Raw genomic sequence first — 230,686 nt, 5'->3', positions numbered from 1 at the left:
GCGCGGTCACGCGGGTGGAGTTGTACTGCTGGTTCTGCCGGTAGTCGAGGAAGATGTAGCCGCGTCCGTGCCCGTCCGTGCTCGCGTACGAGCCGCGTGAGTCGTTGCCCTCGCGGTACGAGAAGTTCCCGCCGGAGGACACCTCCTGCAGTCTGACGTTGCTCACCGAGCTGTTCCAGATCTGCGTGGAGCGGGCTATCTGGCTGCGGAAGCTGGGCGCACTGCGGGTGTTGTACGTGACGGTCACGGCGAGGACGCCGGGGTTCGCGGCGCGCTGCTCGGCGACCGAACGCTGCACGGCCTCGAAGAAGGCGCGGTTGGCGGCCTCGTTCTCCTGCGAGCCCGCGTACGCGGCGTAACTGGCGGCATTGCCGACGGGGGCGGGAGCGGCGCTGGCGGTGGGGGTGACGCCGAGGGCGGCGGCGAGGCCGAGGCCGACGGTCGTGGCCAGAACTGCCTTACGGGAGTGGCGCATGTGGGGGAGCTCCTACTCGTCCGGTGCGGTGGGGGGTGGGTCGTTCGGTACCGGAGTCTGCGGGAGTTCACTGGCCCGGCGGATGATGTCACTCCCCGATAGCGCCGGCCTATCGGGAAGATTTCGACAGCCCAACTAGCGTGAGAATGGCGGGATTCGGGGGGCTATCAGCGGCTGGTGCGGTCCACCGGGACCGGCCTACTCTCGGCTCATGGAGCTTGAGGTCAGGCACCTGCGCGCGCTGTGCGCCATCGCCGACGCCGGGAGCCTGCACAAGGCGGCCCGGCAACTCGGCGTGAGCCAGCCCTCCTTGACGACCCAGCTGCGCCGCATCGAACGGGCCCTGGACGGCGAGCTGTTCCTGCGCGAGCGGACCGGCTGCCGGCCCACCCCCTTCGGCCGGACCGTACTGGGCCGGGCCCGGCCGCTGCTCGCCGAGATGGCCGCGCTGGTGGCCGAGGCCCGCGCGCTGGCCCGCGGACCGCGGCTGCGCATCGGCTCCACGGCCAGCCGGGCGCTGCCGGGATGGCTGAGGCGGCTGCACCGGCGCCTGCCGGACACCGAGACCTCGCTGGTGGTGGACGTGTCCGCCAACGCGCTCCTGCGGATGGTGGCCTCGGGGCAGCTGGACGTGGCGTTCGTGCACGAGGTGGAGGGCAGCCCGCTGCGGGTGCCGGCCGGCCTGCAGATGCACGTGCTGATGGAGCGGGAGCCGCAGTTCGTGTCGATGTCCCGGGACCATCCGGCCGCCGGGCAGTCGGTGGTCTCCTTACGGGACCTGGCCGCCGACCGGTGGATGGTGGACCCCTCGGTCGACGGCGAGTGGGACGGGCTGCGGCGGGTCTTCGCCGGAGCCGGGCTCGACCCGCCCGTCCTCCACGCCGACTACCACACGGCGACCTCGCTGATCATCTCCGGCGAGGCGGTCGCGCCCTGCCAGCCGACGTCCGGGCCGCGCGAGGACATGGCGATCCGGCCGCTGTCGGGGGACCCCCTAGCCGTCCGCCTGCTGCTGGCGACCCGGCCCGGCGCCCACGCGGAGGTCTACGAGGACCTGCGCGCCGCCTATCGCGAGGCGGCCCTGCGCACGCCCCCGTACCGCGCCTGGCTGCACCACCACGCGAGCCCCCTGCTGGCGGCCTGACGGGCCCCGGGGCCCGCGCCCCTGATCCACACCGCACGCCGGTGGCGCCGGATTACCCGGCCCCACCGGCGTTTTCGGCATGCCCGCACACGGGCTTGACTTCCCTCGGCCGCGATATATCGTGTTGTTCAGAAGACGCGATATGTTGCGTGCGTCGAGCCCGGTCCGTGAACGCACGAGGAGGATCAGCACCATGGCAGAGCAGTCGTCCCGGCCGTCGCCTTCGCAGTCGACCTGGCACATCGCCGAACCGCGGAAAGTCGCCTTCGAGGCGCCGGTGACCGAGCTGCGCGTACGCGTCGTGAGCGGCACGGTGAACGTGGTCGCCGCCGAGGAGGGCCCGGCCCGCCTGGAGGTGACCGAGGTCGACGGACCGCCGCTGTACGTGGTGCAGGACGGCGACACCCTCACCGTCTCCTACGAGGACGTGCCCTGGAACGGCTCCCAGGGCCTCAAGCAGTGGTTCGAGTCGAAGCCCTGGAAGGCCTGGTCCTCCGGTTCCGCCGCCGGCCGCAAGGCCTGGGAGCGCAGCGCCGCGATCACCCTCACCGTCCCCGCCGCCACCCGGGTGCAGGTGGCCGCGGTCGATGCGACCGCCTTCGTCTCCGGCATCTCCGGCGGCACCGAAGTCACGGGGGTCTCCGGTGACGCCACGCTGGTCGGGCTCTCCGGCCGGGTCAAGGCGCACACCGTCTCCGGCGGCGTCGAGGCCCAGTCCGTCACCGGCGACCTCCGCTTCCACTCGGTGTCCGGCGGCCTGACGGTCGTCGACGGCGCGGGCGTGAGCGTACGGGCCGACTCGGTCAGCGGCGACATGCTCATCGACCTGGACCTCGGCCCGGCGGCCGCGCGCCCCGTGGACATCGCGCTGAATTCCGTGTCCGGCCAGGTCGCGATCCGCCTCCCGCACCCCGCCGACGCCCGCGTGGAGGCCAATACCGCCACCGGCGGCGTCTCCAATGCCTTCGAGGACCTGCGGGTCTCCGGCCAGCTGGGCGCCAAGCGGATCACCGGCACCCTCGGATCCGGCTCCGGCACCCTGCGGGCCACCACCGTCTCCGGCGGCATCGCGCTGCTGCGCCGCCCGCAGGACGACGCCGACGCCCCCGCGTCCGCCGCCGCTCCCCTCCCGCTCGACAAGAAGGTGCTCTGACATGCCGCCCGTCTTCGCCCACGGCCGCCTCCGCCTCTACCTCCTCAAGCTGCTGGACGAAGCCCCGCGCCACGGGTACGAGGTGATCCGGCTGCTGGAGGAGCGCTTCCAGGGCCTGTACGCCCCCTCCGCGGGCACCGTGTACCCGCGGCTGGCCAAGCTGGAGGCCGAGGGCCTCGTCACGTACGCCACCGAGGGCGGGCGCAAGGTGTACTCCATCACCGAGGCGGGCCGCGCCGAGCTGGCCGACCGCAGCGGCGAACTCGCCGACCTGGAGCTGGAGATCCGCGACTCGGTCACCGAACTGGCCGCTGAGATCCGCAACGACGTCCGGGGCGCGGCGGGTGACCTGCGGCGCGAGATGCGGGCGGCGGCCTCGGCGTCCGCGACCCAGGTCGAGGACGAGTCCTGGAAGGCGGCCAAGGAGGAGCTGCGCAGGGCGAGGCAGGAATGGAAGGAACAGGCGCGCCGGGCGAAGGACGAGAGCCGCCGGGCCCGCGAGGAGGCGCAGCAGGCCCGCCGCCAGGCCAAGGAGGCCCAGGAGCGGGCCCGCGAGGAGGTCCAGCGCATCGCGGTCCAGCTGCAGGAGCAGTTCGCCAAGTCCGGTGGCGTGCTGGGCAGTCTGGCGGGTGCGTGGCTCGGGGGCGGTGGGACGCAGGCCGGGCCCGAGGCCCAGCCTGCCGCCGGGCCGTCGGCCCCGGCGGCGGACGCCGGGGCCGATGCCGCCGTCGATGCGGACTGGGCCGAGGACCTGGCGCCCAGCGGTGATCCGGCGCGTGACCTGGACCGGCTGCTGGACCGCTTCCGCGACGAGGTGCGGGATGCTGCGCGGGACCATGGGGTGAGCTCGGCGCAGGTGGCCGAGGTTCGTGCGGGGCTGGCGGCTGCGGCTGCTCGGCTGAGGGCGACGCTGCGGGCCGGGTAGGGGGCTCCGCCCCCGAGCCACCGCGCCTCAAACGCCGGCGGGGCTGGGTTGTGCGGCAGGGCTGGATCTGTCAGGCGGCCAGGCCTGTTTCGGCTGTTCCGTAGGTGATGCCGTGGTCCGTCAGGACCTCGGAGACCGTGCCGGGGCGGGAGAGGAGGGCCAGCAGGAGGTGCAGGGTGCCGATGTGGTTGTCCTTGCGGCCCAGGGCGATGCGGAGGGACTGTTCCAGGACCTTCTTCGAGCCCTCCGTGAAGGGGACCCGGTAGCTGCCGGCGCGGTCGTCCGGCTCGGCGCGGCCGAGGGCCGAGCGGAGCGAGGCGCGCAGGGTCCGCCTGCGCGGCGCGGGCGCCGCGAGCGCGCCCTGGCCGTGGGTCTCCTCGATGCGGGAGACGATCTCGGTGAGGTCGATGCCGAGTCCGGCCAGCGCCTCCTCGTCCGCCCGGGACATGCCGCCCCGGCGGCGGGCCGCCGCCAGGTCGGCGGCCACGGCCGCGCGGTCGACCCCCAGCCGGTCCAAGGCCCCCCGGTCCATCAGGGAGAGCAGCAGGTGCTCCTCGGTGACGGTGGCGGCCCCGGCCCGCCGGGCCTCGGTCACCGCCCCCGTCACGGTGTTCCGGGCGTCGGTCGTGAAGCGTTCGAACATCAAAGCCTCCCGTACTTCTTGTGCACGGCCTGCCGGCTGACGCCCAGCTCGGCCGCGATCTCCTGCCAGGACCACCCCTGCGCGCGGGCACTGCGTACCTGTACCGCCTCCAGCTGCTCCAGCAGCCTGCGGAGGGCGGCCACGGCACGCAGACCCACGCGCGGGTCGCGGTCACCGGCCCGCTCGGCGAGATCGGTTGCTTCCGTCATGTCTGTCAATTTAGGTTGACGCGGGAGGGGTTGTCAACCTTCATTGACGCACGCGGGCCTACGGGTTGAGGACGATCTTCCCGAAGAGGTCACCCGCCGCGAGCTTCTCGAAGCCCTCGCGCGCCCGGTCCAGCGGCAGCACCTCGTCGATGACCGGCCGGAGCCCGGTCGTGGCGCAGAACGACAGCAGGTCCTCCAGCTCGTCCTTCGAGCCCATGGTCGAGCCGACCACCTTCAGCTCCAGGAAGAAGATCCGGGTCAGCTCGGCGTGCGCCGGGCGGTCGCCGCTCGTGGCGCCGGAGATCACCAGGGTGCCGCCGGGGCGCAGGGACTTCACCGAGTGGGACCAGGTGGCCGCGCCCACCGTCTCGATCACCGCGTCCACCCGCTGCGGCAGCCGCGCGCCCGGCTCGTACACCTCCACCGCGCCCAGCTCCACGGCCCGCTTGCGCTTGGCCTCGTCCCGGCTGGTGGCGAAGACCCGTAGGCCCGCCGCCTTGCCGAGGGCGATCGCGGCGGTCGCCACCCCGCCGCCGGCGCCCTGGACGAGCACGGAGTCCCCGGGGCGGACCCCGGCGTTGGTGAACAGCATCCGGTACGCCGTCAGCCAGGCCGTCGGCAGGCAGGCGGCCTCCTCGAAGGTCAGCTCGGCGGGCTTGCGCAGGACGTTCCACGCGGGGACGGTCACCTGCTCGGCGAAGGTCCCCTGGTAGCGCTCGGTCAGGATCGAACGGGGCTCGTCGGGGCCGACCCCGTGGCCGCTCTGGCCGATCACGGAGTGCAGGACGACCTCGTTGCCGTCCTGGTCGATCCCGGCGGCGTCGCAGCCGAGGATCATCGGGAGTCTTTCCTCGCCGAGGCCCACCCCGCGCAGCGACCACAGGTCGTGGTGGTTGAGGGAGGCGGCCTTGACGTTCACGGTCACCCAGCCGGGACGGGCCTCCGGTGCCGGGCGGTCGCCCAGTACAAGGCCGTTCAGCGGCTGGTCACGGTCGATTCGGGCGGCGTAGGCAGCGAACATGCCGCGACGCTACCGCTCGGTAGCCTCCCGGATCCACCCCCCGCCCCGGCGGGGGAGCGCGCCTGCCCACCCTGGCGCCTGGGTGCGCCGTGCACCCAAGGGCAGGTCCTCATGGGGCACTTGGACGAGAACGACCCGCGAGGGGCTGCCTCTTCGGGTGGCGAGGGTCACTGGGAGAAGCCGGAGTGGGGCGCCGCAGACGGTCCCGTGGCGGCGGTGCTGCTCGCCGGGACGGCGCCGCGGAGCCGCCTGATCATGGAGTACCCGGCGCGCCGCCCGGCCCTGGAGGTGCACTGCACGGAGCTGGTCGACGCCGTGATGGGCGGCACGGGTGCCACCTACGGGGTGAAGCCTCCGTGGCCGCCCTGTTCCTGGCCGCGCTCCCGGCCCGGGCGGGGCCCGCCCAGACCTGGCGACCCGCGGCCCGGCAAAAGGATGGGCCCGGCCGGATCGCTCCGGCCGGGCCCCTGCCCGTACAGCTCGCGCGGCGGTCAGGCCAGGCGGGCCACGCCGTCGGCCTTCGCGGCGGCGGCGACGGCCGTGGCGACGGCCTCCGCGACGCGCTCGTCGAACGGCGACGGGATCACGTAGTCGGCGGCGAGCTCGTCACCCACGACACCGGCGATGGCGTCGGCGGCGGCGATCTTCATGCCCTCGGTGATCCGGGTGGCGCGCACCTTGAGGGCACCCGCGAAGATGCCCGGGAACGCCAGCACGTTGTTGATCTGGTTCGGGAAGTCCGAGCGGCCCGTGGCCACGACCGCCGCGTACTTGTGCGCGACGTCCGGGTGGACCTCCGGGTTCGGGTTGGCCATGGCGAAGACGAAGGCGTCCTTCGCCATCGAGGCCACCGCCTCCTCAGGGACGGTACCGCCGGAGACGCCGATGAAGACGTCCGCGCCGGCGAGGGCCCGCTCCAGCGAACCGGTCTGGCCGGTCTTGTTGGTCAGGCCCGCGATCTCCGCCTTGACGTCCGTCAGGTCGGAACGGTCCGCCGACACGACGCCCTTGCGGTCGGTGACGCAGACGTCGCCGATGCCCGCGTCCACCAGGATCTTGGCGATGGCGATGCCCGCCGCGCCCGCGCCCGAGATCACCGCGCGCAGGTCGCCGAGGGTGCGACCCGTGAGCTTCGCGGCGTTGCGCAGCGCGGCCAGCGTCACGATGGCCGTGCCGTGCTGGTCGTCGTGGAAGATCGGGATGTCCAGCGCCTCCTGGAGGCGCCGCTCGATCTCGAAGCAGCGGGGGGCCGAGATGTCCTCCAGGTTGACCCCGCCGAAGGACGGAGCGAGCCGGATGACCGTCTCGATGATCTCGTCCGTGTCCTTGGTGGCGAGCGCGATCGGAACCGCGTCCACCCCACCGAACTGCTTGAAGAGAATGGCCTTGCCCTCCATGACGGGGAGGGAGGCCTCGGGGCCGATGTCACCGAGTCCGAGCACGGCCGTGCCGTCGGTGACGACGGCGACCACGTTGGACTTCCAGGTGTACTCGTTCACCAGCTCCGGCTGCTCGGCGATGGCGCTGCACACCTTCGCCACGCCGGGCGTGTACGCAAGGGACAGGTCGTCCTTGTCGTTGACGGGAACCGTGGCCTGGATGGCCATCTTGCCGCCCCGGTGCAGCGCGAACACCGCGTCCGGGTTGTTGTCCGTGACGCTGTCACTGCGAGGGTTGATGATCTCCGCTGCCACTGTGTGTGACCCCTTAAGTCCTTTGAATCGTTGAGGGTGGCCACTCCTGGTTAAGGGGTGGGCGGGCACCGCGTCCGTACTCCGCATCGACGGTTGGCCCGTCTCCACGGAGGGGAGGTTCGTACGCGCGGGCGCGCCGCACGCGCGCCCTGAGCCCCGGATGAGGGGTGTAAGGATCTGTTCTACCCGAAGAACGCTCGCCCAGACGAGTCGATTCCCGCTCAATCGTAGGTCGCTTGCCCCGCTTTTGGCGAAAAGTCCAAACCTTGATGTCCGATGGGCGAGACGCTCCGTAGAAACTGCGGTGAAAAGGCCAGGTCACGGCAGGTTCTGCGGTCTCGAACCCCGTTGTCCGCAGTCCTGTTGGGTCACCCCCACCGCCCGTTATGCGATTTTGACCTGACGGGCACCCTGAATGTCTCGGTCCGAATGGCAAGATGCCGTAATCACACGAGGTCGCGACACTCGATGGTGCGTGCCCGACCGTTTTTCGATGCTTTTCCACCACTGCCGGAGGAACCAAGCCATGACCGCTAGCACCACCCGTCGTACGACCGCCGCACGGTCCCGGATCGCCGCGGTCGGCGCGATCGCGGTCGCGGGCGCCCTGATCCTCACCGGTTGTGGTGACCAGACCGACAAGGCCTCCACCAGCCCGTCGGGTGCGGCGAACAACAGCAGCGCTCCGCTCTTCTCGAAGCTCCCGAAGAAGATCCAGGACGCCGGTGTCATCAAGGTCGGCACCGACGCGACCTACGCGCCGATGGAGTTCACCGAGGGTGGCAAGATCGTCGGCGTCGACCCCGACATCGCGGCGGCCCTGAGCAAGCAGCTCGGCGTGCAGTTCAAGTTCGAGTCCGGCACCTTCGACACCCTGATCGGCAGCATGCAGACGGGTCGCAGCGACCTGGTCATGTCCTCGCTCACCGACACCAAGGCCCGTCAGGAGGGCCTGGACGACAAGGGCGCCAAGACCGGTGCCGGTGTCGACTTCGTCGACTACTTCTCCGCCTCGACCGGCATCCTGGTCAAGAAGGGCAACCCCCAGGGCATCAAGACCCTCGACGACCTGTGCGGCAAGACGGTCGCCGTGCAGCGCGGCACCACGTACGAGGAGTCGGCCAAGACCCTGGCCGAGAAGTGCAAGACGGACGGCAAGGGCGAGCTCAAGATCGAGTCCTTCCCGACCGACGCCGAGGCCCAGACCCGCGTGAAGGCCGGCGGCGCCGCCGCGGACCTGAACGACTCCCCGGTCGCCGCGTACATCGCGCAGACCGCCGGCGGCGGCAACGACTTCGAGGCCATCGCCAACCCGACCGACGCCGGCCTCTTCGGCATCGCGGTGGACAAGAAGAACACCGAGCTGCGCGACGCGCTCAAGGAAGCCCTCGACGCGGTCATCAAGGACGGCACCTACAAGGCCGCCCTCGACAAGTGGAACGCGGGCTCCGGCGCCGTGACCGAGGCCAAGATCAACGCCGGTTCCTGACCTCCGCGTACCACCGCAGCACACTGAAGGGCAGTCACTGTGACTGACAAGCTCGACAAGGTCCCGGGCCCGGCGGACACCCCGCCGGCCGGGGCCGTACCCCCCGAGGCGATCCGCGCCATTCCGGTCCGCCACTACGGCCGCTGGATCAGCGCCGTGGTCGTCATCGGCCTGGTCGTGGCGCTCGCGATGGCCTTCTCGCAGGGCAACGTGCGCTGGGCGACCGTCCCGGAGAAGCTGTTCGACCCCACCATCCTCCGTGGTGTCGGCAACACGATCTGGATCAGCGTCGCCTCGATGGCCCTGGGCCTGGTGCTCGGTGTCCTCTTCGCCGTCATGCGCCTCTCGAAGAACCCGGTGACCAGCACCATCGCCTGGTTCTACATCTGGCTGTTCCGCGGCACCCCGGTGTACGTGCAGCTCCTCATCTGGTTCAACCTCGCCCTGATCTTCCCGATCCTGAACCTCGGGTTCTACAAGGACGAGATGACCCAGGTCATGACCCCCTTCCTGGCCGCCCTGCTGGGCCTCGGCCTCAACGAGGGCGCGTACATGGCGGAGATCGTCCGGGCCGGCATCCAGTCGGTCGACGAGGGCCAGACCGAGGCCTCGCACGCGCTCGGCATGACCCGGCTGCAGACCATGCGCCGTGTCGTTCTGCCGCAGGCCATGCGGGTGATCGTGCCGCCGTCGGGCAACGAGTTCATCAACATGCTCAAGACCTCGTCGCTCGTCGTGGCCGTGCAGTACTTCGACCTGCTGCGCGCGGCCCAGGACATCGCGTCCACGTCGTTCGCGGTGATGGAGATGTTCTTCGTCGCCTCGATCTGGTACCTCGCCCTGACCAGCGTGTTCAGCGTCGGCCAGTACTACCTGGAGCGCCGCTACGCCCGTGGCGCGCTCCGCTCGCTGCCGCCCACGCCGCTGCAGAAGATCAAGGCGAAACTGTCCACCTTCTCGAACCGCAAGGCGGTGGCCTGATGACGACTGCCATGGTGAAGGCCGAGGGCGTCCACAAGTCCTACGGTGCGGCGCACATCCTCAAGGGCATCGACCTGGAGGTCGCCCCGCGTGAGGTCTTCTGCCTCGTCGGCCCGTCCGGCTCCGGCAAGTCGACCTTCCTGCGGTGCATCAACCACCTGGAGCAGGTCAACGCCGGACGGCTGTACGTCGACGGGGACCTCGTCGGCTACCGCCAGAAGGGCGACAAGCTCTACGAGCTGAAGGACAGCGAGGTCGCGGCCCAGCGCCGGGACATCGGCATGGTCTTCCAGCGCTTCAACCTCTTCCCGCACATGACGGCCATCGAGAACGTCATGGAAGCCCCGGTCATGGTCAAGGGCGAGTCCAAGGCGGTGGCGCGCGAGCGCGCCATCAAGCTGCTGGACCGCGTGGGCCTCGGCGACAAGGGCGGGAACTACCCCAGCCAGCTCTCCGGCGGCCAGCAGCAGCGCGTGGCGATCGCCCGTGCGCTCGCCATGGAGCCGAAGCTGATGCTCTTCGACGAGCCCACCTCGGCGCTCGACCCGGAGCTGGTGGGCGACGTCCTCGACGTCATGCGGGACCTGGCCGAATCGGGCATGACCATGATCGTGGTCACGCACGAGATGGGCTTCGCCCGCGAGGTCGGCGACAACCTCGTCTTCATGGACGGCGGTGTGGTCGTCGAGTCGGGCAACCCGCGCGACGTGCTGGGCAACCCGCAGCACGACCGTACGAAGGCGTTCCTGTCCAAGGTGCTCTAGCGCTCCGGCGCTCCGGCGCTCGGGTGCCCCGGTCGCACCGGCGGACAGGTGAGGGGCGGTACGGGATTCCCGTACCGCCCCTCACACGTGCTCACGTCCCTACTTCAGACCTAGGACCAGCGCGTCCGAGGGGGAGCGCCAGACGGTACGGGCCTCCGCGAAGCCCGCTCCGAGCAGGGTGGCGGTGTGCCGGGCCTCGGGCGGGGTCGTACTGAACACTGCCTACACGGTCCACGAGTCCGGCCGTCTGCTGATCACGTACGGTCACGAGGGTCCGTGGAACCTGGACGACCCCAACGACGAGATGCGCCTGTCCATGGAGTCCTTCGGGGCCCAGATGGAACTGCGCGCCATCCAGAAGCGCAACCGGGACGAGACCAAGCGTGCCCGTGCGGCCGGACAGCCCAAGCAGAAGAACCGGTACGGGTATCAGTTCGTCCGCCTGCACCCCATGAGCAAGGTCGATCACGTGGAGCTGGACCCGGTGGCCGCGCTGATCATCCGGGACGTGGCGCAACGCATCCTCGCCGACGAGACGGGCATGGTGACCGTCCACACGGAAGCCGTCCGGCTCAATCGTGCGGGGGTGCTGTCTCCTGCGGATCACCGATCGGTCATGTACGGGCGGCAGCCCAAGGGGACGCTGTGGAACCCGAAGGCGATCAAGCGGATGCTGATCAGCGAGGCGTCAGTGGGGTGCCTGATGTACGACGAGCGTCCGGTGATCGGCCCGGACGGTCACGCCGTGCGCATCGCTCCGGCGCTGTGGGACCACGCGACCCGAGACGCCTTGATCGCGAAGGCGGCTGCGAAGCGGACGGGTGCACGTGCCCCGAAGGGCGAACACCTGCTGTCCGGTCTGGCGTTTTGCGGCACCTGCGGTCATCGACTGTGGGTGGCGTCCCGCCACAAGCAGAACAACGCGTACGGCTGCACGGCGCGTGTCCGGGGCATCCCGGCGTCGGCCCACTGCAAGCCCGCCCCCACGATGTCCATTCCGATGCTGGATGAACTGGTCACCGAGTGGTTCCTGGTCAAGTACGGATCTCACGACGTCCGGCGCAAGGAGTTCGACCCCGGTACCGGGTACGCGGCACGCGGAGATCGAGGCCGACCGTACGCGGCTCCGTGGAGACCGTCAGGCGGGCCTGTACGAGTCGGAAGAGGACACGGAGTGGTTCCGGACCGAGTACGCCCGGATGACGCGGGAGATCGCCGAACTGGAGGGTGCCGAAAGGGGTTGTAAGCGCGTGTGGTCCCCACCCTGTCCGGACCGGCCGAGCCGGCGAGGACATCGAGCACCAGGACTAGGACGAGCACCTGGCGGTGACGCATGACGAGCTGTATCGACTGCACCGAGCCCGCTACACACCGCGGACGCTGCCACACGCACCACCAGGACTACGAGCGTCGTCCCGTTGTCCGCACCCGGCGGTCACGGAGCCGGCGACGAGCGGCCCGGTACGACGTTGCTGCACGGCTCCGCAGACGGGTGCATGCACGGAGCTCGGCCTGGTGCGACTGGTGCCTGGAAACGTACGGCTCCGATGACGTGGACGTGGATCATGTGCGCCCGCTGTCCCTTGGTGGCGAGGACACAGACGGCAACGTGCAGGTGCTGTGCCGTGACTGCCATCACTCAAGCCCGCGACGGAGTTCGGACCAACACGCAGGGACAGGGACTAATGCAGCCCCCGCCCCGGCGTCTCATGCCTACGGCTTGTCGACTTCCCTTCGCTGGCGGATCCGTTCCCGTTCCACCTCGCGCTGCCGCTGCCACTCCTGCAAGAGCTCTTTGCGGTGAGTGGAGGTCTGCGGCCAAACGGCGCGGACGAAGCTACGGACTCCGAACACGACGATTCCGAGCGTTACAACAGTCAAAACAGCCCACCAAGGGGCAGTATCCGGCAGGGAAAACATGATTCTTAAACCTTCCGACCATGCATGGTCAGCGGGTCACTCAGGCAGCTAGTACGACGCTCCCCAGCGTGCTGCGGCGATGCCCGCCCCGGTTGGTGTTCACGGGGAAGGCAGGGTTCGGCCCTCGGGGCGCAATCTGCGGTGTGGCATCGATCGGGATGGGCTTCCACATCGGCACGTCATCGGGCGCAGTACGGCTCAAGAGACGCGAGAGAAGCACGAGCAGGACTCGCGCGAGCATCTGGAGGAGTTCATCCCTCAACTCGGCGAGGGCGGCAAGGAACTCCCGTGCTGCTTCCCGCCGTTCATTGTTGCTCTTGGCGAAGCGCAGGCCCCAGGCGGCACGCCATAGACGCTTACAGGCTCGGCTCTGAGTGCTCTTGCACTCAACGATGATCACTTGTTCGCCATCGGCCCACACGAAGTCCGGCTCATCTTTGGCAAGAGCAGGGAGACTCGCCCACTTCGCTACCGCCGTGAAGAGTTGCTCGAACTTTGCACGGGTCGCGGGATCAGACAACACCTCACTCAGCCGCTCTGCCTGACCGAGTTCCGCATCGGTCAGTGGGCCGGCTACTCCGGGGCGGTAGCTCTGCTGATCGGCCTCTTCCATCACACCCCCCTCCATCGTTCCCCTGACTGTACCGGGCTCGGCTGACACGCCGTGGAGCTGAGCGAAGTTTGCCTATTGAACTCTCAAGGCGGCGATCCCCATGCCTAGACGACCCCGCCCCCCGTGCTCGGTACCCGGGTGCCCCGAGCTGACCGCCCGTGGTGGCCGCTGGGGACGTGGACCATGTGCGCCCGCTGTCCCTCGGTGGCGAGGACTTAGACGGCAACATGCACGTGCTGTGCCACGACTGCCACCAGCTCAAGACGAGCACCGAGTTCGGACCAGAACGCCGCGACATGAGACCGGCTAGCGGCTCGTCCACCAGGTGATTCCGGCTCCTGCGGCCGTTGATATGGCAGTGACCAGCCAACCCGGAATGCGCTGGATCGTGATGTGCACGGGGCCACAGCGGATATCGATCTGTGGAACCGGGCGCGGCTCTTGGGCACGCGGACTTGGCACTGTCTCTCCTGCCATTGGGTGTGTCTCTATCGCTCCCATGTGTAGGGGGTGGCGTTCGTGGCTCACCACATAGCGCGGGGTGGCGGAGGTAGAGCGAATAGACAGAAATTTCATTGATGGATGCACTTAAAAGGCCCTGTACTCGCGAGGATCCGCCATGCCCAGACGGCCCCGCCCCCCGTGCTCGGTACCCGGGTGCCCCGAGCTGACCGCCCGTGGTGGCCGCTGTGCCGCTCATGAGCGTGAGGCGACTGCACAGCGGGTCACGCCAGGGACGAGCGCGTACGGCCCTCGATGGCCTTACATCCGGTGCGCGTATCTGTACCGGAACCCGTGGTGCGTGCTGTGCGGGAAGCCCGCGACGGTTGCCGACCACTTCCCCGAGTCGCGCCGTTCGCTGCTGGCTCGGGGTGTTGCCGATCCGGACGTTGCCTCTTGTCTGCGTCCGCTGTGCACGTCGTGCCACAGCAGGGAGACCGCGAGGCATCAGCCGGGTGGATTCGCTGCGGAAGCGCGGTCACGGCGTGAATCGCTGGAGCGTCCGCCGTTCTGACCCAGGGGGGTGCCCCCTGCCCCTCCCGAGGCCGCACGGCAGGGAGGCAAAAAACTCGCATGGCTCATTAGAGCTTTCTTGTGGAGCGACACCGAGTTCACGGTTTCGCTCCTTTTCTGTATTCGTGTCATTGTTGGAGAATGCAATGACGCTCACTCTGTCCGAATCCGCCAAGCTCTCGCAGGATCAGTTGCGGCGAGGTGTCATCGAGGCGTTCGTTCAGGAATCGCCGATCCTGGATCGTCTTCCGCTATTGAAGATCGGTTCTTCGATGCGCTGGACACGCTGGCCGCACGTGTCCGCGGCATCAACGGTGCCCACGGCGCGCTCTACATGAACGCCGATATCCGAGCCAAGATCGCGTCAGGGTTCCGCCGGCTCGGTGGTTCCGAACTACTGACGTCCGAGATCGCCGGTAAGCGTGCCGTGATGTGGAACGGGATCCCGATGCTCGCGAGTACGGATCGTGGACAACCCGCCGACCACCGGTCAGAAATATCTGTTGGCTTGTGCCCGCACCAACGTCGCAGCCGGCGAGGACATCCGGCATCTGTGGCGGGACGACGCCGAGCGATACGGGGTCAACCTGTCGGACTTCTGGCTCTTCGACTCGCGCACCGTGGCGCGTTTCCACTTCGACGGTGAGCGCACCATCGGAATGGAGCTGATCACTGACCCGGCGGAGGTGCTGCGCGCCTGCCAGGTGCGGGATGCTGCTTGGCATCATGCAGTCCCGTACCGGGACTTCACGACTCAGGTACCGTCCGCTGAGTGAGTACGGACTTTCAGCAAGGCCGGGTGTCCCTCGGCGCGCGCCTGCGGGAGCTGCGCGCCGAGGGTGGGCTCACGGGCCGAGAACTGGCCGACCGGCTCGCCTGGGCGCAGTCCAAGGTCAGCAAGCTGGAGAACGGAAAACAGACACCGACCGTCGCCGATCTCAAGGCGTGGGCCGAGGGCACCGGAAACCCGGAAGCGACCGGTGAACTGGTCGGACGGCTGCGCGGGCTGGAGACGCAGTACCGATCCTGGCGCAGGCAATTGGCGGGAGGCTATCGGGCCGTGCAGGAGGCGCACTGGGCTCAAGCCCGAAGGACGCACTCCCGGCGTAGCTTCGACCCTTCACTGATACCCGGCCTGTTGCAGACGGCGGACTATGCGCGTGCTGTCCTGACGCGGTACTCCGCCATCCATAGCGCCCCCCGGGACATCGAAGCCGCTGTGCAGGCACGCATGGGCAGACAAGACATCCTCACGGACCAGCACCGATCGTTCCACTTCCTTGTCTGGGAGGGGGCTCTCCGCGCCCGTCCTTGTTCGCCGGTCGTGCTCGCGGCACAGCTCGAACGGATCGTAGGAAAGCTCGGAGCAGGAAATGTAAGGGTCGGGATCGTGCCGTTCGAGGCGGAGATGAACGTGCCCGCGGGTGTCGGATTCTCCGTCCATGACGACTCCCTCGTGATCACGGAAACGTGGCACGCCGAGATGTGGCTGGACGACCCGGAAGACGTTGCCCTGCACGTCCGCGCGTGGGAAGCGTTGGAGAGGAACGCGCTCTACGGCGCCGAGGCACATCGTGCCCTGATGCGGGCCATGCAGTCGGTCAGCTCACGAGAATAACCGCGAATACACCCCTACCTGCATCGCTTGCCTTCCCTAGCGTTCTGACACACGGAATCAGAGGCGAGGGGTGGGACGGTGAGCCGAGACAGTACGGATACCACCGGGCGCAGTGCCATGACGCTGCGTGTATCTCGGGACGGCGGACGGACATACGGTCCGAAGATCATCGTGGCGCGCGATCCGGAGGAGCCGCCGCCCGCGAGCACCACCGAACCCCGCTGCGTCTGTCGGCGATGCGAGGGCCCGTGATGGCCGCGCGTTCGGTACTCCGGTTCGCCCGCTTCCGCATGCGCCGCCACCCTTCCGCCGAGACCACGGCGACCGCGCGGTGTCTCCACCACGAGTGCAACTGGACCGCCGCACCGGCCGGAGACGCGGACGCGTGCAGTGACATGTGCATCGCGCACACAGGCCGCACGGGGCACGTGACATTCGTACGGGAGTTCTCGGAAGTTGCCTTGGTGGAGCGCGTCCAGTGACTGACGACAAGGAAAGAGGGTGTCCATGGAAACCGCTGATCGCGCGCGGCTCGACACGTACTTCGGCAAGGTCGCCAAGGCGTTCACGCCGCACGAACGTCCGTCCGCGCTGCTGGTGACTCATCTGCTCCCCGAGCGGCCGGCATTCGTCGGAGCCGTGGGCAAGGTGTCGCACCTGCGGGCGGTGCTGCCCAAGCCCAAGTCCATTCACGCGTGCGCCCGCCGGGAGATCGAACGGGCTGGGACGGCGTGCGATGAGCTGTCGCGCGAGCTGTGCAACGACCCCGACACCGCCGTGGCCTATCTGGAGACCCGGGCAGCCGGCGAACCGGTCGTTCTGCTGGACGTGGGCGGATACTTCGCACCCTCCCTCGACGCGATGTGCGAGCGATTTCCGGGAACGATCCTCGGAGTGGTCGAGGACACGGAGAACGGCCACAAGCGCTACGCCGAACGGGACAAGCTGCCCTGCCCGGTCGTCTCGGTGGCCCGAAGCCGCTCAAGGACCCGGAAGACTTCCTGGTGGGGCAGTCGGTCGTCTTCTCCGCGGAAGCGCTGCTGCGCCAGCGCGGGGACATCCTCCACGGGAGGCCCGCCCTCGTCCTCGGGTTCGGCAAGCTCGGCACCAGCATCGCCCGCCTGCTGCATGCCAAGGGCGTCCGGGTGATCGTCTACGACATCGACCCCGTGCGGCGTGCGCATGCCATGTCCCAGGGGTTCGAGGTAGCCCGCGACCGTGACCGAGCCGTAGCCACGGCCGGGCTCGTCCTGTGTGCCACTGGCGCGCTCTCGCTGCGCGGCGAGGACTTCCCGCAGCTCAAGCACGGGGCCTATGTGGCGACCGTGACCAGCTCTGAAGACGAGTTGGAGTTGAGCGGACTGCCCTCGGGCTACACCCGTGGCAGTGCTGGTGAGCACGTGAGCCGCTACAGCACGACGGGGCATTACTTCTATCTGCTGAACGGGGGCGAGGCGGTCAACTTTCTCCACGGTGCATCGGTTGGACCTTTCATCTTCCTCGTTCAGGCCGAGATCCTCGCGGGCGCGGCCATGCTGGCTCGCGGCGGACTGGACCCCGCTATGTATGAGGTGCCCACCGCCGATCGGGAAGCCATCGCGGCTACCTGGCTCCACTACTACAACAGGTGATCGAATGCCCATCACGGCAGACCACATCCGTACGACCCTCGCCGAGTACACCGACGCGCACCCCGAGGAGAAGTCCGCCCCGGCCATCGTTCATGAGCTGATCGACCAGGGGGCCGACGTGACCAGCCGGAAGGAATTCCGGGGCCACGCCACGGCGGGGGCCGTGGTGGTCAACGTAGATGCGCAGGCACTGTTCATCCGACACGTGGCGCTTGGTAAGCGGCTGACTCCGGGTGGCCACCTTGAGCCCGAGGACGCCAGCGCGCTGGGTGCTGCGCTCCGAGAGCTGATCGAGGAAACGGGCCTCGCCCTCAGCGTCTCACCCGTCCGCGCGGTGCCGATCCACATCGACGTACACCCGATTCCGGCGAACGAGGGCAAGGGGGAGCCCGCGCATCAGCACTTCGACTTCCGGTACCTGTTCCGGCTGGAAGGTGACCATGCCGTCACGCTTCAGGTGGAAGAGGTGAGCGGGTACGCGTGGCGCGGCGTGGACACGATCACGGACGAGACGCTGCGGGAACGGGTACTCGCCGCGCTTCGCTAGACGCGCGCGGACCTGTAAGCAGCCCCAGCCCGCACGGTCGGGCATGTACCACTCCTGCTGCCGGTCCCAGCTGTCCTGCCAGACCTGCCAGTACCCCGTGCCGGTGGCCGTATCCGCCGTATTCGCCCTCACGAACCCCGCCATACGTAATACCCTCGAATACGTCTCAGCCGTTACCGGCGACACTAATCCGCAGCCGTAAGGACTACAAGTGGAACTGGCCCATTACTCGGACTTCGCCGTGCGCCTGGTCAACACCGAGGAGCCGGCCCGCAACAAGGACGAGCTCACCTCCGTGGACGCCGTCCGTGCCCTGTTCGGCGCAAGCGTGCAGATGGCCCGCCGCGTCACCGACACCGACGTCACCCGCTTCCGCAACGTACGGGCCCGGCTGCGCGCCGTCTTCGAGGCCGCCGACGGCGGTGACCACGTCCTCGCGGTCGACCTGCTGAACTCGCTGCTCATGGAGTTCCCGGTCAGCCCCCAGGTCTCCGGGCACAAGACCATCGGCGAGGACGGCCGCCCCGACTGGCACATCCACCTCGCCGAGCACCCCTCGAACGCGTCGGCGGGCTACGCCGCCATGGCGGCCATGGGCCTGGCCTTCGCCCTCACCGAGCACGGACCCGACCGCCTCGGCCTGTGCCGGGCCGCGCCCTGCCGCAACGCCTACCTCGACACCTCCACCAACCGCTCCCGGCGCTACTGCTCCGACCGCTGCGCCACCCGGGCGAACGTGGCCGCCTACCGCGCCCGCAAGCGGCTGGAGGCCGAGGAATCCGCCCGCAGCGGGCGCAGCGCCGAGGCCGCCCAGGACAGCCGGGCCCTCAGCGAGCGCTGATCCTCCTCGCGCGGCCGGAAGCGCAGCACCGCCGTCGCCAGCACCAGCTCGCCGGGCACCGGCCCGTAGACGGTGCTGTCGCCGGTCTCGTTGTACGGGTTGTCGCCCAGCACCCACCAGCAGCCGCCCGGCCGCCGCTCCACCGCCCGCTTGATCACCAGCAGGTCCTGCTGGAAGGGATGGCGCAGCACCACCACGTCACCCGGGCGGACGGCGGCGCCGTAGCGGACCACCACCTGGTCCCCGTGGGTCAACGTGGGCACCATCGACGCCCCCGTCACCTCCACCACCCCGAACCGCCTCCGCGGGCGCCCGCTCTCCACCATGCGTGTCCTCCTCGTCACCCCCGCATGCTGCCGCACCGGTCCGTACATTCGCTCACCGGTCCGGCCGCGCCCCTGGACTTTTGTCCTAAGCCCATGGGGGCGCCCGCGAAATCCGGTTGTTCAGCGAGTAATCTCCCCCTTGAGAAGACGATCACGAGGAGGACAAACTCCATGCTTTCCCGCCTCTTCGCCCCCAAGGCGAAGGTCTCCGCCCACTGCGATCTTCCGTGCGGCGTGTACGACCCTGCCCAGGCCCGCATCGAGGCCGAGTCCGTCAAGGCCGTGCAGGAGAAGTACCAGGCCAACGACGACGCCGACTTCCGCGCGCGCGCCATCACCATCAAGGAGCAGCGCGCCGAGCTCGCCAAGCACCACGTCTCGGTGCTGTGGAGCGACTACTTCAAGCCGCCGCACTTCGAGAAGTACCCCCAGCTGCACACCCTGGTCAACGACACCCTGAAGGCCCTCTCGGCCGCCAAGGCGTCCAACGACCCGGCGACCGGCGCGAAGGCCCTCGAGCTCATCGCCGAGATCGACCGCATCTTCTGGGAGACCAAGGCCGCCTGATCCGGCACCCGCCCCACTCCGACGAGAACGGCCCGACTGCCTGTGGCAGCCGGGCCGTTCTCGTTGCCGTCGCGGCCGCCCGAGGCAGCCTGTGCGGCTCAGGAGGACGGAACGGGGATCACCCGAGGGGAGTCGCGTCGGAGCGGCGGCGCACGGGTTCGAGGGCGCGCGTGAGGCCGCGTTTCAGGAGGGCGGAGAGGGGGCGTTCGACGAAACGGTGGATCAGCCACGCCGCGGCGAGCATCCCGAGCGTCATCACGGCCACCAGCGCCCACGGCGAAAGGTGGAAGCGCAGCAGCCGGATGCCCGTCCAGCCGATGTGCTCGTGGAGCAGGTACAGCGGGTACGTGGTTGCGCCGGCCACGGTGAGCCACTTGCCCCGGACCCAGGAGAGCCCTCCGAGCGCGAGGACGATCATCACCAGATAGCCGAGGGTCATCAGCGCGATCGCCGGCTTCGCGTCCAGGGGCCGGCCGAGGCTCACCGCCAGCCCGTCGCTGTAGAGGGAGACCTGGCGGACCGAGAAGACCCACGAGATCAGGACGATGCCCCACAGCAGGACGGTCGGCCGGAACCGGTGCATCAAGTACATCGCCACACCGGCGATGAAGTACGGCGAGTACTCCGGCATGACGATGTAGTTGAGGAAGGGCGCCCGCCCGGCGGTCACCAGAACCGAGGCGACGGTCCACAGCGAACAGAAGAGGACCACGCGGCGGTAGGTGACGCCCTTCCACACCACCAGGGCGAACAGCAGGTAGAAGCGCAGCTCGACCCAGAGCGTCCAGTAGACGGCGTCGACCGACGCGACCCGGAACGGTTCCTGCAACATGGTGAGGTTGAGAACCACGTCCTTCAGGCCAAGCGGCTGCACGACCAGCGGCCAGAGCGTGACCACGGCGGTGGTGAGCAGAACCGCGAGCCAGTAGGCCGGATAGAGCCGGACCACCCGGGACGTGAAGAAGTCGCCCAGGCTGCGGCCCCAGCTGCTCATGCAGATGACGAACCCGCTGATGATGAAGAAGAGCTCGACGCCGGTCCAGGTGTAGGAGGCCAGCCAGGAGGCCGTGGGGAAGACCACGTCGACCGGCTTGGTCCAGGCGTTCTTCGACCCGTCCGCGTTGCCGCCGTAGCCGACGTAGTGGTGGAAGACCACCATGAGCGCGGCGACGAGGCGCAGCCCGTCGAGAGCCGCCAGCCTGGGGCGTGGCCGGGCGGCCCGAGCGGGAGCCGGGGCGGCCTCCGTGCTCGGGCTCGGCGCGAGGTCGTTCAGCATTCGGCGGATGCTACTAGGACCGTGCCCCATGCAGTTAATGGGATGAGCGGCAGGTCTGGGGATCGGCCGTCGAGGGGCTGCGCCCGTCGCTCACTCGTCGGCGTCGGCGTCGGCGTCGTCGTCCTCGTCGTCCAGGCGGGCCAGCCAGGTGGCCAGGCGTTCCACCGGGACCTCGAAGTCCGGGTTGAGGTCGACGAAGGTGCGCAGCTGCTCGGCGAGCCACTCGAAGGTGACCTCCTCCTCGCCGCGCCGCTTCTCCAGCTCCTCGATGCCGCGATCGGTGAAGTACAAGTCGGGCTCCGTGCCGTGATGTGGGTGTGCAGGGGGTGTTTCCCGCCAGGATAATCCGCGGGGGTGAAGAGGCCTCCCGCCCGTGGTGTCCCCGGGGCTAGCCTGGATGCCCAACGAGCGGGGGGCGCGGATGAGGGACGGGCGCACGACCGGCTCGGCGCGCGCCTTCGAGCTCCTCGAGCCCCTCGTCCAGGCCGCGACCGTACGCGTTCACGCCCCGCCGGGCGGGTATGACAACCCCGGCAGCCATCGGACCGGTCCCACGTGGGGGAGCGGTTTCTTCATCGCCCCCGGCTGGGTCCTGACGTGCGCGCACGTGGTCGGCGAAGGGGGTGCTGCGGTGCGTCTGACGGGACGCGAGGTCGGCATCACCTTCTCCTCCGGGGCCCACGGGGCGACCGGGATGGTCACCGGGCGCGTGGAGTGCGTGCTGCCCGAGCGGCTGGAGGAGCGGCGCCCCCGCCGGGGCGCCCTGTGGGACCTGCCCGACCTGGCGCTGCTCAGGGTCCTGGCCCCGGTCTCGCACGCCTGCGTCTGGCTGACCGACCGGTCCAGACCCCGCTTCGACGAGGTCGCCTACTTCGGCTGCACCGAGGACCTCGGCACCCCCGAGATCACCGGCCGCACCACCCGGCTGCGCGGCAGCGCCGGGAACGGCGCGGCCATCCGGCTCGGCGACGACGACGAGATCGACCCCGGCATGTCCGGCGGCCCCGTGGTGGACCTGGCCCGCGGGGAGGTCGTCGGGGTGCTCAAGGCCCGGCGGCACGGGGCGGGCGGCGGGCTCGCCGTCTCCGTCGTGCAGCTGCGCACGCTGCCGATGCCCGCGCGCGGCCAGGTCGGGCTCTACCGCCGCGTCATGCAGGCCCACGACCTGCACCACTACGACCAGCACCTCAGCGACCTCGACAACCGCCGGACCTGGACGGACGCGCACGGTGAGCTCCCGCCGGAGGAGGGCGCCGCGTACGGCGGCCGCGGCCGGCTCACCCCCGGCGAGCGCACCACCCTGTGCGGGCTGCTGGCCGAACTGCCCCCGCCGGGTTCCTCCGAGGTCGTACGGGCCCTGGTCGAGGCGGCCCGCGGGGAGGAGCCGGACCCGCAGCCGCCCGCCCCGCTGAGCTGGCGCGACGGGCTGGGGCTGCTCCACGACCCGCCCGGCGGGGTGGCGGAGGCGGCGGCCATGCTCCGGTACGCGACGGACGTGAGCGTGGCCGACTACCGGGAGCCGCCGGCCCCGGGCGCGGACGAGGAGCTGTGGGACTGGATCCGGGCCACGGCCGAGCGGCTGTGGCGCCCGCTGCGGCGGGAACTCGGCGAACGCCACGAGCGGGGCCTCGCGGAGCGGGATCGGCGCCGGCGGGCCTCGGCCGGCCGGGCGGTGGGCGGCCCCGCCCGGCGGGCGGGCGGGCTGCCGCCCGGGTCCTCGGTGCTGCTGGAGGTGTGGGCGCACAGCTGGGAGGACGTCTACGACTGGCGCGTCTCCGTCCTGGCCGGCCCGGCGCACCCCGGGCGGGTGACCCCCGTGGACTCGGGCGTACGCGCCACCCTGGCGGGCCTGCCGGAGGCGTTACGGGTCCCGCTCGCCGAGGCCTTCCGGCGCTGCGACACCCACGAGGCGGCGGCCCTGCTCGAAGTGGCCGTGGCCCCGGAGCTGTTCGGGCTGGCCGTGGACGAGTGGGTGGTGGCGGGCGGCGTACCGCTGGGCGTGCAGCGGCCGGTGGTGCTGCGTCACCCCGGGGGGCGGACCGGGGCCGTGCACCCGGCGGATCCCGGGCAGGCGGCGGACCCCGGGCCGTCGGCGGACCCCGGGGCCGGGGATCCGGCGGGCCGCGCGCACCCCGCGGATCCCGAGGGACCCGAGGGCCGCGGGCACCCCGGGGCGGCCGCCAGGTGGGCGCGGGTGCAGGCGGGACCCCTGCTGGACGAACGGGCCGACTGCGTACGGGGGCGCCCCCGCAGCCCCGCCGCCGAATGGCTGACCGGACTGCCCGACAACACCGTGCCGGTGCACTGCCGGGCGGCGGACCAGGAGCCCACGCTCGGCTCGCTGCACGCGGTGCGGGAGGCCGGGTACGGGGTGGTGGTGACCCGGCGGCCCCCGCCGGATCCGGGGGCCTCGTGCGCGCCGTTCCACCGCGGGCTGCGGGAGGAACTGGCCGACGCCGGGCGGGCGGAGGTGCTGCCGCTGCGGCTGCAGGCGCTGCGGGGGCGGGCGCACGGGGCGGACCCCGACGCGTACTGGGCGGCCGGGACCGGGCTGGTGTGGGAGGACCCGGCGCGGCCGCTGCCGGACGACGAACCGCTGCAGGGCGACCTGTGACGGCACCGGGCCCGGCCGATTCGAGTGAGGGAGGGGCAATGAACGACGAGTGGCTCATATACCGGGGGGTCGGTGAGCCCCATGACGGGATCGACGCCCTGCCCGACCCGCCGCCCTGGCGGGACTTCGACGGCGGGCCGGTGGCGGAGCCGGGCGGGCCGGCCGCGGCCGCCGACGGCAACGTGGCCCGGCGGCTCGGGGCGCACCGGCAGGCCGCCGAGCTGCACCGGCCGGAGCCCGAGGAGCTGGAGGCCGTCAACGCGGCGCTGTACCTGCGGCGGCCGCTGCTCGTGACGGGCTTCCCCGGAACGGGGAAGTCCACCCTCGCGCACGCCGTCGCCCACGAGTTGAAGCTGGGACGGGTGCTGCGCTGGCCGGTGGTCTCGCGGACCGTGCTGCAGGACGGGCTGTACCGGTACGACGCCCTCGCGCGGCTGCAGGACGTACAGCTCGCGGCGGGCGGGGGCGCCGGCGCGGGTGGGGCCGCCGGGGACCCGGGCGGGGCTCCGGCCGCGGCTCCCGGCATCGGCAAGTACATCCGGCTCGGACCGCTGGGCACGGCCCTGCTGCCCACCGGGCGGCCCCGGGTGCTCCTCATCGACGAGCTCGACAAGAGCGACATCGACCTGCCCAACGACCTGCTGAACGTACTGGAGGAAGGGGAGTTCGCGCTCCCCGAGCTGGAGCGGGTCGCCGACACCGAGCCCGAGGTGCAGGTGCTCACCGACGACGGGACCAAGGCGACCGTCCGCGGCGGCCGGGTCCGCTGCCGGGAGTTCCCCTTCATCGTCCTCACCAGCAACGGGGAGCGGGACTTCCCGGCCGCCCTGCTGCGGCGCTGCATCCAGCTCAAGCTCGGGCAGCCCGGCGAGAAGCGGCTCGCCACCATGGTCCGCGCCCACCTCGGGGAGGAGGCCGCCCGGCTCGGGGCGGACCTGATCCGGGAGTTCCTCAGCCGCTCCCAGACCGAACTGGTCGCCGCCGACCAGCTGCTCAACGCCGTGTACCTGACCCACCACGCCTCCCCGCCCAGCCGGGAGGACCTCGCGGACCTGCTCATCCAGCGCCTCGACCGCCCGAGGTGACGGGACGTGCCGCCTGCCGCACCCGAATCCCCTCAGACCGTCCCGGCCGCCCCAGCCGCTCCGGGCGCCTCAGCCGTCCCGGGCATCCCGGGCGTCCGCGAACTGGCCGCGCTGCTGCGCGCCGCCGGGCTCGACCCGAGCGCCGAGGAACTCGCCGACGCGCTGTGGCTGGCCGGGCACATCCGCGGGCAGGGTACGGCCGCGCCGGGCGGGCGGGGGCCGGACCCGGACCCGGACGAGGACGCCGGGGATCCGGCCGGCAAGCCCGTGGAGCCCGAACGGGAAGAGGCGGACGCCGATGATCCGGTCCGGCTCTACGCATCCGGGGCGCGCCGCGCCGGAGGCGCCGAGGGGGACCGGCCGGAGGAGTCGCCCGAGGAGCACGGAGTGCCCGTACGGGTGCCCCGGGCCGCCGCGCTGCCGCGCATCCTGGACATCCAGCGGGCCCTGCGCGCCCTCCAGCGGCACCGCCCGCCCGCCCCGCCCGCCCGGCTGGTGATCGACGAACCGGCCACCGCCGAGGCCAGCGCCCGGGCCCTCGGGCTGGTCATCCCGGTGCTGCGGCCGGAGAGCCGGCGCGAGGCGACCGTACGGCTGGTGATGGACGCGTCCCCGTCGATGGCCGTGTGGCAGGACATGTTCGACGAACTGCGCTCGGTGTGCGAGCGGTTGGGGGCCTTCCGGGACGTCCAGGTGCACTACCTGCACCGCCTCGCGGACGGTACGGCGGTCCTCGGGCGCAGCCCCGTGCCCGCCTCCGGGCTGCGCTCCGGCGACCAGTTGCGGGATCCGACCGGCCGGGCCCTGACCATGGTGGTCTCCGACTGCGCCGGGCCGCTGTGGCGCGAGGGCGCCGCGCAGCGGCTGCTGTACCGGTGGGCGGAGTGCACCCCGTGCATGGTCGTCCAGCCGCTGCCGCAGCGGCTGTGGGGCCGCAGCTGGCTGCCGACCGAACGGGGCACGCTCACCCGGCTGGAGGGCGGCGGGCAGAAGCTGAGGTTCCGGCCGGACCGGCCGCTGCCGCCCGGGAGGCTCACGGGCGGGCTGGCCGTGCCCGTGCTGCCGCCGAGCCCGACCGCCCTCGGGGCCTGGGCCCGGCTCGTCGCCGGACTCGGCACCGGGCCGGTACCGGCCGAGGTCGGCCGGGTGCTGGCCTGCCATCCGGCCGCGCCCGTGCCGCCGCCGCGCGCGGTACGGCCGCCGCGCGAGCTGGTGGCACGGTTCCGGTCCTCGGCCGCGCCCCGGGCCGTACAGCTGGCGGTGTACCTGTCGGCGGCGCCGCTGACGCTGCCCGTGATGCGGCTGGTGCAGCGCACGATGCTGCCGGACTCGGAGCCCTCCGACCTGGCGGAGGTCCTGCTGAGCGGGCTGCTGCGGCGCAGCGGGCCGGGGCCGGGGCCGGGGCCGGGGCCGGGGCACTGGTACGAATTCGTCCCCGGGGTGCAGGACGTGCTGCTGGGGCCACTGGGACGGGACGAGGCCGCCCTGGTGCTCAAGCACTGCTCGGAGTACGTGCTGGCGCACTTCGGGCGGGGCGTACGGAACTTCCCCGCGCTCGCGGTCTCGCAGCTCACCGGGGTGCCGCCGGCGGCGGTCGACCCCGGGCCGCAGGAGGCCGAGCGCGTGCCCGAGGGGCGGCTCCCGCAGGCCTTCGCGCAGGTTTCGGCCAAGGTCGTACGGCGCTACCTGCCCGGCATGCCGGAGCAGGGCCCCGCCCGGCGCGAGCCTCCTGGCGCCCCCGTACTCGGGCGGGCCGGGGCGGTGCGCGCCGCGCGGGACCGGCTCGCGGACGCGGCAGCGGACGGGGGTGCGCGGGCCCTGCACGAGGCCGTCGCGGTGCTGCGGCGGGCGGTGACGGCCCCCGTGGCGCCCGGCGACCCGCCGGAGGAGGCGGAGACCGAGCTGGCGGGCGCGCTGCTGCGGCTGTGGGCGGCCCAGCGGGACCCGGAACTCCTCGCCGAGGCGGAACGGGCCGTCACCGGGCTGCGGACTCCGGCGGCGCGGGCGGTCCTCGGCCGGGTGCTGTACGAGCGGGCGCTGGCCCACGGCCCCGACGCGGAGCTGCTGGCCGAGGCGGACCGGGAGTTCGCGGCGGCGGGCGCCACGGCCGACCCGGAGCTGCGGCGGGACTGCGCGGTGCGGCGGGCCGAGACCCTGATCCGGCTGAGCGGGCTGCGCGCGGACGCGGGCGCCCTCCGGGAGGCCCGCGCGGCCCTGGAACCCCTGGCAGGACCCCCGGCCACCCCCGGCGGGGCCCTCGACGGGGACCCGGACGCGCACCCCGATCCCCCGGAGCCCCGGCCGGACCCCGAGCTGCAACGGGCCCTGGGCCGGGTCCTCCTGGCCCTCCTGCCCCGCACCGAGGACCCGGCCGAGCGCACGGCCCTGGCCGAACAGGCCGCGGCCCGGCTGGCCGTGCCGGGCGCGGGTACGGGTACGGGTACGGGCGAGGGCGCCGGTCCGGCCGCGGGCACGGTCGCCGAGGCCCGCGTGCGGGTGGACCTGGCCGGAGCGCTGCGGTACCTGCCGGCGCGGCTGGAGGAGGCGGCCGGCCAGCTGACCACGGCCCTGGAGCGGGCCGGCGGGGACCCGGAGCTGCGGGTGGCCGCCCTGGTGTGCCTGGCCCGGGTGCACCGGGAGCGGTACGCGCGGGACGCCGACCCGGCGGCGCTGGAGGAAGCGGCCGAGGCGTACGGCCGGGCCCGGCGGCTGATCCCCCGCGACGGGGAGGCCTTCGGGGAGCTGCTGCCCGAGTGGGGCGAGGTGCTCCTGGAGCGGGCCCGGGCCGCCGACGGGCGGCGGTTCACCGGGGCCGCCGTACGCGTCCTGCGCGACAGCCGGGCCGCGGTCCCGCAGTCGGACCCGGGAGCCGCGCACCGGCTGGTGCGGCTGGCCACCGGGCTGCGGCTGCGGCACGCGTACGAGGGCGACCCGGTGGACCTGCGGGAGGCGGAGTACCTGCTGGAACTGGCCGTCCGGCACAGCCGCAGCCCGCTGGAGCGGGCCCGGGCCTGGCGGGACCACGGCGACGTGCAGCAGGAGATCCACGGTCACACCCGGGCGGTGGAGCGGCTCGACCGGGCGGCGGACTCCTACCGGCGGGCCTGGCGGGCGGCCCTGGAGGCCGACCGCGAAAGCCGCGCGGGCCGCGACGACCGCGACGGATCCCAAGGCCACGAGGCCCCTGCGGCCCTTCCGGCCAGCGAGGGCACCGCCGCCGGCTCCGCCGCCGGCTCCGGCGCGGCCGTCCGACTGGCGGCCCGCGTGCAGGAGTCGCGGGGAGAGGTGCTGGAGCGCCTCGCCCGCCCCCGGGCGGCCCTGGACGCCTACCGCTCCGCGCTGGAGCTGTGGACGCGGCCCGGCGCGAGTGCCGAGGGCGAGACCGGCGCCGAAGGGCGGACGGAGGCGCTCCGCGCCCGGGTGCGAGCCCTGGAAGCCGGGCTCTGATGGCGGCGCGGCGCGCGGAGCACGCTGTTTCCGCGGACCGGCCGGAGGGAAAGGGCAGTGGACCGTCCGGTCCGCGACGCGACAGGGGGAGCAGCGGCACATGGTGACGAAGCGGCAGGAAGCGGAGGCGGTGACCCCGGCATGCCCCGGGCGCCTGCCCGACCTCTCCGGGCTGGACCTGGCCGCGCTGCGCGGGATCGACCATCCCGTGCTGGCCCAGGTGATCGAGGGCATGGTGGAGCGGGTGACGCATCCGGCCGAGATCCTCAACGCCTTCGACTCCGGGGTGACCTGACCGGCGCGCGCCTGATCCGCCCCACCTTGAAAGCGAGTTGACCACTTTCCGCCGTTAGCGGGGACCGTCCTCAGGGCAGGGATGGACCGTCCGCCGGGGGGTGCCTCCCGGAGGCACGGGGGAGGGAGGCGGGGCGATGAGGCGAGCGGTCACGAGCGATTCCGTGCTGCCCGCGCCGCCCGCGCGCGGCGGCTCCGGCTCCGCCCCGCATCAGGACCCCGCCCAGCCGAAGCAGGACCCCGCCGCGGCGCAGCGGCTGCGCCACGCCCGGTACGCGCCCTGGCCCTATGCCCGGCTCGACGTGGCCGCGGCGCGTGCCGCGGGCCACCGGCCGCATCCGATCCGGCAGTTCGTGCTCAAGACGCGCAGCCGCTGCAACCTCGCCTGCACCTACTGCTACGTCTACGAGATGGCCGACCAGGGCTGGCGCGGCCAGCCGCCCGCCATGACCGCCGCCACCGCCGCCCGCGCCGCCGAGCGGATCGCCGAGCACGCCGCAGCCCACGCCCTGCCCCGCGTCGACCTGGTGCTGCACGGCGGCGAACCGCTCCTCACCGCCCCCGCCGCGCTGGCCGGGCCCGTCGACGCCGTACGGGCCGCCGTGGCCCGGGCGGCCCCGCGCACCCGCGTCACCGCCACCGTCCAGACCAACGGCACCCTGCTCACCCGCGGCCGCCTCGCCGCGCTCGCCGCCGCCGGGATCCGCGTCGGCGTCAGCCTCGACGGCGGACTGCCCGCGCACAACGCCCGGCGCGTGGACCACGCCGGGCGGCCCGGCTTCGGCGCGGCAGCCCGGGGCTTACGGCTGCTGGCACGACATCCGGACAGCTACGCCGGGGTGCTGTGCGTCGTCGACCTCGGCCAGGACCCGGTGGAGACGTACGAGTCCCTGCTCGCCTTCGCCCCGCCCAGCGTCGGGCTGCTGCTGCCGCTGGCCAACTGGAGCGCCCCGCCCCCCGGCCACCACCCGGGCCTCGCCCCGTACGCCGACTGGCTGCTCGCCGTCTTCGAGCGCTGGTGGCACGACGGGGTGCGGCGCACCCGGATCCCGCTCTTCGAGGAGATCATCGCCCTGCTGCTCGGCCTGCCCGCCGCCACCGAGACCCTCGGGCTCGCGCCCGCCGCCACCGCCGTGATCGAGACCGACGGCTCCATCGAACAGGCCGATTCACTGAAATCCGCGTACGAGGGGGCCGCCGCGACCGGCATGAGCCTCGACACCCACACCTTCGACGAGCTCCTCGACCACCCCGGCCTCGCCGCCCGCCAGCTCGGACGGGACGCGCTCGCCGCCGGATGCCGCGCCTGCGAGCTGGTCGAGGTGTGCGGCGGCGGGCACTACCCGCACCGCTACCGCGCCGGCGAGGGCTTCCGCCAGCCGTCCGTGTACTGCGCCGACCTCCAGGTCCTGATCCGGCACGTCGCCACCGCCGTCCACCGCGCGGCCCAGGGCCCCGCGACCACCGCGCGGCGCACCGCGCAGACCGTCACCCGGCGAGCCGCCGCGGCCCACCCGCCGGCGGTCGCCTCATGACCACCGCCCTCACCGCGTTCACCGTCTCCTCCCGCACCCTGCGCGCCCTCGCCTCCACCGAGCCCTCCACGGAAGGCACCCGCCTGGTCCGCGACGTGCGCCGCTCCAAACGCCTGGTCCTGCTGCGCGCGGTCCTCGACGCCGCCCCCGGCGGCCCCTCCGGGGAGGCCGCCGGCCACTGGGCCCTGCTGGAGGAGGCCGAGCGCCGTGACGCGGGCGCGGTGCGCGACGTACTGCACTACCCGGCCACCGGGGTCTGGGCCGAGGAGACCCTGCGCCGGCTGCACGACTCGTACGGACCCCCGCCCGACCTCGGCCACCTCGGGGCGCTCGCCGTCGCCGCCGCCCTGCGCGCCGGCATCGCCTTCACGCACACCCTGCGGCCCCAGCAGGGCCGGCTCGTCCTGCCCACGCTCGGACTGCTGCGCCCGGACCGCCCCGGCCCGATCACACTCACCGAACGCTCCTGGGACCCCGACGACCCCGCCACCGTTCCCCTGCACGCCCTGCCCGGCGGCCGCACCGCCCTCGACGACCTCGACCCCTACCGGGCGCCCGGCCCCGCGCAGCCCGCGCCCGTCCGCCCCGCCCGCAGGCTCACGCCGAAGGGGCACAAGCGCTGGGACACCCAGTGGTCCGGCGCGCTCACCCTGCTCCTGCGGTACGACACCGTCCGCGCGGAGGAGACGGGACAACTGCTGCGCTCCGTCGTACCGCTGTCCGGCGGCTCCCGCTCCAACGGCGCCACCCTGCCCGCGGCCGCAGGCTCCGTCCTGGCCCGCGCGCAGGCCCCGCCCGCCCTGGCCGCCACCCTCGTCCACGAGGTCCAGCACGGCAAACTCGCCGCCCTCGCCGACGTCCTGACCCTGCACACCGCCGACCGCACGCCCCGCCACTGGGCCCCCTGGCGCAGCGACCCCCGCCCGCTGGAGGGACTCCTGCACGGCGCCTACGCCCATCTGGCCCTGGCCGGGTACTGGCAGCGCGCCGCCCTCTACGGGGCCCGCGGCGCCTGGGCCCAGCACGCCCGGATCCGCGCCCAGGTGGCCGCGGTCCTGCCCGCCCTGCGGGCGCACGACCGGCTGACCGCCGCGGGGCGGGAGTTCACCGAGGCGATGGCCGCCGCCGAGCGGGCGATGGACGAGCTGCCGCCGCCCGGTGACCAGCACACCGCGGCCCGCCGCGCCGTCGACCGGGAGCGCCGTGCCTGGTGCGAGGCGCACCCCGAACTCGCCCCGTTCGCCCGCGGTTGAGGGGCCCCGCCCACCGGCACCGCTGCGGTACCTTTTCAGTCCCGTCCACTGCCCGGAGCCCAGGGAGACGGCGCATGACCACCGGTAGTCGGCAGGACCAGGGCAACACCGCGCACCCGTACCCGCACGCCCAGCCGCAGCGCTTCGTCATCAGCTTCGCCGGGTTCAACCGCCCCTGGGCCGTGTGGATCGGCCACCGCCTGGAGGAACACGGCCACCGCGTCGCCCTCCAGCGCTGGGACCCGCAGAACAGCCCCGGCATCGCCCAGGCCCTCGACGACCTCGCCCGCTCCGGCAGCCGGGTCCTCCTCGTCCTCAGCGAGCGCTACTTCTCCGCCGGCACCCACGCCGACGAGGAGTGGAACACCGCCCTGCGCGCCGTCACCGACCGCCACCCCGAGCGGTTCGCGGCCGTCTGCCTCACCGACGCCCCGCTGCCCAGCGCCGTCGCCGTACTGGAGAAGACCGACCTGTGGGGCCTGGACGCGTACGAGGCCGAGTACCGCGTGCTGCGCCGGCTGGAGCTGCCCACCGACCGGATCGGCACCGAGACCGGCCGCCGCGGACCCCGCTTCCCCAACGACCCGCCCGAGATCTGGGGCCGGGTCCCGCGCCGCAACCCGCGCTTCACGGGCCGCAACGACGTCATCGGCACCCTGCGCGAAGCCCTGGCCGAGGCACCGGCCGGCGCGTCCACCGTCACCCTGCTCGGCCTGTCCGGCGTCGGCAAGACCCAGGTGGCCACCGAATACGCGTACCGCTTCGCCTCCGAATACGACGTGGTGTGGTGGGTCCCCGCCGAGGACCGGCCCACCCTGCGCGAACGCCTCGCCGACCTGGCCCCCGCCCTCGGGCTGCCCCGGGGCGCGGGCAGTTACGGCGAGCAGATCCGGGCCGTCCTCGAAGCGCTGCGGCGCGGATCCCCGTACGGCCGCTGGCTGATGGTCTTCGACGGCTGCGACAACCCCGACGACCTCATCGACCTGCTCCCCTCCGGCGCGGGCGACGTGATCATCACCTCCCGCAACCGCGAATGGGCCACCCGGCACACCAGCCTCGTCGAGGTCCCGCTCTACGCCCGCCCCGAGTCGATCACCTTCATCCGCCGCCGGGCCCTGCGCCTCACCGCCGACGAGGCCGACCAGCTCGCCGAGGCCCTGGAGGACTACCCGCTCGCCCTCGACCAGACGGCCGGCTGGCTCGCCGACTCCCCGCTCCCGGTGGGCGACTACCTCGCCCTGCTGCAGCGCCGGATGGACTCCCACGAGGCCGTCACCGTCTCCGAGGACTACCCGCTGCCCTTCCCCACCGCCCTCGCCATACTCCTCAACAACGTCCGGGAGAACTTCCCCGACGCCCTCTCCCTGCTCCGGCTGTTCGTCTTCTTCGCCCCCGGGCCGGTGCCCCTGCGGCTGCTGCGCGAGTTCCCCGCCGACGACGTGCCCGAAGAGCTCGCCGGGCTGATCAACGACCAGATCCGGTGGAACGCCGCCCTCAACAAGCTCGTCCAGTTCTCCGTCGTACGGCTGGAGTACTCCGACCTGCCCCTGGAGGAGGGCGGAGGCGGGCTGGAGACCGTACAACTGCACCGCATGGTCCACGGCATCGTCCGCGAGGACCTCTCCGAGGAGGAGGCCGAACCGCTGGCCCGGGCCGTCCGGCAGGTCCTCGCCGCCGCCGACCCCGGCGGGCCCTCCGACTCCCGGCTGTGGCCCCGCTACGCCGAACTCGTCCCGCACCTGGCCACCTCCGGGGTGCTCACCAGCGGCAACCCGCGCATCCAGAACTTCCTGCTGCGCTGCCTGCGCTACCTGATCCTCGCCGGGGAGTACCGCACCTGCCTGCGGCTCTCCGAGGAGACCGACCTGATCTGGCGGGCCGTGCTCGGCGAGGACCACCCCAAGGTGCGCGAGCTCAGCTACCAGTACGGCAACGCCCTGCGCAACCTCGGCCTGTTCCGGCGCGCCGAGACCCTCACCAAGACCGTGTCCGGCCGGCTCACCGCGGAGCGCGGCGACCGGGACCTGGAGAGCCTGCGCGCCACCAGCGCGTACGGCGGCGTCCTGCTGTGCATCGCGAAGTTCGAGCCGGCCCGGGAGATCTTCGAGCACTGCCTGAGCACCTACCGGGAGCTGCTCGGCGAGGACGACTCCGTCACCCTGGACGCCCAGAACAACCTCGCCGCCACCTACCGGCTGCTCGGCCGCTACCAGGACGCCTACGACCTCGACCTGGACACCCTGCGCCGCCGCGAGCGGGTCCTGAAGCCCCTGCACATCTCCACCCTCGCCTCCGGCATCGCCTGCGCCATGGGCCTGCGGCTGATGGGCCGCTACCGGGAGGCGCAGACCCGGCAGGAACAGGGGGTCAAGCTGAACACGCAGGTGCTGGGGCTGGGCCACCCGCAGACCCTGCGCGCCGAGCACAACCTCGGGATGTGCCTGCGCCGCTCCGGGGACATCCCCGGCGCGGGCCTGCGGCTGCGGACCGTGTGGGAGCGGGCGACGCGGGTCTTCGGGGTCGACTACCCGTGGACCCTGATGGTCGCCTCCGACTACGCCACCTACCTCAGGGAGTACGGGGACATCGGCGAGGCCCGCCGGATCTCCGAGGACGTGGTCCGCGGCTACCAGTCGCAGCTCGGCCTCGCCCACCCGTACAGCATCGGCACGGTCGGCAACCTCGGACTGGTGCTCCGCGCCCAGGGCGAGCGCGCGGAGGCCCTCTCCCTGGCGGAGCAGGCGCTGGTGGGCATGCGGGGCGCGCTCGGCGACCGGCACCCCTGGACGCTCGGCTGCGCCCTGAACGCCACCGGGCACCGGAACATCACCGGGCGGCTGGAGGACGCGCTGGACCTGAGCCGGGAGACGCTGCGCACCGCTGAACGGGTGCTGGGCCCGGACCACCCGATGTCCCTGAGCGCCCAGATCGCACTGGCGGCGGACCTCCGGTCGGTACGGGAGCACGAGGAGGCGGCGAAACACGAGGACGCGGGCATCAAGGGCCTCACCCGCACCCTGGGCGCGCAGCACGTCCACACCGTATCGGCGAAGCAACAGACCAGGCCGTACTGGGATTTCGAGCCGCAGCCGTAGCGGGTCCGGTAACGCCTCCGGGGCCCACTAGTCCGGCACCGGGATGAGGTTGGGGCCGTTGTCGAACACCTGGTCCTTGAATCTGGCGCGTTCCTCCGGCGTGACGCACTTGACGTCGCCGTCCCACATCTCCCGCCATACGTAGCCGGGCATGCAGGTGGACGGCCCGTAGGCGCCGCCGCCGGGCTGGCGGTGGGGGTTCTGCGCGTGGGCCCGGTCGCGGATCTGCGGCGTGACGCAGAGGGAGTCCCCGTCGAAGCTGTCACGCCAGACGTAGCCGGGCAGACAGGTGTACGGCCCGTAGGCGCCGCCGTCGGGCTCCTGGTGGGGGTTCGGGTAGACGTCGGAGCGGACGCCGGCCGCCGACTGCGACGGCTGGGCGACCGCCGCCGACGCCGGCAGCGCGACGGCTCCGCAGATGACGGCGGCCGAGGCGACGGGCATCACGAAGCGGGCGATCCGCCGCTGGGGCCGGACAGCGGCCGGGGTGGGGACGACGTGGGACATGGCGGGCTCCTCGAAGACGTGGGCCGGCGGCGGGGCCGCCGCCGGATCTGCCTCCAGTACGCGCGACGGCGCCGGTCCCGGTCATGTCCCGGAAGGACGTGACTTGACGGGACGGCCGGAATCCGGTCCCGGCATGCCGGAAGGCCCGGCCCCCGTGAGGGGAGCCGGGCCTTCCACTGCTGAGCCGCGCGGCGACTACGCCTCGAAGACCTCGTTCAGCAGGAGCTGCTGCTCCGCCTGGTGGCGCTTCGCGGAGCCGACCGCCGGCGACGAGCCGTGCGGGCGCGAGATGCGCCGCAGGCGCTCGCCCGCCGGGACGTCCGCGCCGACCGCCAGGTCGAGGTGGTCGATCAGGTTCAGCGCGATGAACGGCCACGCACCCTGGTTCGCCGGCTCCTCCTGGGCCCAGATGTACTTCGCCGCGTTCGGGAACTTGGCGATCTCCGCCTGGAGCTCCGCACCCGCGAGGGGGTACAGGCGCTCGATGCGGATGATGGCGGTGTCGGTGATGCCGCGCTTCTCGCGCTCGGCCTCCAGGTCGTAGTAGACCTTGCCGGCGCAGAAGACGACCTTGCGGACCGCGTTCGCGTCCACCGTGCTGTCACCGATGACCGGACGGAACGAGCCGGTCGTGAACTCCTCCGCCTTCGACGCCGCCGCCTTCAGACGCAGCATCGACTTCGGGGTGAAGACGATGAGCGGCTTGTGGTGCGGGTTGTGGACCTGCCAGCGCAGCAGGTGGAAGTAGTTCGACGGCAGGGTCGGCATCGCGACCGTCATGTTGTCCTGCGCGCACATCTGGAGGAAGCGCTCGGGACGCGCGGACGAGTGGTCCGGGCCCTGGCCCTCGTAGCCGTGCGGGAGGAGCAGGGTGACGCCGGAGGTCTGGCCCCACTTCTGCTCGGCCGAGGAGATGAACTCGTCGACGACGGTCTGCGCGCCGTTGACGAAGTCACCGAACTGGGCCTCCCAGAGGACCAGCGCGTCCGGGCGGGCCAGCGAGTAGCCGTACTCGAAGCCCATGGCCGCGTACTCGGAGAGCAGCGAGTCGTAGACGTTGTAGCGGGCCTGGTCGTCCGACAGGTAGAGCAGCGGCGTGTAGTCCTCGCCCGTCTCCCGGTCGATGAGGACCGCGTGGCGCTGGCCGAAGGTGCCGCGGCGGGAGTCCTGGCCGGACAGCCGGACCGGGGTGCCCTCCATCAGCAGCGAACCGAAGGCCAGGGTCTCGCCCATGCCCCAGTCGATGGTGCCCTCGTCGATCATCGCCGCGCGGCGCTGCAGCTGCGGCAGCAGACGCGGGTGGACGGTGACGCCCTCGGGGATGGTGACCTGGGACTCGGCGATCCGCTTGACGACGTCCTGCGAGATCGCGGTGTTCACGGCGACCGGGAACTCCTGCGCGGTCTGCGCGGGCGTCACCGGGGCGCCGGCGGCCGGAGCCGTGGCGGCCTCGCGGACCTCCGCGAAGACCTTCTCCAGCTGGCCCTGGAAGTCCTGCAGCGCCTGCTCGGCCTCTTCCAGGGTGATGTCGCCGCGACCGATGAGGGACTCGGTGTAGAGCTTGCGCACCGAGCGCTTCTTGTCGATCAGGTCGTACATCAGCGGCTGGGTGAAGGCCGGGTTGTCGGACTCGTTGTGCCCGCGGCGGCGGTAGCAGATGAGGTCGATGACCACGTCCTTGTTGAACGCCTGGCGGAACTCGAACGCCAGACGGGCAACGCGGACGACCGCCTCCGGGTCGTCGCCGTTCACGTGGAAGATCGGCGCCTCGATCATGCGGGCCACGTCGGTCGCGTACATGGACGAACGCGAGGACTCCGGGGCGGCGGTGAAGCCGACCTGGTTGTTGATGACCACGTGCACGGTGCCGCCGGTGCGGTAGCCGCGCAGCTGCGACATGTTCAGGGTCTCGGCGACGACGCCCTGGCCGGCGAAGGCCGCGTCGCCGTGGAGCGCGAGCGGGAGGACCGTGAAGTCCGTGCCGCCCTTGTTGATGACGTCCTGCTTGGCGCGGGCGACACCCTCCAGGACCGGGTCGACCGCCTCCAGGTGCGAGGGGTTCGCGACGAGCGAGACCTTGATCTGCTCGCCGTCCAGGCCGGTGAAGGTGCCCTCGGCGCCCAGGTGGTACTTGACGTCGCCGGAGCCGTGCATGGACTTCGGGTCGAGGTTGCCCTCGAACTCGCGGAAGATCTGCGCGTACGACTTGCCGACGATGTTCGCCAGGACGTTCAGGCGGCCGCGGTGGGCCATGCCGATGACGACCTCTTCGAGACGGGCCTCGGCGGCCGAGTCGATGACGGCGTCGAGCAGCGGGATGACGGACTCGCCGCCCTCCAGGGAGAAGCGCTTCTGGCCGACGTACTTCGTCTGCAGGAAGGTCTCGAAGGCCTCCGCCGCGTTCAGCCGGCGCAGGATGCGCAGCTGCTCCTCGCGCTCCGGCTTGGAGTGCGGGCGCTCGATCCGGTCCTGGATCCAGCGGCGCTGCTTCGGGTCCTGGATGTGCATGAACTCGACGCCGGTGGTGCGGCAGTACGAGTCGCGCAGGACGCCGAGGATGTCGCGGAGCTTCATCATCGACTTGCCGGAGAAGCCGCCGACGGCGAACTCGCGCTCCAGGTCCCACAGGGTGAGGCCGTGCTCGGTGATGTCGAGGTCGGGGTGCTTGCGCTGCTTGTACTCCAGCGGGTCGGTGTCGGCCATGACGTGGCCGCGGACCCGGTAGGAGTGGATCAGCTCGAAGACGCGGGCGGCCTTCGTGACGTCGTCGTCGTGGCTCGCGTCGATGTCACGGTTCCAGCGGACCGGCTCGTACGGGATGCGCAGCGACTCGAAGACGGCGTCGTAGAAGCCGTCCTCGCCGAGCAGCAGGTTCGCGACGATGCGCAGGAACTCGCCGGAGGCCGCGCCCTGGATGACCCGGTGGTCGTAGGTCGAGGTCAGGGTCATGACCTTGGAGATGCCCAGCTTGTTCAGGGTGTCCTGCGAGGTGCCCTGGAACTCGGCGGGGTAGTCCATGGAGCCGACGCCCATGATGACCGACTGTCCGGGCATCAGGCGGGGCACGGAGTGCACGGTGCCCAGGCCGCCGGGGTTGGTCAGGGAGACCGTCACACCGGTGAAGTCGTCCATCGTCAGCTTGCCGACGCGGGCGCGGCGGACGATGTCCTCGTAGGCCTGCCAGAACTCGAAGAAGTTGAGGGTCTCGGCCTTCTTGATGCCGGCGACGACGAGCTGGCGGTCGCCGTTGGGCTTCACCAGGTCGATCGCGAGACCGAAGTTGATGTGCTCCGGCTTGACCAGGGTCGGCTTGCCGTCCTTCTCCGCGAAGGAGTAGTTCATGCCCGGCATGGCCTTGATCGCCTGCACCATCGCGTAGCCGATCAGGTGCGTGAAGGAGATCTTCCCGCCCCGGGCGCGCTTGAGGTGGTTGTTGATGACGATGCGGTTGTCGAACAGCAGCTTCACCGGGACGGCGCGGACGGACGTGGCCGTCGGCACTTCCAGGGAGGCGTTCATGTTCTTGGCTACGGCAGCCGACGGGCCGCGGAGCGTCACCAGCTCGGGGCCCGCGGGGGCCTCGGTGGCGGGCGCGGCCTTCTGGGCGGCTACGGCGGGGGCGGGCGCGGCCGGTGCGGCGGCCGGGGCCTGGGAGGTGACAGTCACAGCAGGGGCACCAGAGGGGGTGGCAGGAGCAGGGGCAGGAGCTGACACAGGCGTGGGCGCGGGAACCGGGGCGGCGGTCGCGGGCGCGGCGCTCGCCGCCCCCGTGGCGGCGTCGGCGACCTGCGGGGCCTGGGCGACGGTGGTGGCGGCCTGTGCGGAGGCGCCGTCCGTCGTCGTCGTGGGCTTCTCCGCACCGTCGGACTTCACCGGAGCGGCGACGCCCCCCGGCTTGTAGTCGGCGAAGAAGTCCCACCAGGCCCGGTCGACCGAGTTCGGGTCCTGGAGGTACTGCTGATAGATCTCGTCGACGAGCCACTCATTGGCACCGAAGCCTGAGGCAGGGTTCTTCCCGCCCTCTGCTGCTTCGGTCGTGGTGCTCGAGTTACTGGGGGACTGTGGCGACACGGCGGCAACCGCCCTCTTCCGCTTCACAAGGTATGGACAGCGGGAATAAAGGCTACGCCTCCTGGACCGTGAGATGCAGACCGGGCGGGACATCCGTCGCGCAGGTCACATCGAACGGCGGGTTTCACCGCTTGGAATGGCGGGAAACAAGTGTGGTTCGGGTAGGGGGCACCGAGGTTGCGGCCCCCTTGGCTTCGCACCCCTGACGGACCCCGGGTACGTGTGGCCGAGATCATGTCCTTCCCACTCGAACCCTACGTCAACACGGAGCCTGCGAGCTGCCCGGAAGCGTGACAAGGATGCGGCAGCCGCGTGACGATTCGGCCACTCCGATCCGCCCGCCGTGCAGCTCCACGGCCCAGCGGGCGATCGCCAGCCCCAGTCCGGTGCCGCCGTCTCCTCCGCGGGCGCTGCCCCGGTTGAACCGCTCGAAGACCCGGTGGCGCTCCGCCTCCGGGATGCCGGGGCCTTCGTCGCGCACTTCCAGGACCAGGCCACCGGGCGCCTCACCGGCCCGCGCGCGGACCGTGACCCGGCCGTGCGGGGGACTGTGCTTGACCGCGTTGTCGATCAGGTTCGCCACGACCTGGTGCAGGCGCTCGTTGTCCGCGTACGCCCACAGCTCGGGCGGGAAGACGTCCAGGTGCAGGTGCACGTCGTTGCGGGTGTGCCCGCCGGAGCCGGAGAGCAGCCCGGGCCGGCCGGCGGCCGCCAGCTGCGACTCCTTCAGCACCCCCGACAGGTACGGCCACACCTCGAAGCGGCGGGCGCGCAGCGGGACCACGCCGTTGTCCACCCGGGACAGGTCCAGCAGGGTCTCCACGAGCCCGCCGAGGCGCTCGGTCTGCTTCAGCATCGTGCGCATGGTCTCGGGATCGGCGGCCGAGACCCCGTCCACCACGTTCTCCAGCACGGCCCGCAGCGCGGCGATCGGCGTGCGCAGCTCGTGCGAGACGTTGGCGACCAGCTCCTTGCGGTGCCGGTCCACGGCCTCCAGGTCGTCCGCCATCAGGTTGATGGTGGAAGCCAGGTCGCCCAGCTCGTCGCGGCGCCCCGCCCCGCGCACCCGCCGGGTGTAGTCGCCGTGGGATATCGCCCGGGCCACCGTCGTCATGTCGTCCAGCGGGGCCGTCAGGCTGTGCGCCACGAACTGCGTGATCAGCATCGAGGCGATCACCGAGAAGACCGTGATGAAGCGCAGCTCGGTGTCGGTGCGCAGGGCCACCAGCAGCAGGCCGGTCGTGATGAAGACCGAGACCACCACGAGCGTGCCCAGCTTGGTCTTGATCGAGAACGGCGAGAAGGGCCGCAGGCCCCCGGCGGGCCGCTGCCTCGGTCCGGTCCGCGGGCCGCTCACGGCTGGGCCGGGGTCTCCAGGGCGTACCCGACGCCGTGGACCGTACGGATCCGCTCCGCGCCGATCTTGCGCCGCAGGGCCTTGATGTGGCTGTCGACCGTACGGGTCCCGGACGCGTCGGCCCAGTCCCACACCTCGGCCAGCAGCTGCTCCCGGGAGAGCACCGCCCGCGGGGTCCCGGCCAGGCACACCAGCAGGTCGAACTCGGTCGGCGTCAGGTGCACGTCCTCGGACTGCACCCGGACCCGGCGCTGCGCGTGGTCGATCTCCAGATCGCCCAGGCGCAGGGTGGCCCCGCGCGGGGTGTGCGCGGCGATCGTGGCCCGCTCCACCCGGCGCAGCAGCACGTGGACCCGTGCGGCCAGCTCGCGCATCGAGAACGGCTTCGTCATGTAGTCGTCCGCGCCGACCCCGAGCCCCACCAGCAGGTCGGTCTCGTCGTCCCGCGCGGTGAGCATCAGCACCGGGACCGGCCGCTGCGCCTGGACCCGGCGGCAGACCTCCAGCCCGTCGAAGCCGGGCAGCATGACGTCCAGGACCAGCAGCTCCGGCAGCCAGCTCTCGGCCGCGGCGACGGCGGCAGGGCCGTCCGCAGCCGTCTGCACCTGGAAGCCCTCGGCGCGCAGGCGGGCCGCGATGGCCTCGGCGATGGTGTGGTCGTCCTCGACGACGAGCACACGCCGCTGGGCGCCGGGTGTCGCCGCGGCGCCGTTGTGTGTGGTGTGTGTCTGTTCCATGTCCGCCCCTGAAGATCCCGCGTGAATGGGGTGCAGCGTAGAGGAGGCACCGGCCTGCGGCTACGTGGGGTTCGGACATGGCATATGTGCTGGAGCAGCGTAAGCGGAATGATATGTACCGGGTGCCGGACCCCCCACGGGACCGGCACCCGGCGGGCGGGACCGGTCAGGTGCCCCGCCGTCTGCGGCCCTCTACAGGGTCAGTCCGTGCCCGTGCGGGAAGACCGGGTCGTGGGTGTCGTTCGGCACATCGGGACGGGAGGCCGCGACCGCTTCCATCGAGCGCGGGAGCTCGAAGGGGAGGCGCCCCTCGGGAACGGCGCGGCCGAAGGCCACGTCCAGCAGGGCGGCGTCCGAGGCGCCGTAGTCGGCGATCAGGGCGGCCGCGCGTTCGGCGATCTCCGGGATGACGGCGGCCCGCTCCAGGTTGATGCAGACCAGGGTCGGGACCCGGTCCAGGAGGGCCAGGATCTCGGCCAGCTCCGGTTCGGGGAAGGCCAGCGAGCCCGAGTGGAAGAAGGACTCGAAGAGGTTCTCCCGGGGCTCGTACGGGGTCCGCAGGCGCAGGACGGCCAGGTCCGCGTCGGCCGGTCCGTCGACCACCTCGCCGTACCCGGCGGCCACCGCCTCGTCCACGCCCCGCACGTACAGCCTCGGCCGCCCGCGCAGCGGCAGCCGGCCGCCCGGATTGGTGAGGACCGTCAGGGAGCGGCGCTGGGCCGCGTCGCCCAGGGCCGCGAAGTCGGCCCGGCCCACGGTCCCGGCCGCCGCGTCCGGATCCACGTACGGGTCCTCGAACAGGCCGAGCGTGAACTTCTCGCGCAGCAGCCGGCGTACGGACTCGTCGATCCGGGACTCGGCGACGCGGCCCGAGCGGACCAGCTCCACGACGACCTCCGGACACTGCTCGCCGCCGAACTGGTCGCAGCCGGCCTCCAGGGCGCGGGCCGCCCGCTCGGCCACGCTCAGGTGCTCCACGCCCCAGGCGCGCGCCGGATGCACCTGCCCGAAGATCGTCGCGTCGTTGAGGAGCCCCCAGTCGGTGCAGACGATGCCGTCGAAGCCGAGCTCCTCCCGGAGCAGGCCGGTGACCACGCCCTTGCTGAAGCCGAAGCCGACCTCCTCCCAGTCCGTGCCCATCGGCTGGCCGTAGTACGGCATCATCTGCGCGCACCCGGCGGCTATCGCGGCCTTGAACGGCTCCAGGTGGTGCTCGCGCATGCCGCCCGGGTAGACCTGCTCCTTGCCGTGCGCGAAGTGCGGGTCCTCGCCGTCCTTCTGGGGGCCGCCGCCGGGGAAGTGCTTGACCATGGCGGACACCGATCCGGGGCCGAGGGCCGGGCCCTGGAGGCCGCGTACGTACGCCTGGACGAGCCGGCCGGTCAGGTCGGCGTCGGAGCCGAAGGTTCCGGTCTGGCGGGCCCAGCGGGGCTCGGTGGCCAGGTCGATCTGCGGGTGCAGGGCGACGCGGAAGCCGACGGCGAGGTACTCGCGGCGGACGGTGTCGGCGAACCGGTGGACGAGCTCGGGATCACCGATCGCGGCCAGGCCCAGGGCCTCCGGCCAGGCGGAGAAGGCGCCGGCGTTGAAGGAGGCGCCGATGTTGTCGGTGAAGGCGTGGCGCGGGTCTGTCGAGAGGGTGACCGGGATGCCGAGGCGGGTGCCCGCGGCCATCTCCTGGACGGCGTTCTGCCACCGGGCCATCTCGAAGGCCCCGTAGGTGCCCAGCAGGTTGAAGTGCGACAGGAAGCGGTCCTCGACCAGCTCGGGCGTGGTGAAGGGGAGCATCGAGCCGTCGGTCTCGGTGACCGGGCTGCCGTCCGCGTTCATCATCAGCATCGAGTGGAAGAGCTGGCCGGCCTTCTCCTCCAGCGTCATCCGGGAAAGCAGATCGGCCACGCGCCGGTCGACGGGGAGGGAGGCGTCCTGGTACTCGGGGATTGCGTTCACGGCGGGGCTCCTGGACTGCGTGACCGGGCGGATCGGCGGCGTGGCGTCACGGTAGAGGCGAAAACCTTGTACCCGCTAGGTTTTTGAAAAGTGACCTGGGTCACCCTCGGAGGCGGCCGGACGGGGGCGGCGTCTAGGGTGGTGCGCATGGCAGGGGACACGGGGCGAGCGGCTCCGAAGGGCGCCGGGCGCGGGACCTACGCGGTGGGCGACGCCCGCCGGCAGAAGATCCTCGACACCGCGGTCGAGCACTTCGCGCAGTGGGGCTTCCACGCCTCCTCGCTGGCCCGGATCTCGGCCGGCTGCGGGATCACCCAGGGCGGACTGCTGCACCACTTCCACGGCAAGGAGGACCTGCTGCTGTCGGTGCTCGCGCAGAGCGAGCGCCACGACGTGGAGCGACGCTTCGGCGAACCCGCCGCATCGGTCGCCGCGTACTTCACCACCCTCGTGGACCTCGCCGCGGACAACGAACGCCGGCCGGGCATCGTCCGGATGTTCAACACCCTGGTCGGCGAGGCCGCCGACCCCGGGCACCCCGCCCACGCGTACTTCGAGCAGCGCTACGCCCGGGTGCTCGGCCACACCGTCGACGTGCTGCAGGCGGGCGTCGCGCGCGGCGAACTGCGCCCGGACGCCGACTGCGAGGCCGCCGGGCGGGAGATCATCGCCGTCATGGACGGCCTGCAGATCCAGTGGGTGCTGACGCCCGGGAACGTGGACATGCCGGCCCGGCTGCGCGGCTTCCTGGACCGGCTGCTGCGGGAGCTCTCGGCCGCGGGGACGGGCCTGCCGGCCCAGGCCACGGCCGTGTCCCAGGCCCCGGCCGTGTCCTAGGCCCGGATGTCCTGGGCCCGGTTTCCTAGCCCGCCGTGAAGGAGGGCAGGGCGTCCACCACCTTCGTCAGGGCGGGCGGCAGGGAGCCCTGGTCGCCCGCCACCTCGAAGCCGCCGTGCACGAAGGCGTAGAAGTAGCCGTCGTAGATCGTGGGGCCGCCCGTGGCGATCCTGGGCAGGTGGGCGAAGTCCGCCTCCTGGAGGGCGGTGCGCAGGGTGGCGAGGTCGGCCTCGGCCATCGTGCCGGTGCGCTCCTGCTTCGCCTCGGCGTCCAGCAGGGTCCAGGAGCCGTCGCCCTTGACGATGAGGGTGTGGGTCTGGCCGGCGAAGCCTCCGCTGCGGGTGACGCGGACCAGGGTCTCGCCGGGGGCGGGGACCCGGCCGGCCGTGGGGCTCGCCGTGGGGCCCGGGCCCGTTCCGGAGCCGGGGGCACTTCCGGCCGGGCCCGGACCCGACTCCGTGGAGGCCTTCGGTGGCGTGTCGTCGCCGGCCCCGGAGGCGGACGGTCCGCATCCCGCCAGCAACGCCGCACCCAGCATCAGGCCCGCCACCGCTCGTAAGGCGCGCACACCCACCTCCGCAATCACTCGGGTCCAACCCCGAGTATGGAGTCCGCACACCCGTTCCGACAGCTCACGGAGGCCGACATCAGCCGGATCGCCCCCTGGCGACTGCTGCCGCCGCTGCTCGCCGTGGTCCTCGGCCTCTGGGGCCTGGAGCGGAACGGCAGCATGTGGCGCGACGAGTCCGTCACCTGGCAGGTGGCCCACCGGCCGCTCGGCGGGATCTGGGAGCTGCTGGGCGGCGTCGACGCCGTCCACGGCCTGTACTACCTGCTCATGCACGGGGTCTTCCAGCTGTGGGACGGCGGCCTGTGGGCGCTGCGCCTGCCCTCCGTCGCCGCCACCGCGCTCGCGGCCGCCGGGGTGGCCGCCGTCGCCCACCGGCTGGCGGGGGAGCGGGCCGCGCTGATCGCCGGCTGCGTGTACGCCGTCCTCCCGCCCGTGCAGATGTACGCCCAGGAGGGGCGCTCGTACGCCCTGGTCGCGGCCGCCGTGGTGTGGGCGACGTACCTGATGCTGCGCGAGCGGTGGGCGGCGTACACCGTGGTGCTGCTGCTCGGCTGCTGGCTGCACGAGTTCGCCGTACTGGCCCTGCTCGCCCACGCCTTCACCGCGTGGCGCTCGCGCGGCTGGCGGTGGAGCGCCGCGGCCGTGGCCGTCCTCCTGCTGCCGCTGGCCGTGGTGAGCGCCCGGCAGGCCGAGCAGCAGCTCGGCTGGCTCGGCCGACCGGGCTGGCAGGACTGGGCGGCGTACGGGGTGGTGGGCGGCGCGGCCCTGCTGCTCGCGCGGGGGGCACCGAAGGACCTCGTACGGGTGGCGCTTCCCCTCACCCTGCTGCCGCCCGGACTGCTGATGGTGATCTCCCTGCTGCACCCCTGGTACGTCGACCGGTACGTGCTCTACGCGCTGGCCGGACCCGCCCTGCTGGCCGGTGCCCGGCTGGCGGCGGCCCGCGGCTGGTGGCCGTGGGTGCTGGCCGGGGCGCTGCTCGTGCCGTTCGGCATCTGGTCGGTGTGGCTCCGTACGCCGGAGAGCCGCAAGGACGACGTCCTCGCGGTGGCCGCCGCGGTCCGGGAGCGGGCCCGGCCGGGGGACGCGGTGGTGTTCATGCCCTCGCGCCGGCGCGAGTGGCTGCTCTCCTCGCCCGGGACCCACGCGGAACTGCGCGACATCGCCCTGGACCGGACCCCGGCCGCTTCGCACAGCCTCCAGGGCACCGAGCTGTCCCCGGACCGGATCCGCTCGGCCCTGCTCGCCTCACCGAGGGTGATCGCCCTGCTGGACCCGTCCGGTCAGCCACTGGACCCGTACCCGCGGGAGGCGGCCAAGCGGGAGACCCTGGCCGCCCGGTTCGAACTGTGCTCGATGACCACCGTCCGCGGAGCCCGCATCGCGGTGTACGCCCACCGGGGCGCTTGCCGCTGACCTGCCGGGGGTGCGCCGCCGGTGTCAGTCCGCCCGGGCGCTCGCCGCTGCCCCGGCTGGCGCCCCGAGCCGTGCCAGCGTGCCAGGGGGCTCGCCGCTGACCCGGCCCGGCGGGGGCCCTGGTCCGCGCGCCGCCGGCACGGGGCCTGCCGCCGCCCCGCCCGGCCGGTGCCCCGAGCGGCGGAGGAGGATGGGGCGACCCGCGTCGCCCAGCCGGAGGTGCCGAATGCCCACGCCCCAGAACGCCGCGCCACAGGAGCCCGCTCCGGGAGCGGAGGGTGAACCGGCGGCGGGACCGCTCGCCGGAGCGCTGCCGGGGCCGGAGGCCGGACGGATGCCGGGGGCGCTCGCCGGAGCGCTGCCCGGGGCGGAGGCCGGACGGATGCCGGGGGTGGGGTCTGGAGCGCTGGCCGGGGCGGAGGCTGGACGGAGGCCCGGGCCAAAGGCCGGACCGCTGCCCGGGGCGCTCGTCGGGGTGGGCTGGCTGGGCGGGCGGCTCGGGGCGGCCGGGCTGGTGGTCCTCGATGCTTCCGTCGGTGCCCACCGGGGTGCGGAGCGCCGGATCCCGGGGGCTCGTCCCTTCGACCTCGACGGGGCCCTGTCCGACCACGAGGCCCCCGCCCCGCACACCATGCCCGGGGCCCGGGCGTTCGCCGAGGCCATGAGGGCGCTCGGGGTCTCCGACTCGGACACCGTCGTCGTCTACGACGGCGCCGGGATCTACTCCAGCGCCCGCGCCTGGTGGATGCTGCGCGCCATGGGCTTCGACCGGGTCGCCGTCCTCGACGGGGGACTGCCCGCCTGGACCGCCGCCGGCCTGCCCGTCGAGGACTCCGGCCCGGCCTACGACGGCCCGCGCGGCTCCTTCACCGCGCGCCCCCGTCCCGGGCTGCTGGTCGGCGGCGAGGCCGTCGCCGCGGCCCTGGCCGATCCGGCCGCGGCCGTCGTCGACGCCCGCACCCGCGGGCGCTTCGCCGGTACCGCCCCCGAGCCCCGCCCGGGCCTGCGCGGCGGGCACATGCCGGGCGCGGTCAACCTGCCGTTCGGCGAGCTCCAGGACCCCGACGGCCTGATGCGCCCGGCCGGGGAGCTCCGCGCGGCCTTCACGGAGGTCGTGGGCGGGCGCGAACGCCTCTACTTCAGCTGCGGCTCCGGGGTGACCGCCTGCGTACTGGCCCTCGGCGCCGACCTCGCCGGATACGAGGAGCTGGCCGTGTACGACGGCTCCTGGAGCGAGTGGGGCGTGCCGTCGCCGCTGCGCCCGGTCGCGACCGGCCCGTAGGCGCACGGGAGGACGCCGCGCGCAGCCGGCCGGGCGGGGGTTAACCCCACCCGGGGTCCGGGTACCGGCCCCATCGGCCGGGCGGCGGCGCCGCGCGAGGATCGGTCCATGACTTCTCACGCCACGTCACACCGCTTCGTCCGCACCGCGGTTGCCGTCCTCGGGGCCGGATTCCTGCTGGCCGGCTGCTCCTTCTCGGACGGACCGAAGAAGACGGCGACCGCCGACGCCACGGTCACCGAGGCGGTCGCTGCGGTCGAGGTGACGGATGCCCGGGCGGGTTCGATCGAGGTCACCCCGGGGACGGGTCCCGGCGTCACGGTCCGCCGCACCGTCCACTACCGCGGCGACACGGCCCCCACCCCCGGCCAGCAGGTCAGCGCGGGCGTGCTCACCTTCTCCAGCGGCTGCCCCGGCAGCTGTTACATCGACTACCGCCTGCAGGTCCCGGCCTCGGCCAGGGTCAAGCTGGAGAGCAGCAGCGGCCGCATCACCGTCACGGGCGTGGCGGCCGCCGAGGTGGAGGCCGACTCCGGCGAGGTCCGGGCCGAGCGCATCGCGGGCCCGCTGAAGATCCGTACCTCCTCGGGCGACATCACCGCGGCGGGCCTGTCCGGCCCGAGCGCGGACGTGCACTCGGACTCGGGCGACGCCCGCATGGACTTCACCGCGGCCCCGTCCTCGGTGCTGGCCGAGACCACCTCGGGCGACGTCACGCTGAAGGTCCCCACGGCTCCCTACCGGGTCGACGTCTCCACCACCTCCGGCGGCCGCGACATCACCCTGCCCGCAGACCCCTCGGCCCCCTCCCGCCTCTCGGCGAAGACCACCTCGGGCGACGTCCGGGTCTCCGCACGGAGTTAGCGCGGACCGTGGCCCCGAGGGCGTACGTCAGGAGCCGCCGCCGCTGACACCAGGTGCGACGAAGCGCCGGTGCAGGGGGTAGAACTTCGGCTCGGGGTCGCTCTCCACGCCCAGTTCGCCCTTGAGCACGGGGGCGATCCTGGCCTCGATGAACCGGTTGAAGTGGTCCTCCGACTCCCAGATGTCCATCACGTTGAGGCCGCCGCGGACGAACCAGGCGGCGTGCAGCACGCACCCGTCCGGTGTGTCCTCTTCCCAGCGCACCTTCTTGCGCACCGCGTCGTACACGTCGGGTGTGATCTCGGGCCAGGAAAAGGTCATCACGACTGCCATGGAGTTTCCTCTCGACCGCCTGGACGCGCCGCGGCCCGGACGGCACGCGTATCGCACAGCGACGCTAAGCCGCCGGCACGGCCCGTGCACTCCAGGGCGTCCATCAGTGAAGGGGCGGCGCCGATGGCCACGTGGAGGCGTTCGCCCCGGGCGAACGGCGGTTGGGGAACATCGGGGGGCGCACATGCATTGAGTCGGCATAGCTCAACTTCACTGCCGGAGGGAAGATCATGGCTTCGACGTCCGTCTCACTCACCCTGCCCGTGCTGCCGCTCGACGACGAGGTCGTGCTGCCCGGAATGGTCGTTCCGCTGGACCTGTCCGACGCCGAGGTGCGCGGGGCCGTCGAGGCGGCCCAGGCCGCGGCGGGCAGCGGGAAGCCGCGGGTGCTGCTCGTGCCGCGGATCGACGGGAAGTACGCCGGGACGGGTGTGCTCGGGACGGTCGAGCAGGTGGGGCGGCTCTCCGACGGGGACCCCGGGGCGCTCATCCGCGGCCGCGGCCGGGTCCGCATCGGCGCCGGCACCACCGGACCCGGGGCCGCGCTCTGGGTCGAGGGCGAGACCGTGGACGAGCACGTGCCGGACCCGCTGCCGGGATCCGTGGCCGAGCTCGTCAAGGAGTACAAGGCGCTCGCCACCAGCTGGCTCAAGAAGCGCGGTGCCTGGCAGGTCGTGGACCGGGTCCAGCAGATCGAGGGGGTGTCCGCGCTGGCTGACAACTCCGGGTACTCGCCGTTCCTGACGGTCGACCAGAAGGTCGAACTGCTGGAGACCGCCGACCCCGTCGCCCGCCTCAAGCTCGCGATCAAGGCGCTCAGCGACCACCTCGCCGAGCAGGACGTGGCCGAGTCCATCGCCAAGGACGTGCAGGACGGCGTCGACAAGCAGCAGCGGGAGTTCCTGCTCCGGCGGCAGCTGGAGGCCGTACGCAAGGAACTGCGCGAGCTGAACGGGGAGAAGGACGGCGAGGAGTCCGACGACTACCGGGCCCGCGTCGAGGCCGCCGACCTCCCCGAGAAGGTGCGGGAGGCCGCCCTCAAGGAGGTCGAGAAGCTGGAGCGGGCCAGCGACCAGAGCCCGGAGGGGTCCTGGATCCGCACCTGGCTGGACACCGTGCTGGAACTGCCCTGGAACGAGCGCACCGAGGACCAGTACGACATCCAGGGGGCCCGGGCGGTGCTGGACGCCGAGCACGCCGGCCTGAGCGACGTGAAGGACCGCATCACCGAGTACCTCGCCGTCAGGAAGCGGCGCAGCGAACGCGGCATGGGCGTCATCGGCGGCCGCCGCGGCGGGGCCGTGCTCGCGCTCGTCGGGCCGCCCGGCGTCGGCAAGACCTCCCTCGGGGAGTCGGTCGCCCACGCCATGGGCCGCAAGTTCGTGCGCGTCGCCCTCGGCGGCGTCCGCGACGAGGCCGAGATCCGCGGCCACCGCCGGACCTACGTCGGCGCCCTGCCCGGCCGGATCGTCCGGGCCGTCAAGGAAGCCGGGTCGATGAACCCGGTGGTGCTGCTCGACGAGATCGACAAGGTGGGCTCCGACTACCGCGGCGACCCGGCGGCCGCCCTCCTGGAGGTCCTGGACCCGGCGCAGAACCACACCTTCCGGGACCACTACCTGGAGGTGGAGCTCGACCTGAGCGACGTCGTGTTCCTGGCCACCGCCAATGTCCTGGAGGCCATCCCGGAGGCGCTGGCCGACCGGATGGAGCTCGTCCGCCTCGACGGCTACACCGAGGACGAGAAGGTCGTCATCGCCCGCGACCACCTGCTCCCGCGCCAGCTGGAGCGCGCCGGCCTCGGCGACGACGAGGTGGTCCTGGAGGAGGACGCCCTGCGCAGGCTGGCCGGGGAGTACACCCGGGAGGCGGGCGTCCGCACCCTGGAGCGGTCCCTCGCCCGCCTGCTGCGCAAGGTCGCCTCCCAGCACGAGCTGGGCCAGCGCGAGCTGCCCTTCAGCATCGGCGCCGACGACCTGCGCGGGCTGATCGGACGCCCGCACCACGTGCCCGAGTCCGCCCAGGACCCGGCCGAGCGGCGCACCGCGGTCCCCGGCGTGGCCACCGGCCTCGCGGTGACCGGCGCGGGCGGCGACGTGCTGTTCGTGGAGGCCTCGCTGGCCGATCCGGAGACGGGCGCGGCCGGCCTGACCCTCACCGGCCAGCTCGGCGACGTCATGAAGGAGTCGGCGCAGATCGCGCTGAGCTTCCTGCGCTCGCACGGCGCGGAACTGGAGCTCCCGGTCGCCGACCTGAAGGACCGCGGCGTGCACATCCACTTCCCGGCGGGCGCCGTGCCCAAGGACGGCCCGAGCGCCGGCATCACGATGACGACCGCGCTCGCCTCGCTGCTCTCCGGACGGCAGGTGCGCACCGACGTGGCCATGACCGGCGAGGTCTCGCTGACCGGGCGGGTCCTGCCGATCGGCGGGGTGAAGCAGAAGCTGCTGGCCGCGCACCGGGCCGGGCTGACCACCGTGATCATCCCGAAGCGGAACGAGGCCGACCTGGACGACGTCCCGGCGGAGGTGCTGGAGGGGCTCGAGGTGCACCCGGTGACGGACGTGCGCCAGGTGCTGGAGCTCGCCCTGGCCCAGGCGGAGGTGGAGGTCGCCGCCGCGGCGTGACGGAGGGCGCACGGCCCGCCAAGTCGCCCGCCGAGTGACCCTTTCACGCTCCGCGCGCGCCCCGTACGCGCCCTGTGCGTGCCGACCCCGCTCCCTCCGCACGGCCCGGCTCCCCGCTCCGGCGGGGTCCCGGGCCGTCGGCGCGAGCCCTGCGAAATACTGGCCCCTCACCCAGCGAGGTGCCACACACCATCGAAGGAGCGGGACGTGCACGGGAGCGAAGACCAGGAGTTCCTTGCCCTGGAGCGGGAGCTGTCCGTCTTCCTCCGGCGTGCCCGCGCCTCCTCCGGCGAGATGGCCCGCGAGCTCCACCCCGAGCTGGAGCCCGCCGCGTACGGGCTCCTCGTACGCCTGGAGGCGGCCGGCCGGCAGCGGGCCACCGAGCTCGCCGCCTACTTCGGGGTCGGCAAGGCCACCATGAGCCGGCAGCTGCGGGCCCTGGAGGTCCTGGGCCTGGTGGCCCGCGAGCCGGACCCCGCCGACGGCCGGGCCTTCCTGGTCGGCCTCACCGAGGAGGGCCGCGAGCGGTTCCTGCGGGTACGGGGCGCCCGGCGCGAGCAGTACATGCGCAAGCTCGCCGACTGGGACCGCGGCGAGGTGGCGGAACTGGCCCGGCTGCTGAACCAGCTGAACGCGGGCGCCGAGTAGGGGCACCCGCCCGGCCCGCGCCCAGGTCCTAGAGCTCGGCGTAGACCGCCGACGCGTCGTCGTGCCGCTTGTACCGGGCCGGCGGCCGGGCCGGGTCGCACTCGATGGCGCGGACCCGGCCGATCAGGCCCTCCGCGCCCTCCTTCCGCAGCACCGCCAGGCACTCGGCCCAGTCGCCCTCCCCGAACGTGTCCGTCCACCGGCTCGCCCCGTCCGTGAGTGCGGCCACCGCCCGCACCTCCCCGCGCGGGGTGCGCCCGGTCACCGCCCGGGCCGCCACCGCCGGGTCCGCGGCCGCAGTGAAGAAGCCGCCCTCCGCGTTCCGCAGCGCGTCCGTCGCCGCCACCGAGCGCAGCACCTCCCGCGGCACCCGGTCCAGCCGGTCGTCGAGCACCGCCGTCACCTCGCCCCCGGGCGCCTGGAGGAGCAGTACGGAGTCCGAGAGCACGAGGTGCTCCACGTGGGCCTCGTCCCAGCGGACCATGACGACCGTCGCCTGCGGCGTGCGGACGTGAGAAAGGTCACAGGTGTCGCGGTGGGCCTCGGCCGTGGCGCGGACGGACTCGGCCAGAATCCGGTCCAGCGTCATGTCCCGCCGCGATCCGGACAGTTCGGTCAATCGGCCGCCGAGCCGGGCCGCGAACCACGGAACTCCGTGCACGCAGCCGTCCTCGCCGCTCGGCGGGGTGACCCCGTCCAGGGCGACCAGGACACCGCCGCCCGAGGCGGGGATCGCGGCCGACACCCAGTCCTCATTGGGGCGTTCTTCACTGCCGGGGGCCGAGGCGAGGTCGATGCGCATGCCGCCATTCTGCCGGGCGGGGACCGCGCCGCACGCGCAGGTCCGTACCAAAGCGGGAGGAGGCGGGCGGGCCCGTGCGCGGACCCTCCGGGCACGGACCGGGAGGGCCCGGGCAGGGCGCCGGCGCGCGGGCGGACATGTGGGCGGGCATCCTGCCAAAGCCCGCATCGATCTTTCAACCACCTGTCCACGGAGGCGCTCTGGAGCAGGGTGCCCGAGTTGGTTGCCAACTCATCCGTGATGTTCACTCGTTCGAGTGGCCGGGTGGGCGATGTGCGGCTCTCTCCCCAACACGCTGCAAAGGTCTGAGGCGGTACGAGGGGGCAGGGGGCGTTTACTTGTTGACCGGCCGTTACCTCGGCCACACGAGTAGACGAGCACAAGCACACGTACAGGATTGCGAGCACCGGTGCAGAAGAAGCGGTCTCGGAAGAACGGCACCGCCGCCGACGGCCCGGCCCCCGCAGGACGCCGCGTCCGCGTGCGCCGCAGGCTGGTCGTCGGCGTCGCCGTCGCCGGCCTCACCGTCCTCGCGGCAGGCACACCCGCCGTCGTCACCGCCGCGAGGGAGCTGAACGACTCCCAGCGGCTGGTCACCCTCGCGGAACAGACCGGGCAGATCCTCACCGTCGCGCACGTCCTCGCCGACGAGCGCGACGCCGTGGTCGAGTACGCCGCCAAGGGCCGCCCCGGCGCCGCCAGGGGCGCCCTCCAGGAACGCATCCTGCGCACCGACCGGCAGATCGCCGAGGCCGCCACCGAGGTCGACGAGCCCCTCGCGATGGCCCTCGCCCGCGTCGCGACCGTCCGTACCGAGGCCATCGACGGCAAGGGCACCGCCCTCGCCGCCCACCAGGCCTACACCGGCGTCATCGCGGAACTCCTCGCGCCGGGCGACCGGCTCGCCGAGCTGACCCCGCCGCGCGCCGAGGCCGCCCTCACCACCACCCGCCCGCTCGCCCCGCTGGGCCAGGCCGTGGAACAGGCCTCGGCCACCCGCGGACTGCTGCTCGCCGGGCTGGCCGTCCCCCGCGGCGAGCAGCCTCCGGGCTCGGCCGTGGCCGACGAACTCACCACCGCCGCCCAGCGTTCGCGCGTACGGGAACTGGCCGCTCTGGACGACTTCGCGCGGGCCGCGCGGCCCGACGTGCGCCAGACCCTCACCGCCACCGTCACCGGCCCCGAGGTCAAGACGGCCGACGACTTCCTCAAGCGGCTCACCGACCGGCCCACCCTGGCCCCGGCCGACCGCAAGACCGACGGGGCCGCCGTCGGCAGCGCGCTCACCGCCCGCATCGACCGGATGCGGACCGTCGAGGCCACGCTCGCGGGCCAGCGGGCCTCCGCCCTGGCCTCCCTGCGCGACGACGACGTGACCCGGCTCGAAACCCTGGTCGCCCTGCTCGGCGTGCTGTTCCTGATCGCCGTCGGCGTCTCGACCGCCGTCGCCCGCTCGCTGACCCGGCCGCTGTCGGTCCTGCGGCGCGGCGCGGCGCGGCTGGCGACGCCGGAGGGCTCGGTGGAACCGGTGCGGTTCACCGGCCGCAACGACGAGTTCGCCGAGGTCGTGCGCCACCTGAACGCGGTGCGCGACCAGACGGTCTCCCTGCACACCCGGATCGCCGGGCTCGACGCCGACCGCCGCCGGATCATCGGCCGCAACGAGGCGCTGACCGCCGGCCGGGACGTGCTGGAGGAGGAGCTGACGAAGCTGCGGGCGGGGCTGGAGGAGCACCGCCGCGTCATGTCGACGACCTCCGTCTCGCTGTCGCTGCGGACCCTGGGCCTGGTCGAGCGCCAGCTCGCGGTCATCGAGGAGCTGGAGTCCAAGGAGCAGGACCCGGACCGGCTCGCGACCCTGTTCAAGCTCGACCACCTGGCGACCGTGATGCGCCGCCACAACGAGAATCTGCTGGTCCTGGCCGGGCAGGAGCACGGCCACGGGCAGGTGCTGCCGGTGCCGCTGGTCGACGTGATGCGGGCCGCCGTCAGCGAGATCGAGCGCTACGAGCGCGTCGACCTCGCGGCGCTGCCCTCGTACACCCAGGTCGCCGGGCACGCGGCCGACGACCTCTCGCACGTGCTGGCCGAGCTGCTGGAGAACGCGACCACGTTCTCGCCGCCGGACGTCAAGGTGAAGGTGTCCGGCTGGACGCTGGACTCCGGTGACGTGGTGCTGTCCGTCGTGGACGAGGGCATCGGTGTCACCGAGGACCGGCTGGAATCGCTGAACTCCCGGCTGTCCACGCCCGAGGCGTACGACGAGGAGCCCGAGGCCGAACACGGCCTGGGCCTCGGCCTGTACGTGGCCGGGCGGCTCGCGGCGCGGCACGGGGTCACCGCGGAACTGCGCGCCGGGCGGCACGGCGGGACCGAGGCCCTGGTGGTCGTCCCGGCGGCGCTGCTGCCCGCCACCCCGCCGGTCTCCCCGGTCCACACCCTGGCCACACCGGGCGCGCCCGCGCTGCACCTGCCGGGCGTGATCGCCGAGGCCAACGAGAACACCCTCCCGCCCCGCCGCCGAGGCACCCACGCCGCCCCGGACCCCACGGACGCCGCGGAGCCCGAGCTCCCGGCTGACGCCGCCACTTCTGCCACGGAGCCCGCGGAGTCCGCGCTCCCGGCTACCCCCGCCGCGGCTCCGGCCGACACGGAGGCGGAGCCCGCCTTCCGCGTGCCCACCACCACGGTGGCCCCGGTGACCCTGGCCGAGGCCCTCGCGGGCCCCGCCACCCCGGCCGAGCCGAACGTTGACGCACCGGCCGACGCGGAGGCCCCCCTCCCGGCTGCCGCCGAGGCGGGCCTGCCCCCCGCCGAGCAGATCTTCACGGCCGCGCCCCCGGCAGCGGACGCGTCCGCACAGCAGACCTTCCCGGCCGAACCCCCGGCAGGGGACGCGCCCGCGGAGCAGGCCTCCCCGGCCGAGCCCCCCGCAGGGGACCCGGCAGGGGACGTGCCCGCAGAGCAGGTTTTCCCGGCCGAGCCCCCCGCAGGGGACCCGGCAGGGGACGCGCCCGCGGAGCAGGTTTTCCCGGCCGAGCCCCCGGCAGGGGCTCCGGCAGGGGACCTGGCCGGGCAGGACTTCACCGCCGAGCCCCCGGCAGGGGCTCCGGCAGGGGACGTGCCCGCGGAGCAGGTTTTCCCGGCCGAGCCCCCGGCAGGGGCTCCGGCAGGGGACCTGGCCGGGCAGGACTTCACCGCCGAGCCCCCGGCAGGGGACCCGCACAGGCATGCCCCCGCCGAAGGCAACTGGCTTCCCCGTCAGGGTAGCCACCCCGCCGACACCGCCGACGCCGTCACCGACAAGGGCCTGCCGAAGCGGACCCCGCGCACCGTGACCGCCGGGCGCGCGGACGACGTACGGCCGCCCGAGCCACCGCGCCGGATCGACGCCGACGAACTCCGGCGCCGGCTCGGCGGTTTCTACCAGGGAGCCCAGGACGGGCGACGCGTCGTCGCCGCCGAGCTCGCCCAGGACCACGCGCAGGACCAGGGGCAGGGACACAGCAAGACCGACCGGGGGGACACCGCACAGGAGGCACGCACATGACCGCGCCCAGTACGTACGGACTGAGCACCCAGGCCCGCAACCTGCAATGGCTGCTGACCGACCTGGTCGAGGAGGTGCCCGGCGTCAACTCGGTCGCCGTCGTCTCCTCGGACGGGCTGCTGCTCCTGTCCTCCGACCCGGCGACGGGCGGCGCGGGCGAGCCACAGACCAAGGCCAGGCCGAAGGGCCCGCGCGGGGCGTCCGCCGACCTCGCGACCATCGTGTCCGGCCTCGGCAGCCTCACCACCGGCGCCGCCGCCCTCATGGACACCGGCTCGGTCAAGCAGACGATGGTCGCGATGGAGCACGGCTCCGTCTTCGTCATGGCCATCAGCGACGGCTCACTGCTGGGCGTGCACGCCACCCCCGACTGCGACATGAGCGTCGTCGCCTACCACATGGCCCTGTTCGTCGGCCGTGCCGGCCACGTCCTGACCCCCGAAGTCCGCAGCGAGCTGCGCCAGTCGATGGAGAACACCCCGTGAGGAGTACGGCCTCCGACCGGCTGCCGATACGCGGCGCCGACCGCCGCCCCGCCCGCGTCCGCCCGTACTCCCTCACGGGCGGCCGCACCCGGTTCACGCAGGTCCTGAACGTCGAGACCTTCGTCGCCTCCCTGGACACCAAGGTGTCGCAGCCGCAGAAGCCCGACCGCATGCCCGAGATGCCCGCCATCGTCGAGGTCTGCCGCCGCATGCGCACGATCGCCGAGATAGCCGCGCTGCTGAAGCTGCCGCTCGGTGTGGTCCGCGTGCTCGTCAGCGACCTCGCCGACCAGGGCCGGATCCGGGTCTACGGGACCGGCCACGGTACGGGCCGACCCGAACGCGCGCTGCTGGAAAGGGTGCTCAGTGGTCTTCGCCGTCTCTGATCAGCCGGTGTCGCCGGCCGTGGACGACGAGCCCGTCCAGCCCTGGCAGTACGACCGCTCCCGCGCGCCCGTCGCCGTCAAGGTGCTCGTCGCGGGCGGCTTCGGCGTCGGCAAGACCACCTTCGTCTCCTCCGTCTCCGAGATCACCCCGCTGCGCACCGAGGCGGTGATGACCCAGGCCAGCGTCCCGACCGACGACCTGTCCGGCACCCCGGACAAGAACACCACCACCGTCGCCATGGACTTCGGCCGCGTCACCCTCGACGACGACCTCGTGCTCTACGTGTACGGGACCCCGGGCCAGGAGCGGTTCTGGTTCATGTGGGACGACCTGGTGCGCGGGGCCATCGGCGGGCTCGTGCTGGCCGACACCCGCCGGCTGCGCGACTGCTTCCCGGCCCTCGACTACTTCGAGAGCTGCGGGCTCCCGTACGCCGTCGCCGTCAACCACTTCGACGGCTCGCAGTCGTACGAGCCGGAGGACGTGCGCGAGGCGCTCAGCGTCCCGGCCCACGTGCCCGTCGTGATCATGGACGCGAGGCGCCGGCACACCGTGATCGAGTCCCTGCTGGCCCTGGTGGGCCACGCCCTCGACACCACTCCCGAATAGACCCGCGGCCCAGAGGGGCCGGTAGGCCGTACCCCCGTACCCCCGTACTCCCGAATCGAGAACGTGAGATGCGCAAGATACTCGTCGTGGGAGCCGGCCAGTCCGGTCTCCAGCTCGCCCTCGGCCTCCAGTCGAAGGGGTACGAGGTCACCCTCATGTCCAACCGGACGGCGGACGAGATCCGCACCGGCCGGGTCATGTCGACGCAGTGCATGTTCGACACGGCGCTCCAGCACGAGCGCGACCTCCAGATCAACTTCTGGGAGCAGCAGGCCCCGAAGATCGAGGGCCTCGGCGTCTCCGTCGCCGCCCCCGACGCCAGCCGCGCCGTCGACTGGCTGGGCCGCCTCAAGGGGTACGCGCAGTCCGTCGACCAGCGCGTGAAGATGGCCGGCTGGCTGGACACCTTCGCGCAGCGCGGCGGGCAGCTGGTCATCCACGGCGCGTCCGTCGCCGACCTCGACTACTTCTCCCGCACGTACGACCTGGTGCTGGTCGCCGCCGGCAAGGGCGAGCTGGTGTCGATGTTCGGACGGGACGCGGCGCGGTCCCCCTACGACGCCCCGCAGCGCGCGCTGGCCGTCTCGTACGTGCACGGGCTCGGGCCGCGCGCCGAGCACCCGGACACGGAGGCCGTGCGCTGCAACCTGGTCCCGGGCGTGGGCGAGCTGTTCGTGATGCCGACCCTGACCACCTCGGGCCGGGCGGACATCCTGTTCTGGGAGGGCCTCCCGGGCGGCCCGCTGGACGTCTTCAACGGGATCAAGGACCCGTCGGAGCACTTGGCGCTCACGCTGGAGCTGATGGAGAAGTTCACGCCGTGGGAGTACGCCCGGGCGACGAAGGTGGAGCTGACGGACGCGGGCGGGACGCTCGCCGGGCGTTACGCGCCGGTGGTCCGCAACCCGATCGGCCGGCTGCCCGGCGGCGGGCTGGTGCTGGGCGTCGCGGACGTGGTCGTCGCCAACGACCCGATCACCGGACAGGGCTCGAACTCCGCCGCCAAGTGCGCGGCCTCGTACCTCTCCTCGATCCTGATGCACGGGGACAACCCGTTCGACGAGGCGTGGATGAAGGCGACCTTCGACAAGTACTGGTTCACCACGGGCAAGCCGGTGACCCAGTGGACCAACGCCATGCTGGGCGTCCCGCCGGAGCACGTGCTCAACCTGATCGGCGCGGCCGGGCAGCTGCAGCCGGTGGCGGATCGTTTCGCCAACGGCTTCGACAACCCGGCCGACTTCGACGCGTACTTCTACGACCCCGAGGACGCGGCGGACTACGTGGCCGAGGTCGCCTCGTCGGTCGCCGCAACCTCGGAGGGTGCGTCCTCCGACGAGTAACCGGTGTCCTCGTCCCCCGCCCTGCCCGCCGTGCCCGTCGCGTCCGCCCCGGGCAGCGGCGGGGGAGTGAACTCCGCGAGCGGCGTGCCGCCCGGGTCCGGGCGTACGGCGCCGAGGAGCGGATTCGCGGCGAGGGGCGAGACCTTCACCTTGGCCCCCGGCCGCGGCGCCTGGATCACCTTGCCCTCGCCCACGTACAGGGCCACGTGCGTGGCCTTGGGGAAGTAGACGACCAGGTCCCCGGGGCGGAGCTGGTCCAGCGGCACCTTCGGCAGCTGCGCCCACTGCTCCTGGCTGGTCCGGGGGATGGTGCGCCCGGCGTGCGCCCAGGCCTGCGAGGTGAGCCCGGAGCAGTCGAAGGACCCCGGGCCCTCGGCGCCCCAGACGTACGGTTTGCCGATCTGGGCCGCCGCGTAGGTGAGGGCGGCGCCGCCGGCCGCGGTGGGGGTGCCGGTACGGGCGGGGAGCCGGCCCGAGTCCAGCAGGTCGCGCTGCGCGGCCGCGGTGTTCTTGTCCTCCTGCGCGCCGAGCCGGGTCAGCTGCTCGGGGGTCAGCGAGGCGAGCACCCGCTCGACCTCCTTGAGCTGCGCCGCGACCTCGTCCTTGTGGAGCTTCTGCCGCGCCGCCAGGGTCTGCCGGGTGTCCAGGGCCTTGCGGGCCCGGACGGCGAGCTCGTCGGCCTTCTTCTCGCCGCGCGTGAGCCGGCCGAGTACGCCGGCCCGCCGCGCGCCCTCGCGGGCGGTGAGCCGACGCTGCTCCAGGGCCGCCTGGGGGGTGCCGGCGAGCAGCATCCGGGCGTAGGGGGAGAGGCCCCGGGTGCCCTGGTACTGCTCCCGGGCCAGCCGCCCGACGAGGGCCCTCTCGGAGTCGAGGGCGGTACGGGCCCGGCCGAGGTCGGCGGTGCGCTGCCGCTCCTCCTCCTGGCCGGCCTTGAGGGCAACCTCGGTGGCGTTGTACGCCTCGGTGGCCTCCTCGGCCTTCTGGTAGAGCCCCTGCAGACGGGTGAGCAGGACCCCGACGGACTCCGCCTCGGGGCGGGCGGGCTCGGCCCCGGCACGCGGGACCGGTCCGGCGACGAGGAGCACCGCGGCGATGCAGGCGGCGCGAAGCGGCCGATGTGACATGGGATCACCTCCGAGGCGGCCGATGCTGCCACGCCCGGTATGACAAATCGCCCAACGGTGTCGGCCGGTCGCGGGGCGCCACCCGGTTGGGGGAGGCCCGGGGCGGTCCGGGGTGGTCCGCGCCGGTCTCCGGCGGGCCGGTCTCGAAAACCGGTTCGACGCCGGTGGGGGCTGCTCCACGTCGCCGGTGCCGTGGTCGAAGCGGAGGACGGCGGAGCCTCGTCTTCGCCGCTCCTGCCCTGCCGGACACCGGGGCAGGAGGAGCGGGCCTCGAAGGTCGTCGGCTACACCGTGGACTACGTGCCCCTCCGGTTCGTCCGCGAGACGACGGGCGGCGGGCGCTACGCCGCCGAATCCGTTCCCGGCTACGTCAACCCGGCCGTGGCGGGCTTCGCGCTGGCCGGCGTCGTCTGCGGGGCCGCCCCGGCCCCGGCGTCCGGGCGCCGCACCGGGAAGAGTCCGGCCGTGTGACGCGGCCGCGCGGCGTCAGTCGCGCAGCAGGCGGGCCTTGGCCGCCGTGAACTCCTGCGGGGTCAGCAGGCCCTCGCGGGCCAGGTCGGCCAGCTGCCGGAGCTCCGCCACCAGAGGGCTCGGCGCGGTCGCCGTCGGGGCGGCCGTCCCCCGGCCGCCTCCCCCTTCCTCCTCCGGCTCGGGTCCAGGCTCAGGCTCGGGTTCAGGCATCGGTTCAGGTTCAGGTTCCGGTTCAGGTTCCTGTTCCTGTTCCGCCGGGGCCTGCGCAGCCCGGACCGCCCGCGCCAACAGGCCCCGGCGCGGCGGTTCGTCCGGGCCCACCGCGCCCGTCGTGTCCTGCGCCGCCCCGGCCGCCCGGGCCAGCATGCCCCGCAGCAGTGGGTGCCCCGCCGGGCGCTGGGCCGGGCGGACCGTCGCTCCCACAGGCCGGATGAACATCAGGCCACCCCCGCCCGGGGGTCCGCCGGGATCCGCTCCGGCGGGATGCGGACCGAGCCGACGATCCGCCCGCCCGCCGCCCGTACGGCGATCGCCGCGTCCTCGGCCCACACGTGCTCGACCACCAGCAGCAGCGCGCAGCTCCCGCGTTCCAGCAGTCCCGCCGCCTCCTGCACGTCCTCCGGTCCGATGAGCCGTGCCACGTCCCGTCCCGTCAGCAGGCCGTGCAGCTCCACGAACTCGTCGAACTCCGCCGCGAGCACGTCGCCCGAGGCGGTCCTCGTCGCCACGAGCCCGTCGATCAGCCGGACCACCCCGGTCTTGCGCAGCCCCATCACGGCCTCGATCGCGGGGACCCGCAGCTGCTCCTCCGGGAAGGCGAGGACGATGAATTCCACGGGTCCCATACGCCTCGGCTCCTCAGGTGTGACCGTTTTTGACGACTCTTCGGCACACTATGACATAAGCGGACATACCATCCGTCTGCTTGCTACGTTTCGCGTATGACCGCTCTGACGGCGAAGGTGACGGAGCCCGCGCCCCCGCCCCCCGGCGCCCCCAAGCGCCGCGGCGTCGAGCTGACGCTCCTCGCCGGCGCCGTCCTGGTCTCCGTCCTCGGCCACCTCTACGTCGGCCTCGCCACCACCGGCCACGTCCCCGCCCTCGCCGGCCGGTACGCCGCCGGGCTCAGCGCCGCCGCGCTGCTCGCGCACCTCGCCGTCCGCTTCAGGGCCCCGTACGCCGACCCGCTCGTGCTGCCGATCGCCGTCCTGCTCAACGGGCTCGGGCTGGTCCTCATCCAGCGCCTCGACGCGACCACCCCCGGCCACCTCACCGCCGGGGACCAGCTGCGCTGGTCCGCCCTCGGGATGGCGCTCTTCGTCCTCGTCGTCGCGCTGCTCCGCGACCACCGCGTGCTGCAGCGCTACGCCTACCTTTCGGTGGCCGCCGCCCTCGTGCTGATGCTGGTCCCCGTCTTCTTTCCCGCGGTCAACGGCGCGCACATCTGGATCCGGTTCGCCGGACTCTCCTTCCAGCCGGGGGAGTTCGCCAAGATCCTGCTCGCCGTCTTCTTCGCCTCCTACCTCGCCGCGAACCGCACCGCCCTCGCCCTCACCGGCCGCCGGCTCTTCTGGAAGCTGCGCCTGCTCCCCGGCCGCGTCCTCGGCCCGATCCTCGCGATCTGGCTGCTCAGCGTCGGCCTGCTCGTCCTGGAGCGGGACCTGGGGACCTCGCTGCTGTTCTTCGGCCTGTTCGTGATCATGCTGTTCACCGCCACCGGGCGGATCGGCTGGATCGCGATCGGACTGCTGCTCGCCGCCCTCGGCGCGTACGCCGTCGGGACCTTCGAACCGCACGTGCACAGCCGCGTGGACGACTGGCTGCATCCTTTCGCCTCCATCGAACGCGGCGAAGGCCCCGGCCAGCTCGCCCAGTCGCTCTTCGCCTTCGGGGCCGGCGGCCTGCTCGGCGCCGGGCTCGGCCACGGCCACTCCTTCCTCATCGGCTTCGCCGCCAAGTCTGACTTCATCCTCGCCACCGCCGGCGAGGAGCTCGGCCTCGTCGGCCTCACCGCGATCCTGCTCCTCTACGGGCTCCTCGTCGCCCGCGGCTTCCGCGCCGGGCTCGCTTTGCGCGACCCCTTCGGCCGGCTGCTCGCCACCGGGCTCGCCTCGATCGTCGCCCTCCAGGTGTTCGTCATCGCGGGCGGAGTCACCGGGCTGATCCCGCTCACCGGCATGGCCATGCCCTTCCTCGCCCAGGGCGGCTCCTCCGTCGTGACCAACTGGATCATCGTCGCGCTGCTGGTCCGGCTGAGCGACAGCGCCCGCAGGCCGCGCCCCGCCGACGAGGGAGCCCAGTGATCCGCTACATCCGCTGGTGCGCGTACTTCTGCGCGCTGCTGCTCGTCGCCCTGCTGGTCAACATCGCCCGTGTGCAGGTCTGGGAGTCCGCCGCCTACGGCGCGAACCCGGCCAACAAACGCTCCGCCATCGAGCGCTACGCGAAGCCGCGCGGGGACATCCTGGTCGACGGCCGGCCCGTCACCGGCTCCCGCGACAGCGGCCAGCTGCTGCGCTACGAGCGCACGTACGCGAACGGCCCCCTCTACGCCCCCGTCACCGGCTTCTCCTCCCAGACGTACGGCACCAGCTTCCTGGAGCGCGCCGAGGACGCGGTCCTGTCGGGCACGGATCCCGGCCTCTCGGCCTTCCCGCTCTGGTACGACCTGGCCCGCGGCCGTCCGGCCGGCGGGAACGCCGCCACCACCGTCCGCTCCGGCATGCAGCTGGCCGCGTACGCAGGGCTCGCGGGCAAGCGCGGCGCGGTCGCCGCCGTCGAGCCGGCCACCGGGAGGATCCTCGCGCTGGTCAGCAGCCCCTCGTACGATCCGGCGGAGCTGTCCGGGACGGGCGCGCGGGTGAAGGAGGCCTGGGCGCGGCTGAACGCGGACCCGGCCAAGCCGATGCTCAACCGGGCGCTGCGCGAGACGTACCCGCCCGGCTCCACCTTCAAGATCGTGACGGCGGCGGCCGCCCTCGACGCGGGCGTGGTCACCGACGTGGACGCGCCGACCCGCACCCCCGACCCCTACCCGCTGCCGGGGACCAGCACCCTGCTGCCGAACGCCGCCACGGGCTGCGAGGACGCCTCGATGGCCGACGCGGTGCAGTGGTCCTGCAACACGGTGATGGCGAAGATCGGCGTACAGGTCGGGCTGAGCGGGATGGCGGAGGCGGCCCGCCGCTTCGGATTCAACGGGGAGGCGCTGCGGGTGCCCTCCTGGGTGTCCCGGTCCAACTTCGACACCGACATGAGCCAGGACCAGCTGGCCCTGTCCTCCATCGGGCAGTTCAACACCAAGGCCACGCCGCTGCAGATGGCGATGGTGGCGGCGGCGGTCGCCAACGGCGGCGAGCTCAAGTCGCCCTACCTGGTGGAACGCACCACCCAGGACGACGGCTCCCCGGTGCGGCGCGGGGACCAGCGCAGCCTGGGCCGCGCGATGAACCCGGCCACCGCGCTGCGCATGCAGGAACTGATGGTGAAGGTCGTGGAGAACGGGACGGGCCGGAACGCGGCGATCCCGGGCGCGGTGGTCGGCGGCAAGACCGGCACCGCACAGCACGGCGTCGGCAACGCCGGCACCCCGTACGCCTGGTTCATCTCCTGGGCCAAGGCCGAGGGCGCTCCCCTGCCGGCGGTCGCGGTGGCGGTGGTGGTCGAGGACGCGGCGGCGGACCGGGGCGACATCAGCGGCAACAGCGCGGCCGCGCCGATCGCTCGGGCAGTGATGGAGGCGGCGCTGGCCACGCGCGCCTGACCCCCGTCGTCCGCGCCCGCCGTGCGGCCTCCGGCCCGGCGTCCTCCGCGGCCACGAACCCCTAGCCCGTCTCTTTCAGGTGATGCCGGGTCGGGTGTGTGTGTCGGGGCGCTCCCCGCAGGGCGCCGAACGCAATTCCCTCGGCCCTCCGCCCCGACCCCGTCCCAACCGGCCCTCCGCCCCGACCCCGTCCCAACCGGCCCTCCGCCCCGGCCCTCCGCCCCGGCCCTCCGCCCCGGCCCCGGCCCCGGCTCTCCGCCCCGGCCCCGGCCCAACCGGCCCTCCGGCCCGGCCCCGGCCCAACCGGCCCTCCGGCCCGGCCCCGGCCCAACCGGCCCTCCGGCCCGGCCCCGTCCCAACCGGCCCTCCGGCCCGGCCCCGGCCCAACCGGCCCTCCGGCCCGGCCCCGGCCCAACCGGCCCTCCGCCCCGGCCCTCCGCCCCGGCCCTCCGCCCCGGCCCTCCGCCCCGGCTCTCCGCCCCGGCCCCGGCTCTCCGCCCCAGCCCCGGCCGCGGCCCCCGGCCCCGCCCCGCCGATGATCCGCAGCCCTAGCCGGCGGCGCCATCGGCGGCGCCCTCCCGTACCGTCGCCTCGACCTCCCCCACCCGCCGCGCCTCCTCGGCCGCGAAGCGCTCGCGGTCCAGGACCTCGGCGATCTCCTCGTCCTGGCTCATCAGCAGGTCCAGGTTGGAGTCGCCCATCTCGAAGACGCCCATGTCCACGTAGGCCCGCTGGAGCCGTTCGCCCCACAGCCCGATGTCCTTCACGCACGGCACGATCCGGCTGAACAGCAGCTTCCGGAAGAGGTGCAGGAACTCCGACTGCTCGCTGAACTCCTCCGCCTCCTTCCGCGGGATGCCGAAGTTCTCCAGCACCTCCACCCCGCGCAGCCGGTCCCGCATCAGGTAGCAGCCCTCGATGACGAACTCCTCGCGCTCGCGCAGTTCGACGTCCGTCAGCTGCTTGTAGTAGTCCCGCAGCGCCATCCGCCCGAAGGCCACGTGCCGGGCCTCGTCCTGCATCACGTACGCCAGGATCTGCTTCGGCAGCGGCTTGTCCGTCGTGTCGCGGATCATGCCGAAGGCGGCGAGCGCCAAGCCCTCGATGAGCACCTGCATGCCCAGGTACGGCATGTCCCAGCGGGAGTCGCGCAGGGTGTCGCCCAGCAGCTCCTGCAGGCTGTCGTTGATCGGGTACAGCATCCCGACCTTCTCGTGCAGGAAGCGCCCGAAGACCTCGGCGTGCCGGGCCTCGTCCATGGTCTGCGTGGCGGAGTAGAACTTCGCGTCCAGGTCCGGCACCGACTCCACGATGCGGGCCGCGCACACCATCGCGCCCTGTTCGCCGTGCAGGAACTGGCTGAAGTTCCAGGCGGCGTAGTGCCGGCGCAGTTCGCCCTTGTCCTTCTCGGTGAGCTTGGCCCAGTGCCGCGTGCCGTAGAGCGTCAGCGCCTCGTCGGGCGTGCCGAGCGGATCGTACGGGTCCACCTCGATGTCCCAGTCGATGCGCTTGGCGCCGTCCCACTGCTTGTCCTTGCCCTTCTGGTAGAGGGCGAGGAGCCGCTCGCGGCCGTCGTCGTACTCCCAGTTGAAGCGGGCGGAGCCGGAGGCGGGAACCTGCCAGACGGCTTCGCCCGGGTCCTCGGTGTAGAGCTCGTGCGTCGACACTGACGCCCCCTCGTCTCACGTACTGCCGTGCGGCACCGGACAGTTGGCAGGGTCACACGTTGGTAGACACGGGGTCAACAAGTCGTGCGCGGGGGATTGACGACCTTGCTGACAGGCAGTCTCATAAGAAGTGACCGCCGGTAACTCGACCACGAGGTGTCCGAAACCATGACGACCGTGACCGAACGAGCCGCGCTCAGGGACGCCCTCGGCCTGCTGAAGGACCGGGAGCAAATCGCCGAGCGACTGCTCGAATCCTCGGCCAAGCACTCCTTCGACCCCGACAAGGAACTCGACTGGGACGCCCCCACGGTCGAGGGCAAGTACTACTGGCCGCCCGAACTGCTCTCCCTCTACGACACCCCGCTGTGGAAGAAGATGGGGGAGGAACAGCGCATCGACCTCTCCCGGCACGAGGCGGCGGCGCTCGGCTCGCTCGGCATCTGGTTCGAGATCATCCTGATGCAGCTGATGGTCCGGCACATCTATGACAAGTCCCTGACCAGCAATCACGTGCGCTACGCGCTCACCGAGATCGCCGACGAGTGCCGCCACTCGATGATGTTCGCCCGCATGATCAAGCAGAGCGGCAGCCCCGAGTACCCGGTCTCCCGCACCAACCACAACCTCGCCCGGATCCTGAAGACCGTCTCCACCACCCCCGGCTCCTTCGCCTGCACCCTCCTTGGCGAGGAGATCCTCGACTGGATGCAGCGCCTGACCTTCCCGGACGAGCGCGTCCAGCCGCTGGTCCGCGGGGTCACCCGGATCCACGTCATCGAGGAGGCCCGGCACGTCCGCTACGCCCGCGAGGAACTGCGCCGCCAGATGCTGACGGCCCCGCGCTGGGAGCAGGAGCTCACCCGGATCAGCTGCGGCGAGGCCGCCCGCGTGTTCTCGCTCGCCTTCGTGAACCCGGCCGTCTACGACAACGTCGGCCTGGACCGCCGCGAGGCCGTGGCCCAGGTCAGGGCGAGCGGCCACCGCCGCGAGGTCATGCAGACCGGCGCGAAGCGGCTCACCGACTTCCTCGACGACATCGGCGTCCTGCGCGGGGTCGGCCGGAAGCTGTGGAAGAGCTCCGGACTCCTGGCCTAGGCCCTGGCCGGGCGTCGCGGGGGGCCGCGGAGATCGCCCGGACAGGGCCCGGGCGGCCGCCGTCGGGCTACCCTGCGGTCATGACCGTACGCGCCTACCGCAGGCTCAGCGTCGAGGAGCGGCGAGCCCAACTCCTCGACGCGGCCCTCTCGCTGTTCGCGCACCGGGCGCCGGAGGAGGTCTCGCTCGACGACGTCGCCGAGGCCGCCGGGGTCTCGCGCCCGCTCGTCTACCGCTACTTCCCGGGCGGCAAGCAGCAGCTCTACGAGGCCGCCCTCCGCTCGGCGGCGGACCTCCTCGAACTCTGCTTCGCCGAACCCCAGCAGGGTCCCCTGACCCGGCGCCTGGCCCGCGCCCTGGACCGCTACCTCGCCTTCGTCGACGAACACGACGCCGGCTTCGCCGCCCTCCTCCAGGGCGGCAGCGTCGTGGAGACCTCCCGCACCACGGCGACGGTGGACGGCATCCGCCGGGCCGCGGCGGACCAGATCCTCGTCCACCTCGGCGTCCCGTCCCCCGGCCCCCGGCTCCGCATGATGGTCCGTACGTGGATCACGGCGGTCGAGGCGGCCTCCCTGATATGGATCGACGAGGGCAAGCAGCCGGAGGTCGACCGGCTCCGTGACTGGCTGCTGGACCAGTTCATCGCCCTGCTGACGGCCACCGCGGCCACTGACCCGGAAACCGCGGCGGCCGCGCGCGCCGCGCTCGCGCTGGAATCGGCGGACGGCCCGGTCGGGGTCCTGGCCCGCCGCGTCATCCCGGTGGTCTCCGAGGCCGCCCACCTGCTGTGACACTGGTGGGGTGAGAAGCCAACCGACCCCCTTCGAGGGCGGCCCGATGGACGGCCGGGTCCTCCCGATCCTCCTCGGCCCGACCGGCCACCCCCCGAAGTGGTACGAGATCCCCGTCCCCACGCCGGACGGCCCGCCGACGGTGCTGCTGTACGAACGCGTCCCGGCCGGCTACTCGAAGCGCCTGGGCCTCCAGAAGGGCTGGAAGTACGAATTCCGCCCGACGGGCCAGAAACCGAAGCCCCGCTGGCCCTGGACGAAGACCCCCCGAACCTGACGGCACGGCCGCACGCGTGGCGGAACACAGCAGCCACGGAGGCGGCGACGCCCGACACCGGCCCGCGCACCGCTCCCGCCGGGGCCGGCTGTGTGCCGGGGCGCCCTTGGCCTGGCCGGCCGGGACGCTGCAGCCCCGAATGACGCCCGGCCGCTGGTTCCGCAGGGGCCGGGTGTGTGTCGGGGCGCTCCCCGCAGGGCGTCGAACGCAAGGTGCCCCGGCCCTCCGACCCCCCGTCACGTTCGGCGTCCGAGGAGACGCCCCGGCGCGCGCCCGGCCCCACCCGCGCCGATCCGCCGGCTCCCGCAACCCGGCCGGCGAGGCCAGCGGCGGCCGGCCCAGGCCGCACCGATGCGCCGGCTCCCGCAACCCGGCCGGCGAGGCCAGCGGCGTGCCCGGCCCCACCCCTGCGACCGCCCCCGGCAAAGCCACACCCGGCCGCGGGGCCCGCAGGAGGCACACGAACGGGAGCGGGGCCCAACGCACCAGCGCCGGGCCCCCGGCAGGGGACCCGCACCCCCGCCCGCCGAGCCTGCGGAGGGGACCCTGCACGGGAGCCATGCCCCTCACCCGCCGAGCCTCCGGCCAGGAACCGGCTAGGAGCCCGGCAGCGAGAGGACCGCCAGGCCCCCTCCACCCTCCGCCCGGCGGAACTCCAGCCGTGCGCCGATCGCCGCCGCCTGCCCGACCGCGATCGTCAGGCCCAGCCCGTGGCCCTTGCCTCCGCCGCTGCGGAAGCGCTGCGGGCCGTGTGCCAGGAGGTAGTCGGGGAAGCCGTCGCCGTGGTCCCGTACGGTCACCACCGGCCCGTCCACCGTCAGTACCACCGGCTGTCGGCCGTGCCGGTGGGCGTTGGCCACCAGGTTCCCCAACACCCTTTCCAGTCTGCGCCGGTCCGTCTCCACGTGGGCGTCCCGGACGATCACCACCTCCGTGTCCGTCCCCGATGCCCGCACCACCCGCCCGGCCAGCCGCCCCAGCTGGTGCAGATCGGTCTCCACCGCCTCGCTGCCCGAGTCCAGCCGGGAGATCTCCAGCAGGTCCTCCGTCAGCTGCCGCATCGTCCGTACCCGCTCGCGCACCAGCTCCGTCGGCCGGCTCTCCGGCAACAGCTCCGACGCCGCCTGCAACCCCGTCAGCGGCGTGCGCAGCTCGTGCGCCACGTCCGCCGTGAACCGCCGCTCGCTCTCCAGCTTCGACTGCAGGCTCCCCGCCATCGTGTCCAGCGCCCCGGCCACCGTCGCCACCTCGTCCTGGTGCCGCGTGGGGTCCTTCGTCCGCGGGTCGTCCACCCGCGCGTCGAGGTCGCCCTGGGTGATCCGCCGCGCCACGGTCGCCGTCTGGTGCAGCCGCCGGGTCACGCGGGTCACCGCGAAGGCGCCGACCAGCAGCGTTCCGCCGATCGCCAGCACGGACGAGCCGATGATCGCGTTGTCGAGCCCGCTGATCGTGCGCGCGCTCTGCCCGTAGTCGACGGCGGTCGCCAGCGCCCGGCCGTCCGCCGGCGCGGCCGCCCACATCATGGGGCGGCCACGGTAGTCGGCCACGACCGTTCCCCGCTGCCCGCTGAGGGCGAGGGCGCGCAGCTCCGGCGGCAGCCCCACGGGATCCAGCCCCGCGTCGCGCGGCAGGGCCTCGCCCGCCTCGTACGCGCGCGAGACGTCGTGCAGTTTGCCGAGCGCCTTCTCGCGTGCCGTGGCCACCGTCTGCCGGGTCACCTCCACGTGCACGAGCACACCCAGCACGGCCGCCAGCGAGCAGCACATCACCACGATGAAGCAGGCCGACTTCCAGGTCAGCGTGGCCGTCCAGGCGGGCAGCTTAGGCCTCGGCTCCTGCCCAGGCCCAGGCCCAGGCCTCGGCTTCGGCTTCGGCCCAGGCCCAGACCTCGGCTCCGGCTTCGGTCTCATGGCCGGACCGGCGCGGGGCCGGGCCCGCGGCTCGACGGGCCCTGCGGACCCGAGGGCACCCGTACGATCTGCTCGCGCGTCGGCAGCATGGTGAGCTGCTTCTCGTCCCAGGACCAGGCGGTGATCAGCTCGTAGCCGCGGTTCCCGCTGGGCACCCGCAGGACCACGTCCCGCCCGGCCAGTTCCACCGAGATGACGGTCTCCGTGGTCGCCATGATCCGGTTGAGCCGTCCGTCGGGGTCCGCGGTGTACACCCGTACGGACATCATCTTGTCGGGGAACTCGATGCCGACGATCAGCTCGTCCTTGCCGTTCCCCGTCAGGTCCCGGTAGTACGGGGTCAGCACCGGGCACGCCGAAACATCCGCATCCGCATCCGCATCCGCGTCTGCGTCCTTTTCCTCGTTCTCGCCCTCGTCCTTCCCGCAGGCCCTGATCGCAGCCGCGGTCTCGGGCGGCATCCCGTCGGCGCCGACGGCGGTGTCCGGGTGGGCCCGCAGCTCCGCCTGGACGAGGGCCACCGGGTCGACGCCGTGCACGTCCTGGTCGCGGACGGGCGGGATCCCCTTGACGTACTCGGGCGGAGCCCCGCCCGGATCGGCGGGCGGTACGGACGCCCCCGCGCGGTCGGGCCACAGGTGGACGGGCCCGCTCGCGGTCGGCGTGGCGCCGGCGCCGACCAGCCCGCCGGTGTCGCCGCAGCCGGCCAGCAGCGGAAGCAGGGCCAGGGCCGCCAGGGCGTGGAACGGGAACCGGAACCGGAACCGGCGAGACGTGCCATGCCTGTTCACAGTTTCCCGTGCCTTCCTGTCCGCGCTACGACGACGGCCGATCTCGTCAACCATATGCGGAGGTACGCCCCTTTTGAGATGTCAGCTGTCCGTGCGCCCGCGGCGCAGCATCGCGAAGCCGAGCCCCGCGGCGCCGACGGCCGCGATCCCGCCGCCGGCCGCGAGCAGCAGCACGCCCTCGCCCGGACCGTCGGCCAGCGTACTCAGGCGCGGCGCGTCGGCGGGCCGGGAAGCGAGGTCGCGGAGGCGGCCCGTCGCCGGCTGCTGCGGAGCCGAGGCGGGGAGCACGTGCCCGCTGCGCGTACCGGTCTTGTGCCCGTCGCCCGCGACGGCGTGCCCGCCGCCCTGCGCGGCGTTGTCGCCGACCCAGGAGGTCAGCCGCCCGGTGGAGTCCAGCGCGGCGTGCAGGTCCCCGGCCGCGGCGAAGTCGGTGATCCCGTCACGGCTGGTCAGCGTGGCCGCCCTGGCGCCGTCGGCGGTCAGGATCTCGGCCTGGTACGCGCCCCTGGCGATGCGGTAGACCCTCGCCGTGGACTCGTCGTCCGCGAGGGACAGGCTCTTGACCAGGGTCCGCGACGGGGCGGCGGAGTGCGCGGACGAGGCCGCCGGCACCCCCTCGGCCAGCGCGGCGGCGGTGGGCAGCGCCAGCAGGCTTGCGGCACATGCGGTCACGGTGGAGGCGCGAACGAGGGTGCGGCGGCTGACGGTGCTCACGGGAAGCCCTTCGGTGCTGATCAGGACCTGGCGCGTCCAGGTGGGTCAAACCTAGGCGTCGGCCGTTGCGGCCGAGCCCCGGACGTGTAACAGCGAAGCCGCAACGTTCCGTCGGAGTCGTTACACAACCGAGGGATTGTGGTGCGGCGCTCCGGCTGCTCCCATGGACGGCGGGGGGTGAGGGCGATGCGCGGACTCAAGGTACTGCCGAGCGGCCGGCCCGGCCGCGGCCGGCTGTACGTCAACCTGCCCGACGGGCAGGCGGTTGCCTGGTACGACCGGCAGGCCAACCGGATCAGCGTGCTCGCGGACGACCACCGCGAGGCGATCCTGGCGGTGCTGCGCCCCTATCTGAGCGGGACCGTCTCGATCGGCCCGCCCCCGGTCCCCACGGCCGCCGACCTGCGGCGCCTCGCCCTCCCACCGGACGCGGACCTGGCCCCGAACCGCCCGGGCGAGACCCTGCTGGGCGAGCTGGAACACGGCGCGGCGGGCACCCGCGCCCGGCACCGGCTGCGCCAGGAACTCGCCGCGCAGCAGCGGATGGGCGACGCCTTCGACGCCCTGGAGCCGGACGGCTGGCGGACGGTGCACTGCGTTCCGCTCCCGGGCCTCGGCACCATCGACCACCTGCTCATCGGCCCGGCCGGGATCTTCTGCGTGCGTACGATCCCGGGCCGGCGCCAGCGCGCGGTGGTCGGCGACCTCCTGCTCACGGTGGGCCGCACGGAACCCCGCCCGGACCCCCGCTGGATCCGCCGCGCGGCGGCCCGCGCCTCCCTGGCCCTGACCGCCCGGGTCACCCCTGCCCTGGCCCTGGTCGACGCCTCCCGCATCGACAAGGCCCCCACGGTCCGCGACATCCGCATCCTCCATACCCCCACGGCCACCCCGGACCTCACGGGATCCCCCACCACCCTCAAACCCCCAGAAATCGAAACCCTCTTCGCCCAGGCCCGCGACACGAATACCTGGCTCCCCCCACACACCACCACCGCACGACCCACCACCGACGCCTGAGACGCACCCCACGGGCGGCCGAGCGCTCCGGCTGCGCGGCCCGATCCAGCCCCGCCGGCGTTTGAGGCGCACTCCACGGGGGCCGAGCGCTTCAGTTGGGCCACCCAACCCAGCCCCGCCGGCGTTTGAGGCGCACCCCACCGGGGCCGCGCGCTCCGGCCGGGCCGCACAAATCCAGCCTCGCCGGCGTCTGAGGCATGGAGTCTGGGGCGGAGCCCCGGTTTGGGGAAGGGGCGGGGCGGGGAAAGCCGCAGGCCCCGCCCCGCCCCGCACCCCTCAGGCCGAGGACCGCTTCCGCGGCGTCGCCGCCTTCTTCGCGCCCGCACCCGTCTTCTTCGCCGCCGCGGACCCGGCCCCGCCCCCACCTGAAGTCGACTTGCCCGCCGCCGACTTGCCCGTGGTCGCCTTCTTCTTCGACGCGGCCGCCGCCGCAGTCTTCTTCGTCGAAGCCGCCGTCGACTTCTTCCCGCCCACCGCCTTCGGCGCAGCAGCAGCCGCACCCCCCGCCCGCGCCCGCGCCTTGCGCCGTATCGGCGTCACCTCGCCCCCGGCCTCCGCCTCCGCCTCGGCCCCGGCCTCGGCCCCCGCCTCCGCCTCCCCCCGAGACGCCTTCGCCGCCCGCACACTCTTCTCCAATGCCGCCATCAGGTCGATCACCTGCCCCCCGGCCGGCTCCCGCACGGCCTCCGCCGGCTCGAACCCGCCCCCCGCCTTCGCCGCGATCATCGCCTCGACGGCGTCCCGGTAGTCGTCGTGCAGCGAGTCCATGTCCACCTCGCCCAGCGTGGCCATCAGCGCGTCCGCCAGGTCGAGTTCGGCCTCCCGCACCGACACCGTGACCTCCGGCGCCACCCCTTCCGGCGCCCGGATCTCGTCCGGCCACAGCAGCCCGTGCATCGCGATCACGTCGTCGACGACCCGCAGCATGCCCAGCCGCTCCCGCCCCCGCAGCGCGTACTTGGCGATCGCGACCTTCTGGCTGCGCTTCAGCGCCTCCCGCAGGAGCGTGTACGGCTTCGCCGCCGTCGCCCCGTTCGCCGCGAGGTAGTACGCCGCGTCCATCTGCAGCGGATCGATCTCGTCGGCGGGTACGAACGACATGATCTCGATCGTCTTCGCGGTCGCCAGCGGCAGCTGCGCCAGGTCCTCGTCCGTGATCGGGATGACCGACCCGTCGGCCTCCTCGTACCCCTTGCCGATCTCGGCGCTCGGTACCTCCTCGCCGTCCAGCTCGCACACCTTGCGGTAGCGGATCCGCCCGCCGTCGCCGAGGTGGATCTGGCGGAAGGAGATCGAGTGGCTCTCGGTGGCGTTCACGAGCTTGATCGGAATGCTGACCAGGCCGAAGGAGATTGCCCCGTTCCATATGGATCGCACGATTCCTCCTGTTTCGTGGCAGTCTCATCGTATGACGCCGATCACCATGGTGGAGGGCCGTCGCATCACGCTCAGCAATCTCGACAAGGTCCTGTACCCGGAGACCGGCTTCACCAAGGGCGAGGTGCTCCACTACTACGCCACCGTCGCGGGCCCGCTCCTCGCCCACGTCCACAACCGGCCGGTGTCCTTCCTGCGCTATCCCGACGGACCGGACGGCCAGCTCTTCTTCACCAAGAATCCGCCGCCCGGCACACCCACCTGGGTGAAGACCACGCCCGTGCCCCGCTCCGACGACCTGTCCGCCGAGCAGGTGGTCATCGCCGACCTGCCCTCCCTCATGTGGGCCGCCAACCTCGTCGTGGAGCTCCACACCCCCCAGTGGCCCGCCGGCAGCCCCGCCGTCGCCGACCGGATGGTCCTCGACCTCGACCCCGGGGCGCCCGCCACCGTCGTCGAGTGCTGCGCCGCCGCGCTCTGGCTGCGCGAACGGCTCGCCGCCGACGGCCTCCACGCCTACGCCAAGACCTCCGGCTCCAAGGGCATGCACCTGGCCGTGCCGCTGGAGCCGACCCCGTCCGCGCAGGTGTCGGCGTACGCGAAGCAGCTCGCCCAGGAGGCCGAGCGCGAGCTCCCCGACCTGGTGGTGCACCGCATGGCCAAGGCCCTGCGCCCCGGCAAGGTCTTTGTCGACCACAGCCAGAACGCCGCCGCCAAGACCACCGCCGCCCCCTACACCCTGCGCGCGCGGGCGCGGCCGACCGTGTCCGCGCCCGTGTCCTGGGAGGAGGTGGAGGCCTGCCGGACCCCCGCCGGGCTGGTCTTCCTCGCCGACGACATCGCGCCGCGGCTGGAGCGCGACGGGGACCTGTTCGCCCCGCTGACCGACCCGGACCGGGCCGGGAGACTGCCCGGGGGCCGGCTGTGATCCGCGTCGCGCTGGCCGCCGCCGTACGCACCCTGCCGCGCGCGGCGGGACTGGCGTACGAGCCGAAGTTCGACGGCCACCGGCTGGTGATCGTGCGCACGGCCGAGGACGTGGTCCTCCAGGCGCGCTCCGGCCGCATCGTGACCAGCGCCTTCCCCGACCTGGCCGCGGCCGCGCTGCTGCTGCCCGCAGCGACGGTCCTCGACGGCGAGGTGGTGGTCTGGCACGCCGGCCGCACGGACTTCGCCCTCGTCCAGCGGCGGGCGGCCGCCACGGCCGCGCGGGCCGCCGTCCTCGCCCAGAGCCTGCCCGCCTCGTACGCCGCCTTCGACGTGCTGGAACTGGCCGGGCTCGACCTGCGCGCACGCCCGTACGAGCGCCGCCGGGCGCTCCTCGTCGACCTGCTCCTGCCGCTCGGGCCGCCGCTGCAGCCCGTGCCGATGACGACCGACCCGGAACTGGCCGCCACCTGGTACGAGACCCTGCCCGCCAGCGGGATCGAGGGCCTCGTCGTCAAACGGCTGGACCAGGCCTACCCGGCCGGGCGGCGGGGCTGGCAGAAGCTCAGGCACACGGACGTCCGGGACGCGGCGGTGGTGGGCTACACCGGAACCCCGCGCCGGCCGCTCGCCCTGGTGCTCGTCCTGCCGGTCGGGGACGAGACCCCGCTGGTGTCGAGCCCGCTGACGGCGGCGCTGCGCGCGGAGGTGGCGGCGGAGCTGGCCTCGCGCACGGCGACGGCGACGGCCACGGCCACGTCAACTGCCCCGACTCTCGCCACCGTGACCGCGATCGGCCTCGGGGAGGTCCCCTTCCGGCCGCTCGACCCGCCGCTCACGGCGGAGGTCCGGCACACCTCGACCCGGCACCCCCCACCGGAAGTGCTCAGGCTGCGGTCAGACCTCTGACCCGCGCGGGAGGCGCGGGCCAGAGGATTGCCGGATTGCCGGCCTCCGAATCGCCGGGTCAGGCGTGTGCTCCACGCCCCGAGTCCGGGGGAGACCCCGGCTGCGGGTGCGGGCCCGGTCCTTCGGGAAGCTTGTATCCGGACTCGCGCTCCCTCCGGACCTCCTCCGGGTGGGTGGAGGCCGTGGAGCCGAAATTTCCGTAGCCCTGCATCTCGTGCGGCCTCAGCCCGCCCTCGGGCATCTCCACAGGGTCCCGCTCCTCGCGGACCTCGTAGACGGCCCCGCCGTCGGGCAGATGCGGCTGGTCCTCGGCGGCGGGCGGCGGCGGCTCCTTCGCCCGAACACGCTGCCCCAGCTTGAAGCCGCCGAGCAGCAGGCCGACGACGGCCAGTCCGGCGAAAATGAACCACGCGATGTCGGAGAGGATCGCGTCCACGCTCAGGATCGTGTCCATGCAGCCCAGTTTCGCTCACTTCATCCAGATCTGCGCACTTCCGCCCCGGATGCCGTACGGCATCCGGGGCGCAAGAGGTGGCTCCAGAGGCGGATCCAGCGGCGGATCCAGAGGCGGATGCAGAGGCGGATCCCGGAGTGGCCCTACGGGTTGATGGGCCCGTCGGCATCCCGCAGCGCCCCCGCCTTGCGGGCCCCCAGCACGCCCAGGATCTCGGCGCAGATCGCCAGCGCGGTCTCGGCCGGGGTACGGGCGCCGAGGTCCAGGCCGATCGGCCCGTGCACGCGAGCCAGCTGCGCCTCGCTCACCCCCGCGGAGACCAGCCCCTCCCGCCGCCGCGCCGTCGTGCGCCGCGACCCGAGCGCCCCGATGTACGGAACCCCCGCGGCGAGCGCGGCCCGCAGCGTCGGCACGTCGAACTCCTCGTCATGGCTCAGCATCACCACGCACGCGGCGTCCCGGCGCGCCTCGATCAGCTCGGCGGCCTCCTCCAGACCGGTGACCAGCGCGGCCTCCCAGCCCAGCAGCAGCGCCTGCCGCTCGATGATCTCGGCCAGCTCGCCGTTGCCGCCGATGAGGACGTACGGGGCCGACGGGTGCGCTTCGACCAGCACCAGCCCGGACTCCCCGTACAGCGCGTCCCGCCCGGGCCGCCGCACGGCCAGCAGCTCGCCGGCCCGACGCCCGGCATCGTCGTGCGGTACATCGGTGGCCCGTACGACCTCACTGGAGGCCTGGTCGGCGGCCTCGTTCAGCCGGGTCACCAACGCCACCCCGACCCCCTCGCCGAGCAGCTCCCACCACTCGGCCGGGATCGCCGAGAGCGGCTGGAGCAACACCTCGGCCTGCCCGCCGCAGGTCAGCTTCGCCTCCACGGCCTCGGCCAGCCGCACGGACACCTCGCACACCCGCGCGGTGTCCCCGGGCCGCACGGCCCCGGCCTCGGCGATCAGCTCGGAGTCGAAGACGCCCCGGTACAGGGCGCCGACACACTCCCCCCGCGCATCGATGAGCACGGCCCCGGCCGGATCCCGCGGCCCGAACCCCTGCTCGGTCACCGGCCGGGCCAGATACCCCGCCCGCCCCTCGGCCACCCACCGCCGCGCCGTCTCCGCCAGCTCACGCATCTGTGCCGCCCCATCCACTCCGAGCTCACTCCCCGCAAAGCGCCAGGTCAACGGCACAATGCGGCCTGAGAACCACCCTAAGCACGCCTTTCACCCCTACCCACCCCCCGAACCCACAGACCCCGCCCCACCTCCCTCGTACAGACCACCGGAACCGCGGCGCCGGGGCACGGCGGGAAATCGGCCGAGGCTTCGTACGCCCGCTGGACGGTTCCGCCTCGCGGGGACGGTGGGCTCGGGCACCATGGGCGAGCAGCTTGATCAACACCGTCCCCGTGCCCCGGTAAGGAGCCGCCGTGAGCGACCAGCCCCACCCCTCCCTCCGTGACCTGTTACTCGGCCGCCTCGCGGCGTCCGGGCTGACCCCCGCGGCGCAGCAGTTCGTGGCCGGGCTGCTGCCCGAGGTGCGGACCAGGAGCGCCGGACGGGCCGGGCCGCTGTACCTGCGATCGATATCGGCCGCCGGATGGCGCGGCATCGGACCGGCCGCGACGCTCGACCTCGAACCCGGCCCCGGCCTCACCATCGTCGCGGGCCGCAACGGGTCGGGTAAGTCGAGCTTCGCCGAGGCCGCCGAGATGGTGCTCACCGGAGACAACTTCCGCTGGCAGGACCGGACGCAGATCTGGAAGCAGGGCTGGCGCAACCTGCACGACCACACCGCTCCGCAGGTATCCGTGCAGCTGTGCCTCGATGGCGACGGCGATCCGCTGACCGTGCACAGGAGTTGGCACGGGGACGGCCTGGAGGACTCCCGGACGGTCGTCCACCGGCCCGGCGGGCCCGAGCAGGACCCCCGCGAGGTCATCGACGCCGAAGACCTCTCCCTCTACCGGCCGTTCCTCTCGTACAGCGAGCTCGGCGCGATGATCAACGGGCGGATGAGCGCCCTGCACGACGCGCTCGCACAGATCCTCGGTCTGGACCTGCTCAGCGACGCCGACAACGAAGCCCGCGCCCGCGCGAAGAAGCTCACCGACACGGTCACGGGATCCGGTGACCTGATCCGCGCCGTGACCGCCGAACTGTCGGAGTCGGACGACCCGCGGGCCGCCGAGGCCGTGGCGGCGCTCGGCGGACGCCGGCCGGACCTCGACCGGTTGCGCGCGCTGCTCAAGGGCCGGGTCGCGACGGACGGCGCCGAACTCGCCCGGCTGCGCCGCCTCGCCGGCCTCGAAGGCCCCGACCCGCGCGAGGTGGCCGGCGCGGTCGCCCGGCTCCGGGAGGCCGCGGCCGTTGCCGAGGACGCGCGTTTCACCACCGCCGAGGACGCCAGGCAGCTGATCGAACTGCTGGAGCGCGCCCAGGACCACCGCCACCGCCACCCGCAGTCCGCCGACTGCCCCGTGTGCGGCGCCGAAAGCCGCCTCGACGAGGGCTGGTCCGTGCGCGCCCGGGAACAGGTCGAACGGCTGCGGCGGGAAGCCGCCGAGGCGCAGGCCGCCCGTACGGGCCTGGACGCCGCGGCGCGGGCCGTACGGGACCTCGTACAGCCGGTTCCGGGCTGGCTCCATGGCGATGCCTCGCCGCTCGCCCCGCTCTGGGACGAGTGGGCCGCCTGCCGGGACGTCACCGACCCGCGCGAACTCGCGGACCGGACCGAGCGCGTGGGAGCCACGCTGGCCGAAGCGTGCCGGCAGCAGAGCGAGGAAGCCGCGACCCGGATCGCGGAGCAGGACGGCCGGTGGCAGCCCCTCGCCCTGCGCCTGGCCGAATGCCTGCGCGCCGCAGAGGCGACCGAGGCCGCCCGGCCGCTCATCAAGCAGATCAAGGACGTTCGAGCATGGCTGAAGAAGGTCACTGACGAACTGCGCGAAGAACGGCTCCGGCCCTTCGCCGACCAATCGCAGGGCATCTGGAAACTGCTGTGCGAGCGCAGCAGCGTCTCGCTCGGATCGATCAGCCTCGCGGGCACCGCCACCGCGCGCAAGGTCGTGCTCGACGCCTCGGTGGACACGGTCGACGCGCCCGCGTTCGGTGTGATGAGCCAGGGCGAGCTCCACTCGCTCGCGCTCTCGCTGTTCCTCCCGCGCGCCACGCACTCCGACAGCCCCTTCGGCTTCCTGGTGATCGACGATCCCGTGCAGTCCATGGACCCGGAGAAGGTCGAAGGACTCGCCCGCGTCCTCCACTTCTGCTCCCTGCGCCGCCAGGTGGTCGTCTTCACCCACGACACCCGGCTCCAGGCGGCCATCCGCCACCTGCGCGCGCCCGCGACGATCATGCAGGTCTCCCGTCAGACCGGCTCCGTCGTACGGGTCACCCGGACCGAGGACCCGGTCTCCGCCGCGCTGGACGAGGCCCGGGCCGTGGCCGACGACCGCGACGTGCCGCAGGACGTCGCCGACCGGGTGCTGCCCCGGATATGCCGGGGAGCGCTGGAAGCCGCGTACGTGGAGCCCGCACGCCGCCGGCTGCGCGCCGACGGCTACGGCCACGACGAGATCGAGGCGAGGATCGGCAGGACGTACGAGCTCACCGAGCTGGCCGCGCTCGCGTTCTACGACAGCGGGATGGCGCCGGCCGAGGTGCTCGCCGCGGTCGCCCGGGACCACGGGCCGTGGGCACGCACCCTGATCGAGCGGTGCGACGCGGGCGCCCACGAGGCTCCCGCCCCGTCCGGTGCCCCCATGGACCTGGTCCGGGACGCCGAACGGCTCGCCAGGGCGGTGCAGAGCCGGTGACCCGGTCCCCCCTCCACCTCGTGGCCGCCGCCGGCGACCTGCTCACACCCCCACCCGGCACCGGGCCCACCCTGACGCCCGACCTGCGCGCCCGCGCCGCGGCCGCCCTGCTGAGGCTCGCCCTGGACGAGGCCATGGACGACTTCTGGCGCAGCGTCAGCCCCCGCATGGTCCACGCCAGGGCCCGGACCAAGGCCCTCTGCTTGGCCTCGTACGCGAGCCCCCCGCTGGCCCGCCAGTGGTACGCGGTCTGGTCGGCCCTCACCGCAGCCGGCCACCACCACACCTACGAACCACCGCCCACCCCGGCCGAGGTAAAGGCCTGGCACGGCGCCGTCACGGACCTCCTCCACGCCATGCCGACCTTCACCGGGCCGTGACGGCAGAACGGAGGGAAGGAACCGCACGACTTGGACACCCGCCACTACCTCAGGTCGCCACCAGCGGACTCGATCACGTCGGAACCGGGGCCCAGATCGACGACCGGCTGCGGAGATGGCTGAAGGAGCGGCCGGAGCAATACGACGTCGACGCCTTCGCCCAGGGGCGGAACGATTGCCCGAGGTGTGACCCTCTACCACGACTCCGCCACCGGGACGTCAGGAGCGTACGGACGCCGGCGGCTCCGGGAGACCACCCCGGACGGCACCTGGCACACCACCGTGATGATCCGGCAGGCCGGAACCGGACCGACCTGGTTCCAGCTGGACGCGGAGCACCTTCCCGACGACCCCGACGTCCTTCCCGTACCGGCCAGGACCCCCGGCTCGCGGAAAGTCTGCTCGACGTACTTCAGGCGCGCGAGGGGCAAACGTGACGGGCCCGCGGGCGGGCGCCTGCGCCGGCGCTGAGGGGGGGGTGAAGCGACGCGGCTGGTTCACCCCTGCGGGGTGGCCGGCCGACGCTAGGCTGGCCGGGTGAACGCGCGCACCGCCCTGGCGAAATGGCTCGGCACCCTGGATTCCGAGCGACTGACCGCCCTGTTGGAAGAGCGGGATCTGCCGCTCGCCGCCGAGCACCGGCGGGTCACCACCCTCCCCGAGCTCGCCCAGCACCTGCTCACCGACGAGTCGGTCGTCCACGGCCTGATGGCAGGCACGGCAGGGGAGTTGGCCCTGCTGGCCTCCATCGCCGCGCTGGCTCTGGAGCGGCACGGCCCTGCCGCCGGCGGCGATGCCGAGGGCGGCCCCCGGTATCCCTGGCAGCAGCACCGGCCCGTGGCGCCGGTGGAGCCCGCGGACCGGCTGGTGGCCGAGCGGGACGTACTGGCCTGGTTCGAGGCTCGGGAGAAGAGGCAGCGGGCGGAGCACACGCTCACCCGACTGCGGGAGCGCGCGCTGTTGCTTCCCGCGCCCAAGGGCAAACTGGCGCTGCCACCGCTGCTGCACGTCCGGGCCGCCGGTTTCGACGGCTACGGGCGCACCGCGGACCGGCTGTTGACCTCCGCCTACAACGCCCCCGAGGTCAAGGGGATCGCCGCGAACCTCTTCGGCGAGGGCGCGGCCCGTACCCGCGACCAGGCCCAGGAGCTGATCACCGCCCTGTTCGCCGATCCCGCCAGGGTGCGGGCCCTGGTGGCGGACGCCCCGGCCCGCGCCCGGGAGCTGCTGGACCACCTGGTTCCCGGCCCGCCGCTGCTGCGCACCCACTGCTTCGTCAGCCGGTACGGGGGCCAGTACGCGGGCCCGGACTCCAAGTACGTCTTCCGGGACGGCGGCAGCGGCGACGAGGGCACCGACTGGCTGGCCGCGCGCGGGCTGCTGATCCCCGTCGGGCTCGACCTGGTGGAACTTCCGTACGAGGTCGCGCGTGCGCTCCGAGACGAGGGCACGGCACCCGGGCCCCGCCTGGAACCGGAGCCGCTCACGGTCACCGCGCCGCTGCCGTCCGGCTGGGAGGGCGAAGGCGGCACGGCCGCCGCGGCCGCCGCCTGGCGGGCCGAACTGGTCCTGCGGGCGCTGGCCGCTCAGCCGGTCGCCATCCGCAAGGCGGGCGGGATCGCCGTCCGGGACACCAGGCGGCTGGCCAAGGCGGCCGGGGCGGACGAGACCGACACTCGGCTGTGGCTCGACCTCGCCGTGAACGCCGGGCTCGCCGCGCCCCAGGACGACGAGCCGGCCCCGGCCCCCCGGGGCCGCCGGAACCCCAAGGCACCCAAGCCCTCGGCCCGGTTGCTGCCCAGTGACCGCTACGACGCCTGGGCCGCCGCCCCGCCCGCGGGCAAGCTGCTGCCGCTGCTGGCGGCCTGGGCGGTGGTCCCCGAAGTCCTCAGCCACTGGCCGGACCCCGACGAGACCCCGGTCGCGCTCATCAGCCCGAGCGACGAGGACGCCGTGACCCTGCGCACCGGGGTACTGCGGGCTCTCGCCACCCTCCCCGACGGACAGGGCCTCACGGGGGAGGCGCGGGGATACGCCGAACTCCTCGTCCTGGCTGCATGGTTCCGGCCCGCTCTGCGCGCCCACCTGGCCGGAGACGACACCGGAACACTGACCGGTGGCGACGAACTGCTTGACCGGCTGGCCGCCACCCTGGAGGAGGCGGCCCTGCTCGGCGTGGTCGCTCACGGTGCGCTCACCCCGGTCGGGCGGGCCCTGTGCCGCCTGCTGGAGGCGGGCGCCGCCCACCACTACCCGGCCGTGCCCGGAGCGGGCGCCGACCCGGCCGCCCGAGGCTCCGAGGGCCTGGGCGAGGACCTCACCCACCGCCCCGCCCTGGCCCAGGCCGTGACCGCGCTGCGCGAGGCCCTGCACGCGGCCCTGCCCGAGCCCAGCGTCACCGCCCGCTTCCAGAGCGACCTGACCGCCACCGTCACCGGCGCGCCCGCGCCCGCCCTCGCCGACCTGCTGTCCAGCGTCGGCGATATCGAGTCCGAGGGGCACGCGGTGGTCTGGCGGATCACCGCTGCCTCCGTACGCCGGGCCCTGGACGCGGGCTGGAGCGCCGACGAACTCCTCGACCGCCTCACGGCGGCAAGCGAACGGGGCACCCCCCTGCCCCAGCCGCTGGCCTACACGATCAAGGACACCGCCCGCACCCACGGACAGCTCAAGGTCGTCCGCTCCGCCTGCTGCATCCGCTCGGACGACACCGCCCTGATCGCCGAGGTGGCCCAGGCCCGCGGCCTGACCAAACTCCGCCTCCGCCGGATCGCCCCGACGGTCCTGATCTCCACGGCCCCTCCGGAGGAGACCCTCACCGTCCTGCGCGCAGCCGGCTACGCCCCCACCCAGGAAGCCGAAACCGGCACCACGGTCATCGACCGGGCCCCCGCGGAACGTGCCCGCAGCCTCCTCCCCAGCCTGGACCAGGCCCACCCCCTGTACGGCGAACCGGCCCGCGGCGTCCCAGCCAGCGCCCGCACCCTGGCGGCCCAGCTGCTCAAGACACCTCGGTGACGAACGCCTGCCAAGCGCCGGGCCCGAACCCGATCACGGGCCCGGCAGGCCGCTTGCTGTCGCGGACGGGGACAAGGCCGGGGAGATTGTCGGCGACCTCGACGCAGTCTCCTTGGCCCCCGCTGTAGCTGCTCGTGCGCCATATCGCCGTCTTGTGGATCCCGGCCATCGTGCGGACCTCGTTGCTCATGCTCTGTGCTCCTTGGCAACACGCTGGATCAGCGCGAGTGACTCCGTTGGCGGCAATGCTGCATGCGAGCGTCATCGAAGAGCCCTCGGTAGCAGGCGACTTCCTGCTCCCGCTCCATCCAGATGTTGCCTGTGGGGGCTTCGGTGAGTACGAGGTCGAGCGACGCCAATTGCGGGAAGCTGAGCAACACGTAGGGGCCGAACATGCCCGAGTGGGCGCCGCGTGCGAACGGCAGCACCTGGACCGTGATGTTGGGACGCTCGGCCATCGCAAGCAGGTGTTCCAACTGTGCCCGCATGAGGTCCGGCCCGCCGACCTGTTGGCGCAGTGCTCCCTCAGCCAGCACCGCCCAGAACTCAATTGGGTCCGCACCTGCCAGCCGTTCCTGCCGGGCAAGCCGCACTTGGACGAACCGGTCGATCTCCTCGGCCGTCCGCCAGGCGCGAGATGCCACCGTCACTGCCCGCCCGTACTCCGGAGTCTGGAGGAGTCCAGGCACCATCTGGACCTGGTAAGTGCGGATGCTGTCGCAGATCGCCTCCATCTCGATCTGGTCCCGGTACGCGTCACTGAGCATGGAGGCGTACTCGTGCCACCACCCTTCACGCCGTCGCCTGTTCGCCCTCAGGGCAAGGGAGGTCAGGCGCTCACGGGACTCCGAGTCCGTCACCCCGTACGCCTCCATGAGCGCGACGAGATCAGGCGTGCGGACGGGGACGTGGCCGTTCTCGATGCGACCACGGGTGCTCCGGGACGTCCAGTACAGGCTCTCTTTCAAGCTGGATGACACTCCGGCGGCCGGGGAGACCTACAAGCGGCGCCGACGCGGCTTCAACACGGCCATGGAATACGCGATCGAGTCGGGCTACCTGGACGCGAACCCGCTCGCCGGGGTGAAACGGGCGGGGCCCAAGGGCGGAGACCAGGTGGACCCCCGGGTCCTGGTCAATGCCGTGCAGGGGAGGGAGCTCCTCACCGCCGTCTCCTATGTCGGCTCCGTCCACCGGAACCGCGGCCGGAGGTTGGTCGCGTTCTTCGGCTGCCAGCTCTACGCGGCGATGCGGCCGGCGGAAGCGGTCGGGCTGCGGGAGCAGGACTGCTTCCTGCCCGAGACCGGCTGGGGCACGCTCACGCTGCGGGAGACGCTGCCTGTCTCCGGCAAGAAGTGGACGGACTCGGGGAAGCGCCACGACAAGCGGGGGCTCAAGTCGCGAGAGGCCAAGGCCGACCGGCCGGTGCCCATCCCGCCGCTCCTGGTGGCGATGCTCCGCAACCACGTCGAGGAGTTCGGCACGGCCGCCGACGGCAGGCTCTTCGCCAACGAGCGTGGGGGAGTGCTCGGCACCTCCAGTTACTGGAGGGTCTGGCAGGAGGCGAGACTTCTGGCGCTCCCTCCGGACCGGGCAGCCGCGCCGCTGGCCCGCCGCCCGTACGACCTGCGGCACACCTGCATCACCAACTGGCTGAACGCGGGCGTGCCCGTCGCCGAGGTCGCTCGGCGCGCCGGCAACTCCCCGGAGGTCATCCACCGGCGGTACGAGGGGTGCATCGATGGCCATGAGGAGCTGAACAACGCGAAGATCGCGAAGGCGATGGGCTGGGGGGAACCGGGGTGAGGGTGAGGAATTGCCGACACTACTGACATGCGCGCCTCGTAATGTCGCCGACCATACCCATCGCAGCTGCGGCGAGTCCGACTCATGGGTGTCTCTGCTCAAAGATCGTCAGTAAGCCCACGACGAGTACACCCTCCCCGCCATGGGTAGCTCGGAACGACCGCTGGCCAGTCACCATTGGCCGTATGACTGTCGCAGCAGTCCGTGGGCAGACCTGCTGCCGCCTACAACCCTCGGAGGCTCGATGAAACATCTGGCTGTCTACATCGACGGCACATGGAACATTCCTCACAGCAACACGAACATTTGGCGGATGAACCTACTCACCGCACTGCACGAAACCGAGACGGCGCAACTAGCCTTCTACCACCAAGGGATTGGGCGGGACGTTAGCGACCGCCTGCGTGGCGCCTTCGGTAAAGGGATCAATGGCAGTGTTCGAAACTGCTACTCATGGATCATGGAAAACTACTGCCCGGGTGACAAGTTATTCATTCTCGGCTTCAGTAGAGGCGCCTACATTGCGCGCTCACTGACGGGGTTCATCGAACGCTGCGGCCTGTTGCGTCCTGGAACTCCATTGACCGTGCGAGAGCTCTTCGAGCGCTACCGCACGGTTCCCGAATCCAAGTCCATCTCGGACCGGGAGGGGCGAGAAGAGCAGTGGCCGATCCACCGTGACGCGGACTTGAAGCGTCATTCCCAGAAGGTCCAGATCGACTTCTTGGGTGTGTGGGACACGGTGCGCTACCACGACCTTCCCTTGGGGTCGGTCCGGGGACTCAGTCGCAGCCAGAACCTTTTCCATGCCGTGCATCCCGGTTCGGCACCGCGCAGGGTTTACCAGGCGCTTGCCGTGGATGAGCACCGGTTGGCCTACCGGCATGAACTCCTATTCCCTCACGTCGTCGTCGACGACGCCGTAGCCGTGCCCGTAGTCGAGCAGCGATGGTTCCCGGGCGCCCACTCCAACGTCGGGGGCGGCCACAAGAACGACACTCTGGCGCTACTCTTCCTCGCATGGATGCAGAAGAGTGCTGCTGCCTGCGGGCTGGAATTCAAAGAGCAGGTCGTGCTGCACGGTGACGAGCATCTGGGGCCTGTGCACGACAGCTTCAGTTCGTTCCTTGGCGGCGCCTATCGGGCCCTGTCGCGAAACAAGCGGCACTGGCGAGAGATTGGGAGCACCGACAATGCCGGGTCAGCAGCTCCCTCTCAAGGGATGAGCGAAGTCATCGACGCCAGCGTGTTTGACCGCTGGCGGAAAGACCCGGCATATCGGCCAAGGAACATCGCTGAATGGGGTAGTTGCCGAGGTCTGACGATTGGCGAACTGCACGGCACTCAGAATGCCCACCTGCTTGGGCTCAAGGCGGACGATTGAGGACGGCTCTTCGGCCCCAGCGGCGCTGTCAACGCGGTGTGTCCGCTCGCCGACCTCCCCGGCATTTCTCATCGGCGCAGCTCCGAGAGCTGCGGACAGCGACACTGCGCGGCGAGTCTCAGTAATCTGCGCTCATGCGACAAGTAATAAGATCCTTAGGTCTGTTCGCGCTGCTCATCGTCATAGCCGGGTGCGGTGGCAAGCAGACGACCACCACGACCGGTGATGTCACCACGACGATCGTGCAGGACAGCCAATGGGTCACTGCCGCGATCTCGGCCGGCGCCGTTCTCATCAGCTCGACCGCAGCGGCTTGGATCACTCACTACTTCACTGGACGGACCGAGAGGAGGAGGCAGCAGCACGCCGACGCCCTGGAGGCCGCGAAGCGCGATCACGAGGCCAAGCTGGCCCACGAGCAGCGCATTCGGGAGCAGGTGATCGCCACCTCTACGACGATCTCGAAGATGCTCCAGGACTTCCGGGCGAAGATCGGTGAGGCGACGGAAGCGCCGGAGACCTTGGCCGCCATAGGCCTCTATGACGAGTGCTTCGCGATGGTCCGCAGGCATCACGATGACGCCCTGCCCGTCATCGAGGTCATGCCGGACGCCGAACTCCGGGAGAAGGCCAACGCTGTCTTCGTCGCCTACGGGGACTGGGCGGGGGGCACGGCCGAAGCCCTCGCGAACCTCACGAGGCGCCCAGACGCCATCGGGCTCGACGGGACTCGCGAGAGCTACTACGAGCGCGCACGAGCAGTGATCAGCGAGGCGGCTGTCTGACTCACACGTCCCTCACACGGGACCAGTGCGTGACAACGACAAAGGCCCGGACTCAGTTGGACTGAGTTCGGGCCTTCATGCTTGGCACTTCAGCTGGTCAGCGTGTTGATCGCGTTGTTCCGGCTGGAGTGCCCCCGGCAGGATTCGAACCTGCGCACACGGCTCCGGAGGGCGTGCCTACGGGACCACCGAAGTGCCATCTGACCCGCGGTTTCCTCGGAACAGGCTCCCCTGGAAACCGATCTCTATCGCATACCGTGCGCGGGTGCCCGCAGACACCCTTGTCAGACCCTCCACATACACTCCGTGGCCATGGCCAAGGGACTGATCTCGCGGGACGACATCCTCAAGACGCTGGAGGAGTACGACGCCTTGGGGCGCGACACCTTCCTCGACCGGTACGGCTACCGGGAGGCCAGCACCTACCTGCTGGTGCACGAAGACAGGGAGTACGACTCCAAGGCCATCGCCGGCGTGGCCCACAAGCACCAGCACGGCGAACCGCTCACCTGGCAGCAGTTCAACGGTGGCCTCGGCGAGGCGGTGATCTGGCTCAAGCGCGAGGGCTTCAAGGTCGTAGTCTCTCGCAACCCGAAGTGGACGAGGGACGAGCTGATCCTTGCCTGCGACTTGGTCGCGCGGAACGGCTGGGAAGGCCTCGCGGCGGAGGACCCTCGCATCGCCGAGCTCTCCGCCCTTTTGCAGGTCCTTGCCGCCTATCCCGAGGAAGAGCGAGCCACCACCTATCGCAACCACAACGGAGCGGCCCGGAAGACTTACGACATCGCGACGCATCACCCCGCCTACACCGGGAAGCGCACCAACGGCGGACGGCTGGACGTTGTCGTCCTCCAGGACTTCCTTGACCGGCCGGCCGAGATGGCCCAGGCTGCCAAGCTGCTCCGCGAGGGCCTGAAGGAAGGGACCCTTGAGACAGTCTTGGCCGAGGACGATGACGATGCCGAGGACGAAGCCAGCGCCCCTGAGGGGCGCGTGCTGTACCGACGACACCGCACCCGTGAGCGCAACAAGGGGCTTCGAAAGAAGAAGATCGCCGCGGTCCTGAAAGCTGGCGGAAGCCTCGCCTGCGAGGCATGCGGCTTCGACTTCGCACTGGTCTACGGCGAGCGCGGCGAGGGCTACATCGAGTGCCACCACGTCGTCCCGTTGCACGAGGCAGGCGAAGGGACGACGAAGCTCTCAGACCTGGCACTCATCTGCTCGAACTGTCACCGCATGATCCACCGCAGCGCACCATGGCCCACGCCCGCCGAACTACGTGATCTCCTGCGGCGGCAGGCAACGAGCGTGGGGGCCTTGATGCCTGGCCCACGACTGGCAGAGACGTCGGCGACTGCTACGCGGTAACCGGAGCCACCAGCAGGCAACAGTCGTCGCGCCAGAGGTCTTAGCCGCTTCCTCTTTGCCGCAGACCGAGCGTCACAGCCGCCCAGTTGGGCCTGATCGCATGGTCCAGGCCGCTCAGGCGTGCATGTTTCCCCACCCGAAGCGTCCTGAGAACGACGCAGTGACAGCTTGGCGCCGCCGATTGGCGTGCATAGTGCGACCGCAACATCCAATATGCCGACAGAGAGCGGGTTGGGGGCGTTACGATCCCATGCCGCACGCTTGGGAGGCCGATAGTGACAAGCTCTTCAGTTGGTCCCATCTTGGCTAATAGTGGATCAATTTGGATGTACGGGGCAGAGCGTGACATTTTTAAGGCATCGATTGAGACGTGTCTTCGGCAGGCGCCCGTTAAGAAGAGGCTTGGCAAGCGTCCGGGGGTAACGGCTGCTGCTGTTCGACTCGCGATGAGCCATGAGTCGAATACGCGACTGGCTCTGGCTCCCTGCCAAAATTCGCACCTGATCTACAGGACTGCACTCACTCGCCGCCAGCTGGCGCGTCGTAGGGTGGAATCCGCGCAGAGGTTGGCTGAATGGGACCGCAGAACAGCGGTGGTATTCGCTTCCTGGGTTCTGCTTCTCACGGCCTGGACTTTCAACCTGGCACCCAATTGGGGTCTTGTAATCTTACTTTGCTGCGCGACGCTTTCTGCGGCCCTGGCGGTATGGAACCCGGATTCTCGGCTGCGCCTCCAAAATCGACTCCTACTCGGCCTTCTCTATCCAAGATACGCCTTGCATAAAATTATCGCAGACAGAAAAGGGAGGCAGTGGAAGGAGTGCCTTGATGAAGACGGTACAGGTCCGATGGTGTCACGAGTTGTCGAAGCGCTACTTGGAGATGATCCTGATTCCCTCCTTCTGCCAGATAATTACAGAGGGCTCAGGTCTTCGTACGGCTCCGCATACAGGGTAGACGGCACGGCCCTGGCGCAACTTAAGGCGAAACTCTCGCAATTCGACGGCGGGACGATTGCAGTCTGCGGACCGAGAGGGGCTGGGAAAACTACTCTCTTGGAGAGCTGCGTTGAAGACGCAGACTTGGCTGTATTTACCCAGGCTCCGGCCACGTATGCGCCTCACGATTTCCTAGTCTCGCTATTCGGTGCACTCTGTGCAGCCTATATTCGACATGAGGGATTCGAGCCGCCGAGCTTCAAGAGGCTTTCGCGAGTCAGGCGAACCTTCGGAAGTGTTGTCTCCGGAACCAAGCGGCTTGTTCGATGGTCGTTCCTAGCCATCCCTGCCGCTTGTCTAATCGTAATTGGTAGCTTTGACACTTTTCGGTCGGAGCTTCTGAGGTATCGGGGAACGGTTCAGCGGGCCGGTTCGCAGGTCTTTGAGCTATCCTCCTCGCATCTGCATGCGGCTTGGTCCGGCCAGAGTGGTGCAGTGGTCGCTATTCTCTGTGTTGGTGCGCTGCTGTGGCATCTGCGTAATTCTTATTGGTTCCTTCGCGCGGTCCTTAAGCTATTCGCGGTGTTCGTCATCGTCACCGGTGCCCTTCTAAGGGTCGTTCCGGTGGCATCGGTGGTGCTTGACTCGCAGATTAGGCGCAACGGCGAGGCGTTCTTTAATAGTGGGCGATTGCTGTATTTTCTCTGCCTCGTACTGATTCTTAGCGCAGTAGTTTTGGAGCACATGGCTGGGCGTTCGTTGACGGTAGCTGACGTTCGTGTGGTTAGCCGGCGGTTCCTCCCGCTTGCGGAAGCGGTGCTGATTGGAGGGATTCTGTGGCTTCTGCTGGCGACTCCTAGCTCCCGAGCGATCATTGGAGATGAAGACAATCCGCTGAGGCTTGTGTGTATGTTTCTTGGTCTCCTGATCGGTAAAGTGGTCGATTGGTCTCCGAAGGAGATTGAACCGAAACTGGTCACTGAGTGCCGCGATTACCTCTATCGCATCCAGACAGTTCAAAGCTCAAGTTCGACGACGACGACCGGTCTCACTCAAGTGGTTAGCGTGGGAACGGCTAACGCAACATCGGTTTCCACGATGCCGCCGAGTTTCCCTGAGCTGGTTGCTGATTTCCGCACGTGCTTGGAGAAGATTGCGCTGGAGATGCATACTTCCGGGCAGCGAGTAGTAATTGCGATCGATGAGGTTGACCGCCTAGGATCAGACCGTCAGGCCTTGGCATTCCTCGGCGAAGTAAAGGCGATTCTGGGAGTTCCTCGTGTCTTTTTCCTAGTGTCTGTCGCTGAAGACGTGGGGGCAGCCTTTGTGCGCCGCGGCCTACCGCATCGTGATGTTACCGATAGTTCACTCGATGACGTTATTCACGTCCGCCCGTGCACTCTGTCCGACTCGTCGCAGATCCTAAGGATGCGAGCTCCCGGAATCTCTTCACCGTATATCATTCTGGCCCATGCGCTGTCGGGTGGATTGCCGCGTGACCTGATTCGATACGGGCGTCAGATTATGGAGATCGGGGAATCCGTAGAAGCCTTCGAACTTTCGGAAATCTCTCGTAGTGTCGTGGTGGAGGAGCTTAGTGAAACTATTGCTGGGTTCAGGACGCTGCTAGCTAAGCAGTCTTGGACCTTCGAAAATAGCTCTTTGCTGGACGCTTTTCGCCTGATTTCCTCGCATCTTTTGTGTAGTTGTGCCGGAGGTGCCCGTGAATTGCGTCGGGCGCTCCGAGTCTTCTCCATGGCGTTGCTTGATGACGTGGCTGATGCTGACATCGAGGATTCTGCTCGCCAACTTGCTGAAGAGGCCTCGGTCTTCGCGTATTTTGCGCTGACGCTGCTGGAGATATTCGGAGAGGATGGATTTGCGCGCCGGAAGGAGGCGGCGGCGCATTCGATCAACGGAGATCCTGAAATGCTGGCAGAGGCGAGGCGTGAGCTTGCGATTTCCCCGCACAGTGCTCGGCGTCTTATTACTGGGATCAGAGGTGCTTGGGGATTGTCGGTGGAACCAATCCGCCCTGGACGACGTCGGATTTCAGCAGCCAGACCCATCGGGTGCGATGAGCGTTGCACAGCCCGCAGTCAATGATGTTGCTGCCATGGCAAGCAGGTGGGTGAGCTGGTGAGGTGTCTTTACCGGCGGATCCGCGCCTCATCTGAGGCGTGGGACGCAGGGACACCAACCCAGCTACTGCAGCAAGTGTTCGTTCACTGCGCGCGCTTGGGCGGCGAGGCTCTGAAGTTCCACGACCTCGATGCCATCGGCGCTCAGCGTCTCGACGCCCACGCAGTCGGCCACCAGGAGACTCGGCTCGCGCCAGGCGATGACCACTCGGCGAACCGGCGAGCGGAGGATCAACTGGGTGCAGGTGAGGGGGCGGGACTTGCGCTCCGAGCAAGGTTCCAACGTGCTGTATAGCGTGGCGCCGGCCAGGCGTGGGTCGTCTGCCGGGAGCTTGGCCAGGGCAGCTTCCTCGGCGTGGACGTGGGCGTCGGTCTCGCGGGAGTAGCCGTGGGTGAGTTCCTCGCCGTCGGCGCCCACGATGATGGCGCCGACCGAGAAGGCGCCCTCTGCCGGCGGGCACTTGCGGGAGAGGGCGATGGCCCGCTCCATCCAGGTCACATCGTCGGCGTGCGTCATGCGGAGCCCTCCTGCTTGGGCAGGTAGCGGAGAAGGACCACGTCGCCGATGGTGCAGGCCTCGGCGAGTTGCATTCGGTGGGTGGATCCGCCGGGGTAGGTGGCAGGGTTCAGGAAGCGGGGGGCGCCAGGGTCGCCGACGACCAGAGGGGCGATGACGAGGTGGATCTCGTCCGCCAGGCCTTGGGAGAGGAACGCCGTGTGGATCTGTCCGCCGCCCTCCACCATCAGTCGCTCTATGCCCCGGGCTCCGAGGTCGTCCAGCAGGGCACCGAAGTCGATGGCCGGGCCCGTGGAGACCACGTCCGCCAGACCGGTGAGGCGCTCGCGGAGCTTCTCTTCGCCGGCATCCGTTGTGTAGGCGAGCTTCTCTCCGCCGTGGTGCCAGAACTTCAGGTCAGCGTCCAAATCTCCGCTCGCGGAGATGGTGACCTTGAGAGGGTAGGCAGGCTTTCCTGCCGCCAGCCGTGCCGCGCGCCGCTCCTCGCTGTTCACCAGCAGTCGGGGGTTGTCGGACCGCATCGTGCCGGCGCCGATCAGGATGGCGTCCGACTCGGCGCGCACCTGGTCGACCCGGTCGAAGTCCTCGCTGTTGCTCAGCAAAAGCCGCGAGGTGCTGGTGTCGTCGATGTAGCCGTCCACGGATGTGGCCACGCTCAGCAGGACGTACGGGCGGGGCATTGGGAGTCTCCTTCAGTTGCTGGTCAGGGCGGAGGGAGCCTGTTCAGGCCTGGCGCAGTACTGCGTCGGTCAGAGCATCCTTGAAGTCGCTCACGCCAGGGACCGTACGCCATTGATCAAGTACGCCATCGAGCTGGGCCAGCTCCCGCGAGATGCGGTCAGACCCGGTCTCCTTCGCGATGGCCAGGGCCTGCAGACCCACGGAGGCTGCCTGCTCGGCCTCGCCTGCGCGGGCCAGGGAAACGGCCTCTCGGCCCAGGTAGACCCCGCGGTCGCGGTGGTAGCCGGCGGGCAGTCGGCTGATGGCATTCCGGAAGCCTGCCGCCGCTCCGTGATGGTCCCCGAGTGCAGCGAGGCTGTGTGCCCGCTGCACGTCTATGTACGCGCCGTCGAGCCAGACCCCCCACGGCGAACTGGGATCAGGGTCCATGTTGGCGAGCAGCTCCCGCGCGTGCTCGTATGCCCGTTGGGCCGTGAGCTGGTCATTCCGCAGAGCGTGACCGTGGGCCCCGTACGTAGCGGCCACTGCGGCCAGGCGACTCCTCGGCGCGGCTCGGTCTTCCGCGGCCTCGGCGACGTCTACCGCCTCGATCGGATCGTTCATGTCGCCGGCGAGTTGGCTGCGGCGCGCCAGGATGTACGTGGTCAGTTCGTCGTCGCCCGCCATGTGGGAGGCCTCCAGAGCCTCCCGCATCCAGTGCTGGGCGGCACGAAAGTCCCCGAGGTCCTGATAGAGCCAGCCGCACAGCTCGGAGTACTGGGTCTGCAGCTGGAGCAGCTGACGGCGATCGGTTCCGCGGCGATCCGCGCGCAGTGCCTTGATAGCGGCGATCTGCTGCTGAACCGTCGGTATCACCCGATGGGGACCGAACAGGTTGTCGTTGTCGATCAGCACGCGTCGCGTTGCTTGGAGGAGCTCGATTGGGTCGGCCCCGGAGGCGATGAGATCGGATCGTGGGGCAGGGCTCGCCGCTGCTGAGAGGTCGGAGGCTGCAGCGATGGCGGCACCAGCGCCAAGCGCGCCAATCAGAGCCCTTCGGGACAGTGACACGAAGATGATCCTTCCGTCATCGGAACGAACGGGGACGGACATCCCCTCCTCCGACGGTGCCTGAGTCTCCGGTTTCTCAGCCAGGGCCACAGAGCCGTTGGCCACATGGGGCCCTCGATTAGCCACATCCCCCTGGGGGAGGCCCTCAAGGCTGATCCCTTCGAGGACCGATGCGTGCAGCCGGACGAGCGAGCCGCCGGCGCCGAGCGCGTCGTCGTAAGCCCGGACCAGATCGGCTGACGCGGCCTGCCCGCCGCGCTCCACGCGGGCCATGTAGCTGGTGTTGAACAGGATCGATCGGCTGAGCTTGCCCAGCGATAAGCCCCGCTGCGTGCGCCAGGCGCGCATTTCGGCGCCGAGGTAGTGCTGAGGGCTTGCATGCGGTGTCAGGTCGTTCGGTCGCTGCCCCACTCGTCCCCCCTCATGCGGCCTATGTGGCCGCCTCTTGGCGGCCACATGGCGGATCTGTCGGTCACCCAACTGCCCGGTCTACAAAGGATGCAGAGGGCGACGACAGCCTAGCGACGCAGGTCGGAGCCCTCCATTCGATCCGAACGAAGGGAGCAAGATCGTGGCAACGGCAGCCGCTCGTGAACCCATCACGTGCCCCGGCGGCGACGGCCGGGCCGGCGCACGCCGAGAGCTACTTCTCCTCCAGCTCCACGACCCGCTCGCGGAGTTCGGCGACCTCGCCCTGGAGCCGAGCAACCTGGTCGCGAAGCTCAGCGATCGCGTTCTCCGGGCTGGCGAGCTTTGCGGCGTCGGAGGCATCCGCGGTCAAGAACGCCCCCTTGCCTTGATGGCTGACCGCGAGGCCGTCCGTCTTGAGCTGGCGGATGGCGTCGCGAGCCACGGTCACGGTGACGCCGTACGTTGCCTGGAGGTCTGCCAGGGACGGCAGCTTGCGGAACTCCGCGAACTCACCGGCCGCGATCCTCCGCCGCAGCTGCTCCGCCACCTGCTGGTAGGCGGGCTTGCCGGTCCACTCGACCATCTGCACCCCATGTCTCTTCGCTGTCACTGCCTCAGTGTGCCCAAGCGGCATAGCGAGAGCTAGCACTCGCCCTGCTCTTACTCCGACAAGGGCTTGCGCAACTCTGCCTCACAGTGCACTCTGAGGCAGAGTTGAGCTTCGCTGGAAACGCGACTTAACCGGCCGTAACTGCCGTGCAGACAGCTGCGATCGAGCCGTCATCTGCCCTGCCCGGAGGGCCCTCGAAAGGGGTCTGAAGGAAGCACTCGCTCTTTGAGAACTCAACAGCGTGCCAAGTAAGACGAGACGGGGCGTGATCCCCGTCCCCGTGGCGACGGGTTGTCGTCGGCGGCCACTTCTTCCGCGTGCTGGCTCTGGAGAACACCCCTCGGGGTGCCACCCGGCACGCGCCGCCCTGCTGGCGTCAGAGCAGTGACGATGACGCACCCGAATTTCAGGCTCGGGGCCGGAGCGCCGTGGCAACGGTGCGCCGGTGAAGCCTCGCTCCACCGAGCTAGGGCTTGAACCCCGGGGCTGGTCGCCTCTCGCCAAAAGACCGCGACCGCCCCGGTATCCCTTCGACTTCAGGAGAACGACGATGCGTACGTACATCGGCGGCCAAGAGGCCGTCAGCGTGAACGAGTTCATCGAACTGGCCCTCGGCACCCCGCTGGAGCTCTGGCTCGGGGTGGAGGGGGAGAGCGAGGAGGAGCGCGCGGCCCGCATGGACGCGGCCCGCGGCATCCTCGCCGAGTACCCCGACCTGCCCGACGACGTGAGCCGGATCGCTGCCCAGGTGATCGAGGCCAACGCGCCGGAGCTGTTCAACATCGCCTCGCTGGTGCGGCGGCCTGCCGGCCGTCGCCCGGCGTACAAGGGCGGCAAGGGGGCGGCAGCATGAGCCACACGCTGACAGCTCTGTCCGCTGCCCTGCCGCTCGCGGCCGGATGGTCTCTGCACAGCCTGCGCCTGCGGCGCCGGATCGAGGCCGCCCGACGTGACCCGCTGACCGGGCTGCTGACCCGGGACGGCTTCACCGAGCTGGCCCGGCGTCGGCTGGCACACAAGCCGAGGGCGGTCTGTCTGATCGACCTCAACAAGTTCAAGCAGATCAACGACACCTACGGCCACGCCGCCGGGGACGCGGTCATCCGTGCTGCTGGCGAGCGACTGAGCGAATGGGCCGTCGACCACTCGGCCGTCGTGGGCCGCTTGGGCGGCGACGAGTTCGCTGCTGTGGCTCCTGCGTACAGCCAGAATCAGCTCGCCGAGACCCTCAACCGCCTGGCCTCTGAACTGGAACGCCCGGTAGAGGTCGGGGGTTACTCGCTGACAGTCAGCGCTTCGATCGGTGCGGTCCGCTACAACCCGCGTGCCGGTCAGCCGGACCTCTCCGAGCTGTTGCGCGCGGCGGACGAGCAGATGTACCGGGCGAAGCGCCAAGGCGCCCCGTGGTTGACCGCTCAGAGCCGCACTTCGGAACGGGCGACGGTCAACGGTCGTCGTGCCGGCCGCCGGGGAGCGGCGAGCGGGACGGGGGCGGCGGCATGAACCGCGGCGCAAAGACCCTCTTGGTCGCCGCTCTGGTCGGCGTCGTCGGCATGGCGTTCCGGGTGTCGTGGAACGCGCTGCGGGATGTCGCGCGCTCCATCGGCGCGGACGCCACGGCGGCCATGCTCTACCCGTTCGTCGTGGATGGGCTGATGGCCCTGGCCCTGGTGGCCACGCTGGTCCTCACCGACGATGCCCGCAAGTTCGCCCTGCGGGTCCTCGCCGGGTACACGCTCGCGTCGCTGGTCCTCAACTACGTGCACGGGCTCGTCCCGGCGTTGCACTCGGAGTCGGTGGACTGGAGCAGGCTGGCCGACTGGGACCCGGCGAACTGGGCCCTCGTACTCCTGGCCACATCCCTCCCCGTCGGCTCCATCTACTTCGGTTCGGACCTAGTGGCCAAGGTGCTCCACCACCGCCCGGAACCCCAGGACGCCGGGCCGTACGGGGAGCGTGCGGGCCGCCCCGCACAGCACCCGCACACCCTGGATGCGGGCGGCTTCGACCGTCCGCACGCTCAAGCCCCGGCTGCCCCCGCTCTGCCCGTTCCGGGGGACCGCGCGCAGCTCAGCGCCCGTGCGGCAGGCGTGCGGGAGGGGAGTCCTCACACCCCGCACGACGTTCCCACACCGCCCGCGTCCACGGACGAGGAGGAGGCACGCCAGGCTGCGTACGAGGAGGCGGAGCTGGAGCTGATGCGGCAGGACGCGCGCCGCACGTACGCCGAGTCCGTACAGGCTGCACGGCCGCTGTCCGCGCGTGCGCTGGGTGAGGCATACGGCATGAGCGAGTCCTGGGGCCGCAAGCAGATCCTCGCCGCTCGGGAGGAAGCCGACCGCCCCCACTTGACTGCGGTCCCCTCCGGGACCGGCTGATGGGAACCCTGCCCGTCTATCCGTGGCGCATCGCCCCGGATGGGCTGGCCACACGCCGACAGCTCCGCGCCGCCGGCTTGCGCCCCGGCGGTCAGGACGTTGTCGCCCAACTGGAGCGGCCTCGCCGTCGGCGCGGCCCGTTGATCGCCTTCCTGTACCGCATCGAGCTGGCCCTCCCGGTCCGGCCGATGACCGAGGCCAAAGCCGCCGCGCTCGCCAAGGCGAACACCGCCCGCCGGACATGCCCCACCTGCTGCCAAGACGCCGGATACGTCATCCCGGCCTCGCTCGGCGAGTGCGTGCCCTGCGCCTACCCCGAAGAACAGCGCGCCGCCTGAACCCACGCGAAGGAGCTAGACCATGCGCCCCGTGACCCTCCACACCCTGATGCACCACACCGACCAGGCCCGCACGGTGAAGTGGCGCCCCGAGCGCCTGAGCACCGACACCGCGCGTCGGCTGATCCGCCGGGGACGCCGCAGCAACGCGGCCGTCCACGTCTACGTGACGACCGACCGCGATGGCACGCCGATGCACGTCGCCTACGTCGAGTTCGGACCTGGCCTCTACGACAACGTCGATGCCGTCACCGACATCTACGAGATCCCCACCGAGGCCCTGACCAGCCTCTGACGTCACAGATCACGTCTTGCGGGACCCGGACGGTCGGCCGTCCAAAGCGCCGTCCGGGTTCCTTTCCCAACTCCACAGAGGGAGCAGAACCATCGTGTCTGAGATCCCCGTCATCGAGCAGCTGGACGAAGAGCCGGACAGCACGCAGAGCTACCCCGGGTCGGCGTCGGTCCTGCCGTTCCCCGCCAAGAAGGACAAGATCGAGCCGCTCGCCCCGGGGGAGGCCAGGGCGGGGGAGTGGGAGGCGGAGCTCCCCGACGACACCCCGGCCGACGACGGGACCGTAGCCGAGGGCGATCCGGTTGACCCGCCCAAGCACGAGTTCCCGCCCTCGATCGCCGAGGTGATCGAGGCCAAGGACAAGGCCCGCCGGCCTGTGCTTCCGGACTGGCTGACCAGTACCAAGCAGCGCGCCGCCGTCGCCAAGTGGGCGGCCGGCCACTACGGCCAGACCACCGCCTACCACCTGGTGCGGACCCCGGTGTACTCCGCGAAGCTCCTGGCCTACGCCCCGCGCGGCGCCTTCCGCTGGGTCGGTGCGACCGGCCGTTGGGTGTCCGACGCCGAGGGCTTGCCGGTCCGCCTCGCAGCCGTCCGTACGGAGGACGCGGGCGAGTACCTCAAGCTCTCCCGGCAGCGGGACGCACGGGTGAAGCTGCGCGGCATCATCGCCACCCTGGCCAGTGTGATTGGCCTCTGCGCGGCCCTCGCCATGTGGGTCCTGGCCCCGGACTGGCTGCTGACCCTGGCGCTGATCGCCCTCACAGGCGCACTCGGCTGGGCGGGCACTCCGGCGGACCGGCCGCTGATCGACGCGGCCAAGGTAAAGTTCCGCCACCGCAAGCTCACCTCCGACATCGTCACCCGTGCCTTCCTCGCCGCCGGACTTACCAAGCCGGACCAGGGCATCGCCTTCCCGCAGCCCATCCGGCAGGACGGCGACGGCTGGCGCGTCATCGTGGACCTCCCGTACGGCAAGACGTTCTCCGACGCGGTCAAGAAGCGCGACGCGCTCGCCTCGGGCATCGACGTCGCCGAGACGCAGGTGTTCCTGGACCGCGATACGACCAGCTCACGCCGGGTCTCCATGTGGGTGGCCAACCGCGACCCGCTTGCCGTCCCCACCGGCCGCACCCCGCTGCTCGGCGCGGACCGCGTGGACTTCTGGAGGCCGTTCCCCTGGGGCCTGGACGAGCGCGGCACCGTGGTCGAGATCAGCATGCTCTGGCTCTCGCTCTTGGTCGGTGCCGTGCCCCGGCAGGGCAAGACGTTCTCCGCCCGCACCATCGCGCTCGCCGCTGCCTTGGACCCGTACGTCCGGCTGTACGTGTTCGACGGCAAGGCCTCGCCGGACTGGCGGAAGTTCTCGATGGTCGCCCACCGGGTCGGCTTCGGCACCGTGCCCCAGGGCGGGGTCGACCCGGTCATGCACCTGGTCAACTCGCTCCAGGAGCTCAAGGCCGACGTGGAGGACCGCTACCACCGGCTCTCCGAACTCCCGCTGCATGTCTGCCCGGAGGGCAAGCTCACCCCGGCCATCTCGCGGGACAAGAAGTACGACATGCCGCTCGTGCTGTTCGTCGTGGACGAGGTGCAGGAGTACCTGATGCACCCCGTCCACGGGAAGACCATCCTTGACCTGCTGGTCTTCCTCGCCCGCGTCGCCCCAGCGGTCGGCGTCTCGGTCATGACCGCGACGCAGAAGCCCGACGACACCGCATGCCCGTCCGTGCTCCGCGACCAGCACCAGGCCCGGTTCGCCCTGCGCGTGGGCGCCTACCAGGTGTCGGAGACCATCCTCGGCGCCGGATCGTACGGCGAGGGTCTGGACGCCTCCCGGCTCCTCAAGTCCCACAAGGGAGTTGGCCTGCTCAAGGGCATGTCCGACGACGCCGGGATCGTCCGCACCTACCTGGCCGACGGCCGCGACGCGGAGACCATCCTCACCCGAGCTCAGGCCCTCCGGCAGTCGGAGGGCACGCTCTCCGGCGACGCCGCCGGAGAGGCGCCGGCCGACGCCGCGCTCGCGACGATCCTGGACGACATCGCCGCGGTCATCGGCAAGGGCGAGACCAAGATCTGGTCCGAGACCATCGTGGACCGGCTCGCCGACCACCGCCCTGAGGTCTACGGGCCATGGGCCGAGATGGACCCCAAGCCCAAGGCCGAACAGCTCACCGCGGCGCTCAAGCCGTACGGCATCGGCACCGACCAGATCGGCCGCCGCATCGACGGCAAGACCGTCAACAAGCGCGGCATCGAGCGTGCTCACATCGCCAAGACGATTACAGAGCGCGACAAGAAGCGGGATGCGGGCTAGCTCTCAGAGGTCGCTAGTGCTAGCAGCAGACGTCGCTAGCGCTAGCGACCCCGCTAGCGGCCCGCATCCCACCTGATCAGGCCGCTAGCAGATAGCGGCCCACCTGCGGAAACCGCCGAATCCCGCCCTGGAGGCCTCTTGTGACCCTCTTCCTGCTCGCTAGCGTCCTCACCCTGCTGTTCACGCTCGGTTACGCGGGCCTGTGCGCGGCCTCGCCGTTCGGCCGCTGCCGTAAGTGCAACGGGCTGGGCTTCGCCCTCACCCACGACCGCAAAGGCAAGCCCAAGCGCGGCAAGCACTGCCGCCGCTGCGACGGCCACGGCATCCGCATCCGCGTCGGCCGCCACCTCTACAACCTGTGGGCCCGCACCTACCGCAACGGCACCCGCTGAACCTCACACCGACTGGAGTCGCCATGACGTTCACCATCTCCGCCGTCCTGCTCTTCGGCGCCGGATCGTTCTTCGTCCTCAAGTCCAAGTCCGCCGGAGCCGGAGCCGCGATGGTCCTGTTCCTCTTCGGCTTCTTCACCGCCGGGACCGGCGCCTACGAGCCCATCACCAACCTCGTGAAGTCCGCTGCCATCGCCGTCACCGACATCGCCGAGTAAGGAGGCACCGCCGTGAACCACCACGACCCCGCCCACTGGGAGACCACAGAGACCCGCCACCCGGTCCCCCTCACGCCTGCCCCGCTGGCCGTCCACCACCCGCACGCCGTCCCGGACATCCAGACGATCCAGCTCCCCGACGGCCGCATCATCACCGGCTACGCCATCGCCCCCACCAAGGCCCCCGAGCCGGTCCCGGATCGGCCGGCGATCAGCCCGCTCGCCGTCAACATCGCCCTCGGCGGCCTCGGGTTCGCCGCGGCCTGCGGCGGGCTGATGCTCCTGACCACCTTCATCGCGGCTGTTGCCGCGCTCATCCAGCAGCTCGTCATCCTGGCCGCCGTCATCTTCGGCGGCTTCATCGCGACGCAGGTTCTGGGCACCAACCACGGCCGTGGCAAGGGCGAGACGGTCGTCAACATCCGCCGGGCCGTCTTCAAGCGCAACAACTTCCGAGGATGAAGGAGCCAGCCATGTTCGAGATCCGCGTCATCTGCAGCCCGACCGAGGTACCCGAGATCACCAAGGCCCTGTCCGAGACGTTCACGACCGGCCCGGTCCGCCGGCACCCCACCCGCGACGGGGAGCGCGTCCGCCTGTACGTCACCGCCGAACAGCAGCCGAGCCACTGGCCCGCTCCCGAAGCCGCCTACGCCGCCGCACCGAGCGTCATCAGCGAGATCGGATGGACCGCCCGAGGAGTCCGAGACTGCCTGCACGGCGTCCACGTCCGCGAGTTCTGGCTCCGCAAGGCCGCGCTCCTGGACCGGATCGCCCTCACCGACGACGACCCCGTGAGCGGAGATGCTGCCACCCTCGCCGTCGAAGCGGCCCGCCGCCTGATGGACATCGACCAGACCGCCGGCCTCGGCCCCAACGGCTACGCCGACGGCCCGTACACCCCGGACCACCCGGACAGCATCCACGAGCCCCGCGGCTACGTCCGCCAGGAGTACGCCCTCTGGAAGCGGCACCACTAGCTATGCCCGGGGCGGTCGCCTCTCGCCAAAGACCGCGACCGCCCCGGTTCTCCGTCCCTTCGACAGAAACAGGAGACCACCAGCATGACACCAACCCTCAACCCGGCGCTGCTGCGCGCCGCCCTGGCCGCTGCAGAGCGCGGCTGGCCCGTCTTCCCCCTGCGTCCCGGGGACAAGCGGCCCGCCGGACACCCCGAACGCAACTGCCCCGGCACCGGCCGCTGCACGGACGGCCACCGCACGCCCGAGCAGCGCGCCACTCTCGACCACGGGCAGATCACCGCGTGCTGGCAGGCGGCTCCGTACAACGTTGGCATCGCCACCGGCCCCGCCGGTCTCCTGGTTGTGGACCTCGACATCCCCAAGGAAGACGACGGACCCGCGCCCGCAGAATGGGCGGGGGCGGCCGATGGCCTGGACGTGTTCGCGATGATCTGTGAGCGGGCCGGTGAGCGGCTGCCGACCGAGACGTTCACGGTGCGAACCCGCCGTGGCGGACAGCACCTGTACTTCACCGCCCCCGCTGAAAAGCAGCTACGTGGGAGCGCAGGGCGGTTGGGGTGGAAGGTCGACACGCGAGCCTGGGGCGGGTACGTGGTCGCGGCCGGCAGCACTGTGGGCACCGGGACCTACGAGATCATTCACGACGCGCCCCCGGCCCCCCTCCCCACGTGGCTCGGTGACCTGCTCATCACCCCGCCCGCACCCGCCCCTGTCCCCGTGGCCGTTCTCCGCGCCCGCATCGGCAAGGCAGACCGCTACGCGACGGCCGCCGTGAACGGCGAGGTCGCCAAGGTCATGGCTGCTGCCACCGGTGCCCAGAACACGACGCTTTACAACGCGGCGTACGCACTCGGCCGCCTCATCGCCGCAGACACCCTCACGGAGACGGAAGTCACCGACGCGCTCACCGCCGCCGCGCCGGAGGGGCTCGAGCCCTCCCGGGTCGCAGCGAGCATCCGCGACGGCATCCGTCGCTCCCTCCGCAACGCGAGCGGAGACGCGACATGACCACCACCGACTACCCCAGCTCCGCCGGACAACGCCAGGCCCGGGACGGCAGTTGCGCGCCGAAGGGCGTCGGCCGCCAGGCCGTCCTTTCAGCCCTTCGCAGTGGCCCGCAGGAAGGCAGGACCGCAGCATGACCACACAGCCCACCGACGCTGACCTCTGGGCCGGGTTCGAAGCCCTCGCCGCCGAGGAGGTGACCGGACCGGTCTGGGACGAACCGGTCCCGCTCACCGGCCGCCGGGACCTCCCGACCTTCCCCGTGGACACACTCCCGCCGTGGCTGTCCGCCATGGTCGCCGCCGTCGCCGAGGAAACCCAGACCCCCGCCGATCTCGCCGGATGCCTTGCTCTGGCAGTCATCGCCACGGCCGCCGGTGGACGGGCCACCGTCTGCGTCCGCGGCCGGTGGCGCGAGCCGGTCAACCTCTACACCGCCGTGGCCTTGGACCCCGGCAACCGCAAGAGCGCCGTGTTCGCCCTGATGACCGAGCCGCTCATGGCTGTAGAGAAGGCACTCGTGGAACTCTCCGGCCCGGCCCGCGCCGAGGCCGAGACCACCGCGCGCCTTGCCAAGGCCGCCGCCGACAAAGCAGCGGCCAAGGCTGCGAACGCCGAGCCGGGACTGCGAGACCAGCTCACCGCCGAAGCCGTCGCCCTCGCCCAGGCCGCCGAGGAAATCAAGGTCCCCTGCAAACCCCAGCTCGTAGCGGACGACGTGACGCCGGAGAACCTAGCCACCCTGCTCACCGAGCAGGAAGGCCGGATTTCCGTCCTCTCCCCGGAGGGCGGAATCTTCGAAATCATCTCGGGCCGCTACAGCGGAGCACCCAACATGGAGATCTTCCTCAAGGGCCACGCAGGGGACATGGTGAGGGTCAACCGGCAGGGTCGCGAGGCCCAGCACGTCGAACACCCCGCTGTCACGATGGGCCTCGCCGTTCAGCCCGAAGTTCTCGAATCCATCGGGCAGATCAAAGGGGCCGATGGCCGCGGACTGCTGGCCCGGTTCCTGTACGCGCAGCCCGAATCGCTGGTCGGCCGCCGCAACCTCACCCCGGAGCTCATCCCGGACGACGTGGCCGACACCTACACCCGCCAGCTCGGCGGTCTGGCCATGGCCCTGAACGGCTGGACCGACCCGGCGGTACTCACCCTCACCCCTGAGGCAGACGCGGTCATGCTCGCCTACCAGAGGGTCACCGAATCCCGGATCGGGAAAGGCGGCTCGCTCTCAGGCATCGTGAAGTGGGCCAGCAAGAGGGACGGAGCCGTCGCCCGCATTGCCGGGCTGCTCCACCTGGCCAACCACCCCGAGAGTGGGTGGACCCGCCCCATCGAGGCCGCCACGCTGGCCGACGCCACCAGGCTCGGGGACTACTTCACCGCCCATGCCCAACACGTCTTCGACGCCATGGGCGCTGACCCGGCACAGGAAGCAGCCCGTCAGCTCCTCGCCCACATCGGCGACGCCCGGGTGAGCGGCTTCACCAAGCGGGATCTGTTCCGCCAGCTCTCCCGGGGGGACTTTCCCGCCATGGCCGACCTCGATCCGGCCTTGGCCCTGCTCGAGGAACACGGCTGGCTCCGTCAGCAGCCACCGCCCCCGCGCTCCGGGCGCGGTGGCCGGCCGCCCTCTCCGAAGTACGACGCACACCCGCGCCTCGCTCGCGGCGCCTGACACAACCCCCACCGGACTGCCACAACTGACAGAACCCCCGATCTGTCCCGCTGACCTGCATGAACGGGCGCCACGGTCACCGTGACAGAACCTCCGGAAACTCCGACAGAACCCACCCGTCGGCCGTGCCAGAGCCCGCCGCCGGAGGTTCTGTCGGAGTTTCCGCGAGTTCTGTCAGAGCCGCCCTCAGTCCTGAACCCGCAGGTCAAAGCGTTCTCACCGAGGTTCTGTCAGTTGTGTCAGCGGTCCCGGGGTTGTTGCTCCCCAATCCACACCTTCCCGAAGGAGTCTCGCCGTGGCCAAGCCCCGCGATGAAATGCTGACCATCCCGCAGGTGGTCGAAGAGATCGGTGTTCCGCGAGCCACGTTCTATCGCTGGCGGCAGTGCAAGAAGGGCCCCAAGGCCATCAAGCTCCCGAATGGCTCCGTGCGTATCCGCCGTTCCGAGCTGGTCCGTTGGCTGGAGACGCGGGAGGAATCCGCGTGACGAACAACGCCGATTCCGGGTCCGAGCAGAACAACGGCTTGGACCCGGAAGGTTTTTCCCTCGATGTCCGTCTGTGGAATGTGACCAAGGCGCAGAGCAAGACCCGCCCGTATCAGCTCCGTTGGATCGTCGGGGGGAAGGTCAGTAGTAAGACTTTCGCCACCGTGGCGCTTGCGGGGAGCCGCCGGTCCGAGTTGTGGTTGGCAATGAAGCGCGGCGAGGCGTTCCGCATCAGGGACGGCCTGCCTGAGTCCGAAGTTCGCGCCGCCATGCAGGCCGCAGAGCCCAAGGATGCTCGCGAGGAACTTCCCTGGTTCACGTTCTGCCGTGAGTACATGGCCATGCGCTGGCCCACGGCTGCTGCCAAGACGCGCGAGGGCATCGCAGATGGACTCGCTGCGGTGACCCTGGCCATGGTGGAGCAGGACAAGCGGATGCCCGAGGTGGAGGAGCTGCGCCGCGCTCTTCGCTGGGCGGTTGTCCCGGCGAACGCCGAGTTGGAGCCGCCGGCCGACCTTGAAGATGCCCATCAGTGGCTTTCGACGAAGTCGTTGCTCGTTTCCGCGTTGGAAGATCCGAAGATTCTGAGAGACGTCCAGTACCGGCTTTCGTTCAAGCTGGACGGGACGCCTGCGGCGGGAGAGACCTCCCGCCGCAGGCGCCGCTCTTTGAACACGGCCGTGGAGTACGCGATCGAGCGCCAGCTCCTGGTCGAGAATCCTCTTGCCGCGCTCAAGAAGGTGAAGATCTCTTCATCGGATCGTGTCGACCCGCGCGTTCTCGTGAACAAGACCCAAGCTGCTCAGTTGCTCGCCGCGGTTTCGTATGTCGGGACGTGGGACCGTAAGAAGGGGCGCCGACTGGTGGCGTTCTACGCGGTTATGTACTTCGCGGCGCTCCGCCCCAGTGAGGCCGTAGGGCTGCGAAAGTCGGACTGCTTCCTCCCTGAGGAAGGATGGGGGACGCTCACCCTCCGGGATACACACCCTGTTTCAGGTAAGCAGTGGACGGACAGCGGGGAACGCCACGACAAGCGCGGGTTGAAGTCCCGGGAGGCCAAGGATGACCGGCCGGTCCCGATCCCCCCGCCACTGGTCGCCATGCTCCAGGCTCACCTGAAGGATTTCGGCACGGCTAAGGACGGCCGGCTGTTTACCAATGAGCGGCTCGGTCTTGTCGGCAGCAGTACCTACTGGCGGGTGTGGAAGGATGCCCGGGAGTACGCGCTCCCGCCAGATCTTCAGGCATCAATCCTTGGTGGCCGGCCATACGATCTCCGGCACACCTGCATTACAACGTGGTTGAACGCTGGTGTGCCTGTAGCTGAGGTCGCCCGTAGGGTCGGCAACTCGCCAGAAGTGATTCATCGCGTATACGAGGGATGCATCTACGGTCAGGAAGAAGTCATGAACAGGAAGATCGAGAAGGAACTCGGCTGGCCTGAAGGCGCCTGACGCCGGGGCTCGTGCTCGCCGTAGCTACTGTCTGAGCTGCGGCGACGCGGGCGGGCTCCCCAACTGTCAGAGGTCGGCGGTAGGTTGCTGCTCCACACCCCAGATGGAGGTCGGCGCCGTGTCAGAGTCGAGTTCTCGCAGCTACAGCAACGCCACGATCGTTGGGCTGATGACGCTTGCGCGTGGCTACTGCTACTGGCCGGAGTGTCAGACGCCGACTATGCGGATGGTTAACGGATCTCCGGTTTTGAACGTAGACATCGCCCATATTCGCGCTTCTAGTCCGTCAGGGCCGCGCTTCGACTCGACACTTTCGAAGCCGCAGCGAGATGAATTTTCCAACCTGATCCTGTTGTGCACAGTGCATCACAAGACGGTCGACGGGAAGGGGTGGGAACGATATCCCGTTGATCTTCTTGAGCAGTGGAAGGGAGAGCGTGAAGCGGGAAGCCTGGATCAGCTGGCCGGGCTTTCGGACCTGACGGAAGAGAAGCTGTCGCTGATGCTCGCCCAGGCGCAGTCTGAGCTGCTTGACCGTGTCAGCCCGGCTCTCGACGCGTTCGCTGAGACGGCCCCAGACCTCGCGGCGCTGCTGCGGACCCTGACCGACGAACTGGCGGATCCGCGTGTTCATGGGTTTGGTATCTCGGAGGATGTCGCCCTAATGCTCAACAACTCGGCATGGCGGCTGTCTGGCTTAGAGGACAACGCGATGCTGCTTGCCCGAGCTGCCGACAAGCTGGGCAATTTGGGCGACGACGCGAGACTGCTGGCGGATGCCACCTCGAACCTGGGCGGCCTCGCAGATCTAGCGCGGATTCTTGAGGTCGCGGCTCGGAGGGTCCAGCAAGCTGCCGATCGCATGAGCCCGTACTAGGGGAGTGCGGCGAGCGCTCGGGCGTCTATCGCAGGTCTATCGCGATCAGTGCGTAACAACGACAAAGACCTGGACTCAGTGGGACTGGGTCCAGGTCTTCATGCTTGGCACTTGTGCAGGTCAGCAGGTGTTTCGTGCTGGTCCGGCAGAAGTGCCCCCGGCAGGATTCGAACCTGCGCACACGGCTCCGGAGGCCGTTGCTCTATCCCCTGAGCTACGGGGGCGCGTCGCCTGTGTTGCGGCGACGGGTTGAACACTACCAGCTTCCGTGGGGTGATCAGGAACGGGTTTGCGGGGGCGCAGGGGGTGGGTCGCCCGCAGGGGGTGGAAGTGGCAAAAACCCGGACGCGGGGGCCCGGCTCGACCTACTCTCGAGTTGTGCCAGGCGTCTCAGGCCGGGTGCTTGTTGTCGACGACAACAAGGTCATCCGGCAGCTGATCAAGGTCAATCTCGAGCTGGAGGGCTTCGAGGTCGTGACCGCGAACGATGGTGCCGAGTGTCTGGACGTCGTGCATCGCGTCTGTCCCGATGTGATCACCCTTGATGTGGTCATGCCGCGGCTGGACGGGTTCGGGGCGGCCGCGCAGTTGCGGGCCGATCCGCGGACCAGGGACGTGCCCGTGGCCATCGTCAGTGCCTGCACGCAGCAGGAGGTGGAGGCCGGGATCGAGGCCGGGGTGGATGCCTTCCTCGCGAAGCCCTTCGAGCCCGCCGAGCTGGTGCGCGTCGTGCGCAGGCTGGTCGAGCGCAAGGACCGCCGCGACGGGAGGAAGGGGACCCCGGCCGGGAGGGGGAGGGGGTAGACCCGCTCCTTTGTAGCCGTCGGCCTCCGCGTCTGTTGCCTTCCGTTGCGGGCGCTCTGTTCACATGGCGAAACCCTTCGTGGGATGACGTGGCGTCTCCCCTAGGCTGGTCCCGTGACCCCCGCAGACCTCTCCCCTTGCGTCGTACGCGCCGTGCGCTGCGCCGTCGCGGACGGGGAGCTCCCGGGGGAAGGGGAGGAAGGGGTCGTGCCGCAGCGGGTCGTCGTCGAGCGGACGCGGCCCGGTGGGGTGGGGGACTACGCCACCCCCGTCGCCTTTCAGATCGCCAAGGCGGTCGGCCGCCCGCCCCGTGACGTGGCGGACGTACTGGCCCGTCGGCTCGCGGCCGAGCCGGGCATCGAGCGCGTCGAGGTCACGGGTGCCGGGTTCCTCAATTTCGTGCTGCCGGCGCCGTCGGCCCCCTCCGTCGTTCGTGATGCCCTTGTCTACGACATCGTCATCCGGGACGTGCGCGGCGGGGCCGTGTTCGCCGCCCTCGCCGACGAGGCCGGGCTCGGGCTCGGGCTGCGCGAGCGCGTCGTGCGCCGGAGTGTCCTGCGGCTCGTGTGCGCCCAGGGCGGTACCGAGTGCGACCTGCCCGAGGTGCTGCCCGTCGCCCCCCTCGCCAAGCGGGACTCCGACGTCGTCGCCCGGTACGGGGCCGAGGCCGCGCACTGGCGGATGCTCGCCGTGCCGGCGCGGGAGACCCCCGTCTTCTCCGAGGGGCTGCTCCTCCAGGGCGAGGGGAACGAGTTCTTCCGGGTGCGGTACGCCCATGCCCGCGCGCGTGCGCTCGTACGTAATGCAGCTCAGCTGGGGTTCCACCCGGAAGCCGGCGAGGTCGACGCGCCCGCCCTGCTGCGCGCCCTCGCCGACTACCCCCTCGCCCTCGAAGCCGCCGCGCACCACCGCGCGCCCGAGCGGCTCGCCAGGCACCTCGTCGAGCTGGCGGACGCGCTGCTCGACTTCCAGTACCGCGTACTGCCCCAGGGGGACGAGAAACCCTCGGCCGCCCACCGTGCCCGGCTGGCTCTTGCCGAAGCCGCCGGGACGGTGCTGGCCGGCGGCCTGGCCCTGCTCGGCATAGACGCACCTGAACGACTGTGACCTGCGAAGAGAGATACCGATGAGCCGTTCCGCGCACCCCGCCGGACCCCGCCACGCCGACGTCCTGCCCGAGGGGCACTACTCCCCGCCCCCGGCTGACCTCAATGCCCTCGACGAGAAGGTCTGGGCTCGGACCGTCACGCGTGCGGCGGACGGGGTCGTCTCCGTAGGCGGCATCGAAGTGACCAAGCTCGCCGAGGAGTTCGGCACCCCCGCCTACTTCCTCGACGAAGAGGACTTCCGGGCCCGGTGCCGGGCATGGGCGCATGCCTTCGGTCCCGACGCCGACGTCTTCTACGCCGGCAAGGCGTTCCTCTCCAAGGCCGTCGTGAAGTGGCTGAAGGAGGAGGGGCTGAACGTCGACGTGTGCTCCGGCGGGGAGCTGACGACCGCGCTCGCCGCCGGGATGCCCGCGGAGCGGATCGCGTTCCACGGCAACAACAAGTCCGAGGGCGAGATCCGCAGGGCCGTCGGGGCCGGGGTCGGGCGGATCGTCCTCGACTCCTTCCAGGAGATCGCCCGCGTCGCGCACATCGCCCGTGAGCTGGGCGTACGCCAGCCCGTGCAGATCCGTGTGACGGTCGGGGTGGAGGCGCACACGCACGAGTTCATCGCCACGGCCCACGAGGACCAGAAGTTCGGGATCGCCGTCGCGGACGGGTCCGCCGCCGAGGCGGTGCGGCGCGCGCTCGGCCACGACTCGCTGGAGCTGCTCGGCGTCCACTCCCACATCGGGTCGCAGATCTTCGACATGGCCGGCTTCGAGGTCTCCGCCAAGCGCGTCGTCCGGCTGCTCGCCGCCGTGCGCGACGAGCACGGGGTGGAGCTGCCCGAGATCGACCTCGGCGGCGGGCTCGGCATCGCCTACACCTCGGGCGACGACCCGCGCGAGCCCCACGAGATCGCCAAGGCGCTCACCGAGATCGTCGCACGGGAGTGCGAAAGCGCCGGGCTGCGCGCCCCGCGGATCTCCGTCGAGCCCGGCCGGGCCATCGTCGGCCCGACGGCCTTCACGCTCTACGAGGTGGGGACGATCAAGCCCCTCGAAGGACTCCGTACGTACGTGAGCGTCGACGGCGGGATGTCCGACAACATCCGGACGGCGCTGTACGACGCCGAGTACTCCGTCAACCTCGTCTCCCGCACGTCCGAGGCCGAGCCCATGCTCGTACGCGTCGTGGGCAAGCACTGCGAGAGCGGTGACATCGTCGTGAAGGACGCCTTCCTGCCCGCCGACCTGGCCCCCGGCGACCTGCTCGCCGTCCCGGCCACCGGCGCGTACTGCCGTTCCATGGCCAGCAACTACAACCACGCGCTCCGCCCGCCCGTCGTCGCCGTACGTGACGGACAGGCCCGAGTGATCGTCCGCCGCGAGACGGAGGAAGATCTCCTGCGCCTCGACCTCGGATGATGAAATTGGTGTCTCACTCAATGGACCGAGGATGGAAACTGCTGTCCATTGAGTGAGACTGGTTCCACCCCGCGCACAAACCGCGCGCGGGGTACTGATGGAAGATCGAAAGGCGTAGGTCGAATGATGCGTACGCGTCCGCTGAAGGTGGCGCTGCTGGGCTGTGGAGTGGTCGGCTCAGAGGTGGCCCGCATCATGACGACGCACGCCGACGACCTCGCGCAGAGGATCGGCGCGCCCGTGGAGCTCGCCGGCGTGGCCGTACGCCGCCCCTCGAAGGTGCGCGAGGGCATCGATCCGTCCCTGGTCACCACCGATGCGACCGCCCTCCTCAAACGCGGCGACATCGACATCGCCATCGAGGTCATCGGCGGCATCGAGCCCGCCCGTACGCTGATCACCACCGCCTTCGAGCACGGCATCTCCGTGGTCTCCGCGAACAAGGCGCTGCTCGCCCAGGACGGCGCCGCGCTGCACGCCGCAGCCGAAGCCAACGGGCTGGACCTGTACTACGAGGCCGCCGTCGCCGGCGCCATCCCGCTGGTCCGCCCGATGCGCGAGTCCCTCGCGGGCGACAAGATCAACCGGGTGATGGGCATCGTCAACGGCACGACGAACTTCATCCTCGACAAGATGGACTCGACCGGCGCCGGCTATCAGGAGGCGCTCGACGAGGCCACCGCCCTCGGGTACGCCGAGGCCGACCCGACCGCCGACGTCGAGGGCTACGACGCCGCCGCCAAGGCCGCGATCCTGGCCGGCATCGCCTTCCACACCCGCGTCCGCCTGGACGACGTGTACCGCGAGGGCATGACCGAGGTCAGCGCCGCCGACTTCGCCTCCGCGAAGCGGATGGGCTGCACCATCAAGCTCCTCGCCATCCTGGAGCGCGCCGCCGACGGCGAGTCCGTCACCGCCCGCGTCCACCCGGCGATGATCCCGCTCACCCACCCGCTCGCCTCCGTCCGCGAGGCGTACAACGCGGTCTTCGTCGAGGCGGAGGCCGCCGGGCAGCTCATGTTCTACGGGCCCGGCGCGGGCGGCGCGCCGACCGCGTCCGCGGTCCTCGGCGACCTCGTCGCCGTCGCCCGCAACAAGCTCGCCGAGGCAACGGGGCCCGGCGAGTCCGCGTACACCCAGCTGCCGGTCAGCCCCATGGGCGAGGTCGTCACCCGCTACCACATCAGCCTCGATGTGGCGGACAAGCCGGGCGTTCTCGCCCAGGTGGCGACCACGTTCGCGGAGCACGGTGTCTCCATCGACACGGTCCGCCAGCAGGGCAAGGACGGCGAGGCCTCCCTCGTCGTCGTCACTCACCGCGCGCCCGACGCCGCCCTCTCCGGGACCGTCGAGGCACTGCGGAAGCTGGACACCGTCCGCGGTGTCGCCAGCATCATGCGTGTTGAAGGGGAGTAAGGACCCATGAGCAGCAATCGCACCCACCAGTGGCGCGGCATCATCGAGGAGTACCGGGACCGCCTGCCGGTGACGGACAAGACTCCCGTGGTGACGCTCCGTGAGGGCGGCACTCCTCTCGTCCCCGCGCAGGTGCTCTCCGAGCGCACCGGCTGCGAGGTCCACCTGAAGGTCGAGGGGGCGAACCCCACCGGGTCCTTCAAGGACCGCGGCATGACCATGGCGATCACCAAGGCCAAGGAGGAGGGCGCCAAGGCGGTCATCTGCGCCTCCACCGGCAACACTTCGGCCTCCGCCGCCGCGTACGCGGTGCGCGCCGGGATGGTCTCCGCGGTGCTCGTGCCGAGCGGAAAGATCGCGCTCGGCAAGATGGGCCAGGCCCTCGTGCACGGCGCCAAGATCCTGCAGGTGGACGGCAACTTCGACGACTGCCTGAACCTGGCCCGCGCGCTCTCCGACAACTACCCGGTAGCCCTGGTCAATTCGGTCAACCCGGTGCGCATCGAGGGCCAGAAGACGGCCGCGTTCGAGATCGTGGACGCGCTCGGCGACGCCCCCGACATCCACGTGCTGCCCGTCGGCAACGCCGGCAACATCACGGCGTACTGGAAGGGCTTCAAGGAGTACAAGGCCGACGGCCTGTCCTCCCGTACGCCCCGCGTGTGGGGTTTCCAGGCCTCCGGCTCCGCGCCGATCGTGCGCGGCGAGGTCGTCAAGGAGCCGCACACCATCGCCACCGCGATCCGGATCGGCAACCCGGCCTCCTGGGACTACGCCCTGCAGGCGCGCGACGAGTCGGGCGGCTTCATCGACGAGGTGACGGACCGCCAGATCCTGGCCGCCTACCGGCTGTTGGCCGCCCAGGAGGGCGTCTTCGTCGAGCCCGCCTCGGCCGCCTCGGTGGCCGGCCTGCTCAAGGCCGCCGAGCTGGGCCTGGTGGACCCCGGTCAGACGATCGTGTGCACCGTCACCGGCAACGGCCTGAAGGACCCCGACTGGGCGATCGCCGGCGCTCCGCAGCCGGTCACCGTTCCGGTGGACGCCGAGGCCGCCGCCATCCGTCTCGGCCTGGTCTAGGCCCGGTCCGGTGCGCGGTCCGGCCCCGCTCCGGGTCCGGACCGCGCCCGGTCCACGCCTCGTCGACGCCCGGTCCACACCGGTCCCGGTAGTAACGCGCGCCACGTGTGAGCCGGGTCCGGAGGGCTATGGAGGCCCTCCGGAACCCGGCAACTCACCCCGTACGACGACAAAAGTGCGGCCGAAGCCGTCGAAGTCCGCGACACGCATCGTGCGCCTCCTGTGCGCCCTATGTCGCGAGAGAACCTTCCTTCGATACGCTGTACTTACATCCGCCACCGTGCATATGACTGCGGTGCTGCCCCGAGGGCCTTCGGGTGTCGTACGTTCTCCAGTACATTCGCAGCGAGCCAGCGAAGAGCGAAGATCTCGCACAGTCACAAGGAGTGTCATCGGACGATGGCCGGTCCAGCGTTCCGCGCCGCCGCCGTACGGGTGCGCGTCCCCGCCAGCAGTGCCAACCTCGGCCCGGGCTTCGACGCCCTGGGCCTGGCCCTGGGGCTCTACGACGACGTAGTCGTCCGGGTGGCCGACTCCGGCCTGAACATCGACATCGCGGGTGAGGGCGCCGACACCCTCCCGCGGGACGAGAGCCACCTGCTCGTACGCTCCATGCGCACCGCCTTCGACCTGCTGGGCGGCCAGCCGCGCGGCCTCGAGGTCGTCTGCGCCAACCGCATCCCGCACGGCCGCGGGCTCGGCTCCTCCTCCGCCGCCATCTGCGCCGGCATCGTCGCCGCCCGCGCCGTGACCATAGGCGGCGAGGCCAGGCTCGACGACGCGGCGCTGCTGGAGCTCGCCACCGAGATCGAGGGACACCCCGACAACGTCGCCGCCTGTCTGCTCGGCGGATTCACCCTGGCGTGGATGGACGGGGGCAGTGCCAAGGCGATCCGGATGGAGCCTGCCGAATCCATCGTTCCGGTGGTCTTCGTCCCTTCCAAGCCCGTCCTGACGGAGACCGCGCGCGGCCTGCTGCCGCGCACCGTCCCGCACGTGGACGCGGCCGTCAACGCGGGCCGCGCCGGCCTGCTCGTGGAAGCCCTGACCAGGCGTCCCGAGCTGCTGCTGCCGGCCACCGAAGACCGGCTCCACCAGGAGTACCGGTCCCCGGCGATGCCCGAGAGCGTCGCACTTGTGAATCGACTGCGGGCGGACGGGATCCCCGCGGTCATCTCCGGCGCGGGCCCCACGGTCCTCGCGCTGGTCGACAACGGCGCGGCCGACAAGGTCGCGCAGCTCGCGGGCGAGGGATGGGCGGCCAACCGGCTCGCACTCGACGCCGCGGGCGCGAGCGTACTTCCGCTGGGCACCCAGGGCGGCTAGGGCCGTTCCTCTGGAATGCACAGCCGGTCAGGGGCGGGCGGCCAGGGCAGGCCGCCCGCGCGGAAGGGCGCGATTGCCGGTGATTGAGAGGGGGAATATCTATTGGATCCGGTAGTGTTAGTCTCAAGTGCGCATCGGAAGCCGCCATGGCTCGGTGCTCAGTGTCCCCATCGGGGACCACATTTCTTCCGGGAGCCTCCCCGACTGCTTTGATCACTTCCAGCAGTTTCGAGCACGCTCCGGAATCGGCGTGACATTCCCACGCTTTCAGCTCGGGGGCTTCTCGCCGGAACCACCCATGCACGTTTCTCTCCGCCGTATCTATCGGCGGACCACCGCCCCGGCACGGTCCACACCTAGGACTGTTGTCGGACAGCACAACCGGTCGCCGAGCCAGACAGGCCGACGTCCGCTCCAGGGAAGGACCCTTCGTGAGCGACACCACCGATCTGATGGGCGCTGCCGACACCTCTGTCGACGCCAGTGCCTCCGCCGCGGGCGCCGCACCCAAGCGTCGACGCACCGGCACCGGCCTTGACGGCATGGTCCTGGCCGAGCTGCAGCAGGTCGCGTCGGGCCTCGGGATCAGGGGCACCGCGCGGATGCGCAAGAGCCAGCTGATCGAGGTCATCAAGGAGGCGCAGGCGGGCAGCGGTGCCCCCAAGGCCGCTGCCTCCGCCGCCGCAGACACCGCCGAGGCCAAGCCGAAGCGCCGCGCCACCAGCAAGGCCCGAACGGGTGAGGCCGCCGCCGAGGCGCCCGCCGAGAAGCCTGCCGCGCAGGCACAGATCGAGATCCCGGGTCAGCCGGCCAGCGACGACGCCCCGGCCGGCGAGCGCCGCCGCCGTCGGGCCACGGCCCCCTCCGGCAGCCCGGAGGCCTCGGCCCCCGTCGCCGTGCAGGTCGAGCAGAAGACCGAGACCCTGACCGCCGCCCCCGCGCAGGCCGAGGTCAAGGCCGACGCCACGGCGGTCTCCGCCGGGCAGGCGCAGGGCCAGGACGCCGAGGGCCGCGGCCGTCGCGACCGCCGTGACCGCGCCGAGCGGGGCGAGCGCGGCGACCGCCAGCGCGACCGCCGTGACCGCGGTGCCAAGGCCGACGACCAGGGCCAGGCCGGCCAGGGTCAGGGCGCGCAGGGCGGCCAGGGCGGACAGGGCGGCCAGGGCGGCGGCCGTCAGGACCGCGCCGAGCGTCAGGACCGCGCCGACCGTCAGGACCGCCAGCAGCAGGGCGGCCGCGGCCAGGGCCAGCAGGGCCGTCAGGACCGCCAGGACAACGGGCCCCAGGACGACTTCGACGGTGAGGACGGCCGTCGTGGCCGTCGCGGCCGCTACCGCGACCGCCGTGGCCGTCGCGGCCGTGACGAGTTCGCCCCGAACGAGCCGCAGGTCGCCGACGACGACGTGCTGATCCCCGTCGCGGGCATCCTCGACATCCTCGACAACTACGCGTTCATCCGGACCTCGGGCTACCTGCCCGGCCCCAACGACGTGTACGTGTCCCTCGCCCAGGTCCGCAAGGCCGGCCTGCGCAAGGGCGACCACACCACCGGTGCGGTGCGCCAGCCCAAGGACGGCGAGCGCCGCGAGAAGTTCAACGCCCTCGTGCGGCTGGACTCGGTGAACGGCATGGCGCCCGAATCCGGCCGCGGCCGACCGGAGTTCCAGAAGCTGACGCCCCTGTACCCGCAGGACCGTCTGCGCCTGGAGACCGACCCGGGCGTGCTGACCACCCGCATCATCGACCTCGTGTCGCCGATCGGCAAGGGCCAGCGAGGCCTGATCGTGGCCCCGCCGAAGACCGGCAAGACCATGATCATGCAGGCGATCGCCAACGCGATCACCGTCAACAACCCCGAGTGCCACCTGATGGTCGTCCTGGTCGACGAGCGTCCGGAAGAGGTCACCGACATGCAGCGGTCGGTCAAGGGCGAGGTCATCTCCTCGACCTTCGACCGTCCGGCCGAGGACCACACCACCGTCGCCGAGCTGGCCATCGAGCGCGCCAAGCGTCTCGTCGAGCTGGGTCACGACGTGGTCGTCCTGCTGGACTCCATCACCCGTCTGGGCCGCGCGTACAACCTCGCGGCGCCCGCCTCCGGCCGCATCCTGTCCGGTGGTGTCGACTCGACCGCGCTGTACCCGCCGAAGCGCTTCTTCGGTGCCGCGCGCAACATCGAGGACGGCGGCTCGCTGACCATCCTGGCCACCGCGCTCGTCGACACCGGCTCGCGCATGGACGAGGTGATCTTCGAGGAGTTCAAGGGCACCGGCAACATGGAGCTCAAGCTCGACCGGAAGCTCGCCGACAAGCGCATCTTCCCGGCCGTCGACGTCGACCCGTCGGGCACCCGCAAGGAGGAGATCCTCCTCAACGCGGAGGAGCTCGCCATCGTCTGGAAGCTGCGCCGGGTGCTGCACGCGCTCGACTCGCAGCAGGCGATCGAGCTGCTTCTCGACAAGATGAAGCAGACGAAGTCGAACGCCGAGTTCCTGATGCAGATCGCGAAGACGACCCCGTCGGGCAAGAACGACGACTGAGGTCCGGCGCCGGGCGTCCGACGTCCGGCACGCGCATCACCACAGCAGCCCCCGCCGCACCCGCGGCGGGGGCCGCTGCGCGTTCACGGGGGGCTCTACGGGGTTCCCCGGGGCTGCACGCGCGGTTCCACGGGCTCCGGTGCGGGCTTCGACACACCCCGCCCCTGGAACCCTGGAAGGCGCTCACCCGTCTGTGTGAGAGGAGCCCGCGGTGGACGGCGGGCCGGAACGGACCAGGGGACCGGACTCAGGACTGAGGAGAGCATGACCGAGGACAGCAAGGGCCGCGGCCGGCGTGCCGCGGGCCGGCGCCGGCGCAAACCGGCGAAGCGCCGCAAGGCTCTCGTCATCGCAGCGTGGAGCGCCGCGGGGGTGGTCCTGCTGGGGAGTGCGGGCCTCGGCTACTTCTACTTCAAGCTGAACGGCAATCTGAAGACCGTCGACATCGACCAGGCCCTCGGCGCCGACCGCCCGCAGAACGTCGACAACGGCTCGATGGACATCCTCGTCCTCGGCTCCGACTCCCGGGGCGGCGCCAACGGCGAGTACGGCCAGGACGACGGCGGCTCCGCCCGCTCGGACACCGCGATGATCGTCCACCTCTACGAGGGCCACAAGCAGGCCAGCGTCATATCGATACCGCGCGACACCATGACGGCCCGTCCCGAATGCCCCACCGGCAAGGGCAGGACCGACCCCGGCGGCCCGCGCAAGCAGTTCAACGAGGCCTACACCATCGGCGGGGCCGCCTGCGCGGTCAAGACCGTCGAGAAGATGTCGGGGATCCGCATGGACCACTACATCGAGGTCGACTTCACGGGCTTCAAGAAGATCATCGACAATCTCGGCGGCGTCGACGTGACCACCACCAAGCCGATCAAGGACGGCGCCAGCCACCTCGAGCTCGCGGCCGGCCCGAACCACCTCAACGGCGAACAGGCCCTCGGCCTCGTCCGTACCCGCAAGAGCGTCGGCGACGGCAGCGACCTGGGCCGGATACAGCTCCAGCAGGCCTTCATCAAGGCACTGATCAAGCAGGTCAAGAGCGTCGGGGTGTTCGACAACCCCAAGCGGCTGGTCGACCTCGCCGACTCCGCGACCAAGGCGCTCACGACCGACAAGGCGCTCGGCGACGTGAAGTCCCTCATGGGCTTCGCGCAGGGCCTGCAGGGCATCGAGGCCCAGAACATGCACATGATCACCCTGCCGGTGACCGTGGACCCGCGCGACGCCGATCGCGTCGCCCCGCTGACGAAGGAGTCGAAGCTGGTCTGGGAAGCGCTGCTCGCGGACCAGCCGATCCCGGCCGAGGCCACCGAGAAGTCCATGGGGGACAAGGGCGCGGTCGGCGGCATCGTCCAGTAGGAGCCCCTGCTCAGGCGGCTTTCGGGCGGATTCCGCAGGGGTGCGGAATAGATGCCGGCCCCCCTCCGTTGAGGGAGGCGTCCTCAGAATTTTGACAGGCAGCCCGGTCCTGGCAGACTGGTCTGTCGGCCCCGGTTCACGCAGTGCGCAATTCGGCTCCTGCGACCCGGCGCCCTCCCGAATCTAGGAGACACCTTGAAGCGCGATGTTCACCCCGAGTACGTCGAGACCCAGGTCAGCTGCACCTGTGGCGCGTCGTTCACCACCCGTAGCACCCTGACCGAGGGCTCCATCCGAGCCGAGGTCTGCTCCGAGTGCCACCCGTTCTACACGGGCAAGCAGAAGATCCTCGACACCGGTGGCCGCGTGGCCCGCTTCGAGGCGCGCTTCGGCAAGGGTGCGGCCAAGAAGTAGCGCGACCCAGGCGCCGGTCTCCGGCCGCCCCCTGTCCACTCGGGGGCGGCCGGACCGGCGCCTTTGTCGTCGTCTCGCCAAGTCACCCCGTTCGTACTTTCACCACAGGAGCCCCCGATGTTCGAGGCGGTCGAGGAATTGATCGGCGAACACGCCGATCTCGAGAAGCAGCTCGCCGACCCTTCGGTCCACTCCGATCAGGCCAATGCCCGCAAGCTGAACAAGCGCTATGCGGAGCTGACCCCGATCGTCGCCACCTTCCGCGCGTGGAAGCAGGCAGCCGAGGACATCGAGACGGCCAAGGAGTACGCGGCGGAAGACCCCGACTTCGCGGCCGAGGTCAAGGAACTGGGCGCGCAGCGCGAGGAGCTCACCGAGAAGCTCCGCCTGCTGCTGGTCCCGCGCGACCCCAGCGACGACAAGGACGTGCTCCTCGAGGTCAAGGCGGGCGCGGGCGGCGACGAGTCGGCACTGTTCGCCGGCGACCTGCTGCGCATGTACCTGCGCTACGCCGAGCGGGTGGGCTGGAAGACCGAGATCATCGACGCCACCGAGTCCGAGCTCGGCGGCTACAAGGACGTCCAGGTCTCCGTCCGCACCAAGGGCGGCAACGGCGCCACCGAGCCCGGCCAGGGCGTGTGGGCCCGCCTGAAGTACGAAGGCGGCGTGCACCGCGTCCAGCGGGTTCCGGCCACCGAGTCCCAGGGCCGCATCCACACCTCCGCCGCCGGCGTGCTCGTCACCCCGGAGGCCGAGGAGGTCGAGGTCGAGGTCAACATGAACGACCTCCGCATCGACGTGTACCGCTCGTCCGGCCCCGGCGGCCAATCCGTCAACACCACCGACTCGGCCGTGCGCATCACGCACATCCCGACCGGTGTGGTCGCCTCCTGCCAGAACGAGAAGAGCCAGCTCCAGAACAAGGAGCAGGCCATGCGCATCCTGCGCTCGCGCCTGCTGGCCGCCGCCCAGGAAGCCGCCGAGCAGGAGGCCTCCGACGTGCGCCGCAGCCAGGTGCGCAGCGTGGACCGCTCCGAGAAGATCCGTACGTACAACTACCCGGAAAACCGGATCTCGGACCACCGGACCGGTTTCAAGGCGTACAACTTGGACCAGGTGCTCGACGGTGACCTCGACCCGGTCATCCAGGCCTGCGTGGACACCGACTCCGCAGCCAAGCTCGCGGCCGCGCACTGACCCTGATCCCTGCTTCACCCCCCGTTCGACAGCAGCCCGGAGGACCAGCGTGAACTTGCTGCTTGCCGAGGTGGCCCAGGCCACCCAGCGGCTGGCCGCCGCCGGCGTGCCCTCACCGCGTTTCGACGCGGAGGAGCTCGCGGCCTTCGTGCACGGCGTCAAACGGGGGGAACTGCACCACGTCAAGGACGCGGACTTCGACGCCCGCTACTGGGAGGCCGTCGCCCGCCGCGAGGCGCGCGAGCCGCTCCAGCACATCACCGGCCGCGCCTTCTTCCGGTACCTGGAGCTCCAGGTCGGGCCCGGGGTCTTCGTGCCCCGGCCCGAGACCGAGTCGGTCGTCGACTGGGCCATACACGCCGTCCGGGCGATGGACGTGGTCGAGCCGATGATCGTGGACCTGTGCACCGGATCCGGCGCCATCGCGCTGGCCATGGCGCAGGAGGTGCCGCGCTCGCGCGTGCACGCCGTCGAGCTGTCCGAGGACGCGCTGCGGTGGACCCGCAAGAACGCCGAGGGCTCCCGGGTCACCGTGCACCAGGGCGACGCCCTGAGCGCCCTGCCGGAGCTCGACGGCCAGGTCGACCTGGTCATCTCCAACCCGCCGTACATCCCGCTCACCGAGTGGGAGTACGTCGCACCCGAGGCCCGCGACCACGACCCGGAGATGGCGCTCTTCTCCGGCGAGGACGGCCTGGACACCATCCGCGGCATCGAGCGCACCGCCCACCGGCTGCTGCGGCCCGGCGGCATCGTCGTCATCGAGCACGCCGACACCCAGGGTGGCCAGGTCCCGTGGATCTTCGCCGAGGAACGGGGCTGGGCCGACGCGGCCGACCACCCGGACCTCAACAACCGCCCCCGCTTCGCGACCGCGCGCAAGGCACTGCCGTGACCGGCGCGACGATTTCCGCCACCCCCCTGCTGCACGAGGAGGCCCGCTGATGGCCCGGCGATACGACTGCAACGACGCGACGGACCGTAAGACGGGTCTGCGTGAAGCCGCATCCGCCGTGCGCCGCGGCGAGCTCGTCGTGCTGCCCACCGACACCCTGTACGGGATCGGCGCGGACGCCTTCAGCCCGGAGGCCGTCCACGACCTGCTCGCCGCCAAGGGGCGCGGCCGCGGCATGCCCACCCCGGTGCTCATCGGCTCCCCGAACACCCTGCACGGCCTCGTGACGGACTTCTCCGAGCAGGCGTGGGAGCTCGTCGACGCCTTCTGGCCGGGCGCGCTGACGCTGGTCGCCAAGCACCAGCCGTCCCTGGCGTGGGACCTGGGGGACACCGGCGGCACGGTCGCCGTCCGCATGCCCCTGCACCCCGTCGCGATCGAGCTGCTGACCGAGGTCGGCCCGATGGCGGTGTCCTCGGCCAACCTGTCCGGGCACCCGGCGCCGGAGGACTGCGACGCGGCGCGCGAGATGCTCGGGGACTCCGTGTCCGTGTACCTGGACGGCGGCCCGACGCCCGGCATCCAGCCGTCGTCGATCGTCGACGTCACCGGGAAGGTTCCCGTCCTGCTGCGGGAGGGTGCGCTCACCGCCGAGCAGCTGCGGGAGGTCGTACCCGACCTCGAGGTCGCCCCGTGAGCCCTGAGGGGCGTGGCATAGCTGGGGGAACTTTCCGCATACTCCACGTCAGCACCGGCAACGTGTGCCGCTCGCCGATCACCGAGCGGCTGACGCGGCACGCCCTGTCGCACCGGCTCGGCGGGATCGTGACCGGCGACCTCATCGTGGAGAGCGCGGGTACCTGGGGCCACGAGGGCGCCCCGATGGAGGCCAACGCGGCCGCCGTACTGGCGGACTTCGGGGCCGACGCCTCCGGCTTCACCGGGCGGGAACTGCTGGACGAGCACGTCATACGCGCCGACCTGGTCCTGACCGCCACGCGCGACCACCGGGCACAGGTCATCTCGATGGGTCACTCGGCCGGCCTGCGGACCTTCACGCTGAAGGAGTTCACCCGGCTGGTGCGGGCGATAGATCCGGCCACGCTGCCGCCGCTGGACGACGGCATGGCGGAGCGGGCGCGGGCGCTGGTGCGGGCCGCCGCGGCGCTGCGGGGGTGGCTGCTGGCCCCTTCGCCGGACGCGGACGAGGTGTACGACCCGTACGGGGCGCCGATCACCTTCTTCCGCTCGATCGGCGACGAGATCAACCAGGCGCTGGACCCCGTGGTCACGGCCCTGACGGGCGTCACGGCCTCCCGCTGACCGCAGCGCCGGTGCCGGGGCTCTGGCCCGGACCCCTCTCCCCCCCAGACCCCGTCCGGGGGACCCCCCAGCGCCTCGAACGCCGCGGGGCTGAAAGATCGGGGCTCCGCCCCGGACCCCACGCCTCAAACGCCGGCGGGGCTGGATGTGCCGGCGGGGCCCAATCTGCCGGTCGGGCTGGATCGGGTGGAGCCCCGGCGGCGCCGCAGGGCGCGGTGAGGGCCGCAGGCCTACAGTGGCTGGTACCCGGTACCACCTGGAGTCGCGCCATGAGCGTCATCACCCCGCCCACGGACCTGCTGCGGCAGCAGGATCCGCAGATGGCCGACGTGCTCGACGGGGAGCGGCAGCGGCAGGCCGGCAGTCTGCAGCTGATCGCCGCCGAGAACTTCACCTCCGCCGCCGTGCTCACCACGCTCGGATCGCCGCTCGCCAACAAGTACGCCGAGGGATACCCCGGAAACCGGTACCACGGCGGCTGCGAGTACGCCGACCTGGCCGAGCAGGTCGCCGTGGAGCGGGCCAAGGCGCTGTTCGGGGCCGAGCACGCCAATGTGCAGCCGCACTCCGGCTCCTCCGCCGTGCTGGCCGCGTACGCCGCCCTGCTGCGGCCCGGGGACACCGTGCTGGCGATGGGACTTCCGTACGGGGGGCACCTCACCCACGGCTCGCCCGCCAACTTCTCCGGGCGGTGGTTCGACTTCGTCGGGTACGGGGTCGACGCCGAGACGGGTCTCATCGACTACGAGCAGGTGCAGGACCTCGCCCGCGCGCACCGGCCCAGGGCGATCGTGTGCGGGTCCATCTCCTACCCCCGCCACCCCGAGTACTCCGCCTTCCGGGAGATCGCCGACGAGGTCGGGGCCTACCTGATCGCCGACGCGGCCCATCCGATCGGGCTGGTGGCCGGCGGGGCCGCGCCCAGTCCCGTGCCCTACGCCGACGTCGTCTGCGCGACCACGCACAAGGTGCTGCGCGGGCCGCGCGGCGGGATGGTCCTGTGCGGCGCCGAGTTCGCCGAGCGCATCGACCGGGCGGTGTTCCCCTTCACCCAGGGCGGCGCCCAGATGCACACCATCGCCGCCAAGGCCGTGGCCTTCGGCGAGGCGGCCCGGCCGGCCTTCGCCACGTACGCCCACCGGGTCGTCGCCAATGCCCGGGTGCTCGCGGGCGCCCTCGAAGAGCACGGGTTCACCATCACCACCGGCGGCACCGACACCCATCTGATCACCGCCGATCCGGCGCCGCTGGGCATGGACGGCCCGACCGCGCGCGGCCGGCTGGCCGCCGCCGGGATCGTGCTCGACACCTGCGCCCTCCCGTACGGGGACCAGCGGGGCGTCCGGCTGGGAACGGCGGCCGTGACCACCCAGGGGATGGGGGAGGCGGAGATGCGCCGGATCGCGGCACTGTTCGCGGCGGGGCTGCGCGGGGACGGCGCGAAGACACGTACGGAGGTCAATGAGCTGGCACTGGAATTCCCCCCTTACGGGGAGTAAGCGGGACAAGAGGGGCGTAGTGCAACCGGGATACGGTCCCCTCGCGTCCTCGGGGGAGGGGACATCGCAGCTAATGTGTGGGGCTGAGATGGCCGGCGATACATCTGGGGCAGCCCGTGCGTGAATATCTGCTGACGCTTTGCGTCACGGTCGCGGTGACCTACCTGCTGACCGGGCCCGTGCGGAAGTTCGCGATCGCGGCCGGGGCCATGCCGGAGATCCGTGCCCGCGACGTGCACCGAGAGCCCACGCCACGGCTGGGCGGCATCGCCATGTTCGGCGGTCTGTGCGCGGGCCTGCTGGTCGCCGACCACCTGCGGAACCTCAACGGCGTCTTCGAGCTGTCGAACGAGCCGCGCGCACTGCTCTCCGGTGCGGCGCTGATCTGGCTGATCGGCGTGCTGGACGACAAGTTCGAGATCGACGCCCTGATCAAGCTCGGCGCGCAGATGATCTCCGCTGGCGTGATGGTCATGCAGGGCCTGACCATCCTGTGGATCCCGGTCCCGTTCTTCGGCACGGTCTCGCTCACCCAGTGGCAGGGCAACCTGCTCACCGTGGCCCTCGTGGTGATCACCATCAACGCGGTGAACTTCGTCGACGGCCTCGACGGCCTCGCCGCCGGCATGGTCTGCATCGCCGCCACCGCGTTCTTCCTCTACGCGTACCGGATCTGGTTCGGCTACGGCATCGAGTCGGCCGCGCCCGCCACCCTCTTCGCCGCCATCCTGATGGGCATGTGCCTCGGCTTCCTGCCGCACAACATGCACCCCGCGCGGATCTTCATGGGCGACTCCGGCTCGATGCTGATCGGCCTGGTGCTCGCCGCCGCCGCCATCTCCATCACCGGCCAGGTGGACCCCGACGCCCTGGCCCTGTACGCGCAGGGCGAGCGCAACGCGACCCACGCGATGCTCCCCGTCTTCATCCCGCTGATCCTGCCCCTGACGATCATCGCGATCCCGATGGCGGACCTGATCCTCGCCATCGTGCGGCGTACGTGGAAGGGCCAGTCGCCCTTCGCGGCCGACCGCGGGCACCTGCACCACCGGCTGCTGGAGCTCGGACATTCGCACAGCCGCGCGGTCCTGATCATGTACTTCTGGTCGGGGCTGATCGCCTTCGGCACGGTGGCGTATTCGGTGCATTCCGCCACGATGTGGATCGTGCTGGCGATCGCCGCGCTGAGCGCCGTGGGTCTGATCCTGCTGCTCCTGCCGCGCTTCACCCCGCGCACCCCGCGCTGGGCGGAGGGCCTGGTTCCGCCTCGCTACCGGCACGCCGCACGGGCCGCCGAGGCCGCTGCGGAAGCGGCCGCGCTGGACGCCTCGGGTACGGAGCCGGAGCCCGCCAGGCCGATCGCGGCGGGCGTCTCCGGCGTCAACGGAGCGACCGCCGTGGGCCCCCGTTCGCGCTTCCCCGACCGGCGTAAGGCTGAATCCACCCGCTGACAGCGACCTCGCATGTCGGACATGGTGCCCCTTTACCAGACAACCCGCCTGCCTGTCGCGCACACACGCGCAGGGTCCCTCTCATGTGTGACAGTCAGCACACCCGGCAGGTAAAGCTCTCATCAAATAGTTTGTGATACCGTTCACTAAACCCGGCGACAGAGCCGAAGGACCGTAGTGCGACGGTCCCTTGGCCCGAGGTTCCCTCTCGGACCGGGCTTACGCTCGTCCCGTACGAGTCCAGTGCCCCCACCACCACGCGGAGCAAACCGCCATGCGGTCAGATGATGTCCGATCCCTCCTTCAAGCCGCCGTACCCACCGCTGCCGCCGGCGCTGTTGCCGCCGTGATCAGCGCGTTGGTCGTCGGCGGCAAGGGCGCGGTCGGGGCGGTCGTCGCGACGCTGGTCGTGATTTTGTTCATGGGCATCGGATTCGTCGTTCTGCAGCGCACGGCGAAGTCACTCCCGCATCTTTTCCAGGCCATGGGGCTCATGCTCTACACGGCCCAGATCCTGCTGCTTTTCGTGTTCGTCGCGGTGTTCAAGAACACCACCCTGTTCAATCCCAAGGCGTTCGCGATCACGCTCGTCGCCACCACCCTGGTGTGGATCGGCGCGCAGACCCGTGCTCACATGAAGGCCAAGATTCTTTACGTCGAGCCGGACTCGGTGAAGGGCGACAAGCCCGAAAATCCCGGGCCGAAGTCGTGAAGGGTAGGGCCGGGATAAGTGAGCGTTCGAGATCCTGCTATCGTCCGGTGCCAACTGCGGCACTGCGGGCGCGGGCATCTGAGCTGACGCCTGTCCCATCGCGAGGCTCGATGCCTGACTGCCGCCCCACCATCCGTAACACCAGTCCAGTGCCGAACCGCGGCTGCGCGCCGCGCCGACACAACGAGGTTGCCGTACCTATGCGCCACGCTGAAGGAGCCCTGCGGTGAGTGCTGCTGACATGACGCTCGCCTTCGAGATCAATTGTCATTTCGAAGACGGCACTGGCTGCGGCTTCCCGGGCCCGACCCTGTACTCGTTCCTGTTCAAGCCGATCTTCGGTGACGACAGCGGCCTGTACTTCAACAAGACGATGCTCCTGGCCCTGCTGGGCTCGATCATCATCGTCGGCTTCTTCTGGGCCGCGTTCCGGAAGCCGAAGGTCGTCCCGGGCAAGCTGCAGATGGTCGCCGAGGCGGGCTACGACTTCGTGCGCCGCGGCATCGTCTACGAGACGCTCGGCAAGAAGGAGGGCGAGAAGTACGTCCCCTTCATGGTCGCGACGTTCTTCTTCGTCTGGATGATGAACCTCTGGTCGATCATCCCGCTCGCCCAGTTCCCGGTGACCGCGGTCATCGCGTACCCGGCCGGTCTCGCCGCGGTCATCTACGTCATGTGGATGTCGGTGACCTTCAAGCGCCACGGCTTCGTCGGCGGCTTCAAGAACATCACCGGCTACGACAAGTCCCTCGGCGGGATTCTGCCGCTGGTCATGGTGATCGAGTTCTTCTCGAACGTCCTGGTCCGCCCCTTCACCCACGCGGTCCGACTGTTCGCGAACATGTTCGCCGGGCACACCCTGCTGCTGCTGTTCACCATCGCCAGCTGGTACCTGCTGAACGGGATCGGCATCGCCTACGCGGGCGTCTCGTTCGTCATGGTCATCGTGATGACCGCGTTCGAGCTCTTCATCCAGGCCGTCCAGGCCTACGTCTTCGTGCTCCTGGCCTGCAGCTTCCTGCAGGGTGCGGTCGCCGAGCACCACTGAGCGCAGCCGCTCCGCAAACCCCCAGTCGTCCGGTGGCCAACCCCCACCGGTCCGTGAAAGAGAAGGAAGAACTGGCATGTCCCAGACCCTTGCTGCCGTCACCGGTTCCCTCAGCTCCGTGGGCTACGGCCTCGCGGCCATCGGCCCCGGCGTCGGCGTCGGCATCATCTTCGGTAACGGCACCCAGGCGCTCGCCCGTCAGCCCGAAGCTGCCGGTCTGATCCGCGCCAACCAGATCCTCGGCTTCGCCTTCTGTGAGGCGCTCGCCCTCATCGGTCTGGTCATGCCGTTCGTCTACAGCTGACGAACCCCACGACTAGTCCGAATCGACGAAAGGCACTGATGTGAACCTCATGGTTCTCGCGGCCGAGGAGCCGGGTAACCCCCTCGTCCCGCCGATCCCCGAGCTCGTCATCGGTCTGCTCGCCTTCGTCATCGTCTTCGGTTTCCTCGCGAAGAAGCTCCTCCCGAACATCAACAAGGTTCTGGAAGAGCGCCGTGAGGCCATCGAGGGCGGTATCGAGAAGGCGGAATCCGCCCAGACCGAGGCCCAGAGCGTCCTGGAGCAGTACAAGGCCCAGCTCGCCGAGGCCCGGCACGAGGCCGCGCGCCTGCGCCAGGAAGCGCTGGAGCAGGGCACTGCGCTCAAGGAAGAACTGCGCGCAGAGGGCCAGCGGCAGCGTGAGGAGATCATCGCTGCCGGCCACGCCCAGATCGCGGCGGACCGCAAGGCCGCTTCCCAGGCGCTGCGTCAGGACGTGGGCAAGCTCGCCACCGACCTGGCCGGAAAGCTCGTCGGCGAGTCCCTTGAGGACCACGCCCGGCAGAGCCGCACCATCGACCGTTTCCTCAGCGAGCTTGAGGAGAAGGCCGAGGCGGCCCGATGAACGGAGCGAGCCGCGAGGCGCTGGCCTCCGCGCGTGAGCGTCTCGACGCGCTGACGGACAACACGTCCGTCGACGCGGCGAAGCTCGCCGGTGAGCTGGCTGCCGTCACCGCGCTGCTCGACCGTGAGGTCTCGCTGCGTCGGGTCCTCACCGACCCGGCGCAGTCCGGCGAGGCCAAGGCCGAGCTGGCCGGACGGCTGCTCGGCGGCCAGGTCGGCGGGGAGACCCTCGACCTGGTGTCCGGCATGGTCCGGTCCCGCTGGTCGCAGTCCCGCGACCTGGTGGACGCGCTGGAGGAGCTGGCGGCCACCGCCGACCTCACGGCGGCCCAGCAGGGCGACGCGCTCGACAACGTCGAGGACGAGGTGTTCCGGTTCGGCCGGATCGTCTCCTCGAGCACCGAGCTGCGTTCCGCGCTGACCGACCGTGCGGCGACCGCCTCCGCCAAGAGCGAGCTGCTGCGCAGCCTGCTCGGCGGCAAGGTGAACGCCGTCACCGAGCGCCTGGTGATCCGTCTTGTCACGCACCCGCGTGGACGTAGCCTGGAAGCGGGACTCGAGTCCCTCTCCAAGCTCGCCGCCGAGCGCCGTGACCGCATGGTCGCCACCGTGACCAGCGCGGTTCCGCTCAGCGACGTGCAGAAGACGCGTCTCGGCGCGGTGCTGGCCAAGCTGTACGGCCGCCAGATGCACCTGAACCTCGACGTGGACCCCGAGGTCGTCGGCGGGATCTCGGTGCGAGTCGGCGACGAGGTCATCGACGGCACCATCGCGGACCGCCTCGCAGAGGCGTCCCGCCGCATGGCCGGCTGACCAGCCACCAATAGAACAAAGCATTCCTAGCGGCCCGGTTGGGCCGTGCAGAACTTGCAGAAGATTCCTGGGGGTCGCCCCCAGACCCCAAAGAAGCTTCAGGCCCAACAAGGAGAGCAGGGAACCCAGATGGCGGAGCTCACGATCCGGCCGGAGGAGATCCGGGACGCACTGGAGAACTTTGTCCAGTCGTACCAGCCGGACGCGGCCTCGCGCGAGGAGGTCGGAACGGTCAGCGTTGCCGGCGACGGCATCGCGAAGGTGGAGGGCCTGCCCTCCGCCATGGCGAACGAGCTGCTGAAGTTCGAGGACGGCACCCTCGGTCTCGCCCTCAACCTCGAGGAGCGCGAGATCGGTGCGGTCGTCCTCGGCGAGTTCAGCGGTATCGAGGAGGGCCAGCCGGTGCAGCGCACCGGTGAGGTGCTCTCCGTCGGCGTCGGCGAGGGCTACCTCGGCCGCGTCGTCGACCCGCTCGGCAACCCGATCGACGGTCTCGGCGAGATCGCGACCGAAGGCCGCCGCGCCCTCGAGCTGCAGGCCCCCGGCGTCATGGTCCGCAAGTCGGTCCACGAGCCGATGCAGACCGGCTACAAGGCCATCGACGCGATGGTCCCCGTCGGCCGTGGCCAGCGTCAGCTGATCATTGGCGACCGCCAGACGGGTAAGACCGCCCTGGCCGTCGACACGATCATCAACCAGCGCGACAACTGGCGCTCCGGTGACGTGAACAAGCAGGTTCGCTGCATCTACGTCGCCATCGGCCAGAAGGGCTCGACCATCGCGTCCGTTCGCGGCGCGCTGGAAGACGCGGGCGCGCTCGAGTACACGACGATCGTCGCCGCCCCGGCGTCCGACCCGGCCGGCTTCAAGTACCTGGCGCCGTACACCGGTTCCGCCATCGGTCAGCACTGGATGTACGCCGGCAAGCACGTCCTGATCATCTTCGACGACCTGTCGAAGCAGGCCGACGCCTACCGCGCCGTCTCGCTGCTGCTGCGCCGCCCGCCGGGCCGTGAGGCGTACCCGGGCGACGTCTTCTACCTGCACTCCCGTCTGCTGGAGCGCTGCGCGAAGCTGTCCGACGACATGGGCGCCGGTTCGATGACCGGTCTGCCGATCGTCGAAACCAAGGCGAACGACGTGTCGGCGTTCATCCCGACCAACGTCATCTCCATCACCGACGGCCAGTGCTTCCTGGAGTCCGACCTGTTCAACGCGGGCCAGCGCCCGGCGCTGAACGTCGGTATCTCGGTCTCCCGCGTCGGTGGCTCCGCCCAGCACAAGGCCATGAAGCAGGTTTCCGGCCGTCTGCGCCTGGACCTCGCCCAGTACCGTGAGCTGGAGGCGTTCGCCGCCTTCGGTTCCGACCTGGACGCCGCGTCGAAGGCTTCGCTGGAGCGCGGCAAGCGTCTGGTCGAGCTGCTGAAGCAGGGCCAGTACCAGCCGATGCCCGTCGAGGAGCAGGTCGTCTCCGTCTGGGCCGGCACCACCGGCAAGATGGACGACGTCCCGGTCAACGACATCCGTCGCTTCGAGTCGGAGCTGCTGGAGCACCTGCGCCGCGAGCGCAAGGACCTCCTCACCTCCATCGCCGACGGCGGCAAGATGTCGGACGACACCCTGTCCTCCATCGCGGACGCCATCACCGGCTTCAAGCGGCAGTTCGAGACCTCGGACGGCAAGCTCCTGGGCGAGGACGCACCGGCCGTCAACGTCTCCAAGTGACGACGGAAGGGACCTGACTCATGGGAGCGCAGCTCCGGGTCTACAAGCGTCGCATCCGTGCCATCACGGCGACCAAGAAGATCACCAAGGCGATGGAGATGATCGCCGCCTCGCGCATCGTCAAGGCGCAGCGCAAGGTGGCGGCGTCGATGCCGTACGCGACCGAGCTCACCCGTGCGGTGACCGCGGTGGCGACCGGTTCGAACACCAAGCACGCCCTGACGACCGAGGTCGAGCAGCCGACCCGTGCCGCGATCCTGCTCATCACGAGCGACCGCGGTCTGGCCGGCGGCTACTCCTCGAACGCCATCAAGCAGGCGGAGCGGCTCACCGAGCGGCTGCGCGCTGAGGGCAAGGAGGTCGACACGTACATCGTCGGCCGCAAGGGTGTCGCCTACTTCGGGTTCCGCGAGCGCAAGGTCGCGGATTCGTGGACCGGCTTCACCGACAGCCCGGCCTACGCCGACGCCAAGCGCGTCGCCGGACCGCTGATCGAGGCCATCCAGCTGGACACGGCCGAGGGCGGCGTCGACGAGCTGCACGTCGTCTACACGGAATTCGTGTCGATGATGACGCAGAACGCGGTCGACGGCCGGATGCTGCCGCTCAGCCTCGACAAGGCAGAGGAGGAGGACGGCGCGAAGGGCGAGATCCTTCCGCTGTTCGACTTCGAGCCGTCGGCGGAGGACGTCCTCGACGCCCTGCTGCCGCGCTACGTCGAGAGCCGTATCTACAACGCACTGCTGCAGTCGGCCGCTTCCGAGCACGCCGCCCGCCGCCGCGCGATGAAGTCGGCGACCGACAACGCCGGAGACCTCATCAAGAGCCTCTCCCGGCTTGCCAACGCGGCCCGCCAGGCCGAAATCACCCAGGAAATCAGCGAGATCGTCGGTGGCGCGAGCGCCATGGCTGACGCGACCGCGGGGAGTGACAAGTAATGACGACCACTGTTGAGACGGCCGCCGCCACGGGCCGCGTCGCCCGGGTCATCGGCCCGGTCGTCGACGTGGAGTTCCCCGTCGACGCCATGCCCGAGATCTACAACGCCCTCAAGGTCCAGGTCGCAGACCCGGCCGAGGACGGCAAGCTCAAGACCCTGACCCTCGAGGTCGCGCAGCACCTGGGTGACGGCCTCGTCCGTACCATCTCGATGCAGCCGACCGACGGTCTGGTCCGCCAGGCCGCGGTGACCAACACGGGCGAGGGCATCACCGTCCCCGTCGGTGACTTCACCAAGGGCAAGGTGTTCAACACCCTCGGTGAGGTGCTGAACTACCCGGAGGAGAACGCCAACGTCACCGAGCGCTGGCCGATCCACCGCAAGGCCCCTCGCTTCGACGAGCTCGAGTCGAAGACCGAGATGTTCGAGACCGGCGTCAAGGTCATCGACCTTCTCACCCCGTACGTCAAGGGTGGAAAGATCGGTCTGTTCGGTGGTGCCGGTGTCGGCAAGACCGTTCTGATCCAGGAAATGATCTACCGCGTCGCCAACAACCACGACGGTGTGTCGGTGTTCGCGGGCGTCGGTGAGCGTACCCGTGAGGGCAACGACCTCATCGAGGAAATGGCCGAGTCCGGCGTCATCGACAAGACGGCGCTTGTCTTCGGCCAGATGGACGAGCCCCCGGGCACCCGTCTGCGCGTCGCGCTTGCCGGTCTGACCATGGCGGAGTACTTCCGCGATGTGCAGAAGCAGGACGTGCTGTTCTTCATCGACAACATCTTCCGGTACACCCAGGCGGGTTCCGAGGTGTCGACCCTGCTCGGCCGTATGCCCTCCGCGGTGGGTTACCAGCCGAACCTGGCCGACGAGATGGGTCTCCTCCAGGAGCGCATCACCTCGACGCGTGGTCACTCGATCACCTCGATGCAGGCGATCTACGTCCCCGCGGACGACCTGACCGACCCGGCGCCGGCGACCACCTTCGCCCACCTCGACGCGACGACGGTTCTCTCCCGTCCGATCTCCGAGAAGGGCATCTACCCGGCCGTGGACCCGCTGGACTCGACGTCCCGCATCCTCGACCCGCGGTACATCGCGGCGGACCACTACGCCACGGCGATGCGCGTCAAGGGGATCCTCCAGAAGTACAAGGACCTCCAGGACATCATCGCGATCCTCGGTATCGACGAGCTGGGCGAGGAGGACAAGCTCGTTGTCCACCGTGCCCGTCGCGTCGAGCGCTTCCTGTCGCAGAACACCCACGTGGCGAAGCAGTTCACCGGTGTGGACGGTTCGGATGTTCCGCTCGACGAGTCGATCACCGCGTTCAACGCGATCTGCGACGGTGACTACGACCACTTCCCCGAGCAGGCGTTCTTCCTGTGCGGTGGCATCGAGGACCTGAAGGCCAACGCCAAGGAGCTGGGCGTCTCCTGATCCGGCGCGCTCCGCGAGGGGCGCATCCGGTTCGCAGGCCACCAGCGAACGCTGACAGTCTGCAGACGGAGAGGGGCGGGTGTGTCCCGTCCCTCTCCCCACGCCCATTAGAATTTGACCCAACACCCGGCCGACCCGCCGGGTGGTGACCCGAGGAGCCACCTTGGCTGCTGAGCTGCACGTCGAGCTGGTCGCGGCGGACCGCAATGTCTGGTCCGGCGAGGCCACCCTTGTTGTCGCCCGCACCACGTCCGGCGACATCGGCGTCATGCCCGGTCACCAGCCGCTTCTCGGTGTGCTGGAATCGGGCCCTGTGACCATCCGCACCAGCGAGGGCGGCACCGTCGTCGCCGCGGTGCACGGCGGTTTCATCTCGTTCGCGGACAACAAGCTGTCCCTGCTGGCCGAGATCGCCGAGCTCGCGGACGAGATTGACGTCCAGCGTGCGGAGCGGGCACTGGAGCGCGCGAAGGCGGAGGCGGACGCCGCCGCCGAGCGTCGCGCTGATGTCCGGCTGCGCGCCGTAACGGGCTGAACGCCTGTCGGAGTTTGAACCGCTGAGTACCGGAGGGCGACCGCCGGGACTCGGCAGACCTCAGCCGCGGTCCGTTCTGGAATTTTCCAGACCGGGTCGCGGCTGTGGCGATGCGGGTCTGTTTTTTTCTCATGCGTATTCGATGAGCGAGGAGGTCGGTGAAGATGCTCCTCGCTCTGCTTGTGAGCGGCCTGGTCGTAACCCTGGTGGTGATCGGGTTGTTTGTCTTCGGACTGCGCCGCAGGCTCATCCAGCGGTCCGGCGGTACCTTCGACTGCAGCATGCGCTGGGGCGTGGCCGACAAGCCCGACGTCTCCGGCAAGGGCTGGGTGTACGGGGTCGCGCGCTACAGCGGTGACCGGATCGAGTGGTTCCGGGTGTTCTCGTACTCCCACCGGCCGCGCCGGCTGCTGGAGCGTTCCTCCATCGAGGTCATCGCCCGCCGCGCCCCGGAGGGCGAGGAGGAGCTGGCCCTGCTCTCCGACGCCGTCGTGCTCGGCTGTGTCCACCGCGGGACCCGCCTGGAGCTGGCGATGAGCGAGGACGCGCTGACCGGCTTCCTGGCCTGGCTGGAGGCGGCGCCTCCCGGGCAAAGGGTGAATGTGGCCTGAGGCCTTCAGGACGTGAAGAAGCCGGGGAGACGGGGGCGGACCCGTGTCCCCGGCTTCCGTCTTCCTACTGCAGCCCGGTGTGGATCGCGTTCGCGAGCTCACCATTGCCGGTGTCGCCGCTGAACTCCCAGAAGAAGGCTCCCTTGAGGCCCTGCTGCTTGGCCCAGGTCATCTTCCCGGCGATGGTCGCGGGGGTGTCGTAGCTCCACCAGTTGCTGCCGCACTTGGCGTAGGCCGTGCCGGCGATCGTGCCGGTGGCCGGGCAGCTGGTCTTGAGCACCTTGTAGTCCTCGATGCCCTGCTCGTACGTGCCCGGAGCCGGTCCGGTGGCGGTGCCGCCGGGGGCCGCCTGGGTGACGCCGGTCCAGCCGCGGCCGTAGAAGCCGATGCCGAGGTTGAGCTTGGCGCCGGGGACGCCCTTGGCCTTGAGCTTGGCGATGGCGTCGGCCGAGTTGAAGCCGGCCTGCGGGATGCCCGCGTACGAGGTGAGCGGGGAGTGCGGGGCCGTCGGGCCCTGCGCCGCCCAGGCGCCGAAGAAGTCGTACGTCATCACGTTGTAGAAGTCGACGTACTGCGCGGCGCCGCCGTAGTCGGCCGCGTCGATCTTGCCGCCGCTGGAGGCGTCGGCGGTGATGGCCGCGGTGACCAGGTTGTTCGCGCCGAACTTGGCGCGGGTCGCCTGCATCAGGTTCTTGAAGGCGGCGGCGCCGCTGGTGTCACAGGACAGTCCGCAGGCGTTCGGGTACTCCCAGTCCAGGTCGATCCCGTCGAAGACGTCGGCCCAGCGCGGGTCCTCGACGAGGTTGTAGCAGGACTGGGCGAAGGCGGTCGGGTTGGCCGCGGCCTGCGGGAATCCGCCGGACCAGGTCCAGCCGCCGAAGGACCACAGGATCTTGATGTTCGGGTAGGCCTTCTTCAGCTTGCGCAGCTGGTTGAAGTTGCCGCGCAGCGGCTGGTCCCAGGTGTCGGCTACGCCGTCGACGCTCTGGTCGGCGGTGTAGGCCTTGTCGTAGTCGGCGTAGGCGTCACCGATGGTGCACTGGCCGTTCTGGACGTTGCCGAAGGCGTAATTGATGTGGGTGATCTTGCTCGCCGTACCCGAGGTGACCAGGTTCTTCACGTGGTAGTTGCGCCCGTAGACGCCCCACTCGGTGAAGTAGCCGAGCTTGACCTTGCCGCCCGGGTCCGGTGGCTGGGTGCCGCCGGCCGTCGTGAACGACACGGTGGCGGACGACGCGCCGGTCTGGTCGATCGTGTCGCGCGCGACGACGTGGTAGCCGTACGTCGTGCCCTTGGTCAGGCCCGTCTGGGCGTAGGTGGTGCCGGTGACCGTGGCGATCTTGGCGCCGTCGCGGTAGACGTCGTAGTTCTTGATGCCCTTGTCGTCGGTGGCGGCGCCCCAGCTCAGGGTCAGCGAGGTCTCGGTGATGTTGGAGGCGGAAGGGGCGCCCGGAGACGAGGGGGGAGCGTCGCCGGGCTGGGTGCCGCCGTCACAGGAGGCGCCGTTGATCTTGCAGCCGGTGGGGGATCCGCTGCCGGCGCCGTTGAAGCCGAAGCTGGCGGTCGCGCCCGGGGCGAGGGTGCCGTTCCAGCCGACGTTCTTGGCCGTCCAGTGGGTGCCCGAGCTGGTGACGGTGGCGTCCCAGGCCGAGGTGACCGAGGTGCCGGCCGGGTAGTCCCACTCCACGGTCCAGCTGGTGAGGGTGGTGGTGCCGGTGTTCTTCACCACCCACTTGCCCTCGAAGCCGGTGCCCCAGTCGGAGACCTTGGTGTACGTCGCGGTCGCGGCGGCGGCCGCCTGGGCCGGCGCGGCGAGCACGACGAGCCCGGTGACGGGCAGGGCGAGCGCGGCCACGATCGCCGCGACACGGGTGAAGAACCGGGTGCGCCTGGTGCGGGGTGGGGATGCTGTGCTCAAGGGTGATCCTCCGTAGGTCCGTCTCGGTCGTGGGGGACCTCGACATGGGGGTGGGACCTGCGCCGCCCGTGAGCACGCTTTGTCATGGCACGCTCACCACAGTGTTGCGGCGAGCGTAGAAAGGTCTGGACCAACCGTCAAGAGGTCCAGACCGGTATGCGCGGTGCCGCCCGGGGCCGGGGCTATATCCCCAACTCCTGTGCCAGCACCGCGGCTTGGAGGCGGCTGCGCAGATCCAGCTTGCCGAGCAGACGGCTGACGTGCGTCTTCGCCGTCGCCTCCGCCATCTCCAGCCGCTCGGCGATCTCCGCGTTCGACAGGCCCTCGCCCAGCGCGCTCAGCACCTCCCGCTCCCGCGGGGTCAGCGAGGCCACCGCCGCGGCCTTCTCCGGCGTGGGAGCGGCCCGCACCGGCCGGGGAGCCGCGAACTCGGCGATCAGCCGCCTGGTCACCGCCGGGGCGATCAGGCCCTCCCCGCGCGCGACCGTCCGTACCGCCTCGATCAGCTCCGCAGCGTCCGCGTTCTTCAGGAGGAAGCCGGCGGCCCCCGCGCGCAGCGCCCCGAAGACGTACTCGTCGAGGTCGAAGGTGGTCAGCACCAGGACATCGGCCAGGCCCTCCGCGACCACCTCGCGCGTCGCGGACACCCCGTCCAGCCTGGGCATCTGCACGTCCATGAGGACGAGGTCCGGCCGCAGCTCCCGGGCCAGGCGCACCGCCTCCTCCCCGTCCGCGGCCTCGCCGACCACCTCGATGTCCCCCGCGCTGCGCAGGATGAGCACCAGCCCGGCCCGCACCGCGCCCTGATCCTCCGCCACCACCACCCGGATGGTCATGCCTCCACCGCCTTCTCCTCCGCGGGCAGGGTCGCCCGCACCTGCCACACCGCGCCGGACCGGCCCGCCGTGAACTCTCCGCCCAGCAGCTCCGTCCGCTCCCGCATGCCGATCAGCCCGGCCCCGGAGCCGGGGGCGCGGGGGCCCGGCCGGTCCCCGTAGGGCGAGTCCACCCTCACGGTCAGCAGCCCGTCGGAGTGCGCCACACGGACCGTGACGGTGCCCGGGGCGGCGTGCTTGAGGGCATTGGTCAGCGACTCCTGGACGATCCGGTACGCGGCCAGCTCCACGGGCGCCGCCGCCGGCTCCCCGGCCGGCCGGTCGTCGTGGAGCACGAACGTCAGCCCGCTCGCCGAGCCATTGGTCCCGGCCTGCGCGACCAGGGCGTCCAGGCCGTCCAGCGAGGGCACGGCGACCGGCTCCTGGTCGCCCCCGGCATCCCGCAGCAGCCCGATCAGACGCCGCATTTCGGCCAGCCCCTGCACGCTGTTCTCGCGGATCACGCCGAGGGCGTCGCGGCTGGTAGCGGCCGTGTCGATGGAGAGCGCGGCGGTGGAGTGGATGGCGATGGCGGAGAGGTGGTTGGCGACCATGTCGTGGAGCTCCCGGGCCATCCGGGCGCGCTCGGCGGCCACGGCCTGGGTGCGGTCCATCTCGGCCAGCAGCGTGGTCTGCTCGGCGCGCAGCCGGGCGGCCACGGCGGCCTCGCGGTGGTTGCGCAGGGTGGCGCCGGTCAGGGCCGGGGCGAAGCTCACGATGCCGGTGACCGCGCCGATCAGGAGGGCCTGCGGGGTGCGCAGCCAGGCCAGCGAGGCGATGGTGACCACGAGGGTGATCAGGCCGGTGGAGACCGGGAGCCGGCGGGCCATGGACGGTTTCCCGTACACGACGGCGGCGTACATCAGGTCGGTGAAGATCACGACGGTGGCCAGGCTGCCGACCGTGAACTGGTCGGCGATCACCCCGAGGGTGCCGACGGCCAGGGTCAGATTCGGCTTGGTGCGGCGCAGCAGCTCCATCGAGCCGAGGGCCACGAGCGGGACCAGGGCCGCCCAGGCCGGCAGGGAGTCCCGGCTGGGGCTGCTGTAGACGCCGAGCGACCAGAAGACCAGGCCCGCGAGCACGCTGACCACCGCGAGGAGGACGTCGTCACGGTGGGGGCGCAGGTTCTTCAGGGTCACGGTCCCATCCAACAGGGTGGGCGGGCCGCGCACGTCGGCGGAGGGGCCGAGGTGCGGCTACATCGAAGGATGCAGGCCCACATGGGCAATGGCGACGACGAAACGGGCCCGGCCGGACGGGAGTCTGGAGGGGAAACGGAGAACCGAGCGGACGGAGGGTCCCATGATCGTCGCGCTGATCATCGCCTGTGAGGTCGGCTTCTGGGTGCTGCTGGCGGCCGGCCTGGGCCTGCGCTACCTCGCGCGGATGCCCCGGCTGGGGGCGGCGGTCCTGCTGTGCGAGCCGCTGATGGAGCTGGTCCTGCTGGTGGTCACCACGCTCGACCTCAAGAACGGCGCCGAGCCGGACTGGAAGCACGGTCTGGCCGCGCTCTACATCGGCTACACCGTCGCCTACGGCCACTACACGATCAAGTGGCTCGACGGGCACGCCGCGCACCGGCTGGCCGGGGGCCCCAAGCCGGCCGGCGCCGGGTACGGGAAGGCGCGGGCCGTGCACGAGTGGAAGCTGTGGGTCCGTACCGTCGTCGCCGCCGCGGTCGCCCTCGGCCTGCTCCAGGTGGCCATCTGGTACGTCGGCGACGCGGGCGACGTCAGCTCGCTGCAGGCGTGGCAGTTCGGCGCCCTGCGGGCGGTCGGCATCCACGCCCTGGTCGCCGTGGCCTACACGATCTGGCCGAAAAAGGCCCCCGCGGGCGTCGAGGAGCAGTCCGTACTGGCGAAGACCGAGCGCTAGCGGTACAGGGGGCCACGGAGGGTGGCCCCCACGCGGCGGCCGGCGGCGCCCCGCCGCTACCGTTCGCCGCCCGGCACCCACAGCACGTCCCCGACCTCCTTGTTGGCCACCCGGGCCAGGATGAACAGCAGGTCGGAGAGGCGGTTCAGATAGGTGGCGGTCAGCGGGTTCATCACCTCGCCGTGCACCTCCAGCGCCGCCCACGTCGAGCGCTCGGCGCGCCGGACCACCGTGCAGGCCTGGTGCAGCAGGGCCGCGCCGGGGGTGCCGCCGGGCAGGATGAAGCTGCGCAGCTTCTCCACCTGCTCCAGGAAGTGGTCGCAGTCCGCCTCCAGCTTGTCGACGTAGAACTGCTCCACCCGCAGCGGCGGGTACTCCGGCTTCTCGACCACCGGGGTGCACAGGTCCGCGCCCACGTCGAACAGGTCGTTCTGCACGCGGACCAGGACCTTCACGACCTCCGCCGGGAGCCCGCCGAGCGCGATGGCCGTCCCGATGGCCGCGTTGGCCTCGTTGGCGTCGGCGTACGCGGAGATCCGCAGGTCGGTCTTGGCCGTGCGGCTCATGTCGCCGAGGGCGGTCGTGCCCGAGTCGCCGGTACGGGTGTAGATGCGCGTGAGGTTCACCATGCGGCCAGCGTAGACGGACCGCCCCCGGCCGCGGCGAGCCGGAGGACGGGTGAACTGGAGGGCCAGACAGGGGTGCTGGGCCGTACCGGTGTGATGTCCGTCATCTGAGACGTGACGCGTGTTACTTCGCGGTCACACCGCACCGCCCGGGCGCTAGTCTCCGCCGGAGTGGCTACGAGACCGTGCCGTATTGAGACCGGTCATTTGAAGAACGTGGGGTGTGCAGTGGCTGGGAAGCTCGCCGTCATCGGTGCCGGACTGATGGGTTCCGGGATCGCTCAGGTCTCCGCTCAGGCGGGTTGGGACGTCGTGCTGCGCGATGTCACCGACGCCGCACTGACCCGTGGCACGGACGGGATCAAGGCCTCGTACGACAAGTTCGTCTCCAAGGGGAAGATGACGGCCGAGGACGCCGAGGCGGCGCTCGCGCGCATCACGACGACCACCGACCTCGACGCGGTGGCCGACGTGGACATCGTCGTGGAGGCCGTCTTCGAGAAGATCGAGATCAAGCACGAGATCTTCCGCGCCCTCGACAAGATCGTGCGCGAGGACGCCATCCTCGCCTCCAACACCTCCGCCATCCCGATCACCAAGATCGCGGCCGTGACGGAGCGTCCGGAGCGGGTCGTCGGCGCGCACTTCTTCTCGCCCGTCCCGATGATGCAGCTGTGCGAGCTCGTGCGCGGCTACAAGACGAGCGACGAAACCCTCGCCACCACGCGGGCGTTCGCCGAGTCCGTCGGCAAGACCTGCATCGTCGTCAACCGCGACGTCGCCGGTTTCGTGACGACCCGTCTGATCTCCGCGCTGGTCGTCGAGGCCGCCAAGCTGTACGAGTCGGGCGTGGCCTCCGCCGAGGACATCGACATCGCCTGCAAGCTGGGCTTCGGGCACGCGATGGGGCCGCTGGCCACCGCCGACCTCACGGGCGTCGACATCCTGCTGCACGCCACCAGCAACATCTACACCGAGTCGCAGGACGAGAAGTTCGCGCCGCCGGAGCTGATGCGCCGGATGGTGGACGCCGGCGACATCGGCCGCAAGAGCGGGCAGGGCTTCTACAAGCACTGAGGCCCGGGCCGGCCGCCGAGCACCGCCGTTCGAATATTGGTTCACCCCTCAGGGTGAATTAGGTATCGGTTCGCTCACGGTCGGCAACTTCCCCGCCCGTGGGGCAGTCAGTTCAAGTGAGAGTTGCCGACCACACCACGGACCAGTCGGACCATACGTACGCAGTACTGCACTGCCGGGAGTACACATGCACATCAGGGGCGACCACGCCGAACTCGCTGTCGGGGGCCGCCTCGACGTGCGCAGCGCGGCGGACGCCCGTACGGCCCTCCACACCGCGCTCGACGACGGCCACGGCGACCTCGTGCTCGACCTCACCGGGCTCGACTCCTGGGACGCGACCGGCCTCGGCGTGATCATGGGCGCGCACCGGCGGGCCGGCCGGACCGGCCGGCGCCTCGTCCTGCGCGGGGTGCCGCCGCAGATGCAGCGGCTGCTCGTCGCGACCCGGCTGCACCGGATCCTCGCGATCGAGGGCGGCCTGGAGGCCGAGTCCCTGCCCCGCGTCTGAACGGGCAAGCCGCTGACCTTTGCATTTCCTGCGGAAAAGTAACGGTCCGGTGGTGATCGCACCCCTGCGGTTTCCCGCACGACCGGCCACGGTCTAGGGTTCGGGCGGAAACCGGACCAGGAGCGACCGCGGGTGCGCCGAGGCCGGGCGGTACGACGGCGAGGCGCGCGGCCCGCGATCGGGGGACTGGATCATGGACCGAATACAGGGGCAGACCGGGCAGGACGGGCAGCCCGGAGGCGGGTCCGCGCCCTCCGTGCCCGGATCCGGGCAGACCCCGGCCCCGTCCGGTGCGAGCGCCACGCCCACGGCGACCGCTGCGCCCACGGCGACCGCTGCGCCCACGGCGACCGCTGCGCCCACGGCGGCCTCCGCACCCGCGGCACAGGGGCCCGCGCGGGTCGTCACCCTGACCGCGGGCGACTTCACCCTCACCGTCAACCCGGTCGACGGCAGCGAGATCGAGCCGCTGCGCCCCGGCACCGAGCGGAGCCGCCCCGCCAAGCGCGACGCGGCCGCCCGCACCGCCCGGGACACCGCCGCACGGCCGCCCGCCCTGCCGGGCCCCGCCGTCCCCGTACGCCCCCTGCTCGCCCGCGAGGAGGAGCAGGAGCGCCTCGTCCGCCTGCTGGCCCGGGGCCGGTCCGTACGGCTGACCGGACCTTCGGGATCCGGGCGCAGCGTGCTGCTCGACGCGGTCGCCGCCCGGTGCGCGGGCCTCGCTCCCGACGGCGTCGTACGGCTCTCCGGGTACGGGCACCAGCAGCCCTCCGAACTCCTCCAGACGCTCTACGCGACCGTGTACGAGGCTCCGGGGGAGCGGCCCGAACGCGACGAGCTCCTCGCCCGCGTCCGGGACATCGGCGCCATCGTCCTCCTCGACGACCTGGAGATGGGCGGCACCGCGCTCGACGAGCTGCTGCGCGCCACCCCCGAATGCGCCTACCTGCTCGCCGCGACCCCCGACACCCGGTCCCCCTCCGACGACTCGCACATCGAGGAGGTCTTCCTCGGCGGGCTGGGCAAGACCCACTGCGCGGACCTCCTCGAAGCGGGCCTCGGACGGCCGCTGACGGACGAGGAGACCGCCTGGGCGGGGGACCTGCGCTTCGCCTCCGAGGGGCTTCCGCTGCGCTTCGTACAGGCCGCCGCGCTGCTGCGGCAGCGGGACGAGCTGAACCACGCCGCCGAGGACGACGACGAGGAGGAGCCCGGCGTCTTCGACGAGCGCCCGCGCGACCGCGCGCAGGTGCCGCTGCCGACGCTGGCCGAGGGCGCGGCCCCGGCCGAGCTGCTCGCCTCGCGCGTCAGCGAGTCGGCCCGCGCCGCCCTGCGGATCGCCTGCGCGCTCGGCGGGGAGCTGCCGCACCACGCGCACCTGCCGGCGCTGGTGGGGGACACCCACGCCGACACGGCGGTGGCCGAGCTGCTGGCCTGCGGGCTGCTGACGCCCGTAGGGACGCGCTACCGGCTGGCCGCCGGCGTCGCACGACAGCTGGAGGAGGCCGGGTACGGGGACACCGCCGCGGAGGAGGCCCGTACGGCCGCCCGGCACTACGCCTGGTGGACCGGGCACGCCTCGGTGACCCCGGGGCGGGTCGCGGCCGAGGCGGACGCGGTCCTCGCCGCGCTGGCCGGCGCCGACGTGGTGGCGGCGGTGCTGCTGGCACGGACGGCGGCCCCGGCGTTCGCGGGCTCGCTGCACTGGGAGGCGTGGGAGCGGGTGCTGCGCTCCGGGGCGGAGGCCGCGCGCAAGGCGGGAGAGGTCGCCGAGCAGGCGTACTTCCACCACGAGCTCGGCGTGCTGGCCCTGTGCGAGGGGCGCCTGGACCGGGCGCGGGCCGAGCTGGAGACCTCGATCGGGCTGCGGGGCGCGCTGGCGGACAAGCGGGGCACGGTGGCAGGGCGGCGCGCGCTGGCGCTCGTCGTGGACCGGGAGGCGGCAGAGTCGGCTCCGTCGCCGCCACTGCGGCTGGAGGCGCCGGCGGCCCTGGCGGCGGCTTCGGAGGCGGTGACGGCGGCGACCCCGGCCCCTGCGACTCCGGCCCCTGCGGCCCCGGCCCCTGCGACTCCGGCCGCGAACCGGCCGGCCCCGTCCCTCGCGCCGACCCCGTCCACCCGCGTCGCCCCCGTGGTCCCGGTGGGCCCCGTCTCCGCCGAGGCGGTGACGCGGATGACCCCGGTGGTGCCGGTGTCCCGGAGCTCGGAGCCGCCCACGACGCTGTCGGAGGTGTTCGAGGACGCCTTCCCGCTGTCGCCGAAGCCGGCCGCGCCCGCCGCCCTCCCGAAGCCGGCGCCCGCGCCGGCCAAGGACGCGGGCCGGCGCCGGCTGGTGCTGCTGGCCGGCGCGGGAGCGCTGACGGTGGTGGCGCTGGGCACGGTGGTGGCCCTGGCGCTGAGCTCCTCGGACGACGCGCCGCCGGCGCAGAGCCCGGCGGTCTCCCTGACCCCGACGGCCGTGGTCCCGCCGACCGTGCCGGGCATCAGCGGGAACGATCCTGCACCGGAGCCGCCGGCCTCCGCCCCGGAGTCGGAGGCAGCGCAGCCGGGACAGAGCGCCGCCGCCCCGACCCCCGGCCGGACGCCGGGCCGTACCCCGTCCCGCCGTCCGTCCCCGACGCCGCCGAACTCCCCGACGCCGTCGTCCGTTTCGCCCCCGCCGACCACCGCGGGGCCGTCTCCGACGCCGACCGAGACCGCCGTGCCGTCGCCGACGGCCACCCAGGCGGTCACGGCCACCGCCGCCTCCCCGACCACGGGCCCGTGAACGCCGACGGCTCCGTCCTTCGGGACGGAGCCGTCGCGTCAGTGGGCGGGCGGTCGGCCGGGCAGCCGGGAGGGGCCGGGGATCAGAACAGGCGGAGCTTGTCGTCCTCGATGCCGCGCAGCGCGTTGTAGTCCAGGACCACGCAGTCCATCCCGCGGTCCGTCGCCAGGACCTTGGCCTGCGGCTTGATCTCCTGGGCGGCGAAGATGCCCCGGACCGGCGCCAGGTGCGGATCGCGGTTGAGGAGTTCGAGGTAGCGGGTCAGCTGCTCGACGCCGTCGATCTCGCCGCGCCGCTTGATCTCCACGGCCACCGTCGCGCCGGAGGCGTCCCGGCACAGGATGTCCACCGGACCGATCGCCGTCATGTACTCGCGCCGGATCAGGGTGTAGCCCTCGCCCAGCGTTTCGATGCGGTCCGCGAGCAGTTCCTGCAGATGTGCCTCGACGCCGTCCTTGATGAGCCCCGGGTCGGTGCCGAGCTCGTGGGAGGAGTCGTGCAGGACTTCCTCCATGGTGATGATGAGCTTCTCGCCCGCCTTGTTGATGACCGTCCACACCCCGGCGTCATCACCGCTCCCCTCCTTGAGGGTGCACGGGGGCGACATCCAGTTGAGCGGTTTGTACGCCCGGTCGTCCGCGTGGATCGAGACACTGCCGTCGGCCTTCACGAGGATCAGACGGGGTGCCGAGGGCAGATGGGCGGTGAGCCGGCCCGCGTAGTCGACGGAGCAGCGGGCGATGACGAGACGCATGGTCGGCAACGCTACTCGACGAGAAGGCCTCCACGCGATTCGCCCCTGAAAGCCCCCTTCGCGGATGGCGCGTTGTATGCGCATTCTCCTGGTGCGCCACCCATGGGGCGCCTACCGTGGTGAGCGGGAGGTGGCGGAGCGTGCACTCTGCGTCGCGACCTCCTTCCCTGCCCGTAAGACTCCGGCAACCCAATCGGCCGGGGTCGCGAGAGGAGAACCCATGTCGCTCGACGTCTCACCGGCCCTACTCGAACAGGCCGAGCGAGGCGAGGTCGACGAAGCCGCTTTCGTCGACTGCGTCCGGACCTCCCTGCCCTACGCATGGGAGATGATCAGCTCGCTGGTGGCCCAGCTGAAGGTGGACGGCGGACAGTTCGCCGACAACCAGACGCCGCCGCCCGACGAGCAGGCGCGGGGGCAGCTGCTGCGTGCCCTCGCGAGTGACGCGATACGGGGTGCCCTGCAGCGGCACTTCGGAGTGCGCCTGGCTTTCCAGAACTGTCACCGGATCGCGGTGTTCCCGCTGGACCCCTCGGTGGACGACCGGCTGGCCAAGTTCACTTCGATCCGCGGTCAGCTGCTCAACCAGTCGCCGGAACTCCGGGACTGCTGAGCAGGTCCGGTAGGTCTCAGCCGAGGCGGGGCAGGACCTCGACGCCGAGTCGTCGTACGTTCTCCTCCGTCGCGGCGAGATCGCCGGAGCCTTCCGTCAGGAGGGCGAAGCGCGTGATGCCCGTCCGTGCGGACGTGGCCGCCAGCCGGTCCGCCGCCACCTCCGGGGTGCCCACCGGGTGCAGGTCGCACAGCAGTTCCGTGTACGCGACGGGATCCCGCATCGCGCGCACGCGTCCGTCCACCGTCACGTGCGCGTCCAAGCCCTGCTTGAGCCAGCCCGGCATCGCCTTGAGCAGGGTCTCGCGGGCGTCCGCCGTGCGGTCCGCGAGCTGGCACACCCCGGCGGAGACGTGCCCCGCGCCGGCCACCTGATCCCGCGAGTGGCCCGCCGCCAGCGCCGTGCTGCGCCACAGCGCGACCATCTCCGCCTTGGTCTCGTCCCCGCAGTGCATGCCGAGGAGCATCGGCAGCCCCCGCTGCGCGGCCAGCCGTACCGACGCGGGAGAGGTGCAGGCCACGATGACCTCCGGCCCCGCGCCGTCCCCGTCCAGGGCCTCCGACGGCCGGGGTACGACGGCCACCTCGCGGAAGCCGTACCGCTCGCCGGCGGCTCCCACCCGCCCCTCCGTCAGCCAGCGCCGCAGCAGGTCCAGGGCCTCCGGGAAGCCGTTCTCGTACGAGTCCAGGCCGCCCCCGAACACCTCCAGGTCCACCCACGGCCCGCCCCGGCCCACCCCCAGGGTGAAGCGGCCGCCCGAGGTCAGGTGGAGCAGGGCCGCCTGCTCCCCGAGGGCCACCGGGTGCGTGCTCGGCAGCACGCTCACCGCCGTGCCCACGCGCAGTCGGCGGGTCCGGCCCAGCAGCAGGGCCGCCAGGGTCACCGCCGAGGGGCAGACCCCGTACGGGACGAAGTGGTGCTCGGCGAGCCAGACCGAGTCCAGCCCGGCCTCCTCGGCCACCTCGGCGGTCCGCACCGCCCGGTGCAGTGCCTCTCCCTGTCCCTGGCCCGGGAACTGGGCCGCCAGTACAAACGCTCCTACGCGCATCGCCTTTAGCCTCCTCGCGGCTGACGCGGCCTCCCCCAGGTGGACCGGTTCTTCCTAGGGCAACAACGTCTGACACGTGCCAAAGGCACGGGCTGACAGGAAAGTTATTGGGATTGTCGGGCCATTCCTCTTCGCGCGGCCGCCTTCCTCAGCCACCCTGCGGGTACCCGGCCTCGCTGCGCGTAGTCTGGGAGAAAGTCACTGCCGACCGCCCTTCCGTGAGGTATACGTGTCACCGCGCAACAACCGCCCCAGGGGCGGCGAGACCCCGGACGAAGGCCCCAGCACCGGCCTCGACCGCTACGGGCTGGAGCGCACCGAGGAGTACCAGGGCGAGGACTGGAAGGTCCGCCACGTGGCCGGCGCCAGCGCGGCCGGCAAGCGCTACCGCTGCCCCGGCTGCGACCAGGAGATCCCCTCCGGCACCCCGCACCTGGTGGCCTGGCCGGAGTACGGCGGCGTGGACGACCGGCGGCACTGGCACAAGGCCTGCTGGAACGCGAAGGACCGCCGCACCTCGAAGGTGCAGCGGTCCCGCAACGCGCCCCGGTACTAGAACGCCCTAGACGTCCCGGCGGCCGACCGACAGGTACGAGGCGGACACCGCTCCGCCCGTGATCAGCACGATGAGCAGCACGTGCGAGAGGTTGCTGGGGGCCGAGCCCAGGTCGCCGCCCTCCTGCATGCCGAACAGCTGGCTCAGCGCCACCGGCACGTTGCGCTGGAGGACCAGCCGTCCGAAGGGCGCGACGGCGTCCCAGCTCGTGAGCATGGCCCCGATCACCGGCGGCAGCGTGACCACGCCGAGCATGACGGCGATCGCCCCGGCCGAGTGCCGCACCAGCGCGCCGATCGCCAGCGCGAGCACGCCGAGCAGGGTGACGTAGAGGCAGCCGAAGAGCGCGCCGAGCCACTCGTGGGCGGCGTGCGTGCCGGCCGCGGCGCCGTCGTGGGCGAGCGACGCGGCGATCCCGACCACGAAGACGGACAGCATGGTGGTGGCGAGGGCCGTGGTGCTGAAGACGAGGTACTTCGCGGTGAGCACCCGGTACCGGTCCGGGGCGGCGGTGAACGTGGTCCGCGCCAGCCCGGTGCCGTGCTCCGAGGTGATGGTCAGCACACCGAGGACCATCACCGCGATCTCCCCCACCAGCAGACCGAAGAGGGCGGGTGTGGTGAAGGTGATCCCCTCGTAATCCTCGTCCGAGGTCTGCGAGACGAACAGCAGCCCGATGCCGACGACGGTGAGCACGAGCGAACCGAGCGTCCACAGGGTGGAGCGGATCGAGATCAGCTTGGTCCACTCCGAGGCGAGGGCGTGCCCCAGGTGCGGCCGCGGCGTGGGGAGGGGGGAGCTGTAGCTCCGGGGCCGCTCCGGCGTCGGGGTCGTCGGGGTCATCGTGTGTCCTCGGGGGATTTCTTGGCGGTGCTCGTGAGCTCGCCGGGATGGCTGGGCATGAGGAAGGGCTGCCCGCCCGCTCCGGGCGGCGGTGGGGCGAAGAAGCCCGCCTGCGGGACCTGGGGTGCCGCAGGCTCCTCCTCCCACGCCGGGAGGGCCAGCGGTTCGGGCTCCCAGAGCTCGGCCCGCGGGTCCTCGGTGGAGGTGTACTCGACGGCGGACTGGGTCATCCGCATGTACGCCTCCTCCAGAGAGGCGTGGTGCGGTGACAGCTCCCACAGCCGTACGCCGGCCTCGTGCGCGAGGTCGGAGATGAGGGACAGCTCCAGACCGGTCACGCGCAGTGCTCCGTCGGGCTCCTGGAGGACCCGGCCGCCCGCCCTGGTGAGGGTCGTACCCAGCGTGTCCCGGCCATCCGGATCAGTGTCGGCCGCGCGCACCCGAGCGAATCCGGCCGAGTTGTGCGCGATGAACTCCTGGGTGCCCATATCGGCCAGCAGCCGCCCGCGGCCGATGACGATCAGGTGGTCGGCGGTCAGCGCCATCTCGCTCATCAGGTGCGAGGAGACGAAGACGGTCCGGCCCTCGGCGGCGAGCCGGCGCATGAGGTTGCGGACCCAGAGGATGCCCTCGGGGTCGAGCCCGTTGACCGGCTCGTCGAACAGCAGCACCTGCGGGTCCCCGAGCAGGGCGGTGGCGATGCCGAGCCGCTGGCCCATGCCGAGCGAGAAGCCCTTCGTGCGCTGCCGGGCGGCGTCCTGGAGCCCGACCACGGCCAGGACCTCGTCCACCCGCTTCTCCGGGATCCCGGAGAGCTGGGCGATGGAGAGCAGGTGGGTACGGGCCCGGCGGCCGCCGTGCACGGCCTTGGCGTCGAGCAGGGCCCCGACGTGCCGCTGGGCGTTCGGGAGCTCCCGGAAGGGGAGGCCGTTGATCGTGACATGACCGGATGTGGGCCGGTCCAGGCCCAGGATCATGCGCATGGTGGTGGACTTCCCGGAGCCGTTGGGCCCCAGGAATCCCGTGACGTGACCCGGCTTGACCTGGAAGGACAGCTGGTCGACGGCGGTCTTGGCGCCGTAGCGCTTGGTCAGGCCGACTGCCTCGATCATCTTGCTGCCCCTTACCAGGCCGGGACGACTTTCGCCCGCGTAAGGGTTAAGAGGATAACGAGGTTCCTCTGGTTCCGTCCCGTGCCGGATCCCTGAGCTGCCCCTGAGACCGACCCGGGGATCCCCCGTAGTACGCCGGCAGGAGGTCAGGCGTCCCTCTTGCGGAGGACGGCGTAGCCCCCGAGTACCGCGGCCAGCGTCCAGAGGACCATGATCCCGAAGCCGCCCCACGGGCCGTACGGGGTCTCGAAGGACCCGAGGGCGTCGGGCACGACCTGCATGATCCTCCCCCCGGCAATGCTCGGCAGGTACTGGCCGACCGTACGCGTCGCCTCGAAACCCACGAGGAGGTTCGAGACGATCAGGAAGAACGGGACCAGGACGCTGATGGCGGCGACCGAACTGCGCAGCATGGCCGCCACGCCCATGCAGAACAGGGCCAGCAGCGCCAGGTACAGGCCGGCGCCGGTCACGGCGCGCAGCACGCCCTCCTCGCCGATCCCGATGCCGAGGTCACCGAGGAGCGCCTGGGTGAGGAAGAACGACACGAAACTGGTCAGCAGCCCCACGGCCAGGGCCAGCGCCGTCGCCACCGCCATCTTGCCGAGCAGGAAGTGCCCGCGGCGCGGTACGGCGGCCAGCGAGGTGCGGATCATGCCCGTGCTGTACTCGGTGCTCACGACCAGCACGCCGAAGACGATCATGGCCAGCTGTCCGAGCTGCATGGAGCTGAGGCTCGTTGCGGTGGGGTCGAAGGTGGCCCGCTGGGCCGCGTCCAGGTCGTTCGGGTCGAACGTGGCGCTGAACAGCGCGGCGAACCCGACGGTGACGAGGAAGACGAGGGCGAGGGTCCAGCTGGTGGAGGCGACCGTGCGGATCTTGGTCCACTCGGACTTGAGGACGGCGTTGAAGGCCATGGTCACTCACCGCCCTTGCGCGTCGCCTCGTAGCCGGCGCCCCAGGCGGGGACGTCGGCCGGCCGGGCGGGGTTGTCGGCGGCCATGCCGGGCGGGACCGGGGCGCCGGGTGCGCCCGGTGCGTGGGCGTGGTATTCGACGGAGTCGGCCGTCATGCGCATGAACGCTTCTTCCAGTGAGGCCCGTTGCGGGCTGAGCTCGTGCAGCACGATCTGGTGCTGGGCGGCGAGCTCGCCGAGCTGTTCCGCGCTCGCTCCGTCGATCTCCAGCGTGCCGGTGGCGGGAACGCTGACGGCGTTGATCCCGGCATCGTGCAGGACGTCCTTGAGCCGTTCCTGCTGCGGGGAGCGCAGCCGGACGTAACTGCGGGAGTTCTGCTGAATGAAATCAGCCATCGGAAGATCGGCCAGAAGCCTCCCTTGACCAATGACGACCAAATGGTCTGCGGTCAGCGCCATTTCACTCATCAGATGGGAGGAAACGAAGATCGTCCGCCCCTCTCCCGCCAAGCCCTTCATCAGATTGCGGATCCAGAGAATTCCCTCCGGGTCCAGACCATTGACGGGCTCGTCGAACATCAGGATTTCCGGATCACCCAGCAGGGCGGAGGCGATTCCCAGCCGTTGACCCATGCCCAGCGAAAATCCTTTGGACTTCTTCTTCGCCACGGCCGTCAGCCCGACCAGGTCCAACACCTCGCCGACCCGACTCTGCGGGATCTCGTTCGACTGGGCCAGGCAGAGCAGGTTGTTGTACGCGGTGCGGCCACCGTGCATGGCCTTCGCGTCCAGCAGCGCCCCGATGTGCTTCAGCGGCTCCGGCAGGTCGCGGTAGTGCTTCCCGTCGATCCGGACCGTCCCGCTGGTCGGATTGTCGAGGTCGAGCATCATGCGCATGGTCGTGGACTTCCCTGCCCCGTTGGGGCCGAGGAAGCCGGTCACCACCCCCGGTCGGACCTGGAAGCTGAGGTTGTCCACGGCGGTCTTCGCGCCGAATCGTTTGGTAAGTCCCTCTAGCTCGATCATGCGGACACGCTAGAACGCCCGAGGGCCCTACGCCACCTCGAACAGGTGACACAGGGCCCTCGGTCGGGCCAAGCACGTGCGACGGGTTTCGCGCCGGCGGTCGATCAGCGGCTCTGCTGCGCCGGGACGCCGCGGCTGACCGGCTCGTCGTCCACGATCGGGTTGGCCGCGGCGACGGCCGCACCGGTGAGCGTCGCCAGCATCTCGCGGACGTTGGTCAGCTGCGCGTTGATCGAGTCGCGGCGGTTGGTGAGCGCCGCCAGCTCGCGCTCGGACTCGCTGCGGATACGGTCCGCCTTGGCGTTGGCGTCGGCCACGATGTCCTCGGCCTGGCGCTGCGCGGTCTCCACGGTCTGCCGGGCACGGCGCTCCGCGTCCGTACGCAGCTTCTCGGCCTCCAGGCGCAGCTGCTCGGCGCGGTGCTCGATCTCGGCCAGGCGCTTCTCGGCCTTGGCCTGACGCGAGGCCAGGTCGCGCTCGGACTGCTCACGGCGCTTGGCCAGGTTGGTCTCGAAGTCCGCGGCGGCCTGGGCGGCCTTGGCGCGCGTCTCCTCGAACAGCGCGTCGGCCTCCTCGCGCTTGGACGCCGCGTCCTTCTGGGCCTCCGCGCGCAGGGTCGACGCGTCGCCCTTCGCCTTCTCGACGATGCGGACGCCCTCGTCCTCCGCCTTCGACTTGCGGTCGGCGGCGAACGACTCGGCGTCGTTGCGCACCTGCTGGGCAGCCGACTCGGCCAGCTCGCGGTGCTGCTCGGCCGCGCGACGGGCCTCCTCGCGCAGGTCCTTCGCCTCCTCCTCGGCCAGCCGAAGGATCTTCTCGACCCGGGCGCCGAGACCGGCGTACGACGGCTCGGCGTCGTTCACCTGGGCCTGGGCGTTCTGCGTCTCGAGGTGCAACTCCTCGATCCGCTTTTCCAGAGAGTTGATACGTCCAAGGGCGCTGTCGCGGTCGGAGACCAGCTTGGTAATGCGGTCGTCCACCTGACCACGGTCGTAACCACGCCGCACGAGCTCGAAGCCGAAGGGGGAGGAAGTGTCGCTCATGGGGTTCCTGTCGAATGAGACCGATGAGGTGCTACGTGAGGTGTTAAGGGGAATCCTAGGCGCCCGGACGGCGTGTCATCGAGTCAATCCACGTTTGATCTGGACAATGACACCCCTTTTGAGTGGCAAGGCGACAGAATGCTTGTCACTCGTTCGCCTGAACCTCCATCAGGTGGACACATCCCCGTTGTGTTTGGCTAGCCCTCTGACGCCTTGCCACCCGAACGAGTGGATCCCGCAGTCACTCCGGCCTTCACGCCCCCCGCGCCCTGGCCGCCGACCGCCGGCTTTCCGCCGCCCGAAGGCGCCTCGAATGATTCCAACGCCTCAAGAACGTCCTGGACACGGGAGATCTCCGCCTGAATGTCCTCGCGCCGACGCACCAGGACCTCCAGCTCACGGCGGCCCTCGTCGACGAGGCGTTCGGCCTCCGCCTCGGCCTGCGCGAGGGCGTTCTCGGCCTCCCGGGTCAGCTCCGCCTTCTTCTGCTCGGCCTCCTTGAGCAGCGCCTCCGCCTTGCGCACCGCAGCGATGCGCACCTTGCTCGCCTCGCTGCTCGCGTCCGACACCAGCGCCTTCGCCTTCGCCTCGGCCTCGACGCTCTGCTCGGTCGCCGCCCGCACCAGCTTGTCCACGCGCTCGCCGGCCGACTTCATCTGCTCGGCCGACTCCCGGCGGGCCCGCTCGTGCAGCTCCTCGACCTCGCCCTCGACGCGGCCGCGCAGCTCCTCCGCCCGCTCCCTTATGGCAGCCGCGTCCCTGCGCGCGCCGACCAGCAGTTCGTCCGCGTCCGTACGGGCCTTCTCCACCATGGAGTTGCCCTCGACGGTCGCCTCCGAGGTGATCCGCGCCGCCTCCTTGCGCGCCGCGTCGACCATCGCGTCGGCCTGCTCCTCGGCCGCCGTGGTGGCGGCGAGGGCCTGCTGCTGCGCATCGGCCGTGAGCTTGTCGGCCTCCGCGGAGGCCTCCGTGATGAGCCGGTCGACCTGCTCCGCCGCCTCGCTGCGGCGCTTGTTGGCCGCCTCGCGCGCCTCGTCCAGCAGCCGCTCCGACTCCGTACGGGCCTCGGCGCGGGTGCGCTCGGCCGCGGTCGCGGCCTCCGCCTTGACCCGCTCGGCCTCCGCCCGGGTACGGGTCGCGTGCTCCTGCGCCGAGGACAGCGCCTCCGACGCGTCCGCACGCAGCCGCTCGGCCTCGCCGGCCGCCTCGCCGACCGTGCGCTCGTTCGCCTTGCGGGTCTCGGCGGTGAGCTTGTCGGCCTCGGACGCGGCCTCGGCGATGAGCCGGTCCGCCTGCTCGGCCGCCTCGGTGCGCAACCGGTTCGCCTCGGCGCGCGCCTCGTCCAGCGTCTGCTCGGACTCCCGCTCCGCGCTCGCCAGGGTCTCGTTCGCCGCGGCCGTGACCCGGTCCGCCTCCGCGGTGGCCTCGCCGATGATCCGGCCGCCGTCCGCGCGGGCGTCGTCCAGGACCCGGTTCGCCTCCGCGCGCAGCCGGTCGGCCTCCGCCGCCGCCTCGCCCACCGTGGCCTCGTTGGCCACGCGGGTCTCGTCGATGAGCCGGTCGCCCTCGGCACGCGAGTCGACCATGATCCTCGCGGCGTCGCGCTCGGCGCTCGCCAGCGTCTCGGCCGCCTGCGCCTTGAAGCGTGCCGCGTCGGCGCCCAGCCGCTCGGCCTTCGCCGTCGCCTCGCCCACGGTGGCCGCATTGGCCGCCCGGGTCTCCTCGATGAGCCGGTCGGCCTCCGCCGAGGCCTCGGTGATGAGCCGGTCGACCTGCTCCGCGGCCTCGGTGCGCAGCCGGTTGCCCTCGGCGCGGGCCTCGTCCAGGGTCGCCGCGGCCTCGACGCGGGTGGCCTCCGCCGCCTGCTCCGCCTCGGCGGTGATCCGCGCGGCCTCGGCCTCGGCCTCGGTGACCGTGGCCGCGTTCGCCGCGAGGGTCTCCTCGGTGAGCCGCTCGGCCTCCGCCGTCGCCTCCGCCGTGATCCGGGCGCCCTCGGCGCGCGCGGCCTCCAGCGACTCCGCCGCCTCGCCGCGGATGCGGTTCGCGTCGTCACGGGCATCGGCCCGGGTGCGCGCCGCGTCCCGCTCGGACGCCGCCAGCGCGTCCGTGGCCTCCGTACGCACCCGCTGCGCGTACTCGGCGGTGTCGCCGCGCAGCTGCTCCGCCTCGGCGATCGCCTCGCCGACCGTCCGCTCCGCCAGCGCCTTCGCCGCGTCCGTCTCGGCGCGCGCCTCGCTGCGGATCCGGTTGGCGTCCTCGGTGGCCCGCTCCCGCTCCGCGTAGGCGTCGGACCGGACCCGGCCCGCCTCCTCCTCGGCCTCCGTCTTCGTACGCTCCGCCGCGTGCTCGGCTGCGTTGCGCAGCCCGGCGATCTCCTCCTCGGTCTGCTCGTGCAGGCCCGCCACGGCGTCCCGTATCTGCTGGGCGGTGGCCTCCGCCGCCGACACCAGCTCCGACGCGCGCCGCTCGGCCTCCTCGGTCAGGCGGGCGGCCTCGGCCTGCGCCTCCTCCGAGCGGCGGCGGGCCGCGGCCAGCAGCTCCTCGCTCTGCTCGCGGGCCTGCGCCCGCTCCTGCTCCGCGTCCGTCCGGGCCGAAGCCAGGGTCTCCTCGGACTCCCGGCGGCGCCGGGCGGCCTCCTCCTGAGCGGCGGCCAGCGCCTCCGCGGCCTCCGCGGCGACCCGCTCGGCCGCCGCCTTCGCCTCGGCGCGCAGCCGGTCCGCGGTCTCCTGCGCCTCCGAGCGCACCCGCTCCGCCTCGGCCTCGGCCTCGCCGCGCAGCCGTACGGCGACCTGCTCGGCCTCCGCGCGCACCCGCCCGGCGTCCTGCGCCGCGTCCGTGCGCAGCTGGTCGGCCTCCGCCTCGGACTGCGACTGCAGGGTGCGGATCCGCTCCGCCGACTCGGCGCGCAGCCGGTCGTTCTCCTCCGACGTCTCCCGGCGGATGTTCTCCGCCGCCGCGCGGGCGTCGCGCAGCGTCTGCTCGGCCGTCGTCAGCCGGCTCTCGGCGTCCGTGTGCAGCCGTACGAGCTCCTCGTCGGCCTCCGCCCGCCTGGCGGCCACCGCCCGCTCGGTCTCCTCGCGCCGCGCGAGGGCCGCCGCGTCCGCCTCGGCGCGTACGGCCTCGGCCTGCTCCTCGGCCTCGGCGCGCAGCCGCTCGGCCTCGGCGCGGGTCCGCTCCAGGGTCTCCTCGGCCTGCTTGCGCAGGGCGCCGGCCCGCTCGACGGCCTCGGCGCGGACCCGCTCGCTCTCGGCGGTCGCCCCGCCGCGCAGCTCGTCCGCGTCCGCCTTGGCCTTGCCGAGCAGCTCCTCGGCGGTGCGGGCCGCCTCCTCGATCTGCTGGACCGCCTCGCGGCGGGCCTCGCCGCGGATCCGCTCGCCCTCGGCGACGGCCTCCGCGCGCAGCTGTTCGGCCTCGCCGCGCAGCCGCCGGGCCTCCGACTGGAGCTCGACCGTACGGGCCCGGTACTCCTCGGTGTCGTCCTTCGCCGCGCCCTTGAGCTCGTCGGCCGTGGCCGCCGCCTGCAGGCGCAGCCGGTCGGCCTCGGTCTCGGCCTCGCGGCGGATCCGCTCGGCCTCCTCGGACGCGGCCCGGGTGGTGGCCCGGGCGTCCTCCGAGGCCTTGTTCAGTACGTCCTCGGCGGTGCGGGCGGCCTTCGCCAGCTGCGCCGCCATGTCCTCGGCCGCGGCCGTACGGGCCTGCTCGCCGGCCTCGGTGCGCTGCCGCTCGGCGTCCGCGCGGGCGTCGGCCAAGGCCTGCTCGGCCTCCGTCTTGAGGGCCTCGGCCTCCTTGGTGGCCTCGCCGACCAGCCGGGCGACCTGCTCCTTGGCGGTGCGGGTGCGCTGCTCGTTGACGGACTCGGCCGACGCGAGCTGGCGGGCCGCGCTCTCCTTGGCCTCGGCGAGGACCCGCTCGGCCTCGGCCCGGGCCTCGCGCAGCGCGGACTCGGCCTCCTGCGCGCGGGACTCGGCCACCCGGCCGAGGTCCATGGTCTGCTGCCGGGTCTGCTCGGCCTCGGCGGAGGTGGTGGAGCGCAGCCGCTCCGCGTGCTCGGTGGCCTCCTGGGCCTGCGCGGAGGCGGCGGTCAGCAGCCGCTCGGCCTCCTTGCGGGCGCGCAGCAGGGTGGCTTCGGTCTCCGCGCGGGCGGCCTCCGCGTCGGCGGCGATCCGGCGCCGGGTCTCCTCGGCGACCCGGGCGGCCTCGGCGCGGGCGGCGTTCAGGGACTGCTCGGCCTCGGCGCGGGACTCCTCCATGAGCCGGCGCGCCTGGGACTCCGTACGGGCGCGCAACTGCTCGGCCCAGGCCACGTTCTCGTTGACGTGCGCCTCGACGGTCTGGCGGCGCTCGTTGAGCTCCTGGTCCAGCCGCTGGCGGCGGTTGACGGCCTCGGCGTGCAGCTCCGCCTGCAGGCGTGCCTGGTGCTCGGCGTGCTCCTGGAGGATGCGCTGGGTCTGTGCCCGGGCGTCGCGCAGTTCGCGCTCGGCGTCGGAGCGCATCTGGTCGGCCTGGATCTGGGCATTGCGGAGCAGCTGCTCCGCCTGGTAGCCCATGTCCGCGCCGTCGTAGGCAGGGCGGGACGCCAGAGATCGGCGTACCTCGTGGAGCTTGGCGCGCAGCACCTCGACCTGGTACCCCAGGTCCTCAGCGTGCTGGACGGCCTTCCCGCGCTCCTTCTTCAGCCGCTCCATCTCGGCTTCGAAGCGCGAGAGATGGTCGGCCCCGGCCTGATGGCTCTCCTGGCTTTCGTAGCCCCGCACAGCGCGGTCCCATCCGTCCCCTGGTCGCAAGCTCACTCCCAAATGAGCATCGCTCGCCCGCTGAACGACGCCCCCGGGGGAATGGTGTCAGATACCGGGGCAGGGGTCACAGGCCCCGACCCCGTCTCCGCACCGAACCCCGGCCGAGCCATGGCCACTCTACCGGCCGGGGAATCGGGCTATCGGTGGTCCATCAGTGCTCGGGGTTGGAGGTGACCAGTTCGGTGAGGACGCCGTGGCAGTCCTTGGGGTGCAGGAAGGTGATGGAGGAGCCCATCGAGCCCGTGCGGGGCTGGTCGTAGAGGACGCGGACGCCCTTGCCGCGGATGGCCTCCGAGTCGCCCCGGACGTCCTCGGTGCCGAAGGCGATGTGGTGGACCCCCTCGCCGTTCTTGGCCAGCCACTTGCCCACCGCGGAGTCCTCGCGGGTGGGCTCCAGGAGCTGGAGGTAGGAGGCGCCGCCGTCGGACGTCTCGTTGATCTTCAGCATGGCCTCGCGGACACCCTGCTCCTCGTTGACCTCGGAGTGGAACACCTCGAAGCCGTACGTGGCACGGTAGAACTCGACGGTTTTGTCCAGGTCGAAGCAGGCGATCCCGATGTGGTCGATTCTTGTCAGCATGGTGACAGTGCACCGCCCAAGGGGGCGGTCACGCAACGTGCGCGCGATCACACCGGCAGCCCGGTGACCGCTGCGGTACCGCCCAGTACATTCACGTAAACCCTCGTTCACTCCTCATCCAAGGGGCTGTGCCTCATGTCCGGATCGAACAACACCACTTCTGTGATCGTCGCCGGGGCCCGCACGCCCATGGGACGGCTGCTCGGCTCGCTCAAGTCCTTCTCGGGTGCCGACCTCGGCGGCTTCGCCATCAAGTCCGCGCTGGAACGGGCCGGGATCTCCGGCGACCAGGTGCAGTACGTGATCATGGGCCAGGTGCTGCAGGCCGGCGCAGGCCAGATCCCCGCCCGTCAGGCGGCGGTCAAGGCCGGCATCCCGATGAACGTCCCCGCGCTCACCATCAACAAGGTGTGCCTCTCGGGCCTCGACGCGATCGCGCTCGCGGACCAGCTGATCCGCGCCGGGGAGTTCGACATCGTGGTCGCGGGCGGCCAGGAGTCCATGACGAACGCCCCGCACCTGCTGCACAAGTCCCGTGAGGGCTTCAAGTACGGCGCCATCGAGATGCTCGACGCGATGGCCTACGACGGCCTCACCGACGCCTTCGAGAACATCGCGATGGGCGAGTCGACCGAGAAGCACAACACCCGCCTCGGCATCGAGCGCGCCCCGCAGGACGAGTTCGCCGCCGCCTCGCACCAGCGCGCCGCGGCCGCGCAGAAGAACGGCGTCTTCGAGGCCGAGATCACCCCGGTCGAGATCCCGCAGCGCAAGGGCGACCCGGTGATCTTCTCGACGGACGAGGGCATCCGCCCCGAGACCACCGTGGAGTCCCTGGGCAAGCTGCGTCCCGCCTTCGCCAAGGACGGCACGATCACCGCCGGCACCTCCTCCCAGATCAGCGACGGCGCGGCCGCCGTGGTCGTGATGAGCAAGGCGAAGGCCGAGGAGCTCGGCCTGGAGTGGATCGCCGAGATCGGCGCCCACGGCAACGTGGCGGGCCCGGACAACTCCCTCCAGTCGCAGCCGTCCAACGCGATCCTGCACGCCCTGAAGAAGGAGGGCCTGGAGGTCTCCGACCTGGACCTCATCGAGATCAACGAGGCCTTCGCGGCGGTCGCCGTCCAGTCAATGAAGGACCTCGGGGTGACCCCGGAAAAGGTGAACGTCAACGGTGGCGCCATCGCCCTGGGCCACCCGATCGGCATGTCGGGTGCCCGTGTGGTGCTGCACCTGGCGCTGGAGCTGAAGCGCCGCGGCGGCGGGGTCGGCGCGGCCGCGCTGTGCGGTGGCGGTGGCCAGGGCGACGCGCTGATCGTTCGCGTCGCCAAGTAGGCACCGCCAGGCCGCCGGGCTCCGCTACGGGGCCCGGCGGCCCCTCTTCCCAGGGCCTGGCGGCCCTCAGGCATCCCGTACGAGAACCGAGGAGCGCAGCACGTATGACGGCGGTGGACGTCCCCCAGCTGGTGGCCCAGGCGCGTGAGGGCCGGCCGAGAGCGGTGGCCCGGCTGATCTCGCTGGTCGAGGGGGCGTCCCCGCAGCTGCGGGAGGTGATGGCCGCGCTGGCCCCGCTGACGGGCGGGGCGTACGTGGTCGGGCTGACGGGCTCGCCGGGCGTCGGCAAGTCGACCTCGACCTCCGCGCTCGTGTCCGCGTACCGCAAGGCCGGGAAGCGGGTCGGCGTCCTCGCCGTCGACCCGTCCTCGCCCTTCTCGGGCGGGGCGCTGCTCGGCGACCGGGTCCGGATGTCGGACCACGCCTCCGACCCGGGGGTCTACATCCGCTCCATGGCCACCCGGGGGCACCTGGGCGGGCTGGCGTGGGCCGCCCCGCAGGCGATCCGGGTACTGGACGCGGCCGGCTGCGAGGTGATCCTGGTCGAGACGGTCGGCGTCGGCCAGTCGGAGGTGGAGATCGCCTCGCAGGCCGACACCTCGGTGGTGCTGCTGGCTCCCGGGATGGGCGACGGGATCCAGGCCGCGAAGGCGGGGATCCTGGAGATCGGCGACGTGTACGTCGTCAACAAGGCGGACCGGGACGGTGCGGACGCGACGGCCCGCGAGCTGAACCACATGCTGGGGCTGGGGGAGGCGCGCGGCCGGGAGGACTGGCGGCCGCCGATCGTCAAGACGGTGGCGGCGCGCGGGCAGGGCATCGACGAGCTGGTCGAGGCGCTGGAGAAGCACCGGGCGTGGATGGACGCGCGGGGGGTGCTGGCCGAGCGGCGTGCGGCGCGGGCCGCGCGGGAGGTGGAGACCATCGCCGTGACGGCGCTGCGGGCGCGGATGGCGGACCTGCGGGGCGATGCGCATCTGGACGCGCTGGCCGCCAGGGTAGCCGTGGGCGAGCTGGACCCGTACGCGGCGGCGGACGCGCTGCTGGCGACGCTGACGGAGGCCTGAGGCTGAGGCGGGGGCCGGGTGCGGCTCCGTTGCCGGGGCGCCGCCCCGGACCCCGCGCCTCAAACGCCGGCGGGGCTGGACGGGCTCAGTTGTTTTCGTCGGTGGTGTCGTCGCCGTCGTCCGAGTCCGAGCCGGACTGGGTGACCTTGCCCGTGGCGTGGTCGACGTGGGCGTTCCAGGTCTTGCCGTCGGTGGACCTGACCTCGACCTCCCAGTAGTGGGCGCCGCCGTCCTCGTCGTCCTCCCAGTTGACGGACCAGACCTGTCCGGGGTGGGCGGCCAGGGCCGCCTTCATCGCCTGTTCGGCGGTGACCTTGGCGGTGAGCAGGTTCTTGTGCTCGGTGGCGTTCTCGTCGGTGTCGCGGTTGAGCTCGGTGACCGTGCCGTCGGCCGCCACTTCCAGTTCGGCGTGGCCCTTGCCGTCCTTGCCGATCACGTCGACGTTCCAGACGGTGCCGTCCTTGTCGAGGGACTCGACGACGCCCGGGTAGTGCTTCAGGGCCGCCGCCGATGCCTCCTCGGCCGTCTCGGCGGTGGGGAGGGCGGCAGCGGCCGCGGTGACGGTTCTCGCCGTGTCGGCGGATGCCGCTGTCGCGGCCGCCACCGGGCCTCCCACGATCAGGACGACGGACGCGGCCGCAGCGATGTACGTGTTGCGCTTCATGGATGGACCTCCTCAGGCCGGCCATGGCGCTTACGGTTGCTCGGCGGCGGCCGGCAGCGGGCGGATACCGCCCATTGTCCGGCCCACCGCCGTGCGGGGCACGTCGAGCGCCCGGAGGTCAGACCTTGCCGCGGGTGCCGCGCAGGTGCTCCGCCACCGGGGTCAGCGAGGCGCGCAGCGCCGCCAGGGCCTCCGGCGGCAGCAGGTCGATGAAGTGCTGACGGACGGACGCCACGTGGTGCGGGGCGACCTTGCGCATCGTCTCCATGCCCTCGTCCGTGAGCACCGCGTACAGGCCGCGGCGGTCGGACTCGCAGTTCACCCGGCGGACGAGGCCCGCCGTCTCCATGCGCGTGATCTGGTGCGACAGTCGGCTCTTGGACTGCAGGGTGGCGGTGGCGAGGTCGCTCATCCGCATCCTGTGGTCCTGCGACTCCGAGAGGTTCACGAGGATCTCGTAGTCGTTGTTGGTGAGTCCGAAGGGCTGGAGATCCTTTTCCAGCTGGTGCATCAGCAGTCTGCTGACGTCCAGGTGGGTGCGCCACGCGCACTGTTCGGCGTCGGTCAGCCAGCGGGTGGCCGTCTCGGTCTCCATGGTCTCCATGAATGAACTCTACCTAAAAAGTTGAATTACGTACAAAGATCGGTTCTCTTGGGTGTCACAGTCCGAGGCGGCGCTGGAGATCACCCAGCTGTCCCGGCATCCGCGGTACGCCCAGCTGCCCCTGGCCGGCCCCCGGAACGCCCTGGGCGTTGCCCGTGGCCGCGCCGGCGCCGACCGCCCCGACCGCCTGCTCCGCCATGAGCATCTCCGACGACTGCAGCAGCACCGTCCCGGCTCCGACGAACTCGAACTGGTGTTCCTCGCCCGAGCTGCCCCCGATGCCGGTCAGCGAGCGCAGGCCGCCCAGCACGCCCGACATGTAGCCGTGGTCGTAGTGGTGGCACGGCGAGGGGCAGTCCGCCCAGCCCACCAGCGCCTGCGGGTCCACGCGCAGCGGCGGCTCCATGAACACCACGGGGCCGTTGGAGGCCGCGACGAACTTGCCGGTGCCGATCAGGGTCAGGAAGCCCGGGACGATCGACTGCTTCAGCGCCAGCGAGGGCTGGTAGGCGAGCAGGTTGCCCGACCGGATCGTCAGGTTGCCGTTGTCCAGGTCGTACGAGTTCACGTCGAAGGCCCGGTCGGCCAGCAGCATCTTGCCCGAGCCCTCGGCGACCACCCAGTCACTGGCGTGCAGCGGCGAGTGGAAGCTGGTGCGCAGCAGGCGGTCGAAGCGACCGTTGCCGATGCCGTTGAACTCGATGTGCCCGTAGTACGAGATCATCTTGCCCTTCTGCAGGAACCACTGGCTCCCCTTGAGCTCCACGCAGAAGGTGTACGCGTTCACGTTGTCGTCGGAGGGCAGCGTGTACGGGTCGAAGACGGTCGGTCCGCCGGGTCCGCCGGGTCCGCCGGGTCCGCCGGTCACAGGGCCAAAGTTCACAGCTTCTCCTCGGAGGCCTGTACGTACACCGCGCCCTGGCCGGACAGCTCCAGCTGGAACGCCTCGCCCGAGCCGCGCCCCACCATGTCCCGCCAGTCGAGCGCGGTGGAGAGCTTGTTGCGGACGTCGCCGTGGTGGGCGACGTACGCCTGCGGGTCCACGTGGACCGGGCGCTGAGGGGTGATGGGGAGCTCGATGACCCCGCCGTGGGCCATCACGGCGACCGAGCCGTGGCCCTTGAGGGTGGTGGTGAACAGGCCCTGGCCGGTCACCTGGCCGCGGACCATGCCCATGACCCCGCCCTGGGAGCCCATGAACATCGTGCCCTGCTGGAGGGTGCCGTCGAAGGCGAGCAGCCGGTCCGCCTCGACGTAGAGGGTCTCGCCGGTCAGGTTGATCACCTGGATGTGGTGGCCGCCGTGGCCGAACATGACGGTGCCGCTGCCCTCGACCGTCATCAGCGGGGTCTGCTCGTTCGCGACCCGGCGCCCGATCATGCCCATGACGCCGCCCTGACCGCCCGTCAGGCTCGGGGTGAAGGAGACCTCGCCGCGGTACGCGAGCATCGCGCCGCGCTGGCTGAACATCTTCTGGCCCGGGACGACCTGGGCCTCGACCATCTTCGAGTTGATCTCGCGGAACGGCATCAGATGTCGCCCCCGACGGTGTTGCGCTCGCTGGGCTGCACGTACACCAGGCCCTCGCCCTCGAAGCGGATCTGAAACGCCTCGCCGGAGCCCTCGCCGATGAGTGTGCGGAAGTTCACACCGGACTGGAAGGACTGCTGGAGGTTGCCCGTGTGCGCGATGTACGCCCCCGGGTCGACGGAGAGCGGGTACTGGGCGCTCACGCGCAGCACCACCGCCGGACCGTCCGACATGATCGCCGCCTGGCCGGAGCCCTCGACGGTCGTGGTGAAGAGACCGTTGCCCGTCGTCGCGCCGCGCAGGCCGGTGAAGGTGGTGCCGGTCCGCAGACCGGCGTCGGTGCACAGCAGGTTGCTGGACTCGACGTAGAGCTTCTCGCCGCGCAGATTGACCAGATTGATCTCACTGGCGCGGTCGGCGAAGAAGCAGGTGCCGTGCCCCTGTACCTCCATCACCGTCATCTGTTCGCCGGTCAGCCGGCGGGTCACCATGCCGCGGAGGCCTTCGCCACCGCCGGTCATCTTCTTGAAGGCCATCTGCCCGTCGTACGCGACCATGGAGCCGTTCTTCGCTTTCACGGCATCCCCGGTCAGGTCGACGGCCAGCACCTTGCTGCCTTGGAGTCGGAACTGAGCCACGGGAAGACGTTATCGGCAGCGGGCAAACCCGAACAGGGCCCCGTGGCCGATATATGCCACACCTGGTCGGTATGGGCGCGATGCCGGGGCGGTCCGGGCCGCCGCGGTGGGGGAGGGGCCGGTCAAGATCCCGCAAAGCGGCTGAGACACTGGAACCGACCCAGGCCTCCACCCCGAAGGTTGAACGTGGACATCAAGACCGCCTCCGCCCTGCACCGTCTGCGCCTGATCTCCGTTCCGGAGGCGCTGTCGTTCCCGGCCCTGCTGATCTTCGGGTCGCTGCTGAGCCGGGTCTCGGACATCGACTACCTGATGATGCCGCTCGGCGCCATCCACGGGATCCTGTTCCTCATCTACGGGGTCCTCCTGGTGGACGTCTGGAGCAAGGCGAAGTGGCCGGTGAAGCGGGTCCTGCTGTTCTTCGTCCTCTCGCTGGTGCCCTTCGGCGGGCTGTACGGCGACAAGCTGCTCAAGCGGGAAGAGGCCGACAGCGTGGTCGCGGCCCGCGCGCGACAGGTGGCGGAAGCGTGATCGTCGCGTTCTCGGTGACCCCGCTGGGGGTCGGGGAAGAAGTCGGCGAGTACGTCGCCGACGCGGTGCGGGTGGTCCGCGAGTCCGGGCTGCCGAACCGTACGGACGCCATGTTCACCACCGTCGAGGGCGATTGGGACGAGGTCATGGACGTGGTCCGGCGCGCGGTGGCCGCCGTCGAGGAGCGGGCGCCGCGGGTCTCCTTCATCCTCAAGGCCGACATCCGTCCCGGCGTCAGCGACGGGATCACCTCGAAGGTGGAGACGGTGGAGCGGCACCTCGCCGGGGGCTGATGCGCCCGGCAGTCGGCTTGTGATGCGCCCTGGCCTCCCGGCCGGGGGCGCTTTCGCCGTCGCGGGCCGGGGGTGGGGCCCGGGCTGCGCCCGTGCTTCCCGGGGCTCCGCCCCGGACCCCGCGCCTCAAACGCCGGCGAGGATGAAATGGGCGGCGGGGCTGGATCGGCCGCGCTGCAAGCGCCGCCTACTGCGTGGCTCGGCGGGCCAGGCCCAGGGCGTGGTCCGGCCACCAGGTCCCGGGCGGGGGGCCGCCGTGACAGGTGCCGTCCGAGTCGCCGGGGCGCTTGATCCACAGGTACGCGTCGACGAGCGGGTCGCCCGTGCGGTCGGTCGGCGGGGTTCCGAGGGCGCGGCCCGGCGGGTTGCACCGGGCCTGGGCGGGGTCGCCCGGCAGCGGGCCGGCGCCGTTGCGGCCGGTGTCGATGACGAAGTGTCTGTTCCCGGTCCGCTCGGAGATCCTGGCGCCGTACGCCCGCGCGGCCGCGTCGGGCTGGAAGCCGGAGACGTTGACGGCGAAGCCGTCGGCGCGCTCCAGGCCCGCCTTGGCGAGGGGCTCGACGAGGTCCGCCGGGTTCTTGACCGAGGCCGGTTCGCCCGCGTCGAGGTAGACCTTGGTGTTCGGGTTCCGCTTGAGCCGGTCGACGGCCTCGGAGAGCAGCCGGTAGCGCTCGGCGTGATGGCCGGCCGGGGTGCAGCCGTCGAGGGTGTGCGCGACGGCGCCGGGCTCCAGGACGACCAGGGCCTTGGTCTTCCCGATGCCGTCGGCGAAGGCGCCGATCCAGTTGCGGTACGCCCGGGCGTTCGCGGCGCCGCCGGCCGGGTGCTGCCCGCAGTCGCGGTACGGGATGTTGTGCGCGGCGAGCAGCAGGGTCCGCCCGGCGGCCCGGGCGCCCGCCGCGGCCTGGCGGATCTCGGGGCCAGGGTCGCCGCCCGGCGCCCACAGGGTCAGCGGCCGGTCCGCGATCCTGCGCAGCACCTGCGCGTCGCTGTTGCGGCCGGCCGCCTCCCAGGCGGCGACCTGCCGGGCGGCCCTGCTCTGCGGGTCCACCCAGTACGGGGACTCGGCGTCGGCCGCGACGGGAGAGGGGGCCCGGGGCGGGGCGGCGGGACTCCCCGGCGCGGGTGCGGGCCCACCCGAGCAGGCCGGGGCGGCGGCGAGCAGCAGCAGGAGGCCGAGGGCGGACGGGAGGCGGCGGCTGGGGGCGGCGGGGGGCATCCGGCTTCCTCGGGACGAAGGGGCGGGCAGCGGACCGGGATATCGTGACATAACGGTCAGTTGCCGTCCCCTTACGACACCGTGGGGTCTCCGGCCGCGAGGGCGATGGCCAGGGGGGTGCGTTCGTAGAGGACCTGGTGCCCGTGGCGGGCGGAGATGAGCAGGCCCGCCGCGTGCAGGATCCCCAGATGGGCCGAGACCGTGGACGGGGCCAGGCCGAGCCGGTGGGCCAGCGCCGTCGTGGAGGACGGCTCGTCCAGCGCGCACAGCACGTCCGCCCGGGCCGGGCCCAGCAGGCGGGCCAGCGCGGCCGGGGTGTCCTCCCGTACCGGGGTCCACAGGGCGCCGATCCCGCGGGCCGGGTAGACCACGGTCGGCTGCCAGGGCGGGTCGAAGCCGCCCGCGATCTGCGGCCAGACGAAGGCGCTCGGCATGAGGACGAGGCCCTGGCCGCCCAGGACGCGCTCGTGGTTACTGGGCCGCTCGATGGTCAGGGTGAGGGAGGCGGCGTCCCAGGAGAGGTCCGGGTGCAGGCCGTCGAAGAGCGACTCCAGTCCGCCGGCGGCGAGCCGGCGCGTGTGGAAGAGGACGTCGGCCTCCAGCAGGGCCCGCAGCCGCGGCCAGTGCGGTGCGACCAGGACGCTCCAGGCCCGCTCGATCAGATCGGCCAGCTCCTGCACCGACCGCGCCGGATCGGCGAGCAGGGCCCGGCCCGCTTCGCTGTCGAGCGCGCCCGGCGTACAGGCCAGGGCCTTGCGCATGTCCTCGCGGGCCGCGGCCGGATCGGCCGCGCGGATCAGCGCGAGCTCCTCCTCGAAGGTGACGCCGGGGCCGCTCGGCGGCGGGCTGATGAAGTCCGTGCTGTGCCCCCGGCGCGGCATCAGCAGCCACAGCGGCCGCAGGTCCAGCCCGTCGGCGGCGGCCCGGATCCGCCGCAGCCAGGGGAGGTGGTAGCCCTGCCGGTCCGGGCGGTTCAGGGTGCGGACCGCCTCCTGCGTCTCCCACGCGGGCGACAGCGCGAACCGGCACCGCAGCAGGTCCCGGTGCCCGAACCGGTGGTGCAGGCCCATCCCGGCCCCTTTCCGCACAGTTCCGCTTTCCTCACACGTTCCGCCCTCAATATTCGGGCACGGGCGAATCTCTGGGGCGCCACGGCCGCGGCGCGGACGCTGGGCCCATGCCAGCCGACACCCAGGAGCCCGGGCGGTCCACGCCGTCACCGGGCTACCGCTCCGTCTTCCGGACTCAAGAGTTCCGCCCCGTCTTCGCCGCGCACCTGGTGTCCGTGCTCGGTGTCGTCGTCGCCGAGATCTCCCTCACCGTGCTCGTCTACCGCGCCACCGGCTCACCCCTGATGAGCGCGCTCACCTTCGCCCTGGGCTTCCTCCCGTACGCCCTCGGCGGGACCCTGCTCGCCGGGATCGCCGACCGCCACCCCGCCCGGCGGGTGCTCGTCGTGTGCGACCTGGCCTGCGCTGCCTGCGCGACGGCCATGATCCTGCCGGGCACCCCCGTCGCCGTGCTCCTCGCCCTGCGCTGCGCGATGGCCTTCGTGGCACCGCTCTTCCAGGGCACGCGCAACGCCTCCCTCGCCGACATCCTCGGGCCCGGCGACACCTTCGTCCTGGGCCGCTCGCTGATGCGCATGGTGGCCCAGAGCGCCCAGCTCGTCGGCTTCGGCCTGGGCGGGCTGCTGCTCACCGTGCTCGCGCCGCGCGGGGCCATCGCCCTCACCGCCGCCGGATTCCTCGGTTCCGCGCTGCTGCTGCGCCTCGGCACCCGCAGCCGGCCCGCCCGCACGCGTACCCGTACCTCCCCGCTCGCGGGGCTGCGCGCCGTCCTCGGCCGGCGCCGGCTGCGCGCGCTCACCCTGCTGTTCTGGCTGCCGCCCGTCTTCGCCGTCGTCCCCGAGGCGCTGCTCGCCCCGTACGTCGACGGCATCGGCGCCGGCCCCGCGGTCCTCGGGCTGCTGATGTGCGCGATGCCCGTCGGCGCCATCGCCGGCGAACTCTGGGCCGGCTCCGCGCTCACCGCCCGAACGCGGTCGCGGATCGTGGCCCCGCTCGCCGCCGCCGGTCTGCTGCCGCTCCTGCTCTTCGCCGCCCGGCCGGGCGTGCCCCTCGTGCTGGCCGCGCTGCTGCTCGCCGGCCTCGCCCACGCCTACACCCTCGGGCTGGACCAGTGGTACGTGGACGCCGTGCCCGACGAGCTGCGCGGACGCGCGATGACCCTGCTCAGCACCGGCCTGATGACCCTCCAGGGAGTGGGCATGGCCCTGGCCGGCCTCGCCGCCGAATTCCTTCCGGTGCACGCGGTCGTCGCCGGATCCGGGATCCTCGGCACGGCCCTCGTCCTGCTGCTCCTCGCCGAACTCCGGGCAGCCGCCCGCCAGGAGGAAGGACTGAAGGATGAGACGCCCCTCGCCGCGAAGTGACCTCCCGGTAGGGTCGGACCCGTGCCCAAGCCGCTCAGCCTTCCCTTCGATCCCATCGCCCGCGCCGACGAGCTCTGGCAGCAGCGCTGGGGGCCCGTGCCCTCGATGGCCGCGATCACCTCGATCATGCGCGCGCACCAGATCCTGCTCGGCGAGGTCGACGCGGTGGTCAAGCCCTACGGACTGACCTTCGCGCGGTACGAGGCCCTGGTGCTGCTCACCTTCTCCAAAGCCGGGGAACTGCCGATGTCGAAGATCGGCGAGCGGCTGATGGTGCACCCGACGTCGGTGACGAACACCGTGGACCGGCTGGTGAAGTCCGGACTCGTCGACAAGCGGCCCAACCCGAACGACGGCCGCGGCACCCTCGCCTCCATCACAGAGAAGGGCCGCGAGGTCGTCGAGGCGGCCACGAAGGACCTGATGGCGATCGATTTCGGCCTCGGTGCCTACGACGCCGAGGAGTGCGCGGAGATCTTCGCGCTGCTGCGCCCGCTGCGGGTGGCCGCCGCCGACTTCGACGAGTCCTGAGGGCTCCTGAGCAGTCCCGGGGCGGATCCGGGGCCCGTCCCGCGATCCCCGGGGCCGCGTCAAGATCGAGCAAAACGGACGGTTAGGCTCGTCCGCATGAAACGAAGCGTGCTGACCCGCTACCGCGTCATGGCCTACGTGACCGCGGTCATGCTCCTGATCCTTTGTGCCTGCATGGTGGCGAAGTACGGCTTCGGCACCGGCGCCGGCCTGACCTTCGCGGTCTCGCAGGCTCACGGCGTCCTCTTCATGGTCTACCTGGTCTTCGCCTTCGACCTGGGCTCCAAGGCCAAGTGGTCCTTCGGCAAGCTGCTCTGGGTGCTCGTGTCGGGCACCATTCCGCTGGCCGCCTTCTTCGTCGAGCGCAAGGTCCGCGCCGAGGTGGAACCGCTGGTCAGCGACTCGCTCGCGACCGCCAAGGCCTGATACGAGGCGAACGTCACCCACCCCCGGGGCGACTCCCCGGGGGTTGCCCATCGACATTTACTAGGACGTCCTAGTAAATTCATGGGTATGGACGCTGACGCCATCGAGGAGGGCCGCCGTCGCTGGCAGGCCCGGTACGACAAGGCCCGCAAGCGCGAGGCTGATTTCACGACGCTCTCCGGAGATGACGTCGACCCCGTGTACGGGCCCCGCCCAGGCGACGCCTACGAGGGGTTCGAGCGCATCGGGTGGCCGGGGGAGTACCCGTACACCCGGGGGCTCCACGCCACCGGCTACCGCGGGCGGACCTGGACCATCCGGCAGTTCGCCGGCTTCGGCAACGCCGAGCAGACCAACGAGCGCTACAAGATGATCCTGGCCGCCGGCGGCGGCGGGCTCTCCGTCGCCTTCGACATGCCGACCCTCATGGGACGCGACTCCGACGACCCCCGCTCCCTCGGCGAGGTCGGGCACTGCGGGGTCGCCATCGACTCCGCCGCCGACATGGAGGTCCTGTTCAAGGACATCCCGCTGGGCGACGTCACCACCTCGATGACGATCTCGGGCCCCGCCGTGCCCGCCTTCTGCATGTACCTGGTCGCAGCGGAGCGGCAGGGCGTGGACCCCGCCGTGCTCAACGGCACGCTCCAGACCGACATCTTCAAGGAGTACATCGCCCAGAAGGAGTGGCTCTTCGAGCCCGAGCCGCACCTGCGCCTCATCGGCGACCTCATGGAGTACTGCACGAAGGGCATCCCGGCCTACAAGCCGCTGTCCGTCTCCGGCTACCACATCCGCGAGGCCGGGGCCACGGCCGCGCAGGAGCTCGCCTACACCCTGGCCGACGGTTTCGGGTACGTGGAGCTCGGACTCTCGCGCGGCATGGACGTGGACGCCTTCGCGCCCGGGCTCTCGTTCTTCTTCGACGCCCACCTCGACTTCTTCGAGGAGATCGCCAAGTTCCGCGCCGCCCGCCGCATCTGGGCGCGCTGGATGAAGGAGGTCTACGGGGCGAAGAGCGAGAAGTCGATGTGGCTGCGCTTCCACACGCAGACCGCCGGCGTCTCCCTGACCGCGCAGCAGCCGTACAACAACGTCGTGCGCACCGCCGTGGAGGCCCTCGCGGCCGTCCTCGGCGGCACCAACTCCCTGCACACCAACGCCCTCGACGAGACCCTCGCCCTGCCGAGCGAGCAGGCGGCCGAGATCGCCCTGCGCACTCAGCAGGTGCTGATGGAGGAGACCGGCGTCGCCAACGTGGCGGACCCGCTGGGCGGTTCCTGGTTCGTGGAGCAGCTCACCGACCGCATTGAGGCCGACGCCGAGAAGATCTTCGAGCAGATCAAGGAGCGCGGCCTGCGCGCCCACCCCGACGGCCGGCACCCCATCGGGCCGATCACCTCGGGCATCCTGCGCGGCATCGAGGACGGCTGGTTCACCGGGGAGATCGCCGAGTCGGCCTTCCAGTACCAGCGGTCCCTGGAGAAGGGCGACAAGCGGGTCGTCGGCGTCAACGTCCACCACGGGTCGGTCACCGGGGACCTGGAGATCCTCCGGGTCAGCCACGAGGTCGAGACCGTCCAGGTACGGGAACTGACGGCACGCAAGGCCCGGCGCGACGACGCCAAGGTCACCGCCTCCCTGAAGGCCATGCTCGACGCCGCCCGCGACGGGTCGAACATGATCCCGGCCATGCTGGACGCGGTGCGGGCCGAGGCCACGCTGGGCGAGATCTGCAACGTCCTGCGCGACGAATGGGGCACCTACACCGAGCCGCCGGGCTTCTAGCCCCCGTACGGTGTGAAACGGCCGGCCGAGGCGCCCAGTGCGGGCGCCGCGGCCGGCCGCTGTGCTGCTCAGGCCGCTGTGCTGCTCAGGCGCTGTGCCGGTCAGGCCGCGGCGGGGCCGCGCAGGCCGTGCATCAGGAGGGCCGTGAAGGTGGCCACCCAGAGCTCGTCCACGGGCTCGGAGCTCACCAGGGCGCGGTGCACCACCGTGCCCGCGATCACGTCGAAGATCAGGTCCGTGGTGCGGCCCGCGAGGGACTCGTCCTCCTCGTACGGGAGTTCGCCGCGGGCCTGGGCCCGTTCGCGACCCAGTACGACGAGACGTTTCTGCCGGTCCACGATCGCGGACCGGATCCGGTCGCGCAGGGCCTCGTCCCGGGTGGACTCGGCGACGACCGCCATCAGGGCCGTACGGGCCTCCGGGCGCCGCAGCAGGGCCGCGAACTGCAGGACCACGTTCTCGATGTCGGCCTCGAGGGACCCCCGGTCGGGGAGTTCGAGCGCGTCGAAGAGCTCCGCCACCGCGTCGACGACCAGCTCGTTCTTGCCCGCCCAGCGCCGGTAGAGGGTGGTCTTGGCGACCCCCGCGCGGGCCGAGACGTCGCCCATCGTCAGCTTCGACCAGCCCAGCTCGACCAGCGCGTCCCGGGTCGCGGCGAGGATGGCGGCGTCCGCGGCGGCGCTGCGGGGGCGACCGGTGCGGCCGGGGCTGGGGTTGCGCATGGCCGAGACCATACCCGTCGGTAGCCGAGGCGGCCGCTGTGGTTCAGATCACGGGACACGAAAGGACCCGGACGGCCTCGCGGAGAGTTACGCTACGGCTCGTAGCGTAAGAGCGACAACCACGCGAAGGGCTACAGGCGCCAGGTGGGGACCCGGCGCCGCACCGCACCACGACCAGCAACACGACCAGCAACACGACCAGCATCACGATCGCGACAGACGGCCGGTGCGGCCAATTCACGCGATCTTTTTCGTCGGCGCGCGCACACGGGGGAGGATGTACGCATGCAGCCCAGAAACATGTCCATGAGCGGCGTCGTCGACCTCGCCGCGGTGAAGGCGGCCGGCGAGGCCAAGGCCAAGGCCGAGCAGGCCCGCGCCGAAACTGCACGCCAGGCCGGCCAGGGTGGCGGGGCGGGCCCGTCCGCCGGTGCGGTGCCGCCGTCCGCGCTCGTCATCGATGTAGACGAGGCCGGCTTTGAACGCGATGTGCTCCAGCTCTCCGCCGAGGTTCCGGTCGTCCTGGACTTCTGGGCCGAGTGGTGCCAGCCCTGCAAGCAGCTCAGCCCGCTGCTGGAGCGTCTGACCGTCGAGGCGAACGGCCGGCTCGTACTGGCCAAGGTGGACGTCGACGCCAACCAGATGCTGATGCAGCAGTTCCAGATCCAGGGCATCCCGGCCGTCTTCGCCGTGGTCGCCGGCCAGGTGCTGCCGCTCTTCCAGGGCGTGGCCCCCGAGCAGCAGATCCGCGAGACCCTGGCCCAGCTGGTCCAGGTCGCCGAGGAGCGCTTCGGGATCATCGGCATCGAGGTGGACCCGAACGCGGAAGGTGCCGCTCCGGCCGCCGCGGCCGAGGCCGAGATCCCGGCCGGCCCGTACGACGCGCTGCTGGAGGCGGCCGTCGTCGCGCTGGACGCCGGTGACCTGGGCGGCGCGGTGCAGGCGTACAAGAACGTACTCGCGGACGACCCGGCCAACACCGAGGCCAAGCTGGGCCTGGCCCAGGCCGAGCTGCTCGCCCGCGTCCAGCACATGAACCCGCAGGCGGTGCGTTCCGCCGCGGCCGAGAACCCGAAGGACCCGGCGGCGCAGATCGCCGCGGCCGACCTCGACCTGGTCGGCGGTCACGTGGAGGACGCCTTCGGCCGCCTGGTGGACACCGTGCGCGTCACGTTCGGTGAGGACCGGGACGCCGTGCGGCTGCGGCTGCTGGAGCTGTTCGAGGTCATCGGCGCCGACGACCCGCGGGTGTCCGCGGCGCGTACGGCGCTCGCGCGGGTGCTCTTCTAGGCCTGCTCCGGCCCGCTCCGCGCGGCCGGCGATTTGTTGACACGTAGATAAACAGCGGCCGCGCTTTGCCAAAACTTGGTAATCGCGGCCGCTGTTACTCGCAGTAAATCGAACCCCGTGAACTGTCCGGTGTGTTCACCATTCACCCGGTCTGTCGTGGCCCTGGGTAACACCCTGTGTTGCTACCCGACCGCGGCAGGTCGCACTCAGGTTATCTGGCCGTTACCCGCCAGTAACGAACCCCCTTGTGCCCCGGCCGGGAATGGACCACGATCGGCGACGCTCGGTCCTTCCCGCAGAGCCGCTCACTCGGAGCCGCGGTGAAGGGTCCCCACCGAGCCGGCCTGTGGCAGTGGCACCGGCCGTGGGACAGGGGGGTCTCTGCCACACCGGCGGGGCCTGTCCTCCAGGTTGCGCGAACGCGTGGCCCAGTGGTTGTCGCTCGGGGGTGATCGCCGGTGTTTCGGACGTGGCACAGCCGCGGCCCGGCCGCCTGCGCTCCTTCCCGAGGACGTAGCACTTCTCCCATCCCAGGACGGGCACGGCCCGGACCGGAGATGTACGTCCGAGAAGGAGGAACGAAATGAGTTCTCAGGTTCGTGGCGGGACCAGATGGAAGCGCTTCGCGCTCGTCATGGTGCCGAGCATCGCGGCCACGGCCGCGGTCGGTGTGGGTCTGGCGCAGGGCGCCCTCGCGGCGTCGTTCAGCGTCTCCGGCCAGGACTTCAAGGTCTCGGCCGACAAGCTTGACGGTGACAACCTCATTCAGTACGGCGGTATCGCCGAGGGGCATGACCTCAAGGGCAACGCGCAGCACCACCCGGTCACCATCTCCGGGTTCAGCCACGCCGAGATCACCAACATGTGCCAGTCACTGGTGACCCCGACGCCGCTGGGCAACATCACGCTGCAGCTGCGCACCGGCCACAAGGGCAAGCCGGCCGTCGCCGACAACATCTACCTGGATGTTGCCGAGCTCGACACCGACGCCGAGTTCAAGAACCTGGACATCGGTGTCGCGGTCGGCGACCCGAGCCACAAGACCAAGCCGCAGGCCGGCACGGTCGCCAGCCCGTACGCGTTCTCGCAGCGCGCCGACAAGGCGATCCTGACGAACGTGCGCCAGAAGGCATGGGCGACGACGGCGGGAACCTTCAAGCTTCCCGACCTGAAGCTGCGCCTGCTCGGCGGCGACCAGCCGTGCTACCAGGACGCGAGCTGATCCGTCCAGGCGAGTGACCGGAGGGGCGGTCGGCGGCGCACGTCGCCGCCCGCCCGTCCGGGCTCCACAGAGTTCTCCGTACCACCGTTTCCAGGGAGCTGTTGTCCATGAACCCCCAGGCCCCGGTTTACGTTCGCGCTGAAGACGACGCCTGGCTCACCGTGGCGTGGTATCACTTCCACGCCTGGCGCGGGCGCCGTCCCTTCTGGGCCGGGCTGTTCACGTTCGTCAGCGGCTTCCCCATCGCGTACTTCCCGTACGCGGACCTCCGGCTCGGCAACCTCAGCCTCGCGATGGCCACCACCGGCGGCGCCGGGGCGCTGATCATCGGTGTCCTGCTGATCACGCTGGGCCTGGCTCTCTGGTTCCAGCAGGCCATCCGGGTCTTCGCCGGCGTCGCCTCGATCCTGCTGGCCCTGGTCTCGCTGCCGGTGTCCAACCTCGGCGGCTTCGGGCTGGGCTTCGTACCCGCCCTGATCGGCGGCGCGCTCGCGCTGGCCTGGGTCCCCGGTCAGCCAGCGGACGAGGAGCCGGTCGACCAGCGCCAGGGCGCGCTGGACATGGGTAAGGCGGAGGCGATGGCGGGACCCCAGGGCTTCCCGGGACAGCGCGAAACGGAAATGCCTGCACACGCGAGCGAGACGACTGCCCACGCCGATGGCGGGAGGAACAGTGCGGGGTGACGAGACGCAGCGGGGCGTGGCCCCAGGCGCAGGGTCCCGTGAGAGCAAGGGGCCGCGCCACGCGGCGCCCAGGAAGTCGCTGCTGAACAAGATCCAGATACCCGTCGGCAAGACGATGGCGCTCGCGGCGATGCCGACGGCCGTGTTCGTCGGTATGGGCATGGCGCCGAAGCTGGCCGTGGCCGACGACAAGGAGATCCCCTTCGCGCCCGGGCCGTGCGTCACGCGGTCCGACGAACCCGCGGAGACCGAGTCGAAGTCGCCGTCCCCGACGCTGTCGACCACGCCTTCGCCGAGCACCTCGCCCGGTGCGACGCCCTCGCCGTCCGCGTCGGCGGCGGCGAAGCCCAAGCCGAAGACGAGCGCCTCGCCGTCGGCGACCACGCCCCCGGCGAAGCAGGAGACGGCCCCGGCCGCCACCCCGACGCCGACCAAGAGCACGAACCCGCTGGACCCGCTGGGTGTCGGCGACGCGCTCAAGGGCCTCGTCGACGAGCTCGGCCGGCCCCTCAAGGACGGCCTGCCGAAGACGACCCCGACGCCCACTCCCACGCCGTCCACGACCGCCAAGCCGACCCCGGACCCGGCCGCGGACGCGATCCGCGACGCGGCGAAGCAGGCGGGCGTCGACGTCTCGGAGCTGTCCGAAGAGGTCAAGGACACCGCGAAGACCCCGAAGGACGAGACGGGCAAGGCGGGCGAGCGCGAGAACAAGGACAAGGGCGAGGACGAGGACGAGGCCAAGCCCGAGGAGTCGAAGGACCCGGACGGGAAGGAACCCTTCCCCTGCCCGACCTACGACGCCAAGGCGCTGGCCGAAGCCGAGCTGGAGCAGGGCATCCCGCTCCTGCCCGACGAGCCCTGGTACCTCGACAGCTCGCTGCTGACCCTCTACGGCCTGGACTACCACGGCATCGTCGAGGTGAAGACCGGCAGCGGCAAGATCAAGAAGGTCCTGAAGTTCACCGCGGACTCGCTGGACATCAAGGACCTGTACCAGACGGTCGGCAAGAACGGGAAGGTCGCCCACCTGAAGTCGCGTCAGGGCTCCACGTCCAAGATCCGCGGCGGCACGGTGACGATGTACACCGAGAGCCTCAAGGGGAACCTGTTCGGACTGATCCCGATTGAGTTCACCCCGAACAGCCCGCCGCCCCTGAACGTCCCCTTCGCGTTCTTCACGGACGTCAAGGTCGTCCAGGCCGGCCAGTTCGGCGGCACCCTGACCGTCCCCGGCCTGAAGAACTACATCGGGCCGCCGGAGTAGTCCCGTACGGCAGCGGTCACCTGGAACACACCGAGGGCGGCACCCCGGATCCCGATCGGATCCGCGGTGCCGCCCTCGGTCTCTGTGCGGCAGAGTTCAGGCTTCAGGCGGTGCGGCGACCTCAGTCGCGGCCGCCGCCGCCCAGGTGGTGGACCCGGACCATGTTGGTCGTGCCCGGCACGCCGGGGGGCGAGCCGGCGGTGATGACCACGGTGTCGCCCTCGTTGTAGCGGCCGAGCTTGAGCAGCTCGCCGTCCACCAGGTCGACCATCGCGTCGGTGTTGTCCACGTGCGGGACGACGTACGACTCGACGCCCCAGCTCAGCGCGAGCTGGTTGCGGGTGTTGACGTCCGTGGTGAAGGCCAGGATCGGCTGCGTGGAGCGGTAGCGCGACAGGCGGCGGGCGGTGTCCCCGGACTGGGTGAAGGCGATGAGCGCCTTGCCGTCGAGGAACTCCGCGATCTCGCAGGCCGCGCGGGCGACGGAGCCGCCCTGGGTACGGGGCTTCTTGCCCGGGACCAGCGGCTGCAGGCCCTTGGAGAGGAGCTCCTCCTCGGCCGCCGTGACGATCTTCGACATCGTCTTGACGGTCTCGATCGGATAGGCGCCGACCGAGGACTCGGCGGACAGCATGACCGCGTCCGCGCCGTCGAGGATCGCGTTGGCGACGTCGGAGGCCTCCGCGCGGGTCGGGCGGGAGTTGGTGATCATCGACTCCATCATCTGGGTCGCGACGATCACCGGCTTGGCGTTGCGGCGGCACATCTCGATGAGCCGCTTCTGGACCATCGGGACCTTCTCGAGCGGGTACTCGACGGCCAGGTCGCCACGGGCCACCATGACCGCGTCGAAGGCGTCGACCACGGCCGCCATGTTCTCGACGGCCTGCGGCTTCTCCACCTTGGCGATGACGGGGACCCGGCGGCCCTCCTCGTCCATGACCTTGTGGACGTCCTTGACGTCGCTGGCGTCGCGGACGAAGGACAGGGCGACCATGTCGCAGCCCATCCGCAGGGCGAAGCGGAGGTCGTCGACGTCCTTCTCCGACAGGGCGGGGACGTTCACGGCGGCACCCGGCAGGTTGATGCCCTTGTGGTCCGAGATGACACCGCCCTCGATGACGATGGTCTTGACCCGGGGGCCCTCGACCTCGGTCACCCGGAGCTCGACGTTGCCGTCGTTGATCAGGATCTGGTCACCCTTGGCGACGTCGCCCGGGAGACCCTTGTAGGTGGTGCCGCAGATGGACTTGTCGCCGGGGACGTCCTCGGTGGTGATGGTGAACTCGTCACCGCGCACCAGCTCGACGGGACCCTCGGCGAAGGTCTCCAGACGGATCTTCGGGCCCTGGAGGTCGGCGAGGACGCCGACGGCGCGCCCGGTGTCCTCGGAGACCTGCCGGACGCGGTCGTACCGCTCCTGGTGCTCTGCCTGGGATCCGTGGCTGAAGTTGAATCGGGCCACGTTCATACCTGCCTCGATGAGCGCTTTCAGCTGCTCATACGAGTCGACGGCGGGGCCCAGCGTGCAGACGATTTTGGAACGGCGCATGACTGGATCCTATCGGTTTGTTTCGTAGCGGAATATTCCGTCTGGTGGAAAGTCCAAGACGTGGCTACCGGGTAACGGTAACGAGCGCATACGCCTGGGTAGCGATCTCCAGTTCCTCATCCGTCGGGACCACCGCCACGGCCACCCGGGCATACTCCGCCGAAACCAGCCGCGGCTGCGGGGAACGCGCCGCGTTGGCTTCGAGATCCAGCGCCAGTCCCAGCTCGGCCAGGCCGTCCAGCGCGGCCTCGCGGACCTGGTGGGCGTTCTCGCCGACCCCGGCCGTGAACGCCACCGCGTCCACCCGCCCCAGGACCGCCGAGTAGGCGCCGATGTACTTCTTCAGCCGGTGGACGTACGCGGCGAAGGCGAGGCTCGCCGCCTCGTCGCCCTCGCCCGCCCGCCGGAGCACCTCGCGCATGTCGTTGTCGCCGCACATGCCCAGCAGACCGCTCTTCTTGTTCAGGAGCGAATCGATCTCATCCACCGAGAGGCCCCCCACCCGCGCCAGGTGGAAGACGACCGCCGGATCGAGATCGCCCGAACGGGTCCCCATGACCAGTCCCTCCAGCGGGGTCAGGCCCATGGACGTCTCCACGCACACCCCGCCCCGCACCGCCGAGGCGGAGGCGCCGTTGCCCAGGTGCAGCACGATCACGTTCACGTCCTCCACCGGCCTGCCGAGCAGCGCGGCCGTCGCCCGGGAGACGTAGGCGTGGGAGGTGCCGTGGAAGCCGTACCGCCGGATGGAGTACGCGTCGGCCGTCGCGGCGTCGATCGCGTACCGCGCCACGTACTCCGGCATCGTCGAGTGGAAGGCTGTGTCGAAGACGGCCACCTGCGGGATGTCCGCGCGCAGCGAGCGCGCCACCTCGATGCCCGTCACGTTCGCCGGGTTGTGCAGTGGAGCCAGCGGGATCAGGTTCCGGATCTCCGCCAGCACCTCGTCGTCGATCACGGTCGGCTGGGTGAACCTCGTCCCGCCGTGCACCACCCGGTGCCCCACCGCCGCCAGTTCGGGGGAGTCCAGGCCCATCCCGTCGGCGGCGAGCTCCGCGGCCACGGCCTTCAGCGCGGCCTCGTGGTCCGCGATCGGGCCGAGCTGCTCGCGCTTGCCGCCGGCGGCGCCCGGGCCGGTCAGCGGCTCGTGCACCAGCCGCGAGGTCTCCTCCCCGATCCGCTCCACCAGGCCCACCGCGAGCCGCGACCGGTCCGCCATGTCGAGGAGCTGGTACTTGACCGACGAGGAGCCGGAGTTGAGGACGAGTACGCGCGATGCGGTCACGATGAGGGTCTTTCCTTGTCTCGGGAGCTCGGTGGGGAAGGCCGGGAGGCGGGGAGGATCAGCCGGTGGTGGCCGGCGCGCCCTGCGCCTGGATCGCGGTGATGGCCACGGTGGTGACGATGTCCTGCACGAGCGCGCCGCGCGAGAGGTCGTTGACCGGCTTGCGCAGACCCTGGAGCACCGGGCCGACCGCCACCGCGCCCGCCGAACGCTGCACGGCCTTGTACGTGTTGTTGCCGGTGTTGAGGTCGGGGAAGATCAGCACCGTCGCGCGGCCGGCCACCTCCGACCCGGGCAGCTTGGTCGCGGCGACCGAGGGCTCCACGGCCGCGTCGTACTGGATCGGGCCCTCGATCTGCAGGTCGGGACGCTGCTCGCGGACGAGCTCGGTGGCCTTGCGGACCTTGTCCACGTCCGCACCGGAACCGGAGGTGCCGGTCGAGTACGAGAGCATCGCGATCCGCGGCTCGACGCCGAAGGCGGCGGCGGTGGTGGCCGACTGGACGGCGATGTCGGCGAGCTGCTCGGCGTTCGGGTCCGGGTTGACGGCGCAGTCGCCGTAGACGAGGACCCGGTCGGCCAGGCACATGAAGAAGACCGAGGAGACGATCGACGCCTCCGGCTTCGTCTTGATGATCTCGAAGGCCGGGCGGATGGTCGCCGCGGTGGAGTGCACCGAGCCGGAGACCATGCCGTCGGCCAGGCCCCGCTGGACCATCAGCGTGCCGAAGTAATTGACGTCGGTGACCACGTCGTTGGCGAGCTCGACGGTCATGCCCTTGTGGGCGCGGACCTTGGCGTAGTACTCGGAGAAACCTTCCCGCAGGGGAGAGGTCGCCGGGTCGATCAGCTGCGCGCCCGAGATGTCGATGCCGAGGTCGCCGGCCTTCTTCAGGATCGCCTGCTCGTCCCCGAGCAGGGTGAGGTCGCAGACGCCCCGGCGCAGCACCACGTCCGCGGCGCGCAGCACGCGCTCCTCCGTGCCCTCGGGCAGGACGACGCGGCGGCGGTCGGAGCGGGCCCGTTCCAGCAGCTCGTGCTCGAACATCATCGGGGTGACCCGCTCCGAGCGGGCCACCGAGAGCAGGTCGCGCAGCTCGCCGGTGTTCACGTGCCGCTCGAAGACGCCGAGCGCGGTCTCCAGCTTGCGCGGGGTGGCGGAGTTCAGCCGGCTCTGCAGCGAGAAGAGTTCGGCGGCGGTCGGGAAGCTGTTGCCGGCCACCGACACCACGGGCGTGCCCGGGGCCAGCTTCGAGGCGAGCGTCAGGATGTCCTTGCCCGGGCGCTCGTTCAGGGTGAGCAGCACACCGGCGATCGGCGGGGTGCCCGAGGCGTGCGCGGCCAGCGCGCCGATGACCAGGTCGGAGCGGTCGCCGGGGGTGACCACGAGGCAGCCGGGGGTCAGGGCGTTCAGGAAGTTCGGCAGCATGGCGCCGCCGAAGACGAAGTCCAGGGCGTCGCGGGCCAGCCCGGCCTCGTCGCCGAGGAGCACCTCGCCGCCGAGCGCCCGGGTGATCTGGGCGACGGTCGGGGCGGAGAGCGACTTGTCGTCCGGCAGCACGTAGCAGGGCACGGGGAGCCGGGCGGCGAGCCGCTCGGCTATGAGGTCGCGGTCCTCCGCGGCCACCCGGTTGACGACCATCGCGACGACGTGGCAGCCCAGGGTCTCGTAGGCGCGGTAGGCGTTGCGGGCCTCGGCGCGCACCGCCTCGGCGTGGTGCCTGGTGCCGCCGACGACGGGGACGACCACCGCGCCCAGCTCGTTGGCGAGGCGGGCGTTGAGCGCCAGCTCGTCCGGGAGGTTGGTGTCCGCGTAGTCGGTGCCGAGGACGAGCATGACCTCGTAGTCGCGGGCCACCCGGTGGTAGTGGTCGACCAGGCGGGAGACGAGTTCGTCGGTGCCCTTCTCGGCCAGGATCGCCGAGGCCTCCTGGTACTCCATCCCGTAGGCGGTCGCGGAGTCCTGGTCGATCCGGTAGCGGGCCTTCAGGAGCTCGAAGAGGCGGTCCGGTCCGTCGTGGAGCAACGGTCGGTAGACGCCGACCCGGCCCGTCTGCCGGGTCAGGAGCTCCATGATCCCCAGCTCGACGACCTGGCGGCCGTCCCCCCGCTCGATACCGGTCACGTACACGCTGCGCGTCACGCCCGCACTCCGTCCCATGCTGTGGATGTCTGTTTGGTCTGGCTTGACCTCTTGACAATACCTCTGTCGATAGTTAGGGCGCCCCCTGGGAAAGGGCCTGGCCAGGGGGGCCGAAAGGCCCGTAGGGGGGAGCTGCACAAGACGCGCGGCACCCCGGGGCCGTGGAACAATCGGACGGGCTTCACCATTACGCCCTTCATATGTACGGCAGGAGACACAGCACGATGCGTATCGGAGTTCTCACCGCAGGCGGCGACTGTCCGGGCCTCAACGCTGTCATCCGGTCGGTCGTACACCGCGCCCTGGTCGGGCACGGGGACGAGGTCATCGGTTTCGAGGACGGCTTCAAGGGCCTTCTCGACGGCCACTTCCGCCCCCTCGACATCAATGCCGTCAGCGGCATTCTCGCCCGCGGCGGCACGATCCTCGGTTCGGCGCGCATGGAGCGCGCCCGCCTGCACGAGGCCGCCGAGAACGCCCGGGAACTGGCGACGCGCTACGGCATCGACGCCCTCATCCCGATCGGCGGCGAAGGCACCCTGACCGCCGCCCGGATGCTGTCGGACGCCGGGATGCCGGTCGTCGGCGTGCCGAAGACCATCGACAACGACATCTCCTCCACCGACCGCACCTTCGGATTCGACACCGCCGTCATGGTCGCCACCGAGGCCATCGACCGCCTCAAGACCACCGCCGAATCGCACCAGCGCGTGATGGTCGTCGAGGTGATGGGCCGCCACGCGGGCTGGATCGCCCTGGAGTCCGGCATGGCCGGCGGCGCCCACGGCATCTGCCTGCCGGAGCGCCCCTTCGAGGTGGACGCCCTGGTGAAGATGGTGGAGGAGCGATTCGCCCGCGGTAAGAAGTTCGCCGTCATCTGCGTCGCCGAGGGTGCGCACCCGGCCGAGGGCTCCATGCCGTACGAGAAGGGCGCGATCGACCAGTACGGTCACGAGCGCTTCGCCGGCATCGGCAACCGCCTCGCGGTCGAGCTGGAGCACCGCCTCGGCAAGGAGGCCCGCCCGGTCATCCTCGGCCACGTCCAGCGCGGCGGTGTGCCCACCGCGTACGACCGCGTTCTGGCCACCCGCTTCGGCTGGCACGCCGTCGAGGCCGTCCACCGCGGCGACTTCGGCAACATGACCGCCCTGCGCGGCACCGACATCGTGATGGCCCCGCTCGCCGCCGCGACCACGGAGCTGAAGACGGTCCCCGAGGAACGCATGTACGAGGCGGAGTCCGTCTTCTGACCCGCCCGGCCAGGACCCGCGCCCCTGCCGGGCCGACCTCGGGCCCCGATTTCCCGCCGGACGGCCCCGGAGACCCGTGCTCCGGGGCCGCTCCGCGCCCAGGACCGCGCTGGTTAAGATTCCGGCCGGGGGACAGGTCGGCCGAGTCGTGTGGACGGATCGGGCCTGTACGTCCGAGCCCGTCCTCCGCTCGCACGCACTCGATGGAAAGGTGCCCCCACTCCCGTGGCGACCAGCTCTGCCGTCCTGACCTCCGAACCGGTCGAGAACCGACCGGGACCCGGGGGCACCGGCCCCGCCGCACGACGCAGCCCCTTCGTCCTCGCCGCGGCCCTCGCCGCGTCCTGGACGGTGCCGCTGCTGCTCCACGCGGTCGCCCTCGACGTGCTGCTCCTCCCCGTCCTGGTCCTGACGACCGCCGCCCTGATCCGGGTGGGCGGCGGGCTGCTCGACCGCCTCGTGGTCGCGGCCTTCCTGCTCTGCGGCGCCGTGATGGGCTTCGGCCTGCTCTTCTCCGTCTGGCCGTGGGGCCTGGCCCCCGTGCCCGGTGCCGGCCTGCTGCTGACCATCGCCTCCGTCTCCGGCTGGCTGGCCCGCCGCAGGCCCCGCATCCCGCTGCGGCTGCGCGGCTCGGACGCGCTGATCGCCGGCACCGTGGCCGTGGTCTGGCACTACGTCCACCACCCGGTGGCCGGCCGGTCCGCCGCCGACCGGCTGGCCCACTTCGTCACGTCCGAGGACCGGATGGGGCACTTCTCGTACTTCACCGGCATCCGGCAGGTCGGCGGCTACGCCTTCCTCCACCAGGACGCCGCCCGGACGTACATGATGACGCCGTCCGAGGCGGTCTACCCGCAGGGCTCCCACTTCCTCCTGGCCTGGACCGACGCCCTGGTGACGTCCTCGGCCCAGGCGGGCTCCGCCCTCGCCATGACGAACCGGTACTTCCTCTACGTCCTGGCCGCCTACGCGCTGTTCTGCGGGGCGCTGGTCTGGGCCGCCCGATGGATCGGCGGCCCGCGCCTGCGCGGCTGGCGCGCGGCCGCGGTCTGCGCCACGGTCGCCGCGCTGATGATGTCCGGATCGATGGCGCAGCTGATCGAGCGGGGCTTCGACTCGGAGACCATCGGACTGCTGTTCCTGGCCGTCGCCCTGGCCCTGCTGGTGCGGCCCGCGACGGGCCGGACCGAGTTCGTCCTCGTCGCGGCGGCCGGGCTGATCGCCGTCACCTACGTCTACAACCTCTACGGCGCCCTCGTCGGCCTCGCCCTGGCCGCGGTGCTGCTCGTCCACCGGCGCCGGTTCGCCGGCCGCTGGGTCCCGGTCCTCGCGGCACTGGCCGGCGCCACCCTCGTGGCGGGACTGCCCAGCCTCTTCTCCGTCCTCACGAAACTGGACGTCGCCAAGACCTCGAACCTGGCCGGCCCGATGGTCATCCCCGACCGCCCGGTGTTCATCGGGCTCGGACTGCTGGCCCTGGTCGCGGCCACCCTCCCGGTGAACCGCCGGACCGGCACCGGACGGATGGTGCTGGCCCTCGTCCTCGGCGCGGCCGCGGTGATCGGCGTCTTCGGCGCCTGGCAGAAGCACACCATCGGCTACTACTCGTACTACTTCGAGAAGCTGACCGCCGCCGGGCTGGTGATCGCCCTGCTCTCCCTCGGCCTGACCGGGCTGATGCTGCCGCCCGCCGGCGGGACGGCGGCCACCGCGCTGCGCCGCCGGGCGGACCTGCTGCTGCGCTCCGGCCTCGCGGCGGCCGCGGCGCTGGCGCTGTTCGGCGGCGTCCAGTGGGGCGTGCCCTCCGGCTGGGGCCACCCCTCGGCCTGGTACGAGAGCTCCATGCTCAAGTGGGCCCGGGGCGAGGCCAGGAGCACCGACATCGGCCCCCCGGCCGCCGCCCTCACCGGCCGCGACCTGCAGGGGGTCACCTCTCCGGTGATCGCCCTGTACGGCAACGACGCCTACCTCAACCTGAGGTCGACCTTCCTCGCCCAGATCCTCACGCACCAGGCGGGCAACATGGTGGGGCTGTACGAGGTCTTCTACGTCAAGGTCGGCGGACCCGCGGCGGTCGAGGAGACGGAGTACCAGGCCTCGCTGGGCCACCTGAAGACCGCGATCGCCTCGTGCCCGGCACCACCGACCGTCCTGGTGGGCGACCGGAAGACCGCCGACCGGCTCAGGAACGACCTGGCGGCCGCCGGCAGCGCGGCCACCGTGGTCCACGCGCCACTGCCGTAGGGGGTGCTCCGCCGGCCCGGACGGTCCTACGTCGTACCGCCCGCGAGCTGCCAGAACCGGTCCGCGATCTCGATGAGGAACTCCCGGCCGGCGTCCCCGCTGGCGGCCTCGCCCTGGCCGCCGCCCCAGCTGAGCGTCGCCACCATCCGCGACTGGTAGTCGCCGTGCAGCTGCTCCAGTACCCATTCCAGGTTGGACTTGGGGATCGGCAGCAGCTTGCCCAGCGGCTTCACGTACGCCTGCCAGCGCGTGGTCACCGCACTGCGCAGCAGGTCGGCCAGCTCCTCCTGCTTGCCGGTCGCCGTCACGAACTGGGCCAGCGTCAGACCCAGCACCGTGGCGAGGCCGGCGGACTGCCGTTCGTTGCCCTTCCAGCGCCCGGTGTCCTCCATCTTCTGGTACGAGTTCGTCTCCAGTCCGAGCCGCCGGGCCAGTTCGTCCGCGGCGAGCCCCCGGGCCATCCGGTGCTCCCGCAGGGTGACCGGCTCGGCGAGCAGCTCCCCGGGCGAACACCACAGGACGCCCGCGAGCGCGGTGAGCTCGACCGAAGAGGGTGATGTCTCGCCACGCTCCCAGGCCATCACGGTCTCGGGCGCGACGACGAGTCCGTACTGGGCGCGCAGGCCGTAGGCGACATGTCCGGGAGCCATGCCCAGGGCCGCGCGCAGACGACGCGCGGCGGGGGCATTGAAAGGTGGGCTGGAGTGCACACCGCACACCGTAGGAGTGGCCGGGCAACGGCGCCTACAGACCAAACAAACAAGCCCATACCTCGTAGGAAAGTCCTATGAAGATAGGGGCATTCGCCGGGTTTCCGGGCGACTGTCCGGTAATCGGTGCGCTGGAAGATCCTTTGTTTTGAGTACGGTTCCAGCCAATGCCGGTCGGCGCAAGAGTCGTCACACCCTCCACACAAGATGAACCGGACACCTATTCCGTTCCCCTCCGTCCTTTGCCTTGACGTCGGCGTCAAGGATTACGGTCGTTCCATGCGCATCGACGAACTGGCGGAACGGGCCGGGACCAGCACCCGGACGCTGCGGTACTGCGAGTCGCGGGGGAGAGGGATGGGGACATGAAGGCTCACGGTGTGGCGGAAGTGACCGACGCGGACTTCGAGGCCGAGGTGATCGCGGAGCGCGGGCGGCCGGTCCTCCTGGAGTTCACGGCCGACTGGTGCGGCCCCTGCCGCCAGATCGCGCCCGTGCTGTCCGCGGTCGCCGCCGAGGAGGCCGACCCGCTCAAGGTCGTGCAGATCGACGCGGACAGCAACCCCGCCGCCGTCACGCGGTACGGGCTGCTGTCCCTGCCGACCCTGCTCCTGTTCCGCGACGGCGAGCCCGTCAAGCAGATCGTCGGAGCCCGGGCCAAGCGCCGGCTCCTCCTCCAGGAGCTGGAGGAGGAGCCGGCGGCCGCCGCTAGGGCCTGAGCCAGACCGTCGCCAGCGGCGGGAGGGTCAGGCGCAGGCTGGCCGGGCGGCCCTGCGCCGGCACCGGCTCCGCCCGCAGCGGCTGCGTGTGGTGGACGCCGCTGCCGCCGTAGACCTGGAGGTCGGTGTTGAGGACCTCCCGCCACAGCGGCACCTCCGCCGGCACGCCGATCCGGTAGCCGTGCCGGACCACGGGCGAGAAGTTCGACACCGCCAGGAGCTGCGAGCCGTCCTGCGCGTACCGCAGGAAGGCGAACACGTTGTCCTCCGCGGCGTCCGCCTCCACCCAGGCGAAGCCCTCCGGCACGGTGTCCCGCTCCCACAGGGCCGGCGCCGCCGTGTACGTGCGGTTCAGGTCGCGCACCAGGCTCCGTACGCCCCGGTGGTCGCCGGCCGCCGCGTAGGAGTCGTCCAGCAGCCACCAGTCCGGCCCGTACGCCTCCGACCACTCCGAGCCCTGGGCGAACTCCTGCCCCATGAACAGCAGTTGCTTGCCCGGGTGGGCCCACATGAAGCCCAGGTAGGCCCGGTGCGCGGCCCGCTTCTGCCACCAGTCCTCCCCGGGCATCTTGGACACCAGCGAGCTCTTTCCGTGCACGACCTCGTCGTGCGAGATCGGCAGCACGTAGTTCTCGCTGAAGGCGTAGATCATCCCGAAGGTCATGTCGTGGTGGTGGTACTTGCGGTGCACCGGCTCCTTCGACATGTAGCGCAGGGTGTCGTGCATCCAGCCCATGTTCCACTTCAGGCCGAAGCCGAGCCCGCCGGAGTCCGTCGGGCGCGTCACGCCGTCCCAGGCAGTGGACTCCTCCGCGATCGTCACCACGCCCGGGCAGCGCCGGTACACGGTGGCGTTCATCTCCTGGAGGAACGCCACCGCGTCCAGGTTCTCCCGCCCGCCGTGCTCGTTGGGCGCCCACTCGCCCTCGCCGCGCGAGTAGTCGAGGTAGAGCATCGAGGCCACCGCGTCCACGCGCAGCCCGTCCACGTGGAACTCCTCGCACCAGTACACGGCGTTGGCGACGAGGAAGTTGCGGACCTCCTTGCGGCCGTAGTCGAACTCCAGCGTCCCCCAGTCCGGGTGCGCGGCCCGGCGCGGGTCCTGGTGCTCGTACAGCGCCCGCCCGTCGAACTCGGCGAGGGCCCAGTCGTCGCGCGGGAAGTGCGCGGGCACCCAGTCGACGATCACCCCGATCCCGGCCCGGTGCAGCGCGTCCACGAGGAAGCGGAAGTCGTCCGGGGTGCCCATCCGCGAGGTCGGCGCGTAGAAGCCGGTGACCTGGTAGCCCCAGGAGCCGCCGAAGGGGTGCTCGGCGACCGGCATCATCTCCACGTGCGTGAAGCCCAGCTCCTTGACGTACGCGGGGAGCTGCTCGGCGAGCTGCCGGTACGAGAGCCCGGGCCGCCAGGACGCCAGGTGCAGCTCGTACACCGAGAAGGGCGCCTGGTGCGGCGGCCTTTCGCCGCGCTGCGCCATCCACTCCGCGTCCCGCCACACGTGGCCGGAGGCGGTGACCACCGAGGCGTTCGCCGGCGGGACCTCCGCTGACCGGGCCATCGGGTCGGCGCGCAGGGTGTGACTGCCGTCCGGGCGCGTGATGTCGTACTTGTAGAGCGCACCGGCGCCCACGCCGGGCAGGAAGAGCTCCCACACGCCGCTCGCGCCGAGCGAGCGCATCGGGTAGGCGACGGAGTCCCAGTACGAGAAGTCCCCGGCGACCCGGACCCCCTGCGCGTTCGGCGCCCACACGGTGAACCGGGTCCCGGCCACGCCCTGGTGCTCCATCGGCTGGGCACCGAGCGCGGTCCACAGCTGCTCGTGGCGGCCCTCGCCGATCAGGTGCAGGTCCAGCTCGCCGAGGGCGGGCACGAACCGGTACGGGTCGTGGACCTCGATCTCGTCGCTGTCGTACGCGACCAGCAGCCGGTACTCCGGCACGCCGGTCAGCGGCAGCAGTCCGGAGAACAGCCCGTCGCCCTCGTCGAAGAGCTCGGCCCGCAGCCCCTTGGCGACGATGGTGACCGCCTTGGCGTAGGGACGCAGCACGCGGAAGGCCACCCCGCCCCGCGCGGCACGGGCACCCAGCACCCCGTGCGGATCGTGGTGGCGGCCCTCCAGCAGCCGGGCCCGTTCGTCACCGCCCAGTGCGGGCGCCGGCCGGACCCCGCGTGGAGGGGCGGCGGCGCGGCGGGCCCGGGGGGCGCGGGCCTTCTTCGCCGCCGCCGGGGCGGGTGCGGCTTCGTCGCGGACGGTCGGTGACGGCTGTCGTGCGGCGCTCACGCGAGCGGCCTCCTCGGGGGCTTCGGGCGGGGGTGCGGGGAGATGGAACCGGGGGCGGGCGGGGTCGGCGGCACGCGGTGCGCGGGTCGCGAGGGTTCCGAGAGCCGCCGGATCGCGGCCATCGGGACGTGCAGCCAGTCGGGGCGGTGCCGGGACTCGTAACGGGCCTCGTACACCGCCTTGTCGGTCTCGTACGCCCGCAGCAGTACGGGGTCCTCGCGGGGGTCCCGGCCGGTGGTGCGGGCGTAGCCCTCGCAGAAGGCGGCCCGGCAGTCGTCCGCCCAGGCGGGGGCGAACGGCCGGTGCGAGCGGGCGGCGTAGTCGAAGGAGCGCAGTATCCCGGCGATGTCGCGCACCGCCGGTTCGGGACGGCGCCGGTCGGCCAGCGGCCGGGCCGGCTCGCCCTCGAAATCGATCAACGACCAGCTGCCGTCGAGGGTGCGCAGGGTCTGACCCAAATGGAGGTCCCCGTGGATCCGCTGGGCGGGCACCCCCGCTCCCCGGGAGGCGGCCAGCGCGTCGAAGGCTCCCCGCAGTCCCGCCTCGTAGGGCCGCAGGGCGGGCACCTCCCGGGCGGTCGCGGCCAGCCGGGCGGTCATCCCGGCGGCCAGCCGGGCGGTCTGCTCCGGGCCGAGCGCGACGGTGGGCAGCGCGGAGGCGAGCGCGCTGTGCACCTCGGCGGTGGCCCGGCCGAGCGCGTGCGCCTCGGCGGTGAAGTCGGCCCCGGAGCCGAGCCGGCGCAGCGCGAGCTGCCAGCCGTCGTCGGAGCCGCGCAGGTACGGCTGGAGCACGCCCAGGGTCAGCGGCTCGCTCCCGGGCGGCTCGGCCTCGTACCAGGCGACGGGCGCCGGGACGCGGGCGCAGCCGGCCGCGGCCAGCGCCCGGGGCAGTTCCAGGTCCGGGTTGACCCCGGGGCCGACCCGGCGGAACACCTTCAGGATGAACGAATCTCCGTAGATCAGTGAAGAGTTGGTCTGCTCCCCGGAGAGCGGCCGGGGCACGAGCCCCGCCGGGATCGGCGTGGCCGGGTCCCGGTCGAAGCGCAGCGGTCCGAGCACCCCGGGGGAGCGCAGCCGCTCCAGCAGCATGGCCGCGAGCCGCGGGTCGCCCAGCGCCTCGTAGACCGCCCGGCCGGCGTACGGGCCGTCCTCGGCGTGGCCGATCAGGGTGGGCGCGAGCGCGGGCGGCAGGGACGGGCGGATGCCCAGCAGCAGTTGGTAGCAGTCCCCGTCGACGTCGAGGAGCAGGTGCAGCAGTCCGGGGGTGGAACCCGGCGGCAGCAGCTCGGCCGCCGAGACGGTCCTGAGCCTGCTGATGGTGCGGCCCTTGCCCGCGAACCAGCGCTGTGCGGGCAGCCAGGCCCTCAGCATCGGTTCCAGCGGGGTGATCCCGGCGGCCCGGTCGGCCGTGAGCCGGCTCCGGGCGGATGCAGCCTCCGACATGGCGTCGCGTCCTTTCCCCGGGCCGTCACAGAATGCGCAGAGTGTCCCGGATGCGCGGCAGTTGCTTCTCCGGCATGTGCGAGTGTCGGGTCAGGATGATCCGTACAGGGGCGGGCGATTGACCCATTCGAGCTGCCCGCCCCTCCGCCGGCCCGTTACCCGTCGCGTTGCTCGCCGCGCTGTTCGGTCCGCAGCCGGAACCAGTAGAAGCCGTGGCCCGCCAGGGTCAGCAGGTACGGCCACTCACCGATCGGCGGGAAGCGCACGTCGCCCGTGAGCTCCACCGGGACCCGTCCGTTGAACGACCGAAGATCCAGCTCGGTGGGCTGCGCGAAACGCGAGAAGTTGTGCACGCACAGCACCAGGTCGTCCCCGTACTCGCGGAGGAACGCGAGCACCGCCGGGTTGGACGAGGGCAGTTCGGTGTACGAGCCGAGTCCGAAAGCCGGGTTGGCCTTGCGGATCTCGATCAGCCTGCGGGTCCAGTGCAGCAGTGAGGAGGGCGACGCCATGGCCGCCTCGACACTGGTGACCTGGTACCCGTAGACCGGGTCCATGATGACCGGCAGGTTCAGCCTGCCCGGATCGCAGGAGGAGAAACCGGCGTTGCGGTCCGGGGTCCACTGCATGGGGGTCCGGACGCCGTCGCGGTCGCCGAGCCAGATGTTGTCGCCCATGCCGATCTCGTCGCCGTAGTAGAGCACCGGCGAGCCCGGGAGGGACAGCAACAGGGCGGTGAACAGCTCCATCTGGTTGCGGTCGTTGTCCAGGAGCGGGGCGAGGCGGCGCCGGATGCCGATGTTGGCCCGCATCCGCGGGTCCTTGGCGTACTCGGCGTACATGTAGTCGCGCTCTTCGTCGGTGACCATTTCGAGGGTGAGCTCGTCGTGGTTGCGCAGGAAGATGCCCCACTGGCAGCGGTCCGGGATCGCCGGTGTCTTGGCCAGGATTTCGGAGACCGGGTAGCGGGACTCTCTTCGTACGGCCATGAAGATGCGCGGCATGACGGGGAAGTGGAAGGCCATGTGGCACTCGTCCCCGCCGGTCGCGAAGTCGCCGAAGTAGTCGACGACGTCCTCGGGCCACTGGTTGGCCTCGGCGAGCAGCACGGTGTCCGGGTAGTGCGCGTCGATCTCCGCCCGGACCCGCTTGAGGAGCTGGTGGGTGCGGGGCAGGTTCTCGCAGTTGGTGCCCTCCTCGGCGAAGAGGTAGGGCACGGCGTCGAGGCGGAAGCCGTCGATGCCGAGGTCGAGCCAGAAGCGCAGGGCGGAGACGATCTCCTCCACGACGGCCGGGTTCTCGTAGTTGAGGTCCGGCTGGTGGGAGAAGAAGCGGTGCCAGTAGTACTGCTTGCGTACCGGGTCGTACGTCCAGTTGGAGGTCTCGGTGTCGACGAAGATGATGCGGGCGTCCTGGTACTGCTTGTCGTTGTCGGCCCACATGTAGTAGTCGCCGTACGGTCCGTCCGGGTCCTTGCGCGACTGCTGGAACCACTCGTGCTGGTCGCTGGTGTGGTTCATGACGAAGTCGATGATCACCCGCATGCCGCGGGTGTGCGCCGCGTCCACGAACTCCACGAAGTCGGCGAGGTCGCCGAACTCCGGCAGCACGGAGGTGTAGTCGGAGACGTCGTAGCCCCCGTCGCGCAGGGGCGAGGCGAAGAACGGCGGCAGCCAGAGGCAGTCGACGCCGAGCCACTGGAGGTAGTCCAGTTTGGCGGTGAGCCCCTTGAGGTCCCCGACGCCGTCGCCGTTGCTGTCGTGGAAGGAGCGGACGAGGACCTCGTAGAAGACGGCCCGCTTGAACCAGTCGGGATCGCGGTCCTTGGCGGGGGTGTCCTCGAACGTGTCGTGGACGGGATCGTTGATCATCATGTGGTGGGTGACCCTCCGGTGGGCGGGGACGGTCGCAGAGCGGCCAGTACGTGCGCGGGCGTGCGGCCCGGCTCTAGGCGCACGTAGTTCGCCCTGCCCCAGTGATAGGTCTCGCCGGTGAGCTCGTCGCGCACCGCGAGGGACCCGTGCCAGTCGAGGCCGAGTACCGGCATGTCCAACGACACCGTCGCCTCCTGGGTGTGGTGCGGATCGAGGTTGACGACCACCAGTACGGAGTTGGCTCCGGCGTGCTTCGAATAGGCGATCACCTGTTCGTTGTCGGTCGAGTGGAAGTGGATGTCGCGCAGCTGCTGGAGCGCGGGGTTGCGGCGGCGCAGCCGGTTCAGGGCGGTGATCAGCGGGGCGATCGTGCGGCCGTCGCGGTCGGCGGCCTCCCAGTCGCGGGGCCGGAACTCGTACTTCTCCGAGTCCAGGTACTCCTCGCTGCCGTGCCGCACCGGGGTGTTCTCGCAGAGCTCGTAGCCGGCGTAGACCCCCCAGGCGGGCGAGAGGGTGGCGGCGAGGACCGCCCGTACCTCGAAAGCGGGGCGGCCGCCCTCCTGCAGGTACTCGTGGAGGATGTCCGGGGTGTTCACGAAGAAGTTCGGCCGCATCACGGAGGCCGAGGCGGTCCCGGACAGCTCGGTCAGGTACTCGGTCAGCTCGGCCTTGGTGTTGCGCCAGGTGAAGTACGTGTACGACTGCTGGAAGCCGACCGCGGCGAGCGCGCGCATCATGGCGGGACGGGTGAAGGCCTCCGCCAGGAAGATCACGTCGGGATCGGACTTGTTGATGTCCGCGATCACCTTCTGCCAGAAGACGACCGGCTTGGTGTGCGGATTGTCGACCCGGAAGATGCGGACGCCGTGCTCCATCCAGTACCGCAGGATCCGGCACGTCTCCTTGACGATGCCGGCCATGTCGGTGTCGAAGTGGATCGGGTAGATGTCCTGGTACTTCTTCGGCGGGTTCTCGGCGTACGCGATCGTCCCGTCGGCGCGGTGGCGGAACCACTCCGGGTGCTTCTCGACCCACGGGTGGTCGGGGGAGCACTGGAGGGCGAAGTCCAGCGCGATCTCCATGCGCAGCTCGCGGGCGCGCGCGACGAACGCGTCGAAGTCCTCGATCGTGCCGAGCTCCGGGTGGACCGCGTCGTGTCCGCCCTCGGTCGATCCGATGGCCCAGGGCACGCCCGGATCCCAACTCCCCGCGGAGAGGGTGTTGTTCGGTCCCTTGCGGTAGGTGCTGCCGATCGGGTGGATGGGTGGCAGGTAGACCACGTCGAAGCCCATCGCGGCGATCGCGGGCAGCCGCTCCGCGGCGGTCCGGAAGGTTCCGCTGACCGGTGCCTCGCCGGGCTCCAGCACCGCTCCCTCGGAGCGCGGGAACATCTCGTACCAGGAGCCGAACAGGGCCCGCTTGCGCTCGACGAGGAGCGGCAGCGGCTTGGAGGCGGTGACGAGCTCCCGGTAGGGGCGCTTGGCCAGCGCCGCGTCCACGGCGGGGTCGAGGGCGGCGGCGTAACGTTCGGCGGCCGGCCGGTCCTCGTCGCGCATGGTCTCGGCGGCGGCCAGCACGGCCTCGCGGCCGTCGCGCTTGGGAATCCGGACCCCGGCCCGCTCGTAGAGCTCGGCGCCCTCCAGCAGCATCAGCCCGGTGTCGATGCCTGCCGGGATCTTGATCGCGGCATGGGCCCGCCACGTGGCCACCGGGTCGCTCCACGCCTCGACCGTGTACGTCCACCTCCCCTCGGCCTCGGCGGAGACGCGGGCCCCCCACCGGTCGGTGCCGGGGGCGAGCTCGCGCAGCGGTACGGGGGGCCGCAGCCGCCCGCTCGGATCGCGCAGGACGATGTGCGCCGCAACGGCATCGTGGCCCTCGCGGAACACGGTGGCCGAGATCTCGAAGACCTCGTCCACGACCGCCTTGGCGGGTCTGGCGCCGCAGTCGACGGCGGGGCGGACGTCCAGCACGGGAATGCGACCGATCATGATGGGATCACCTGGGGGCAGTTCGCAGGGCTCGGTGACAACAGGCCAGTCGGTGTCACGACTGGTAGTGCACGCTCTGTTCGCTCTGTTTCTAGCCGCTCGGAAGACGGCTGGGCTGCGGGCATGGCCGCTCCTGTCCGCGTTCACTCGGGTGGCGGGGAGAGGGTTTGTGGGCGGGTGCCTCGTGCGTGTACGACGTGTACCCGGGGAGCCCTTCCCACTCACGCCCGGCCCAATCCGCGCGCTCGGTTAACTACTCGTACGTAGTGGAACGGGCAATACCCAGCCCCGGATCGACATCCATCGGGGCTCCGTCAAGTCGGCCGGGACTAGGTGATGTGGGGGCCTACACCACCCGTCCCAGGGGTCCCTGGGGCACCTCACGGACCGCTCGAACGAGTGGTCAGGAGACGAGCCCTGTCGCCCCCGGGAGCCCCGGCGAGCAGCGCGCGAACGCCGTCGCGGCGGCCCGGCCGGACCCGGAGCCGTCGGCAGCGGGCGGCAGGCGGGGCCGGCGGCCGCCGCCGGAGGCGCCATGGCCGGAACACGCGGGCCTCGCTAGCCTTCCCGGGGTGATGCGCGGGTGCACAGCGTGGTGCGACCGCTCCGATCCGCAATCCCCTGCGAAGGTGGAACGTGTGAAGGCTATCCGTCGATTCACCGTGCGCCCCGTCCTCCCGGAAACCCTGCTGCCGCTCACCGACCTCGCGCGCAATCTGCGCTGGTCGTGGCATGCCGAGACCCGTGAACTCTTCCAATCCGTCGACCCCGAGGGCTGGCTGGCCGCCGGCGGCGACCCCGTCCGGCTGCTCGGCACCGTCTCCGCCGCCAGGCTCGCGGAACTGTCCGCGGACCGCCGCTTCCTGCGGCGCCTGGCCGTCGCCGCCGCCGACCTCGACGACTACGTCAACGGCGGGAGGTGGTACCAGAGCCAGGAGAACGGCGCGGAACTGCCCGCCGCCATCGCCTACTTCTCCCCCGAGTTCGGGATCACCGCCGCCCTGCCCCAGTACTCCGGCGGCCTCGGCATCCTCGCCGGGGACCACCTGAAGGCCGCCAGTGACCTCGGCGTCCCGCTCATCGGGGTGGGACTGCTGTACCGGCACGGCTACTTCCGCCAGTCGCTGTCCCGCGACGGCTGGCAGCAGGAGCACTATCCCGTACTGGACCCCAACGAACTCCCGCTCGGCCTGCTCCGCCAGGAGGACGGGACCCCCGCCCGGGTCTCCCTGACCCTGCCCGGCGGCCGCGCCCTGCACGCGCACATCTGGCAGGCCCGCGTCGGGCGGGTGCCGCTGCTGCTCCTGGACTCCGACGTCGAGGACAACGACGCCGTCGCCCGCGAGGTGACCGACCGGCTCTACGGCGGCGGCAGCGACCACCGGCTGCTCCAGGAGATGCTGCTGGGCATCGGCGGTGTCCGCGCCGTCCGGCTGTACTGCGGACTCACCGGCCACCCCGCCCCCGAGGTCTTCCACACCAACGAGGGACACGCCGGGTTCCTCGGGCTCGAACGCATAAGGGAACTGGAACGGGAGCAGGGGCTCGGCTTCGACGCCGCCGTCGAGGCGGTGCGCGCCGGGACCGTGTTCACCACGCACACCCCCGTCCCGGCCGGGATCGACCGCTTCGAGCGGGCCCTGGTCACCCGGCACTTCGGGGACGGCGGGGAACTGGCCGGCGTACCGGTCGAGCGGATCCTGGAGCTCGGCGCCGAGACCTATCCCGGGGGCGACCCCGGGGTGTTCAACATGGCCGTGATGGGACTGCGGCTGGCCCAGCGGGCCAACGGGGTGTCCACCCTGCACGGAGCGGTCAGCCGGGAGATGTTCGCCGGCCTGTGGCCCGGCTTCGACCCGGCCGAACTGCCGATCACCTCCGTGACCAACGGGGTGCACGCCCCCACCTGGGTGGCCCCGGAGGTGGTCCGGCTCGGCGTCCGCCAGATCGGCGCGGGCCGCACCGAGGACGCCCTGTCGGTCGGCGGCTCCCACCGCTGGGACGCGGTCGCCGAGATCCCCGACCAGGACGTGTGGGACCTGCGGCGGGTGCTCCGGGAGCAGCTGGTGCAGGAGGTACGGGACCGGCTGCGGGCCTCGTGGCTCCAGCGCGGGGCCGCCGCCGCCGAGCTGGGCTGGGTGGACTCCGTACTCGACCCCGACGTGCTGACCATCGGCTTCGCCCGGCGCGTGCCCTCGTACAAGCGGCTGACGCTGATGCTGCGCGACCCGGACCGGCTGCGCAGGCTGCTGCTGGACCCGGACCGGCCGGTGCAGATCGTGGTCGCCGGCAAGGCGCATCCGGCCGACGACGGCGGGAAGCGGCTCGTGCAGGAACTGGTGCGGTTCGCGGACGACCCGAGGGTGCGGCACCGGATCGTCTTCCTGCCCGACTACGGCATGGCCATGGCGCAGAAGCTCTACCCGGGCTGTGACGTCTGGCTGAACAATCCGCTGCGGCCGCTGGAGGCGTGCGGGACGAGCGGGATGAAGGCCGCGCTGAACGGCTGCCTCAACCTGTCCGTGCTGGACGGCTGGTGGGACGAGTGGTTCGAGCCGGACTTCGGCTGGGCGATCCCGACCGCCGACGGGCTCGGCGCCGACGAGGACCGGCGCGATCACCTGGAGGCGAGCGCCCTCTACGAGCTGATCGAGGGCCGGGTCGCACCCCGGTTCTACGACCGGGCCGGGGGCACCGGGCTCCCGGTGCGGTGGATCGAGATGGTCCGGCGCACGCTCGTCTCGCTGGGGCCGAAGGTGCTCGCGGGCCGGATGGTGCGCGAGTACGTGGAGCGGCTCTACACGCCGGCCGCGCTCGCCCACCGGACCCTGGACGCCGGGGCCGCGCGCGACCTCGCCTGGTGGAAGGGACGGGTCCGGGCGGCCTGGCCGCGGGTCTGCGTCGAGCACGTGGAGGCGCTGGCCGCGGCTCCCGTGAACGGCACCGCCGAACTCGGGTCCACCCTCACCCTGCGGGTGCAGGTGTCGCTGGACGCCCTCGCGCCCGAGGACGTGGAGGTGCAGGCCTTCGCCGGCCGGGTGGACGCGCAGGACGTGATCCGGGACGGGCGGACCTTCCCGCTCAAGCCGGCCGCGGGGCCCGACCTGGAGGGGCGCTGGGTGTACGAGGGCCCGCTCGCCCTCGACCGCACGGGGCCCTTCGGCTACACGGTACGGATCCTGCCGGCGCACCCGCTGCTGGCGACCCCGGCCGAACTCGGCCTGGTCGCGTCCCCGGTGGACACGGACGCGGGAGGCGGCGTACTGCTGCGGTAGGGCCGCCGCGGTACCGGTTCAGGGGGCGGGCGGCGGGTCCACCAGCCGCTCGCCCTCGACGAGCATCCCGGCCCGCTTGACGCTGCGCAGGGCCGGGATCACCTCCACCCGTTCCACCCCGTCCACCGCGCCGATCCGCTCGGTCAGGTACGTGTAGAGCGCGTCGGTGTCCCGGCACACGACCACCGCCATCAGGGAGGCCGCCCCGGTCACGGCCGCCGCGAACGGCACCTCGCGGTGGCTCGCCAGCGCGGCCCCCACCTCCGCGAGGCGGGCGGGCGGCACGGTCAGCACCATCGTCGCCTCCGCCTCGTAGCCGAAGAGGGTGGGGACGAACTCCACGTCGAAGAAGAGGGCCCCGAGCTCGCGCAGCCGCTCCAGCCTGCGGCGGGCGGTCGACTCCGACAGACCGGTGGCCCGGGCCAGTTCCGGATACCCGGCGCGGCCGTCCCGGCCCAGGACCGTGAGCAGTGCGAACTCCGTGTCGTCCAGGGCGTACCGCTCGGTCGCGGGCGGCGCCGGCGGCCGTTCCAGGGCCGCGATCTGGTCGGGGCGCAGCACGTCCACGCCCGCCCACGCGTCGGGGCCGCCGAAGAACTTCCGCAGGATGGTGTGGGCGCTGATGCCGGTCACCCGGCGGGTGCGCGGCAGCTTCTCCAGCAGCAGCGTGTCCCGGTCCTTGCGGGTACGGGCCCGGGTCATGCAGTGGACCTCCGTACCGCCCGAGTTCAGGGTCACCCACGCGATGTCCGGGCGGCGGGCGAGCGCCTCGGCCACCGGGAGCGCGGCGTCCGGGGCGCACTGCACCCGCAGCCAGGACTCGAACAGCCCCACGCGGCTGCCCACCGGCAGCCCGACCACCCGGATCAGGCCGGCGGTCCGCAGTCGCCGGTACCGGCGTACGACGGTCTGGTCGGAGACCTCCAGCACCTCGGCGAGCCGGCTGAAGGGGGCCCGGCCGTCGATCACCAGGGCCTGGACCAGGGACCGGTCGAGTGCGTCCAGCTCCGTATCGTTCATGGTTTCCATCATGACAGGGGCTCCTGTGACGGAAATCCGGCAGAAGCGGGCTGCTGGATGGGGGACCGGAGCGGGGCGGTGGGACCTTGGGCTCGCCGGGGATCCTCCCGCGCCTTCGCCCCTCCGTCATCCGAGGAGAACTCCCATGCGCAAATGGCTGCCACTGACGGCCGTCTGCCTCGGGGCTTTCATGCTCCTGGTCGACGTCACGATCGTGACCGTCGCCCTGCCCGACATGGCCGCCGACATGCACACGGGCTTCTCCGACCTCCAGTGGGTGATGGACGTCTACGCCCTCGCGCTGGCCGCCCTGCTGCTGGGAGCGGGCTCGCTCGCCGACCGGATCGGCCGCCGCCGCGTCTACCTCGGCGGACTCGGGCTCTTCGCCGCCGCCTCGCTCGCCTGCGGGCTGGCCACCGGCCCGGCGGAGCTGATCGCCTTCCGCGCCGTCCAGGGCATCGGCGGAGCCGCCATGTTCGCCACCACCATGGCCCTGCTCAGCGCGGCCTACCAGGGCCGTGACCGCGGGGTGGCCTTCGGAGTCTGGGGCGCGGTCAACGGCGCCGCCGCCGCGGCCGGACCCGTCATCGGCGGGCTGCTCACCGAGCAGTTCGGCTGGCGCTGGATCTTCTTCATCAACCTGCCCGTCTGCGCGCTGGCCGTGTACGTCACCCTCAAGGCGGTGGCCGAATCCCGCGACCCGCGCGCCGGGCGCCTCGACCTGCCCGGCATGGCCACCTTCACCACGGGCGCAGCGGCCCTCACCTACGCCGTGATCCGGGTGGGCGAGAACGGCTGGAGCTCGCCCACCACCCTCGGCCTCCTCGGCCTCGGCGTGGCCGCCTTCGGCGCCTTCGTCCTCGTCGAACTGCGCAGCTCCCACCCGATGCTGGACCTCTCGCTCTTCCGCAGCCCCACCTTCGTCGCCGTCATGGCCGCCGGACTGCTGCTCTCGGGCGCCGCGTTCTCCTACCTCATGTACGTCTCCCTCTGGCTGCAGTCCGCCGAGGGGATGAGCCCGGTCGGCGGAGGGCTGGTGCTGCTGCCGCTGAGCGCGGCCGGCTTCGTCGTCGCCGCGGTGGCCGGGCGGCTGCTGCACGGGGTTGCGCCCCGTCTGACCATCGGCGGCGGGCTGCTGCTGATCGGCGCGGGCGCGCTGCTCCAGGCCTGGATGCTGGACGCCGGGGACGGCTGGAGCGCGCTGGTCCCGGGGCTGCTCGTGACCGGCGTGGGGGTGGGCGCCGCCACCCCGGCGCTCGCCGCCACGGCGATGGGGGCCGTGGCCCCGGCCCGGGCGGGCATGGCGGGCGGCGCCCTGAACACCGCGCGCCAGCTGGGCACCGCCCTCGGCATCGCCGTGCTCGGCGCCGTGTTCCACGCGGGGCTGCGCTCCGGGCTCGGTGAGGGCGGCCGGGAACTGGCGGAGCCGCTGGCCTCCGGCGGCGCCGGGCAGTTGCTCGCCGAGGCCCCGGCGGGCGCGGCCCGCGAGACGCTGACCGGCCTGGTGGAGGCGGCCTTCGCGAGCGGTCTGCGCGAGACGTTCCTGGCCTCGGCCGCGATGGGTCTGGCCGGCGCTCTGGCGGTCTTCCTGCTGCTCCGTGACGGGACCCCGGCTGCCGCCGCCGGCGTCCCGCGGGCCCGTACGAAGACCGCGGCGGCTGCGGACGCGGCAGCGCCCCCCGCCCGGATCTGAAACCCTGCGGCTGGGACCTCACGGGTGAACCTTCGAACGTACTGGGCATGCCGAATCGTTTCCGCGACCCGCTCCGCTCCTACGCTGCCCGCGGATGCCACCGGACCCGGCATCCGCGGACCCGAGGAACGGATTTCCCCCCATGCGTCTTCGCACCACCACCGCCGTGCTCGTCGGCGCTCTCGCGCTCGTCCTGCCCACCGCCGGCCCGTCGCTGGCTGACGACCACGGTGACCGCGCGCTCGGCACGCTGAACTACCGGTTCGTCAACGACAACGACGTCGAGGAGAACGGCCAGATCCGGCCCGCGGACAACAACACCTGCTACGTGCTGACGCGCACCTCCCGGGACAGGCCCGCGGTCGCGGTCCAGAACAACACGAGGTCGCGGGCGCACCTCTTCGACAACCGCAGCTGCTCCGGCGAGGAGGTGGCGACCCTGAGGCCGGACGGGCAGGTGAACCGGGTGAGGGTGGTCTCGGCCTACTTCACGCCGGTGAACGGGGCGGACGACGGCCGCGGCGACAACGACGGCCGCGGCGACTGGAACAACGGCGGCGACCACGGCCGTGGTGACGAGGGTCGCGGCGATCAGGGCCGTGACGACCAGGCCCGTGACGACCAAGGCCGTGACGACCAGGCCCGTGACGACCAGGGCCGTGGTGACGAGGGTCGCGGCGACCAGGCGCGTGACGACCAGGCGCGTGACGACCAGGCGCGTGACGACGAGGCCCGTGACGACGAGGCGCGTGACGACGAGGCGCGTGACGACGAGGCGCGTGACGACCAGGGCCGCGGCGATCAGGCGCGTGACGACCAGGCCCGTGACGACCAGGCCGGCGAGGAGGAAGAGGAGGAGGAAGACCTCCTCGACGCCGTCTTCCGCGCCATGGGCTGATCCGGTGGCTCCCTGACCCGGGAGTGGTCCGGCGCCCCGCGCGGCGGCCGGGCCACTTCCGCGTCAGGCCCGTTCCGCAGGACCGGCACCCGCCGCCAGCCACTCCACCACGTCGGCCGCCGTATAGGGCGACGCGTCCGGGGAGAGCCTCGGCAGGAAGGACAGGTGCTTGCCGATCGTCACCAGCGGGGGCTCCACCACCCCGCCGGGCCGCCGCTGGGCCAGCCCGACGGTCGCCAGCAGCCCGTTGCACAGGCACTGCCGGCCCACCGCGTCGGCCGCGTCCCCGCCCTTGCGGACGTAGCTCCCCACCGGCTCGGCCGCGCACCGGTAGAGCAGACCGCGGGGGCCGCGTACCGGCGTGCGCAGGAAGCCCAGGCCGTACACCCGGCGCCGGGCCGCGGCCACTTCGGGCTCGGAGAGCGTCCCCGGCAGCTCCGCCACCTTGAAGGGGAACGAGGTCGGCGAGGCCTCGGGGTCGTTGCGGACCGTGAGGGTGCCGGCGTGCGCCCGGCCGCGCAGGTGCCGGGCCATCCCCGACTCCTCGCACAGGGCGAACGCGCTGCCGATCTGCACCCCGGCCGCCCCCGCGGCGCGGGCCGGGGTGACCGCCTCTGGGGCGGCCTGCCCGCCGACGAGCCAGAACGTCAGCCCGAGCGTCGCCGTTGTGGCGAGATCGGGCTGGTCGCGCGGGCCGTAGACCGGCTCGCCGTCTGCGCCCCGCCGCATCGGCCCGCGCGGCGGGGCGCTGTGCCCGCCGGCCTGCGAGGTCTCGATGACGAACCCGTCGGGGCGGGTCGACTCGTCGCGCGCGAGGTAGGCGGCCAGCACCGGCAGGGACACGATGGCCAGTACGTCCGGACGGCGCAGCGGGCCGGGGTGGAGCCCGGCGAGCAGCGCCATCGGGTCGAAGAGGTGGTCCAGCGGCTCCTCGTCGCCCACCACGGCGACCTGGGTCACGCAGGGTTGGGAGCGCGCCAGCCGCGAGGCGAGGGCAGGGATCTGACCCGGGACTCCCGCGCCCACGAGCACGTGGTCGACGCCTGCCAGGATCGCGCCGAACAGGGCGGGGGCGGTGGCCAGCCGGATCTTCTCCAGGTAGTTGACGCCGACGATGCCGTCATGTCCGTCCTTCGCGAGCCAGACCTCGACGAAGTTACCGAGGACGGTGAGGATTTCCGCCGGTGACCCGCCGGTCGCCCGCAGCCGCGGGGTGGTGCGCAGGGGGACGCCCCCGCCGATGCCGCCCTCGCGGAAGTAGCAGTCGAGCGCGCCCTGCGCGAGCTCGGGCAGCGGGAAGGCGGCCGGCGCGCGGCGGGCGTGCCCGCCGGGGTCACCGGTCTGCAGCACCCGGGCCAGGACCACGTCCGGCGCGGTGCCGGAGACCACGCCGAGCTGTCCCGCCGTGGACAGGGCCCGGGCCAGCCGCCAGCCGGAGACCCCGACGCCCGTGCCGCCCTGGATCAGCCAGGGCCGGGGCCGCGCGGTGGTGCCGGCACCGGCGGTCGGGACGGCGGTCGGGACGGTGGTCGGGGCCGTCGTACGCGGCTGAGGCATGGGGGCAGGTCCGTCACTCGGCGGGTCACCCGGACCTACGCTTCCGTAGGTTCGCTCGGACCCAGTCTCCCCGTACGCCCGGACGCGGGGCGGCGCCGAAGGTCCCCGCCTTCGGGGCAACAGGTCCCGGCGCGGCAGGGCCCATGGGACAGGGCCGCCCGGGGAGGTCTTCTCCCGGGCGGCCCCGTGTCTATCTGTTCAGCTGTGGCTCACATGGCCCCGATGGGGTCAGAAGGTGAGCTTCCAGCTGTTGATGTAGCCGGTGTCCAGGCTGGCAGCGTCCCTGACGCGGAGCTTCCAGGTGCCGTTGGCGACCTCGGAGGAGGCGTTCACGGTGAAGGACTGGACGATGTTGTCCGCGCTGCCGCCGGTGCGGTTGCGCAGGTTGTACACGCTGCCGTCGGGGGCGACCAGGTCGACCACCAGGTCACCGACGTAGGTGTGGACGATGTTCACGTCCACCTTCAGCGTGCTCGGGGCGTTGCCCGTACGGGTCACCGAGAGCGGGGACTCGACCGTGGCGTTGTCCGCGATCTGGTAGTCGTTCGTGTTCTCGAAGACGTTCTGCTGACCGGTGCCGACCGTCCAGGTGAAGGACGCCGTCCCGGTCTTGCTCTGCGAGTCGGTCACCGTGACGGTCACGTTGGACGTGCCCGCGGTGGTGGCCGTGCCCGAGATCAGGCCGGTGGAGGAGTTGATCGACAGGCCGGCCGGCAGGCCGGTCGCCGCGTAGCTCAGCGCACCCGGGTTGGTGCTGGTGGCCTGGACCTGCAGGCTGACAGCGGTGTTGATCTGGGTGGTCTGGTTCGGGATCGCCGTGACCGAGACGCCGCTGGGCGCGGGGCGCGATCCGACGGCGATGGCCGCCCAGGCGTGGGCCACGTTGTTGTACGTGGCCGAGCCGGCGCCGTACAGGTCGGCCGCCGCCTGCAGGGTGGCCGTACGGGCCGCCGCGTAGTTGGTGTTCGACTTGAACAGACCGGTGGTCAGCGCGCGGAACCAGATCTTCGAGGCGGCGTCGCGGCCGATCGCGGTGACCGGGAGGCCGTCGGCGGTCGGCGAGTCGTAGCTCACGCCGTTGATGACCTTGGCGCCGGAGCCTTCGGAGGCCAGGTAGTACCAGTGGTTGGCCGGGCCCGAGGAGTAGTGGACGTCGATGCCGCCGAGGCCCGAGTACCAGGCGTCCTTGGACGCGCCGTCCTTGCTCGGCTTGTCCATGTAGCGCAGCGGGCTGCCGTCGCCGTTGATGTCGATCTTCTCGCCGACCAGGTAGTCGCCGACGTCCTGCGGGTTGTTGGCGTAGAACTCGACCGCCGCCGCGAAGATGTCGGAGGTGGCCTCGTTCAGACCGCCGGGCTCACCGCTGTAGGTCATGTTGCCGGTGACCGAGGTCAGACCGTGGGTCATCTCGTGCGCCGCCACGTCGGTGGAGGTGAGGGGCTTGTTGTTGCCCTCGCCGTCGCCGTACGTCATGCAGAAGCAGGAGTCGCTCCAGAACGCGTTGACGTAGGCGTTGCCGTAGTGGACCCGGCTGTACGGGGCCACGCCGTCGTTGCGCAGGCCGTTGCGGCCGTGCACGTTCTTGTAGTAGTCCCACGTGACGGCCGCGCCGTAGTGGGCGTCCGCGCCGGCGGTCTCCAGGTTGGACGGCTGGTTGTTGCCCCAGATGTCGTCCGGGCCGGAGAACAGGGTGCCGGTACCGGAGCCGGTGCCGCGGTTGAGGTTGTACGTCTTGTGGCTGCCGCGCGCGGCGTCGGTCAGGTTCCAGGTGCTGCCCGACTGGGTGGTCCCGAGGGTCACCTGGCCGCTGTACATGGTGTTGCCGGTGCCGGTCTCGATGGCCTGCCACTCGGTGATCTTGGCGCCGGTCTTGGCGTTGGTCACCACGTGCAGCTCGTTCGGGGTGCCGTCGTGCTGGAGGCCGCCGACGACGGTCTCGAACGCGAGCACCGGAGCGCCCTCGGCCGCCCAGATCACCTTGCGGGCGTTCTTGGAGGCCTTGGCCTCCTTCGAGCCCTCGGCGTTGGCGGCGGAGACCGCCTGGCTCTCCGCGGCCGCCGGGGTGACCGTGGCGTTGGTGTCGGCGACCTTGATCTCGTGGTTGGTCGCCTTGGTCACGCTCTTGGTGACACCGCCCTTGGCGTGAACGGTGAGGTCACCGCCGAGCACGGGGAGGCCGTCGTAGGTGCGCTCGTACGTCGTGTGCGTGGTGCCGTCCGCATCCTGGACGACATCGCGGACGACGAGCTTCTCGCCACTGCCGAGGCCGAGCGCCTTGGCGGCCTGCGCGGTGGTCGAGTTGGCCTCGGCGAGGAGCGTCGCACGCTCCGAAGCGCTGAGTACGCGGTTGGCCGCGCCCGGATTGGGCTGGGCGGCCTTGGGTGCCTGGGACGCGGTGGCGTCGGCGGTGGCGGTGCCGGTCTGTATACCTACGGCGAGCAGGGCTGCCGCGGCAACGAGCGCGCCGGCCGCGGTGGCACGCCTCTGGGGGGTGGACCTCAACGCAGACTCCTTCTGCAAGGGGGGTTCCGGATGGCTGGGTGGGCCTCCGGGCAGAACAGGGCTGGTGCGATGAACGGTCGAAGATTGCCACTTGTCGGTCTAGATGTCAGGGCCGCGTCAAAAGGTTGGCCGGAAACGGTTCGTTGTCCGAAGATACGTATCCGGTATTCGGACCATTCACCTTCGTGTGCAAAAGGGGGCGTCCGGCATTCGGAACGGCTGATACCGGTTGCTAACACTTGCGCAACAAGAGGCTGCGTTGACCCAAACGGCATTTACCGTACGGGTGTTTGTCGTACTGTTTCCCGGTGCGGCAGATGTCCGTTGCCAGGGGAAGCCATGGACACCCGCCACTGTCATAGACCACGTGCCAGGGGGGCCCATGAGGCATGTCCATTTTCCTGCGCAAAGAGTGGCCGGGGCGGCCCGTGATTCCGTCGGGTCCGCCCGGCGCCTCGGGGACAAGGCCCGCTGGTACCGCCCGGCCGCCGTCGCCGCCGACTTCTTCGGCGCCGCCCTCCCCGTAGGGCTCGTCTTCGATGCCGCACAGCAGGTCCGGCCCCTCTACTGCGCCCTTGCCGCCGCCGTGGCGTGGACCGGGGTCCAGGCGCTGCGCCGGCGGTACGCGGCCCGCGCGCTCGGGGAGTCGCGCGGAGTGCTGCCCGTCGTCCACGACTGGCTGATTCTCATCGGCGTGCTGGCCGTGGCCCGCGTGGTGACCGAGGAGGACACGCCCCGGCTGTCCGCCCTCGGGGCCCTGCTGCCGGCCCTGCTCATCACCGTCGCCTGCCACAAGCTGACCTACCGTCACCTCTCGGCCGCCCGTCGCGAGGCCCAGGCCGTGAGCCGGGTCCTCGTCGTCGGCGAGCCCGACGCGGCCGAGGATGTCATCGCGCACCTCGCCGCGCGCACCGACCACCCGTACGTGGTCGTGGGCGTGGTCCCGGTCGGTTCCGGCGCCCTTTCCAGCGGGGTGCCCGTGGCGGCCCGGCTCGACGAGGCGATGCCCGAGGCCCCGGCCGGCGACTCCTCGGCCGTGCTCGGCGCCGTCCGCAGCCACCACGCAGACCTGGTGCTGGTGGCCCCCGGAGTGCGGATCACGGGGGAGCGGCTGCGCCGCGTCGCCTGGGCCCTGCACGACGCCGGGCTGGAACTGGCGGTCTTCGCCGGGCTGGTGGAGGTTTCCGTCAAGCGGCTGGAGACCCTGTCCGCGGGCGGGCTGGCCGTGCTGCGGGTCGCGCCCCCGGTCGGCCGTGGCGTGCAGACCCTGCTCAAGTCGGCCCTGGACCGGGTGGGAGCCGCGGCCGGGCTGCTGCTGCTCGCGCCGGTCTTCCTCGGCATCGTGCTGGCCATCCGCTTCGGTTCGCGCGGTCCGGCCTTCTACCGGCAGCAGCGCATCGGCCGCGACGGGGTGCCGTTCGTCATGTGGAAGTTCCGCACGATGGTGATGGACGCCGACGCCCGCAAGGCCGAGCTGTCCGGGGCGAACGAGAACGACGGCCTGATGTTCAAGATGCGCCGCGACCCCCGGGTGACCCGGGTGGGCCGGCTGCTGCGCCGCACCTCGCTGGACGAACTGCCGCAGCTGGTCAACGTACTGACCGGCCACATGTCGCTGGTCGGCCCGCGCCCGCCGCTGCCGGAGGAGGTGGCCCAGTACGACGAGGTCGAACTGCGGCGGCTCACCGTGCGGCCCGGGATGACGGGGTTGTGGCAGATCAGCGGTAGGTCCGATCTGTCCTGGGACGAAACGATCCAGCTCGACCTGCAGTACGTCGACAACTGGTCCTTCACCAGCGATGTCGACGTGATGGGCCGTACGCTCCGCGCCGTCGTCGACGGACGCGGAGCGTACTGAGGCACCGGGGTATCGAGGCCGCCCGTGCGATCAGCTCTGCTCGCGCCACCACTTGTACGTGGCGGCGATCCCGTCCCGCAGCGGGACGGCGGGCTTCCAGCCGAGCGAGGTCAGGCGGCCGACGTCCAGCAGCTTGCGCGGGGTCCCGTCCGGCTTGGACGTGTCCCAGGCGAGCCGGCCCTGGAAGCCGGTCACCTCGGCGACCGTCTCGGCCAGTTCCCTGATGGTCAGGTCCTCGCCGCAGCCGATGTTGACCGGCTCGTCGCCGTCGTAGCTGCCGAGCAGGACGGCGCAGGCGGCGGCCAGGTCGTCCACGTGAAGGAACTCCCGCCGCGGGGTCCCCGAGCCCCACAGGGTGACCTCCTCGCGGCCCTCGGCGGCGGCCTCGTGGAACCGCCGGATGAGGGCGGGCAGGACGTGGGAGGTCTCCAGGTCGAAGTTGTCGCCCGGGCCGTAGAGGTTCGTCGGCATGGCCGAGATGTACGAGGCCCCGTACTGCTTGCGGTACGACTGGACCTGGACGATGCCGGCGATCTTCGCGAGGGCGTAGGCCTCGTTGGTCGGCTCCAGCGGGCCGGTCAGCAGGGCGTCCTCGCGGATCGGCTGCGGGGCCAGCTTCGGGTAGATGCAGGACGAACCGAGGAACAGCAGCCGGCCCACGCCGGCGGCGTGCGCGCCGGCGATCACACTGAGCTGGATCTGGAGGTTCTCCTCCAGGAACTGCACCGGGTAGGTGCTGTTGGCCATGATCCCGCCGACCTTGGCGGCGGCCAGCACGACGGCGTCCGGGCGGACGTCCTTCAGGTACGCACCCGTAGCGGCGGCGTCGCGCAGGTCGAGGTCGGCGCGGCCCCGGGTGAGCACCTCGTGGCCGTCGGCGGTCAGCCGCCGGGCGACCGCGGACCCCACGAGGCCGCGGTGGCCCGCGACGAAGACGCGGGCGTTCGGGGGCAGGAGCGGCAGCGAACTTGTCATACCGCCGATGATGCCAGCCCGCTCCCGCGGAGGTCGCAGTGGTCCGGGCCCCGGAACCGGAGCCGCCGCCGCGCTCCCGCACGGCCCCTGGTGGCGGGGGAGTGCGGGCCGTGTGCGAAGGGTGTGGAGGAATCCGCCGCAAAGGCGGCTGGACCGGGCGTGTACGGTACGCATCCAGTCCCCGGTTCCGGCCGGTGCGCCGGGCCGTCTGCCTGCCGGGACCTCGAACGGGTGGGGGCGCCCCGCTCATCACAACTGACCGAAACCATCCCCAGGGGGACCGTATGGGCAAGACCGCACTGATCACCGGCGTCACCGGGCAGGACGGCTCGTACCTCGCCGAGCTCCTGCTCTCCAAGGGCTACACGGTGCACGGGCTCGTGCGGCGGTCCTCCAGCTTCAACACGGAGCGGGTCGACCACATCTACCAGGACCCGCAGACGGCCAACCGGTCCTTCGTCCTGCACCACGCCGACCTCTCCGACGGCGTCGCGCTGGTGAACCTGCTCCGTGACATACGCCCCGACGAGGTCTACAACCTCGGCGCCCAGTCCCACGTCCGCGTCTCCTTCGACGCCCCGCTCTACACGGGCGACGTGACCGGCCTCGGCGCGCTGCGGCTGCTGGAGGCCATCCGGGCCAGCGGCGTCGACACCCGCATCTACCAGGCCTCGTCCTCGGAGATGTTCGGGGCGACCCCGCCCCCGCAGAACGAGGGGACCCCGTTCCACCCGCGCAGCCCGTACGGCGCCGCGAAGGTCTTCGCGTACTGGACCACGGTGAACTACCGCGAGGCGTACGACATGTTCGCCGTCAACGGGATCCTCTTCAACCACGAGTCCCCGCGCCGCGGCGAGACCTTCGTGACCCGCAAGATCACCCGCGCGGTCGCCCGCATCAAGGCCGGTCTCCAGGACCACCTCTACCTCGGCAACCTCGACGCGGTGCGCGACTGGGGCTACGCCCCCGAGTACGTGGACGCCATGTGGCGGATGCTGCAGCAGGACGAGCCCACCGACTACGTCGTCGCCACCGGCGTGGCCGCGACCGTCCGCGAGTTCGTCGAGTCCTCCTTCTCGCACGCCGGTCTCGACTGGAACGAGCACGTGCGCTACGACGCCAAGTACGAGCGCCCCAGCGAGGTCGACGCCCTCATCGGCGACGCCTCGAAGGCCCACGACCTGCTTGGCTGGAAGCCATCGGTCCTGGTGGCGGAGCTGGCGCAGATCATGGTCGACGCCGACATCCGTCAGGTCGAGGACCAACTGGCGGGCGTGACCGTCCGTATCGACCGCTGAGGCCTTATATTTCCCCTACGATTTGCCGTGTCCCGGTCATTCGCGCACTTCTCTGCGGGTGCGGCCGGGCCAAACCTGCTATATGTCCGTTGTGCACCCTCGATGCTGAACCGTTGATTCCAAGTTGGTATGCAATGGGTCAAGAGAGGTGACCAGGCCCTCGCGTGAGCCCTAGTCTGCGCCCGTACATATGGCTGTTCGGATAGTTCCAGCCATCAAACCGGGCGATTGCCCTGGGGGGCTCATGCGTAGATCCAGAGGGCTGACTGCTGCCCTCGTCCTGTCACTGGCCGGTGCCGGCACCGGTATAGGCCTGGTGCTGATGCCTCAGGCGTCCGCTATCACGCCGCCGGTGGCATTCACCGCCGACGAGCTGCCCACCTGGCAGCCCGACGGCATCGTCTTTGCGATGGCCCAGGCGAACGGCACCGTCTTCGCCGGCGGTACCTTCTCGGCGGTCCGTCCGCCCGAGGGCGCCGCGGGCGCCGAGCAGGAGGCCGTGAACTTCGTCGCGCTCGACGCCGCGACGGGCAAGCCCACCGCCTGCAAGCTCGCCTTCACCATCGGCGACGGCACGGCGACCGTGCGCACCCTGGTCGTCTCCAAGGACAAGAAGACCCTGTACGCGGGCGGCTACTTCGGCGCCGTCAACGGCACCCCGGTCTCCAGCCTCGCGGCGATCGACATCGCGAGCTGCACCCCCAAGGCATCGTTCCACCCGGGCTTCCCGGCCACCGTGCGCGGGCTCGCCGTCACCGACGACACCCTCTACGCGGCCGGCGACTTCAACGCCGTCGACGGCCAGACCCGCGAGCGGTTCGCCGCCGTGGACGCCGGCACCGGTGCGCTCAAGCCCTTCGTCGCCAACGTCGACGAGCCGGGCCGCGCGGTCGAGGTCACCCCCGACGGCAAGAACGTGCTGCTGGGCGGCGACTTCTTCACCGTCAACGGCTCCAACAGCCACGCCCTGGCCGTGGTCAACGCCACCACCGGCGCGGTCACCAAGACGTACAGCAACATCCCGTCGAACTCGGTCGTCAAGGACATCTCCACCGACGACACCGGCTTCTACACGGGCCACGAGGGCTCCGGCGGCGGCGTCTTCGACGGCCGCATTGGCCTGCGCCTGAACGACTTCACCGAGAAGTGGCGCGACCGCTGCCTCGGTGCCACCCAGTTCGTCCTGCCGTACGAGGGAGTGCTCTACAGCTCCTCGCACGCGCACGACTGCTCCACCGAGCTGGAGTTCCCCGACGGCAAGCGGAACTTCCTGCTGGCCCAGCCGACCAACCACGAAGGCGCCGCCCCCGCGCCCGTGGACGGCTTCGTGCGCGGACCCGGCAAGCTCGGCTGGCACCCCACGGCCAACGACGGCCTCGGCGAGGGCATCGGCCCGCGCGTCATGGCCGTGGCCGACAAGAACGACGTCAAGTACATGTGGGTCGGCGGTGAGTTCACCCTCATCAACGGCAAGGCCCAGCAGGGCCTGACCCGCTTCGCCTCCACCGGCGACGTCGGCGCCCCGACCACCCCGGTGGCCAGCGCCGCGAGCGTCAAGCCCGGCGAGGCCCAGGTCCGCTGGCGCACCAGCTACGACGCGGACGACAGCAAGCTGACGTACCGCATCTACCGCAACGGCTCGGCCACCCCGGCCGCGACGGTCACCGCCAGCTCGCTGGAGTGGGAGCGCCCGCAGGCCTCCTGGACCGACGCCACGGTCAAGGCCGGCCAGACGTACACCTACCGGGTGACCGCGACCGACGACGCGGGCAACACCAGCGCCCTGTCGGCCGTCGCCTCGGTGACGATCCCGACCTCGGTCCAGTCGTACCCGAACCAGGTGCGCGCGGACGGCGCCAACCTGTACTGGCGCTACGACGACACCGTCAGCCCGTACGTGGCCGACTCCTCCGGCGGCGGCAACTACAGCGGTGTCCAGTTCAACGCCCCGGCCCTGCGCCAGACGCCCGGCGCGGTCGCCGGCGCCAGCACGGCGATGGGCTTCAACGGGACCAGCCAGCTGGTGCACGGCGACCGCCGTCAGACGGTCGGCAACACGTTCACCGTCGAGACCTGGTTCAAGACGAACACCACGCGCGGCGGCAAGCTGATCGGCTTCGGCAACAACACCACGCGCAACAGCGGGTCGGCCGACCGGCACATCTACATGACCAACACCGGTCGCCTCGTCTTCGGCGTCCACAACGGCTCGGCCCGGACCGTCTCCACGGGTCTGTTCGAGACGTACAACGACAACAAGTGGCACCACGTGGTCGGCACCCAGGGCCCCGGCGGCATCACGCTGTACGTCGACGGCCAGAACAAGGGCTCGCTGAACGCCACCAGCAACAGCACCTACGCGGGCTACTGGCACGCCGGCGGTGACAACCTCTCCGGTTGGCCGACCCGCCCGACGAGCAACTTCTTCGCCGGTCAGCTCGACGAGACGGCCGTCTACCCGACGGCGCTCACCCAGGCCCAGGTCAAGAACCACTTCGACCTGGCCAAGGCTCCCACCGACTCGGTCTCCTCGGTCAAGGCGACCGAGGACACCTACATCAACCAGGGCGCCCCGAGCACGGCCTACGGCACGTCCACCTCGCTCGCGGTGCGCGGCACCTCGGCGTACGAGACGTACCTGCGCTTCAACCTGCCGGCCGCCCCGGCCGGCCAGGTCCTGAAGTCCGCCTCGCTGCAGATCAAGACCTCCACGCAGGCGGGCGCCGGCACCGCCGACACCGTCTCCGTGGTCCCGGTCACCGGCACCTGGAGCGGCGCGGGCACCACCTTCAACACCAAGCCCACCCTCGGCACCACCCCGCTCGGCAGCATCGCGGGCGTGCCGGACGGCTCGGCGGTGCACAGCGTCGAGCTGGACACCGCCGCGGTCTCCGCGGTGCTGGGCGGCAGCTACAGCCTGGGCCTGACGAGCACGGGCACCGACCCGCTGTGGATCTGGTCCTCGGAGTCCACGGCGGCGGAGGGTACTCCGCAGCTGGTTCTGACCTTCGGCGCGAAGTAGCGACCACCGAAGCAACCGCCTGACGGCGTGCGGGGCCCGGCTCTACGTGGCCGGGCCCCGCTCGCCTGTCCCACCCCTGTAAGTAGTACGGGAGCCATCCGATGTACCGACGCTCCGCGGCGGCCGCTGTCCTGCTGACCGCCGCCCTGACCCTGACCGCCTGCAGTTCGGGCGGGGACGACTCCGGGGTGAAGGCGAAGCCTCCGGCCTCGTCGGCGGCCCCCGATCCCGCGGACACCCCGGCGACGGCGGATCCCGCGGCCGACGCGAAGCCGACGGGCCCGGTCCTCCCCGACGCGAAGCTCACCCCGAAGACGGGCAGCTTCACGGACCAGGAGAAGAAGTACCTGAGCGGGCGGGTCCCCGAGAAGATGGACCCGGCGGCCGTCCTGCAGACAGGCCAGGAGGCCTGCCAGCGGGTGGCGCGCACCGCGAAGCACGACAAGGACGCCGCGACCGGAGCCGTCATCACCGGGGAGATCCCGGGGGCCAAGGACGCGATCACGCACCTGTGCCCGGACCAGAAGCCGGTCCTCGCCGCGGCGGAGAAGGGCTTCGCCGAAGGCTCCGGGAAGTCGCCCGCGGCGGGCGGTTACCGGGCGCTGACCCAGGCCACGAACTGCACCTGGGAGGCCAAGGGCAAGGACGGCGGCGTCCTCGCCTCGGGCCCCGAGGCCCCGCTCAAGGCCGGCGACAAGATCACGGCGACGATCCCGGCGGGCACGGCGGAGTTCAACTCCTCCGGCTGCTACGCCTGGATCCCCGCGTAACACCGCAGAAGCCTGCAGACGTACGCGAACGCCCCCGAGGACCGGACTCCCGGCCCCCGGGGGCGTTTCCGTGTCCCGGACCGGGGTATCCGCGCGGTCACAGCCACCGCAGCGGAAGGCGGACTCATGGGCATCGGCGGATGCATCGGTTTGATCGTGGTGGGTGCCATCCTCACCTTCGCCAGCGACTGGGAGATGGAGAGCGTCAACCTCGACCTGGTCGGTCTGATCATGATGGCGGTGGGCGGGATCGGCCTCGCCGTCTACACCAGCATCTACAAGCGGCGCCGGACCGCGGGCGCGATACCCGTGGTGGAGGAACACCGCCGCGACGTCATCTGACGCTGCGGCAGGTCCTCACCCGCGCAGCGCGCCCTCGTACACCGGGAGCAGGGTGTCCAGGACCGCGTCCATGGAGAAGGAGTCCGCGGCCAGTCTGCGGGCCGCCAGCGAGGCCTCGCGGTTGGCCGCCGGGTCCAGCAGGGCCAGGACGGCCGCGGCGACGCCCGCCGGTCCGGGATCCACCGCGTGCCCCGCGCCGGCCCCCGCGACGTCGCGGGCGAGGCCGTTGGAGTGCGTGACCACCGAGGGGACGCCCACCGAGAGCGCCTCCAGCACCGACATCGGGAACGGCTCGTCCACCGAGGGCAGCACGTACACGTGGGCCCGGCGCAGCTCCGCCAGGACCTCCGCGCTGGACAGCGCCCCCGGGACCGTGAACCGGTCCGTCAGGCCCAGCGCACCGATCCGGGCGCGTACGGCCCCCAGCTCGCCCTCGTCCGGGCCCGCGACCACGAAGTGCGCGTCCGGGTGCGCCGCCAGGACCGCCGGCGCCGCGTCCACGAAGTCCACCGGCCGCTTACGGGCCTGCAGGCGCGCCGAGTACAGGATCCGCGGCGGGCCTGCCGGCTGCGGCCGCTCCTCCTGCGCCGGGGTCCCGTTGACCAGGCGGACCGCCCGCGCCAGCGGCGCGCCCACCACCGCGTCCAGGCCCTCCCGCTCGTGCGGGGTCAGGTACAGCAGCGCGTCCGCGCCGCGCAGCAGCCGGCGTACCGCCACCGCGTCCAGCACCTTGGCGAGCAGCTTCCCGCTCGGGTCCACCATCCCGTGGGTCTGCAGCACCAGGGGCTTGCCCGCCCGCAGCGCCGCCAGGGCCACCGGCAGGGTCACCAGGTCCCGGGCCAGGTGGACGTGGACGAGGTCCGCGTCGCGCACGAGGCGCCCGGCCGAGGCCAGCAGCGCCGGCGAGGTCATCCCGCTGAAGCCGAGGGGGAGCAGGCGGCGGGCCGGGAACAGCTTGGCCGGCACGCCCTCCACCGAGGTGGGCCACACGTCGAAGCCCTCGCCCAGCGCGACCAGCCGGGCCTCGTGGCCCCGGGCGCGCAGCCCCTTCGCCAGGTTCAGCGCGACCCGGACCGGGCCGCCGAAGGCATGCGAGGGGGAGTGCAGGGTGACGGCGTGCAGCACGCGCAGCGGGGTACTCACTTGGGCTCCTCCACCGGGCGGCGCCGCCCGTCCTGGGTCTGCAGGGTCAGCTCCGGCAGGTCCTTGTGCACGACCGAGCCCGCGCCGGCGACCGCGCAGCGGCCCACCGTGACCCCGGCCAGCACGGTCGCGCGCACCGCCACCCACGCGCCGTCCTCGACGGTGATCGGGGCGTTGCGGTAACGGAAGTCGGCGGCCCGGTGGTCGTGCGAGCCGGTGCACAGCATCGCCTCCTGCGAGAGGCAGACGTGCGAACCGATCGTCACCGGCTCGAGGTTCAGCAGCCAGGCGCCCTCGCCTATCCAGGTGTGGTCCCCGACGGTGAGCTTCCACGGCCACAGCACGCGCACCCGGTGCCGGATCAGCACACCCTCGCCGATCTTCGCGCCGAAGGCCCGCAGCAGCGCCACCCGCAGCCGCACCGGACAGAACCAGCTCATGAACAGCGTGTTCATCACGGCGAACCAGAGCGCCTGCGTCAGCAGCCCGCGCCCCTTGTCGTATCCGGCCAGCGTGAAGGCAGGAAGATCACGCAACAGAAGCCCCCATCGTGCTCTCGGCCGCGGCCTCCCCGGGCGCGGCCCGCTCAGACTAGACTGCGCGCGGACCAGGCACATCGGGTGGGGGCGGCAGTGACGACGGACATACGCAAGCCCTCCGCAACGCCCGCGAAGCAGCCCGTCCCGTCCCCCTTCGAGGACGAGAGCCTGTGGGGCCGGGCCACCCTCCCGCGCACCCTGCTCTCGCGCGCGCTGTCCGTCCCGCTCGCGCTCGGATTCACCGTCTTCCTGCCGTTGTTCGTCGCCGTCCAGACCGGCGCAGGCGCCCGTGACGCGGCCTTCTGGCTCCAGTTGCTGCTCACCATGTACGCGGGCGCCCGGCTCTCCGCGATGGTGCTGACCAGCCGCCGCAAGCTGCTCCAGGGCTCCTTCTGGCTCTTCGTCTACATGGCCATGGGTGTGGCCCCGCTCGCGCAGGCCGTCCTCGGCCAGGTCCCGACGCCGGTCGTCGGCCCGCGCTCCGACCTGACCGCCGCCATCGGGCTCGTGCTGCTCGGCTGCACGGCCTTCGACGTCGGCGTGCTGCTGGCCCGTCACCGGCCGGCCGGGCGCGCGGGCGGTTCGCTGAAGGAGTCGCGCCCGGTCATGGCCCACCGGCGGCGCCTCCAGCTGCTCACGATCCTGTCCTTCGGCTGCAGCGCGGTCTTCATCATGAAGCTCGGCGGCCCGGTGGTCTTCTTCTCCAGCCGCCAGGAGATCATCGCCGGCATCGAGGAGGCGGGCGTCTCCAACGGCGACGGCCAGGCCGGGCAGGCCCTGCTGCGCGGCTTCGGCACCGTACCGGCCCTGCTCGCGCTGCTCCTCTACACCCGCTGGCTGATCACCTCGAAGTTCGCCCGCCGCAAGGTGTCGATCATCGTCACGTGGGCGGCGCTCGCCGGCCTCAACCTGATCGTCAACAACCCGATCTCGAACCCGCGGTACTGGTTCCTGACGGTCATGTTCGCGCTGCTCTTCACCGTCTTCCCGGTGAGCGCGGCGATGTACCGGGTGGCGCTGTCGATGGCGGTGGTCGTCGCGCTCCTGATCTTCCCCTTCGCCGACCGCTTCCGGTACGACGAGAAGAACTACCGCCCGGTCGAGACCACATCCTTCCTGGAGCCGATGGCGCTCAAGGACTACGACCAGATCGGCATGTTCGCGAACACCATCACCTTCTCGGAGTCGGGCCCCGGGCACTTCTACGGACGCCAGCTGGCCGGGTCGATCCTGTTCGCGGTGCCGCGCTCGGTGTGGGCGGGCAAGCCGCGGGACACCGGCGTGATGGTCGGCCAGTGGATGGGCACGGTCAACACCAACCTCTCCTCCCCGATCTGGGCGGAGCTGTGGCTCGACTTCGGTCCGCTGGGGATGGGCGCCGGGCTGCTGGGCATGGGGTACGCCTCCGCCCGCGTCGACCGGCGCTACGCGAAACGGGCCACGCGGCGGTCGCCGCCGGGCAGTCTGATCTCGGTGGTCGTCCCGCTGGTCGCGGGCTACTCCTTCATCCTGCTGCGCGGACCGCTGCTGCAGGCGTCCGGGCGGGTGGCGATCGCCGCCCTCTGCCTCGCGCTGGTCGCGACGTACCGCACGGACAAGTCCACCACCCTGCGCTAGCCCTGCCCGGGCGGGCCGCGGTGAGGTCTGCCCGGACCTTGTCCGCGCGAAAGGGCGGGGCGGGGAGAGAAGCCCGCGCAGCGGCTCACACGGCGGCCGCCCGGTGGGCTCATCGCTCCGTGCGAGCGGGTCAGGCGGCGGGGGTCGGCTCAGCGGCGGCGGTGTCCCGAGAACCGGCGGCGGCCGGGAGGCGGGTGACGCGCCACCAGGCGGCCAGGGCCTTGAGGGCGGAGCCGGCGGCCAGGCCCCACGCGGCGCCCGCCACACCCCCCACCGCGTAGCCGCCCAGCAGCATCCCCACGGACAGCAGCGAGAAGACCACCTGCAAGGACAGCGTGGCCTTCGGCGCCAGCACCCGCAGGGTCAGCAGCGCACACGTGCCGAGCCCCATCACGGCGTACTGGGCCCCCGTCGCCGGCAGCAGCCCGGCCGTCGCCGCCCAGGTGTTGCCGAGCAGCTGACGGCCCGCCCGGTCGGGCAGCGCGTACAGCACGGCCCCCCAGCCCGCGCCGACCGCGGCCAGCACCAGGCCCAGCAGCGCGGTCGCCCGCACCGTGGCCCGCTTGCCGCCGAGCCGGCCGAGCACCGGCGGCCCGAAGGCGTTCGCGGAGTTGAACAGCACGTTCAGCGGCCCGAAGAGGGTGGTCGCGCCCCGCAGCGCGCCGACGGCCAGCGGGGTCGCGAAGACGCCGAGGCCCAGGACGGCGAGCTGGCTGGAGCCGTTGCCCACCGCGAACTCGACCACGAACCGCTGCCCGAGGTGACCCCGCCGCAGGTACGGCCGCAGGTCGCCGCGCGCGCCGCGCACGTACGGCCGCAGCAGCCACAGACCCAACCCCAGGGCGGGCAGCGCGGAGAGCCCCCAGGCAAGGACCAGCCGCCCGGCAGAGGCCCCCTCGGGCTGCACGGCCAGCGCCGCGACCACGCACACCAGCCGCAGCGCGTCCGCGGCCAGCGCCCGCTCGGGGGCGCGCAGCGCGGAGAAGCAGTACCGCAGCCCGTCCTGGAGGAGGACCAGGGGCAGTACGAGGCCCAGCGCGAGGAAGGCCCGCCCGGGCGTGCCGGGGAGCGCGAGGCCCGCCACCACGAGCAGCACGCCCACGGCGGCCGACGCGGCCCCGGTGAAGCCGACGGCGGATCGGCACATCGCGCCGAGCCTCCCCCAGACTTCGTCCGGGGGGACCCCCTGGCCCTTCTCCAGGACCAGGCTCTGGCCGACGTAGGCCATGTTCAGTCCGAGGAGCACGCTGAAGGTCACGTACACCATCGAGAAGTCGGCGAACCCGCCCGCCGAGGACAATCGGGCGGCCAGCACCAGCACCAGGATGTTCGTGGCGCTGGAGGCGGCCTGGTCGAGGACGGAGGCGACGGCGGCGAGGCCGCGTCGGCTCATCTGCGGCCCATGCGCACGGTGCGCAGCGCGACGGTGTCGGTGCCGTCACCGGGGATGTGCTGCTCGGGCTCGGCGACCTCGTAGGGGATCGGCTGCGGCGGCTTAGGCCCACCCGCCGGGGTGGCGGCGGGGGCCGGATCGGGGTTCTTGTCCTTGTTGCGGCCGCGCTTCTCGCCGGGCAGCGGGGCGTGCAGCACCGCGCCGAGCACCGTGCCGCCGGCGCCGCTGATCAGCTCGCGGATCCGGATCAAGTCGGTGCGGTGGACGCCGCGCGGGTTGCAGACGACCAGGACGCCGTCGACGCGGTCGACGAGGGCGAGGGCGTCGGCGTACGAGAGCACGGGCGGCGCGAGCACGACGACGGTCGCGTTGGGGGAGTCGGCCTCGGAGATCAGGCTGGTGGCGCGGGGGGAGGTCAGCGCGCGCGGCACGTTGCGCGCCCGCTCGCCGGGGATCAGGTCGAAGGAGCCGGACTCGCCGGCGTCCACGACGAGCTGGCGGCCGTCGGGCCACTCGGAGTCGGAGTGCCGCCCGCCGCCCTTCTGGCTGCCCGGGGTCTGGCTCCAGCGCGGCCGGCCGCCGGCGTCCGTCGGCAACTGGCTGGCCAGTACCGGGGTGCGCAGGTCGGCCTCGATGAGCAGGACGTCCTTGCCGGTCTCCGCGAAGGAGGCGGCGAGGTTCACGGCCACCGCGGCGGCGGTCTCGCTGCTGCCGCGCGGGGCGACGACGAGGAGCCGGCGCCGGTCGGCGAAGCGGGAGTCGTAGGCGAGCCGGAAGGCCACCGAGCGGTACTCCTCGGCGAGGCGGGGATCGGCCTCGCCGGCGGCGAGCAGCGGCCCGCCGCCCGTGCGGTCCCGCGGCAGGTAGCCGAGTACGGGTGCGCGCAGGGCCCGTGCCACGTCGCCCTCGGAGCGGGGCGCCGGGTCGAAGACGAGCCGGACCCAGGCGGCGAGCAGGCCGAGGGCGAGGCCCACGGCGGCGCCGAGCGCGAGGGACATCAGGATGCCGGGGCCGTCGGCTCCGGGGGGCGCGGTCGCGGCGCTGGTGACGCGGCCCGGGGTCATGTCGAGGGCCTCGAGCTTGGTGATCTTGGTGTTGTAGCCGCCGACCTCGCTCTGCAGGTCGGTCTTGGAGGAGCTGGCGGCGTCGCGTCCCGCGCCGGCCGGCATCCGGGCGATCTCCTTCGACAGCTCGTCGAGCTGCTTGGAGATCGGATCGCGCTGCTCCTTGTAGCCCTTGACCATCTTGTCGCGGGTCGCGTCGAGGGACTCCTGCCGCTTGAGCAGGTACGCCTCGGTCATCGCGTTGGCGCGCTTGGCGGCCTCCTTGGGGGAGGACGCCGTGTAGGTGAAGCGCAGCACCATGGTCTGCGGCGGGTTGGTGACCTGCAGACCGCTGCGCAGGGCGGCGAAGCCGGACGCGGTCACGCCGAGCTTCTTCGCCGCCTCGTTGGCTATGGAGGAGCTGAGCGCGACCTGGCGCTCCGAGCCGATGTTGATCGCCTTGTCGGGGGCGAGGCTCGGGTTGAACGGGTCGTCGGTGGGCGCGCGCAGCACGACGTCGGCGGTCGCGACGTAGGTGTCGGCCGTGGAGATGCCGAGGTAGACGCCGCCCAGCAGGCCGATCCCGACGCCCGCGCCGATGAGCCTGCGGTAGCGCAGGAGCTGCCGGAACTGGTCTCTGAGGAGATCCGGTTCGTCGTCGGCCGGTGCCGCTGCAGGGCGGTTCGTCTCGATCACGGCCGGGGTCCCCCAAGTGCTTCGTCTATCAGTGCGTCGATGCGGGCCAGGCCCGCCTCACGGCTCAGATGGGCCGCCACGTGGCGGGGTCCGGCCGCTCCCAGTGCGTCCGCGCCTTCGGGGTCCTCGGCCAGGGCCCGTACGGCCTTCAGCAGGGCCTCGGGGTCCTCCGGCGGTACGAGCACCCCTGCGCCCGAGCGTTCCACCTCCTGGGCGGTGCCGCCCTCCGCTGCCACGGAGGCGACGACGGGACGGCCGGTCTGGAAGTAGGAGGTGAGTTTCGACGGCACGCTCATGTCCAGCACGGCAGCGTGCTGCGTGACCGCGAGTACGTCCGCCGCGGCGAGGATATCCGGGAACTCGCCGTCCGCGGCAGGGGGGATGATGTCCAGATTCGGCACATCGGCCGAGAGGTCGGCGAGCGCCGCGCGCTGACTGCCGTCTCCCATGAGGACGAAGCGGACATTCGGATCCAGGCGAGCGGCGCCCACGAGGACCTCCAGCCCCTGCTTGAGGCCCATGTTCCCGGAGTGCAGGACGACGGTCTCGCCGGGGCCCCAGCCGAGGTGGTGACGGGTCTCGCCGCGCGGCTTGGTGGGCACCGCCACGTGCGACCAGTTGGGGACGAGGCGGATCCGGCCCGGGTCCACGCCCATGCCGACGACCCGGTCCACGAAGGTCTCGTGGATGACGCCGACGAGGGTGGCCCGCTTGAGGGCGTAGGCCTCGGCGCGGCCGGCGATAGCGGCCGCCTTGTCGCCGCCGCTGATCCCGCTCTGCGCGGCGGCGGCGCCCATCAGGTCCTGGACGACCGGGACGTACGGGACCTTCCAGCGCGCCGCGAGCCGGGCGGCGAGCACCCCGCCGGCCAGGCTGGGCATCTGGGCGAGGACTGCGTCCGGCCTGGGCATCCGGGGCGGGGCCACGGCGCCGTGCAGCAGAATCGATCCTTCAAAAAGGGCCCGCTTCACGGCAGTCTGGCGCGGCGGTACGGTGTGCGCGCGCCGGTGCACGGTGACGCCCGCGCGCTGTTCCGTGCGCCGGAGCGCCCCCTTGTACTCCGGCTCGACGGACCACGCCGGGTAGTGCGGCATGCCGGCGAGGACGTGGGTCTCGTGGCCGAGATCCGCCCAGTGCTCCGCGATCTGGGTGGCATACGGGCCGATCCCCGCGTGCTCCGGAGCGTAATTGGTGGAAACCAGCAGCATGCGCCGCTGACCGGATCTGGACACCGAGCGTCCCCTCTTCCCCTGGATGATGCGCACGTCACCCTATTCGTTCACCCGCATGCTGCGGAACGTGCACGCTATTGTCTGCTAATCAGCTGCACCGGGGGGTGCGGCCGCTGGGGATAACAGATGACGGAGCACGACATGTCCGACTTTGGCGCGCCAGAGCGTAGACCGTACCGAGTCGGCTACGCGCCGGGAGCCTACGATCTGTTCCACATCGGACATCTGAACATCCTTCGGCACGCCCGCAGTCAGTGCGACTACCTCGTCGCCGGAGTCGTCTCCGACGAGATGGCAGAACTCGCCAAGGGACGCCGCCCGATGATCCCGCTCGTCGAGCGGCTGGAGATCGTCCGCAGCGTGAAGTACGTCGACGCCGCCTTCGTCGAGACGGTCCCGGACAAGGTCGAGACCTGGAAGCAGGTCCGCTTCGACGTCATCTTCAAGGGCGACGACTGGCGCGGCACGCCCAAGGGCGACCGGCTGGAGAAGGACTTCGCGGCCCACGGCGTCGACGTCGTCTACTTCCCCTACACCGTGCACACCTCCAGCACCCAGCTGCGCCGGGCGCTGGACGCGCTCGCGGAACCCCCCGCCCTCCCCGGTCAGGTCACCGGGGAACGGCGCTGAGCTCCCGGAACCACTTCGCGAGGAACGCCAGCAGGAACAGCCCGGCGACCACGCCCAGTCCCGCGTACGTCCAGGCGAACAGCTTCCCGCCGCCGAGCAGCAGGAACACCAGGCAGAACACCCCGTAGTCCACGGGCAGCAGGGCCACCGCGCGCAGGGTCGACGGGGCGGCGGCGGGGCTGCCCGGGGCCGGCTTCGGCTTGAGCTTCTCGGTGAGCAGCCCGCCGAAGAAGGTGACGACCGAGGCGAACTGGAAGCCCAGCGGCACCAGCAGCCAGCCGTCGGCCACCGTTCCGTACTCCTCGGGGAACCGGTAGAAGCCGATCAGCACGCACGAGTGCAGCGCCGTGAGCTTGGCCGCGTCCACGACGTGGTCCAGCCACTCGCCGGCCGCGCTGCCGCCCCCGCGCAGCCGGGCCAGCTGCCCGTCCGCGGAGTCGAAGGCGAACCCGACGGCGAGCGCCGCCCACACAGCGATGCCCAGCCCCCACGAGGGCGCGCACAGGGCCGCCGCGGCCACGGCGGCGAAGCTGAAGGCGGCGCTGACCAGGGTCACCTGGTTCGGGGTGAGCCCGAGCGCGTACGAACCGGCGGCCAGGTACCGCCCGGCGGGCCGGTTGACGAACCGCGAGTACAGCGACACCCCCTTCGCCGACTTCTGCGCCCCGCGCAGTTCCTGCAGCGCGGTGTTGACTCTGCCCATGCAGGGACCCCCTCAGAACGATGTCGAACACATCATCGCAGGGCGAACGAGGGTGTCGTTCCGGATGCCCGCGGACGTCCGCAACCGCCGCCGCCGCCTCCTCACGCGGCGGGTCCCCGCGGCGGGGATCCGCAGACCCGGAACAGCAGGACCGAGCGGGCCGGGACCGTCAGCGTCTCCCCGCCGCGGTGACGGGTGAGGGGCGCCGCGGACTGGCTCTCCAGGGAGGTGTCCAGGACCAGCTCGTACGCCTTGGCCCACGGCGCCCCCGGCAGGACCCACGCCAGTGGCCGGTCCCCGGTGTGCAGCAGCGCGAGGAAGCTGTCGTCCGTCACCTGCCGGCCCCGCTCGTCACGGCCCGGGATGTCCCGCCCCGACAGGAACATCCCCAGCGCGGCGGCCGGCGCGTACCAGTCCCGCTCCGTCATCTCCGCGCCCGCCGGCGTGAACCAGGCCAGGTCCCGCAGCCCGTCCGCCCCCTGCGGCCGCCCCGAGAAGAACGCCCGCCGCCGCAGCACCGGATGGGCCTGCCGCAGCGAGATCAGCCGCTCCGTCAGCGCGAACAGCTCCCGCCACGCCGGGTCCTCCAGCAGCGACCAGTCCACCCACCCCGTCTCGTTGTCCTGGCAGTAGGCGTTGTTGTTGCCGCCCTGCGTGCGCCCGAACTCGTCGCCCGCCACCAGCATCGGCACCCCCGTCGACAGCAGCAGGGTGGTCAGCAGGTTGCGCAGCTGGCGGCGGCGCAGCGCCCCGATCCGGGCGTCGTCGCTCTCGCCCTCGGCCCCGCAGTTCCACGACCGGTTGTCGTTGGTCCCGTCCCGGTTCGCCTCCCCGTTCTCCTCGTTGTGCTTGCGCTCGTAGGACACCAGGTCGCGCAGGGTGAAACCGTCGTGCGCGGTCACGAAGTTCACCGAGGCGTACGGGCGCCGCCCGCCCCACGCGTACAGGTCGCTCGACCCCGACAGCCGGTACCCGAGATCCCGTACGTCGGGCAGCGCGCCCCGCCAGAAGTCCCGTACCGCATCCCGGTAGCGGTCGTTCCACTCCGTCCACAGCGGGGGGAACGCGCCCACCTGGTAGCCGCCCGAGCCCACGTCCCACGGCTCGGCGATCAGCTTCACCCGCCGCAGCACCGGGTCCTGGGCGATCACCGCCAGGAACGGGGACAGCATGTCCACGTCGTGCATCGAGCGGGCCAGCGCCGCCGCCAGGTCGAAGCGGAAGCCGTCCACCCCCATCTCCGTGACCCAGTACCGCAGCGAGTCCGTGATCAGGCGGAGCACGTGCGGACGCCCGGCGTGCAGGGTGTTCCCGCAGCCCGTGTAGTCGGCGTAGCGGCGCTGGTCGGACTGGAGCCGGTAGTAGCCCCGGTTGTCGATCCCGCGCAGCGACAGGGTCGGACCCAGCTCGCCCGCCTCCGCCGTGTGGTTGTAGACCACGTCGAGGATCACCTCGATGCCCGCCGCGTGCAGGGCCCGGACCATCCGCTTGAACTCCCCGACCTGCTGGCCGGTCGTCCCGCTCGACGAGTACCCCGCGTGCGGGGCGAAGTAGCCGATCGAGTTGTAGCCCCAGTGGTTGCGCAGCCCCCGGCGCAGCAGGTGGTCCTCGTGCGCGAACTGGTGCACCGGCAGCAGCTCGACCGCCGTGACGCCCAGCTTCGTCAGGTGCTCGACCGCCGCCGGATGGGCGAGCCCCGCGTACGTGCCGCGCAGTTCCTCCGGAACACCCGGATGGCGCATCGTGAAGCCGCGCACGTGCAGCTCGTAGATCACCGAATCGGCCCACGGAGTCTTCGGCCGGACGTCGTCGGCCCAGTCGTCGTCATCGTGGACGACCACGCCCTTCGGGACGTACGGCGCCGAATCCCGGTCGTCGCGCACGGTGTCCGCGATGTACTGCTGCGGCCAGTCCCGGACGTGCCCGTACACCTCCGGCGGCAGGGTGAAATCCCCGTCGACGGCCCGGGCGTACGGGTCCAGGAGCAGCTTCGCCGGATTGAACCGGGCGCCCGTCCAGGGGTCCCAGCGCCCGTGCACCCGGAATCCGTACCGCTGCCCGGGGCGCACGCCCGGCACGAAGCCGTGCCAGATCTCGTGCGTGAGCTCGGTGAGCGAGCACCGGGTCTCCGCGCCCTCGGCGTCGAACAGGCACAGCTCCACCGCCTCCGCGCCCTGCGCCCACAGGGCGAAGTTGGTGCCCGCGGTCCCGTCCGGACCGTGGTGGAACCGGGCGCCCAGGGGATGCGAGGACCCCGGCCACACCGGTGGTCCCGGGCGCGTGTGGGTCCGTAACACCTGCCCCCTGACCTGGCCGTTCGGATGACCGCCCGGACGGCCGTTCGACTGACCGCCGTTCGGCCGTCCGTCGGGATGGCCGTCGACCTGCGGTACGGGCGCGGCCTGGCCGCCCCGCACCGCATCGACGGCGTTGCCGACGGCTTCCACCGCCTCTTGCTCGGCTGCGCTCGACACTGCCCGCCTCCACGGCTCCTGGGTACCTGCGGGGGGAGGGGGAGTGCGGCCCCGGCGTCCCGGCCTGGGCCCGCCCCCGTCTGGTCCTTCACACTGTTCTGCCCGGACTGTTCTGCCCGGAACGTGCCGCGCGCTCACGTTTCCCCGGGAGGGGGCCGGTCGTTGGAGGGATCGTGACACTTCTGACGAAGCGGGCAGGGGCGGGCTTGGCCGCCGTGGCGGCATGGGCGGGCCTGCTGGGCGGGCTGGCCGGATGTACCCAGGACGGCAGGTCGCCGGTCGAGATCCAGCTGCCCGGCAAACCCCGCTCGCCGGACGAGGCCATCCGCATCACCCCCGACGACAACGCCAAAGGGGTCCAGGCCGACGCGCGGCTGACGGTCACCGTGCCGGAGGGCCGGCTGGAGCGGGTCGTCGTCACCAAGGTGGAGGACGCGCAGGAGGAGGAGGTCCCCGGCTCCATCGCGGACGACGGGCTGAGCTGGAGCCCCGACCCGGCCTCCGGCCGGCTCGCACTCGCGGCCAAGTACACCGTGGACGCCGTCGCCCTCGACGGGCACAACCGCCGCCAGGCCCGGCACACCACCTTCACCACCTACGTTCCCGAGGAGCGGTTCATCGGCTACTTCAAGCCCGAGAACCGCTCCACCGTCGGCACCGGCATGATCGTCTCTTTCAGGTTCAACCGCCCGATCGAACGCCGCGCGGAAGTGGAACGGGCCATCACCGTCACCTCCGACCCGGCCGTGCAGGTCGTGGGCCACTGGTTCGGCCGGGACCGGCTCGACTTCCGGCCCAAGGCGTACTGGAAGGCCGGCACCAAGGTCACCGTGAAGATGGACCTGCGCGACATCGAGGGCGCGCCCGGCTCGTACGGCATCCAGTCCAAGACCGTCACCTTCACCGTCGGCCGCTCCCAGATCTCCCGGGTGGACGCGGCCGCGCACACCATGGAGGTCCGCCGGGACGGGGAGCTGCTGTCGACCGTGCCGATCAGCGCCGGGGCGCCCAAGACCACGACGTACAACGGGAAGATGGTGGTGATGGAGCTCTTCGACGTCACCCGCATGAACGGCCAGACCGTCGGCTTCGGCGGCGAGTACGACATTCCCGACGTCCCGCACGCCATGCGGCTCACCTCCTCCGGAACCTTCCTGCACGGGAACTACTGGTCCAGCCCCGACACCTTCGGCACCACCAACGTGAGCCACGGCTGCGTGGGCCTGCGCGACGACAAGGGCGGCGGCTCCGACACCCCGGCCGGCTGGTTCTTCGACCGGACCCTGATCGGGGACGTGGTGGAGGTCGTCAACTCGCAGGACAAGACGGTCGCCGCCGACAACGGTCTGGGCGGCTGGAACATGTCCTGGGCGGACTGGGTCGCCGGTTCCGCCATCGTCTGAACGCCGCACGGCGCCCCCCGCACGAGTGACTCTTGTGATCGGAATGCCGTAGCGGAGAGTGTCCGCGCCCGATCCGCCGACCCCGGCCCCCAGCCTGTCAGGGCGCGCCAGGGAGCGGGGAAAGGGCGGAGCGTCGTGTCGGCAAGGAACCGGCCCCTGACCGCTGGACCGGCTGCCCCGGCTCCGGTGCGAGCACCTGCGGGCGGCCCCGTACGACGGACGGAGTGGCATGGCAGCCTGGACGACGAGGGTGTGGCCGATCGGTCTCGCCGCCGCGGTGGTGGTCATAGCGGCGGCGCCCGCCCGTGCCGCGCCGCCCGCGGCGGCGGGCGGCACCGCCCGGGTGGTGCTGCGCAACACGGACCTGGACACCGGAGCGCCCCTGTCCGGGGCCCGGTTCGAGCTGTGGCGCGAGACCAACGACCTGGAGGGACCCCAGCGCACCGGCCGAGCAGCGGACGAACAGCACGACGGTGTCTGCGTGACCGACGCGAAGGGCACCTGCACCGTGGAGCTCGCGACCGAAGAGACGTACTACTGGATGCAGATCGGGGTCCCCACCGGCTACGCGCGGCCGGACGAACCGTTCACCGGCTTCAACCTGGGCGAGGCCGCCGCCCGGGACGGGCTCGTCCTCAACGTCGCGAACCGGCGGGAGGACGCGGTGTACAGCGGCGCGATCCAGGTCCGGAAGAAGGACGGGAAGACCGGTGCGCCGCTGCACGGCGCGGTGTTCGAGCTCTGGAAGGAGACCAACGGCACCACCCGCCTCCAGACCGGGGGCATCGACGCCGACCAGCGGGCGAGGCCGGGCTGTGCCACCGACGCCGACGGCACCTGCGCCTTCGACAGGCTCGCCGACGGCCAGTACTTCCTGGTGGAGACGGACGTCCCCGAGGGCTATGTCCTGCCGGAGGACCCGGTGACAGGCCCCTTGCTGCTGGACGGGACGGTCGGCCGCCGGCTCGTGGTCATTTACCACAACAAGCGCCACGAGCGGATCCCCACCGTGGACGAGGACGAGGACCAGGGCTAGGAAGACGACGGCCGCCTGGCCCGGGCCGCGGCACCGGTGCGCCGGTGGGGTGACCTTCTCACCCGGTCGGCGCACCAGCGCGGGCCGGACCCCCGCCCGACGGGTTGGCTGGCTGCAACCGCCGAGCTCGCAGACCCGAGGAGGTCCGGATGGCCGGACGTCAGGGGACAGGCCCGACAGCACGCGTGGCCGCACTCGGCGCCCTGCTCGCATTGGCGGGCCTGCAGGCGCCCCGGGCGGCGGCCGCCCCGGCGCAACCGGAGAGCGCGTGCGTGGCGGGCACCGGCCCCTACCAACGGGAGCTGGAGCACCACCTGGGCCGGCCGGTCGACGGGGTGCAGTCCTCGGCGGACTGCCACGCCGTCCGCGCCTTCCAGCGCGCGAACGGCCTCACTCCCGCCCACGGCTACCCGGGCCTGGCCACCTACCGCACGATGCTCGTCGTGACCGCCCGCCCCGCCCCCAACGCCGCGGGCGACTGCCCCGTCCGCGAACACCGCGTCACCTGTGTGGACATGGACCGCCAGCTGCTGTGGGTGCAGAAGGGCGACAGCGTCGTCCTCCCGCCCGTGCCCGTCCGCACCGGCCGCGACTACCAGGAGACCCGGCCCGGCTGGCACGAGGTGTACCAGCGCAACAAGGAGCACGTCTCCACGCTGTACGGCTCACCCATGCCGTACGCCCAGTTCTTCGACGGGGGCCAGGCGCTGCACGGAACGCACGGATCCCTCTACGGAGGTGGCGGTTCCGCCGGCTGCGTCAACCTCACCGAACCGGACGCGAAGCGCCTGTGGGACCTGCTCGCCGAGGGCGACGCCATCTACGTCTGGGGCACCAAACCCGGCACCGAGGACTGACCCGCAAGCCGTCCCGGCCGATTCGCGGCACTTGGGACGGAACGGTGACAAGACCGTGGCTGATCGTGATCTGCCCATGTGATTTCCTGTCGACAAGCGCGCGACTGTCCGCGCGCGGGGGACATGGGGAGAACAAGAGTGAACCTGCAGCCGATACGCGGCCGCGCCCGCACCGGCCTGCCGGCCCTTCTGCTGGGGGCGGCCCTGCTGTTCACCACCGCGTGCAGCGGTGGTGGCGGGAGTAACAGCAGCGGCAGCGGCGGCGACAACGCCGGGGGCGGCGCCAAGAACGGGACCGAGGCGTCGAAGGCCGTCGTCAGCGTCAAGCCCGACGACGGGGCCAAGGAGGTCGCCACCAGCGGCGTCCTGAAGATTTCCAGCACCGGCGGCAAGCTCACCACGGTGACCGTCGCCGACACCAAGGGCAACGCGGTCGAGGGCAAGCTCACCGACGACGGGGCGAACTGGGAGCCGGCCCGTCACCTGGCCTCCGCCACCGAGTACAAGGTGCACGCGGTCGCCAAGGACGAGGCCGGCCGGGAGTCCGCCAAGGACACCACCTTCACCACGCTGACGCCGACCAACACCTTCGTGGGCCACTACACGCCCGAGGACGGCGCGACCGTCGGCGTGGGCATGCCGGTCTCGATCAACTTCACGCGTGGGATCACCAACCCCGAGGCCGTCGAGAAGGCCATCACCGTGACCGCCGAGCCGGCCGTGCCGGTCGAGGGCCACTGGTTCGGCAACGACCGCCTGGACTTCCGCCCCGAGAAGTACTGGGCCGCGGGCACCAAGGTCACCGTGAAGCTCGCCCTCGACGGAGTCGAAGGCCGCCCGGGCGTCTACGGCAAGCAGACCCGTACGGTCACCTTCACCATCGGCCGCTCCCAGGTCTCCACGGTGGACGCCAGCGAGAAGGAGATGCAGGTCGTCCGTGACGGCCAGGTCATCAAGACCCTCCCGATCACCGCGGGCGCCCCGTCGACCACCACCTACAACGGGCAGATGGTCATCAGCGAGAAGTACAAGGTCACCCGCATGAACGGCGCGACCGTGGGCTTCGGCGGCGAGTACGACATCTCCGACGTCCCGCACGCGATGCGCCTGTCGCAGTCGGGCACCTTCGTCCACGGCAACTACTGGGCCTCCGCCGGCACCTTCGGCTCGGCGAACGTCAGCCACGGCTGCGTCGGCCTCAAGGACGTCCGCGGCGCCGGCGACGACAACCAGCCCGCCGCCTGGTTCTTCAACGAGTCCCTCATCGGCGACGTGGTCGTCGTGAAGAACTCCAAGGACAAGCAGATCGCCCCGGACAACGGCCTCAACGGCTGGAACATGGACTGGGCGGAGTGGATCAAGTAAGCGGGTCCCGTACCCCGTGAAGTGGCCCGGTGCTGTGACCCACAGCACCGGGCCACTTCACGTTAACCGGCGCTAACCTGGCCCGTATGACCCTCTCTCTCGAAGTCTCCGAAGGCGTCGGCACCCTCCGCCTGGACCGGCCGCCCATGAACGCCCTGGACATCGCCACCCAGGACCGGCTGCGCGAGCTCGCGGTGGAGGCGACCGACCGGGCCGACGTCCGGGCGGTCATCATCTACGGCGGCGAGAAGGTGTTCGCGGCGGGCGCGGACATCAAGGAGATGCAGACGATGGACCACGCGGCGATGGTCGCCCGGTCCCGCGCGCTCCAGGACGCCTTCACCGCCGTCGCCCGGATCCCCAAGCCGGTCGTCGCGGCCGTCACCGGCTATGCGTTGGGCGGCGGTTGCGAGCTCGCGCTGTGCGCCGACTACCGGATCGCCGCCGACAACGCGAAGCTCGGCCAGCCCGAGATCCTGCTCGGCCTGATCCCGGGCGCGGGCGGCACCCAGCGGCTGTCCCGGCTGATCGGCCCGTCCAAGGCCAAGGACCTGATCTTCACCGGACGCATGGTGAAGGCCGACGAGGCGCTCACCCTGGGCCTGGTCGACCGGGTCGTGCCCGCCGCCGAGGTGTACGAGCAGGCGCACGCCTGGGCCGCCGGGCTGGCGCAGGGCCCGGCGATGGCGCTGCGCGCCGCCAAGGAGTGCGTGGACGCCGGCCTGGAGGCCGACATCGACACCGGTCTCACCATCGAACGCAACTGGTTCGCGGGCCTGTTCGCCACCGAGGACCGCGAGCGCGGCATGCGCAGCTTCGTTGAAGACGGCCCGGGCAAGGCGAAGTTCGTCTGAGCGCGACGCCGGTCCTCCCTGTGGGTGGATTAGCCAGGCCTTAAGGCAGCCTTAAGCAGCAAGGGTGATCCACTCACGGTGATCAATTTCCTGCCGTGTGTCACCGCAGGTCAAACTGGGTATTGAGGCCCCCTTGTTGCCTCCCGCATATGACAGGACACCCCCTTGGATTCGTTGAATCCGGGGGGTGTTTTCCTCTGGAACGGCCCGGAGGGGCAGGCCGGCCGTCCATGATGGGTGCATGGCGGGCCTGGAGGGTGTGGAACAGCCGCGGCAGCGCGGCAGCGCTTCGGCGGTACGGCTCACGGCGGCCCTTGAGGACGAACAGGGTCTCAAGGCGCTGGAGTTGTACGGGAATCCGGCCGAGGCGGAAGTGACGCTGCCGTCCATGCCGGAGTCGGCGAGCACGGCGCGCCGGCTCACCCAGTGCGTGGTGATCCGTCTCTGGGGTCTCTCGCCGCAGATCGCCGAGCACGCCGTCCTGCTGGTATCCGAACTCGTCGGCAACGCGGTGCGGCACACCGGGGCCCGCTCCTTCGGTTTACGCATGCTGCGCCGCCGCGGCTGGATCCGGGTGGAGGTGCGCGATCCCTCGCGCGGACTGCCCTGCCTGATGCCGGTCCACGAGCTCGACACCACGGGCCGCGGCCTCTTCCTCGTCGACAAACTGTCCGACCGCTGGGGCGCCGACCTGCTGCCGCGCGGCAAGATCACCTGGTTCGAGATGCGGGTCGCCGACCGCCAGAACGCCTGAAGCCCCCGGGCGCCGCGATGGGGCGGTGTGGGGGCTTCATGGGTGCGCCGAGGATCGAAGGGGGTGTGATCCTCGGCGTGGTGACTTCGCTCGGGTCAATGGGGAAGTCGTGCTTCCGACTATGGCAGACGAGGGTCCAAACGCCAAAAGTCTCTAGTTGGACATAAGTGGGCAAATCATAAGACTTTCTCGCTAAATCCTAGGTGAGGTGGGCCACTCGCCTCGCAATCGATGAATAACCTTCGGAACCTCTCAGTAAATCGTTGATCACGTAGAGGATCGGCCACCCGTTCGGCGCCTTCTGGTGAACGTCTCAAATTGGGTCAATCATTACCTTCCGGGTCATCCACCCCTTAAATGGGCAGGTGCTCTCACATCCAGGCCGCCGCGCGGCCCTGCGCGGGGCCCTGCGTGCGGCCGGTCTCGGAGCGGCCGGCGCCGCGGCGGCCGGCCTGACCGCCGCCTGCGGACCGGGCCGCCCCGCCACCGCGTCCTCCGCTCCGCCCCCCGGTCCGGCCAGACCCGACCGGCCCGCCAAGGCGGCCGCCGCCGCCCCGCGCCGGTTCGCCGGGCAGCCCGTGGAGATCGGCCACGGGCCGCGCGACCGCCCCGGAGTCGCCCTCACCTTCCACGGCAACGGCGACCCCGCCATCGCCAAGGCGGTCCTGGCCGAGGCCGAACGCGGGGGCGCGCGGGTCACCGTACTGGCGATCGGCAGCTGGCTCGACGCCCACCCGGACATGGCCCGCCGCGTCCTCGACGGCGGCCACGAGCTCGGCAACCACACCCAGCGCCACCTCGCGCTCAACGACCTCCCCGAGGCGGAGGCCTACGCCGAGATCACCGGCTGCGCCCAGCGGCTCAAGCGGCTCACCGGCTCCATCGGCACCTGGTTCCGGCCCTCCCAGACGCAGTACGCGACCCCGCTCGTCCAGAAACTGGCCCAACGGGCCGGCTACCCGCACGTCCTCTCGTACGACGTGGACTCCCTCGACTTCACCTCGCCCGGCGCCGCGGCCGTCATCCGCACCGTCACCGGGACGATCCAAGGCGGATCGGTGGTGAGCCTGCACTTCGGCTACGCGGACACGGTCGACGCGATGCCTCCCCTCCTCGAAGAACTCGCGCGCCGCAAGCTGCGCGCGGTGACCACCACGGAGCTGCTGACCCAATGACGACCACCCGCCTTCCCCGGAAGGTCACCGTGCTGCTGGCCGGTCTGGTCCTCGCCGCCCTGGCCGGCTGCGGAGCAGCCGAAAAGGGGCCCGCCGAGGCGCTCGGCACCAAGGGCCCGGCCAAGCCCGTCAAGGCCGTCCCGGCCCTCCCGCCCGGCCTGCCCGGCATGCCTCCGGTC

General features: G+C 71.5%; 201 protein-coding genes, 1 tRNA gene and 4 pseudogenes (2 of these 206 cut by a window edge). 131 read left to right on the top strand and 75 right to left on the bottom strand.

Going from position 1 to position 230,686, the window contains the following annotated elements; translation table 11 throughout:
* Positions 1-475 carry the 5' portion of a snapalysin gene (snpA, locus tag RIU97_RS13825; RefSeq protein WP_404956629.1) on the bottom strand. 194 nt of this gene lie to the left of the window's left edge, so only the first 475 of its 669 coding nucleotides appear in the window; its start codon is at positions 473-475; the stop codon falls past the left edge of the window.
* A 211-nt stretch (positions 476-686) separates the two neighbouring features.
* Between snpA and RIU97_RS13820 the strand changes: the two genes are divergently transcribed.
* The 3 genes from RIU97_RS13820 to RIU97_RS13810 all read left to right on the top strand — a co-directional run bounded on the left by RIU97_RS13820 (position 687) and on the right by RIU97_RS13810 (position 3,697).
* Positions 687-1,619 (top strand): LysR family transcriptional regulator, encoded by a 933-nt coding sequence (locus RIU97_RS13820; protein WP_404956627.1) that lies wholly within the window; start codon positions 687-689, stop codon positions 1,617-1,619.
* Between the two features lie 193 nt (positions 1,620-1,812).
* Entirely contained in the window at positions 1,813-2,772 is a 960-nt protein-coding gene (locus tag RIU97_RS13815; protein ID WP_404956625.1) for a DUF4097 family beta strand repeat-containing protein, read from the top strand.
* Between the two features lies 1 nt (position 2,773).
* Positions 2,774-3,697, top strand: coding sequence for a helix-turn-helix transcriptional regulator (locus tag RIU97_RS13810; protein ID WP_404956623.1), 924 nt, complete (start codon positions 2,774-2,776; stop codon positions 3,695-3,697).
* 70 nt (positions 3,698-3,767) lie between these two features.
* On the opposite strand, the gene RIU97_RS13805 is transcribed toward RIU97_RS13810, so the two are convergent.
* The 4 genes from RIU97_RS13805 to RIU97_RS13790 all read right to left on the bottom strand — a co-directional run bounded on the left by RIU97_RS13805 (position 3,768) and on the right by RIU97_RS13790 (position 7,264).
* Positions 3,768-4,340: a Clp protease N-terminal domain-containing protein gene (locus RIU97_RS13805; RefSeq protein WP_404956621.1), complete on the bottom strand. Its 573-nt coding sequence runs from the start codon at positions 4,338-4,340 to the stop codon at positions 3,768-3,770.
* On the bottom strand, positions 4,340-4,549 hold the full coding sequence (locus RIU97_RS13800) for a helix-turn-helix domain-containing protein (RefSeq protein WP_030013034.1): 210 nt from the start codon (positions 4,547-4,549) through the stop codon (positions 4,340-4,342). Before RIU97_RS13800 ends, RIU97_RS13805 begins: the two co-directional genes overlap by 1 nt.
* A 58-nt stretch (positions 4,550-4,607) precedes the next feature.
* Positions 4,608-5,570: a zinc-binding dehydrogenase gene (locus tag RIU97_RS13795; RefSeq protein ID WP_404956618.1), complete on the bottom strand. Its 963-nt coding sequence runs from the start codon at positions 5,568-5,570 to the stop codon at positions 4,608-4,610.
* Positions 5,571-6,061: 491 nt separating this feature from the next.
* Complete coding sequence (locus RIU97_RS13790) at positions 6,062-7,264, bottom strand: NADP-dependent malic enzyme (RefSeq protein ID WP_404956616.1); 1,203 nt, start codon at positions 7,262-7,264, stop codon at positions 6,062-6,064.
* A 526-nt stretch (positions 7,265-7,790) separates the two neighbouring features.
* Here RIU97_RS13790 and RIU97_RS13785 point away from each other — a divergent pair.
* The 3 genes from RIU97_RS13785 to RIU97_RS13775 are packed head-to-tail and all read left to right on the top strand — an operon-like array spanning position 7,791 to position 10,498.
* Complete coding sequence (locus RIU97_RS13785) at positions 7,791-8,753, top strand: ABC transporter substrate-binding protein (RefSeq protein ID WP_404956614.1); 963 nt, start codon at positions 7,791-7,793, stop codon at positions 8,751-8,753.
* A gap of 39 nt (positions 8,754-8,792) precedes the next feature.
* A complete protein-coding gene (locus tag RIU97_RS13780) occupies positions 8,793-9,734 on the top strand; it encodes an amino acid ABC transporter permease (RefSeq protein ID WP_404956612.1) in 942 nt (313 codons plus the stop codon).
* Positions 9,734-10,498, top strand: coding sequence for an amino acid ABC transporter ATP-binding protein (locus tag RIU97_RS13775; RefSeq protein WP_404956610.1), 765 nt, complete (start codon positions 9,734-9,736; stop codon positions 10,496-10,498). The genes RIU97_RS13780 and RIU97_RS13775 overlap by 1 nt, the downstream gene beginning before the upstream one ends.
* A 99-nt stretch (positions 10,499-10,597) precedes the next feature.
* Here RIU97_RS13775 and RIU97_RS13770 read toward each other — a convergent pair.
* A pseudogene (locus RIU97_RS13770) lies at positions 10,598-10,702 on the bottom strand (SAM-dependent methyltransferase); the annotation flags it as partial.
* 100 nt (positions 10,703-10,802) lie between these two features.
* On the opposite strand from RIU97_RS13770, the gene RIU97_RS13765 reads away from it, so the two are divergent.
* Together RIU97_RS13765 and RIU97_RS13760 are read left to right on the top strand one after the other, a co-directional pair.
* Positions 10,803-11,744, top strand: coding sequence for a recombinase zinc beta ribbon domain-containing protein (locus RIU97_RS13765; RefSeq protein WP_404962835.1), 942 nt, complete (start codon positions 10,803-10,805; stop codon positions 11,742-11,744).
* An 87-nt stretch (positions 11,745-11,831) separates the two neighbouring features.
* Positions 11,832-12,302 (top strand): HNH endonuclease, encoded by a 471-nt coding sequence (locus RIU97_RS13760; RefSeq protein ID WP_404956608.1) that lies wholly within the window; start codon positions 11,832-11,834, stop codon positions 12,300-12,302.
* A gap of 156 nt (positions 12,303-12,458) precedes the next feature.
* On the opposite strand, the gene RIU97_RS13755 is transcribed toward RIU97_RS13760, so the two are convergent.
* Positions 12,459-13,034, bottom strand: a complete 576-nt coding sequence (locus tag RIU97_RS13755; protein ID WP_404956606.1) for a hypothetical protein — start codon at positions 13,032-13,034, stop codon at positions 12,459-12,461.
* Positions 13,035-13,189: 155 nt separating this feature from the next.
* Between RIU97_RS13755 and RIU97_RS13750 the strand changes: the two genes are divergently transcribed.
* The 7 genes and pseudogenes from RIU97_RS13750 to RIU97_RS13720 all read left to right on the top strand — a co-directional run bounded on the left by RIU97_RS13750 (position 13,190) and on the right by RIU97_RS13720 (position 18,682).
* Complete coding sequence (locus tag RIU97_RS13750) at positions 13,190-13,360, top strand: HNH endonuclease (protein WP_404956604.1); 171 nt, start codon at positions 13,190-13,192, stop codon at positions 13,358-13,360.
* An 831-nt stretch (positions 13,361-14,191) separates the two neighbouring features.
* Positions 14,192-14,383: a hypothetical protein gene (locus tag RIU97_RS13745; protein WP_404956602.1), complete on the top strand. Its 192-nt coding sequence runs from the start codon at positions 14,192-14,194 to the stop codon at positions 14,381-14,383.
* A gap of 111 nt (positions 14,384-14,494) precedes the next feature.
* Positions 14,495-14,821: pseudogene (locus tag RIU97_RS13740) on the top strand (DUF6879 family protein); the annotation flags it as partial.
* Positions 14,818-15,663, top strand: a complete 846-nt coding sequence (locus RIU97_RS13735; RefSeq protein WP_404956600.1) for a helix-turn-helix domain-containing protein — start codon at positions 14,818-14,820, stop codon at positions 15,661-15,663. The pseudogene RIU97_RS13740 and the gene RIU97_RS13735, both read left to right, overlap by 4 nt.
* 507 nt (positions 15,664-16,170) lie before the next feature.
* Positions 16,171-17,294, top strand: a pseudogene (locus tag RIU97_RS13730) (adenosylhomocysteinase).
* A 4-nt stretch (positions 17,295-17,298) separates the two neighbouring features.
* Positions 17,299-17,841: an NUDIX hydrolase gene (locus tag RIU97_RS13725; RefSeq protein WP_404956598.1), complete on the top strand. Its 543-nt coding sequence runs from the start codon at positions 17,299-17,301 to the stop codon at positions 17,839-17,841.
* A 211-nt stretch (positions 17,842-18,052) separates the two neighbouring features.
* Positions 18,053-18,682, top strand: a complete 630-nt coding sequence (locus tag RIU97_RS13720; protein ID WP_404956596.1) for a CGNR zinc finger domain-containing protein — start codon at positions 18,053-18,055, stop codon at positions 18,680-18,682.
* Here RIU97_RS13720 and sodX read toward each other — a convergent pair.
* On the bottom strand, positions 18,586-19,008 hold the full coding sequence (gene sodX / locus RIU97_RS13715) for a nickel-type superoxide dismutase maturation protease (RefSeq protein WP_404956594.1): 423 nt from the start codon (positions 19,006-19,008) through the stop codon (positions 18,586-18,588). The two genes, RIU97_RS13720 and sodX, sit on opposite strands and share 97 nt — an antisense overlap.
* 171 nt (positions 19,009-19,179) lie before the next feature.
* Here sodX and sodN point away from each other — a divergent pair, with 171 nt between their 5' ends.
* Positions 19,180-19,575, top strand: coding sequence for a superoxide dismutase, Ni (gene sodN / locus RIU97_RS13710; protein WP_030709803.1), 396 nt, complete (start codon positions 19,180-19,182; stop codon positions 19,573-19,575).
* Positions 19,576-19,693: 118 nt separating this feature from the next.
* Here sodN and RIU97_RS13705 read toward each other — a convergent pair whose 3' ends face one another.
* Together RIU97_RS13705 and RIU97_RS13700 are read right to left on the bottom strand one after the other, a co-directional pair.
* The gene (locus tag RIU97_RS13705) at positions 19,694-20,851 is read right to left on the bottom strand and encodes an acyltransferase family protein (RefSeq protein ID WP_404956591.1); all 1,158 of its coding nucleotides are present in this window, start codon (positions 20,849-20,851) and stop codon (positions 19,694-19,696) included.
* Between the two features lie 90 nt (positions 20,852-20,941).
* Positions 20,942-21,142: a DUF6104 family protein gene (locus RIU97_RS13700; protein ID WP_404956589.1), complete on the bottom strand. Its 201-nt coding sequence runs from the start codon at positions 21,140-21,142 to the stop codon at positions 20,942-20,944.
* 130 nt (positions 21,143-21,272) lie between these two features.
* Between RIU97_RS13700 and RIU97_RS13695 the strand changes: the two genes are divergently transcribed.
* The 7 genes from RIU97_RS13695 to fxsT all read left to right on the top strand — a co-directional run bounded on the left by RIU97_RS13695 (position 21,273) and on the right by fxsT (position 34,174).
* The gene (locus RIU97_RS13695) at positions 21,273-23,465 is read left to right on the top strand and encodes a trypsin-like peptidase domain-containing protein (protein WP_404956587.1); all 2,193 of its coding nucleotides are present in this window, start codon (positions 21,273-21,275) and stop codon (positions 23,463-23,465) included.
* Between the two features lie 38 nt (positions 23,466-23,503).
* Complete coding sequence (locus RIU97_RS13690; RefSeq protein ID WP_404956585.1) at positions 23,504-24,550, top strand: AAA family ATPase; 1,047 nt, start codon at positions 23,504-23,506, stop codon at positions 24,548-24,550.
* 6 nt (positions 24,551-24,556) lie between these two features.
* Positions 24,557-27,997, top strand: coding sequence for an SAV_2336 N-terminal domain-related protein (locus RIU97_RS13685; RefSeq protein WP_404956583.1), 3,441 nt, complete (start codon positions 24,557-24,559; stop codon positions 27,995-27,997).
* Between the two features lie 100 nt (positions 27,998-28,097).
* Positions 28,098-28,292, top strand: a complete 195-nt coding sequence (gene fxsA / locus RIU97_RS13680; protein WP_404956580.1) for an FxSxx-COOH cyclophane-containing RiPP peptide — start codon at positions 28,098-28,100, stop codon at positions 28,290-28,292.
* A gap of 136 nt (positions 28,293-28,428) precedes the next feature.
* Positions 28,429-29,826: an FxsB family cyclophane-forming radical SAM/SPASM peptide maturase gene (locus RIU97_RS13675; RefSeq protein WP_404956578.1), complete on the top strand. Its 1,398-nt coding sequence runs from the start codon at positions 28,429-28,431 to the stop codon at positions 29,824-29,826.
* A complete protein-coding gene (locus tag RIU97_RS13670; RefSeq protein ID WP_404956576.1) occupies positions 29,823-31,079 on the top strand; it encodes an HEXXH motif domain-containing protein in 1,257 nt (418 codons plus the stop codon). The genes RIU97_RS13675 and RIU97_RS13670 overlap by 4 nt, the downstream gene beginning before the upstream one ends.
* Before the next feature lie 74 nt (positions 31,080-31,153).
* Positions 31,154-34,174, top strand: a complete 3,021-nt coding sequence (gene fxsT / locus RIU97_RS13665) for an FxSxx-COOH system tetratricopeptide repeat protein (RefSeq protein WP_404956574.1) — start codon at positions 31,154-31,156, stop codon at positions 34,172-34,174.
* A gap of 27 nt (positions 34,175-34,201) precedes the next feature.
* Here fxsT and RIU97_RS13660 read toward each other — a convergent pair whose 3' ends face one another.
* The 5 genes from RIU97_RS13660 to RIU97_RS13640 form a co-directional block, all read right to left on the bottom strand.
* The gene (locus RIU97_RS13660) at positions 34,202-34,681 is read right to left on the bottom strand and encodes a hypothetical protein (protein ID WP_404956572.1); all 480 of its coding nucleotides are present in this window, start codon (positions 34,679-34,681) and stop codon (positions 34,202-34,204) included.
* Between the two features lie 195 nt (positions 34,682-34,876).
* Entirely contained in the window at positions 34,877-38,752 is a 3,876-nt protein-coding gene (locus tag RIU97_RS13655; RefSeq protein WP_404956570.1) for a multifunctional oxoglutarate decarboxylase/oxoglutarate dehydrogenase thiamine pyrophosphate-binding subunit/dihydrolipoyllysine-residue succinyltransferase subunit, read from the bottom strand.
* A 259-nt stretch (positions 38,753-39,011) separates the two neighbouring features.
* Positions 39,012-40,109: an ATP-binding protein gene (locus RIU97_RS13650; RefSeq protein WP_404956568.1), complete on the bottom strand. Its 1,098-nt coding sequence runs from the start codon at positions 40,107-40,109 to the stop codon at positions 39,012-39,014.
* On the bottom strand, positions 40,106-40,846 hold the full coding sequence (locus RIU97_RS13645) for a response regulator transcription factor (RefSeq protein WP_404956566.1): 741 nt from the start codon (positions 40,844-40,846) through the stop codon (positions 40,106-40,108). Before RIU97_RS13645 ends, RIU97_RS13650 begins: the two co-directional genes overlap by 4 nt.
* A 192-nt stretch (positions 40,847-41,038) precedes the next feature.
* On the bottom strand, positions 41,039-42,796 hold the full coding sequence (locus tag RIU97_RS13640; RefSeq protein ID WP_404956564.1) for a glycoside hydrolase family 3 protein: 1,758 nt from the start codon (positions 42,794-42,796) through the stop codon (positions 41,039-41,041).
* A 147-nt stretch (positions 42,797-42,943) separates the two neighbouring features.
* On the opposite strand from RIU97_RS13640, the gene RIU97_RS13635 reads away from it, so the two are divergent.
* Positions 42,944-43,633: a TetR/AcrR family transcriptional regulator gene (locus RIU97_RS13635; protein WP_404956562.1), complete on the top strand. Its 690-nt coding sequence runs from the start codon at positions 42,944-42,946 to the stop codon at positions 43,631-43,633.
* Positions 43,634-43,658: 25 nt separating this feature from the next.
* Here the strand turns inward: RIU97_RS13635 and RIU97_RS13630 are convergent, their stop codons facing one another.
* On the bottom strand, positions 43,659-44,201 hold the full coding sequence (locus RIU97_RS13630; RefSeq protein WP_404956560.1) for a hypothetical protein: 543 nt from the start codon (positions 44,199-44,201) through the stop codon (positions 43,659-43,661).
* A gap of 36 nt (positions 44,202-44,237) precedes the next feature.
* Here RIU97_RS13630 and RIU97_RS13625 point away from each other — a divergent pair, with 36 nt between their 5' ends.
* From RIU97_RS13625 to RIU97_RS13615, 3 genes are all read left to right on the top strand, one after another.
* Positions 44,238-45,620, top strand: coding sequence for a hypothetical protein (locus tag RIU97_RS13625; RefSeq protein WP_404956558.1), 1,383 nt, complete (start codon positions 44,238-44,240; stop codon positions 45,618-45,620).
* A 382-nt stretch (positions 45,621-46,002) separates the two neighbouring features.
* Positions 46,003-46,902, top strand: a complete 900-nt coding sequence (locus tag RIU97_RS13620; protein ID WP_404962834.1) for a sulfurtransferase — start codon at positions 46,003-46,005, stop codon at positions 46,900-46,902.
* A 108-nt stretch (positions 46,903-47,010) separates the two neighbouring features.
* Positions 47,011-47,766 carry a DUF4097 family beta strand repeat-containing protein gene (locus tag RIU97_RS13615; RefSeq protein ID WP_404956556.1) on the top strand — a complete coding sequence of 252 codons (756 nt, stop codon included), beginning with the start codon at positions 47,011-47,013 and terminating at the stop codon, positions 47,764-47,766.
* A gap of 27 nt (positions 47,767-47,793) precedes the next feature.
* Here the strand turns inward: RIU97_RS13615 and RIU97_RS13610 are convergent, their stop codons facing one another.
* Positions 47,794-48,099, bottom strand: a complete 306-nt coding sequence (locus tag RIU97_RS13610) for a hypothetical protein (protein WP_404956554.1) — start codon at positions 48,097-48,099, stop codon at positions 47,794-47,796.
* Between the two features lie 230 nt (positions 48,100-48,329).
* Between RIU97_RS13610 and lon the strand changes: the two genes are divergently transcribed.
* Together lon and RIU97_RS13600 are read left to right on the top strand one after the other, a co-directional pair.
* Positions 48,330-50,726 (top strand): endopeptidase La, encoded by a 2,397-nt coding sequence (gene lon / locus RIU97_RS13605; protein WP_404956552.1) that lies wholly within the window; start codon positions 48,330-48,332, stop codon positions 50,724-50,726.
* Positions 50,727-50,933: 207 nt separating this feature from the next.
* Positions 50,934-51,374 carry a MarR family winged helix-turn-helix transcriptional regulator gene (locus RIU97_RS13600; protein ID WP_234323486.1) on the top strand — a complete coding sequence of 147 codons (441 nt, stop codon included), beginning with the start codon at positions 50,934-50,936 and terminating at the stop codon, positions 51,372-51,374.
* Positions 51,375-51,402: 28 nt separating this feature from the next.
* On the opposite strand, the gene RIU97_RS13595 is transcribed toward RIU97_RS13600, so the two are convergent.
* The gene (locus RIU97_RS13595) at positions 51,403-52,176 is read right to left on the bottom strand and encodes a hypothetical protein (protein WP_404956550.1); all 774 of its coding nucleotides are present in this window, start codon (positions 52,174-52,176) and stop codon (positions 51,403-51,405) included.
* A gap of 409 nt (positions 52,177-52,585) precedes the next feature.
* On the opposite strand from RIU97_RS13595, the gene RIU97_RS13590 reads away from it, so the two are divergent.
* From RIU97_RS13590 to RIU97_RS13570, 5 genes are all read left to right on the top strand, one after another.
* Positions 52,586-55,726 carry a nitrate- and nitrite sensing domain-containing protein gene (locus RIU97_RS13590; RefSeq protein WP_404956548.1) on the top strand — a complete coding sequence of 1,047 codons (3,141 nt, stop codon included), beginning with the start codon at positions 52,586-52,588 and terminating at the stop codon, positions 55,724-55,726.
* Positions 55,723-56,211: a roadblock/LC7 domain-containing protein gene (locus RIU97_RS13585; protein ID WP_404956546.1), complete on the top strand. Its 489-nt coding sequence runs from the start codon at positions 55,723-55,725 to the stop codon at positions 56,209-56,211. The genes RIU97_RS13590 and RIU97_RS13585 overlap by 4 nt, the downstream gene beginning before the upstream one ends.
* On the top strand, positions 56,208-56,597 hold the full coding sequence (locus tag RIU97_RS13580) for a DUF742 domain-containing protein (RefSeq protein WP_404956544.1): 390 nt from the start codon (positions 56,208-56,210) through the stop codon (positions 56,595-56,597). Before RIU97_RS13585 ends, RIU97_RS13580 begins: the two co-directional genes overlap by 4 nt.
* Positions 56,578-57,207 (top strand): GTP-binding protein, encoded by a 630-nt coding sequence (locus RIU97_RS13575; RefSeq protein WP_404956542.1) that lies wholly within the window; start codon positions 56,578-56,580, stop codon positions 57,205-57,207. Before RIU97_RS13580 ends, RIU97_RS13575 begins: the two co-directional genes overlap by 20 nt.
* A gap of 68 nt (positions 57,208-57,275) precedes the next feature.
* Positions 57,276-58,550, top strand: a complete 1,275-nt coding sequence (locus RIU97_RS13570; protein WP_404956540.1) for a styrene monooxygenase/indole monooxygenase family protein — start codon at positions 57,276-57,278, stop codon at positions 58,548-58,550.
* On the opposite strand, the gene RIU97_RS13565 is transcribed toward RIU97_RS13570, so the two are convergent.
* Positions 58,487-59,674, bottom strand: a complete 1,188-nt coding sequence (locus RIU97_RS13565) for an NlpC/P60 family protein (RefSeq protein ID WP_404956538.1) — start codon at positions 59,672-59,674, stop codon at positions 58,487-58,489. The genes RIU97_RS13570 and RIU97_RS13565 overlap by 64 nt on opposite strands.
* Positions 59,675-59,866: 192 nt before the next feature.
* Between RIU97_RS13565 and RIU97_RS13560 the strand changes: the two genes are divergently transcribed.
* Positions 59,867-60,145, top strand: a complete 279-nt coding sequence (locus tag RIU97_RS13560) for a hypothetical protein (protein ID WP_404956536.1) — start codon at positions 59,867-59,869, stop codon at positions 60,143-60,145.
* 15 nt (positions 60,146-60,160) lie between these two features.
* On the opposite strand, the gene RIU97_RS13555 is transcribed toward RIU97_RS13560, so the two are convergent.
* Positions 60,161-60,355, bottom strand: coding sequence for an SHOCT domain-containing protein (locus RIU97_RS13555; RefSeq protein ID WP_404956534.1), 195 nt, complete (start codon positions 60,353-60,355; stop codon positions 60,161-60,163).
* 227 nt (positions 60,356-60,582) lie between these two features.
* Positions 60,583-60,990 (bottom strand): DUF6325 family protein, encoded by a 408-nt coding sequence (locus tag RIU97_RS13550; RefSeq protein ID WP_404956532.1) that lies wholly within the window; start codon positions 60,988-60,990, stop codon positions 60,583-60,585.
* Positions 60,991-61,086: 96 nt separating this feature from the next.
* On the opposite strand from RIU97_RS13550, the gene RIU97_RS13545 reads away from it, so the two are divergent.
* Positions 61,087-62,448 carry an FtsW/RodA/SpoVE family cell cycle protein gene (locus RIU97_RS13545; protein WP_404956530.1) on the top strand — a complete coding sequence of 454 codons (1,362 nt, stop codon included), beginning with the start codon at positions 61,087-61,089 and terminating at the stop codon, positions 62,446-62,448.
* Entirely contained in the window at positions 62,445-63,908 is a 1,464-nt protein-coding gene (locus RIU97_RS13540; RefSeq protein WP_404956528.1) for a penicillin-binding transpeptidase domain-containing protein, read from the top strand. Before RIU97_RS13545 ends, RIU97_RS13540 begins: the two co-directional genes overlap by 4 nt.
* A 548-nt stretch (positions 63,909-64,456) precedes the next feature.
* Here RIU97_RS13540 and RIU97_RS13535 read toward each other — a convergent pair.
* A complete protein-coding gene (locus tag RIU97_RS13535) occupies positions 64,457-65,575 on the bottom strand; it encodes a ferritin-like domain-containing protein (protein ID WP_404956526.1) in 1,119 nt (372 codons plus the stop codon).
* 168 nt (positions 65,576-65,743) lie between these two features.
* Between RIU97_RS13535 and RIU97_RS13530 the strand changes: the two genes are divergently transcribed.
* The 3 genes from RIU97_RS13530 to RIU97_RS13520 all read left to right on the top strand — a co-directional run bounded on the left by RIU97_RS13530 (position 65,744) and on the right by RIU97_RS13520 (position 67,744).
* A complete protein-coding gene (locus RIU97_RS13530; RefSeq protein ID WP_404956524.1) occupies positions 65,744-66,673 on the top strand; it encodes a diiron oxygenase in 930 nt (309 codons plus the stop codon).
* A gap of 80 nt (positions 66,674-66,753) precedes the next feature.
* Complete coding sequence (locus RIU97_RS13525; protein ID WP_404956522.1) at positions 66,754-67,467, top strand: TetR/AcrR family transcriptional regulator; 714 nt, start codon at positions 66,754-66,756, stop codon at positions 67,465-67,467.
* A gap of 10 nt (positions 67,468-67,477) precedes the next feature.
* Positions 67,478-67,744: a hypothetical protein gene (locus RIU97_RS13520; protein WP_404956520.1), complete on the top strand. Its 267-nt coding sequence runs from the start codon at positions 67,478-67,480 to the stop codon at positions 67,742-67,744.
* 596 nt (positions 67,745-68,340) lie between these two features.
* On the opposite strand, the gene RIU97_RS13515 is transcribed toward RIU97_RS13520, so the two are convergent.
* From RIU97_RS13515 to RIU97_RS13505, 3 genes are all read right to left on the bottom strand, one after another.
* Positions 68,341-69,510: a histidine kinase dimerization/phospho-acceptor domain-containing protein gene (locus RIU97_RS13515; RefSeq protein WP_404956518.1), complete on the bottom strand. Its 1,170-nt coding sequence runs from the start codon at positions 69,508-69,510 to the stop codon at positions 68,341-68,343.
* A 140-nt stretch (positions 69,511-69,650) separates the two neighbouring features.
* Positions 69,651-70,445: a hypothetical protein gene (locus tag RIU97_RS13510; RefSeq protein ID WP_404956516.1), complete on the bottom strand. Its 795-nt coding sequence runs from the start codon at positions 70,443-70,445 to the stop codon at positions 69,651-69,653.
* An 81-nt stretch (positions 70,446-70,526) separates the two neighbouring features.
* Entirely contained in the window at positions 70,527-71,159 is a 633-nt protein-coding gene (locus tag RIU97_RS13505) for a hypothetical protein (RefSeq protein ID WP_404956514.1), read from the bottom strand.
* A gap of 186 nt (positions 71,160-71,345) precedes the next feature.
* On the opposite strand from RIU97_RS13505, the gene RIU97_RS13500 reads away from it, so the two are divergent.
* Positions 71,346-72,179, top strand: a complete 834-nt coding sequence (locus tag RIU97_RS13500; RefSeq protein ID WP_404956512.1) for a nuclease-related domain-containing protein — start codon at positions 71,346-71,348, stop codon at positions 72,177-72,179.
* A gap of 276 nt (positions 72,180-72,455) precedes the next feature.
* Here the strand turns inward: RIU97_RS13500 and RIU97_RS13495 are convergent, their stop codons facing one another.
* Positions 72,456-73,556, bottom strand: a complete 1,101-nt coding sequence (locus RIU97_RS13495) for a Ku protein (protein WP_404956509.1) — start codon at positions 73,554-73,556, stop codon at positions 72,456-72,458.
* 31 nt (positions 73,557-73,587) lie between these two features.
* On the opposite strand from RIU97_RS13495, the gene ligD reads away from it, so the two are divergent.
* Together ligD and RIU97_RS13485 are read left to right on the top strand one after the other, a co-directional pair.
* Positions 73,588-74,484, top strand: a complete 897-nt coding sequence (gene ligD / locus RIU97_RS13490; protein WP_404956507.1) for a non-homologous end-joining DNA ligase — start codon at positions 73,588-73,590, stop codon at positions 74,482-74,484.
* Positions 74,484-75,392, top strand: coding sequence for an ATP-dependent DNA ligase (locus RIU97_RS13485; RefSeq protein ID WP_404962833.1), 909 nt, complete (start codon positions 74,484-74,486; stop codon positions 75,390-75,392). The genes ligD and RIU97_RS13485 overlap by 1 nt, the downstream gene beginning before the upstream one ends.
* Positions 75,393-75,450: 58 nt before the next feature.
* Here the strand turns inward: RIU97_RS13485 and RIU97_RS13480 are convergent, their stop codons facing one another.
* Together RIU97_RS13480 and RIU97_RS13475 are read right to left on the bottom strand one after the other, a co-directional pair.
* On the bottom strand, positions 75,451-75,846 hold the full coding sequence (locus RIU97_RS13480; protein WP_404956505.1) for a DUF6479 family protein: 396 nt from the start codon (positions 75,844-75,846) through the stop codon (positions 75,451-75,453).
* 143 nt (positions 75,847-75,989) lie between these two features.
* Positions 75,990-76,973 (bottom strand): XdhC family protein, encoded by a 984-nt coding sequence (locus RIU97_RS13475; RefSeq protein ID WP_404956503.1) that lies wholly within the window; start codon positions 76,971-76,973, stop codon positions 75,990-75,992.
* Between the two features lie 296 nt (positions 76,974-77,269).
* On the opposite strand from RIU97_RS13475, the gene RIU97_RS13470 reads away from it, so the two are divergent.
* The 4 genes from RIU97_RS13470 (at position 77,270) to RIU97_RS13455 (ending at position 83,055) form a co-directional block, all read left to right on the top strand.
* Complete coding sequence (locus RIU97_RS13470) at positions 77,270-79,657, top strand: AAA family ATPase (RefSeq protein WP_404956501.1); 2,388 nt, start codon at positions 77,270-77,272, stop codon at positions 79,655-79,657.
* Positions 79,654-80,037, top strand: a complete 384-nt coding sequence (locus RIU97_RS13465) for a hypothetical protein (RefSeq protein ID WP_404956500.1) — start codon at positions 79,654-79,656, stop codon at positions 80,035-80,037. Before RIU97_RS13470 ends, RIU97_RS13465 begins: the two co-directional genes overlap by 4 nt.
* Before the next feature lie 186 nt (positions 80,038-80,223).
* Complete coding sequence (locus tag RIU97_RS13460; RefSeq protein ID WP_404956498.1) at positions 80,224-80,508, top strand: hypothetical protein; 285 nt, start codon at positions 80,224-80,226, stop codon at positions 80,506-80,508.
* Positions 80,509-80,574: 66 nt separating this feature from the next.
* A complete protein-coding gene (locus RIU97_RS13455; protein WP_404956496.1) occupies positions 80,575-83,055 on the top strand; it encodes a helicase-associated domain-containing protein in 2,481 nt (826 codons plus the stop codon).
* Here RIU97_RS13455 and RIU97_RS13450 read toward each other — a convergent pair.
* Positions 83,039-83,245: a DUF397 domain-containing protein gene (locus RIU97_RS13450; protein ID WP_404956494.1), complete on the bottom strand. Its 207-nt coding sequence runs from the start codon at positions 83,243-83,245 to the stop codon at positions 83,039-83,041. The two genes, RIU97_RS13455 and RIU97_RS13450, sit on opposite strands and share 17 nt — an antisense overlap.
* Before the next feature lie 28 nt (positions 83,246-83,273).
* Entirely contained in the window at positions 83,274-84,023 is a 750-nt protein-coding gene (locus RIU97_RS13445) for a DUF5753 domain-containing protein (protein ID WP_404956492.1), read from the bottom strand.
* Between the two features lie 64 nt (positions 84,024-84,087).
* Here RIU97_RS13445 and RIU97_RS13440 point away from each other — a divergent pair, with 64 nt between their 5' ends.
* The 5 genes from RIU97_RS13440 to RIU97_RS13420 all read left to right on the top strand — a co-directional run bounded on the left by RIU97_RS13440 (position 84,088) and on the right by RIU97_RS13420 (position 91,442).
* Positions 84,088-84,861, top strand: a complete 774-nt coding sequence (locus tag RIU97_RS13440) for a tyrosine-type recombinase/integrase (RefSeq protein WP_404956490.1) — start codon at positions 84,088-84,090, stop codon at positions 84,859-84,861.
* Positions 84,862-85,105: 244 nt separating this feature from the next.
* The gene (locus tag RIU97_RS13435; RefSeq protein ID WP_404956488.1) at positions 85,106-86,245 is read left to right on the top strand and encodes a phospholipase effector Tle1 domain-containing protein; all 1,140 of its coding nucleotides are present in this window, start codon (positions 85,106-85,108) and stop codon (positions 86,243-86,245) included.
* Between the two features lie 134 nt (positions 86,246-86,379).
* The gene (locus RIU97_RS13430; RefSeq protein WP_404956486.1) at positions 86,380-87,030 is read left to right on the top strand and encodes a hypothetical protein; all 651 of its coding nucleotides are present in this window, start codon (positions 86,380-86,382) and stop codon (positions 87,028-87,030) included.
* A 312-nt stretch (positions 87,031-87,342) separates the two neighbouring features.
* Positions 87,343-88,398, top strand: a complete 1,056-nt coding sequence (locus tag RIU97_RS13425) for an HNH endonuclease (protein ID WP_404956484.1) — start codon at positions 87,343-87,345, stop codon at positions 88,396-88,398.
* Between the two features lie 1,433 nt (positions 88,399-89,831).
* Positions 89,832-91,442 carry a P-loop NTPase fold protein gene (locus tag RIU97_RS13420; RefSeq protein ID WP_404956482.1) on the top strand — a complete coding sequence of 537 codons (1,611 nt, stop codon included), beginning with the start codon at positions 89,832-89,834 and terminating at the stop codon, positions 91,440-91,442.
* Positions 91,443-91,541: 99 nt separating this feature from the next.
* On the opposite strand, the gene RIU97_RS13415 is transcribed toward RIU97_RS13420, so the two are convergent.
* From RIU97_RS13415 to RIU97_RS13400, 4 genes are all read right to left on the bottom strand, one after another.
* Positions 91,542-91,994, bottom strand: coding sequence for a dCMP deaminase (locus RIU97_RS13415; protein WP_404956480.1), 453 nt, complete (start codon positions 91,992-91,994; stop codon positions 91,542-91,544).
* Complete coding sequence (locus RIU97_RS13410; protein ID WP_404956478.1) at positions 91,991-92,674, bottom strand: RibD family protein; 684 nt, start codon at positions 92,672-92,674, stop codon at positions 91,991-91,993. The genes RIU97_RS13415 and RIU97_RS13410 overlap by 4 nt, the downstream gene beginning before the upstream one ends.
* 43 nt (positions 92,675-92,717) lie before the next feature.
* Entirely contained in the window at positions 92,718-94,136 is a 1,419-nt protein-coding gene (locus RIU97_RS13405) for a helix-turn-helix domain-containing protein (RefSeq protein WP_404956476.1), read from the bottom strand.
* Positions 94,137-94,368: 232 nt separating this feature from the next.
* On the bottom strand, positions 94,369-94,746 hold the full coding sequence (locus RIU97_RS13400; RefSeq protein WP_404956474.1) for a winged helix-turn-helix domain-containing protein: 378 nt from the start codon (positions 94,744-94,746) through the stop codon (positions 94,369-94,371).
* 550 nt (positions 94,747-95,296) lie between these two features.
* Here RIU97_RS13400 and RIU97_RS13395 point away from each other — a divergent pair.
* The 15 genes and pseudogenes from RIU97_RS13395 (at position 95,297) to RIU97_RS13325 (ending at position 107,174) form a co-directional block, all read left to right on the top strand.
* The gene (locus RIU97_RS13395; RefSeq protein WP_404956472.1) at positions 95,297-95,599 is read left to right on the top strand and encodes a hypothetical protein; all 303 of its coding nucleotides are present in this window, start codon (positions 95,297-95,299) and stop codon (positions 95,597-95,599) included.
* A complete protein-coding gene (locus RIU97_RS13390) occupies positions 95,596-96,249 on the top strand; it encodes a GGDEF domain-containing protein (RefSeq protein WP_404956470.1) in 654 nt (217 codons plus the stop codon). Before RIU97_RS13395 ends, RIU97_RS13390 begins: the two co-directional genes overlap by 4 nt.
* A complete protein-coding gene (locus RIU97_RS13385; protein ID WP_404956468.1) occupies positions 96,246-97,124 on the top strand; it encodes a DUF2637 domain-containing protein in 879 nt (292 codons plus the stop codon). The genes RIU97_RS13390 and RIU97_RS13385 overlap by 4 nt, the downstream gene beginning before the upstream one ends.
* The gene (locus RIU97_RS13380; protein ID WP_404956466.1) at positions 97,124-97,462 is read left to right on the top strand and encodes an RRQRL motif-containing zinc-binding protein; all 339 of its coding nucleotides are present in this window, start codon (positions 97,124-97,126) and stop codon (positions 97,460-97,462) included. The genes RIU97_RS13385 and RIU97_RS13380 overlap by 1 nt, the downstream gene beginning before the upstream one ends.
* 22 nt (positions 97,463-97,484) lie before the next feature.
* Positions 97,485-97,757: a hypothetical protein gene (locus RIU97_RS13375; protein WP_404956464.1), complete on the top strand. Its 273-nt coding sequence runs from the start codon at positions 97,485-97,487 to the stop codon at positions 97,755-97,757.
* A 94-nt stretch (positions 97,758-97,851) separates the two neighbouring features.
* Complete coding sequence (locus RIU97_RS13370) at positions 97,852-100,077, top strand: cell division protein FtsK (protein ID WP_404956462.1); 2,226 nt, start codon at positions 97,852-97,854, stop codon at positions 100,075-100,077.
* A 140-nt stretch (positions 100,078-100,217) separates the two neighbouring features.
* Positions 100,218-100,469, top strand: coding sequence for a hypothetical protein (locus RIU97_RS13365; RefSeq protein WP_384532659.1), 252 nt, complete (start codon positions 100,218-100,220; stop codon positions 100,467-100,469).
* A 23-nt stretch (positions 100,470-100,492) separates the two neighbouring features.
* Positions 100,493-100,687: a hypothetical protein gene (locus RIU97_RS13360; protein ID WP_266784542.1), complete on the top strand. Its 195-nt coding sequence runs from the start codon at positions 100,493-100,495 to the stop codon at positions 100,685-100,687.
* A 12-nt stretch (positions 100,688-100,699) separates the two neighbouring features.
* Entirely contained in the window at positions 100,700-101,149 is a 450-nt protein-coding gene (locus RIU97_RS13355; RefSeq protein WP_404956460.1) for a hypothetical protein, read from the top strand.
* Positions 101,150-101,160: 11 nt separating this feature from the next.
* The gene (locus tag RIU97_RS13350; RefSeq protein ID WP_404956458.1) at positions 101,161-101,667 is read left to right on the top strand and encodes a hypothetical protein; all 507 of its coding nucleotides are present in this window, start codon (positions 101,161-101,163) and stop codon (positions 101,665-101,667) included.
* Positions 101,668-101,751: 84 nt separating this feature from the next.
* A complete protein-coding gene (locus RIU97_RS13345) occupies positions 101,752-102,678 on the top strand; it encodes a bifunctional DNA primase/polymerase (RefSeq protein ID WP_404956456.1) in 927 nt (308 codons plus the stop codon).
* A gap of 130 nt (positions 102,679-102,808) precedes the next feature.
* Entirely contained in the window at positions 102,809-104,356 is a 1,548-nt protein-coding gene (locus RIU97_RS13340; RefSeq protein ID WP_404956454.1) for a YfjI family protein, read from the top strand.
* 289 nt (positions 104,357-104,645) lie between these two features.
* A pseudogene (locus tag RIU97_RS13335) lies at positions 104,646-104,843 on the top strand (helix-turn-helix transcriptional regulator); the annotation flags it as partial.
* Entirely contained in the window at positions 104,840-106,297 is a 1,458-nt protein-coding gene (locus RIU97_RS13330; protein ID WP_404956452.1) for a tyrosine-type recombinase/integrase, read from the top strand. The pseudogene RIU97_RS13335 and the gene RIU97_RS13330, both read left to right, overlap by 4 nt.
* Positions 106,298-106,415: 118 nt before the next feature.
* A complete protein-coding gene (locus tag RIU97_RS13325; RefSeq protein WP_404956450.1) occupies positions 106,416-107,174 on the top strand; it encodes a hypothetical protein in 759 nt (252 codons plus the stop codon).
* Between the two features lie 152 nt (positions 107,175-107,326).
* On the opposite strand, the gene RIU97_RS13320 is transcribed toward RIU97_RS13325, so the two are convergent.
* Positions 107,327-107,398: transfer RNA gene (locus RIU97_RS13320), tRNA-Arg, on the bottom strand.
* An 82-nt stretch (positions 107,399-107,480) separates the two neighbouring features.
* On the opposite strand from RIU97_RS13320, the gene RIU97_RS13315 reads away from it, so the two are divergent.
* From RIU97_RS13315 to RIU97_RS13195, 25 genes are all read left to right on the top strand, one after another.
* The gene (locus tag RIU97_RS13315) at positions 107,481-107,978 is read left to right on the top strand and encodes a PleD family two-component system response regulator (protein ID WP_404962832.1); all 498 of its coding nucleotides are present in this window, start codon (positions 107,481-107,483) and stop codon (positions 107,976-107,978) included.
* Between the two features lie 114 nt (positions 107,979-108,092).
* Positions 108,093-109,085 (top strand): ArgS-related anticodon-binding protein NrtL, encoded by a 993-nt coding sequence (gene nrtL, locus RIU97_RS13310; protein WP_404956448.1) that lies wholly within the window; start codon positions 108,093-108,095, stop codon positions 109,083-109,085.
* Positions 109,086-109,104: 19 nt separating this feature from the next.
* Positions 109,105-110,496 carry a diaminopimelate decarboxylase gene (lysA, locus tag RIU97_RS13305; protein WP_404956446.1) on the top strand — a complete coding sequence of 464 codons (1,392 nt, stop codon included), beginning with the start codon at positions 109,105-109,107 and terminating at the stop codon, positions 110,494-110,496.
* A gap of 126 nt (positions 110,497-110,622) precedes the next feature.
* Positions 110,623-111,912 (top strand): homoserine dehydrogenase, encoded by a 1,290-nt coding sequence (locus tag RIU97_RS13300; RefSeq protein ID WP_404962831.1) that lies wholly within the window; start codon positions 110,623-110,625, stop codon positions 111,910-111,912.
* 6 nt (positions 111,913-111,918) lie between these two features.
* Entirely contained in the window at positions 111,919-112,989 is a 1,071-nt protein-coding gene (thrC, locus tag RIU97_RS13295; protein WP_404956444.1) for a threonine synthase, read from the top strand.
* A 399-nt stretch (positions 112,990-113,388) separates the two neighbouring features.
* Positions 113,389-114,315 (top strand): homoserine kinase, encoded by a 927-nt coding sequence (gene thrB / locus RIU97_RS13290; protein ID WP_327416459.1) that lies wholly within the window; start codon positions 113,389-113,391, stop codon positions 114,313-114,315.
* 431 nt (positions 114,316-114,746) lie between these two features.
* Positions 114,747-116,855, top strand: coding sequence for a transcription termination factor Rho (gene rho / locus RIU97_RS13285; RefSeq protein WP_404956441.1), 2,109 nt, complete (start codon positions 114,747-114,749; stop codon positions 116,853-116,855).
* Between the two features lie 264 nt (positions 116,856-117,119).
* Positions 117,120-118,220, top strand: a complete 1,101-nt coding sequence (locus RIU97_RS13280) for an LCP family protein (protein ID WP_404956439.1) — start codon at positions 117,120-117,122, stop codon at positions 118,218-118,220.
* A gap of 195 nt (positions 118,221-118,415) precedes the next feature.
* A complete protein-coding gene (gene rpmE, locus RIU97_RS13275; protein ID WP_030708126.1) occupies positions 118,416-118,634 on the top strand; it encodes a 50S ribosomal protein L31 in 219 nt (72 codons plus the stop codon).
* Positions 118,635-118,751: 117 nt separating this feature from the next.
* Entirely contained in the window at positions 118,752-119,831 is a 1,080-nt protein-coding gene (gene prfA, locus RIU97_RS13270; protein ID WP_404956435.1) for a peptide chain release factor 1, read from the top strand.
* Between the two features lie 49 nt (positions 119,832-119,880).
* Complete coding sequence (gene prmC / locus RIU97_RS13265) at positions 119,881-120,726, top strand: peptide chain release factor N(5)-glutamine methyltransferase (RefSeq protein ID WP_030295285.1); 846 nt, start codon at positions 119,881-119,883, stop codon at positions 120,724-120,726.
* 49 nt (positions 120,727-120,775) lie between these two features.
* The gene (locus RIU97_RS13260) at positions 120,776-121,423 is read left to right on the top strand and encodes an L-threonylcarbamoyladenylate synthase (RefSeq protein WP_319724668.1); all 648 of its coding nucleotides are present in this window, start codon (positions 120,776-120,778) and stop codon (positions 121,421-121,423) included.
* Entirely contained in the window at positions 121,420-122,049 is a 630-nt protein-coding gene (locus RIU97_RS13255; protein WP_327416464.1) for a protein-tyrosine-phosphatase, read from the top strand. The genes RIU97_RS13260 and RIU97_RS13255 overlap by 4 nt, the downstream gene beginning before the upstream one ends.
* A gap of 269 nt (positions 122,050-122,318) precedes the next feature.
* Complete coding sequence (gene glyA, locus RIU97_RS13250; RefSeq protein ID WP_404956431.1) at positions 122,319-123,548, top strand: serine hydroxymethyltransferase; 1,230 nt, start codon at positions 122,319-122,321, stop codon at positions 123,546-123,548.
* 116 nt (positions 123,549-123,664) lie between these two features.
* On the top strand, positions 123,665-124,999 hold the full coding sequence (locus RIU97_RS13245) for an MraY family glycosyltransferase (RefSeq protein ID WP_404956430.1): 1,335 nt from the start codon (positions 123,665-123,667) through the stop codon (positions 124,997-124,999).
* 274 nt (positions 125,000-125,273) lie between these two features.
* A complete protein-coding gene (locus tag RIU97_RS13240; protein WP_404956428.1) occupies positions 125,274-125,711 on the top strand; it encodes a hypothetical protein in 438 nt (145 codons plus the stop codon).
* Between the two features lie 241 nt (positions 125,712-125,952).
* The gene (atpB, locus tag RIU97_RS13235; protein ID WP_404962830.1) at positions 125,953-126,759 is read left to right on the top strand and encodes a F0F1 ATP synthase subunit A; all 807 of its coding nucleotides are present in this window, start codon (positions 125,953-125,955) and stop codon (positions 126,757-126,759) included.
* A 76-nt stretch (positions 126,760-126,835) separates the two neighbouring features.
* Positions 126,836-127,063, top strand: coding sequence for an ATP synthase F0 subunit C (gene atpE, locus RIU97_RS13230; RefSeq protein WP_030386954.1), 228 nt, complete (start codon positions 126,836-126,838; stop codon positions 127,061-127,063).
* 49 nt (positions 127,064-127,112) lie between these two features.
* The gene (locus RIU97_RS13225) at positions 127,113-127,646 is read left to right on the top strand and encodes a F0F1 ATP synthase subunit B (RefSeq protein ID WP_221510601.1); all 534 of its coding nucleotides are present in this window, start codon (positions 127,113-127,115) and stop codon (positions 127,644-127,646) included.
* Positions 127,643-128,458, top strand: a complete 816-nt coding sequence (locus RIU97_RS13220) for a F0F1 ATP synthase subunit delta (protein ID WP_404956425.1) — start codon at positions 127,643-127,645, stop codon at positions 128,456-128,458. The genes RIU97_RS13225 and RIU97_RS13220 overlap by 4 nt, the downstream gene beginning before the upstream one ends.
* Before the next feature lie 129 nt (positions 128,459-128,587).
* Positions 128,588-130,183, top strand: a complete 1,596-nt coding sequence (gene atpA, locus RIU97_RS13215) for a F0F1 ATP synthase subunit alpha (protein ID WP_383201556.1) — start codon at positions 128,588-128,590, stop codon at positions 130,181-130,183.
* Positions 130,184-130,203: 20 nt separating this feature from the next.
* Positions 130,204-131,121 carry a F0F1 ATP synthase subunit gamma gene (locus tag RIU97_RS13210; protein WP_327264469.1) on the top strand — a complete coding sequence of 306 codons (918 nt, stop codon included), beginning with the start codon at positions 130,204-130,206 and terminating at the stop codon, positions 131,119-131,121.
* A complete protein-coding gene (gene atpD / locus RIU97_RS13205; RefSeq protein WP_404956424.1) occupies positions 131,121-132,563 on the top strand; it encodes a F0F1 ATP synthase subunit beta in 1,443 nt (480 codons plus the stop codon). Before RIU97_RS13210 ends, atpD begins: the two co-directional genes overlap by 1 nt.
* A gap of 163 nt (positions 132,564-132,726) precedes the next feature.
* Positions 132,727-133,098: a F0F1 ATP synthase subunit epsilon gene (locus RIU97_RS13200; protein WP_030708154.1), complete on the top strand. Its 372-nt coding sequence runs from the start codon at positions 132,727-132,729 to the stop codon at positions 133,096-133,098.
* A gap of 164 nt (positions 133,099-133,262) precedes the next feature.
* Entirely contained in the window at positions 133,263-133,709 is a 447-nt protein-coding gene (locus RIU97_RS13195; RefSeq protein ID WP_404956423.1) for a DUF2550 domain-containing protein, read from the top strand.
* A gap of 64 nt (positions 133,710-133,773) precedes the next feature.
* On the opposite strand, the gene RIU97_RS13190 is transcribed toward RIU97_RS13195, so the two are convergent.
* The 3 genes from RIU97_RS13190 to RIU97_RS13180 form a co-directional block, all read right to left on the bottom strand.
* On the bottom strand, positions 133,774-135,627 hold the full coding sequence (locus tag RIU97_RS13190; RefSeq protein ID WP_404956421.1) for a glycosyl hydrolase family 18 protein: 1,854 nt from the start codon (positions 135,625-135,627) through the stop codon (positions 133,774-133,776).
* Positions 135,628-135,809: 182 nt separating this feature from the next.
* The gene (locus RIU97_RS13185; RefSeq protein WP_404956419.1) at positions 135,810-136,463 is read right to left on the bottom strand and encodes a response regulator; all 654 of its coding nucleotides are present in this window, start codon (positions 136,461-136,463) and stop codon (positions 135,810-135,812) included.
* Positions 136,460-137,644 carry a sensor histidine kinase gene (locus tag RIU97_RS13180; protein WP_404956417.1) on the bottom strand — a complete coding sequence of 395 codons (1,185 nt, stop codon included), beginning with the start codon at positions 137,642-137,644 and terminating at the stop codon, positions 136,460-136,462. Before RIU97_RS13180 ends, RIU97_RS13185 begins: the two co-directional genes overlap by 4 nt.
* Positions 137,645-137,807: 163 nt before the next feature.
* On the opposite strand from RIU97_RS13180, the gene RIU97_RS13175 reads away from it, so the two are divergent.
* Positions 137,808-138,380 carry a hypothetical protein gene (locus RIU97_RS13175; RefSeq protein WP_404956415.1) on the top strand — a complete coding sequence of 191 codons (573 nt, stop codon included), beginning with the start codon at positions 137,808-137,810 and terminating at the stop codon, positions 138,378-138,380.
* A gap of 56 nt (positions 138,381-138,436) precedes the next feature.
* Here RIU97_RS13175 and RIU97_RS13170 read toward each other — a convergent pair whose 3' ends face one another.
* Entirely contained in the window at positions 138,437-139,009 is a 573-nt protein-coding gene (locus tag RIU97_RS13170; RefSeq protein ID WP_361754915.1) for a cob(I)yrinic acid a,c-diamide adenosyltransferase, read from the bottom strand.
* Positions 139,010-139,234: 225 nt separating this feature from the next.
* Here RIU97_RS13170 and RIU97_RS13165 point away from each other — a divergent pair, with 225 nt between their 5' ends.
* The 3 genes from RIU97_RS13165 (at position 139,235) to RIU97_RS13155 (ending at position 143,361) form a co-directional block, all read left to right on the top strand.
* On the top strand, positions 139,235-140,083 hold the full coding sequence (locus RIU97_RS13165; RefSeq protein ID WP_319724631.1) for a 3-hydroxyacyl-CoA dehydrogenase family protein: 849 nt from the start codon (positions 139,235-139,237) through the stop codon (positions 140,081-140,083).
* Positions 140,084-140,270: 187 nt separating this feature from the next.
* Positions 140,271-140,594, top strand: coding sequence for an STAS domain-containing protein (locus RIU97_RS13160; RefSeq protein WP_030153791.1), 324 nt, complete (start codon positions 140,271-140,273; stop codon positions 140,592-140,594).
* A gap of 193 nt (positions 140,595-140,787) precedes the next feature.
* Positions 140,788-143,361: an ATP-binding protein gene (locus tag RIU97_RS13155; RefSeq protein ID WP_404956411.1), complete on the top strand. Its 2,574-nt coding sequence runs from the start codon at positions 140,788-140,790 to the stop codon at positions 143,359-143,361.
* 82 nt (positions 143,362-143,443) lie between these two features.
* On the opposite strand, the gene nucS is transcribed toward RIU97_RS13155, so the two are convergent.
* Positions 143,444-144,115 carry an endonuclease NucS gene (nucS, locus tag RIU97_RS13150; RefSeq protein ID WP_361754922.1) on the bottom strand — a complete coding sequence of 224 codons (672 nt, stop codon included), beginning with the start codon at positions 144,113-144,115 and terminating at the stop codon, positions 143,444-143,446.
* Between the two features lie 220 nt (positions 144,116-144,335).
* Here nucS and RIU97_RS13145 point away from each other — a divergent pair, with 220 nt between their 5' ends.
* Positions 144,336-144,728, top strand: a complete 393-nt coding sequence (locus RIU97_RS13145; protein WP_404956409.1) for an SCO5389 family protein — start codon at positions 144,336-144,338, stop codon at positions 144,726-144,728.
* A 16-nt stretch (positions 144,729-144,744) separates the two neighbouring features.
* On the opposite strand, the gene RIU97_RS13140 is transcribed toward RIU97_RS13145, so the two are convergent.
* Positions 144,745-145,776, bottom strand: a complete 1,032-nt coding sequence (locus RIU97_RS13140) for an LLM class flavin-dependent oxidoreductase (RefSeq protein ID WP_404956407.1) — start codon at positions 145,774-145,776, stop codon at positions 144,745-144,747.
* 229 nt (positions 145,777-146,005) lie between these two features.
* On the opposite strand from RIU97_RS13140, the gene RIU97_RS13135 reads away from it, so the two are divergent.
* Entirely contained in the window at positions 146,006-146,332 is a 327-nt protein-coding gene (locus RIU97_RS13135) for an ATP/GTP-binding protein (RefSeq protein ID WP_404956405.1), read from the top strand.
* A gap of 6 nt (positions 146,333-146,338) precedes the next feature.
* Here the strand turns inward: RIU97_RS13135 and RIU97_RS13130 are convergent, their stop codons facing one another.
* From RIU97_RS13130 to mce, 7 genes are all read right to left on the bottom strand, one after another.
* Complete coding sequence (locus RIU97_RS13130) at positions 146,339-147,175, bottom strand: ABC transporter permease (protein ID WP_404956403.1); 837 nt, start codon at positions 147,173-147,175, stop codon at positions 146,339-146,341.
* On the bottom strand, positions 147,172-148,287 hold the full coding sequence (locus tag RIU97_RS13125; RefSeq protein ID WP_404956401.1) for an ABC transporter ATP-binding protein: 1,116 nt from the start codon (positions 148,285-148,287) through the stop codon (positions 147,172-147,174). Before RIU97_RS13125 ends, RIU97_RS13130 begins: the two co-directional genes overlap by 4 nt.
* Positions 148,288-148,433: 146 nt before the next feature.
* Positions 148,434-149,204: an ABC transporter permease subunit gene (locus RIU97_RS13120; RefSeq protein WP_404956399.1), complete on the bottom strand. Its 771-nt coding sequence runs from the start codon at positions 149,202-149,204 to the stop codon at positions 148,434-148,436.
* Between the two features lie 2 nt (positions 149,205-149,206).
* On the bottom strand, positions 149,207-150,229 hold the full coding sequence (locus RIU97_RS13115) for an ABC transporter ATP-binding protein (protein WP_404956397.1): 1,023 nt from the start codon (positions 150,227-150,229) through the stop codon (positions 149,207-149,209).
* A 104-nt stretch (positions 150,230-150,333) separates the two neighbouring features.
* Complete coding sequence (locus tag RIU97_RS13110) at positions 150,334-151,272, bottom strand: cellulose-binding protein (RefSeq protein ID WP_030708181.1); 939 nt, start codon at positions 151,270-151,272, stop codon at positions 150,334-150,336.
* 197 nt (positions 151,273-151,469) lie between these two features.
* Entirely contained in the window at positions 151,470-156,026 is a 4,557-nt protein-coding gene (gene scy, locus RIU97_RS13105) for a polarized growth protein Scy (protein WP_404956395.1), read from the bottom strand.
* A gap of 193 nt (positions 156,027-156,219) precedes the next feature.
* Complete coding sequence (gene mce, locus RIU97_RS13100; protein WP_404956393.1) at positions 156,220-156,648, bottom strand: methylmalonyl-CoA epimerase; 429 nt, start codon at positions 156,646-156,648, stop codon at positions 156,220-156,222.
* A gap of 135 nt (positions 156,649-156,783) precedes the next feature.
* Here mce and RIU97_RS13095 point away from each other — a divergent pair, with 135 nt between their 5' ends.
* Positions 156,784-157,983 (top strand): acetyl-CoA C-acetyltransferase, encoded by a 1,200-nt coding sequence (locus tag RIU97_RS13095; protein ID WP_404956391.1) that lies wholly within the window; start codon positions 156,784-156,786, stop codon positions 157,981-157,983.
* Between the two features lie 104 nt (positions 157,984-158,087).
* On the top strand, positions 158,088-159,050 hold the full coding sequence (gene meaB / locus RIU97_RS13090; protein WP_404956389.1) for a methylmalonyl Co-A mutase-associated GTPase MeaB: 963 nt from the start codon (positions 158,088-158,090) through the stop codon (positions 159,048-159,050).
* Between the two features lie 85 nt (positions 159,051-159,135).
* Here meaB and RIU97_RS13085 read toward each other — a convergent pair whose 3' ends face one another.
* The 5 genes from RIU97_RS13085 to RIU97_RS13065 all read right to left on the bottom strand — a co-directional run bounded on the left by RIU97_RS13085 (position 159,136) and on the right by RIU97_RS13065 (position 162,486).
* Positions 159,136-159,714 (bottom strand): PepSY domain-containing protein, encoded by a 579-nt coding sequence (locus RIU97_RS13085; protein WP_404956386.1) that lies wholly within the window; start codon positions 159,712-159,714, stop codon positions 159,136-159,138.
* Between the two features lie 118 nt (positions 159,715-159,832).
* Positions 159,833-160,309 (bottom strand): MarR family winged helix-turn-helix transcriptional regulator, encoded by a 477-nt coding sequence (locus RIU97_RS13080; protein WP_030660375.1) that lies wholly within the window; start codon positions 160,307-160,309, stop codon positions 159,833-159,835.
* Between the two features lie 64 nt (positions 160,310-160,373).
* Positions 160,374-161,201 (bottom strand): AIM24 family protein, encoded by an 828-nt coding sequence (locus RIU97_RS13075; protein ID WP_404956384.1) that lies wholly within the window; start codon positions 161,199-161,201, stop codon positions 160,374-160,376.
* Positions 161,198-161,848, bottom strand: coding sequence for an AIM24 family protein (locus RIU97_RS13070; protein ID WP_404956382.1), 651 nt, complete (start codon positions 161,846-161,848; stop codon positions 161,198-161,200). Before RIU97_RS13070 ends, RIU97_RS13075 begins: the two co-directional genes overlap by 4 nt.
* Positions 161,848-162,486 carry an AIM24 family protein gene (locus RIU97_RS13065; RefSeq protein ID WP_030009698.1) on the bottom strand — a complete coding sequence of 213 codons (639 nt, stop codon included), beginning with the start codon at positions 162,484-162,486 and terminating at the stop codon, positions 161,848-161,850. Before RIU97_RS13065 ends, RIU97_RS13070 begins: the two co-directional genes overlap by 1 nt.
* Before the next feature lie 186 nt (positions 162,487-162,672).
* On the opposite strand from RIU97_RS13065, the gene RIU97_RS13060 reads away from it, so the two are divergent.
* Together RIU97_RS13060 and RIU97_RS13055 are read left to right on the top strand one after the other, a co-directional pair.
* Positions 162,673-163,017: a DUF3817 domain-containing protein gene (locus RIU97_RS13060; protein WP_404956380.1), complete on the top strand. Its 345-nt coding sequence runs from the start codon at positions 162,673-162,675 to the stop codon at positions 163,015-163,017.
* Positions 163,014-163,310 carry an MTH1187 family thiamine-binding protein gene (locus tag RIU97_RS13055; protein WP_401252965.1) on the top strand — a complete coding sequence of 99 codons (297 nt, stop codon included), beginning with the start codon at positions 163,014-163,016 and terminating at the stop codon, positions 163,308-163,310. Before RIU97_RS13060 ends, RIU97_RS13055 begins: the two co-directional genes overlap by 4 nt.
* A 187-nt stretch (positions 163,311-163,497) precedes the next feature.
* Here RIU97_RS13055 and RIU97_RS13050 read toward each other — a convergent pair whose 3' ends face one another.
* The gene (locus tag RIU97_RS13050) at positions 163,498-164,529 is read right to left on the bottom strand and encodes a glycoside hydrolase family 6 protein (protein WP_404956377.1); all 1,032 of its coding nucleotides are present in this window, start codon (positions 164,527-164,529) and stop codon (positions 163,498-163,500) included.
* A 71-nt stretch (positions 164,530-164,600) separates the two neighbouring features.
* Positions 164,601-165,599 carry a DUF5937 family protein gene (locus RIU97_RS13045; RefSeq protein ID WP_404956375.1) on the bottom strand — a complete coding sequence of 333 codons (999 nt, stop codon included), beginning with the start codon at positions 165,597-165,599 and terminating at the stop codon, positions 164,601-164,603.
* A gap of 107 nt (positions 165,600-165,706) precedes the next feature.
* Here RIU97_RS13045 and RIU97_RS13040 point away from each other — a divergent pair, with 107 nt between their 5' ends.
* The 4 genes from RIU97_RS13040 to RIU97_RS13025 all read left to right on the top strand — a co-directional run bounded on the left by RIU97_RS13040 (position 165,707) and on the right by RIU97_RS13025 (position 169,708).
* On the top strand, positions 165,707-166,963 hold the full coding sequence (locus tag RIU97_RS13040; protein ID WP_404956373.1) for an MFS transporter: 1,257 nt from the start codon (positions 165,707-165,709) through the stop codon (positions 166,961-166,963).
* A gap of 21 nt (positions 166,964-166,984) precedes the next feature.
* Entirely contained in the window at positions 166,985-167,494 is a 510-nt protein-coding gene (locus tag RIU97_RS13035) for a MarR family transcriptional regulator (protein WP_319728205.1), read from the top strand.
* Between the two features lie 96 nt (positions 167,495-167,590).
* Complete coding sequence (locus RIU97_RS13030) at positions 167,591-167,920, top strand: DUF3817 domain-containing protein (protein WP_404956371.1); 330 nt, start codon at positions 167,591-167,593, stop codon at positions 167,918-167,920.
* An 87-nt stretch (positions 167,921-168,007) separates the two neighbouring features.
* Positions 168,008-169,708, top strand: a complete 1,701-nt coding sequence (locus tag RIU97_RS13025) for a methylmalonyl-CoA mutase (protein WP_404956369.1) — start codon at positions 168,008-168,010, stop codon at positions 169,706-169,708.
* 101 nt (positions 169,709-169,809) lie between these two features.
* Here the strand turns inward: RIU97_RS13025 and RIU97_RS13020 are convergent, their stop codons facing one another.
* Complete coding sequence (locus RIU97_RS13020) at positions 169,810-170,430, bottom strand: TetR/AcrR family transcriptional regulator (protein ID WP_361754978.1); 621 nt, start codon at positions 170,428-170,430, stop codon at positions 169,810-169,812.
* A gap of 285 nt (positions 170,431-170,715) precedes the next feature.
* Between RIU97_RS13020 and RIU97_RS13015 the strand changes: the two genes are divergently transcribed.
* The 4 genes from RIU97_RS13015 to RIU97_RS13000 all read left to right on the top strand — a co-directional run bounded on the left by RIU97_RS13015 (position 170,716) and on the right by RIU97_RS13000 (position 174,892).
* Positions 170,716-171,720 carry a tetratricopeptide repeat protein gene (locus RIU97_RS13015; protein ID WP_404956366.1) on the top strand — a complete coding sequence of 335 codons (1,005 nt, stop codon included), beginning with the start codon at positions 170,716-170,718 and terminating at the stop codon, positions 171,718-171,720.
* Between the two features lie 583 nt (positions 171,721-172,303).
* Positions 172,304-172,942, top strand: a complete 639-nt coding sequence (locus RIU97_RS13010; protein ID WP_404956364.1) for a DUF6230 family protein — start codon at positions 172,304-172,306, stop codon at positions 172,940-172,942.
* A gap of 107 nt (positions 172,943-173,049) precedes the next feature.
* On the top strand, positions 173,050-173,625 hold the full coding sequence (locus RIU97_RS13005; protein WP_404956362.1) for a DUF6114 domain-containing protein: 576 nt from the start codon (positions 173,050-173,052) through the stop codon (positions 173,623-173,625).
* On the top strand, positions 173,615-174,892 hold the full coding sequence (locus RIU97_RS13000; RefSeq protein WP_404956360.1) for a hypothetical protein: 1,278 nt from the start codon (positions 173,615-173,617) through the stop codon (positions 174,890-174,892). The genes RIU97_RS13005 and RIU97_RS13000 overlap by 11 nt, the downstream gene beginning before the upstream one ends.
* A 121-nt stretch (positions 174,893-175,013) precedes the next feature.
* Here RIU97_RS13000 and pyk read toward each other — a convergent pair whose 3' ends face one another.
* The 3 genes from pyk to pta form a co-directional block, all read right to left on the bottom strand.
* Entirely contained in the window at positions 175,014-176,444 is a 1,431-nt protein-coding gene (pyk, locus tag RIU97_RS12995) for a pyruvate kinase (protein ID WP_404956358.1), read from the bottom strand.
* 64 nt (positions 176,445-176,508) lie between these two features.
* Positions 176,509-177,729, bottom strand: a complete 1,221-nt coding sequence (locus tag RIU97_RS12990; protein WP_404956356.1) for an acetate kinase — start codon at positions 177,727-177,729, stop codon at positions 176,509-176,511.
* A 58-nt stretch (positions 177,730-177,787) separates the two neighbouring features.
* Positions 177,788-179,872 (bottom strand): phosphate acetyltransferase, encoded by a 2,085-nt coding sequence (pta, locus tag RIU97_RS12985; protein WP_404956354.1) that lies wholly within the window; start codon positions 179,870-179,872, stop codon positions 177,788-177,790.
* A gap of 224 nt (positions 179,873-180,096) precedes the next feature.
* On the opposite strand from pta, the gene RIU97_RS12980 reads away from it, so the two are divergent.
* Complete coding sequence (locus RIU97_RS12980) at positions 180,097-181,122, top strand: ATP-dependent 6-phosphofructokinase (RefSeq protein ID WP_404956352.1); 1,026 nt, start codon at positions 180,097-180,099, stop codon at positions 181,120-181,122.
* A 225-nt stretch (positions 181,123-181,347) separates the two neighbouring features.
* Complete coding sequence (locus RIU97_RS12975; RefSeq protein WP_404956350.1) at positions 181,348-183,366, top strand: hypothetical protein; 2,019 nt, start codon at positions 181,348-181,350, stop codon at positions 183,364-183,366.
* A 26-nt stretch (positions 183,367-183,392) separates the two neighbouring features.
* On the opposite strand, the gene RIU97_RS12970 is transcribed toward RIU97_RS12975, so the two are convergent.
* Entirely contained in the window at positions 183,393-184,085 is a 693-nt protein-coding gene (locus RIU97_RS12970) for an XRE family transcriptional regulator (protein WP_404956348.1), read from the bottom strand.
* A gap of 356 nt (positions 184,086-184,441) precedes the next feature.
* Between RIU97_RS12970 and RIU97_RS12965 the strand changes: the two genes are divergently transcribed.
* Complete coding sequence (locus RIU97_RS12965) at positions 184,442-184,795, top strand: thioredoxin family protein (protein ID WP_404956346.1); 354 nt, start codon at positions 184,442-184,444, stop codon at positions 184,793-184,795.
* Here RIU97_RS12965 and glgB read toward each other — a convergent pair.
* The 4 genes from glgB to RIU97_RS12945 all read right to left on the bottom strand — a co-directional run bounded on the left by glgB (position 184,785) and on the right by RIU97_RS12945 (position 192,383).
* Positions 184,785-187,076, bottom strand: coding sequence for a 1,4-alpha-glucan branching enzyme (gene glgB / locus RIU97_RS12960; RefSeq protein WP_404956344.1), 2,292 nt, complete (start codon positions 187,074-187,076; stop codon positions 184,785-184,787). The two genes, RIU97_RS12965 and glgB, sit on opposite strands and share 11 nt — an antisense overlap.
* The gene (locus RIU97_RS12955) at positions 187,073-188,518 is read right to left on the bottom strand and encodes a maltokinase N-terminal cap-like domain-containing protein (protein ID WP_404956341.1); all 1,446 of its coding nucleotides are present in this window, start codon (positions 188,516-188,518) and stop codon (positions 187,073-187,075) included. Before RIU97_RS12955 ends, glgB begins: the two co-directional genes overlap by 4 nt.
* Positions 188,519-188,673: 155 nt before the next feature.
* Positions 188,674-190,392, bottom strand: a complete 1,719-nt coding sequence (treS, locus tag RIU97_RS12950) for a maltose alpha-D-glucosyltransferase (RefSeq protein WP_404956339.1) — start codon at positions 190,390-190,392, stop codon at positions 188,674-188,676.
* A complete protein-coding gene (locus RIU97_RS12945) occupies positions 190,389-192,383 on the bottom strand; it encodes a maltotransferase domain-containing protein (RefSeq protein WP_404956337.1) in 1,995 nt (664 codons plus the stop codon). The genes treS and RIU97_RS12945 overlap by 4 nt, the downstream gene beginning before the upstream one ends.
* 638 nt (positions 192,384-193,021) lie before the next feature.
* Between RIU97_RS12945 and glgP the strand changes: the two genes are divergently transcribed.
* Positions 193,022-195,658: an alpha-glucan family phosphorylase gene (gene glgP, locus RIU97_RS12940; RefSeq protein WP_404956335.1), complete on the top strand. Its 2,637-nt coding sequence runs from the start codon at positions 193,022-193,024 to the stop codon at positions 195,656-195,658.
* An 18-nt stretch (positions 195,659-195,676) separates the two neighbouring features.
* On the opposite strand, the gene RIU97_RS12935 is transcribed toward glgP, so the two are convergent.
* The gene (locus tag RIU97_RS12935) at positions 195,677-196,678 is read right to left on the bottom strand and encodes an Lrp/AsnC family transcriptional regulator (protein ID WP_404956333.1); all 1,002 of its coding nucleotides are present in this window, start codon (positions 196,676-196,678) and stop codon (positions 195,677-195,679) included.
* Positions 196,679-196,823: 145 nt separating this feature from the next.
* Between RIU97_RS12935 and RIU97_RS12930 the strand changes: the two genes are divergently transcribed.
* A complete protein-coding gene (locus tag RIU97_RS12930) occupies positions 196,824-198,371 on the top strand; it encodes a DHA2 family efflux MFS transporter permease subunit (protein ID WP_404956331.1) in 1,548 nt (515 codons plus the stop codon).
* Positions 198,372-198,513: 142 nt separating this feature from the next.
* The gene (locus RIU97_RS12925) at positions 198,514-199,269 is read left to right on the top strand and encodes a hypothetical protein (protein WP_404956329.1); all 756 of its coding nucleotides are present in this window, start codon (positions 198,514-198,516) and stop codon (positions 199,267-199,269) included.
* A 63-nt stretch (positions 199,270-199,332) separates the two neighbouring features.
* Here the strand turns inward: RIU97_RS12925 and RIU97_RS12920 are convergent, their stop codons facing one another.
* Positions 199,333-200,826, bottom strand: a complete 1,494-nt coding sequence (locus RIU97_RS12920; RefSeq protein WP_404956327.1) for a hypothetical protein — start codon at positions 200,824-200,826, stop codon at positions 199,333-199,335.
* Between the two features lie 228 nt (positions 200,827-201,054).
* The gene (locus RIU97_RS12915; protein ID WP_404956326.1) at positions 201,055-203,328 is read right to left on the bottom strand and encodes a M4 family metallopeptidase; all 2,274 of its coding nucleotides are present in this window, start codon (positions 203,326-203,328) and stop codon (positions 201,055-201,057) included.
* A gap of 382 nt (positions 203,329-203,710) precedes the next feature.
* Between RIU97_RS12915 and RIU97_RS12910 the strand changes: the two genes are divergently transcribed.
* Positions 203,711-205,186, top strand: a complete 1,476-nt coding sequence (locus tag RIU97_RS12910; protein ID WP_404956324.1) for a sugar transferase — start codon at positions 203,711-203,713, stop codon at positions 205,184-205,186.
* A 30-nt stretch (positions 205,187-205,216) separates the two neighbouring features.
* Here RIU97_RS12910 and RIU97_RS12905 read toward each other — a convergent pair whose 3' ends face one another.
* Positions 205,217-206,161: a GDP-L-fucose synthase family protein gene (locus RIU97_RS12905; protein WP_404956322.1), complete on the bottom strand. Its 945-nt coding sequence runs from the start codon at positions 206,159-206,161 to the stop codon at positions 205,217-205,219.
* Between the two features lie 284 nt (positions 206,162-206,445).
* On the opposite strand from RIU97_RS12905, the gene gmd reads away from it, so the two are divergent.
* From gmd to RIU97_RS12885, 4 genes are all read left to right on the top strand, one after another.
* Entirely contained in the window at positions 206,446-207,459 is a 1,014-nt protein-coding gene (gene gmd, locus RIU97_RS12900) for a GDP-mannose 4,6-dehydratase (RefSeq protein ID WP_319723598.1), read from the top strand.
* Positions 207,460-207,703: 244 nt separating this feature from the next.
* Complete coding sequence (locus tag RIU97_RS12895; protein WP_404956320.1) at positions 207,704-210,481, top strand: DNRLRE domain-containing protein; 2,778 nt, start codon at positions 207,704-207,706, stop codon at positions 210,479-210,481.
* 101 nt (positions 210,482-210,582) lie between these two features.
* On the top strand, positions 210,583-211,251 hold the full coding sequence (locus RIU97_RS12890; RefSeq protein WP_404956318.1) for a hypothetical protein: 669 nt from the start codon (positions 210,583-210,585) through the stop codon (positions 211,249-211,251).
* Between the two features lie 126 nt (positions 211,252-211,377).
* Positions 211,378-211,593 carry a DUF6458 family protein gene (locus tag RIU97_RS12885; protein ID WP_031148400.1) on the top strand — a complete coding sequence of 72 codons (216 nt, stop codon included), beginning with the start codon at positions 211,378-211,380 and terminating at the stop codon, positions 211,591-211,593.
* Positions 211,594-211,608: 15 nt separating this feature from the next.
* Here the strand turns inward: RIU97_RS12885 and RIU97_RS12880 are convergent, their stop codons facing one another.
* Together RIU97_RS12880 and RIU97_RS12875 are read right to left on the bottom strand one after the other, a co-directional pair.
* Entirely contained in the window at positions 211,609-212,724 is a 1,116-nt protein-coding gene (locus tag RIU97_RS12880) for a glycosyltransferase (RefSeq protein ID WP_404962829.1), read from the bottom strand.
* An 8-nt stretch (positions 212,725-212,732) separates the two neighbouring features.
* Positions 212,733-213,272, bottom strand: a complete 540-nt coding sequence (locus RIU97_RS12875) for a WcaF family extracellular polysaccharide biosynthesis acetyltransferase (protein WP_404956316.1) — start codon at positions 213,270-213,272, stop codon at positions 212,733-212,735.
* A 96-nt stretch (positions 213,273-213,368) separates the two neighbouring features.
* Here RIU97_RS12875 and RIU97_RS12870 point away from each other — a divergent pair, with 96 nt between their 5' ends.
* Positions 213,369-214,892, top strand: coding sequence for a hypothetical protein (locus RIU97_RS12870; RefSeq protein WP_404956313.1), 1,524 nt, complete (start codon positions 213,369-213,371; stop codon positions 214,890-214,892).
* A 130-nt stretch (positions 214,893-215,022) separates the two neighbouring features.
* Here the strand turns inward: RIU97_RS12870 and RIU97_RS12865 are convergent, their stop codons facing one another.
* From RIU97_RS12865 to RIU97_RS12855, 3 genes are read right to left on the bottom strand one after another with little or no spacing between them, the layout of a single operon-like run.
* Positions 215,023-216,285, bottom strand: a complete 1,263-nt coding sequence (locus tag RIU97_RS12865) for a hypothetical protein (protein ID WP_404956311.1) — start codon at positions 216,283-216,285, stop codon at positions 215,023-215,025.
* The gene (locus RIU97_RS12860; RefSeq protein WP_404956309.1) at positions 216,282-218,024 is read right to left on the bottom strand and encodes a lipopolysaccharide biosynthesis protein; all 1,743 of its coding nucleotides are present in this window, start codon (positions 218,022-218,024) and stop codon (positions 216,282-216,284) included. The genes RIU97_RS12865 and RIU97_RS12860 overlap by 4 nt, the downstream gene beginning before the upstream one ends.
* Positions 218,021-219,232, bottom strand: coding sequence for a glycosyltransferase (locus tag RIU97_RS12855; RefSeq protein ID WP_404962828.1), 1,212 nt, complete (start codon positions 219,230-219,232; stop codon positions 218,021-218,023). The genes RIU97_RS12860 and RIU97_RS12855 overlap by 4 nt, the downstream gene beginning before the upstream one ends.
* Positions 219,233-219,397: 165 nt before the next feature.
* On the opposite strand from RIU97_RS12855, the gene RIU97_RS12850 reads away from it, so the two are divergent.
* Positions 219,398-219,886 carry an adenylyltransferase/cytidyltransferase family protein gene (locus RIU97_RS12850; protein WP_404956307.1) on the top strand — a complete coding sequence of 163 codons (489 nt, stop codon included), beginning with the start codon at positions 219,398-219,400 and terminating at the stop codon, positions 219,884-219,886.
* On the opposite strand, the gene RIU97_RS12845 is transcribed toward RIU97_RS12850, so the two are convergent.
* Together RIU97_RS12845 and glgX are read right to left on the bottom strand one after the other, a co-directional pair.
* Positions 219,867-220,589, bottom strand: coding sequence for a CDP-alcohol phosphatidyltransferase family protein (locus RIU97_RS12845; protein ID WP_404956305.1), 723 nt, complete (start codon positions 220,587-220,589; stop codon positions 219,867-219,869). The genes RIU97_RS12850 and RIU97_RS12845 overlap by 20 nt on opposite strands.
* 101 nt (positions 220,590-220,690) lie before the next feature.
* Positions 220,691-223,063, bottom strand: coding sequence for a glycogen debranching protein GlgX (gene glgX, locus RIU97_RS12840; protein ID WP_404956303.1), 2,373 nt, complete (start codon positions 223,061-223,063; stop codon positions 220,691-220,693).
* Between the two features lie 182 nt (positions 223,064-223,245).
* Here glgX and RIU97_RS12835 point away from each other — a divergent pair, with 182 nt between their 5' ends.
* The 8 genes from RIU97_RS12835 to RIU97_RS12800 form a co-directional block, all read left to right on the top strand.
* Positions 223,246-224,466, top strand: coding sequence for an Ig-like domain-containing protein (locus tag RIU97_RS12835; RefSeq protein WP_404962827.1), 1,221 nt, complete (start codon positions 223,246-223,248; stop codon positions 224,464-224,466).
* A 229-nt stretch (positions 224,467-224,695) separates the two neighbouring features.
* Complete coding sequence (locus RIU97_RS12830) at positions 224,696-225,502, top strand: collagen binding domain-containing protein (RefSeq protein ID WP_404956301.1); 807 nt, start codon at positions 224,696-224,698, stop codon at positions 225,500-225,502.
* Positions 225,503-225,651: 149 nt separating this feature from the next.
* Complete coding sequence (locus RIU97_RS12825; protein ID WP_404956299.1) at positions 225,652-226,359, top strand: L,D-transpeptidase family protein; 708 nt, start codon at positions 225,652-225,654, stop codon at positions 226,357-226,359.
* Between the two features lie 123 nt (positions 226,360-226,482).
* Entirely contained in the window at positions 226,483-227,724 is a 1,242-nt protein-coding gene (locus RIU97_RS12820; protein WP_404956297.1) for an Ig-like domain-containing protein, read from the top strand.
* Positions 227,725-227,810: 86 nt separating this feature from the next.
* Complete coding sequence (locus RIU97_RS12815) at positions 227,811-228,578, top strand: enoyl-CoA hydratase/isomerase family protein (RefSeq protein WP_404956295.1); 768 nt, start codon at positions 227,811-227,813, stop codon at positions 228,576-228,578.
* Positions 228,579-228,819: 241 nt separating this feature from the next.
* On the top strand, positions 228,820-229,332 hold the full coding sequence (locus RIU97_RS12810; protein WP_319723615.1) for an ATP-binding protein: 513 nt from the start codon (positions 228,820-228,822) through the stop codon (positions 229,330-229,332).
* Positions 229,333-229,697: 365 nt separating this feature from the next.
* Positions 229,698-230,507, top strand: a complete 810-nt coding sequence (locus RIU97_RS12805; protein ID WP_404956292.1) for a polysaccharide deacetylase family protein — start codon at positions 229,698-229,700, stop codon at positions 230,505-230,507.
* Positions 230,504-230,686 carry the start of a YncE family protein gene (locus tag RIU97_RS12800; RefSeq protein WP_404956290.1) on the top strand. 1,005 nt of this gene lie beyond the right edge of the window, so 183 of the gene's 1,188 nt are visible here — the first part of the coding sequence; it begins with the start codon at positions 230,504-230,506; its stop codon lies off the right edge, out of view. The genes RIU97_RS12805 and RIU97_RS12800 overlap by 4 nt, the downstream gene beginning before the upstream one ends.

The sequence above is a fragment of the Streptomyces sp. 147326 genome, assembly GCF_045000215.1.
GTDB lineage: Bacteria > Actinomycetota > Actinomycetes > Streptomycetales > Streptomycetaceae > Streptomyces.
Note: the sequence above shows the minus strand (reverse complement) of the source record. Positions and strands in the feature narration are given on the sequence as shown.

Bases quoted from the DNA above. Each gene is read 5' to 3' on its own strand.
- RIU97_RS13820 (WP_404956627.1), top strand. From the start codon at position 687: ATGGAGCTTGAGGTCAGGCACCTGCGCGCGCTGTGCGCCATCGCCGAC.
- RIU97_RS13815 (WP_404956625.1), top strand. From the start codon at position 1,813: ATGGCAGAGCAGTCGTCCCGGCCGTCGCCTTCGCAGTCGACCTGGCAC.
- RIU97_RS13810 (WP_404956623.1), top strand. From the start codon at position 2,774: ATGCCGCCCGTCTTCGCCCACGGCCGCCTCCGCCTCTACCTCCTCAAG.
- RIU97_RS13805 (WP_404956621.1), bottom strand. From the start codon at position 4,340: ATGTTCGAACGCTTCACGACCGACGCCCGGAACACCGTGACGGGGGCG.
- RIU97_RS13800 (WP_030013034.1), bottom strand. From the start codon at position 4,549: ATGACGGAAGCAACCGATCTCGCCGAGCGGGCCGGTGACCGCGACCCG.
- RIU97_RS13795 (WP_404956618.1), bottom strand. From the start codon at position 5,570: ATGTTCGCTGCCTACGCCGCCCGAATCGACCGTGACCAGCCGCTGAAC.
- RIU97_RS13785 (WP_404956614.1), top strand. From the start codon at position 7,791: ATGACCGCTAGCACCACCCGTCGTACGACCGCCGCACGGTCCCGGATC.
- RIU97_RS13775 (WP_404956610.1), top strand. From the start codon at position 9,734: ATGACGACTGCCATGGTGAAGGCCGAGGGCGTCCACAAGTCCTACGGT.
- RIU97_RS13765 (WP_404962835.1), top strand. From the start codon at position 10,803: ATGCGCCTGTCCATGGAGTCCTTCGGGGCCCAGATGGAACTGCGCGCC.
- RIU97_RS13760 (WP_404956608.1), top strand. From the start codon at position 11,832: ATGACGAGCTGTATCGACTGCACCGAGCCCGCTACACACCGCGGACGC.
- RIU97_RS13745 (WP_404956602.1), top strand. From the start codon at position 14,192: ATGACGCTCACTCTGTCCGAATCCGCCAAGCTCTCGCAGGATCAGTTG.
- RIU97_RS13725 (WP_404956598.1), top strand. From the start codon at position 17,299: ATGCCCATCACGGCAGACCACATCCGTACGACCCTCGCCGAGTACACC.
- sodX (WP_404956594.1), bottom strand. From the start codon at position 19,008: ATGGTGGAGAGCGGGCGCCCGCGGAGGCGGTTCGGGGTGGTGGAGGTG.
- sodN (WP_030709803.1), top strand. From the start codon at position 19,180: ATGCTTTCCCGCCTCTTCGCCCCCAAGGCGAAGGTCTCCGCCCACTGC.
- RIU97_RS13705 (WP_404956591.1), bottom strand. From the start codon at position 20,851: ATGCTGAACGACCTCGCGCCGAGCCCGAGCACGGAGGCCGCCCCGGCT.
- RIU97_RS13695 (WP_404956587.1), top strand. From the start codon at position 21,273: ATGAGGGACGGGCGCACGACCGGCTCGGCGCGCGCCTTCGAGCTCCTC.
- RIU97_RS13690 (WP_404956585.1), top strand. From the start codon at position 23,504: ATGAACGACGAGTGGCTCATATACCGGGGGGTCGGTGAGCCCCATGAC.
- fxsA (WP_404956580.1), top strand. From the start codon at position 28,098: ATGGTGACGAAGCGGCAGGAAGCGGAGGCGGTGACCCCGGCATGCCCC.
- RIU97_RS13675 (WP_404956578.1), top strand. From the start codon at position 28,429: ATGAGGCGAGCGGTCACGAGCGATTCCGTGCTGCCCGCGCCGCCCGCG.
- RIU97_RS13670 (WP_404956576.1), top strand. From the start codon at position 29,823: ATGACCACCGCCCTCACCGCGTTCACCGTCTCCTCCCGCACCCTGCGC.
- fxsT (WP_404956574.1), top strand. From the start codon at position 31,154: ATGACCACCGGTAGTCGGCAGGACCAGGGCAACACCGCGCACCCGTAC.
- RIU97_RS13660 (WP_404956572.1), bottom strand. From the start codon at position 34,681: ATGTCCCACGTCGTCCCCACCCCGGCCGCTGTCCGGCCCCAGCGGCGG.
- RIU97_RS13645 (WP_404956566.1), bottom strand. From the start codon at position 40,846: ATGGAACAGACACACACCACACACAACGGCGCCGCGGCGACACCCGGC.
- RIU97_RS13635 (WP_404956562.1), top strand. From the start codon at position 42,944: ATGGCAGGGGACACGGGGCGAGCGGCTCCGAAGGGCGCCGGGCGCGGG.
- RIU97_RS13625 (WP_404956558.1), top strand. From the start codon at position 44,238: ATGGAGTCCGCACACCCGTTCCGACAGCTCACGGAGGCCGACATCAGC.
- RIU97_RS13620 (WP_404962834.1), top strand. From the start codon at position 46,003: ATGCCGGGGGTGGGGTCTGGAGCGCTGGCCGGGGCGGAGGCTGGACGG.
- RIU97_RS13615 (WP_404956556.1), top strand. From the start codon at position 47,011: ATGACTTCTCACGCCACGTCACACCGCTTCGTCCGCACCGCGGTTGCC.
- RIU97_RS13610 (WP_404956554.1), bottom strand. From the start codon at position 48,099: ATGGCAGTCGTGATGACCTTTTCCTGGCCCGAGATCACACCCGACGTG.
- lon (WP_404956552.1), top strand. From the start codon at position 48,330: ATGGCTTCGACGTCCGTCTCACTCACCCTGCCCGTGCTGCCGCTCGAC.
- RIU97_RS13595 (WP_404956550.1), bottom strand. From the start codon at position 52,176: ATGCGCATCGACCTCGCCTCGGCCCCCGGCAGTGAAGAACGCCCCAAT.
- RIU97_RS13585 (WP_404956546.1), top strand. From the start codon at position 55,723: ATGACCGCGCCCAGTACGTACGGACTGAGCACCCAGGCCCGCAACCTG.
- RIU97_RS13570 (WP_404956540.1), top strand. From the start codon at position 57,276: ATGCGCAAGATACTCGTCGTGGGAGCCGGCCAGTCCGGTCTCCAGCTC.
- RIU97_RS13565 (WP_404956538.1), bottom strand. From the start codon at position 59,674: ATGTCACATCGGCCGCTTCGCGCCGCCTGCATCGCCGCGGTGCTCCTC.
- RIU97_RS13555 (WP_404956534.1), bottom strand. From the start codon at position 60,355: ATGCCTGAACCCGAGCCTGAGCCTGGACCCGAGCCGGAGGAGGAAGGG.
- RIU97_RS13550 (WP_404956532.1), bottom strand. From the start codon at position 60,990: ATGGGACCCGTGGAATTCATCGTCCTCGCCTTCCCGGAGGAGCAGCTG.
- RIU97_RS13545 (WP_404956530.1), top strand. From the start codon at position 61,087: ATGACCGCTCTGACGGCGAAGGTGACGGAGCCCGCGCCCCCGCCCCCC.
- RIU97_RS13530 (WP_404956524.1), top strand. From the start codon at position 65,744: ATGACGACCGTGACCGAACGAGCCGCGCTCAGGGACGCCCTCGGCCTG.
- RIU97_RS13525 (WP_404956522.1), top strand. From the start codon at position 66,754: ATGACCGTACGCGCCTACCGCAGGCTCAGCGTCGAGGAGCGGCGAGCC.
- RIU97_RS13515 (WP_404956518.1), bottom strand. From the start codon at position 69,510: ATGTGCTGCTCGCTGGCGGCCGTGCTGGGTGTGCTCGTGCACGTGGAG.
- RIU97_RS13500 (WP_404956512.1), top strand. From the start codon at position 71,346: ATGCGCGGACTCAAGGTACTGCCGAGCGGCCGGCCCGGCCGCGGCCGG.
- ligD (WP_404956507.1), top strand. From the start codon at position 73,588: ATGACGCCGATCACCATGGTGGAGGGCCGTCGCATCACGCTCAGCAAT.
- RIU97_RS13480 (WP_404956505.1), bottom strand. From the start codon at position 75,846: ATGGACACGATCCTGAGCGTGGACGCGATCCTCTCCGACATCGCGTGG.
- RIU97_RS13475 (WP_404956503.1), bottom strand. From the start codon at position 76,973: ATGCGTGAGCTGGCGGAGACGGCGCGGCGGTGGGTGGCCGAGGGGCGG.
- RIU97_RS13450 (WP_404956494.1), bottom strand. From the start codon at position 83,245: ATGAGCAACGAGGTCCGCACGATGGCCGGGATCCACAAGACGGCGATA.
- RIU97_RS13440 (WP_404956490.1), top strand. From the start codon at position 84,088: ATGGAATACGCGATCGAGTCGGGCTACCTGGACGCGAACCCGCTCGCC.
- RIU97_RS13435 (WP_404956488.1), top strand. From the start codon at position 85,106: ATGAAACATCTGGCTGTCTACATCGACGGCACATGGAACATTCCTCAC.
- RIU97_RS13430 (WP_404956486.1), top strand. From the start codon at position 86,380: ATGCGACAAGTAATAAGATCCTTAGGTCTGTTCGCGCTGCTCATCGTC.
- RIU97_RS13425 (WP_404956484.1), top strand. From the start codon at position 87,343: ATGGCCAAGGGACTGATCTCGCGGGACGACATCCTCAAGACGCTGGAG.
- RIU97_RS13415 (WP_404956480.1), bottom strand. From the start codon at position 91,994: ATGACGCACGCCGACGATGTGACCTGGATGGAGCGGGCCATCGCCCTC.
- RIU97_RS13410 (WP_404956478.1), bottom strand. From the start codon at position 92,674: ATGCCCCGCCCGTACGTCCTGCTGAGCGTGGCCACATCCGTGGACGGC.
- RIU97_RS13395 (WP_404956472.1), top strand. From the start codon at position 95,297: ATGCGTACGTACATCGGCGGCCAAGAGGCCGTCAGCGTGAACGAGTTC.
- RIU97_RS13390 (WP_404956470.1), top strand. From the start codon at position 95,596: ATGAGCCACACGCTGACAGCTCTGTCCGCTGCCCTGCCGCTCGCGGCC.
- RIU97_RS13385 (WP_404956468.1), top strand. From the start codon at position 96,246: ATGAACCGCGGCGCAAAGACCCTCTTGGTCGCCGCTCTGGTCGGCGTC.
- RIU97_RS13380 (WP_404956466.1), top strand. From the start codon at position 97,124: ATGGGAACCCTGCCCGTCTATCCGTGGCGCATCGCCCCGGATGGGCTG.
- RIU97_RS13375 (WP_404956464.1), top strand. From the start codon at position 97,485: ATGCGCCCCGTGACCCTCCACACCCTGATGCACCACACCGACCAGGCC.
- RIU97_RS13360 (WP_266784542.1), top strand. From the start codon at position 100,493: ATGACGTTCACCATCTCCGCCGTCCTGCTCTTCGGCGCCGGATCGTTC.
- RIU97_RS13350 (WP_404956458.1), top strand. From the start codon at position 101,161: ATGTTCGAGATCCGCGTCATCTGCAGCCCGACCGAGGTACCCGAGATC.
- RIU97_RS13345 (WP_404956456.1), top strand. From the start codon at position 101,752: ATGACACCAACCCTCAACCCGGCGCTGCTGCGCGCCGCCCTGGCCGCT.
- RIU97_RS13340 (WP_404956454.1), top strand. From the start codon at position 102,809: ATGACCACACAGCCCACCGACGCTGACCTCTGGGCCGGGTTCGAAGCC.
- lysA (WP_404956446.1), top strand. From the start codon at position 109,105: ATGAGCCGTTCCGCGCACCCCGCCGGACCCCGCCACGCCGACGTCCTG.
- RIU97_RS13300 (WP_404962831.1), top strand. From the start codon at position 110,623: ATGCGTACGCGTCCGCTGAAGGTGGCGCTGCTGGGCTGTGGAGTGGTC.
- thrC (WP_404956444.1), top strand. From the start codon at position 111,919: ATGAGCAGCAATCGCACCCACCAGTGGCGCGGCATCATCGAGGAGTAC.
- thrB (WP_327416459.1), top strand. From the start codon at position 113,389: ATGGCCGGTCCAGCGTTCCGCGCCGCCGCCGTACGGGTGCGCGTCCCC.
- RIU97_RS13280 (WP_404956439.1), top strand. From the start codon at position 117,120: ATGACCGAGGACAGCAAGGGCCGCGGCCGGCGTGCCGCGGGCCGGCGC.
- prfA (WP_404956435.1), top strand. From the start codon at position 118,752: ATGTTCGAGGCGGTCGAGGAATTGATCGGCGAACACGCCGATCTCGAG.
- RIU97_RS13260 (WP_319724668.1), top strand. From the start codon at position 120,776: ATGGCCCGGCGATACGACTGCAACGACGCGACGGACCGTAAGACGGGT.
- glyA (WP_404956431.1), top strand. From the start codon at position 122,319: ATGAGCGTCATCACCCCGCCCACGGACCTGCTGCGGCAGCAGGATCCG.
- RIU97_RS13240 (WP_404956428.1), top strand. From the start codon at position 125,274: ATGCGGTCAGATGATGTCCGATCCCTCCTTCAAGCCGCCGTACCCACC.
- atpB (WP_404962830.1), top strand. From the start codon at position 125,953: ATGACGCTCGCCTTCGAGATCAATTGTCATTTCGAAGACGGCACTGGC.
- atpE (WP_030386954.1), top strand. From the start codon at position 126,836: ATGTCCCAGACCCTTGCTGCCGTCACCGGTTCCCTCAGCTCCGTGGGC.
- RIU97_RS13225 (WP_221510601.1), top strand. From the start codon at position 127,113: ATGGTTCTCGCGGCCGAGGAGCCGGGTAACCCCCTCGTCCCGCCGATC.
- RIU97_RS13220 (WP_404956425.1), top strand. From the start codon at position 127,643: ATGAACGGAGCGAGCCGCGAGGCGCTGGCCTCCGCGCGTGAGCGTCTC.
- atpA (WP_383201556.1), top strand. From the start codon at position 128,588: ATGGCGGAGCTCACGATCCGGCCGGAGGAGATCCGGGACGCACTGGAG.
- RIU97_RS13210 (WP_327264469.1), top strand. From the start codon at position 130,204: ATGGGAGCGCAGCTCCGGGTCTACAAGCGTCGCATCCGTGCCATCACG.
- atpD (WP_404956424.1), top strand. From the start codon at position 131,121: ATGACGACCACTGTTGAGACGGCCGCCGCCACGGGCCGCGTCGCCCGG.
- RIU97_RS13195 (WP_404956423.1), top strand. From the start codon at position 133,263: ATGCTCCTCGCTCTGCTTGTGAGCGGCCTGGTCGTAACCCTGGTGGTG.
- RIU97_RS13185 (WP_404956419.1), bottom strand. From the start codon at position 136,463: ATGACCATCCGGGTGGTGGTGGCGGAGGATCAGGGCGCGGTGCGGGCC.
- RIU97_RS13175 (WP_404956415.1), top strand. From the start codon at position 137,808: ATGATCGTCGCGCTGATCATCGCCTGTGAGGTCGGCTTCTGGGTGCTG.
- RIU97_RS13170 (WP_361754915.1), bottom strand. From the start codon at position 139,009: ATGGTGAACCTCACGCGCATCTACACCCGTACCGGCGACTCGGGCACG.
- RIU97_RS13160 (WP_030153791.1), top strand. From the start codon at position 140,271: ATGCACATCAGGGGCGACCACGCCGAACTCGCTGTCGGGGGCCGCCTC.
- RIU97_RS13155 (WP_404956411.1), top strand. From the start codon at position 140,788: ATGGACCGAATACAGGGGCAGACCGGGCAGGACGGGCAGCCCGGAGGC.
- nucS (WP_361754922.1), bottom strand. From the start codon at position 144,115: ATGCGTCTCGTCATCGCCCGCTGCTCCGTCGACTACGCGGGCCGGCTC.
- RIU97_RS13145 (WP_404956409.1), top strand. From the start codon at position 144,336: ATGTCGCTCGACGTCTCACCGGCCCTACTCGAACAGGCCGAGCGAGGC.
- RIU97_RS13140 (WP_404956407.1), bottom strand. From the start codon at position 145,776: ATGCGCGTAGGAGCGTTTGTACTGGCGGCCCAGTTCCCGGGCCAGGGA.
- RIU97_RS13130 (WP_404956403.1), bottom strand. From the start codon at position 147,175: ATGACCCCGACGACCCCGACGCCGGAGCGGCCCCGGAGCTACAGCTCC.
- RIU97_RS13125 (WP_404956401.1), bottom strand. From the start codon at position 148,287: ATGATCGAGGCAGTCGGCCTGACCAAGCGCTACGGCGCCAAGACCGCC.
- RIU97_RS13120 (WP_404956399.1), bottom strand. From the start codon at position 149,204: ATGGCCTTCAACGCCGTCCTCAAGTCCGAGTGGACCAAGATCCGCACG.
- RIU97_RS13115 (WP_404956397.1), bottom strand. From the start codon at position 150,229: ATGATCGAGCTAGAGGGACTTACCAAACGATTCGGCGCGAAGACCGCC.
- RIU97_RS13110 (WP_030708181.1), bottom strand. From the start codon at position 151,272: ATGAGCGACACTTCCTCCCCCTTCGGCTTCGAGCTCGTGCGGCGTGGT.
- mce (WP_404956393.1), bottom strand. From the start codon at position 156,648: ATGCTGACAAGAATCGACCACATCGGGATCGCCTGCTTCGACCTGGAC.
- RIU97_RS13095 (WP_404956391.1), top strand. From the start codon at position 156,784: ATGTCCGGATCGAACAACACCACTTCTGTGATCGTCGCCGGGGCCCGC.
- meaB (WP_404956389.1), top strand. From the start codon at position 158,088: ATGACGGCGGTGGACGTCCCCCAGCTGGTGGCCCAGGCGCGTGAGGGC.
- RIU97_RS13085 (WP_404956386.1), bottom strand. From the start codon at position 159,714: ATGAAGCGCAACACGTACATCGCTGCGGCCGCGTCCGTCGTCCTGATC.
- RIU97_RS13080 (WP_030660375.1), bottom strand. From the start codon at position 160,309: ATGGAGACCGAGACGGCCACCCGCTGGCTGACCGACGCCGAACAGTGC.
- RIU97_RS13070 (WP_404956382.1), bottom strand. From the start codon at position 161,848: ATGCCGTTCCGCGAGATCAACTCGAAGATGGTCGAGGCCCAGGTCGTC.
- RIU97_RS13050 (WP_404956377.1), bottom strand. From the start codon at position 164,529: ATGCCCCCCGCCGCCCCCAGCCGCCGCCTCCCGTCCGCCCTCGGCCTC.
- RIU97_RS13045 (WP_404956375.1), bottom strand. From the start codon at position 165,599: ATGGGCCTGCACCACCGGTTCGGGCACCGGGACCTGCTGCGGTGCCGG.
- RIU97_RS13040 (WP_404956373.1), top strand. From the start codon at position 165,707: ATGCCAGCCGACACCCAGGAGCCCGGGCGGTCCACGCCGTCACCGGGC.
- RIU97_RS13030 (WP_404956371.1), top strand. From the start codon at position 167,591: ATGAAACGAAGCGTGCTGACCCGCTACCGCGTCATGGCCTACGTGACC.
- RIU97_RS13025 (WP_404956369.1), top strand. From the start codon at position 168,008: ATGGACGCTGACGCCATCGAGGAGGGCCGCCGTCGCTGGCAGGCCCGG.
- RIU97_RS13020 (WP_361754978.1), bottom strand. From the start codon at position 170,430: ATGCGCAACCCCAGCCCCGGCCGCACCGGTCGCCCCCGCAGCGCCGCC.
- RIU97_RS13015 (WP_404956366.1), top strand. From the start codon at position 170,716: ATGCAGCCCAGAAACATGTCCATGAGCGGCGTCGTCGACCTCGCCGCG.
- RIU97_RS13010 (WP_404956364.1), top strand. From the start codon at position 172,304: ATGAGTTCTCAGGTTCGTGGCGGGACCAGATGGAAGCGCTTCGCGCTC.
- RIU97_RS13005 (WP_404956362.1), top strand. From the start codon at position 173,050: ATGAACCCCCAGGCCCCGGTTTACGTTCGCGCTGAAGACGACGCCTGG.
- pyk (WP_404956358.1), bottom strand. From the start codon at position 176,444: ATGCGCCGTTCCAAAATCGTCTGCACGCTGGGCCCCGCCGTCGACTCG.
- RIU97_RS12980 (WP_404956352.1), top strand. From the start codon at position 180,097: ATGCGTATCGGAGTTCTCACCGCAGGCGGCGACTGTCCGGGCCTCAAC.
- RIU97_RS12965 (WP_404956346.1), top strand. From the start codon at position 184,442: ATGAAGGCTCACGGTGTGGCGGAAGTGACCGACGCGGACTTCGAGGCC.
- RIU97_RS12955 (WP_404956341.1), bottom strand. From the start codon at position 188,518: ATGTCGGAGGCTGCATCCGCCCGGAGCCGGCTCACGGCCGACCGGGCC.
- treS (WP_404956339.1), bottom strand. From the start codon at position 190,392: ATGATGATCAACGATCCCGTCCACGACACGTTCGAGGACACCCCCGCC.
- RIU97_RS12945 (WP_404956337.1), bottom strand. From the start codon at position 192,383: ATGATCGGTCGCATTCCCGTGCTGGACGTCCGCCCCGCCGTCGACTGC.
- RIU97_RS12935 (WP_404956333.1), bottom strand. From the start codon at position 196,678: ATGAACGATACGGAGCTGGACGCACTCGACCGGTCCCTGGTCCAGGCC.
- RIU97_RS12930 (WP_404956331.1), top strand. From the start codon at position 196,824: ATGCGCAAATGGCTGCCACTGACGGCCGTCTGCCTCGGGGCTTTCATG.
- RIU97_RS12925 (WP_404956329.1), top strand. From the start codon at position 198,514: ATGCGTCTTCGCACCACCACCGCCGTGCTCGTCGGCGCTCTCGCGCTC.
- RIU97_RS12920 (WP_404956327.1), bottom strand. From the start codon at position 200,826: ATGCCTCAGCCGCGTACGACGGCCCCGACCACCGTCCCGACCGCCGTC.
- RIU97_RS12910 (WP_404956324.1), top strand. From the start codon at position 203,711: ATGAGGCATGTCCATTTTCCTGCGCAAAGAGTGGCCGGGGCGGCCCGT.
- RIU97_RS12905 (WP_404956322.1), bottom strand. From the start codon at position 206,161: ATGACAAGTTCGCTGCCGCTCCTGCCCCCGAACGCCCGCGTCTTCGTC.
- gmd (WP_319723598.1), top strand. From the start codon at position 206,446: ATGGGCAAGACCGCACTGATCACCGGCGTCACCGGGCAGGACGGCTCG.
- RIU97_RS12895 (WP_404956320.1), top strand. From the start codon at position 207,704: ATGCGTAGATCCAGAGGGCTGACTGCTGCCCTCGTCCTGTCACTGGCC.
- RIU97_RS12890 (WP_404956318.1), top strand. From the start codon at position 210,583: ATGTACCGACGCTCCGCGGCGGCCGCTGTCCTGCTGACCGCCGCCCTG.
- RIU97_RS12885 (WP_031148400.1), top strand. From the start codon at position 211,378: ATGGGCATCGGCGGATGCATCGGTTTGATCGTGGTGGGTGCCATCCTC.
- RIU97_RS12865 (WP_404956311.1), bottom strand. From the start codon at position 216,285: ATGAGCCGACGCGGCCTCGCCGCCGTCGCCTCCGTCCTCGACCAGGCC.
- RIU97_RS12855 (WP_404962828.1), bottom strand. From the start codon at position 219,232: ATGCTGCTGGTTTCCACCAATTACGCTCCGGAGCACGCGGGGATCGGC.
- RIU97_RS12850 (WP_404956307.1), top strand. From the start codon at position 219,398: ATGTCCGACTTTGGCGCGCCAGAGCGTAGACCGTACCGAGTCGGCTAC.
- RIU97_RS12845 (WP_404956305.1), bottom strand. From the start codon at position 220,589: ATGGGCAGAGTCAACACCGCGCTGCAGGAACTGCGCGGGGCGCAGAAG.
- RIU97_RS12830 (WP_404956301.1), top strand. From the start codon at position 224,696: ATGGCAGCCTGGACGACGAGGGTGTGGCCGATCGGTCTCGCCGCCGCG.
- RIU97_RS12825 (WP_404956299.1), top strand. From the start codon at position 225,652: ATGGCCGGACGTCAGGGGACAGGCCCGACAGCACGCGTGGCCGCACTC.
- RIU97_RS12820 (WP_404956297.1), top strand. From the start codon at position 226,483: ATGGGGAGAACAAGAGTGAACCTGCAGCCGATACGCGGCCGCGCCCGC.
- RIU97_RS12815 (WP_404956295.1), top strand. From the start codon at position 227,811: ATGACCCTCTCTCTCGAAGTCTCCGAAGGCGTCGGCACCCTCCGCCTG.
- RIU97_RS12810 (WP_319723615.1), top strand. From the start codon at position 228,820: ATGGCGGGCCTGGAGGGTGTGGAACAGCCGCGGCAGCGCGGCAGCGCT.